The organism is Streptomyces sp. NPDC087310, assembly GCF_044744405.1.
Taxonomy (GTDB): Bacteria; Actinomycetota; Actinomycetes; order Streptomycetales; family Streptomycetaceae; genus Streptomyces.
Map to the genome: position 1 here is coordinate 341628 of NZ_JBIUYF010000007.1, position 230686 is coordinate 572313.

Consider the following 230686-nt stretch of genomic DNA (forward strand, 5'->3'; position numbering starts at 1 on the left):
TCGCAGCCACCGGACAGGGACTGGCCGCGACACGCGACGGAGGCACGGTCCTGCTGCTGCCGCTCGCCCCTGACGACACCGCCGCCGACCTCGCCCGCCGTACGGCCAAGCAGCTCGGCGAGGCCCTGCGCGAGCCCGTCACCGTAGGCGCCTCCGCGGCTGTGGAGTCACCCGCCGCGTGTCCGGGCGCGGTGGCCGAGGCGTACGCGGAGGCCCGGCGCTGCCTCGACGCGCTCCGTCTCCTCGGCCGCTCGGGCGACGGCGCCGCCGCCCAGGACCTCGGGTTCCTCGGGCTGCTGCTCGCCGACACCCGGGACATCGAGGGCTTCGTACACCGCACCATCGGTGAGGTCATCGCCTACGACCTGCGTCGCGGCACTGATCTGGTCCGCACCATGAGGGCCTACTTCGCGTCCGGGATGAGCCCGGCCCGTACGAAGGACGAACTGCACGTTCACGTCAACACGGTCGCCCAGCGCCTGGAACGCGTCGCGTGGCTGCTCGGCGCGGACTGGCAGTCGCCGGCGCGAGCCCTGGAGATTCAACTGGCCCTGCGGCTGCACGCCATGTCCGAAGCCGTCGTCCGCTGAACAACGAACAACGAACGGCGACGGTGGACGCTTCAGGGGCTGGGGGTACGGGAGCCGGCGTCGGTCTGTCGTGGCGCGGGCACCCCCGACCGCGCGGGATCCGCGTCGACATCCGCCAGATCGCGGTGCCGGGTCTCCCGCGCACACGCGAGGGCCACGACGGTGATCAGCGCGGCGCCGATGACGTACAGGGCGATCGGCGTCGAGCTGCCGTGGTCGGCGAGCAGCGCCGTCGCGATCAGCGGCGCCGGCGCGCCTGCCGCGACCGAGGAGAACTGCGCGCCGATCGACGCACCCGAGTAGCGCATCCGGGTCGCGAACATCTCCGAGAAGAAGGCCGCCTGCGGCGCGTACATCGCACCGTGCAGCACCAGTCCGACCGTGACGGCCAGGATCAGGTTGCCGAAGCTCGCGCTGTCGATCAGGGCGAAGAACGGGAACATCCAGCCCCCGACCCCGACCGCGCCGATCAGATACACGGGCCTGCGGCCGATACGGTCCGACAGCGCGCCCCACGCGGGGATGACCGCGAAGTGGACGGCGGAGGCGATGAGTACGGCGTTGAGCGCGGTCTGTTTGCTCAGCCCCGCCGAGTTCGTCGCGTACACCAGGATGAACGCGGTGATCACGTAGTAGCTGATGTTCTCCGCCATGCGCGCGCCCATCGCCACCAGTACGTCCCGCCAGTGGTGCCGCAGAACGGCGACCAGCGGCATCTTCTCGGCCTCGGCCCCTGCTGCACCGGCTGCGGCCTCACGCTCCGCGGCCTGGGCCAGCGCGGCCTTGAAGACCGGGGATTCATCGACGGAGAGCCGGATCCACAGGCCGACGATCACCAGAACGCCGGAGAGCAGGAACGGTATACGCCACCCCCACGACACGAACTGGTCGTCCGACAGCAGCGCGGTCAGCGCCGAGAGCACCCCGGTGGCGAGCAACTGCCCGGCGGGCGCCCCGGTCTGCGGCCACGAGGCCCAGAACCCACGCCGCTCGGCATCCCCGTGCTCCGACACCAGCAGCACGGCCCCGCCCCACTCACCGCCGAGTGCGAACCCCTGGACCAGCCGCAGCACGGTCAGCAGCACGGGAGCGGCCGTACCGACGGTGGCGTGCGTGGGCATCAGCCCGATGGCGAACGTCGCCCCGCCCATCATCAACAGGCTGAGAACCAGCAGCTTCTTACGCCCGATCCGGTCCCCGTAGTGGCCGAACACCAACGCCCCGAGCGGCCGCGCGGCGAAACCCACGGCATAGGTGAGAAAGGACAGCAGCGTTCCGACGAGTGGATCGGAGTCGGGGAAGAACAGCTTGTTGAACACCAGGGCCGCCGCGGATCCGTACAGGAAGAAGTCGTACCACTCGATGGTGGTGCCGATGAGGCTGGCGGCGACGATGCGCTTCAGGTTGGCGGGTGCCGGGGGAGCGGGTGCTGCGGAGGCCATGTGCGCCACTTCCTCGTGTGAGGTGGGGAGGGGGACGTGTCGGCACACGGTAGAAACAGGCAGGTCAGGCGCACATGTGGTGGGGCAACGTAGTTCGAGGGCTGGCTATGCGGGCAGCCACCATGTCGGCTCACGGCAGGGCGGTTCAGGGGCTCGAAGGCGGTCGAAACGAGTGCTGTCTGGAACGCGCAGTTCGGGATGATTTGGCGATGCGGTGCTGACTCCCGTGCTGACTTGGTGCTGACTGCGCTCCGTTGAAGTAGGACATCTTGAGGCTGATCGGCTCAGGGCCGTTGCGTGGTGGCGACGTGACCGCGAGGCCGACCCGGCTCTGCCACTCGGCTCTGCCGCACGGACGAGGCGTTGCGCCGGCGCGTGGTGCGCGTTCGTCCCAGCAAGTTCTTCGTCAGCTGATGGTGCAGAAGCGGTGAGTCGCTGACCTGCGCACATGGGGACCATGGGCTGCTCGTCCGTGACGTCGGCCCGGGCATGGCCCGGATCTTGTCGGGCCGAGAACCGTCCGGCACCGTGAGGGGCGGGGCTGCTCCGGCAGCCTGGCGCCTCACACGCTCAACACAGTCTTGTCTCTGCTGCAGAACGTCCTGGCTTCGGCGCCCTCCCGTTCCTCCGGACCGTCGTCGCGTGGCCCGCTTCCCGCACTTTCGCTTCCAGATCGCCGACCGGCTGTTCTCCGGCAGCGGGCGAGCGCCCTGGAGATCATCCGCGGCCACGCGCCGGAGCGGATCGCGACTCTCGTTGGTGAGTACGCCGTGAGCGTGACGCCCTTCCCCAGGCCCCCCGCTGCCGTCGTCGACGCATATCCGCAACCGTCCCGCCGGACCTCAGTCCGCAACGTGCTCGGTCCCCGTGTCGAACTCGTACCACCGGGCGTCGTCAGTCCGCTACGGGTACTCTTGTCGCTCGTCGAGTTCGTCCCGTACCTCCGCCAGGTCACCGACGGATGTACACCGATGGCCATAGCAGCTCTCCAAGTCCGGAGGGAAGCCCAGACGATAATCTCTGGGCGATCAACGACTCCGAAGTCTTGTACGAGCCAAGGGCCGCACCCATCTCACATGTCAAGAGTTGACTCATCCCATCGGCTGTCCTTCTCCTGGTAGGCGGCGGCCTGGGTGATGTAAAGCTCTGCGTAGCGGCCGCCTGCAGCCATCAGCTCGACGTGGGTGCCCTGTTCGGTAACGCGGCCGCTGTCCAGAACCACGATGTGGTCGGCTCCCCGCACCGTGGAGAAGCGGTGAGAGACCAGCAGTGTGATCCGGCCCGGGTCCGCACCCGCCTGCCGCATGAACACCTCGTAAAGCTCGTGCTCGGCCTGCGGGTCGAGGGCGGCGGTGGGTTCGTCCAAGACGAGTAGCGTGGGGTGCCGGCGCATCAGGGCGCGGGCCAGGGCGAGGCGCTGCCATTGCCCCTGGGAGAGTTCCGCTCCCCCGTAGACGGCGCCCAGTTGGGTGTCCAGACCCTCGGGCAGCCGGGCGATGATCGGGTCGGCCCCCGCTTCACGCACCGCGCGGGCCACCTCTTCCCGGTCGTCCATTGCGTCCGGCTCGCCGATCCCCACCGTGTGACGGACGGGCAGCTGAAAGCGGACGAAGTCCTGGAAAGCGCCGGTGAGACGGCGGCGCCAGGCCGTGGTGTCCAGCTCGCCCAGCGGGATGCCGCCGACCTCGATCTGCCCGGCGGTGGGTGCGTACATCCCGCTCAGCAACTTGACCAGGGTGGTTTTGCCTGCGCCGTTCACGCCGACCACGGCGACTGTGGATCCAGGCCACAGCGTAAGGTTCACTCCGGAAAGGACCGGCTCGTGCGAACCAGGGTAGGCGAAGGTAACGTCGCGCATCTGGATGCCGTGCTCCAGCCTGCGGGGGGCTTGGCCGGCGCCGGTGGGGCGCTGCCGACGGGCGTAGGCCGACAGCCACAGGTAGTGGTCGGTGGCGTGGCCGGCCTCGGCGATGCGGGAGAAGCCGGAGACGGTGGCGTGGATCTGGAAACGCAGCTGCGTTCCCAGGGTGATGACCAGCATGAGATCCCCAAGCGAAGCCGCCCCCCGGGCGGCTAGCGAGACGGTGAGGACGAGAGCGGCGATGAACCCGGCGGCGTAGCACACCCAGCCGGTGAGCTGCCAGCCGGTCGCTCCGAGTCGGGCTTTGAGGACGGCGTTGACTACGCGTGTGCGGGCGGCGTGGGCGGTCTCGTCCAGGACGGCGTCGGCCCCGGCCAGGTAGATTTCCTTGCCTGATTCTGGTGCCAGGAACATGCGGTGGACCCGCTCCTCCAAGCGCTGGTCCTCGGCGGTGGTGGTACGGGCGCCGGCGAGGCTGCGCTGGGCGCGCTTGGCCGCCCACAGCGGGGGGAGCGCGAGTAACGCCAGGGCGGCGAGGGCGGGGTGGACGCCGATCAGGAGCCACAGTGACAGCCCGGCGCCAATCACGGCGATCCCGGTGTCAGTCAGGGCCCAACAGGAGCCGGCCAGCGCGCTGGTGTGGCGGCGCAGCAGCTCCAAACGATTGAGATAGTCGGGGCGTTCGAGGTGCTCAAGGGTGGGGATGGAGGCGGTGGCGGTGAGGATCTCCCGGTTGACTTCGAGGTCGACGCGGTCGGTGAGGTCGTGCTGGTAGTTGTACCGGGTGCGGTTGCCAGCCGCGGCGGTCATGTGGGCAGCCACCCCGATCAGGACGGCCAGGGCCAAGGCACCGAGCGGCTGTCCGCCGGGACTCTGCGTCGCGTCGACGACCCAGCGCTGGCTCAGGCCCGTGGCGGCGACCGCCCCCGCCTGGGCGAGAGAGAGGCCGATGATCACGCTCACCACAGGGGGGTCGGCGCGCCAGGACAAGGCGAAGGTGTGGCGTGCGGTGAGCAGGGTGCCGGATCCGGCCCTCCCCACGCCCATCGAGCTCTTCGTGCTCATCGTGCTGCTTCCTTCCCGCCGCTGTGCAGTTGGGTATCGGTGAAGCGGGCGGCCTGGAGCCGGAACAGGCGGGCGTACTCGCCGCCGTTCTCCAGTAGTTCGCGGTGGCTGCCCTGCTCGGCGACCCGTCCGGCTTCCAGCATGACTATCCGGTCCGCCTGACGCACCGTGGACAGCCGGTGTGAGATGAGCAGCACGGTCGCCCCTGTGACCTCTGCGACGACCTGGCGGTAGAAACGGGCCTCCGCCTCGACGTCCAGGTGGGCCGTCGGCTCGTCCAGGACCATTAGGTCGCGCCCGTGTTCGACGGCGAAGACCGCGCGCGCGATCGCGACGCGCTGCCACTGGCCGCCGGAAAGATCCGTGCCGCCGGTGCGATCGGCGCTCAACACGGTGTCATAGCCGTCGGGGCACTCCTCCGCGAAGGCGTCGATACCGGCACGGCGTGCGGCGGCGCGGATCCCCTCCCTGTCGTGGCGGTGTTCGGGCGCGGAGAGGGCGATGTTGTCGGCGAGCGTGAGCGGATAGCGGTTGAAATCCTGGAAGACGACCGCGACGCGCCTGCGCCACGCCGCCACTCGCGCCGCGTCCAGGGGCTGTCCGTCGACCAGCAGGCGTCCGGCAGTCGGGAGATGGAGGCCCGCAAGCACTTTGATCAGCGTGGTCTTGCCGACGCCGTTGTGCCCGACCAGCGCCAGAACCTCACCAGAACGGACGGTCAGGTCCAGACCGTCTATGACCCGTTGCCGGCTGCCGGGGTAGGCGAAGACGAGCCCCTTGATGCGCAGGGCCGCCGGGGCAACTTCCCCCGCGGTGGCACACTGCTCACCGGACCGCTGGGCTCCGGTCCTGGCGGGAGTGGCGATCCCGCGGTAGGTGGTGTCCAGACGCTCCAGCGCCCGGACCGCGCCGAGCCCGTACTCGATGTCGAATGCTTCGCGCCCCATAGCAGCGATTTGGAAGACGCCCCATGCGGCAACGATCACGGTCATCAATTCGCCGGCGGGGAGGGTGCCCCGCGCGGCAGCCAGTCCTGGCAGGAGAAGCGCGGAGCCGGCGGCGATCGCTGCCAGCAGGGCGATCCAGCCCTGCTGGCGTAGGACCCCTCGGCGCGCCGACCAGATCGTCTCCGCCCAGGCCAGCAGTTCGCGGGTGTGCCGCTGCACCACCCACTCCTGCAGGCCGAAGAGACGGACCTCCTTGGCAGCCGGCCCCATCGAGGCGACCTCGCTCCAATACTCCGCGCGGCGCCGCATGCTCTCGCGCTCGTCTCGCACCTCGGCCAGATACACCCACCAGCGCCGTATCAGCGCCCGGTTGACCATGCATACCACCAGCAGGATGACAGCGAGCCACGGGGAGAAAGTCAGGGCGATCACGGCGGAGGATCCCAGCGCCCCCAGAAAACGGAAAAACAGACGGAGTTGACCGACCGCCGCAGTCCCCGGTGAGCGGACCCGGCCCTCACCGACATCCGATGCGCGGGCAGCATCATCGGCGAAGACCGGATCCTCCAGGTGCGCCATACTCGACGGCGCCATGGCCAGACGGCGCACCCGGCGCCGTATTCGCGCGTCGAGACGTCCGGCGGTGTACTGCTCGAGGGTGCCACTCAGTGAGGTGAGGATCTCGTCGGCCACCAGTAGCGAGGACACCGCGACCAGCGGCCACGCCACTGCCGAGGCGGTCTCCCGCCCCGTGGCGGTGCCGGTGAGTCCGGTTACCAGCCAGCCGGTGGCCACCGCGGTAAGGGCGGGTACCGCCGCTGACCACAGGTGGACCAAGGCCAGGAGACCACCGGCGCGACGGTCGGCGACGAACAGCTGCACAAGGTGGAGACGGTCGGTAAGTAAGGATCTGACGAGGGATATCCGTGAAGAGAGCACACGGAATTGCGCCATCTGCCCCCCTGATGTTCAAAATCGCGGAATTCTTGTCTCAGGTCGTGGGTATTTCATCGTCGCATCGTTTCTCAGATACGCCCTCAATGAACCTACTCGGCGTCGAAAATCGCTTTCAGCCGGATGTGGCCATCGGCAGCCTCACTCATGCGGCGTCATTCCGCCTAGGATTCGAGGCTTGCGATGGCGTGGTAGGCATCCGTCAATTTCCCCGAAACTCTTGAACAGTTACCGCATGGTTTCCCTGCGACCAGCGCCAGGGGTTCGAAAGCGGCGCATTCGTGATCGAAGTATGAGTTCTCAAGCAGCGGTCTTCGCCGACAGCAGGTCGACGATGGACGCAACACTCTCGAAATTCTCAAAGGCCAGCTCGTCATCCTCGAAGACCACACCGAAATGATCCTCCAAGCGAAGGGTGAGTTCCACGCTACCCAGCGAATCAAGACCCAGAGAATTCAACGATACGCTTTCTTTCATCTCGGATATATTGGGGGCAATTTCACGAACCACCTCTCGAACCGCATTTGCGATCTCCGATTGCTCCATGGAATCCTGCCTCTCGATTCTGTTTGGCGACTCGGAAAGCTGGCGGGCATTCCCAGGTAAAGAGAATATGGCGCCCCAGGGTTCGGTCGGAACGGTGAGTGGTCGCCTACACGCGAGATCGGTGGAGTGCACCGTTCCAGAGCCGGCCGATTAGCCGACATGCTACACCTGAGGGGCCTCCGTGCAACTTGCTCCAGCGTCAATTTTTGCGCATATCAGCAAATCGAGAGACAGCCGGCTCACCAGTCGACAATGTAAGTGTGGACGGGGAGATTCTCCTACCTGGTGCGACTGCACAAACAACCGTCAGAAGAGTGGAGAACATGGGCGTTATGGATTTCCGAAAGGTGACGCAATGACTGTCCCGCCACCCGCCGAGGCCGTAGCACTTCGCCCTGCTCCCCACGCCTACACCAACCTGGTCGGCCTACTGGAGTTCACGGCGCGAGCCCACGCCTCGCGGACTGCGGTCCGCACCACTGACCAGGACTCCCTCACCTGGTCCGAGCTTGAGCTGGCCGGCCGGCGGCTGGCCGGAAAACTGGCTGCGTCCGGGGTCGGACGGGGTGACCGAGTGATGGTGTCCCTAGCGCCCGGTCCCAGCTTCGCCACCGTACTCTCGGCAGTCCTGCAACTCGGAGCGATCCTGGTCCCGGCCCGGAACAATGCGACCTCCTACGAGCTGGAGTGGCTGATCCAGGACGCCGATCCGGTCGTTGTCGTTGCGGACGGGCCGTCAGCCATCGCAGTCGAGCAGGCTGGCGCTGCCGTCCTGAGACCCGCCGACCTGCACGGCGAGGATGCTCCCGCCCCCTTGGCAGCGCAGATCGACGGCGCGGACCCGGCTCTGCTGCTCTACACCTCAGGCAGCACCGGCCGCCCGAAGGGAATCGTGTGCCCGCATGCTGCGGTCCTGTTCGCCGTGCGAGCTATCGCTGAACGAGTGGGCTACCGCACTGGCGACGTCGTATGGAACCGGCTCCCGGTCTCATTCGACTATGGCCTCTACCAGCTCTTCCTGTGCGCCTTGGCAGGTGCCGAACTCGTCGTGCCGACCGGGGAGCTATCCGCCCGTGAGCTGGCAAATATGCGAGCCGCACGGGCAACGGTCGTCCCGGTCGTTCCCGCACTGGCCCAGACTCTCACTCGACTGGCCCGGCGCGACCCCAGACCGACCCACGTTCGACTGTTCACAAACACCGGCGCAGCGCTGACCCCGGCCCACACTGCGCAGCTGCGCACGGCGTTCCCCGAGGCCAGCATCGTCCTGATGTACGGCATGAGCGAGTGCAAGCGGATCACGGTGGCAGCCCCGGACGAGGACCTGGTCAGCCCTGAAAGCGTCGGACGCGCTCTGCCCGGCACACGGCTGTTCATCGTGGACTCCGCAGCACTACCTCTATCCCCAGGCAGAGCGGGCGAGATTGTTTCGGCCGGGCCACATGTGATGGGCGGTTATTGGCGCGCACCGGCCGAGACCGCACGAAGGTTCCGGCCTTCACCGGACGGCCACGGCAAGGCGGTGTTCACCGGGGACCGCGGCAAGCTCGACGACGCCGGCAGGTTGTACTTCATGGGACGCGACGACGACATATTCAAGCATCGCGGGTGGCGAATGAGCACCACAGAACTTGAGGTCGTCCTCACGGACATCCCCGGCGTCGAGGCTGCGGCAGTTCTACCTCCCGGCCCCGACGGTCGGCTGACAGTGTGGGCGGTAACCGCGCTCACGCCGAGTCAAGTCCTCAACGGGGTAAGGGAGAGACTCGGCCCCGAGCGAACCCCGGACTGCTGCATCGTGCTCGACAGCCTCCCCCTGACCGCGCACGGCAAGGTCGACGCATCGGAACTCCGCCGAACCACATGGATGCAGCCATGACTGAGCCCTCCACCGGATCGGGAATTCCTGCTTCGATCAGGCGCCATCTGGCGCAGATCGTCCAGAACGTCGGCACCCCCGCGTACGTCTATGATCTGGCCGTCGTGCGCTCGTCCTTCGCCGCCCTCCGGGATGACCTGCCGGTCGGCTCGGAGTTGTTCTACTCCCTGAAGGCCAATCCGCATCCACGGTTGGTAGCTCAACTGGTCGCTCTAGGCGCACGGGCGGAGGTCAGTTCGATCGGCGAGCTGGCTGTAGCACTGGCTGCCGGCTGCCCAGCGCACCACGTGCTGTACACCGGACCGGGCAAGACCCCGGAAGAAGTGGAGGAAGCACTCAACCGTGGGGTGCGGCTGTTTTCGGTCGAGTCCGTCACTGACCGGCAGCGCCTCGCCGAGGCATGCTCGCGAACTGGCACCACGGCCGGCTACCTGATACGGATCAACAGCCCGCGGGGGAGCACCGGTGGATCCCTCCGCATGACCGGTCGCCCCAGCGCCTTCGGCGTCGATCACACCGACATCCAGGCTCTCGATCGGTTGCTGCGACCGCTCGGAAGAGTCCGGCCAGTGGGTATGCACACCTTCTGTGCAACCAATATTGCAGCCCCTGCGGCACTGGCTGCCGAGTTCGAGCAGTCCGTTCGCACTATCGCCGCAATAGCCGGGCGTGCAGGATTTACGCCTGACGTGCTCGACCTCGGCGGAGGATTCCCCGCCCCGTTCGCCCGCCCTGGAGCCCTGCCTCGCCATCCCTATCTGAAGGGAGCCGTCGATGCGGTCTTGGACACAGCTTTCCCCGATCGGCGCCGCAATGGCACGCGCGTGGTCTTCGAATCCGGCCGGGCCCTGGCGGCATCCGCCGGAACCCTGCTTACCACCGTTCTGGATGTCAAGCGGAGTGGTGATCGCACCTTCGCCGTGCTGGATTCCGGCGTCAACGTCCTCGGTGGAATGTCGGGACTCGGCCGGCTCCGGTCGCCAAGCATCGTCCCCGTCCCTGTCGATGCGGGAACTGCTTCCCCTGAATCCCGCTTGACCACCCCGGTGACCCTGGTCGGCCCGTTGTGCACGCCACTCGACGTACTGGCTCCCGCCATTGACGCCCCGTACCTCCACCCCGGTCAGGTACTGGCGGTTCCTAACACGGGCGCCTACGGCCCTACCGCAAGCCTCTTGGGCTTTCTCAGCCGTACTCCCCCCGCTGAAGTCGTGCTCGATGGCGACCACATCGTCGCCACAGGCCGCTTCGAACTACGCACCCAGGAAGTGACCTTCCGTGACTGAAGCCGACAGCCCCGCACCACCACCGACCGTCGCCCCTGCCTCTCTGACAGAGCTCATCGGCCGCCATGCCCGCGACGTCGACCGCGAGGCGCGCTTCCCCATCGAGAGTTTGGCGGCACTACGGACGAACGGCTACATGGGCTACCTCGTCCCGACGGAATACGGCGGGATGGGCGGCAGCCTGCACGGGCTGGTCAGCATTGCCAAAGATCTTTCCGGTGCCTGTATGTCCACAGCACTGATCTGGGCGATGCATTGCCAGCAGGTCGACTGCCTGGTCCGGCACGCCAGCTCGGACCTGAAGGCAGAAGTCCTACCGCGGATCGCTTCTGGTGAAATCTACCTTGCCTCAGTCACCACCGGCACCGGCGGCAGCCATCTGATGTCGGTCGACGAGACCCTGACCGGCGCGCCCGACGAAGAAATCCTCGCCCTCGGTCGGACCGCCCCGGTGGTTACCGGCGGCGAGTACGCCGACGCGTTTCTGGTGACGATGCGCGGCGGTGCCGACCCATCCGACCAGGGGGTCTCCCTGGTTTATGCCACCCGCGCGGACTTGACGATACGCCGGATTGGTGACTGGAACCCCCTGGGCATGCGGGCCACTGCCAGCGGAGCTCTGCGTTTGGACGGAACTGTCCGCCGAGACCGGCTGGTCGGACAGCCGGGAGGCTTCCGCGAGATCTCGTACGACAGCATGATCCCGTTGGGCCACCTGGCCTGGAGCGCGTGCTGGCTGGGCGCCGCCCAGAAGGCCCTTTTCGGTTTGCTGCAGCAGATCGGCACTACCGTTCCGGTCGATCGCAGTTCACCACTGGTTCAGGAGCGCATTGCCCGCATTCGGGTTGATCTGGAACTGGTCCACGCCTACCTGGAGCGGAACTGTAACGAGATCGAGTCCCTGCGCGAGCGGGGTCGCAGCCTCAATAGGCCAGATCTCCACATCCACGTGAACACGCTTAAACTCGCAGCCTCCGAGCTTACTTTCCGCGCGGTCGACCGCATGGTGCAACTGGCCGGACTGTCCGTCGGTTACAGCGCCGACGCCCCCATTCCCCTCGAACGCGTTTTCCGCGATCTGCGCTCGGCCGCGCTCAACTACTCCAACGACCGTCTCTGGACCGCCACCGGCATCCTCAGCCTGGTCGACCGCTCCGTGCGACTGCTGTGAGACATGACCACAGCCCGCGAAGGCTCACCGGACCTCAGCGAAAGGAATCGCATTCACGATGAGCACAACCCTCGGTGCAGGGCCGACCCAGGTGAACATGTCCGACACGATCTGGGAGGTACTGATCGCCGTCGCAGCGGCCCGCGCGATGCCCGACGGACGGGAGCGTGTCATGCCGCTCCTGGCCACCCCGGGCTTCGACTTCGAAGGACTGATCGGGAACGCGGTACGTCACCGCCTGCTGGCAGCCTTGGCCGACTTCCTGAAAGTCCACGGCTTGCGCAGGGCCGTTCCATACCGGCTACTCGGCCAGTTGGACATCCACTGCAATGCAGGACGGCATCGCGCAGCGATCTTGACCGAAGAAGCACAGCGCCTCGGCGGGGTCCTCCGTGATGCCAACGTCACCAGTGCTTGGACCAAGGGTGTGGTGGCCCATCACACCCTTCACGACAGCTCCGGCGCCCGGCTGTTCGACGACATCGACCTCATGATTCACCCGCAGCACCGTGAGACGGTCGACGAGGTGCTCACCGCTTCTGGCTACAGCCGGCACTCCCGCTACGATGCCACCACTCATACCCTGGTGCCGCAGTCGAAGGCAGCGTTGCGCGTCTATCAGCTTTCTCCGGATCACCTTCCGCACTACTACCGACTCGGCCCTGACCCAGTGGTCCCCTACATCGCCGTCGACGTCGCGAACAGCCTTACCTGGCACACCAGTTCCTGGCAGGTGCCCATGGAGGAGGTTCTGACAGAACGGCGCAGCGTCGAAACCGGCCCTGGGAAGCATCTGTACGCTCTCATGCCGCACTACGCCTTCTTGTTCACCTGCCTCCACTTGTTCCGTGAGGGATGGCTCACTCGCATCGCTTCACGCAAGCCGTTGACGCTGTCCCAGTTCGGTGATGTGGTCACCGAATGGCATCGGCTTCGCCCTGCCGATCGCGCCGAAATCAACCACACGATTAAACGATTCGGCTTGACTCAGCCGATGGCTTGGGTAGTCGCCCACACTGACGCGCTGTTCGGCTCCGAGATTACCGCCGAGCTGGACTTGAAATTCGAGGCCACCCCGGAGTGGCTCGCCACCTCCATGATCCCGGATGGCACTTCCGGCGTATTTCCGGGCACCATGGCACAACGCCTGCGTCGCCCACTGAGCCTGTAGTGCAGCCCACTGACCAATCCGGCACCGGTCCTGCTTTGTGTGTGATCTGAAACCCACCGACCGAAACTCTCTCCGTCACCAGGAGCGCAAGTAATGCGGTTTCTAGTAGTTACCGGCACGCGGCCCTGGGCGGCCACGGGAGGGGCCCGACGCGTCAGGGCCGCTTCCGAAGCCCTTTCCAGGCTGGGAACTGTCGATCTGATCGTGTTTCGTTTCAACGGGGCGCCACCGGTCGAGACCGACCCACCGGTTGGCCCGTTCCGCAAGGTCCTCTCCCTGGAGGACACCTACGACACTCCCCGAAACAGAGCATTACTCACGGAAGCCTTGCCGCAGTGGGCAGGCGACGAGTCGTACGACGTGGTCTGGTACGACAGAGAACGCTTGTGGCACATCGCCGGCGGCCTGACCCATGGAAAAGCCGTGGTGGATGTTGATGACCTGGAAGATGTGATTCTGGAACGCTGGCTGCGCCTCGGGGAGAGTCCGAACCGAAGCAAATTGGACACTGCCGAGATCGAGGCGCAACAGTCCGAAATCAATCGCCTCAGGGCCGCACACGCCGAGGTAGCCGCAGCAGCCGACATGCTGGTGTTCACCAGCGAGCTGGACGCAGCCAAGTTCGCCTTCGATAACAGCACGGTGGTTCCTAACACCTATCTGCGCGATGAGGGAGCCGGCCAAGAGCGGAGGAACCGAACCTACGGTGAAGGCGACACAATTCTTTTCCAGGGGTGGCATGAATGGCCGCCTAATGAGGACGCGGCGATCTGGTTCGTCAGAGATATTCTGCCGCGCGTCCGTGACAGGTGCCCACGAGCCAGATTGCTGCTGGTCGGAAAGCCCTCGCAGGCTGTGAGAGATCTCGGATCGACACCTGGTGTAGAAGTCGTCGGTGAAGTGCCGCGCATGGGGCCTTATCTTGACCGGGCGCACGTAATGATCGCTCCGTTACGCGTGGGCGGCGGCACCCGGATCAAGATCCTTGAGGGGTTTGCCAGCGGTGTCCCTGTCATCTCGACAAGTGTCGGGTGTGAGGGGCTGAGGGCCGAGAACGGAGTGCATCTTCGGATTGAGGACGACGTCGAGGAATTCGCTCACGCGGTAGCTCAGCTGCTCGTGGACGGAAACCAAAGTCGCTCCCTCGCGGAGCACGCCAGAGGCCTGTATGAGGAGCGGTACACTCCATATGCAGCGGACGAGGCAGTGCGCCAACTCATCGAGCGGATTACCACGTAACGCCGAATGAAGATTACCGCGCGGAAACCAGACGGCGCGCAACCGGACGTAAGGCCGATTTCCCTCGTTCATCGCCGAGGGCGTAGGGCCGTTTTGAGGGAAAACTCCAGTCGGCTTGGCTCGTGGACCGTGACGCAACAGCTGCTCTTCAGGCACCGCCGAACTCTGCTGCGCCGCCCCGACGGATAGCTTTCCAGGAGTCGTTCCAACAAGGCGGCAAAGGTGCTCTGGTCGATCGTGAATTCAAGCGCATGACTGCGGCAACTCTGACGCTTATATTTGTTATCACTTGATCGCGGTGGCAATTCATACGCGGGCCCATCGGGTGGATTGGTGAGGAGTATGATGACTTCACGGCAAACCTTTGTGGAAACAAATAGAACTACACCGACTCCAGGCGGTGGCCTCCGGGGGCCACTGATGTGGTCACAGGAGATGTATTGGTATCAGTACCACCTGCCACTTCCCATCGTGGACAGCGCAAAGATTCCATTGATTCTGCGAATGCCGGATCCGGGGGTTCCGGAAGAACTGGTTATTGCTGCTATCCGGAATCTGATATATCGGCACGAGGCGTTACGTACGATCTACCCGACAGACCAGTCCGGTGCACCTTTTCAGTTGGTGCTCGATCAGTTCGAAACTCCCATTCCGTTCTGTCGGGACGGTGACGACCTCGAAGACATTGATGCCGTCTTCCATGCTCTTTTCGCCCCGCCCATGGATCAGGCGGTGGAAATTCCATTGAGGGTAGGTCTCAACTTTAAGGATCGGCGCGTGGCCACGGTCGTCCTGGTGCTGAATCATATCGCCGTGGACGGGGCCAGCATGGGGCAGATCAAGGCGGAACTGGCGAGATATCTGAGTGTTTCTGGCGAGAAAATTTCTCCCTCGACAGATGATCAAAAAGTGAACATTCAGCCACTCGCCGTCGCGCGACAGCAATCGACTGTACGCGCCCCCGCGCATGAGCGGGCCATGCGGTATTGTGAGAATATCCTGACATCTTCGCCCGCCGCTCAATTCCCTCGATTTCGTTCCGCCACGCTTATGGATCCGCACCGGGATGTCGTGAGTTACTATCATCGGGTAGTTCTCCGGTCGCCCGCCCTTTTTTCGGCGCTGCAAAAACTTTCCAAAAGGAATTCAGGATTCAGGGCCACGAATTACCTGTCCGCTATATTTGCTGTAGCGATTTCCGCTCTGTCCGGAAATTCAGGCGCTACCCTCATGATGAATTTCTCAAATCGCTTCCGGGAGGTGCGTCGGTCCGTTGGCTGCTTCTTCCAGGAGGCGTTGTTCTCGGTAAACCTCCTCTCGCAAGCAACGATGAGCGAAGTGATGGCCGAAACCAGACAACGCAGTCTCGTTGCAACTCGGCACGCGCAATACTCCTACCTTTCCTTTCGGGACCGTAAGGCAAGGATCGAGGCAGATCGTGGTCTGTCGATCCGGGTGGGCACGGTTCTTAACTTCAGTGACCGGCTTGAGCAGAATCTGCGTGGTCCAGCCTCTGAAGACCGGACGGCAGGAGAGCAACCGAGCAGCACGATGAAGCGTCTTGAGTGCCTGTGGCGCGACGAGCACACCGACCTTTGCCTCAGAAGCTCCGCGCTGAACGGAGAGGTGCGCCTGGACCTCATCGCTCACCGTTCCGTGATTGAGCAAGATCAGATCGAGAGTGTGCTGACAGCGATGGAGCAGTTCCTCATTGCCTGGGCGAATGAGCCGGATCTGGCGACGGTCACCGTCGCGGAGGTGGTCGAGCGATTCGGGCTACCGGCCTCGTCCTACGACGAGGGGTGGGCCCACGTCGATCACAGCTGGGTCAATACCGCCAAGCTGGCGCAAATCGTCAGTTCGGTGGAGGGAATCGAGGCTGCCCGGGTCAGCGTTGAAGAGCGCCCATCGGAGGGTCGGACCCTCGTGGCTCAGCTCGTCGGGGACCCGAGTAGGCAGGACCAGGTGCGCGCGCACGTCCTGGCCTCGCTGCGTGAGAACGTGGACCTGATGTGTCCGCACGAGTTCGTGTGGTGCGACGAGTTGCCGGAGTCCGGTTCTCCGGCTGCTGTTGGGTCCACGGCGTCCGACAGCGCTGCAGGTGCAGCGGATGTCCCTGTCAGCCCGGAGAGCCCGGCCGGTGGAGCGGGCTACGAAGCGCTTGCGGCAGCTCTGGAGATCGCTCTGGGTGATGCCCCAGTAGACATGGACTGCTCGTACATCCAGCAGGGTGGAAGGGCCGTCATGGCGCCGGCAGTGATGAAGCATCTGAACCAGTTGGGATTCGAGGGCCCTACCCCGGACGATCTGTTGGGGCCGTGGCCCCTGCGAGCCGTGGTGGAGCTCTGCGTGAAGCGGGTGAGCGACGAGTGATCACCACATAGGACACGGCCTCATACCGCAGCGGTACGTCGCTCCGCTGCAGCGCAAGGATGGCTGGACCCTGGGGGAGGAGGCCGGCTGTTCGGCCGACGTACAACGGCAGTACTCCGGTGCCGCAGGGGCCCGTACTTCAAATAACTGTCAGCTACCGTCTTCTTGGGGGCGCTGACCCCGGATCTTGGACACCGTGGACACTGGATCTTGAGGATCTGGGGGAATGGAGTCCCTCTGAGGATGAAGCCTTGTCCGCCGGAGTTCAAAGCGGTCGCGGTCGCGTTGTACCGCTCACGGCCTGGAGTGACGAGCAAGTCGTTCGCCGGTGATCTGGAGGGCAACACCTGGACGCTGCGCACCTGGATACGGGCCGCCGACGGGCGGCGTCCGGGCTCGCACTCGGCGGCCCGGACGGCCGCGCCGGAGTCGGACTCGGCGTAGGTGGCCGCCTTGCGCAGGCGGGTTCGTGAACTCGAAAAAGAGCCGGACATCCTGCGCAGAGCGGCGCGGTATTTCGCAACGGAGACGCGCTGGTGAACCGCTTCCAGTTCGTCGCCGACCACCAGCGCCGCCCCGGTGTGAAGCGGCTGTGCACCATCCTGGGCATCGCCCGCTCAAGCTTCTGCTACTGGCGCAGGACCGCCGCGGACCGCGCCGCCCGCCAGACCGCCGACGCCAAGCTCGCTGCCCGGATACGCACGGTTCACCGGGAATCGGACGGGACCTGTGGCGTCCCCAGGATCACCGCCGAGAAAGTGAACACCAAGTACGTCGGCGACATCACGTACTTGAGTGTCGGCGGCGGGAAATTCTGCTGTCTCGGACCGTGACCGACCTGTGCTCACGCCACTTGGCCGGCTGGGCACTCGCGGCCGGCCGGGCACTCGCCGACCACATGCGCACCGAGCTCGTCACCGACGCCCTCGCCGCAGCGGAACGAACGGCCGGGGCGGCGGCGCGCACCCCCCCCGGCACAGGGCCGCCGCCCGCGTGAACTCCCGTGGGGAGCGGGGCAGCACGCCGACCCGGCTCCGGCCAGGGGCGAGGGACTCGGAGCGGTAGGCGTGGCCCTCGCAACTCTCATACGTGGCGAGCCGCCAGGCGCCCGTGGTGAGCGTGTCCACCAGGGGCCAGACGCCGTCCTCGATGGCGGCGCGCCACTGGGGGGTGCCCGGAGTCGACGTCGTCCGCCTCGTGGATGCCCGGGAGCCCGACCGTGTTTTTGACGTTGCCGTCCGTGCTCCCGGGCATCCGGGTGGGGCGGCGGGGCGCGGCGGGCGCGTTCCAGCGGCCGAGGAACTCGTCGACGTCGGGCATGACGTTCGGGAACCGGGGGCGGTGCGCGAGCGCGCGGCAGCCCCCGCCCGTCGCCGTCCTCTCTTCGAGGTCTGTCACAATTCCCTCCCGGTTCGTGGTCCACGGATTCAGGATGCTGTCCGGCGATTCTCACGACGAAATGCCACGAAACGTTCCGTCACTTCTCCCGCGGGGCCCGGAAATGCGCATTCTCGCAGGGCCCGGAGACGGCTGACGCCTTCTTCCGTACGCATTTGCGCAATTCCTTGGCCGCAGGCCGGGCGTCTCAGTCATCCTGCTGGAACGTGCCGCCGTCCACGGCGGATCACAGAATCCTCTTCCGCCGTACTGGAAGGAGTCGGGGCCATGGCTGAAAGGTATGACCTGGCCGTCGTCGGACTCGGTTACGCGGGACTTCCGCTGGTCGTCGCGGCTGCCCGCAACGGCATGCGGGTCGCGGGCTACGACCTCGACGCCGGCCGCGTCGCCGCCCTGGTCGGCGGGACCAGTTATGTGGACGACATCTCCGACCAGGAGATCGCCAAGGCGCTGACCTCGGGCTTCACCCCGTCCTCCGATCCGGAGGTGATCGCCGCCGCGGCCGCCGTCACCATCTGCGTGCCGACGCCGCTGCGGGACTCCCTGCCCGACTTGAGCGCCGTCCTGGACGCCGTGCGCCTGGTGGCACCCCGGCTGCGCCCCGGAGGGCTGGTGGTGCTGGAGTCGACCACCTACCCGGGGACCACCGGCGACGTCGTGCTGCCCCTCCTCGCGCAGGGTTCGCGGACGGTCGGCGAGGACTTCCTGCTGGCCTTCTCCCCCGAACGGATCGACCCCGGCAACCCGGCGTTCGGGCTGCACAACACCCCGAAGGTGGTCGGAGGCGTCACGGCCCGCTGTGCCGAGGCCGCCACCGCGCTGTACGAGCGCATGGTGCAGAAGGTGGTGACGGTGAGCACGCCGGCGGCGGCCGAACTCACCAAGCTGCTGGAGAACACGTACCGGCAGGTCAACATCGCGCTCGTCAACGAACTCGCCGTGTACTGCGACGGGCTCGGCGTGGACGTGTGGGAGGTGGTCGCCGCCGCGGCCACCAAGCCGTTCGGCTTCCAGCCGTTCCGGCCGGGCCCGGGGGTGGGCGGCCACTGCATCCCGGTGGACCCCGGCTACCTGACGTTCAGCGGCCGGGCCTTGGGGGTCCCGCTGCAACTGCCGGAACTGGCGCAGAAGGTGAACGACCGGATGCCGGAGTACGTCGTCGACCGCATCGCCCGGCTCCTCGACGACCGGCGCGGCGTCCGCGGCACCCGTGTGCTGCTGCTCGGGGCGACCTACAAGGCGGACATCGCCGACGGCCGCGGTTCACCGGCGGTGCCCGTGGCCGAACTCCTGCTGGACCGGGGCGCCCTCGTGCGCTTCCACGACCCTCATCTGCGCACCCTGCGTGTGCACGGGCGGAGCGTCGCCGGGGTCGAGTCGCTGGACGCGGCGGTGGCCGAAGCCGACCTCGTCGTGCTGCTGCAAGCGCACCTGGACTACGACCTGGCCGCCCTCGCCGACACCGCGCCGCTGCTGTTCGACACCACCGGACGTACCGTCGGCACGCGCGTGGTGCATCTCTGACCCGGTCGCACGACCACTCGGTCGGCCTCCTTGCGAAAAGGACGCCGGCCGGGAATTCCGCATTCCCGGAGAACAGCGCTGCGGATTTCGGAAATAAAAGCCTCTGCAGTTCGTTGATCCGGCCGTCCGGGCGCTGCTAATTTCGTTCCAGGGAATCAACGGATTCCTCGAAGTAAAAGAAAGAGGAGCATCATGTCCGAAAAGAACGAGATCTCCTTCGCCGCGTTCGTCGACGCCGTGAAGTCGTACGACCTGGAGTCCGTCAGCGCCAAGGACACCGCCCACTCGTCGGCGGTCTCGGTGAAGCCCTGGGAGCACGTCACGGAGCAGACCTCGGACACCGTCTGATCCGCTGCGCCACACCGGCGGGCGGCTGTCCGCAGCCGTCCGCCGGGACCCCCGCGCCCGCCGTGCTCCAGCGGCCCGGCGCCCGTCCCGCCGGCCCTGCGAGGTGGCACACATGCTCGACCCGTCACCGTGGGCGGACCCCGCGGACCGTGAAGTGGAGACCGAGGTGCTGATCCTCGGCGGCGGACTGGCCGGACTGGCAGCCGGTTCCCTGCTCGGTGACCGCGCGGTGGTGGTGGAGGCAGCGGACCGGCCCGGTGGCCTGGTGCGCACCGAACGCATCGGAGACTACTGGTTCGACCACGTCATCCACCTGCTCTACTTCAGCCATCCCGACGTCGAGGCCCGCGTCCGCGCGCTGCTCGGTGACGTCCTGCGCCCGTGCCCCCCGGACGCCCGGGTCGAGACGGCCCGGGGCACCACCCGCTTCCCCGTCCAGCTGAACCTGCACGGCCTGCCCGGCGAGGTGCGCGCCGCCTGCCTGGCGGACCTGCGAGCTGCGCACGCGCGGGACACGGCTCCCGGCGACTACGAGGAACTGCTGCTGAGCGCCTTCGGCCGCACCCTGTGCGAGCTGTTCTTCTTCCCGTACAACCGCAAGCTGTGGCGGCGTCCGCTCGGCACGCTGTCGGCGTCAGGCTTCCACTGGAACCTGACCCGGCCCAGCGTCGCGGAGATCGAGCGCGGCGCCGACTCGGCCCGCCCTGCGGACGGTTACAACGCGCGGGGCTGGTACCCGCGGCCCGCTCCCGGCGGACTGCGCGGCATGGAGGTGCTCTCGCAGGCGCTGGCCGGCCGCGTCCGGGACCTGCGGCTGCGGCACACCGTCACGGCCGTCGACCCCGAGTCCCGTACCGTGCGCACCCGTTCACCCGAGGGCGTCACCGACTTCCGCTACACCCACGACTGCGTCTCCACGCTCCCGCTGCCCGCCACCGTCGAGCTGTGCCTCGGAACGCCCGAGGCGCTCGTCGAACGCTGCCGTGCGCTGCCCCGCAACCGCGTACGGTCGGTGGCGCTCGCCGTCCAAGGGCCGCGCCCGCGCGACACCGGGCACTGGCGGTACTACACGCGTGAGGACGTGCCGTTCACCCGCCTCGTCTTCATGACGGAGTTCGACCCGGACATGGCACCCGCCGACGGCTGGGGCGTACTCGCCGAGGTACTCGAACCGTCCGAGGGGCCGCGCGCGGCGGACGACGCACTGGTGGCCGATGTCCTGCGCGGGGTCGGGACGGTCGAGCTGCTCGGCCCCGGCAGCCGGGTCGTCGGGTCCCGGGTGTTCACGAGCGACCCCGGCTACGTCGTCTTCACCGACGAGGCCCGGAAGACCGCCGACGAGGCCACCAGCCACCTCGCCTCCCTCGGCATCACCCCGCTCGGCCGCTACGGCACCTGGACCTACTCCTCCATGTCCCAGGTCATGGAGGAGGCATTCGCCTGGGCCGCGCGGCGTGCGGCCCAGGCGACGACATGACCCGGACAACAGACAGGGAGATCCCCCTTGCCCAGCACCACGAACCACGGATTCCTCGCGCTGGAGGGCGTCGACGGATCCGGGAAGACGACGACCGCACGGCTCATCGCCGAACACGTCCGCGCGCAGGGACGGCCGCTGTCCCGCATCGGCCAGCACTCGTGGCTCGATCCGCAGGCGGCACGCGTCATCATCGACGTCCGCGAGGACCGGACGCACCGGCACAGCCACCGGCGGATCACCGAGGCATACTTCCGCGACAAGGAGTTGCAGGCCGACGCGATCGGCGACCTGCTGCGCGACCGCACCGTGCTGTCGGACCGCTACATCTTCAGCGACGCCGCCTACCTGGATGTGCTGTACGGCATCCCTGCCCGCGAGACGCTGGATCGCCACCACGCGCACGGCACCCTGCTGCCCGACCTGATCGTCTACCTCGACGTCCCCGTCGAACTGGCCGCCGACCGCGTCGTCTCCCGCGGCAAGAGCATGCGGCACTACGAGAACAGCTACACCCTCGACAAGGTCAGCACGGTGTACCGCGCGCTGCTCCTCGACGACCCGCCGCCCTACCTGCCGCCGGTGCACGTGTTCCGCAACACCGCTGGTGCGCACGAGGACGGCCGGATGAGCGCCCTGTACCGGGCCGTGGAAGACGCTGTGGCCGCGCCCGGACGCGAGCTGCTGGAGACCTCGTGAGCCGCCTGGACGTCGTGATCCCCTGCCACAACGGTGCGCACTGCGTGGGCCGGCAGCTCGCGGCGCTCGGTCGGCAGCGCACCGACGCCGACTGGGGTCTGGTGATCGTGGACGACGGCTCGACCGACGCCCTCGCGGCCGTCGTCGACGAGCACCGCCACCACCTGCCGGCGGACACCCGCATCGTGACCCGCCCCGTGCGCGGGGGCACCGGGGCCGCCCGCAACACGGGCGCGCGCGCGGCACGGGGCGACCGTCTGCTGTTCCTGGACGCCGACGACGAGATCGCCGACGACCACGTCGCGGCGATGGCGGCGGCGCTCGACCGGGCCGAACTGGTCACGGCCGGCATCGACTACCGGCGGCTCAACCCGCCCGAGGTACTGCGCGGCACACCGCCCGACCAACTCTGCGACATCCTGACCGCGAGCCTGTTCAAACCGCATGTGCTGGGCGGGCTGATGGGCATCTCCCGGGGTCTGTTCGAGGAACTGGGCGGCTGCGACGAGCGGTTACCCGCGCTCGCCGACGTCGACCTGTCCTGGCGTGCCCAGTTGGCGGGCCGCACCATCGGTGTGGCGGACACCGTCGTGTCGGTCGGCATCCGCGCCACACACCGCGACAGGTTCCGCCGTGGCAGGTTCCAGGGGCACGACATCGTGGCCCTGCGGCGCAAGTTCGCCGCGCACGGTACCGACCCCGTGACCTGGCGGGGCCATCTGGTGGACTGGCTGCGCCTGCCGGTCACGGCCGCCCGCGCGGGCGGCCCCGCCGCCCTGTCCGCCCTGGTGTGGGAACTCGGCTGGCAGACGGGGGTCCTGGACGCCCTCCGATCCCGAACCGCGCCTCCTGCCCCCCTCACCGCGCCGGAGTCTTCATGATCACCCTGTCCCGGGGGCTGAACCCGCACGAGACCGCCTGGGCGGAACCGGTCGTCCCGGACCGGCCCCCCTTCACCCTCCTGCACGGCAGCCCCTCGTACATCAACGTGCTCGACGCGCTCGGCGCCCGGGAAGCGGTCCGGGCCCTGCGCGAGCGGACCGGCGTGGCAGCCTGTGCCTCGTTCAAGCACACCTCCCCCGCGGGCGTCGCGATCGGCGCGCCCTTCGCGCCGGGGGAGGAGGATCTCCACGACCAGGGGCCGCTGCCGGACGGCGCCCTCGGCCGGGCCGTCGTACGGGCCCGGAACACCGCGCCCAAGTGCTCCTACGGGGACTTCGTCGCGGTGTCCGAGCCGGTCACGGCCGCTCACGTGCCGCTGTTCGCGAACGCCATCGGGGTCATCGCCCCGGACTTCACCCCGGAGGCGCTCGCCGGCCTCTCCCGCTCGAACCACGGTCGGTTCATCCTGCTGCGCGCCCACGAGGGGGAGGAGCGGAACGGGCACGGCGGGAGCGCGCGGGAGTCGGTCGAGACGGCGGGGCTCCGGCTGACGCGCTCGGCCGCACCGCTGCCGGGGTTCGCGGGCGGGACGCGTACGGAGTGCGGCACGCCCGGCAGCGCGGACGACCTGGCCGTCGCCGTCGAGGCCGTCCGGCACGCACAGTCGAACGCCATGGCCTTCGTCGTGGACGGCAACACGATCGGCATCGGCATGGGGCAGCAGAACCGCCTGGACTGCACCCGTCTGGCCGCGGCCCGCGCCCGGACCTGGCAGCGCCGTCGGCATCCGGACGTCCTGGGCCTCAGGTTCCGGGAGGGCGTGGGGTCCGCGGAACGCGCGGTGTGGCGGGCGCGGCTCGCCGAGGGCGACCTGACCCCCTCGGTCCGCGCCGAGTTCGCCGGGGTGCTGGCTGACCCCCGGGACGCCGACCGGGAACCGGACTGGAACGCGACGCCACCGCTGTCCGGGGTGACCCTGGCGGCCGACAACCACTTCCCGTTCGTCGAGGTCGTCGAGATCGCGGCCCGCCGGGGCGTCACCCAGCTGGTCACGCCCGCCGGATCGACTGATGCGGACGCGCTGCGGGACGCCTGTGCGGCCCACGGCATGAGCTGGATCGTGACCGGTGAGCGCTTCTTCCGGCACTGACCCCGGCCCCCTCGGCACCGGTGCTCCCGTACGCCCCTGGCGGCAGCCCGGCTGGCGTCCGCGTGCCGTGGCGGTCATCGACGCCCGGCTGTCCGCGGCGGGCCTGCGCCGCACGGGGCCCGTCGAGGACGTCAAACGCTGGGCGCTGTCGGCCGTGCTGCGTTGCCCGACCAGCGGGGGCGCGGTGTTCCACAAGCAGTCGCTGCCGTCCCTGGCGCACGAGGGCCGGGTGCTGGCCCTGCTGGCCGACCGTCACCCCGGTCTGGTGCCCGAGGTCCTGCCACCCGGGCCGCCGGACGAGGGCTGGTGCACCCGCGGGGTCGCCCTGCGGCCGGGCACGGAACTGCCCGACGCGGAACGGGGCCGGGCCCTGGCCGTCCTCGGCGCGGTGCAGCGCGACTGGCTGGGCCGGACCACCGACCTCACCGCCGTCGGCTGCTGGGTACGCACTGGGCACGCACTGGCCGGCCTGGCGCCGCTGTCGGAGCGGAGCGACCTGTTCGGCCCGGACTCGGGACTGCCGGACCCCCTGAGTGCATCCGAGTCCGTCCGGCTGGCCGAGGTCTGCGCCCGGCTGCCCGAACTGTGCGCGGCGCTGGCCACGGCGCCGCCCGGCGAAAGCCTCGTCCACGGCGACCTGCACCCGGGCAACTGGGGCGTGACCCACGCGACCGGCCGGACCGTGTTCCTCGACTGGGCGGAGGCATCCGTCGGCCACCCGTTCCTGGACGTCGCGGCGTCCCTCAGGAGCTGCCCGGACCCCGGGGTCCGGTCCCGCGCCCTCGACCGGTACTTCGCGAGCTGGTCGCCACTGATGCCGGCGGCCGAGTGCCGGGAGGTGTGGCGGCTCGCCGAACCGGTCGCCGCGTTCAACCAGCTCGTCACCTACACGCACTTCACCGACACGGCGGAACCGCACGAGCGGTCCGGCTGGGCGCCACGGCTGCTGGGGTGGGCGCGGGCGCTGCTGCGGACCACGGACGGCGCCAGGCGCTGCTGAGTCACCCCGCCGCCCACCCGCCCGCCCCTGCGCGAACCCCTCGATCCCCTCGGCCGCCCCGCCCCGCTTCCCACCCGAAGGAGACACCGACATGTGGTCCACCCCCTCGACACCCGTGCTCGTCACCGGCGGTGCCGGCTTCATCGGCAGCCGGCTCGTCCGTTCCCTGGCCGCGGCGGGCCATCCCGTCCGGGTCCTGGACGACCTCACGACGGGCCGACCCGAGTCCGTCGCGTTTGTCCCGGGCGCCACCCTGGTGCGCGGCAGCGTGCTCGACGCGGACGCGGTGGCCGAGGCCGCGCGCGGAACGGGTCTGGTGCTGCACCTCGCGGGCGTCGTCGGCATGCGGCTCGCGGCACAACAGGCCGAACTGGCCTACGAGGTGGGCCGCCAGGGAACGGCGAACGTCCTGGCGCATACCGGGGACACACCCGTCGTGCTGGTATCCAGCTCCGCCGTCTACGGTCTCAGCGACAGCAGCGCCGAGCTGCGCGAGGAGCGGGCCGTGGACCGGGCCGTCCCGCTGGCGTACGACGGCGGCAGCCCGGGCTACGCCACCGGCAAGTGGGAGATGGAACGGCTGGGGCGCGAGGCCGCCCGGCACCGGTCCGTGCTCACGGTGCGGCCCTTCAACGTCGTCGGCCCCGGCCAACGGGGGCGCTACGGCATGGTGGTGCCGACATTCTTCCGGCAGGCCTGGTCCGGGGAGCCGCTGACCATCCACGGCGACGGCAGCCAGCGTCGCTGCTTCACCGACATCGACCAGTTCACCCGACGACTGCTCGACCTCGCGGCCACCGAGGCCGCGTGGCGGCCAGGCGCCAACGTGTTCAACATCGGCTCCCGCACCGAGACGACCATCGCCGGCCTCGCCCGCCTGGTCCTCGACGCCACCCGCAGCACGGCGGGCTCCGTCCACGTACCGTACGAGTCCGTCTTCCCCGGCCGCACCGACGTGACCGGCCGGGTGCCCTGCCTGGACCGGCTGACCGCCGCCGTCGGCGAGACGGACTGGCTGTCCGCCGCGGCACTGGTGCGCGAGATGGCGCGGGCACGGTTCGCCGAGGCGATCACCGCCACCCGGTGACACATTCGCCGCGTGCGGGTTCACGCAAGAAGAACGGCATTTCGTTGACGCGCTTCCACCGCCACGAGAGCCTTTCCCCAGACATTCAGCACGGAGGAGCTGCACCATGAAACTTCAGCTGCCGGCCCCCGGGGAAACCATATTGGCAATGCTCAAACTCCCCGGAGAAATGTGCAATATCAACTGCCATTACTGCTACGAGCGGCGCAAGCCGTACCCCAACGCCCTCATGTTGAAGCCGGAGGTGCTGCGCGAGTTCCTCACCCTGTGCGGCGGACGGCCGCTGGCGGTCGAACTGCACGGCGGCGAACCGCTGTTGATCGGCCGCCGCAAGATGGGCGACCTGTTCGCCGAACTGCGCTCCTACGAGGGCCCGGTGACGGTCTCGATGCAGACCAACGGCATCCTCCTGAACGAGGCGTGGCTCGACTTCTTCGACCGTGAATGGCCGGACATCGAGATCGGCATCAGCCTCGACGGGGACGAGCAGGGCAACGCGCACCGCGTCGACTTCCGGGATCGCCCCACCTACCGCAAGGTCACCAAGGCGCTCGACATGATGGCGGCCCGGGGCCGCAACGTCGGTGTCATCGTCGTCGTCACCCGCCGCATCCTCGGCCGGGCCGCGGACGTGCTGGACTCGCTGAGCAAGTTCGAGGCCGTGAAGGTCGTCAAGCTCTCCGGGTGCCTCGACTTCAACGTGAAGAGCAAGGACTACCGGACGCCGAACCGCAAGTCGCTCCAGATCCTCAACCCAGAGGGCGTCGGCATGCCCGGCTGGGCGACGACGCCCGACGAGTACGCCGACTTCCTGATCGAGGCGTTCGAGCACTGGTCGGCGACCCGCTCCTACGGCGCGTATGTGCTGGAGCCATTCTTCAGCGTCATCCGGTCGCTGTCCGGGCTGCCCACGAGCTACACGAGCTTCAGCGACCGCAAGGAACCCTTCGTCGTGACGCTCTACCCCGACGGGCGCATCGGCAGCTCGGACGAACTGAGCATGCCCGGCGCGCTGCTGGGTTCCGTGGACACGGCGACCGGAATGGACGAACTGCTCACCCTGGACAGCAACCCCGGGCTGCGCCGGGACCTGTCCGCACTGCTCGACAAGTGCGCGGGCTGCTCGCACGAGGCATCGTGCCGCGGCGGCGCCCTTCCCGACCGGCTCCGCTTCGAGGGGACCGGGTTCGAGGAGGAGTACTGCGACTACCGACGCAAGGTCATCGACCATGTGGCCGCGGCACTCCCGGCAGCGGTCTGAAAGGGAAAACACGATGTTCCTCCTCCCCGTCATCGACGACGACGAGACACAGAACCGCTGCTGGAACGCCTCGCTGGACGGCCGGGCCATCCACTCGTTCCTGCTGTGGGTCGAGCCGCACAGCACCGCCTGGGCCCGCCGTGCAGCCGCGGCGGCCGGTGCCGGGGCGCCGGACACCACGGAACTGCCCGACCCGCTCACCCGCGCCCTCGCGGGTCTCGCCGGCGCCCCGGACATAGCCGTCGACCCCGCCGAGGTGGGCACCGCGCTGCTGCCCCTGCCGGACGGTCCGCGTCTGGCAGTCCTGCACGGCGTGCCCGAGGACGGCGGCCGGCTGCGGCTCGCCCCGGCCACCGCGCCGGACCGGGCGGCGGTGGGCGACGCCGTGCGGGTGCTGGAGGACGTCGGCCTGCGGTACGTCGTCGACCTCGCGGTGGGGGCGGTCGTCCTCGGCGACGCGGCGGGCGCCGCCGTACCGGCCGACCTGTGCGACGTGGCCAGGTTCTCCCCGGGCGGGTCCGACGCGCTGTCCCGCGCCGAGGCGCTGCTGCGCGAGGGCGCCGCGTCCTGGATGGGCCAGTGGCTGCGCACCGAGGAGGTCGTCGGCGCCCGCGGCGGTCCGCTGTCCGGGACCGACCGCGCCTGGCTGACCGGTGTCTTCGCCGACTCCCTCGCCTTCCAGCTCTACGACCGGCTCGCCGCCCGCCGGCCCGAGGACACCCCGGAGCCCGTCGCGCGCCGTTGGCAGGAACTCCTCGACGGGCTTCGCGCGCTGCGTGCCGTACTGCCGGGCCGGGTCGGCGAGACGGTCGGCATGGGCATCGTCGCCGAACTGATCGGCACCACCTATCCCTGCTGGAACCGGCGGCAGTTCGCCGTCAAGTCCCCCTTCGACTACATCCGCGAGATCCGGCCGCTGACGGACGACGAGAAGGCGGAACACCTCGACCGGTGGGCCGCCCCGAGTGCCGTACGGTGACCACTGCCCCGAAAGGACCGGAGACCATCATGACCGAAGCCGACACCATCGAGGCGGCCGCGTCCATCACCTCGCTCCAGGCCGAGCTGACCGCACGGTTGGTGGAACACCGTGCCGAGCGGGCGCGCACGCTGCTCGCCAGCCTGCGCAGTCTCGCGCCGGGCACGGAGCTCGACGGCCCGGACGGGGCTCCGGACGCCTTCGACAACGCCGTCCTGCACCACGCCTTCCAACAGGCGCGCCTCGCCGCGCGGAGCCGCGACGCGGACCGGGCCCGGCGGGCCGTGCGCCTGTGGCAGAACCGGGCGGCACTGCGGGCCGAGGCCGTACAGACCGCCGTCGGACCGGTCCTGGTACTGCGCGCGGTGGACTGCGACGCCGTGGACGACGACCGCCTCGGCAGCCGGATGTACCTGCTCGGCAGCTCGCCCGAGCAGGACGCGGCGGAGCGGGCGCGCATCGCGCGGACCCTGAACGAGGCAGTCGACGCCGCGCTCGCCGTAGGCGGCGAGGTGCTGCGCTCCTCCACCGCCGTCGTCGTCTGGACCGAGGCCGTACCGCTCGGGGCGACCTGCCGCAGCTACACGTTCGACTTCCTGCCCGGCACCGTCGTCCTGAACTGGACCGACGAACCGCTGCGCCTGGGCGAGACCCTCGTGCACGAGGCCACGCACTCCTGGCTGAACGAGTCCCTCGACGCCGAGGGCGTGTCCTTCGCCGACGACGGCCCCCGCTTCCACTCCCCGTGGAAGAACGAGGACCGTCCGGTGTTCGGGATCGTGCACGCGGCCCTCGCGTTCGCGAACGTCATCCACTACCTCTCCCGCATCCAGCCGGCGCCGGACGACGACTCTCAGCTCGCCGCCGTGCTGCGGCGCCGCCTTGAGGTGGAACTGGAGTCGCTGGAGGTCGGCCGCTCCTCGGCCCTCGCCTGCTTCGACCAGGTGCCCAGCGCACCACTGCGCGGGTACCTGCGGGCCGCCGTCGCCGACGCGCGGCGCGCGGCGTGACGGCGGCACCGGTGCCGGGTCCGCCGTACCGTCACCAGGGGCCGCTGCCCGACCTCACCACCGAGGACCTGCGCGAACCCGTACGGACGCTGCTGGGCGATCCCACGGCCGAGGTGAGCGGCTGGACGGGTGAGCCGATCTGCTACGAGAGCTGGAGCAGGGCGAGCGACGGGCTGTACGCGGTGCGGGGCACGGCCTCGGGCGACGGCGACGACCGCGCGTGGGAGATGGTGCTGAAACAGGTTCGGCACCGCACCTGGGTGCCCGGCCCGCATGATCTGGGCCGGCAGATCGACGACGGCGGCGACGGTCCTGCGGACTGGGCCTACTGGCGGCGCGAGGCGCTGGTACTGGGCTCGTCGCTCCCGTATGCCCTCGCCGACCGGTTCACGGCCGTCCGCTGTCTGGGGATCGTGCCGGGTCCCGGGGACCGGCTCCGGCTGTGGCTGGAGCGAGCCGACGGGACGCCCGGCGAGGCATGGACAGCACGTGAGCTGCTCGACTCCGCCGAGTTCCTCGGCGGGTTCCACGCCCGCTCGCTGCGGCGGCCGCCGCCGTCCCGGGAGTGGTGGTGCAGGCCGTTCCTGGAACAAGCCGCCCTGCACGCGCGGTTCGCCCTGATCGAACGGGTCGCCGACGCGGAGACAAGTGCGGATCCGGCGGTGCGCGGCCTGTTCCGGCCGGGGACCGCCACGGCGCTGCGGTCGCTGGCGCGCCGGCACGCCGAGGCCGTCCGGACGGTGCGGTCCCTGCCGACGGGGCTGGTGCACCGAGACCTGACACCGCGCAACCTGTTCCGGACTGCGCGGGGCACGGTCGCGATCGACTGGGGTCAGGCGGGGCTGGGACCGGCCGGTGAGGATCTGGCCACCCTCGTCCTGTCGTCGGCGGTGGCCGCGGATCTGGACGCCGACGCCACGCTCGCCCTCGGGGACGCCGCCGCCACGCGCCACGCCACAGGGATGGCGGAGGAAGGGGGCCCGTGTGACCCGGAGGACGTGGCCCTCGCCTACCGTCTCGTGGCCGCCTACCACTTCGGGCTGCCCGTGGTGCGGCTCGCCGACCGGCTGCTCGCGAGGGACGCCGCGTACCGCGCGGAGACGGCCGCCGATCCCGGCACGCGACGGCGGGCGGCGGTGATGACGGCGCTGGTGGAGGAGGCGCAGCGGGATCTTTGAGGGAGGGACCCGGGCACGGTGGGGGGCGCGGCGGCCCGGCGCCGACGAGGGCGGGCTCACCATCCCGCCCGGTCCCGGTGAGGGCCGGTGGACTGCCCCGGCGAGGACGGAGCCCCATAAGGCGGCCAGGCGAGGCCGGCTCTCCGGCCGGGGCTCTCCGGCCGCCGGACAGGCGACCTAGCACGGCGGACGCAGGTCCTCCGCACGCCGTGCCCAAGCCCTCGGGAGCCTCCGGAGTCCGGTCGTCAGGCGGGGCCCGACGAGTGCATACCGGTCATGGTGAGCCGGCCGCGTTCCACGCACAGCCGGTACCAGGCGCCCCGGCCCACGATCCGCGGCAGCGCGCAGTCGTGGGCTGCCGACAGGTAGGCCAGTGTGGCAGGGATGGCGTCGCCGTGCGAACAGGCCACCGCGTGGCCGCCGTCGTGCCGGGCGGCGATCTCCACCAGCGCACCCAGGACCCGGCCCGCCGCCCACGCGCCGCCGAGCGACGGGCCGACCAGGGCGTAGACCCCCTCGGTCCAGGCCGCCGGCTCGGCGAACCCGCGCGCCTCCCTCAGCCGGTCGTCGGCCACCACGGGGACCCCGGCGACGGCGGCCAGCGGGGCAACGGACTGCCGGCATCGCAGTGAAGGGCTGCTGTAGACGGCGTCGACCCCCTCCGTGAAGACTTGGCCGAGGACTTCCGCCTGCCGTGTTCCCTCGGCGCTCAGCGGACGCAGATCGTCGTCCCCGCTCCACGCCTCGCGCGGCGACGAGGAACAGTGCGGCACCAGATCCAACACAACGGTGCATGAATTCGCGAACATAGCGCGCATCATGCCCGGGCCGACGGACGGAGTCCAATAATTAGCGGGTATCCGCAAAAAGATTGACCACGCCGATCCGGCGCACGGAACCTGAACCCGAAATGGATTTCAGGGCGGGCATGTTCCGCAGGCTACGGAGTCGGTATGGAATTGGTCGACACAGCGGCGCACCACGGTGCGCGGGAAATAGCCCGGGAATTCCTTGAGCACGGCGCCCCGTTCCTCTGGCCGGAGCTGCCCGACCTCGCCGGCCTGCCGCCGGACCGTATCGCCGCGCTCCCTCCCCTGCCGTACGGCGATCCGCAGTTCAGCGCCCAGCTGCTGCGGGAGCAGACCGACACCACGACGACGGACTCGTCCCGCCCTCCGGCGGTGATTGAGCAGCAACTCGACTGGTTGCGGCACGAGTTGCCCGGGTGGCGAGCGGGCCGTGTGTACCATCCGCTGTGCGGGCCCGGCGCCTACGCGGCCGCGCTGGGCGGTCACGGTCTGACTGCGTACGTCGGCGTCGACGCGGGCCCCGCGGTGGTCGAACACGCCCGGCGCCGCTTCGCCGGGCAGGACCACGTCCGTTTCGTGCTCGGCGACGCGACGGACCCCGCCGCCCCGCAAGGGGAGGCGCTCTGCGACACGCTGCTGCTCACCTACGACGCCGCCAACTTCTTCGCGCCGCACGCCTTCCGAGAGCTGCTCGGTTCATTGGTGCGGAGGCTGCGCCCGGGCGGCATCGCCGTCCTGGACCTGCGGCTCGCCGAGGACGGCACCGCGGGGTTCGACGAAGGCCGGAGCGTGCACCGGCGCCGGACCGGCTCGGTGTTCCGGGACGGCCCGCACCTGCTGCTCAGCGAGGGGTTCACCGCCGCGCACGGTGCCCTGCTCGGTCACCGCCTCATCGCGGTGGACGACGGCCCCGGCGGCCGGCCGTCCGAAGTCTTCCACTCCGTGCTGCACGTCCCGACCGCCGCGCAACTCACCGCCATGCTCACGGCCGAGGGACTCGACATATGCGTACGGGGACGTCCTTTCAGCAGCTCGGACGACCCCAACCTGGCGCGGCACCTCGTCGCGGCGCGCAAGCAGAGCACCACCCACCGAACCCCTCCGTGGAGGCAGCCATGAAGATCACGTTCCTCGGGCACGCCGGTGCCCTCGTGGAGGCCGACGGCGTGAAACTGGTCTGCGATCCGTGGTTCTCCGAGGGCGGAGCCTTCCTGTCGGGTTGGCACCAGCTGCCCGACAACAGTTCCTGCGCTCCGCTCGTGCACGAGGCGACCCACGTGTACGTGTCGCACGACCACCAGGACCACTTCGACGCCGACGTGCTCGACGCGCTCGACCCGTCGGTCACGCTGCTGATGCCCGACTACCCGCTGCCCACCTGGAAGCGGCTCGTCCGCAGGCTGCGCGGCCCGGCGCCCGTCCTCCTCGGCGACCAGGAGGTGTTCCAGGCCGGCCCGCTCCGGCTGCGCCTGATCCACTCGCCCACGCCCCGGCACCAGGACTCGGCTCTCGTCATCGAGGACACCGTCACCGGCCAGGTCGTCGTCAACCTGAACGACTGCCAGGTGGACCGGGACCAGTTGCGGACCATCCGCCGGCTCCATCCCCGCATCGACGTCGTCCTGGCTCAGTTCTCCGGCGCCACCTGGTTCCCGTTCGCCTACTCCTTCCCCGCCGCGGAACAGGTGGAGGCGGCCCAGCGCAAGAGGGTCAACTCCATGCGCCGGTGGACTCGTTACATGCAGGCCCTGGCCCCGCGCAGCGCGGTCGCGTTCGCCGGGCCGCCGGCGCTGCTCGACCCGGAGCTGGCCCCGCACTTCTTCGCGGAGTCCTCGGTGTTCACCACGCCGCCCGAACTGCTCGCGTGGCTGAGCCACGACCACCCGGGCCTGGCGGAGCGCACCGTGGCACCGCTGCCGGGTGACGAACTCGACGTGGCCACGGGCCGGTTGACCGCCGACCCGGAGATCCGACGGAGATTCGACTGGGAGAACCTCGCGCCCTACATCGCGGACTACGCCCACAGACGCGCCCCGGCCATCGCCGAGGTGGTCTCCGGGTACCCGGAGCCGCAGCACAGCCTCTACGACGGCTTCGCCGCCCACTTCAAGGCGCTGTTCGCGGCCGGAGAGAGCCTGTGCCGTGCCGTCGACGCCGTCGCCGCCTTCGATGTGCGCGGCGCCGGGGGCGGCTTCTGGCTCGTTGACTTCCAGTCGCTGGAAGTGCGCGAGGGCACCGGGCCGGAGACCGACGCACACGACTACCGCTTCACCCTGTCCTCGCGGTACCTGCCGGAGATCCTGGAAGGGGGGATGAGCTGGGAGGAATTCTTCTTCTCGTTCCGTTTCAGCGCCTGGCGGCCCGGGATCGGCGCGTACAACGAGGAACTGATGTCGGTACTGCGGTGGAGCGATCCCGACGACCTCGCCGCGTACTTGCGGCAAACGGCACAGGGCGGCGAGCGCCCGGCCGGCACGTTCATGCTGGAGACGCCGAGGGGGACGTACCGGCTGTCCGACGTCTGCCCCCATCTGGGCGCGCGGCTCGGCCCGGGGGACTACGACCCGGAACTGGACGCGGTCGTCTGTCCCCAGCACGGCTGGCGCTTCGCCCTGCCGGACGGCGCCTGCGCCAACGGCCGGGCACGACTCGGCGTCTCGCCGGCCGGAGCGGCGGCAGATCCGGACTCGTCGACAGACCTTCCCACGGACCTCTCCACGGACACCCCGAAGGACGCCCCGCGGCGTCCCCGAGAAAGGCAGGCACACCAGTGATCGACTACGCGGCCATGGAACGGCAGCTGAACGCGGCCCACGAGCCCTGCTTCCGCGCCGACCCCTTCCCGCACTACGTGTGGAACGGCATCCTTCCCGCCGACGCCCTGCGCGCCGCCGCCGACGCCTACCCGGACACCGCCGTGATGACGGCGAAGCCGGGCATTCCGCGCTGGCACTCCCAGGACCGGGAGCTGGCCGGGCCGGCCCTGCGGGACCTGTGCGAGGCCCTGCTCGGCGACGACCTCGCCGCCATCCTCAGCAAGGTGACGGGGGTGGAAGGGCTGCGTACGGAACCGGACGGTGACTGGGGCAGCTACCGGCTCGCCGGTCACGGCGCCGTGCACCACGCACACGTCGGCTCCAACCGGCACCCGGAGACCGGGCGGCTGCGCCGGTACTCGTTGTTCACGTATCTCACCGAAGGCTGGTGCCCGGAGGACGGCGGCTGGCTGGAGCTGGGCGAACCGGTCGACGGCGCGTCCCCGGCCCGGATCATGCCCTCCTTCAACCGCAGCGTTCTCATTGAGACGACAGCCCGTTCGCTGCACGGCGTGTCCCTGCTGCGGGCCCCGGCACCGGTCCTGCGCAAGACCGTGACCGTGCACTTCTGGACCGATCCGGCGGCGGACGGCGCGGCGTGAGGGGGGACACGAGGTGAGGCACCGCCGGCTGGGCCGAAGCGGTCTGCACGTCAGCGAGTTGGTGTACGGGAACTGGATCACCCACGGCGGGCAGATCGACGAGGACCGCGCCCGCGCGTGCGTCAGGTCGGCGCTGGACTGCGGCGTGACCAGTTTCGACACGGCCGACGGTTACGCGTTCGGCGCGGGCGAGGAGATCCTGGGCCGCGCGCTGGCGGGCGAACGGCGGTCCGGGGTCGAGATCTTCACCAAGGTGTACTGGCCGGTCGGCCCCGGGCCGAACGAGCGCGGACTGTCCCGCAAGCACATCATGGAGACGATCGACGTCTCGTTGCGCCGGCTCGGCACCGACCACGTCGACCTTTACCAGGCCCACCGCTTCGATCACGGCACCCCGCTGGAGGAGACCATGACTGCCTTCGCCGACGTGGTCCGCGCGGGCAAGGCCCTCTATATCGGCGTATCGGAGTGGCGGGCGGAGGAGATCCGCGCCGCGCAGGGCCTCGCCCGCGAGTTACGGGTGCCGCTGGTGTCCAACCAGGCCCGCTATTCGGCCCTGCACCGCGTGATCGAGGCCGAGGTGATCCCGGCCTGCCGGGAGCTGGGCCTCGGCCAGCTCGCCTTCTCCCCGCTGGCGCAGGGTGTCCTCACCGGGAAGTACTTGCCCGGCCGACCGCCGCCGACCGGGTCGCGCGCGACCGATACCAAGGGGTTCGGGGGGCACTTCATGGAGAAAGCGCTGCGTGAGGACATCCTCGGCCGCGTGCAGCGGCTGCTGCCGCTGGCCGAGGAGGCGGGGCTGCCCCTGCCCGTCCTGGCCCTGGCCTGGGTGCTGCGGGAGCCGAACGTGGCGGCCGCGGTGATCGGGGCCAGCGGACCCGAGCAGATCGCCGGCAACGCCGCGGCGTGCGACATCGTCCTCGATGAGGATCTCAAGGCCGCGGTGGACGCCGTCCTGGCACCGGTAGCGCTCACCGACCCGGCCCTGACGACCAGCCCGGCCGCCGTGTCCTGAACGCCGCCCACGGTCCCAACTCCCCGTGTCCCGGCCACTACCCGTGCCTCCAGTCGCCTCCCGCCCACGTGGGCACTTCCCGCCGGACCGCTCAGTGAGCCTTGCCCAATCTCAGTTCGAGCAGGTCAGGTGGAGGGTGCGGACGGCTTGGACGTGGCTGGTGATTCGGGTGGTGCTGCAGCGGAGTTTCCTCAGCAGACGCCAGGTCTTCAAGGTCGCCATGGCCTGCTCGCCGAGGGCGCGGATGCGGGCGTGCGCGACGTTGACCGCGCGCTGCCCTGTCGAGAGCCGGTCCCACCGGCCGCGGAAGGGCACCCGCACGGTGCCGCCCGCGCCCAGGCGGCCCTTGTCTGCCCAGCAGACCAGGCCCGCCTCGGTGAGGGCGTCGATGATGCCGTGGGTTCGGTCGGCCTTGATGTCGTGCACGGCGCCGGGCCGGGCGGCCGAGGCCCACAACAGCTTCCCGTGTGGATCGGCGACGACCTGCACGTTCATGCCGTGCCTCTTGTATTTGCCGGAGCAGAAGGGCCGGTCGGCGGCGATCCGGTCGATCGGCAGCAGCGTCCCGTCCAGGATCACGAACGCCTTTCGCTTTGGTCGTCGACATCATCGCTGCGAGCTCTGTACAGGCTGGTGCGCGTGGATGTGACGGGGTGTCTTGGTTGTGACCTTCTGACCGGGCGCCGGGAACTGCCCGGGGGTGTCCTGCACGAGACCGCTGCGTGGGTGGTGAACCGCGTCGTCGGTCCGATGAATCTCGGCACCTTGGTCGTCGGCCCGCGAGACCACGTCGTGGCCATCGCGGAGCTCGACGACACGGCGGCGGCGGACTCGGCCCCTTGCTGCGCGATACCGCTCATGTCGTGGAGACGTTGTGCCGGCCAGAGTAGACCTACGTCTGTACGTGGTCGCACGGCCGCGACGTGCGCAAGCACCTGCATATCGCGGTCCAGCCGGTGACCGCCGAGGTGCGGGCCCGCTACGGCGGGCTGCGCTCCGAGCAGTTCCAGGCCCGGATGCCGGCAGATGGTGACGAGCCGGACATCGCGGAGGTCGAGCAGTTCTGCGAGCGGGCTCGCGAGCTGTTCCGAGCGATCACCGACAACAGCGCCGCACACCGTAGCTGATCACCGCGCGGCCTCGACGTGAGGTTGGCAAAGGCCCGTGTCAGATGAACAACGGGCCCGATGGGCCCGGTGGCAGGGCGTAGTAATAACGGCGGCACGTTTTGACCAGGGTCTGCTCGGACAGGGTGAACACGTCCGCGAAGTCCGCGCTGTGCACGCCCCGGCCGTCGTCGCCGGTCGCCGAACGCACCACCCGGCCGAGTGCGACGACCATGTCTTCGTCGGCCACCACCGCGGTCAGCTCATGCCGCCTGAGCAGCTGGGCCTGCGCGGCATGCAGACTGACCACCGCGTCGCGGCCCCGGTGGGGCGCGGCGCCGGGGTGGTCGAGGATCAGATCCCTCTCGGTGAGGGACGCGTACCCGTCGGTGTCCCCGATATCCAGGTAGTGGTACGTGAGCATCACGTGCCTCACCCCTGCTGCCGTCGCCGTCCCGCTGGTGGGCGATATGCGGATTCTGTCGGGTCTCATGACTGGAAGACCCACCTTTCGTCATCGGTGTCAATGGTGCGACGGCGCTGAAGGCCCCCACCCGGCAACCCTTCGGCACTCCGTTAACTCGGCGCTATCGTCCTGTTATCTCGGTGGCTGGAGGTGGTCAACCCATGCTCGGAAAGTGATCACAGTTGGTCAGTCCGGGGGTGCGGTCATGACCGGACTGCGGGCCGCCGGACGCCTTGCGCGACGCTGCGATCTGCTCCCGGTCACCGTGCCCGCCACAGCTATCCAACTACTGGTCAGAGCTGTTGTCCGCCGAGTCCGCGCTCTAAAGTTGCATGTTCAGCCGTGTGGTGAGCTGGTGAGCCAAAGGAGGCGATCATGACCGGTGGGCACCCCGTGCCGCGTAACCCGAGCGCGGGACCGGCCTTTCGGGTGCTGGGGACACTGAAAGTCTTAAGCGGCGGACGGACGGTGCCCGTCACCGCGGGACGGCAGCAGGTGGTGCTCGCCGCCCTGCTCCTGGAGAACGGCAGGCCGCAGAGTCGGGATCGCCTGATCCGGCTGCTGTGGGACGAGGAGCCGCCGGAAACCGCTCGCACCCAGGTGCAGATCTGCGTGTCCCGGGTGCGCAAGACGCTGGCGGCCGCAGGCGTCAAGGCCACCATCGTGACCCGGCCGCCGGGCTATATGCTCCAGATCGAGGACTCCGCGCTCGACCTCGACGTGTTCCGGCGGACCGTGGCCGAGGCCAATACGCTGGCCGGGCAGGGCAGGACGGCCGAGGCGGCCGATTCGATGCGCGCCGCGGTCGCCCTGTGGCAGGGGCCGTGTCTTGACGGGATCGCCAGCGAAGCGCTCGCCCGCGTCGCCCAGCACATCGACGAGGAGTGCCTGGCGGCTGCCGAATCGTTCGTGGAGCTGGAGCTGGCGCTGGGCCGCCATCGCCAGGTGATTGCCGAGATAGCCCGCCTGGTGAACGACAATCCACTGCGGGAACATTTCCGCGCGCAGTTGATGCTCGCCCTCTACCGATCCGGCCGCCAACCCGAAGCTCTGGAGGTGTACCGCGAGGCGCGCAAGCTGCTCCAGGACGAACTCGGCCTCCAGCCTGGCGAGGAACTGCGTCGCCTCGAACGGTCCATCCTCACCGAGGACCCGGAGCTGCGGCTGCCGGATGCCCCCGGCCCCGGAAGGACCGCGGGCCTGCCCGCCGCGGAGGCGGACTCCATACAGCCCCGCGAGGACCGGCCGACCGCCGCGCGCGGCCCCGTCCCCCGTCAGTTACCCGTCGACACCGCGGACTTCGTCGGCCACGAACACCTCGTCGCGGAGGCCGAGGCCGCGCTGACCGGTACCGTGCCGCACCGGGCCACGGGCATCGTCGTCGTCGCCGGCCGCTCCGGCGTCGGGAAGAGCACCTTCGCCGCCCGGGTAGCCCACCGGCTCGCCGACACTCACTTCCTCGACGGCCAGCTCTACTGCCGACTCCACGGCGGCCGGACGGATCCCATCGACCCGCGCGAGGTCCTGGGCCGCTTCCTGCGCGCGCTGGGCCTGCCGGGGCCCGCCATCCCGGACTCCCTGGAGGAACGCGGGGAGATCTACCGCAGCATGCTCGCTGACAGACGCATCCTGGTCGTCATGGATGACGCCGCGAACGAGGAGCAGGTCTTGCCTCTGCTGCCGGGCAGCCGCTCCTGTGGTGTCCTCATCACCAGCAGGGCACGGCTGACCGCCCTGCCCGGAGCCCACCGCGTGACCCTGGACATCCTCGACGAGAAGGACTCGCTGGAACTCCTTGGTAACGTTGTCGGAGCCGACCGCGTGCAGGGCGAACCGGCTGCAGCCAGGGAGCTCGTCGCTGCCGTGGGCAGACTTCCGCTCGCGCTGCGCATCGTGGCCGCGCGCCTGGCGGCACGCCCGTTGTGGCCGCTGGCGTCGATGGTGCGGCGTCTGGCAGACGAGAGCCGGCGCCTGGACGAGCTGGCCCACGGGGAGATGACCGTCCGAGCCAGCCTCTCGCTCACCTACGACGGGCTCACCGAGCCGGACCGCAGACTCCTGCGCCTGCTCAGCCTGACCAAGGGCTCCACCTTCCCCGGCTGGATGGCGGCTGCGCTGACGGGCGGCACGCCGGGCCCCTACCCGTCCGACATCCTGGAACCACTGATCGACGTGCAGATGCTGGACATCACGGGCGTCGACGCGGGCGGAGAGCTGCGCTATGCCTTCCACGACATCATCCGGCTGTTCTCCCGCGACCGGTTGGCCGCCGAGACCGACGACGGCGAGCGCGGTGCCGCTGTCCGCCGGGTGGGCGGCGCCTGGCTCTCCCTGATCACCGAGGCCCAGCGGCGCATCCTGGGCACCCGCTACCTCACCGGTTCGGCCGAGCACTGGCACCTGCCCGAGCGGCATGTCTCCACTGTCCTCGCCCGGCCACTGGAGTGGCTGGACACCGAGTTGGAGAACCTCAGCCTGACCGTGGAAGGGCTCGCGCAGGAAGACGAGGACGAGTATGCGTGGGAACTCGCTGTGAACCTGGCACCGTTGCACGAGGCCCGCGGCTATCTCGACCACTGGGCCCGCACCCACCGCAAGGCACTGACGGTGGTCCGCCGCCGCGGCAACCGTATGGGGCAGGCCGCACTGCTGGCCTCCCTCGGATCGCTGCACCTCAACCGCCGTAACCTGCCCGAGGCACGCAAGGCTCTGACCACGGCGTCGGAGATCTTCGAGGACCTGGGGCACGACAAGGGACTCGGCCTGAGCCACCGGGACCTCGGCATCGTGGCCCGGCTCACCGGCCGCGACATCTCGGCGATGCTTCTCTTCGACAAGGCGCAGCGGTACTTCGACCGCAGCGGCGACCCGTGGGCCCGCGCCACCGTGCTCACCCAGCGGGCGGTCATCCTGCTCAGGCAGGGTGACGTCCGGCGCGTGGAGGCCGAGCTGAACGAGGCGCTGAGGATCTGGCGGGATCTCGGCTACGTCGGCGGACAGGCCCGGGTGCTCCAGCGCGTGGGCCAGCTCCTCCTGCACCGGAAGCAATTCGAGGGGGCCCGCAAGGTGCTGTCCGAGGGGCTTTGCATGGTCCTGGAGGACGGCGACGTAATCGGCGAGGGATACATGCTGCACGACCTCGGCCGGGTCCACATGGGCCTGGGCGAACTCGATGACGCCGCCGCTTTCTTCGACCGGGCGCTCGCCCTGCGCGAGGGCATCCGGGACCATGCGGGCGCGGCCTCCTTGCGTGTGGACCTCGCCGCCCTGTCGCTGCGCGCGGACCGGGCACGGCAGGCCGGCACACTGCTGGCCGAAGCGATGGAGGTGTTCAGCAGACTCGGCATGGTCGAGGAGCACGCCCGCGCCGCGCGGCTGTATCCTCACCGCTCCGCCGACGGTATCGATGCCCCGGCCGCAAGATGACTCGCACTCCGCACCGGTGAGGGGACAGCGGCCCACCGGCACCGCGGCCCCCCTGCACGCGCGACAGCAGACGTTCCTGCGCCGCTTCGTGGGCCGCCAGGACGAGCTGGAAGCCTTCCGCACAGCGCTCGACGACCCGTCCGGCGCCATCACGGTCCTGGCCTTGCACGGCCCCGGCGGCATCGGTAAGACGACGCTGCTCAGACACTTCGCCCTGGAGGGCGCCCGGCGAGGACGCGACGTCGTCGAGGTGGACGGGGAACGGACCGAGCCCACCGAGGAGGCGTTCCGCGCCGCGGTACCTGTGACCGGAACGGCCCCGCCGGTCCTCCTCGTCGATTCCGTGGACCGCCTCGAACCGCTGGCCGACTGGATCAGGGACCAGTTTCTGCTGCGGCTGCCGCCCGGGTCGGTGGTGGTGTTCGCGGGTCGTCTGCCACCGAGCCTGCGCTGGCAGACCGACCCCTCCTGGGCCGACACCCTGCGGGTGCACCGCCTGGGCGGGCTCTCCCTTTCCCAATCGGCGCGTCTGCTCCGGGACAGCACGCCCGGCCGGGTCACCCAGGGCAGGGCCCGGCTCGCCTTCGCCGACGGCCACCCCCTCGCGCTCCGGCTCGTCGGCCAGGGCCAGGACACCCCGTTCGGGGGCGAGTGGCAGCCCTCCCCGGAGATCGTGCGGGACTTCCTGGAACGGGTGCTGGGCCCCGTGCCGTCCGCCGTCCACCGGCAGGCCCTGGAGATCTGCGCCCATGTGCCCGACACCACCGAGGACCTCCTGCGCGTCTTCCTGCCGGACGACACGCACGAACTGTTCGGCTGGATACGCCACCAGCCCTACGCCCTCAGCCGGCGGGCCGGACTGCGCCTGCTGCCCGTCGTGGCAGAGGCCCTGGACCGCGATCTGAGATGGCGGGCACCGGACACCTACCTCTCCATGCACAAGTCGGTGCGCACCTACCTCCAGCACGTGATTCGCAATCGCCCCGAACCCGCCTCGCTCCGAGCCGCTGGCGCCTTCAACTACCTCCAGACCAGGGGAAGAAGGTTCCCCGGCTTCGAATGGGACGAGCACGACGACGCGGTGGACGAGACACCCTGCGGCCCCGACGACGTCCGAGCGGTCCGCGACTTCGCGTACGAGCAACTGGGGACGGGACGCGTCGCCGCCGTCGACTTCTGGCTCGGGCGGCAGGCCGCGGGCTTCCACCTGTACCGGTCGGTGCGGACCGGCGACGTCGTCGGCGTCCTGGGCGTGCTGAGCTTCGACCGTTGGGACGCGGTCGAAACGGTGATCGACCCCGTAGTCGCGGCCGCACGTGATCACATCGCGGCGAGCCGCGAGCTGCGCCCCGGACAGCAGGTGGACCTGGTGCGCTTCGCTCTGGCCAGCAGGCGGGCACCCGAACTGACCGCCACCTCAGCCAGGATGGCCGCCCGCGTCACCTGGAAATTACTCAGACACCAACAGTTGGAGTGGACGATGCACGCCGTCAATGACGTGGACGAGCAGTCTGCGCGGCTCCTGGAGTTCGCCGACTTTCGCCAACTCCCGCGCGGCCCCAGGCTCGCGGAGCAGCGGGTGCGTCTCTTCGCCCACGACTGGGGCACTCACCGGGGCGACGAATGGAGTGACCTGCTGGACGACCGGATGTTCTTCGGGCTGCGGACGCCCGGAGTCGCCAGCCTGCCGAGCACCAGTGTGCTGTCCCGGGCGTCCTTCGACCGCGCCGTACACGACGCGCTGCGTGACTGGCACCAGCGGGAACGGCTGGCCACCAACCCGCTGCTGCACGCCTCCTTCGTCGCCAGCCGCCCCGGCGACCAGGAGAACCTGCGCCGACTCATCGTGGGGGCCATCAAGGCGATCGACAAGGACCCTAAGGCGAAGATGCAGCGAGCCGTCGTCTGGGCCACGTACGTGAGGGGCGGCAGTACTCAGCAGGCCGTGGCCCGCGAGTTCTCCCTGTCCTTCAGCACCTATCGCCGCTATCTGAAACGAGGAATCGAGAGGGCGTGCTGGCATCTGTGGGAACAGGAGGTGACCTACAGGGCACAAGCCGCAGTATCCCACTTCAACACCTCCGGACCTGCGACGACCTGGTAGCCGTTGGCAGGGGGCGGCGTGTCCGGGGCCTATCGGGCAGAGATAGCGCCGTCAAAGCGGCGGGATTACAGCGGCCTCTAACTTTCCCCTCAGAGATCGACACCGCCCGAGGGACCCCAGGAAGAGGCAGCAGGCCACTATGAGGAACACCGACGTACGCGCCAAGAAGCTCGCCGCCATCATCGCCATCGGCGCGGCCCTTGTAGTCCTGGCCCCCACCGAGGCCGCCACCCACCTCCGCACCGCCACGGCCGCCCAGACGGCCACGGACGGTGTCATGGACGAGACCAACCCCTGGACCCGCCACCGCCTGCAGACACTTCCCCGGACAGACGACCGTCGACAGGTCGCGGACCCTTCTACTGTGTCCGCATAGATCAGGGCGGATGTGACACCGCTGACGGCTTCGACGTCGGACAGTGAGGCGCAAAGCGGAGGAACTGCTTCCTCCGCCCTCTTGCCAGGGGCCTGACCTCGATGTCAGGGGACGCGGTCAGGACCGCCGACACGCTGCTGGTCGCCGTCGGCTTGGCACGAGCTTTCCTACCCCCGCCCACCTCGCCGCCTACGCCGGCCTCGCCCCGACCACGAAGTCGTCGGGGACCTCGATCCACGGCGAACACGCACCACGCGGCGGCAACCGGCAGCTCAACTGCGCAATGTTCCTGTGTGCGTCCGCAGCCCTGCACGACCCCGCCTCCCGCACATATCACGACAAAGGCCGGACCCGAGGGAAGAACCCCACGCAGGCGCTTCTCCGCCTGGCCCGACAACGGATCAACGTGCTGTTCGCGATGCCCCGCGACGGCAAAGGTGAACGTCCTCTCGCCCCCAGTACCCCTCTGCCGAGAGCCAACTATTGACAGCAGCCATCTTCCGGTCACCTTCTCGGTCAGCTTCCACCAACCGGACAACGGCGGCGCCAGGCCGCTGCACCCCATCCGACCACACCGACCAGAGGAGCCTCGTGCGTAGCCCAACGAACCCCACACCTGTGCGCCGCAGTAGCCTCCGGATACCCGGCGGCGAACAGCGGTCCGTTCCGGTACGGCCGACCCTGGAGGAGAGGCTCGCCGCCGTCATGCCCCTGGACGAGCGCCAGCGCAAGCTGGTGGCACTGCTGCTCGCCGGGCACACGGACGCGAGCGCGGCCGGCCGGCTCGGCGTCAGTCCCCGCACGGTGACGAACATCCTCCGCTCGCTCATGGACAGACTGGGGGTGGACAACCGCTTCCAGTTGGGGGTGGCCATCGGCAGCAGGATGCGCGTGCCCGACCGGCCGAACCACCCGTCCCGGCCCGTCCCGTTGTCGGGCGAGCCGATGCCCGAGTTCGGCGTCCCGATGCCGTCGGCCCGCCGCGAGGCCGGTGCGTAGGCCCCGCGGCGGTCGTGGCCCGGAGATCCGATCAGCCACCGACAACGATGTCAAACGGCCTCACCGTCTGCGTGACCCCCGGGGCTCGTCCGTACCGGCATCTTCGACCAGGCCCCTTGGTTCATCCGGACCCATGTCGCGCTGACCGCGCCGTTGCCCGGCCAACAGCCTTGAAAAGGCGGCACATGACGTCGTGCAGGGTCTCCTTGCCGGCGAAGGGTCTTCGGCCTTCATGGGAAACAGCCCGGCGCCTTCGGAGACGCGTACGCCATCCGCACGGACGCTGTGGTCATTGACGCTGGGCGGAAAGCTGCCCTACCGTCCCCGGCAGCATTGAAACCTTTCAACAACCGCCGGGACGCGTAGCGGCCGGCCGAGGGAGACTCGATGAACGACGGCCCGCACAGCCGCAGACACGTTCTCCAACTCGGCGCCGCGGCAGCGGCGGCCGCCGCGACCGGTGCGGCCACCTCCTGGGGACCCGCGCACGCCGCCGAGCCGGGCGGTCCGGCGGACCTCTCCACCGTCCCTGACGCCGCCGACCGGCCAGGCACCTCCGACCGCCCCGGCGCCTACTCGCCCGCCCGGTTCGCGCACCCCGGTACGGACAGCATGCCGCTGATCCTCTGGTTCTGGAACGGCACGGTGACCCCCGCCCTCGTGGACAGCGACCTCGCCGACATGCGGGACAAGGGAGTGACCGAAGTCCTGGTCTTCCCCTTCGACACCCCGGCCCTGCGCCCCACGTTTTTCACCGAGGCATGGTTCGACATCATCGAGCACACGCTCCGCGAGGCCGACCGCCACCACATGCGACTGTGGCTGTTCGACGACGACTTCTTCCCGAGCGGCCGGGCGGGCGGGTTCGTGGTGAACGGCGGCCGGGTCGGCGACCGCGTCCACCCGCCGCGCCCGGACCTGCGGGCCAAGAACCTGGCCCGGAGCAGTGTCGAGGTCGCCGGCGGTACGGTCGTCCCACTGGCCGCCCGCGCGCTGTCCGTCGCCGGCGGACGGCTGATCGCGGACGCCGCCGCGTACGACGGTGTCCGCGTCCTGAAGGAGGGTGCCGACTGGGCCGACTGCACGGTCACCGCCACCGTCCGTGTCGAGCGGGCCACCGCCGGTCTGCTGGTGCGCTGCTCCGACGACCTCAACGGCTACCTGGCCGATCTGCGCGCGGATGGCGGCCTCGACATCTGGCGGCAGCGGGACGGCGGATTCACCCTGCTGCACCGGGGTGACTCCACGCCGGGGTTCGACGCCACGGCCGACCACACACTCCGACTCTCCCTGCGCGGCCCGGTCATCACACCGTCGCTGGACGGTGCCGCCCGCCCGCCGGTGAGCGACACGACGTACGCCACCGGCACCGTCGGCGTACGCGCCGCCGCCACCCAGCGCTCCTCCTGGGACAGCCTCACCGTCACCGACCCGGCCGATGCCGCCCTCTACGCCCAGACCTTCGAAGACCAGTCCGCGGTAGGCGAGTTCGAGACGCCGGCCGCCCTCGGCGAAGTGGTCGCCGCGGCGGCCCGCCCCGCCGGAGCCACCGGGAGCGACACGGTCCCGAGGATGATCGACCTCACCGCCGCCGTACACGCCGGCGGCGTCTGGACCGCCCCCGCCGGCCGGTGGCAGGTCGACATCCACACCTCCCGGCCGCTCGCCGACGCCACCGGCAGCCGGCGGAACTACCTCGACCTCCTCGACGACGAGGCCGTGGACCTCTTCATGGACATCGTGCCCGGCGAGTACCTGCGCAGATTCCCGTGGGCCGTGGGCGGTGTCCTACGCGGATTCGCCGACGACGAGCCCTTCGTGGCGTCCGCGGACGCCGGCTGGGGACAGCCTCCCTGGTCCCCGGGCCTCCCCGCCGAAATCAGCGGGCTGGCCCCGAAGGCGGGCCTCGGGATCGTGCTGTCCGCCGTCCTCGACGACCTCGGCGACCAGGGGGACCGGCTGCGCGGCGTCTTCTGGCGCGCGGTCTCCAACCGGTTCTCCGCCGCCTACTACCGGCGTCTCGGCGCGTGGATGGGCGAGCGCGGACTCGATGTCATCTCCAACCCGCTGTGGGACGAGTACGGCCCGGCCGAGCAGATCAAGAGCACCGGCAACCTCAACACCGCACACCAGTGGGCGCAGGTGCCGGGCACCGACCTGATCTTCGACCACTACCGGCGCGGGTACCACCGGATCCTGCCGCGCTGGCCCGCGAGCGCGGCCCATCAGACGGGGCGCACCCGCGTCTACCTGGAGGCCATGGGTGGTACGGGGTGGAGCGTGACACCGGCCCTGACCCGCGAGGTCATCGGGGCGTTCGTCGTCCGCGGAGTCAACAAGGTCCTTCTGCACGCCCGGTTCTCCGACCGGAACGACATCGTCTTCCCTCCGCCGTTCCAGCCGGCCAACCCGTGGTGGGACCTCTCCCGGCCGCTCAACGAGTGGATCGGCCGGCTGGTCGAGACGGCCCGGGCCACGGCCGGGGCCCGCACCGCGCTCGTGCAGCCGCAGCGGGCGGCGGAGTCGCTCCAGGACCGCCCCGAACAGAGCCGCCTCGACGAGGAGTTCACAGCCGCCGTCCACGCCCTGGAGGACGTGCAGATCGACTTCGACTTCCTGGACGAGGGCGCGCTGGACCGGGACCCGGCACTGATCGAACACGCCCGGCCGCGCGGCTCCCGGCTGGTGGTCGGACGCCAGGAGTACGGCATCGTCGTCCTGCCGCACACGCCCGTGCTGTCGGTAGGAGCAGTGGAGTCACTCACCGCCTTCGTCAAGGGCGGCGGTGTGCTGGTGGCGATCGGCGAACTGCCGCGGCGCGAACCGGACGGCAGGGAAGAACAGTTGACACGGGCTCTGGCCCGGCTCTTCTCCGGCGTTGGGGCCTTCCGGGCACACCGCGCGAAGGACCCGGCGGAGGCGGCGGCGACCGTGGCGGCGTCGGGAGGGGCCGCCGCCACACTGGTGCCCGCCACCCCCGACATCCGGGTGCTGCGTCTGGAACGCGGGGGCCGGCAGGCGTTCCTCCTGCACAACGAGCGGCCGGAGGCGGTACGGCTCACCGCGACGTTCCCGGCCCTGGGCGTACCGGAGATCTGGGACCCGGACACCGGGGAGACCGCCACGGCGGGCGTCTGGCGCACGGCGCCGACGCGATCGGGGACCGGTACGGACGTACCCCTGACGCTCGAACCGAAGGCGACGCTCGCCGTGGTCTTCCGCCCGCCTACCCGCACCACACCACCCCCGCACGCGGTCGAGTCGAGCGCACCGGTGGAGAACGTGACGATCGACGGCCCCGCCCGCGGGACCGCCACCGTAAGCGTCTCGCACGCGACGACGGCGACGGTCCGGGTCGAGGCCCGGCACGGCGAGCGCCGGTACGCCGGAACCCTCACCGTCACCGACCCGCTGACCCCCATACCGCTGGACGGCGACTGGAGCCTCCGCTTCGACCGCGACGGCGAACAGCCCACCAGCCGCCCACTCGCCACCTGGACGGACCTGCGCCCCTCCTACTCGGGCTCCGCCGTGTACGAACGCCACATCACCCTCGAAGCCCGCACCCTGTCCGGCCGCCTCTGGCACCTGGACCTCGGGGACGTGCGCGACGTGGCCGAGATCACCGTCAACGGCGTGCGGCTCCCCGTCCGCCTGTGGGCGCCCTACCGCGCGGACGTCACCACCGCCCTGCGCGCGGGCACCAACTCCGTACGCGTACGGGTCACCAACACGGGCGCCAACGCCCACGGCGAAACGGCCGCCTCGGGCCTCCTGGGCCCGGTGACCCTGCACCCCGAACGCCGCGTCGAGGTCCCCCTCACCCGCACCCCCAACAGGCTCTGAGGCGGCCCGGTCAGCTCAGGCCAGGCGCACGGGGGCGTTCCCAGGTGCGATGAGCCGGCGGAAGTGCTCGACGAGCGACCTGACCAACGTTGGGATCGCGCAGGACCACCCCGAGTTCTATGTTGTCGGCCAGGGCCAGGTCCGTGAGATTTCCGCCCTCCCGCAGCCCCTTCTCGGCGACCCCGACCTGGCGTCGAAGTGTTGCTCGAACTCGTTCCACTCGGTGCTGGTCGGGGTCTCCACGCCGCCTACGCACTGGCCACCGCCATAGACCCCGATCGGACCGTCCGCTCCGCTTTCCGCACCCGTCGTTGGCGGACGGGGCTGAACTGTCCTCGTTCGCGGGCATCTCTGGTACCTGTCATCAGGCCCTACAGCCAGGCAGATCGAGCGCGGCCTCGTCTCTCACCCAGCACGAGTTTTCCCTGTGCTGGTTTGGAGCTGACCTCGGAGGGCCAACGACGGCAAAACCGCAGCTCGTAGCTCTGATCGGATGAGTTGTCGTACCACTCGATGGTGGTGCCGATGCGGCTGGCGGCGACGATGCGCATCAGGACGGCGGGTGCCGGGGGAGCGGGTACTGCGGAGGCCATGTGCGCCACTTCCTCGTGTGAGGTGGGGAGGGGTAGGTGTCGGCACACGGTGGAAACACGCAGGTCAGGCGCACATGTGGTGGGGCAACGTAGTTCGAGGGCTAGCTATGCGGGCAGCCACCATGTCGGCTCACGGAAGGGCGGTTCAGGAGCTCGAAGGCGGTCGAAACGATTGGTGTCTGGCACGCGTAGTTCAGGATGATTTGGCGATGCGGTGCTGACTCCCGTGCTGACTTTGTGCTGACTACGCTCCGTTGAAGTAGGACATCTTGGGGCTGATCGACTCAGGGCCGTTGCGTGGTGGCGACCTGACTGCGAGGCCGACCCGGCTCTGCCACTCGGCTCTGCGGCACGGACGAGGCGTTGCGCCGGCGCGTGGTGCGCGTTCGTCCCAGCAGATTCTTCGTCTGCGGGTGGTGCAGGGCTGGTGTGCAGGTTGACCTGCTTAATTGCTCAAATTGGATGTGGATGATGGCTGCTTGGTCCGTGCAGGGTCCTGATCTTGGTCCGCACTCTGGGCTTGGACGAGGATCCAGGGGCGCGGACAGCTCTGCTTGCAGAGCGGCTTCCGTGTAAGGGGCCCAAGACTGGCGAGTGGCTTTGGTGCGAAGTGGCTGGATTGTGGGCTCTATGTACCTCCGAGTTTTCGGTGTGCTGATGGCCCTGTGGCTTCAGCCGGTACTTCAGCAGGGAGGTCTGGCATCATGAGTGGTGATGCTGAGAGATGGCGGTCAAGGAATGGCAAAGCGCCTCTGAAGCAGCAGGTCAGGAAGAGTGCTTCCCGCGCGAGCGGGGGTGAACCGGCCACGCATAATTCCGGTTATGCGCGGCATATGTGCTTCCCGCGCGAGCGGGGGTGAACCGAGGTTCGGGGCCGCGGCGAGGACCGGCGCGGTGTGCTTCCCGCGCGAGCGGGGGTGAACCGTCGCTCGGCTGGCTCTTGGCGTTCGTCGCCTAAAGGGTGTTGCGGAAGGTTCGGCTTGGGCAGGCCGAAGTGGTTCCTGACCTGCTGTTTCACCGTGTCATGGCGAGGTTGTGCATGGAAGCGACGGCCTGGACGGCATGGTGAAGTCCGTCGCCTCGTTGTCGGCAGTCGCGCAGGATCTTCCAGTTCTTCATCCGGGCGAAGGTGTGCTCGACACGGGCTCGCACCCTTCGGTGTTCAGCGTTGTCCTCCTCCTGCCCGCGCAGGAGGGGGCGACCGGCTCTCCTGCGGTGCGGGACGATCAGGCCGGTGCCGGGGTAGGCGCCGTCCGCGATGACCGTCGTGCTCACCGCCAGGGCGGGCAGGTCCGACTCGCGCCAGACATGTGCGTCGGCCTTGCTGCCTGGCGCCGGCCGGGCCGCCGCGATGACCAGGCGAGTGTCCGCGTCGATGATGACCTGCACGTCTGCCGAGAACCGGTAGTTGCGTGACGAGGCGCCGACCTTGCGGTCGCGGACCGGAACCAGGGTGCCGTCCACGATCCACAACCGTTCGGTGTCCGCCACCGGTCGCGGAGCCCACTCCAGCGCGAGCAACGGACGGAGCCGCTGGATGACCCGGCAGACCGTGGCCGGAGAGATGCCGAACAGCGGCGCGAGCTGCCGCATGGTGAGGTTCGTGCGGTAGTACACGGCCACCAGCAGCACCCGGTCCGGCAGCGGCAGACACCACGGTCAGCCACCACCCGGCCCGTTCCCGCCCCGTTCACGCACCGCCTCCACCAGCTCGGCGAACCGATCCATCCGCAACCCCGTGAACGCCTCCACCCAGACCGGCTCAGCCCGCAACACCCCACCCATACAGACAAAATGCCCAGAACCGAGCCTTGTGCAACACCCTTTAGGGCGTGTGTCGGAAGTGCTTTAGGTTTGCTGACGTGAGTGCGCGGGGGCGGAGTTACAGATATGTCGGGCCGGTTGAGCTGAGGGCTGCGGTCCGGCCTGGCGGTGGCGGGTGCCGAATCGGCTCGGCGGCTGACTTCGACGGCTGGATCGCTGAGCGATCGGCAGCAGAACTGACCGAACCGTTCACCTTCGTGGTCGGCACGGATGGTGTGCTTCGGCTGGCGCCGCGGCGAAGTGAGCACGTGGCCTGCGCTGGCGGGGACATGGTTCTCAGTGCCGGCGAGATCAGCTTCATGCGTGAGGCAGGCCGGTGGGCCGTGGGCGAGGTCAGCAACCAGTCCACCGGATACTGTCCGGACGTCACCTCCTGGTCGGCAGTCGCTCATGCTCTGGACGACGTAGAGCTTGGGCGGCCCTCCGGCTTCACCCATGAGGTGGTGTTCCGGCGGTGCCCCGACTGCCAGGAGCACAACATCGTGCGCGAGGACGACTTCGTCTGCGTCTTCTGTGGCAGCGATCTGCCGGAGGCGTGGAACGTGGATCCCGCCGTGTGACGGCTGCGGGGCACAGCCACTCGTTGATGGCAGCGACGAGGACAGTCGCTTCGTAGCGGACCGCAAGCTTGTCGTATCGCGTGCCGACGGCGCGGTGCCTCTTGAGGCGGTTGATCCCGCACTCGACCGCGTGACGCTAGCGGTAGTCGACCGGGTCGAACTGCGGCGGCCGACCGCCGCAGGAGCTGAGTTTCCGGCGATTGCGGGCCTGGTCGGCCTAGTCGGGGATGGTGCAGCGGATCCTGCGGCGGTGCAGGTAGGCGCGGTTCCGGCCCGTCGGCCGGGGGAACAGCCGGAGGCTCGGGAAGGCCCAGGTCGTGGAGTCTCTGACCTGGGCTTTCCGTACTCAGCGGAGGCGGGCCTTCGTGAGGGCTATTGCACGTCGACGTAGTCCGCCGCAGAGGAGACTGCCGGGGTGGTGGACGTGCCTGCGAAGGAGTAGCGGAAGTAGCCGTCCGTCGTGGCCTTCGTCGTTGTCCTCAGGTTGCCCTTGCTGTCCGTCGTGACGGTCTTGAGGGTCTTGTAGGCGCTCGTGCCCTTCTTCTTGAACTGGAGCTTCACCGGCTGCTTGGTGTAGCCCTCGTACTTGTAGGTCTCCCAGTTGGCGCGGGTCAGGGCGCCCGTTACGGTGATCGTCTTGTTCTTCTTCACCGGTTCCGGCGAGGCGTTGACCGTCAGCTTGGAGTTGCGCAGGACCTTCGCCTTGGCGGCGGAGTCCTTGGTGATGTAGTCACCGTCGTTGGCCAGCGCGTGGGCTCTCACGGTCCAGGTTCCGGCGGTGGTGTTGTCCTGGGGGTGGATGCGCGGGTTCATTCTCAGCGTGTATGTGCAGGTGGTCGTGGTGGAGCTCTGACTCGCGCACTTGCCCGCGATGTTGTCGGGGGCCACGAGACCGTAGTAGTCGCCGTTCGGGAGGGGCGTGTGCCACATGAGCGGGAAGGTCCTTCCGGCCTCGATGCCCGAGTCGTCCGTGGCGGTCACTGCGATGGTGAACGTCTTCACGTCCGTGGTCCCCAGGACGATGTCCTTACCCCCGTTGACGACCACCTTCGCGATCTTGATGTTGCCCGAGGAGTCATCCGCCTGGGCAACCCCCGGAATCGCGAGCGCGGAGAGGGCGAGTGCCCCCGCGAAGCCTGCCACGGCGGTGTGGTGATGCATGAAGGCGTTTCTCCCACATTCAGCGTCTCAGGAAAATCCCGGGGCGGAGCTGGCAAAGCCCACCCGGCACGCGGATGGCATCGGAGATGACCATCGGGCCACGGGAATGGTTGCCCACCGAACACGATGAACAGGCCGCTTCGTACGGGAAGTTCAACGAGGAGCCGACTCTACTGGGCGGGCCTCTGGCGAGGTTCCGCGGCCCCGATACCCTCCACTGGTGTTGACCGGGACTGAAGGGAGCCGCCCCTTTGTGTCCGACGTCGAGGGCGACGGGCGGGTGCGTTTCGGCGAGCCTGGTCTCTCCGGAGCCGGATGTATCCCTGCTCGGCGCGGCGCTGCTCGCATACCTCGGCTCGACACCGTCCTGGACGCCGTACGCGACCGCCTCATTCGCACCCGTGCATCGCGGAGCCCGACGGGCTGTTCGGCGAGGGCGCGGTCGAGGAGACGGGCGTGACAGGATCCGCGCCGACAGTACGTGTGGCGAAGCACCGCCGCACCGGCGTGCTGGACGGTGCAGAGCTGTGCGTCGATGATCTGGACGGCGTGGGGACCTTCCTGGAACTGGAACGCATCGTGGACAAGGAGACCGACGAGGCATCAGTGCAGGCAGAGTTGGCCGCTGTGGTGTCCGGTCTGGATGTCGCGTGCGAGCGGACCACCGAGACGTACGCCGGGCTGGTCGGCCGGAGCTAGCATCCGGCATCCAGACGGGTGAGGATCGCGGACGTCACCGTGGCGGGTGCTTCCTCGCCCAGCTCGTAGTGGAGAACGCGATGGCCTTGACCCGCCATCTCTGCCGCGACCTGCCGGTACAGGTCGTGTTCCCGCTGCTGCTCGGCGGTGCGTACGGGGTCGCCGGTGACGATGACCGTCAGGTCCGGAACCGGGGCGGTGGAGGTGAGGTGACGCAGGTAGTCGGGGTCGACGCCACGAGCCGGATACGGGGGCTTCCGCAGGGTGAAGTGTGGTGTCGTCCCGCACGAGGTTCCTCGTATCCGCGGGTGGCGGAGTTGATCACCGCCCGGAAACGCCTACCGCGACCGCAGCGCCGAGCTCGGGCCAGCGCCACCATCATCGGCCGCTACGACCGCGTCATCCCCCGCGCGCCTCGCGACACTGCTGGCCACGTTCTGGCGCGACCGCCTCATCGGATCGTTCCACAGGGGACGGACGGCGGGCGCGAGCCGGGCCGCCGTCCGTCCCGTTGCTGCCCCTCCCGCAGAGCGGCCGCGAGTGGTGAGCATGCGTCGGCCCCTGAGTCCTGCGCACCGCCCGATTCCCCGGGCGACTCGTGCTGGACCATCCGTGCACTGCACGTACGCCGGTGTCACAGATCTGCCAGGGTGAGGAGCCGGTGCATGTGTGCGAGCGGCAGGCGGGGGTTGCCGGCGGCGGTGGCCGTGACGAACTCCGATGGATCCGCGAGCAGTTGTGTCAGATCCCGGGTCGGAAGCAGGGGGTGCGTCGCGATCGCGCGGCGCACTGTGTGATCGGGATCGGTGGCCAGGCGGCGGACGAGTTCCACCGGCAGGCCGGGGTCGGGGGGAGCCAGTTGCCGCATTCTCGGGTCGGGGTCGGTGGCCAGCCGCCGAAGGACCTCCACCGGGAGGGGGAAGTCGTCGGCCGGACGCCATCGGCTCCTTTTCTCCGGGCGGTAGCCGCGGTCGATGCGTTCGGCGGTGGCAGGGTCGATCCGGTGACGGGCGTGCAGGGCCATCGTCGTGCGGACGCTGCTCTCCGCGTCGTCGAGCAGCCGGGCCGACACCGCCTCCGGGAGACGGTCGGACATCGCGGCCGAGACGCGGAAGCAGGTGTAGGGCGAGTCTGCGTACGGCAGGGGGTCGGCGGTCACCCAGGGCAGACGCAGTGTTCGAAGCTCCATTCGCGCCAGCTCGTTCATGAACTGACGTTCCAGTGCGTCGTCGTCCAGGAGATGGGCGTCGGCCAGGATCCGGGCGTGGATTGCGGTACGGGTCGGCTCCGGGGTGTCCTGACGGGCGAAGACGCGGAGCCTGACCTGTGGGCTGGGGTCTTCTGCCAGCATCTCGCGAAGCCACGGCGGCAGGTCGGGGTGGGTCGCGAGTTCCTCCAGCACCTCCTCGTCCGGATCGTCGGCCAGACGGAGGGCCGTGCCGGCCTCCAGCGCGCAGTGGCGCACCGCTCCGGCGCGCGTGACCGGGGCGGCGAGCAGTACCGGGAGCAGGTCGGCGGGGAAGGCTGGGTGGGGGAGTCGTGGGTAGTAGGTCGCGCAGGCCGCCGCACGCACCGAGTCCTCCCGGTCCGTCAGCAGGCGCCGGCGCACCGCTTCCGGGGCTTGTGTCCACCATGCGGCGAGGGTCGCCCGGATCTTCGGGTCCGGATCGGCCGCCAGCCGGGTGCGCAGATCCGTGGGTACGTCATCGCTCTGCGCGAGCTCTCCGCGAACTCGTGGGTCGGCGTCGTTGGACAGCCGCTCGAACAGCTCGTACGGCGCGCGGTCGGCGCCGACGACCACGGCCGTGCGTATCGCCGGGTCCGGGTGCTCGGCGAGTGTCATCCGAAAGGTGTGCGGGAGGCGGCGGTTGAGGGCGAGTGAGTGTGTGAGCCAGTGGTCGTCGAGGGCGATGATCTCGGAGATCATGTCGCTGGTCAGGTCCGGGCGCTTGGCGACATGGCCAAGGCCCTTGCGGCGGGTGAAGAGGCGGCGGATGGCCTCCGGCGGCAGCGCGGGGTTCTCCGCAAGTCCCTCCAGCGCCTCGTCGAGGTGGACTGGCGGAGGCGCGTCGTCCGACATGTCGACTGACCCTTCTGGCTCCGGGGCTGACCGCCGAGTCTCGCATACGCGGTCCTCCCGGGAGCGGGTGCTGCGGGGGCGTGGGCGAGCTCGGCTGCCGCCCGAACTCGTCGGCGCGGCGCTGCTGGACGGTGTGATCCTCTGGCCCTTGGGCGTCCGGCTGGACGATCTCGCCTCCGCCGCCGACGCGTTCTCTCTGGTCCTGCTCGGTGAGCGGAGCTACGAGGGCGACCAGGTTACGGCCGGCCACGTCCTGATCGGTGACATCACGGCAGCCCGCGATGTCACCGCGTATCCGGCCGGGCTGGGCCGCACCCGGATCGCCGCCGTCGGGGGAGAAGACGCAGTCGATCGTTCCCGCACCGTCATCACCCGGAGCCGACCGCGCAAGAGCACGAACAGGGAGGACGCCACGGGCGCCTCTGGCAGCGGACCTGTTGTGCGTCAGAGTGCCGTGATCAGGCGGCGCCCTGCGGATCACGGGGTGGGTCGGGTGGCGGATCCTTGCGCAGGGTGGTGGTGATGGCGTCGCCGACCTCCCTGGTGAGGGCGGGCCGTTCGCCGGTCAGGCCGAGTTCCTGGGCCAGGGTGATGGCGTGCAGGTCGACGGTGGCCTCGACGAGATCGGCGAACAACGCCGTCGCCGTGCGGCCCCGGGTCCATGCCGTGGCGGCGACGACCGCGGCGGCGGGCAGCGCCGGCCACCACCAGGCGCCAAGCAGCAGGTACAGCGCGGCCCATCCGGCGAGCCCGAAGGCGGCGCCGTATGCCTCGCGAGCGGTGAGGAGTTCGGCCCGGACGGCATCGGGCACCGTCAGCCAGAGCCGGGGCCAGGCGGCGCCGAGGTCCAGGTCGTAGGCGTCATACACTCGCTGGTCGGCCGCGTGGAGGCGGTCGCCGATCCAGGTGGGCCGCCGGGGGCGGACGAGGGCGATGGCGTCGCGCCGTTCGATGGCCCTGGCCAGTTCGGCGCGGGTCCCGGCCGCCTCGCACGCCGCGTCGGCCCGCCGCCAGCGCTGGACGCGCCGCCGTATGAGAAGGCGCCCGGGCCACCGGTCGCCCCGACTGGTCCACAGATGCTCCACGATGACGGCCGACGCTCTGGTGCATAGTCCGGCCAGCGTGGCCGCCGCCAGTACACCGGCGGCTACGAGGAGGATCGCACCGGCGTTGGAGGCTCCTGGGTGGGCGGCCAACCGGTCCATGGCAGACTGGAGTTCAGCCAGGTCCAGGGCGTGAGCGTGTCCCAGTACGACGGCGGCGGCCACACCGGCGAGGTAGACCAGCCCGGGCAGGACGAGAAGGGCGAGCCACTTCTCGGCGGCCTTACTGGCGAGGGCGGACAGAAAGGTGGTCACAGCCGGGCCCGGCCATAGACGAAGGGACGGCCCGTCATCGCGCACACGGGGGCCTCCGGGTACAACTCCGCGCTCGACAACCGCTCGCAGGGGTGGGCGGCGGGGCAGGTCCACCGGTGCACCAGCGGACGGCCGGCGCTGTTACCCGGCAGAGTCGGCAAGCCCTTCGCTGCCCTGGTCACGATGCCGAAGCCGGCCGCGGCCATCCGGTCGTCCAGGGTGTCCAGCCGACGCTCCAGCACGGAGCGTGCCACAGGTTCCTCTCCGCGCAGCGCCGCAAGGACAGCCGCGACGAGTTCCGCCGCACCCGCCTCACGCGCCGCCTCCTCCAGCTCGCCCGCACTCATGAGTGTGCACACGCGACTGAGCCGTTCCGCGAGTTCGTCCACCGAGGGCTCCCTGCCTTCGCGATCGCCATGTCAGTCGCATGATCCCGGATGTGGTGACTCTACGGGCATGATTCGGCACAACCCGCTACGATGGTCCTGTTGGTGTGGTGCCAGCGTGGTGCCGGGACACCGCGGGGGACCAGAGGGAAGCAATGAGTAAGTTAAAGCGCCGCAGACTGCTCTTCATGGCCGCAGTGCACGAGATGCGGGGCACCGACCCGTCCAACGTGCTGGCCGGGCTGCACGAACTCGCTGCCGAAGATCCGTACGATCTCGATGTGCTGCTCAGTGCCGCGGAACTGCTCTCCGATCGCGCCGACCGCAGAACCGGCACGGCGCGGGAATCGGATCTCGCGGCCTCGATCGCCTTGTTGCATCGCTGCGTTCCGTTGGTGCCGCCGGGCCACTACGACCGCGGCCGGGTCTTCAACAGCCTGGGGCAGCGGCTGTTCATGGTCGCACAGGGCACGGACTCCCCCGAGCCCGTGGCCGAGTCGGTGCTCGCCTTCCGCGAAGCCGTGGCGGCGACGCCGCACGGCGACAGCATGCGCCAGGTGAACCAGTTCTATCTGGCGGTCCAGCTCTGTGAGCACTTCGAGCGGAGCGGGGACCGGGAAGCACCCGTCGAGGCAGCCCAGGTGGCACGCGAGGGCTACGCCACCGTCCCGCCCAGCGACGAGCTCCGCCCCATGTTCCGGACGGCCCTGATCACCTCGCTGCGGCATCTCGCGGGCGCCACCGCACATGTTGAACCGCTCCAGGAAGCCGTCGGCCTCGCGCGCGATGCGCTGTCCGAGGCCGGCAGCACCTCCGACCGTGCCGGGGCACAGTTCGATCTCGTACGCGCTCTGAGGGCACTGCACGACGCGACGACGGACACGCGACTGCTGGTCGAGGCGGTCGACCTGAGCGAACAGTGCCTTGCGGCCACGCCGCGGCGCGATCCCGAGTTCAACACGCGTCGGACACGTCTCGCATCCGCCGTCAGGATGCTCGCCCAGGACCGCAGGGACCCCGACCTGATGCGCCGGGCCATCGACCTGATGCGGGCGACGATCGAAACGCCGTCGGCGGCCGACGAGCATGCCGACACCCTCATCAACCTCATTCAGTCGCTGGCTTCCCTGCACACCATGACCAGAGACCCGCTCGCGCTCAGGGACGCGGAACTGACCGCCCGCACGGCCCTGACCGCCGCCCCCGCCCCCGCCCCCGGCCCCTGGCGTACAGAGGCACAATTCACCCTGGCAACGATCCTGTTGTACCGCTCCAGCGTGGATACGCGCGGCACGGACGCCGTAGCACTGCACGAGGCGCTGGGGCTGTTCCAGCATGTGGTGGCTGCCACACCGCCAGACCACCGGGAACGTGGCGACCGCCTGTGGCTTCTGGGCGTCACCCTGCACGACTTGGCCAGACACGGCGGCGTCGACACCGCCGCGTGGTGGCGCCAGGCGAGGCATGTGTTGGCCGAGGCCGCGTCCGCCGCCGGACCGCCCAACGTACGGATCAAGAGCTTCCAGCACCTGGGCATCGTGGAGGCCACCCTCGGTGACTCGCACGCCTCACTCGCCGCCTACGAAGCGGCAGTTGCCCTGCTGCCGCAGCTCACCCCGGACTGGCTGTCCTACAGGGGTAACGTCATCGGACTCAGACAGATCGAGGGACTGCCGGACGGTGCTGCTGCCGCCGCACTGGAGCTCGGCAGACCGGAACGGGCACTGGAACTTCTGGAGTTGTCGCGCGGAATCCTGCACGGCCGGACCCTGGAGGCCCGTGACCTCAGGTTGCTGCGGCACCGGTCACCCCAGCTCCACGCCGAGTTCCTGCGGCTGCGCGCCGCTCTCAACGCCCCTTCCCACGACGGGAACTGGGACGACCTGATGCGCCGGATCCGGAGCCTCGACGGCTTGTCAGGCTTCCTGCGGGCCCCCTCCGTCCAGGCGCTGCGCCACCACGCCGATCAAGGCCCCGTAGTGATCGTGAACGTCGCCGAGCGCCGCTGCGACGCACTTATCCTGCGGGCGGACGCCGAACAGACCGTCCTGCCGGTCCCGTTGACCGGCCTGACCCAGGCCGACGTCGTCGCTCACCTCCTGCGCCTGTCCCGTGCCGTCTTCGCCGCCCCGAACGACCCGTCGCTGCTCACTCGTCGGGACGCCCAGCGGGACCTGGACGAGATCCTGCGCTGGCTGTGGGACCGCGTCACCGCACCCGTGCTCGACGCGCTAGGCACCCCCGCCCGTTCCTCCGATACGCAGCCCCCGCCCCGCATCTGGTGGTGCCCCGTCGGCCTGATGGCGTACTTCCCGCTCCATGCCGCCGGCCATCACGACAGCGGCGGGAAGGCGACGGTGATGGACCGGGCTGTCTCCTCCTACACCACCACCGTTCGCGCCCTGGCAGACCGGGTCAGTCCCCCGGCTGCCGGAACGACCCTGCACACGCTGGTCGTGGCCGTGCCCGACGCCGAGAACGCCCCCTCGCTGCCGGGCGCGGCGGCAGAGGCTGCGGCGCTCACGGAACTGCTGCCGAACGCCGTGGTCCTGTCCGGCGCGCAGGCCACATACGAGAACGTCGTCCGCGCGCTGCCCGCCTGCCCCGTCGCCCATTTCTCCTGCCACGGCCTCACCTTCTGGGAGAAGCCCGCCGTCGGCATGCTGCTGCTCCACGACCACGTCACCCGGCCGCTGACCGTGGAACAGCTATCCGCCATGGAACTGCCCTACGCGGACTTCGCCCACCTGTCCGCCTGTAGTACCTCCAACACGCACCCGTCCCTCACTGACGAGGCACTGCACATCACCGGGGCCTTCCAACTCGCCGGATACCGACGCGTCATCGGCACCCTCTGGCCGGTCAACGACACCACCTCGGTGGAGATCACTCGCGCGACCTACGCCGACCTCACCCACGGCGGCAGCGCCCCACTCCGCACTGAACGGTCGGCCCAGGCCCTGCACCGGGCCGTATGCGCCCTGCGCGACCGGTATCCGGCCAGCCCCTCACTGTGGGCCGGGTATGTCCACGTCGGTCACTGAGGGGTATCCGTACCCGCAGCTTCACTGCTGGCCGCCCGCAGACCGTCAGAGCGAGGTTTTCGTGGGCTCCGGTACAGGCGTCACCAGCCACAAGAGCGTTCCCATGTTGAGGAGTTCCTCGGCGTGGGCGACGACGGTCTCGGCCGCCAGGACCACGGTCGCCACGGTGAGGTCGCCCCGAAGCAGAGCGACCTGCCTGCTGGCCGAGACCGCCTCGGCCAGCAGTGTCGCCGCGATCCTAGCCCGCTCATCGCCCCACCAGACACGGCTCGCGAACGTCGCGGCGTCCCAGTCGGTCCCGGAACTGACAGTCGCCGGTAAGCGGTCCACGCTTCTCCGCTCCAGCGCCCGGCTCTCGACGTAGGCGAGGGGCACGCTCTGCGCCTTGCCAGGGCAAGCCTTTGCGAAGGCCGGTAGTGCGTCGGAGCGGGTTCCATACAGGTGGTGTGGGTTCCGCGATTGAGTGTCGAATCGCGGAGCGTTGAGCTGGGGTTTTGTTCGAGTCCGCGTCAGTTGTCGTCGACGTCTGTCCGGAGAATCGTGTCCAATCCTCGTGGTCAGATGTTCGTGCCGAGGATGACCCAGTCGAGTCCGGATCCGAGGAGGACATGGAGTTCTTGCTCGGTTTGGAGGTCTCGGTGCTCAGGACGGTTGTCACCGCTACCGAGGTCCACGAAGTCGAGTTCGGCTTCACCGCTGTTCCAGACGGTGATCTGGATGGCTCGGTTCCCGGCCTCGGCAGTCAGCCATGCGCTGTTCTTGAGTCGGCCGTCTTCTGGGGAGTGCCGCAGTTCGGCGGTGATCCCACGTGTGCGGAGAACCGCTTCGTTCTTGGCGAACCATGTCGTGAGCGCGTCAGGGAGGTTCGGCGGTCGATGGCCGCTCGCGGCTGTCGGGTAGGACATCTGCAAAGGCGCGTCCTCGGATCATGTCAAATCCGACACTCGCTTGACACTTTGGCGCGGATTTTAACAGCGAAACGCGGATTCTACAGGTGCTCCGAACATGGCCAGCGCAGGTTGCGGAGGCGGTGATCGAGTCCTACTGGCTGAGCTCGATATGCCACGCCTTCCTCGAAATGAACTGGTGGTCGGCGGCGAGCTCGACCTGTCCGTCCGACTCGTCCACGAGGGCGAGGGCTTGGTGCGATGGACCCGAAGCCCCGCCACCACGGCGGGGCCTCTGTCGGCAGCACCGAGGCCCACCCTGAACGCGAGATGTCGAAGACCCTCACGCGAGGGACGCTGAGGACCGGCATCAGCCTGTGAACCGCCATGGGGGCTCAGTCGGTACAGACCTTCCACTCACCGGTGTAGGACGAACTATCGCCACTGCTGCCGCCGTTGCGGATGTTCCAGACGTTCTTGCCTTTCTTGTCGTAGAAGCGAGCCCACTTAGACATGTTGTTGTCGTAGGACAGGATCTTGTTGACCAGCCCGTACTTCGAGAGTTGCCAGCACGCGCCACTTCGCTTGGTCTGAAACTTCATGGAGGTGTAGCCGTGGCCGGCGTACAGGCACAGGTTTTTGGCAGGACACGGCTCAGCGGCGGCTGCCGTGGGGGCGAGCACGACGCCGGTCGCTGTTACCACCAGTGCGGCCAAGGTGGTCGCTGTCTTTCGCCACATGATGATCACTGCTTCCACTCAGGAGAAAGGACGATCAAGTCGCCTACATGGAAGGAGACTTGACCGATACGCTACGGTTCGGACCGTATCCACCTCAATCGCCCGGACGGGTGACTCGATCACGCCGTAGGCCATGGGTTTTCCCGTGATCATTCCGGGGCCGTCGCCACACCCTTGGAGCCGATCAAGGCCGTTGCCCCCTCGGAACGGAACCCGCCCATACCTGCCCGTACGCCCCAGTGTTGCGCCACTGCGGACCTCTGGGGCGCGAGCCGACAGAAGATCTCTTCACGGTTTACTTACGAAACACTCATCTCATCCCCCACAATGACCCATACGTCAGTTCTTGGGGGGGACTATGCACCGCATCACCGTGGCCGCCGTCGCGGCCGTACTGCTGCTCACCGCCACCGCCTGCGGGGGTGCCGACGAGGTCACGACCAAGCCCAACAAGCCCGCAGCGGCAGCCGAAACAGCGGACCCCGCCGTCGAGGAGGTCACCGAGGAGCCCGCCGAGCCCACGCCGAGCAAGGCGGAGGACGCCGCGATCGGCGACACGATCACACTGAAGGGCTTCGAGGACGGCGAGCAGCTCGACGTCACCGTCAAGAAGTGGGTCGACCCGGCCAAGGGCGGCGACGAGTTCTTCGCCCCCGAGGACGGGAACCGCTGGGTGGGAGCCCAGTTCGAGCTGGTGAACACCGGCACGAAGGTGTACTCCGACAGCCCCTCCAACGGCGCGCAGGTCGCCGACACCGAAGGGCAGCGGTTCGGCACCACCTTCGCGGACATCACCGCCGGCCCGTCCATGACCTCCGACGCCAAGGTCCCGCCAGGAGAGAAGGCACTCGGCTGGATCGTCTTCGAAGTCCCCAAGGGCTCGAAGGTCGCCACCATCCAGTTCGCGATGAACTCGGGCATGGCCGATCAGACAGGACAGTGGAAGGTGTCGTAGGCGCGCAGCCCTGTACGACATGCCGAAGGCCCGCCATGGAGCGGGCCTTCGGCATGCACGACATCGAGACGATCAGTCGGCGAGGCTCGCCCATCAGTAAGTTGCCGCTGTACGGCTTCCAGCAGTGCGTGAGATCCAGGTGCGTGAGGCTGTCCGGGGCGCAGCAGGCAGAGATTGCGTCCGCAGTAAAGGCTTCACCGAGCGCATGGCCCCCGAGAAGGCGTCTAGGCGGCCCTGTGGCGCGATGGGATGTCTCGGAGGATGAAACCCCACACACGAATCTCAAGTATTTGCAGCCCGACTGCTCTGCGGTATGAGACACAGGATGAGCGAATCAGGTGGTTCCCTAGCTTGGGCAGGAAACAGGGGTGGTCTCCGTACGGAGACGGCTCCACGTGGTCGGACGCCGGACTGGCTGGAGAGCCAGATCGTCAGATTGATCGTCATATCAATCAGGGCGAGGTGCAGGGCCCACCTGTCATGGTCAGGCTGTTCGCCGTCGAGCATCGCGCACCTCCTTCCGGCCCCGTGTGGCGATGAGCCAGGAGAGGGGCCGCCATCTCCTCTCGGCCGCGGCCCGGAAGGCGGAGGTGGATGACTACGGACAGTCCGCTGCTCATTACTTGGGAGTGGTCATCGGCTCGGCGGCTGAGGTTTCGCGGATTTTCGCGCCTCGCAACGCCTGTCGCCCTTGATGCTCCCAAGTCCCCGGCGCGGCGGGCATCTGGCGACGGGGCGAAGTCCTCCCTTGGGACACCATGTGATGATCCCGTGCGCGGGGGCTGACTTTCGGCCACAGTGGCGCGTACCGTCAAGTATCCGGCGACGAGGCAGGACCTGACCCGGCCCGTTGCCCCTGCGCCCCCGTGTCCAGGTCGCGGCGGCGCAGCGCTGTCGGCCTCGCTGGGCCTCCCCCTTTTCAGCGGGGCCGCCGCACACCCGCCCCCAGGCGCGCCCGCGAGAGACTGAGTCCATGAGTATCTGGTCCAGCGTCAGCGCAGAGGAGATACACGCCCTCAACGGCGACGACGACGCAGCGAACTACCGCGCCGAGGGCGAACCGACGATCACCGTCGATGTCGCCACCACCGGCCACCACGATCACATTCGGCTCGTGCTCTACGACGGCTGTCCGGACGTCGCCGCGCTCCTGGCGCCCGACGCCGCCCGCGCTCTCCGTGACCAGCTCACGCAGGCACTCGGCGAGAGTGAGAACCGATGACACTGACGACCGACCTGATCGCCTTCGCGCGCGCCCGCCTGGACGACGACGAGGAGGTCGCCCTGCGCTGCGACGGAGACGGCTGCGGAATCTGGACAGCGGCCGGCGACAGCCTCGACTTCTGCCAGGTGGAGATGGGCGACTTCCACCCCGCGATCGCCACCCACGTCGCCCGGCACGACCCGGCCCGCGTCCTGCGGGAGATCCAGGCGCACCGAACGACCGTCGACGAGTACGAGATCGCGCTCTGGGCGCAGGCGGATGCGGACCAGGCCGCCTACTGGCAGGCGCGGTGCGACACCCTGCTGGAGAGCTGCCTACGCATCGCCACCGTGTACGCCGACCACCCCGAGTGTCGGGTGGAGTGGAGCGGCGGAGTCGCGTCTGACCTGCCCTGATTCGGCGCTTGTTGATTTCTTCGTGGATCTGTCGCGCCACGGCTGCGCGGATCACCCGTGCCCGGAAACTGATGAGGCCCACCCCGATGGTGGGCCTTTCGCCATTTCCACCCCATCCCACCCGCCCCTCCCGGATGATGACGGTCCATCCGCATCCCAGGGGGGACCATGCGCAACCGCACCACCACGGCCGCCGTCATCGGCGCCGTACTGCTCGTCGGGCTCGTCGGCTGCAATCCACAGGACCCTGTCGATCCCGAGTCCGCTTCGAAGCCGCCCGCCGCGAAGAACAGCGAAGCGGCAGGCCCCACCGCGAAGTCCGCCGCCGATCATCTTGCCGAGGCCACCGGCGTCACGACCCTCGGCGATCCGCAGGACAACACAGACGCCTGCTCCAACAAGGCCGCGGGCAAAGAGCCGCACGAAAATGACTGCTCGCAGCTCATCACCACCGACACCGTCAGCATCTACGAGTTCAAGACGGCGAAGGTCTCCGCAGACTGGGTCGCGCGGATGAAGAAGAACGGTGACTGGCGGCAGGTCGACCGGTTCGCCCTCGCCTGGACCGCCCGCGACCAGGGCCTTACCTCCGACGGGCGACGCACCGAGCTGGAGACCGCGCTCGCCGACCTGGTGAAGAAGAACAAGTAGCCGTACGGCCCCGGCCCGGCCCGCTGACCACGCGCGGCCGGGTCGACGCCCGCCCACGACGCCCCCTTGTGGCCCGGCATCCTCTGCTGCTCGGCCGACCGTTGCCGTCCGGTGGCAACGAGACCTCTGGGATCGCCGCCGCGCTGACCGAGGCCGTCGCCGCGGCCAACGACGCCGCCCTCTTCGCCCTGATCGAGCGGGCCAGGACGTCCGGCCAGGATGCCGGCGTGGCCACGGTGCTCACCCTCGCGCTCGTCCGCGACCCGCCTCCCGGGCGCCGGCTGCCTGACGGGGCCCGGGACGTCGGAGCGCTGACCCACACACGCCCGCAGGATCTCGCCGCGGCGACCCCAGGTGGCCAGGCGACGGGTCCGAGTTCAGTCATGGTGCGTCCGAGACTGTGATCCGAGTGAGAATGCCAAACGGCCCGACCCCGGTCAGAGCCACTGCGCCCAGCCGAAAGTCGCAATGTACGCGCGCTCAACCAACTTCCAGCCCGATCCACCACGGTGACGGACCACCATCAGCGCCAGCGTAAACCAGACTGCGAACACGCCACCGATGATCAGCAGCCACCGAGAGCCCTCGAAGTACCCGACCGCCCCGAGGACCACGGCCGTCAGCACCAGACCGAAGTGCGCCCCGCCCCGGCTGGAAGCCAGCGCCTCGCAAATCACCCGCTGGTCCTCCGCGAGCACCCGCTCGTACGCGTTCGGCTCCGCCCCCACACTGCGCTCCCGCTCCACACAACCCCCCCCGTGGATCACCCTGGCCAGGGCGCTCACCCCTGCAGACGTACCTGCCCGGCTGCCCGTCGCCGTCCTGCGCTCCGATGGTCCCGGATCCGGGGCGGCGGGCACTGCCAGGATAGGTGCATGAAGTCGAAGGTCCAGATCGACATCGACTGCGTCGGACCGCGCATGCTGACTGTCGATCAGCCCAGCGCCAAGGAGGCCCTGGAGCACACCAGGAGCCGGATCAACGACACGTTCCTGCAACTGCCGGCCGGGGTCGATCGTCTTCGGATCGGTTGGTACGGGCTTGGTGGCGTGTGGAACGCGCCTATGGGATCTTGATGTTGCACCGCAGGCTGGTGCGCGACTACGAGTAACTGCCCCGCAGTTCGGAGTCGCAGGTGTAGTGGGCGATGACCGCGGTGACCGTGCGTGCCTGGCGCACGGCATGACCGGCGGGGAGCTGGCCCTCGGCGCGGTGCCGGCACGCCTAAGGAAGCGGGAACGCGAGATCATCGCGCGGGCCGAGACGACGCGGGAACAGATCACACGGCTGACCACACAGCTCGACGAACTCGGCCGGGCCGCCGGAGAAGTCCGGATCACCGCAAGACACTGCTGGGGCTGCCCGACCCGCGACCGCCCGCGCCGCCGGGACTGCCGGATCATCCGGCCTACCAACAGATCATGGCGGTGTTCACCACGGCCGATCATCCGCTGCGCGCGCGGCAGGTGTGCGAGGCGATGGACCTGGCGGTCGTGCCCAACAGCATCAACGACGTTCACGTCGAGCCCAAGCGGCCGGCCGGCCGCGGGATCCTGGCCGAGACCGTGCCAGGTCTGTTCACCCGCCTCGGCCGTGGTCGACCGATGGCGCCACGACCTGCCCGCTTGTCCGGCACAGGACGAGGAATCCCCCATCTGGGGTGATATCGGCGGCTGTCATGTGATCGTTTACGGTGCGGGGTCCGGGATCCTACGGTCGATCTCGAAGGCGAGGGTCAGCTCGGCCAGCTCGCGGGGGCGGGACAATGTCCGGCCCGTCTGGTCCTGGAGTCGGCGCAGGCGGTGCCGGACGGTGTTCGGGTGGCAGAACAGGGCGGTGGCGGCGCGGTCGGCGGAGCCGTCGGCGTCGAGCCAGGCGCCGAAGGTGTCGAGCAGCAGTGCGCGGTCAGGTTCGGGAGCCTGGTCGAGTGGGCCGAGGATGGTCCGGGCCACGGTGCGCATGATCTGCGGGGAACTGGCCGCGGCGATGGCCAGCGGGTCCTGTTCGAAGACAGTGACCCGCTGCCCGTCGTATGCGCCACGCAGCGCGATCCTGGCCAGTTTCAGGGCGTCGGTGGATGTGCGCAGGTCGTGGTAGAGCGGGCTGATTCCGACGCTGCCCTTGGCGGCGTTCTCCAAAGCGTCGGCGAGGTCCTTGATGCGGGGGCGGGCAGTGGGTAGTCGCGCGATGCCGACTTCGGCGTCGTGCAGCAGTCGCCAAGCGGAGGCCACGCCGAGGGGTCGGAGCGCGTCCTGGATGCGCGGGAGCGCGTGGCGTGCGACCTCGGGCACCTGGGCGGCGATGACGACGTAAGGCCCCTGTGCCGGCAGGCGCAGGATGTCAGCGGCTTCGTAGACGTCGGTATCGTCCAGGCGGCCTTCGAGCAGTGCCTCCATCACGGCCGAGCGTTCGGCTTCGCGGGTGAGGGTCTGGGAGGTGATCTCCTCGCGGTAACCGTCGGCCATTTCCTGGGTGAAAATGTCGAGCACGAGCCACATCTCCGAGGCGGCGCGCAGGGCGGCCTCGGGTGCGACCTCGCCGGTGGCGGTGGGTTCGGCCAGGCGTTCCCACAGGAGCCGGGCGCTGACGCGGTAAGCCTCCATCACTGAGGTCAGCGGTACCCCGGCCTTTGCGCGGCGTCGTCCGTTGTCCCGGGACTCCGGCGAGGTGCGTGCCGGGGCGTGTCCCATCGGCCTGAAGACGAATTCGATGTTCTCCAGGCAGGTGCGGCGCAGTTCCGCGGCCGTGATCACCGCGTCGCTCCGGTAGACCGGCACGGCCGCTCGGATCTGCTCGACCATCTCGTCGGCCAGTTCACCGGCCCGCTCCAGCATCCGAGCGCCGAGCAGTGCGACCTGCGCGCCAACAGGGTCAGGCACTGGATGTTCCATGAACCAATCCTAGGTGTCACCGGGTCGCGAACTACCAGGAGTTCGGCCGCCACGCGACGCCACCGTTGTCCCCCGGAACAATCTGGCCCGGAAACTCGTGTCGCTCCAGACAACGCTCCCGACCCGAGGGCGGGTCAGGATGAAGGACGGCAGGAACCCCGATCCTGTCCACTCGGCACTGCCATCGCGTCCGAGAGACACCTGGAATCGAAAGGCGCCATGCTGATGAGTCTGACCTCCCGTGAAAGGCACGAGATCGCCCGGGCGAACGCGTCGGGCCTCAAGCCGGTCGTGTTCGTGCACGGGCTGTGGATGCTGGCCTCCAGTTGGGAGCCGTGGCGCTCGTTCTTCGAGGAGAACGGTTACGCGACTCTTGCCCCGGGCTGGCCGGACGACCCGGAGACCGTTGCCCAAGCCCGGGCGAACCCGCAGGTGTTCGCCGGCAAGAGCGTCAAACAGGTCACCGACCACATGGCCGAGGCCATCGGCGCGCTCAGCCAACGCCCGGCCGTCCTCGGCCACTCCTTCGGCGGCCTCATCACCCAGCAGTTGGCCGGACGGGGCCTGGCCACGGTCTCGGTGCCGATGGACTCCGCCCCGTTTCGAGGGGTGCTCCCGCTCCCGCTGTCCGCGCTCAGGTCCGCGCGCCCGGTCATCGGCAACCCGGCCAACTACCGGCGGGCCGTGACGTTGACCTACGACCAGTTCCGCTACTCGTTCGCGAACGCGGTGAGCGAGAGCGAGGCCAAGCGCCTGTACGAGACGTATCCGGTGGCGGGCTCCGGGATCCCGCTGTTCCAGGCCGCCACCGCGAACCTCAACCCGTTCAGTGAGATCAAGGTCGACACGCGGACCCCGCAGCGTGGCCCGATGCTCCTGATCAGCGGAGAGCGGGACCACATCGCACCGTCCGAGATCGCCAACGCCTCCTACCAGAAGCAGAAGCGCAATCCCGCGGCCACTGTCGTCCATGAGATCCCGAACCGCGGCCACTCCCTCGTGTTCGACAGCGGCTGGCAGGAGGTCGCCGAAGCGGCCCTGGCCTTCGTCAAGGAACACCACGGAGAGGGGCGGTACGTGAGCTGACGCCCCGGCCAGGTCGGTGCGGATGGCGGTGCCGTCCAGGTGCAGGCGTGTCACCGCGGCCGCCTTCGCGCGCTCCGGCGCGGTGGCGAGGTCCGGTGCCTCTGCCGCCGGGACGGCCAGCTCCTCGTGGAGGTAGCGGTATGCGGTGGAGGGGCGAGCGAGCGTGCCGCCGGGCGGGAGTCAGTTGATCGCCAGCAGGGCCTTGCCCGTCAGCTTGCGCGCTTCGAGGTCGCGGTGGGCATCGGCTGCGTTTACCAGGGGGTACACCGCGCTGACGGTTGGCCGCAGTCGTCCCTCGGCGGCGAGGGCCAGGGCCCGTGCGGTGTCGGGCAGGTGCTCGTCGTTGAGTGTGCCCGAGGCAACGGGGGTGATGATTTCGATGCGGCGGCGGGCGGCGTCGTCTTGGTCGAGGGAGGCGAAGCCGTTCGTGGTGCCGTACGAGACCAGTCGACCACCGTCGACGATCGTGGAGAACGTGGCTGCGGCGAGCTCGCCACCGGCGCCGTCGTAGGCCAGGGAGACTCCGCCGCCGGTCGCGGTCCGCACCTGGTCATCCCAGTTCGGCTGGGTGTAGTCGACGGTGAGCTCGGCGCCGAGCTTCTTGACGAAGGCCCGTTTGTCCTCGGTGGACGCCGCGGCGATCACGCGTGCTCCGGCGCCTGCGGCCAACTGGACCAACTGCGACCCGGCTCCTCCTGCGGCGGCCGTGATCAGTACCCATTGGCCGCGTCTCGGCTCTCCGAGACGGTCCAGGCCGACCGCGGTCGCACCGTCGTGCAGCAGGGCTGCCGCGGTTGGGTCGTCGACCTCGTCGGGCACGGGGAGGATCTGTCCTACGGGGAGGGCGATCTGTTCGGCGTAGCCGGTCTCGGCGGCGGCCAGGACTCGGCGTCCCAGCCAGGCGGAGTCGACGCCGGACCCCACCGCGATCACGGTCCCGACGCCGCCGGTGCCAGGTACGAAGGGCGGTGTGCGGTCGAAGAACCGCGTTGCCCATCCGCCGTTGCGGATCAGGGTGTCGAGGAAGAGGACGTCGGCGAACGTCAGAGCGACAACCACCTGGTCCGGGCCGGGTTCGGGGTTCGGCACCTCGGCCGCAGCCAGCACCTCGGGTCCTCCGAACTCAGTCGCCTGCACGACTCGCATCACACTTTCCTTTCGTTGGTCATGCTGGGCTCCGCCAGGCGTCCGCGGAGGCGGGCCGGGTGCACGCACCGTTCGGCCCGCCTCGCAACGGAGGTGGCCGGTGCGCGCGCCGACTGAGGAGTGTCAACGACGCGCGGGGATGGCATGGTCGGAGCGGATCTCGGTCCACTCGTCCGCGAAGGTGCTCGATCGCCCGGGCGCCTCCCGGACGCGCCGTAGCCGACGAGCGCTGCGGCCTTGTTGGCCCACTCCTCGTACGCGAAGTCATCGCGTTCTTCAGCACGCCGGAGGGGGAGCGGTTGTGCTCCGGGGTGACGAAGACGAACCCGTCGTACTCGGCGATCTTCGCAGCCCAGACCTTCGCCGGGACGGGTGCAGCCGACCACGACAGCGACCTTGAGATCGGACATCGGACGGCCTTCCACGAAGGATCACATGAACATTCATGTAAAGCGTAACAGAGGATCACGTGAAGGTTCATGCGACTAGACTCGGCCGGGTGACGACCGAAGACCCCGTGTGGCTCAGCTCCGAAGAGTTGCGCGTCTGGCAGGCGCTGCACACCGTTCTGCTCCTGCTACCGATCGCCCTGGACCGGCAACTGCAGAAGGAGTCAGAGCTCAGCCTCTTGGAGTACTACGTCCTGGCCGGGCTGTCGGAGAAAGCGTCGGGTGCGGCCCGGCTCAGCGACATCTCGTTCCTCACCAATGCCGAGCTGTCCCGCGTCTCCCATCTGGTCACCCGGATGGAGAAGCGCGGACTACTGCGGCGCCGGCCCGACCCTGACGACGGCCGCTATACCAACGCCGTCCTGACCGGGGAGGGCCGCGACCACGTGCGCAAGGCAGCCCCCGGTCACGTCGCCGCGGTCCGCCAGTTGATCTTCGACGGCCTCGGCGATGACGGCCGCGAGGAACTCGGCCGCACGGTCGACCGCATCGTCGCCTCCCTGAGCCAGATGGACCTGCCCGTTACTCCGCCGACGCCGCCTGAGCCGGGCACCGGCAGCGCGGAGAGCTGAGCGCTGTCACGGCGTCGGCCCGGGCCTTCCATCATCCGACCGTCCCGGCTCAATCGCCTGCGAGCCGGCAAGTACCCGCGCGGTACCAACGGCCGTGACCTCTGGGTGCGCGAGACGGATTCGGCCGCTGAGGCCACACTCGACAGGGCTAGGCCGTTTCTTTCAGATCATCGGATCGTTGGTTGATGTGTGTCGTTGACTGACGCCCAGTGGGCCCGCACCGAGCCGCTGCTGCTGGATCGGACGCCTCGGCGTGGCGGGCGGTGGCGGGATCACCGGCAGCTGATCGACGCGATCGCCTTCGCTGTCTGGAACGCGCAGTTCGGGCCGATTTGGTGGTGCGGTGCACCGGGCTGGGGCCGTTGCGTGGTGGCGACCTGACCGCGAGGCCGTCGCGGCTCTGCCACTCGGCTCTGCGGCACGGACGAGGCGTTGCGGCGGCGCGTGGTGCGCGTAACGGGGTCACGTTGTCGACGCCGTCCGCGGCAGGCTTCCGCTGCCCCGGCCCGCCCGGACGACTACGTCCTTGGGGGCGAGAGGTCTTCACGCGTTGGCGGCGGCTCCCTCACCGACGCCGGGCGGGTCGCGGTGCAGCCAATCCAGGAATGGCTTCGGAGCGAGGTCGCCGACCCGCTTCCGGTATGCGTCGAGGTCGTCCTCGGTCAGAAAGCCCCGGCTGTCACCCGATCGTCCGCCGCGGAAGAATTTCGCCGGATCCCTGAGTATGTCGGTGTCGGGTGCCAGTCGCTCCGCGCGGCTCTTCATCTCGTCGAACGTCGCGGCCTTCACCAGATCGGGCCAGACCGATTCGTTCACCGTGATGCCCAGCCACTCGGCCAGTGCCGCCATCTGGCCGGTGAGGTCGGCGCACAAGTCGACGTAATGCAGGACCTTCACGTTCGGCTGCGTCTGCCGGTTCCACGCGTCGTAGAGGTGATGGATCGTCTGGTGCAGGCTCTCGGGAACCGCTATTCCCTGGTCGTCGGTCGGCTGGGGCAGGCACCAGTACTGCAGCCATTCGCGCATCGACGGGAGTGCCGGGGGAGCCTGTCGGGACTGTGCGTCCGGGGCGTCCTGGGCGGCGGACACTCGCTCGACGTCGATATTGGCGGTTTGATGGTAAACGGACAAGGCCCGGTCGAGAGGATGCCTGGCGACCACGATGTAGCTGACACGCGGGTCGAGCGGCAGGCCGTCGAGCGGGGTGTGCGTCTTGATGACACGGCGGTGCTCCTGCGCTGCGAGACGCGCGTACACCTCCTCCTGCGAACGCAGTCGGTCCAGCCATGTGGGCTGGTCCAGCCACGGTGACAGGACTTCCAGCGGCTGCGGGAGGTCGGGCGTCTGGAAGATGAGCAACGCGCACATCATCTGTACCCACGTCGTACCCGATTTCGGTGGGGTGCTGACGACGATGTCTCCGTCGCGCAGAGGAAAGTCGTCCCAGCGGACGCTGTTGTGCTCCGGCGACAGGTATCGGCGCTGTGCTTCTGCCATGGTCATCCCCCGGCCACGCTGAGGACGCCACTCAGCGCTGATTCGGTGCGAGGGGCCGGAACGTGAGCGGTATTCCGCTGTGCGAATGGGTCGACGAGCGGCCGGAGCATGGTGCGAAGAACGGATTTCGGGACCGGTTCGGGATGATGCTTCATCGGGACAGCGTCCTGGACGTGCATGGCAGCACTCCTTGTAGATGCGTACAGAAGTGACAGATACGGTTCCAACCTTTCGTTGCCGTGGTGGGGAAACATCCGCGATCGCCGCAGTTACGGCCGAGCCGAGCCGAGCCGGGCCGAGCATGAGGAGGTCACGCGAAGAGGCGGACGCACATCGCCCCGCGGCTCGGCGGTCGTGTGCCGGCGGCGGTCCGCGCCTCGGTCGTCCGCAGGACGGTCGGTCCGGAACCGGAGGCTTCACAGCGGCCAGTTGAGGCGTAGCCATCCCGACCAGGGGTGAGCGGCGAGGCCGCTGTCAGCGGGGGCATCGAGTGGGGATACGGTCGCGCTCTGCTCCAACGTTCAGGAAGGGGGCCTGAGGAGGGGCTGCTCCGCTACGGGCGGTCGTCGACCGTGACGCGCACGGCCTGTCCGCGCACTTCGTCCACGCATTCCATCAGGGCTATCGCGTCTCGCCGCTGTTCGGCCTCGGCGCTTCCGTCGCCCACCTCGCCCCCACGCACCGCGGCCGCGAAGTCCCCCAGACAGAGCCGTAGTTGATCCGACGCCGGTAGCGTGAACCGCTCCTCGTGGTCCTGTTCCTCCAGTACCAGAACCGGCTGGTGAGCCGCGGGCGGGGTGAACGCGCGCGACACCGACAGCCGGCCCCGGTCTCCCCACAGTGTGTACGACGACACGTACGCCTGCTCGAAGCCGAACGTCACCTGGGCCAGCACCCCGGAGGACGAGACCAGCAACGCCTGCCCCGACAGATCGAGGCCGTCCGAGGCACGGGTGCGCAGTGTCGCCCCCACCACCCGCGGCCCGGGCCCCAGGAGCAGCGCCGCGGCGCGCAACGGATAGACGCCCACGTCGAGCAGCGCCCCGCCCCCGAGGCCGGGCGCGTACCGGATGTCGTCCGCGGGCAGCGGCGGAATGCAGAAGGACGCCTGGAACGTGCTCGGCGTGCCGATCCGTCCGTGCCGCACCAGGCCGGCGGCGAACGCGTGCTGCGGATGGTGCGGGAACATGACGTTCTCCCGCAGCACGAGACCGCGCTCCCGCGAGAGGGAGCACAACCGGCGTGCCTCGTCGGCGTTCACCCCGAGCGGCTTCTCGACCAGGACGTGCTTGCCCGCGCGGAGCGCGCGGTCCGCCCACAGGTGGTGCAGCGCCGTCGGCGTGGAGATGTACACCGCCTCCACGTCGGGGCGATCGAGCAGCGCCGCGTAGTCCCGCTCCGCAGCACAGTTGAACTGCCTGGCGAAACGGTCTGCCTTGTCCGCGGACCTGCCGGCGACCGCGACGAGATCGAGCTCCGGCATGCTCACCGCGGTGGGCAGCACGCGCCTGAGGGCGATGGACGACGTGGCGAGCGCCCCCAGCCGCAACGGCCGGACCCCGGCCGCTTTCACCACGCCCGCAGCGCCGCCACCAGGGTCCTCGCCTGCACGTTCACATGATGGTTGTAGCGGAGCAGCTCGTCCAACTGGCATGGTGTCACCCAACGGAAATCGTCCGACAAGGCGGGGAAGTCGCTCTCCACCTCGATGATCAGGTAACGGCTCTGGGCGTGCCAGAACCGGCCGCCCTCCTCCGACAGGACCACGTCGTAGCCGGCGCCGCCGGCGCGGGCGAGTGCCTCGGCGAGATAGGGCGGCTGGTCGGCCGCGGGCAGATGGGCGTAGTTCTCGGGCACGCACTGCACCGTGGGGCCCAGCTCGACCACGTTGAGGAAGCCCGGCTCCGCCCGCGCCCGCAGCAGCGCGTGCGGTACGCCGTCGACACGGCGGACGAACAGGGCCACGACGCCGGTGCCGTGTGGTTCGAGCAACGGCTGTGACCAGGCGGACACTTCGCGCCGGTGCGAGGAGACGTCGACCGCCACCACCTTGAAGTACAGCGCCCGCTCGTGGACCACCTCGTCCGCGGTGCGGTGCCAGCCCACGGTCCGGGAGAGGCCGGTCGGTACCACCTCGACCTCGTGCTCGGCCCGTCGCCGCGTGATCCAGCTACGGATCTCCTGATCCGCGTGGAGCGCCCGCCGCGTGTCGTCCTGCCGCCAGTCCGGAAGGCAGGACAGGACGGTCCGCGCGTCCATGTTGACCAGGTTGTCCTGCCGCAGCAGCGTGTTGACCTGTCCCAGCGTCAGCCAGGCGAAGTCCTCACCTGCCTCGGCCTCGGGGCCGACCTCCACGATCATGTTGCGGTTGCGCTTGTGCAGGAACCACGAGCCCTGTTCCGACTGGAGGACGTCCGCGACGACGGCACCGGGTTCCGCGTGGCGGAAGAGCTTCAGATACGGGACGGCGGAACCACCGTGCACCCGGAGGTAGTTGCTCTTGGTCGCCTGTACCGTCGGCGAGAGTTGCACGCCGTTGACGTTCCCCGGCTCGGTCTTCGCCTGCATCAGCAGATGCGGCACACCGTCGAAGTCCCGCAGCGCGATACCGAGGATGCCGATCTCCGGCTGCCGGATGATCGGCTGCGACCAGGCGGACACCGGACCGAAGTCCGACCGCACTCCGAGCCCGTGCACCGAGAAGAACCGTCCGCTCACATGCCGCAGATCGCCCGTCCGTTCGTCGAAGCCCCAGCCGCGCAACGCGGCGAACGGTACCCGCTCCACTCGCTGTGCGTGTTCGCGACGCCGCCTGTCGAGCCACGCCAGTACTTCGAGGTTGCTCATCACCCCGCCGTCGACCGCGGCAGCGGAGGCGGCGAGTCTCGACACACTAACGGGCGCCGCGACGCGGCATGGCAACATCAGTCCTGTCGCGGTCATCAGCTCCGCCTCTGCTCGTTCCGGGAAACACGGCCGCCGAGAGCGCTGCGATCCGCGGGCCCGCGCGGTGCACGGGGTCGGCGATGCGCCGCCACCCGGCGTGGGGGTACAAGGGGTGGATTGCGGTGTCCGGTGCGCAGCAAGACTGGCACAGGAAGGTCCGCGTGGCACCGGTGGAGGGCGCGACCGGATCCGTAACTGTGGCTCTCGCGGATCACCGCTCCTGTCGCGACACGTGAGGATGGCGACGTTCAGATGGTCACCCACATAGGACGGCATGAGAGGTGGAGACTGGCGTGAATCCTTTCGACGACCCCGGCGCCGAGTTCTTGGTGCTGGTCAACGACGAGGGACAGCATTCGCTGTGGCCTGCCTTCGCGGATGTGCCCAGCGGCTGGCATGTCGCCCACAGCAAAGACACCCGTGAAGTGTGCCTGGCCTACATCGAGGAGAACTGGACGGACATGCGGCCCAAGAGCCTGATCGAGGCGATGGGCGACTGAGCCGTCCTCGGCCGCGCGTCACGGAATGAAGGGGACGGTCCTCGCGGTCGGGAGCGGTGCCCGCTCGTCTTTCGAGACGCGTGAGGAACCCTCCCGTCGACGAGGGGACGGGACACCAGAGAAAGGACCAACGGGAACTATGGCGTCGCCCGCCACCGGTGAGAGCAGGTGGTTCCGCAGGTTCCGTCCGAGCCCGGAGGCCGGGATCAGCCTGGTGTGTCTGCCGCACGCCGGGGGGACCGCGAGTTTCTACTTCCCGCTCACCGAGCTGCTGCCTCCGACCGTGGAGGCCCTGGTCGTCCAGTACCCGGGGCGACAGGACCGGCTGCGTGAGCCGTGCGTCGAGAGCATCCCCGACATGGCGCGAGCCGTGTTCGAGGTGCTGAAGCCGCTCGCCGTGAAGCGTCCCGTCGCACTGTTCGGTCACAGCATGGGCGCCAGTGTCGGATTCGAACTGGCCATGCTGCTGGAACGAGAGCTGGGAACGACCCCCCGGGCGCTCTTCGTGTCCGCCAGATCCGCGTCCCCGCACCACCGCGGCCGGGACGTCCACCGTCTCGACGACGCGGGGCTCGTCGCCGAGCTGCAACTGCTCAGTGGCACCGACGCGCAGATCCTCGACGAACGCGAACTGCTGCAACTGGTCCTGCCGTCGATCCGCAGCGACTACAAGGCGTTCGAGACCTACACGGCGGAGCCCGGCGCGGCACTGCGGTGCGACGTCGTCGCGCTCACCGGGGACGCCGACGACCACGTCCCGGTCGAGGAGGCGGCGGGCTGGCGGGAGCGCACCACGGGCGGCTTCGATCTACGGGTCTTCCCCGGGGGCCACTTCTATGTCGCCGACCACGGGGCGGCGGTGGCCGCGGTGATCACGGACACCCTGTGCGCGGCGCCGACCCGCGGCGGACGAACCAACGGCGGACGAACCCGCGGCGGACGAACCAACGGCTGAGGAGAACCCGACGATGCGTGTACTTTTCGTGACGCTCTCCGACAGGTCACATCTGCTGTCCATGGTGCCGCTCGCCTGGTCCTTGGCCGTCGCGGGCCACGACGTCCAGGTCGCCAGCAGCCCGGCGCTGGTGAACGCCATCAAGAGCATGGGGCTGACCGCGGTCTCCGTCGGCGAGGACCACAACTTCCACGAGATGCTGGCGCGGCACCGCGGCTCCCTGGAGAACCCCCTGTCCGACTGGTCCACCCCGACCCTCGAAGCGCACTCGTGGGAGCTGGCGCTGGCGAAGCTCAGGGCCGGCGTCATGTTCTCCCACCAGGTCTACAACGACCCCATGATCCCCGACCTGGTCTCCTACGCCCGCCACTGGCGACCCGACCTGGTCGTCTGGGAACCCCTCACCTACGCGGGGCCGGTGGCGGCGCGCGTCGTCGGCGCCGCCCACGCCCGGCTGCTGTGGTGCTTCGACAATCACTCCGCGATGCGCGACGTCTTCCTCCGGCGCCGGGCCGAACACCCGCGGGAGCGCCGGGAGGACCCGATGGCCGACTGGCTCGGCAGGCACCTCGGCCGCTACGGCAGCTCGTTCGACGAGGAGGTCGTGGTCGGCCAGTGGACCATCGACCAGGTACCCACCAGCCTCCAGTTTCCGCCGACGGTGGAGCGGATACCGCTCCGCTACCTCCCGTACAACGGCCCCTCCGAGATCCCGGACTGGCTGCGCGAGCCGCCCGAACGCCCGCGCGTCGTCCTGACCCCCGGCCTCGCCACGCACGCCGTGGTCGGCGACACCCTCCTCCCGATCCCCGACATGATCGACACGATGGGCGACATGGACATCGAGGTGGTGGCCACGCTGCCGCCCGCCGAGGCCGCGAAGCTCGCCAAGGTCCCCGGCAACACCCGTATCGTCGACTTCGTCCCCCTGCACGCCCTGCTTCCCACTGCCTCAGCCGTCATCCACTACGGCGGCTTCGGCTCCTGGAGCACGGCACTCGTCAACGCCGTACCCCAGTTCATCCCCACCATCCGCTACGCCGACTGGTGGAACAGGGCGACGAGCCTGGCCGGGGCCGGTGCGGGAATCGCCGTGCACGCCTCCGAGCTGACTGCCGACGTCCTGCGCGACGGTGTGCAACGGCTGCTCGAAGACCCGTCGTTCGCGGGCGGAGCCGAGCGCCTGCGCGAGGAGAACCTGACCTCACCCACCCCGCACGATCTGGTGCCCGTACTGGAAAACCTCACCGAGGAGCGTCGCCGATGAAGGTCCGGAAGCTGGCAGTGCCCGGCGCCTACGAGTTCGTACCCGATGTGCACCGCGATCACCGCGGCGCGTTCGTCGCCCAGTACACCGAATCCGCCTTCTCGGAAGCCGTGGGGTACCCGCTGCGGCTGGGCCAGGTCCACCACAGTTTCTCCCGGCGCGGGGTCGTCCGGGGCGTGCACTACGAGGACGTACCGCCCGGCCAGGCCAAATTGGTGACCTGCCCCGCCGGGGAACTGCTCGACGTGGTGGTCGACCTGCGGGTGGGTTCCCCCACGTTCGGCCGCTGGGACAGCACCCGGCTGAATCCCGATTCCTGCCGTGCGGTGTACCTGGAGGAGGGACTCGGGCACGCGTTCGTCGCCCTGCGGGACGACACGGTGGCCGCCTACGTGACGTCGGTGGAGTACGACCCGGCCACCGAGCACGAGATCGACGCCTTCGACCCCTCCCTAGGGCTGCCCTGGCCCGAAGACATGGAGTACCTGGTCTCCCCACGTGACCGGGGTGCGCCGACGCTGGAAGAGGCCCGTCGCGCCGGCAGGCTGCCGACGTACGAGGCGTGCCGGGCGCTGCATACGGACACGCACACGGAGAGCGGTGACCGGACATGACGAACGACGCGATCGACGCGCACACGGGCTCGGCCGTCGTCTTCGGCGGCACCGGATTCATGGGCCGGACCATCTGCACAGCGCTGACCGCCCGCGGATACGACGTCCTGGCCGTGGCCAGAAAACCCGCCGAGCCGACTCCCGGGGCCCGTTTCCTCGCGCTCGACGTGACGTCCGCGACGGTCGGGGACATCGCCGAGGCCGTGGGCCCGGCCGGTCTCGTCGTCAACGCGGCGGGCGACGTCGGGGCGGACGACGAGGACCGGATGACGGCCGAGCACGTCCTGCTCGTCGACCGACTGGTGCGCGCCGTCTCGACGCTCCGCCGACGGCCGAGGCTGCTCCAGCTCGGCACCGTGCACGAGTACGGTCCTGTCCCGGAGGGCACCGCCATCGCGGAGGACCACCCGACCGCCCCCGGCGGCGTCTACGCGCGCACCAAGCTGGCCGGCAGCCGCATCGTCCTGGACGCCACGGAGGCGGGACGCGTGGACGGTTGCGTGCTCCGCCTCACCAACGGCTGCGGACCCGGCGCTCCCTTGCACGGCTTCCTCGGCCGACTCGCCGCGCAACTGCGTGCCACCGGCGAGGACACGCCCCTCGATCTGACCGTCGTCGACGACCGGCGCGACTTCGTCGACGTACGTGACATCGCCGAGGCCGTGGTGCGGGCGGCGGACGTGCGGGCGACCGCGCGCCTGATCAACATCGGTTCGGGGACCGCCACCAGCATGCGGGAACTCGCCGGAATCCTCGTCTCCGTATCGGGCGTGCCCCCGCACCTGGTGCGCAGGGGGCAGGCCCCGGTGCACAGCAAGGGCGGTGCGTGGACCCAGGCCGACATCCGGCTCGCGCGCAGGGTGCTCGGCTGGTCCCCGCAGGTGCCGCTGAAGCAGTCCCTGCACGACCTGTGGGCCGCGTCGTGACCTCTACGGCCTGAGGCGGCGCAGCCGCCAGGCCCTGTCCGACAGGGCCTACGCGGACGGTGCGCCGTCGAGTCGGAGCAGGTCGGCCGTCATGGGAAGCTCCCGGTGCGGGGCGAGCGAGTCGAAGGAGTGCGAGTGGTGTCCTTCGGCCACCGGCTTGCGGGTCAGGAAGGCCAGCAGGTCCCGCGTGGCCCGCTTCGACCGGTCCGCGGCGTACAGGGTCGAGACGCTGTGCTTGCTCTCGTGGTCGACGATCAGGCACGTGTCGAGGAAGTCACGGTGCTGCGCCTCGGCGCGAACGAGGTCGGCGTTCGTGTCGTGCCATCGGGTGCCGTTCACCTCGCGCATGTCGTGCAGGAAGGTGACGGCGCTGTCATCCGTCATGTTCTCGCTGCCCAGATAGGTCGTCATGGTGTGGTCGACGCCGTCGCTGTGCACCCCTTCGAGGGCCGGCTCGCCGATCAGGTCACCCTCGGTGGTGGTCCTCACGTTGAGCAGGGTGCAGATCCACTGGTCGCTGTCGTAGTCCAGTTTCGGCCGGTGGGTGACCGGCACGCCGTCGAAAACCATGAACTTGAAGACGAAGAGCGCCTGGAGGGCGGTGTTGAGCTGGAGGTCGTTCCGAATCTCGTCGAAGACGCGTACCCGGCCGGAATCGTGCCGTACGAAGTCGTCCTCCATGGACAGCATGAACGGCTGGAATTCGAGCCGCCGTACCCGCATGGACCGTGGGTCGAAACCGAAGCGGCCGGTCCTGGTCTTTCGGAACGGAAGGGTCGGGTCGCTCTTCAGTCCGTCGCTGACGGTGGCGAGGTTGTCGAGGTCGTCGTCCGTGGCGCCCAATTCCTTGACGATCCCGGTGAGCTGGGCGCCGGGGACGAAAGCGAAACGGTCGCGAATATAGGTCGAACGTATCTCTGCGATCTCGGAAGCCACGGCGTCGTGTTTCGACATACCCCTTGTTCCCTCCATGGTGATACAGCGGATGTAATGGGCTGAGGCCGGCGGCCGATCAGGTGTGATGCGCGAAGTCCGTGTGGTGTACGAGGTCCGGAAATCCGCCCGGTAAAGGCACGGTTCACCGGAGGACGGGATCAGCCGGACGAAGCCGGAACGCTCAGCCTGCGCTGACATCACACTTATCATCCGACGGCCCGTCGGGCAATGGACCGCGAAAGCCGTCACCGCGGCGGACGATCCGCGGCGGCAGTCGGTGAAATGCGCGTTCGGCCGGCCGGACGCACACGTCACCGGCGTTTCGGGAGGGCCCGGAACTTCTTCCCGCCCGCCGTGGGGCACCGGTGCGATCGCCGCCGTAACGGCGGTGATCGCCGACGTGGCCGAAGGGTGTGGTGCCGGACAGTCAAGGTCGGCTGAAGCCCGGTATATCGAGAGCGTGAACTCCACGCCGGGCTCCTTCCGAATTCCTTATCCGTTCGGCCGTACGTCCGGTGCTGGAGGTTTCTCTCGATGACGACTGTCGGCCTGCCTGGAGAAGTTCTCACCGGAGGCGCCGTCGACCCGGACACGGCGATAGCCGTGATCGGCGTCTCGTGCCGGTTCCCGCGGGCGGAAAGCCCGCAGCGCCTGTGGGAGTTGTTGGCCGCGGGCGAGAGTGCCGTCACGGAGGTCCCACCGGACCGCTGGACGGTCCCGGCCTCGGACGGGGCGCCTCGGTGGGGCGCCTTCCTCGACCGGCCCGCGGACTTCGACGCGGGCTTCTTCGGTGTCTCCCCCCGCGAGGCGCCCTTCGTCGATCCGCAGCAGCGACTCGTACTGGAGCTGGGCTGGGAAGCACTTGAGGATGCCCGCGTGGTCCCCGGCGAGGTCAGCGGCAGCCGACTGGGCACCTTCGTCGGTGTGAACGCCGACGACTACGCGAAGCTGCTGACGCGTCATGCCCAGGCACTCGGCGCGCACCACACCATGCCGGGCATCCAGCGCGGCATCATCGCCAACCGGCTCTCCGCCTTCCTCGGCGCCGTCGGCCCGAGCCTCACGATCGACTCCGCGCAGTCCTCCTCCCTGGTGGCCCTGCACCTGGCCTGCGCGAGCCTGCGGTCCGGGGAGTCGGAACTCGCCATCGCGTGCGGCGTCAACCTGCATCTGATGCCGGAAGGCGTGCTGCTCGCCGCGAGCTTGGGCGGCCTCTCGCCGGACGGCCGCTGCTACACGTTCGACGCCAGGGCCAACGGATACGTGCCGGGCGAGGGCGGCGGCGCCGTCGTGCTCAAGCGTCTGAGCGCCGCGCTCGGCGACGGCGACCGCATCCTGTGCCTGGTACGTGGCAGCGCGACCAACAACGACGGCAGGGGGGAGACGCTCACCTCGCCGACGGTGGGCTCCCAGGCCGACGTCGTCACCCGGGCCTACGCGTGTGCGGGCCTGTCCCCGGCCGCCGCCCGCTACGTCGAACTGCACGGCCCCGGAACCCCGGTGGGCGACCCCGTCGAGGCCGCCGCGCTGGGAGAGGCCATCGGCCGTCGACGTCCCGCCGACCTGCCTCTGGCGGTCGGGTCGGTCAAGACCAACATCGGCCACCTGAGCGGCGCGGGCGGTATCGCCGGGTTCCTCAAGACCGTCCTGGCCCTCAAGCACCGACTGCTGCCCGCCAGCTTGAACTTCGAGACACCGAACCCCCGGATCCCCCTGGACGACCTCAACCTCCGGGTGCAGCGGGAACTCGGTCCGTGGCCCGGGGATCCGGCGCCGGACGAGCAACTCGTCGCCGGAGTCAGCTCGTTCGGGATGGGCGGCAGCAATTGCCACGTCGTACTGTCGGACTGGCGGCCGGAACCCGCGGACGAGCGTACCGGCGGGCGTACCGGACCGGACCTGCCGGTCGTGCCCTGGATCGTCTCCGGCCGCTCCCTGGAGGCACTGCGCGGACAGGCGCGCCGACTGGCCCGGTTCGCCGAGGGCGCCGACGACGTGGACGCGGCGGACGTGGGCTGGTCGCTGGCCTCGTCGCGGTCGCGCTTCGGGCACCGTGCGGTGGTGGTGGGCACGGGCCGGGGTGAGTTGACCGAAGGGCTGTCAGGGCTGGCCGAGCGGGGCGGCGGACCCGGAGTGGTGTCGGGTGCGGTGGTGGACGGTGGCCTGGGGATGGTGTTCTCGGGCCAGGGCGCGCAACGGGTCGGCATGGGTGAGGGCCTGTCGTGTTTCGGGGCGTTCGCCGAGGCCCTGGACGAGGTGATGGGCGTCTTCGACGACGTCGCCGGCGAGGTGGCCGCCGACGTAGGTCTCCCGGAGGAGTCGCGGGAGTTCTTCGGGGTCGGAGGTGACTACTCAGGTCGACTGCGTGCGGTGATGTCCGGAGGGGTCGACGGGCTGGACGGGACGGGGTGGGCGCAGCCGGCGCTGTTCGCCTTCGAGGTGGCTCTGTGGCGCCTGCTGTCCTCGTGGGACGTGCGTCCTTCGGTGGTGGCGGGTCATTCGCTGGGCGAACTGGTGGCGGCTCATGTGGCGGGTGTCTGGTCGCTGCGGGACGCGGCGCGGGTGGTGCTGGCGCGTGGCTGGCTGATGCACGGCCTGCCGATCGGCGAGGGCGTGATGGTGGCGGTGGGGGCCGGAGCGGAGGCCGTGCGGTTGGGGGACGGCGTGGAGCTCGCTGCGGTGAACGGTCCTGAGTCGGTGGTGCTCACCGGCACGGTGGAGCCGGTGCTGGCCGAGGTGGGGCGCCTGGCGGAGCTGGGCGTGAGGACACGGCGTCTGGCGGTGTCGCATGCGTCCCATTCGGTGCTGATGGAGCCGATGTTCGAAGCGTACGGGCGGGTTGTGGGGTCGGCGGAGTCCCGGGACCAGTCGGTGCCGGTGGTGTCGACCGTCACGGGACAGGTCGCGGCTCCCGGGGTGCTGCAGGATCCGGAGTACTGGGTGCGCCAGGTGCGCAGGACGGTGCTGTTCGCTGACGCGGTCGCCACGATGCGTGAGCGCGGGGTGGCGACCTTTCTGGAGATCGGCCCCGACGCCGTCCTCACCCCCATGGTCAAGGAGTCGGTCCGGGCCCGGACCGAGGACGTGCGGATGCCCGCCGATGTCGTCGCCGTCCCGTTCTGCCGCAGGGACCGGGACGAGACCCACACCGCGACCACCGCGCTGGCCCACCTGTGGGTGCGCGGAGCGGAGGTCGACTGGGGACCGTTCTTCCCGGGGGCGCTCCAAGTCGACCTGCCCACCTACGTGTTCCAGCGCCGGCGGTACTGGTTCGAGAGCCAGGAGAGCCGGGAGAGCCGGGAGAGCCGGGAGAGCCGGCCGGCACCGGAACGGACGGTCGCCGAGCCCCCTCGGAATGTCCTCGACGAGCCCGACGGGACCGGAGTGGCGACGGCGTCGGGCCCGGGGCGGGCCGACGGACACCTCGTCTCCGTCCTGGCCGGGCTGTCCGAGCCCGAACAACGTGACGCCCTCCTCGACGCGGTGTGCGACCAAGCGGCGGCGGTCATGGAACACACCGGCCGGGTGGATGCCACCCTGACCTTCAAGGACCTCGGCTTCGACTCGCTGATGGCACAGGAGCTGGCCGACGGTCTCGCCGCACGCACCGGCCTGCCCGTCGCCGGCCGCTTCGTCTTCGACTACCCGACCCCGCGCGGTCTCGCCCACCACCTCCACGAAGAGATCACCGGAAAGCGGCGGGCGGCCGTCGCGCGCGTCGCGAAGGCGACGGCCGAGCCGCTGGCCATCGTGGGTATGGCGTGCCGCTACCCCGGCGGGGTGAGCACGCCCGAAGAGCTGTGGCAGTTGGTCGTCGGCTGCGAGGACGCCATCTCCGGTTATCCCGCCGACCGGGGCTGGAACCTGGACGCCCTCTACCACCCGGACCCCGAGCACTGGGGCACCAGCTACACACGGAGCGGCGGCTTCCTCCATGACGCGGGGGACTTCGACGCGGAGTTCTTCGGGATCTCGCCGCGTGAGGCGCTGGCGATGGACCCGCAGCAGCGGTTGCTGCTGGAGACGTCCTGGGAGGCACTGGAGCGCGCCGGAATCGATCCGCGGTCGCGCCGCGGGTCGGCGACCGGTACGTACATAGGCGCCACCACCCACTCCTACGGTCCACGTGCTCATCAGGCCACCGAGGGCTTCGCCGGTTACCTGCTGACCGGTAACGCGCCGAGTGTGATGTCCGGCCGCATCGCGTACGCCCTCGGCCTGGAAGGTCCGGCGGTGACGGTGGACACGGCGTGTTCGTCGTCACTGGTGGCCCTGCACCTGGCCGGTCAGGCGCTGCGCTCCGGCGAGTGCGACCTCGCCCTCGCAGGCGGAGTCGCCGTCATGGCCTCCCCGGACATGTTCATCGAGTTCAGCCGGCAGCGCGGGCTGTCGGCGGACGGCCGGTGCAAGGCGTTCTCGGCGGGCGCGGACGGTACGGGGTGGGGTGAGGGCGTGGGCGTGCTGGTGGTGGAGCGGCTGTCGGACGCCAGGCGCAACGGACATCCCGTCCTTGCCGTGGTGCGGGGTTCCGCGGTGAACCAGGACGGGGCGTCGAACGGGCTGACGGCGCCGAACGGCCCGTCACAGCAGAGGGTGATCCGGGCGGCGCTGGCCAGTGCGGGAATCGGCGCCGGTGAGGTCGACGCCGTCGAGGCACACGGTACGGGGACGAGGCTCGGGGACCCGATCGAGGCGGAGGCGTTGCTGGCCACGTACGGGCAGGACCGGGGCGGGGACCGCCCGTTGTGGCTCGGGTCGCTGAAGTCGAACATCGGCCATACACAGGCGGCCGCGGGGGTGGCCGGTGTGATCAAGATGGTGCTGGCGATGCGGCACCGGGTGCTGCCGAAGACCTTGCACGCCCAGGAGCCGACGCCACAGGTGGACTGGTCGGCGGGCAGGGTGGAACTGCTGACCGAGGCGCGTGCGTGGGCCGGGGGCGGTCGTCCGCGCCGGGCGGGAGTGTCCTCGTTCGGGATCAGCGGCACCAACGCACACGTCATCCTGGAGGAGGCCGACGAAGCCGAGGAGGCCGAGGAATCCGAAGAGACCCCGCACGGGCCGGGAGCGCGGCCGCAGGAACCGGGCGACGCCCCCGCCGTCGTGCCCTGGGTCCTGTCGGGCACGTGCGAGGCGGCGCTGCGCGGGCAGGCCCGGCGGCTCGCGTCCTTCGTCGAGGCGCGCCCCGAGGTGTCGCCCGTCGACGTCGGAGTGTCACTGGTCACCTCGCGGTCGCTCCACGAGCGGCGCGCGGTCGTGACGGGCGGCTCGCGGCAGGAACTCCTCGAAGCGGTACGGGCCGTGGCGGAGGGCACCGCGCCGGGCGGTGCGGCGCGAGGCGGCGGAACCACGCCCCGGCCCGTGTTCGTGTTCCCGGGGCAGGGATCGCAGTGGGCGGGAATGGCCCGGGAGCTGCTGTCGTCCTCGACGGCGTTCGCCTCCCGGATGAACGAGTGCGCGGTGGCGCTGTCCGCGTTCGTGGAGTGGTCGCTGCTGGACGTGCTCGACGACGCCGACGCGTTGGAGCGCGTGGACGTGGTCCAGCCGGCGCTGTGGGCGGTCATGGTGTCGCTGGCCGAGGTGTGGCGCTCGTACGGTGTCGAACCCGCGGCCGTGGTGGGCCACTCGCAGGGGGAGATCGCGGCCGCGGTGGTCGCCGGGGGCCTGTCGTTGCGGGACGGCGCCCGGGTGGCGGCGCTGCGCAGCCGCGCCATCGGCACCGCGCTGGCCGGGCGCGGCGGAATGGTGTCGGTGGCGTCACCGGTCGACGACGTGCGCCGCCGTATCGAGGCGTCGGGTGGGGAGATGGCGGTGGCGGCGGTCAACGGTCCGTCGTCCACGGTGGTTTCGGGTACACCGGAGGCGCTGGACGCACTGCTGGCGCGGTGCGAGCGCGACGGGATACGGGCGAGTCGTGTCGCGGTGGACTACGCCTCGCACTCCTCGCAGGTCGACGAGGTGCGCGAGCGTATTCTCACCGACCTGGCACCGGTGGAACCCGGGGCGTTCACGGTGCCCTTCTTCTCCACGGTCACCGGGGAGTGGCTGGACGACGGGCGTGGTCCGGACGCCGAGTACTGGGTGCGCAACCTGCGGCGGACGGTGCGTTTCGAAGAGGCGATCCGGGCGCTGGCCGGTTCGGGCTTCGGGGCGTTCGTGGAGTGCAGCGCGCACCCCGTGCTGACCGCGAGCATGCGAGAGACGCTGGAGAGCGCGGGGAGCGACGCCGTGGTGGTCGGTTCGCTGCGGCGTGACGACGGCGGTGCGCGACGGCTGCTCACATCGCTGGGGGAGGCGTTCGTCCACGGTGTGCCGGTCGACTGGACGCAGGCGTACACCAGGTCGGGGGCGCACCGCGTCGACCTGCCCACCTACGCGTTCCAGCACGAGAGGTTCTGGTGGACTCCGGACGCCGCGCCCGCGCCGGAGGACAGCGCGGCGGACGCGGCGTTCTGGCAGGCCGTGGAGGGCGGCGACGCGGAGGCGCTGGCCGGGGCGCTGGAGGTCGACGACGCTTCGCTGGCGCACGTGCTGCCCGCGTTGACGTCCTGGCGGCAGCGGCAGCGCGTGACCTCGACGGTGGACGGCTGGCGTTACCGCACCCGGTGGGCGCCCCTGAGCACGGTGCGCCGGCCGACGCTGTCCGGCACCTGGCTGCTGGTCGCCCCGGAGGGCCGCGCAGCGGAGGTCGTCGGGCCGACCGCGGCCGCGGTGCGTGACCACGGTGGCGACGTGGTCACGGTCGAACTGCCCGCCGGAGCCGCCCGCGACCGGATCGCCGACGTGCTGCGCGGTGTGCGGGCGCAGGGCGGCGCGTACGGGGGTGTGCTGTCGCTGTTGTCCCTGACCGACGGGCCGTCCGCCGGAACCGGTGTCCCCCGGGCGGGCCTGACCGGGGCGCTCGCCCTGTTCCAGGCGCTCGGCGACGCGGAGGTGAACGGCCCCCTGTGGTGCCTGACCCGCGGCGCGGTGGCCGTGGACGACACGGACCGGGTCGGCGTCCCCGCCCAGCGGATGGTGTGGGGCCTCGGCCGGATCGTGGCCCTGGAGCACCCGGAGCGGTTCGGCGGCCTGGTGGACCTGCCCGAGCGCTGGGACGCGTACGCGGGGCGCCCGCTGGCGGCGGTCCTGGCCGGTGCCGAGGGCGAGGACCAGGTCGCGATCCGTCCCTCCGGAACGTTCGCCCGCCGCCTCGCCCGAGCCCCGCGTCCCGACCCGCGCGCGCGGTGGCAGCCGCGCGGCACCGTGCTGGTGACGGGCGGCACCGGCGCCCTGGGCGGGCGGGTGGCCCGCTGGCTGGCCCGGTCGGGCGCCGAGCACGTGGTGCTGGCCGGCCGCCGCGGACCGGACGCGCCCGGCGCCGGTGCGCTGCGCGAGGAACTGGAGGCCACCGGCACGCGGGTGACCCTCACCGCCTGCGACGTGGGCGACCGCGCGGCACTCGCCCGGCTCCTCGACGGCATGTCCGACGGCTGCCCGCTGTCGGCGGTGGTCCACACCGCCGCGGTCCTGGACGACGCGGTCGTGGAACGGCTGACCCCCGGACAGATCGACCGCGTGCTGCGGGTGAAGGCCGACGGCGCCTGGTACCTGCACGAGCTGACCGACGGCATGGACCTGGACGCCTTCGTGCTGTTCTCCTCCGTGGCGGGCACCCTGGGCGCCTCCGGACAGGGCAACTACGCGCCCGGCAACGCCTACCTCGACGCCCTCGCCGAGTACCGGCACGGCCTCGGCCTTCCCGCGTCCTCGCTGGCCTGGAGCGCCTGGGCCGACGAAGGCATGGCCGAGGGCGGGATCGGCGCGGTGGCGCGCCGGCACGGCCTGCCGGGGATGGCCCCCGAACTGGCGGTGTCTGCCCTGGCGGGCGCGGTGGCCGAAGGCGAGCCCGGCGTCATGATCGCGGACATCGAATGGGACAGGTTCCACGTGGCGTACACCGCCACGCGCCCCAGCCCCTTCCTCGCCGACCTGCCCGACGTACGCCGGCTCGCACGGACGGCCGATCCCGGCACGCACGCGGTGAACGCGCCCGGCGGCCTGGTCGGCAGGCTGGCCGGCCTGGCGACCCGGGCCGAACAGGAGACGGCGACGCTCGCCGTGGTACGCGGGCACGTGGCGTCGGTACTGGGCCACGCGGAAGCCGACGCGGTCGATCCGTCCCGCGCGTTCAAGGACCTCGGCCTCGACTCGGTGACCGCCGTCGAGCTGTGCAACCGCCTGAGCGCGGCGACCGGCCTGAGCCTGCCGTCCACCGTGGCCTTCGACTCCCCGAACGCCCGCGCGCTCGCGGCCCGCCTGTGCGCGGAACTGCTCCCCGGGCCGGAGACGGCGTCCTCCCCGCCCGTGGCCGCCGAGCCGACGACGGGCGAGGACCCCGTGGTCATCGTGGGGATGAGCTGCCGGTTCCCCGGTGACGTCCGGTCACCCGAGGACCTGTGGCGGATGCTCGACACGGCCGGGGAGGGCATCACCCCGTTCCCCGAGGACCGAGGCTGGGACGTGGAGGCCCTGTACGACCCGGACTCCGGCTCCGGCCGCGCCGGGACGTCCTGCGCCGCCGAGGGCGGCTTCCTCCACGACGCGGGGGACTTCGACGCCGACTTCTTCGGGATCTCGCCGCGTGAGGCGCTGGCGATGGACCCGCAGCAGCGGCTGCTGCTGGAGACGTCCTGGGAGGCGCTGGAGCGGGCGGGCATCGACCCCTCGGCGCTCAGGGGCACCGCCACCGCCGTCTTCGCCGGGACGAACGGTCAGGACTACCTCGCCATGAGCCCCGACGTGCCCGAGGACGCGGCGGGCTACGTCACCACCGGCAGCACGGCCAGTGTGCTCTCCGGCCGGGTGGCCTACGCGCTGGGCCTGGAGGGGCCCGCGGTGACGGTGGACACGGCGTGCTCGTCCTCGCTGGTGGCCCTGCACCTGGCCGTACAGTCCGTGCGCACCGGCGAGTCCACGCTCGCCCTCGTCAGCGGCGTGACCGTCATGGCCACGCCCGGCCTGTTCACCGAGTTCACCCGCCAGGGCGGGCTCGCTCCCGACGGGCGCTGCAAGGCGTTCGCGGCGACGGCCGACGGCGCCGGCTTCTCCGAGGGTGTGGGCGTCCTGGTGGTGGAGCGGCTGTCGGAGGCCCGGCGCCGTGGGCACCGGGTGCTGGCGGTGGTACGGGGCTCGGCCGTGAACCAGGACGGCGCCTCGAACGGTCTGACGGCGCCGAACGGTCCCGCGCAACAGCGGGTGATCCGGGCGGCGTTGGCGAGTGCGGGGGTGACCGCGGGTGAGGTCGACGCGGTGGAGGCGCATGGTACGGGTACGAGGCTGGGTGATCCGATCGAGGCGCAGGCGTTGCTGGCCACGTACGGTCGGGAGCGGGGTGGGGACCGTCCGTTGTGGTTGGGTTCGGTGAAGTCGAACATCGGGCACACCCAGGCTGCGGCGGGGGTGGCCGGTGTGATCAAGATGGTGCTGGCGATGCGGCACGGTGTGCTGCCGCGCACCCTGCACGTGGATGAGCCGTCGACACACATCGACTGGTCAGCGGGCCCGGTGAGGCTGTTGACCGACCCCGTCGTGTGGCCCGGAACGGGCCGACCGCGCCGGGCCGGCGTGTCCTCCTTCGGCGTGAGCGGAACGAACGCCCACGTCGTCCTGGAGCAGGCACCGGAACAGGCTGCCGCGGAGGACGGGGCGGACGGTGGGGCCGTACCGGGAACCCCGGTTCTCTCCGTCGGCGGTCTCACCCCCTGGGTGCTGTCGGCCAAGTCCGAGGCGGCGGTCCGGGACCAGGCCGCGCGGTTGCTGCCGCTCACCGACGGGGGCGCGGGGCCGGACGCGGTGGCACCGGGCGATATCGGTCTCTCGCTGGCGACCACCCGCGCGGTGTTCGACCGTCGCGCGGTCGTCCTGGGCGCGGATCGTGCCGACCTGGCGTGTGGTCTGACCGCTCTGGCCCAGGGGCGGGAGGCCCCCGGTGTGGTGCGCGGTGCCGTGGTCGGCTCCGACGGCAGGGTGGTGTTCGTCTTTCCCGGCCAGGGGTGGCAGTGGCTGGGGATGGCGGTCGAGTTGCTGGACTCGTCGCCGGTGTTCGCGGAGTGGATGGGCAGGTGCGCGGCGGCGCTGGCGCCCTCGGTCGATTGGTCGTTGGTGGACGTCGTGCGAGGCGTCGAGAGCCCGGAGTGGTTCGACCGGGTGGACGTGGTGCAGCCGGTGATGTGGGCGGTCATGGTGTCGCTGGCGGGGACGTGGCGTTCGTCGGGCGTGGTGCCTTCGGCGGTGGTGGGGCACTCGCAGGGGGAGATCGCCGCCGCGGTGGTGGCGGGTGGGTTGTCCCTGGAGGACGGTGCGCGCGTCGTGGCGGCGCGCGGTCGCGCGCTGCGGGCGCTGTCGGGCCGTGGGGCGATGGCATCGGTGAGTCTGCCCGCGGGAGTGGCCGAGGAGCGGTTGGCCGCCTGGGGCGAGCGGTTGTCGGTGGCGGCGGTGAACGCGCCGACGGCGGTGGTGGTGTCGGGTGATGTGGAAGCCGTAGAGGAGTTCCTGGAGGCGTGTGAGGCGGAGGGCGTTCGAGCACGTCGGGTGTCGGTGGACTACGCCTCGCACGGCGCGCATGTCGAGGCGATCGAGGCCGAGCTCGGGCGGAGTCTCGCCGGGATCGCTCCGCGGCCGTCGTCGGTCCCCTTCTATTCGACGGTGACGGGCGGCGTGCTGGACACGGTGGAACTGGACGCACGGTACTGGTACCGGAACCTGCGCGGGAGGGTGCGGTTCGACGAGACGGTGCGGGTGCTGCTGGGCGAGGGCTTCCGGGTGTTCGTGGAAGCCAGCGGGCATCCGGTGCTGGTGATGAGCGTCGCGGAGACGGCCGACGACCACGGGGTCGACATCGCGGCGGTCGGGTCGCTGCGCCGTGGAGAAGGCGGTCCCGATCGGTTGCTGACGTCCGTGGCCGAAGCGTTCGTGGCCGGCGCCAGGGTGGATTGGCCCGCGGCGTTCGCGGGATCGGCGGCGCGACACGTGGACCTGCCGACGTACCCGTTCCAGCGCCGCCGGTACTGGCTCGCCCCGCGCGTCGCCGCGGTGTCCGGTGACGCGGCCTCGGTGGGACTGGAACCGACGGAGCACCCGCTGCTGGCAGCGGCGGTGCCACTGCCCGGGTCGCGAGGATTCCTGCTGACGGGGCGTCTGTCGCCGCGCGCCCAGCCGTGGCTCGCCGACCACGTGCTGCTGGGGCGGGCGGTCGTGCCGGGGTCGGCATGGGTGGAGATGGCCTTGCGAGCGGGGGAGGAGGTGGGATGCCTGCGGCTGGAGGAACTGACACTGGAGGCGCCGCTGGTCCTGGCCGACGAGAGGGAGGCCCGGGTGCAGCTCGTCGTCGGCGGGCCGCAGGAGGAAGGCCGACGCGAGCTGAGCGTGTACGCCACTGACGGCGGCAGCGGTGCATGGACCTGCCGTGCGCGGGGTGTGCTGGGCATCGGTGGTGAGGCGGACGGCTCCGCGGACCGGAGCGCCTGGCCGCCACGGGGGGCGCAGACGGTGGACTTCGCCGGGACGTACGAGAGGCTCGCGGGCGCGGGACTTGCCCACGGGCCGGCGTTTCGCGGGCTGCGGTCGGTGTGGTGCCGGGGAGAGGAGGTCTTCGCCGAGGCGGAGTTGCCCGAGATACCGGGCACGGATCGCTTGGGGATCCATCCGGCGTTGCTGGACGCGGCGTTGTACGCGTGGCTGGCGTGCGCGGACGGCGCCGGGGACGCGATGCGGTTGCCGTTCGCGTGGAGCGGTGTGTCGCTGCACGCGGTCGGGGCTTCGGCGGTACGGATGCGACTGGCGCCGAAGGGCGACGGCGGGCTGTCGGTGGCGGTGACCGATACGGCGGGGATGCCGGTGGTGTCGGTGGATGCCCTGGTCACCCGACCGGTGCGGGAGGCGGACCTCGCGGCCTCGGTGGGGGCGGGGGAGCGCTCGGGCCGGGCGGAGTGGGTGCCGGCGGCGCCGCGTGCGGCGTCGGGGGGCGGAACGCCGAGATGCGCCGTGGTCGGGGAGGACCTCTCCGAGCTGGCCGAGGCGTGGGGGGCGGAGGCCGTCAAGGATCTCGCCGGGCTGAGCGAGCACGTGCCGGATGTGGCGGTGGTACGGGTCGGTTCCGTGGCCGGCGAAGGGGCGGCGCCGGCCGTGAACGGTGCCGTGGACGGAATGCCGGGTGTGGTGCGGGAGTGGTTGGCCCAGGAACGGTTCGCCCGGTCGCGGTTGGTGGTGGTGACCCGGGGAGCGGTGGCCGTCGAGGCCGGTGAGGAGGTCCGCGATCCGGCAGCGGCCTCGGTGTGGGAGGTGGTGCGCGCCGCGCAGGCGGAGAATCCGGGCCGGCTGGTTTTGCTGGACGCGGACGATCCGGCGGCCTCGCCCGAGGTACTGCGTCATGCCGTCCTGGCCGGAGAGGACCGGATGGCCGTACGTGGCGACGCGGTGTTCACCCCGCGCTCGACCCCGCCGAAGGGACACGCCCGCCGGCCGGTCCCCGTACGAAACGCCCCCACCCACACCGAAGCCTCCCGTTCGGAAGAGGCGCCGCTGATACGGCGCTTGTCGGGCCTCGGCCACGCGGAGCGGCAGCGGGTGCTGCTCCGGTCGGTCCGGGAACACGCCGCGGCCGTCCTCGGACACGGGGCAGCGGGGTCCGTGGCACCCGATCGTGGTTTCCTCGACCTCGGCTTCGTCTCGCTCACCGCCGTGGAACTGCGCAACCGGCTGAACGCGGCCACCGGGCTGCGGCTCCCCGCGACCCTGATCTTCGACCACCCGAGCCCGGCCGCGCTCGCCGAACACCTCGGAGAGGAACTGGCACCCACCGGGACGACGGGGGACGTGGACCCCGCCCTGACCGCCGAGCTCGACAGGCTGGAGGCCGCGCTTCTCGGCACGCGCGGGCAACCGGACGACGCGACGCGCGCCATGGTCACGAGCCGCCTGTCGAGCGTTCTGTCCCGGTGGAGCGGCGACCGGGACGGCGCGGCCACGGATGTTCCCGTTCCCGGCGCCCCGGCACCGGACGGGACGGAGCCCAGGGCCCCGGTCGACGTTCCCGGTCATCTGGAGTCCGCGGAGGCCGACGAGCTCTTCAGCTTCATCGACCGGGAATTCGGGCCTTCCTGAACGGCACCCTCTCGCACGCCGCACGCCGCACGCCGCACGCCGCTCGCACACCCCGCGTACGCCGTACACCCCTCGCACTCCGTACCCCCAAGCTCCCGAAGCCCAATCCCGTGAGGTATCGATGTCGGAACAAGAAAAGCTCGTCGGCTACCTCCGACGGGTGACCGTCGATCTGCATCGGACGCGCCGGCGCCTTCAGGAAGTGGAGGCGGCGGCGCGGGAGCCGATCGCGATCGTCGGGATGAGCTGCCGCTACCCCGGGGGCGTGCGGACTCCCGAGGAGTTCTGGGAGCTGCTGGCAGGGGCACGGGACGCGATCACGGCTTTTCCCGAGGACCGTGGCTGGGACGTGGAGACCCTGTACGACCCGGATCCCGACCGGCCGGGAACCTCCTCCACCCGCGAGGGCGGCTTCCTCGGCGACGCGGGGGAGTTCGACGCCGACTTCTTCGGGATCTCGCCGCGTGAGGCGCTGGCCATGGACCCGCAGCAGCGGCTGCTGCTGGAGACCTCGTGGGAGGCCGTCGAACGGGCGGGCATCGATCCCGCGTCGCTCAAGGGGAGCCAGGCCGGTGTCTTCGTCGGGGCCGTCGCCCCGGACTACGGCCCCCACCTGCACAGGGCGGCCGGCGATGTCGAGGGCCACCTGATGACCGGCACCGGCCTCAGCGTCGCGTCCGGCCGGGTGGCCTACGCGCTGGGCCTGGAGGGGCCCGCGGTGACGGTGGACACGGCGTGCTCGTCCTCGCTGGTGGCCCTGCACCTGGCCGTGCAGTCCCTGCGCCAGGGCGACTGCTCCAGCGCGCTGGTCGGCGGTGTGACCGTCATGGCCACGCCCGGTACCTTCATCGGCTTCAGCCGGCAGCGCGGGCTCGCCCCGGACGGCCGGTGCAAACCCTTCTCGGCCGCCGCGGACGGCTTCGGTCTCGCCGAAGGCGCCGGCATGCTGTTCCTGGAGCGGCTGTCCGACGCGCACCGCGACGGCCATCCGGTGCTGGCCGTCGTCCGCGGTACGGCGATCAACCAGGACGGCGCCAGCAGCGGACTGTCCGCACCGAACGGTCCCGCGCAACAGCGGATGATCCGGGCGGCGTTGGCGAGCGCGGGACTGACCGCGGGTGAGGTCGACGCCGTGGAGGCGCACGGTACGGGTACGAGGCTGGGTGATCCGATCGAGGCGCAGGCGTTGCTGGCCACGTACGGTCGGGACCGCGGGGACCGTCCGTTGTGGTTGGGTTCGGTGAAGTCCAACATCGGGCACACCCAGGCGGCCGCGGGGGTGGCCGGTGTGATCAAGATGGTGCTGGCGATGCGGCACGGTGTGCTGCCGCGCACCCTGCACGTCGACGAGCCGTCGACACACATCGACTGGTCAGCGGGCCCGGTGAGGCTCCTCACCGAGGCCACCCCGTGGCAGGCCGGTGGGCGACCGCGCCGGGCAGGTGTCTCCTCGTTCGGCATCAGCGGCACCAACGCGCACGCCATCATCGAACAGGCCGCCGATCCGGTGGAGGGCGGAGCGGACGGCGGACCGGAGGACGACGCCGTACCGTCCCCGGTGGCCCCGGTGGCCCCGGTGGCCCCGGTGGCCCCGGTGGCCCCGGTGGCCCCGGTGGCGCTGCCGCTCGTCCCGTGGGTGCTCTCGGCCAGGTCCGCGGCGGCCCTGCGCGGCCAGGCCGCCCGGCTGCTGGACCACGTGCGCGGGCATCCGGAGGTGGCCGCTGCGCACACCGGTCTGTCCCTCGGGACCACCCGAACCGCCTTCGACCACCGCGCGGTGGTCCTCGCGCCGGACCACGCGGGCGCGGTGGGCGAACTGGAGAAGCACGTCGCGGGCCACGCCGCCCCGGGGCTCGTCACCGGGCTCGCACGGGGTGGCGCCGGGGTGGCGCTCGTCTTTCCGGGGCAGGGGGCGCAGTGGGCCCTGATGGCGGCGGAACTGCTGGACTCCTCGCCGGTGTTCGCGGCGCGGATGGCCGAGTGCGCCGCCGCGCTGGCGCCTCACGTGGACTGGTCGCTGCCGGACGTCCTGCGGTGCACCGAGGGGGACGGCTGGCTGGGCCAGGTGGACGTGGTACAGCCGGCGTTGTGGGCGGTGATGGTGTCACTGGCCGAACTGTGGCGTGCGTACGGCGTGGTGCCGGCGGCGGTGATCGGCCACTCCCAGGGGGAGATCGCGGCCGCGTGTGTCGCGGGCGGGCTGTCGCTGGCGGACGGGGCACGGGTGGTGGCGTTGCGCAGTCGGGCGTTGCGGGCGCTGGCGGGCCGGGGCGGCATGGTGTCCGTCGGCCTGTCCGTCGCCGAGGTGCGGGAGCGGCTGTCCGCGTGGCGCGGACGGCTGTCGGTGGCGGCGGTGAACGGGCCCTCGGCGGTCGTGGTGTCGGGCGACACCGACGCCTTGGAGGAAGTGCTGGCGCGGTGCGAACGCGAGGGCGTACGGGCGCGCCGGGTTCCGGTGGACTACGCCTCGCACTCCGCACATGTGGAGGAGATCGAGGGCGAGTTGCTGCGCGATCTCGCGGGGATCGCTCCGCGGTCCTCGGCGGTGCCGTTCCATTCGACGGTGGTCGGCGGGGTGCTGGACACGGCGGAGCTGGACGCGGCCTACTGGTACCGGAACCTGCGGCAGACGGTCCGCTTCGACGAGACGGTACGGGGCCTGCTGGGCGAGGGCTTCCAGGTGTTCGTGGAGGCCGGCGCCCACCCGGTACTGACCATGGCGATCGAGCAGACGGCCGACGACCACGGAACGCGGGCGACGGTGGTCGGGACGCTGCGCCGTGGCGAGGGTGGGCCGGCCCGATTCCTGACCTCACTGGCCGAGGCGTACGTCGGTGGCGCCGACGTCGACTGGCGGGAGGTGTTCGCCGGTACCGGCGCGCGACGCGTGGACCTGCCGACGTACGCCTTCCAGCGCCGCCGTTACTGGCTGGGATCCGGGGCGGCCGAGGCCGGTGACGTGGCGTCGGCGGGGCTGGCCCCGGCCGGGCACCCCTTGCTGGGCGCCGTCGCTCCGTTGCCCGACTCCGGTGGTTTCCTGCTGACGGGCCGTCTGTCGCTCCGTACCCACACCTGGCTCGCCGACCACGCGGTGCTGGGCCGTGTCGTCCTGCCCGGCACCGCGTTCGTCGAAATGGCGTTGCGAGCGGGAGACGCCGCCGGATGTGATCGGCTGGAAGAGCTCACCCTGGAGACGCCGTTGGTGCTGCCCGAGGACGGCGCGGTCCAGGTGCACCTGATCGTGAACGGGCCGCGGGAGACGGGGCATCGCGAGTTCGGTGTGTACGCGCGCCGCGACGACGTGCCGGACGACTCGTGGACGCGCCGCGCGCGAGGCACGCTGACCGCGGGGAGCCCGGCGGTGACCTCCCCGGAGCTGAGCGTCTGGCCGCCGGTCGGCGCTCAGGAGGTCGGGACCGCCGGCCTCTACGAAGGGCTGGCGGCCACCGGGCTTGCGTACGGCCCGGCGTTTCGCGGACTGCGCGCCGCCTGGCGCCGGGGCGACGAGCTCTTCGCCGAAGTGGCGCTGGCGCAGGAGGCGCGAACCGAGGCGGGCCGGTTCGGGGTGCACCCCGCGTTGCTGGACGCGGCGCTCCACGTCTGGGCGGCCCACGACGACACGGACACCGCCCCGAGGGCCGGGCGGGTCCGGTTGCCGTTCGTGTGGAGCGGTGTCTCCCTGCACGCGGTCGGGGCTTCCGCGGCGCGGGTGCGGCTGGCGCCGACCGGCGACGGCGGGGTGTCGGTGACGGTGGCCGACCCGGCGGGCGCGCCGGTGGCCTCGGCGGATGCCCTGAGGACGCGCCCGGTGGGGGAGGAGGAGTTCACGGCCTCCGCCGGGGTGCAGGAGTGGCTGTACCGCGTGGAGTGGGTGGCCGCTCCGCCGGCCACGGGGCCGGACGCCGGGGTGCGGGGGTGCGCGGTGGTCGGAGCGGATGACCTCGGAGTGATCGAGGGGCCGACGGTGCGGAGGTACGCGGATCTCGACGAGATCGGCGAACAGGTGCCCGCCTGCGTAGTGGTGTGTGTTGATGGTGTGAGCGATCAGGGTGTGGTGCCGGGGGCGACCGCGACGGTCGACCGTGTGCTGTCCTTGGTGCAGCGATGGTTGGCACAGGAGCGGTTCGCCGGGTCGCGGTTGGTGGTGGTGACGCGGGGAGCGGTGGCGGTCGAGGACGGTGAGGACGTGCGCGATCTGGCCGCGGCCCCGGTGTGGGGACTGGTCCGCTCCGCGCAGGCCGAGCACCCGGAGCGGTTGGTCCTGCTGGACGTGGACGGCGACGGCCTCTCGCCGGACGCCCTGCACGCGGCGGTGTCGACCGGGGAACCCCAGATCGCCGTGCGCGGGGGTGCGGTACAGGTGCCGCGCCTGACCCGGGGCCCGGCGAGCGGAGTGCTGGCGCCCCCGGACGAGGGGCGGCCCTGGCGGCTGGAGCCTTCGGGCGAGCGGACACCGGAGGGGCTGACCCCGGCGTCGGCCGAGGACGCGGCGCGCGAACTGGGTGAGTTCGAGGTGCGCGTCGCCGTACGCGCGGCAGGACTGAACTTCCGCGATGTGCTCATCTCGCTGGGCACGTATCCGGACCACGGGGCGCTGATGGGAAGCGAAGGGGCCGGGGTGGTGGTGGCCACCGGCCCGGGGGTCGGGTCCTGCGCCGTCGGTGATCGCGTGATGGGTCTGTGGACCGGCGGTTTCGGGCCGCTGGCGGTGGCGGACCACCGTACCCTGACCCGGATCCCGGACGGCTGGTCCTTCACCGAGGCCGCGTCGGTTCCGGTCGCGTTCGTGACGGCGTTGTACGCGTTGCGCGAGCTGGCGGGTGTACGGCCCGGCGAGTCGCTGCTGGTGCACTCCGCCGCCGGTGGGGTGGGAATGGCGGCGGTGCAACTGGCCCGGGTGTACGGCCTCCAGGTCTTCGCCACCGCCGGCCCCGCCAAGTGGGACGTGCTGCGTGGTCTGGGAGTCGACGACACGCATCTGGCGCCGTCGCGGTCGGTGGAGTTCGAGCAGCGCTTCCGGTCGGCATCGGGCGACCGCGGTGTCGATGTCGTGCTGGACTCCCTGGCGGGTGAGTACGTCGACGCCTCGCTGCGGCTGCTCGGCGAGGGCGGGCGCTTCATCGAGATGGGGAAGGCGGACATACGGTCCGCCGACGAGGTGGCGGCGGCCCACCCCGGTGTGACATACCGGGCGTTCGACCTGGTGGAAGCGGGTCCGGAGCGCATCGGGGCGATGCTCACCGAGATCGTCGGCCTCTTCGGGCAGGGTGCGCTCAAGCGGTTGCCGACGCGGGTGTGGGATGTGCGCCGGGCGGGTGAGGCGCTCCGGTTCATGCGGCAGGCGCGGCACACGGGGAAACTGGTGCTGAGCGTTCCGGCCGCCCTGGACCCGGAGGGGATCGTCCTGGTGACGGGGGCGGCGGGCGTGCTGGGCGGCCTGGTGGCCCGGCACCTGGTGGCCGAGCACGGGGTGCGTCACCTGCTGCTGGTCAGTCGTCGTGGCCCGGCGGCCGAGGGCATGCCGGAGCTCAAGAAGGTGCTGACCGGCATGGGGGCGTCGGTGACCGTCGCCGCGTGCGACGTGGCCGACCGCGACGCCCTGGCGGAGACACTGGCGGGGTTGCCCGGAGGGCGTCGGGTGACGGGCGTGGTGCATGCCGCGGGGGTGCTGGACGACGGGACGGTGACGTCGCTGACGCCCGAGCGGGTCGACGGGGTGCTGCGGGCCAAGGTGGCGGGGGCGTGGAACCTGCACGAGCTGACCCGTCACCACGATGTCGCGCTGTTCGCGCTGTTCTCGTCGGCCGCCGGAGTGTGGGGGTCGGCGGGGCAGGCGAACTACGCTGCGGCGAACACGTTTCTGGACGGGCTCGCCGCGCATCGTCACGCGGCGGGTCTGCCCGGTGTGTCGTTGGCGTGGGGCATGTGGGCCGAGCGTTCCGGTATGACGGAGCACCTCGGCGAGGCGGATCTGTCGCGGATGGCGCGGGTCGGTGTGGTGCCGTTCTCGTCCGACGAGGGGCTGCGGCTCTTCGACACGGCGCACACCCTGGCCGAGAGCCTGGTGGTACCCGCCCGGCTGGACACCGGTGGCCCGGCCGCCTCAGGCACCGCGATCCCCGCCCTGCTCAAGGGACTCGTACGACGGCCGGTCCCCGCACGACGCACCCCCCTCCCTGACGAACCGCGCCGCCCGGCCGGCCAGGCCACCGAACTGCGGCAGAGGCTGCTCGGCATGAGCCACGCCGACCGCGGCCACACCGTGCTGGAGCTCGTCCACGCACAGGTGGTGGCGGTGCTGGGGCACGCCACGCCGGACGCGGTCGAGTCCGGCCGGGCGTTCAAGGAACTCGGCCTCGACTCGCTGACGGCGATCGAGCTGCGGAATCTGCTCAGTGCGACGACCGGGCTGCGCCTGCCTGCCACGCTCGCCTTCGACTACCCGAACGACAAGGCGCTGAGCGAGTACATCCTGGCCGAACTGGTGGGGCGGGCCGATGCCGACGGCGCGGTGGCGACATCCCCGGCCGGCCGGAGCGAGGGCGCGTCCGAGGACGACCGGATCGCGATCGTCGGCATGAGCTGCCGTTACCCGGGCGGCGTGACGTCCCCGGAAGAGCTGTGGCAGCTCGTCGTCTCCGGCGGGGACGCGATCGGCGGACTGCCCACCGACCGTGGCTGGGATCTCCAGGGCATCTACGACCCGGACCCGGACGCGCCCGGCAGGACGTACGCGCGCGAGGGCGGTTTCCTCTACGCCGCGGGCGAGTTCGACGCGGAGTTCTTCGGGATCTCACCGCGTGAGGCGCTCGCGATGGACCCGCAGCAGCGTCTGGTGCTGGAGACCTCGTGGGAGGCGCTCGAACGCGCCGGGCTGGTCGCCTCGTCGCTGCGCGGCAGCAGGACGGGTGTCTTCGTCGGCTCCCACTACCAGGAGTACGGCCCGCGGCTGCACGAGGCGGGGGAGGGTTTCGAAGGCCACCTGATGACGGGAACCGCGGCCAGCGTCCTGTCCGGGCGTGTGGCGTACGCCTTCGGTTTCGAGGGACCCGCGGTGACGGTGGACACGGCGTGTTCGTCGTCGCTGGTGGCCCTGCACCTGGCGGTACGGTCGCTGCGTCAGGGCGAGTGCGACCTCGCGCTGGCCGGCGGGGTCGCCGTCATGCCGGACCCCGGCCCGCTCATGGCGTTCAGCAGGCAGCGCGGTCTCGCCCCCGACGGGCGCTGCAAGACGTTCGCGGCGACAGCGGACGGGACGTCCCTCGCCGAAGGCGTCGGTGTGCTGGTGGTGGAGCGGTTGTCCGACGCCCGGCGCAACGGACATCCCGTCCTTGCCGTGGTGCGGGGTTCCGCGGTGAACCAGGACGGTGCGTCGAACGGTCTGACGGCGCCGAACGGCCCGTCACAGCAGAGGGTGATCCGGGCGGCGCTGGCGGATGCGGGGGTGTCGGCGGCGGAGGTCGACGCGGTGGAGGCGCACGGTACGGGGACGAGGCTGGGGGACCCGATCGAGGCACAGGCGTTGCTGGCCACGTACGGGCGCGAACGGGCGGGCGGGGGACGGCCCTTGTGGCTGGGATCGTTGAAGTCGAACGTGGGGCACACCCAGGCGGCCGCCGGTGTGGCAGGCGTGATCAAGATGGTGCTCGCGCTGCGGCACGGCCTGCTGCCGTCCTCGCTGCACATCGACGAACCGACACCGCATGTGGACTGGTCGGGCGGTGGGGTCGAGCTGCTGCGGGACGCGGTGGAGTGGCCCCGGGCGGGAGGGCCGAGGCGTGCGGGCGTGTCGTCGTTCGGGATCAGCGGGACGAACGCGCACGTGATCGTGGAGCAGGCTCCGCAGGAGGAGCGTGTGGAGACGCCGGCGGACGACGTGGGCGTGGTGGCGTGTGTGGTCTCCGGGCGTTCGGAGGCGGCGTTGCGTGCGCAGGCGGAGCGTCTGGCGGAGCTCGTGCGGGCCGACGACGGCCTGTCGCCGGCCCAGGTGTCGTCGTCGCTCGTGACGTCCCGGTCGGTGTTCGAACACCGGGGTGTGGTGCTCGTCGCGGGGCGTGACGGGCTGCTGGCCGGCCTTGCGGCCCTGGCGTCGGGGAAACCGGCGGCCGGTGTGGTGCGCGGCACCGTCCTCCCCGGGAAGTCGGCGGTGCTGTTCTCGGGACAGGGCACCCAGCACCTCGGCATGGGGCGGGGGCTGTACGAGAGGTTCCCGGTGTTCGCTGAGGCATTCGACGCGGCGTGCGCCCGGTTCGACGCCCTGCTGGAACGGCCGCTGCGGGAGGTCGTGTTCGGGGACGCGACCGCGTTGGCCCGGGCGGATTTCACCCAGTGCGGGCTGTTCGCGGTCGAGGTGGCCCTGTTCCGGTTGGTGGAGTCGTGGGGTGTGCGGCCGGACTTCGTGGGTGGTCATTCGTTGGGGGAGGTGGTGGCCGCACACGTGGCGGGGGTGCTGTCGCTGGAGGACGCCTGTGAGCTGGTGGCGGCTCGGGGCCGGCTGATGGGGCAGTTGCCCGGGGGCGGGGTGATGGTGTCGGTGCGGGCGCCGGAGGCGGAGGTGGTGCCGTTGCTGGCGGGGCGCGCGGACGAGGTGAGCGTCGCGGCGGTCAACGGTCCCGCGTCCGTCGTGCTCTCGGGAAGGGAGGCGGCGGTCGCCGAGGTCGTCGGGGCGCTGCGGGAACGGGGCGTGGAGACGAAGCGGCTGAAGGTGTCGCACGCCTTCCACTCGCCCTTGACGGAGCCGATGCTCGCCCCGTTCCGCGAGGTGGTGGACGGGCTCTCCTTCCGCGCGCCGCACCTTCCGGTGGTGTCGAACGTGACCGGCGAAGTGGCCTCCGCCGAGGAGTTGTGCGCGCCCGGTCACTGGGTGCGACACGTGCGGGAGACGGTGCGCTTCGCCGACGGGGTGGCGGCACTGGCCCGGCGGGGAGTCACGACGTTCGTCGAACTCGGCCCTGACGGTGTGCTCTCCGGGATGGGGCACGAGTGCCTGCCCGACGCGGTGTTCGCGCCGGTCCTGAACGGGGACGCGGACGAGACCGGCTCCGTCGTCGACGGGCTCGCCCAGGCGTACGTGCGGGGCATGGAGGTGGACTGGCCGGCCGTCCTCGCCGCCGACGGCCCCCTGCCGCGGCGTGTGGACCTGCCGACGTACGCCTTCCAGCGGGAGCACTTCTGGCTGCGCTCGACCACCAGGACGGCTGCGGCGCCCGGCGGCGACACGGCGGTCGGCGGCGACATGGCGGCCGACGGGCCGGCGGACGCCGGTTTCTGGGAGGCGGTGGAGCGCGGTGACGCGAGCGCGCTCGCGAGCGAGCTGTCGGTCGAGGACGGAGACGGTGCGGGTGAGTCGCTCGCGGCGGCGCTCCCGGCGCTGTCGGCGTGGCGGCGTCGTCGGCGGGAGCGGGGACCGGTGGACGCGTGGCGCTACCGGGTGGCGTGGTCGCCGGTGACCGGTGGGACGGGCACACTGACGGGAGCGTGGCTGGTGGTCGTCCCCGAGGGGCACACCGCGGACGCGTGGGTGTCGCACGTCGTGAAGTCGGTGGGGGGGCGCGGGGCGTCCCCCCTGGTCGTGGAACTGGCGCCGAGCGCCACGGACGGCGACGCGGTGGCCGGAGCGTTGCGCGCGGCGCTGACACGGGCCGGTGACACGGGGATCACCGGCGTGCTGTCGCTGCTGGCGCTGGCGGAGGGACGGCACGCGGTGTACGGGTCGGTGCCGCTGGGAGTGGCGTTGACACTGGCCATGGTGCGGGCCGCGGGCGAGTTGGGGGTGCGCGCCCCGGTCTGGTGCGTCACCCGCGGGGCCATGTCCGTGAACGGCGCGGAACGGGTGCGGAACCCGGAGCAGGCCGGGGTGTGGAGCCTGGGACGTGTGGCCGGTCTGGAGACACCGGAGAGGTGGGGCGGGACGGTGGACCTGCCGGACGTGCTGGACGGGTGGGTCATGGAGCGTCTGGCCCGGGTACTCGCCGGCGGTTCGGGCGAGAGCGAGGTGGCGGTCCGCGGCGCGGGTGTGTTCGGTCGCCGTGTGGTGCCGGCCGCCTCGGGCGGACGTCGTGGTGCCGGGTGGCGACCCTCGGGAACCGTACTGGTCACGGGCGGTACGGGAGCGTTGGGCAGGCACGTGGCGCGGTGGCTGGCACGCGCCGGTGCCGAGCACCTCGTCCTCGTGTCCCGCCGTGGCCCCGGGGCCGACGGCGCGGACGACCTGCGCGGGGAACTGGAGGAGCTGGGTACGCGGGCGGAGGTGGTGGCCTGCGACGTGGGCGACCGGAGGGCCGTCGCCGAGCTGGTGGCGCGCGTGACGGCGCGGGCCCCGTTGACGGGAGTCGTTCACACGGCCGGCGTCCTGGACGACGGTGTGCTGGAAGGGCTGACCGTGGAGCGGTTCGAGGAGGTCCTGCGGTCGAAGAGCGAGGCGGCGCGGCATCTGCACGAGGCCACGAGGGACCTGGGGCTTTCGGCGTTCGTGCTGTTCTCCTCGTTCGCGGGCGTCGTGGGTTCCGCCGGGCAGGCGAACTACGCGGTCGCGAACGCGCTCGTGGACGCCCTGGCCGAGCAGCGGCGGGCCGAGGGGCTGGCGGCCACCTCGGTGGCGTGGGGACCGTGGGCCGACGACGGCATGGCCGTCCGCAGCGGCGAGGCCGCCGGCAACGTCCGGCGCAGCGGTCTGACCCCGATGGACCCGCGGTCGGCACTCATGGCGCTGGAACGGTCACTGGCGGAGGACGGGACCTCCGTCGTCGTCGACGCCGACTGGCCTCGCTTCACCGCCGCGTCCGAGGCCCGCTCCGTGGAACGGCTGCTCAGCGGGATCCCGGAAGTACGGCGGTTCGTGACGGACGCGGCCGACGGCACCGAGGCGACACGGGCCGAGGACCCGGCCGCCCTCGCGGGGCGCCTGCGATCACTCCCCGAGACCGAACGGAGCCGGGAACTCCTGGAACTCGTACGCTCCCATGCCGCCGCCGTGCTGGGCCACACCGGCAGGGAGGCGATCGCCCCCGGCCGCCGCTTCACGGAGATGGGGTTCGACTCCCTGACCGCCATGCGCCTGAGCAACCGGCTCGGCGCCGCCACGGGCCTCCAGCTCACCGCGGCGACGGTCTTCGCCCACGTCACCCCGACCGCCCTGACCGACCACCTGCTCGCCACGTACGCGGCTCCCCCCGGGCGCCCGAGGCCCCGGCTGCGGCTACGGGAGCGGGCATGACGGCGTCGAACGCGACCGGGCCGGCCGGGCCGCCCCGCGCCAGGCGGTGGGCGGTTCTCCGCAGGGCGCTCCGGGCGCTCCCCCGCAGGGCCCGATGAGACCTTGCTCAGTGCGTAACCGTGGCTCTTGCCGATGCCGGGCCGACCGCCGCGCGTGATGCTGGCAGAAGTTCGGAGAACCCTTGCCCACACCGGCGAACGACAGGAAAGGCAGCGAAAGGCGTGAATTCTGCTGTTGAGTCAGATTACGACGTCGTGGTCGTCGGGGGTGGTCCCGGCGGATCCACGCTTTCGACGCTGGTGGCACTCCAGGGCTATCGGGTGCTGCTCCTGGAGAAGGAGGTTTTTCCGCGGCACCAGATCGGCGAGTCACTGCTCCCCTCCACCGTGCACGGGATCTGCCGCCTCCTCGGAGTCACGGAGGAACTGGAGAACTCCGGCTTCATGAAGAAGCACGGCGGTACCTTCCGCTGGGGGCTCAACGCTGAGCCCTGGACCTTCGATTTCTCCGTTTCGGCGAAATTCTCGGGCCCGACCTCCTACGCCTACCAGGTCGAGCGCATGAAGTTCGACAAGATCCTCCTCGACAACGCCCGCAGCAAGGGGGTGGACGTCCGTGAACGCTGCGAGGTCGTGGCGGTTCTCGAGGAGGAAAACCGGATCTCCGGTGTGCGGTACGACGACGCCGAAGGCGTCCGGCGGGAGGTCCGTGCCCGGTTCGTGGCGGATGCCTCGGGCAACAAGAGCCGCGTTCACCAGCGGATCGGCGGCGCACGCCAGTACTCGGAGCTGTTCCGGAACATCGCCGTATTCGGTTACTTCACCGGCGGGAAGCGCATGCCCGCCCCCGGGACGGGCAACATCGTCTGCGCGTCGTTCGATCTCGGCTGGTTCTGGTACATCCCCCTGTCCGACGAGCTCACCAGTGTCGGCGCGGTGCTCAGGCGAGAGGCGCTGGAACGCCTCCGCGACGGGCCCCGGGAAAAGGTGCTGGCAGGTCTGATCGCGGAATGCCCGCTCATCGCCGACTACCTGTCGGATGCGGAGCGGGTCACGGAGGGGCCCTACGGGGAGGTCCGCGTCCGCAAGGACTACTCCTACATCCAGGAGAAGTTCTGGCGGCCCGGCATGGTGCTGGTCGGCGACGCCGCCTGCTTCATCGACCCGCTGTTCTCCTCCGGTGTTCATCTGTCCACGTACAGTGCCCTGCTGGCGGCCCGGTCGATCAACACCACACTGCGCGGCGCCGTCGACGAGGCCGACTGCTTCCGCGAGTACGAGGCCCGTTACCGCAGGGAGTACGACGTGTTCCACGACTTCCTGGCCGCTTTCTACGACCTCCAGAAGGACGAGCACGCGTACTTCCGTGAGGCGAAGAGCGCGATCGGGAGTTCCGCCTCGGCCGAGGAGTCGTTCGCGGAACTGGTGGGCGGCGGCGCGTCCGACGAGAAAGCCCTGATCGCCACGGCGCCCTCCGTCAGCCGGGAACGCAGGGCGGACCTGCTGGAGCGGTCGCGGAAGATCCACTGGGAGGGATCCCGGGTTCAGGTCCAGGCGGTCTTCGGCGAGAGCGTGGGGGACGACCCCCTGTACGAGGGCGGTCTGGTCGAGTCACCCGACGGCATGCACTGGACCCGCCCCGAACAGCCCGCCACCTGAGGTCTCGACGGGGCCCTTCTCACGACGTCGGCGCGTCCGCCCGGGACGCGTCGACGTCGATCTCGATGCCGGCGACCGCGAGCAGACGACCCGTGGCGGAGTCACGCATGGCCATGTCGGCGATCTCGATCCGCGGCCGCGCCGTGCTGCGCCACCTGCGCACCGTGATGGTGAACACCGCGCCCGGGTCCGCGTTGCCGAAGTACCCCACCTTCTGGTCGACCACCTTGCGCCGCAGGAACCGCGCGTCGCCGCGGCCGAGCGACCGCCACACGCGCAGCAGAGCCGTATCGAAGATCGAGAAGTACGAGGCGAAGTACACGAGCCCGGCGCCGTTGAGGTCGCGCACGACGTCCAGCGCGTACTCGGACGTGTGGGCCGGCCCGGCCGCGACCAGGCCGGGCGGCGGCGCCGAGTAGAAGCTGCCCGCCTCGCGGGCGCGTCCGACGAGGGTGCGCGGGGAGTGGGCGTTGGGCAGCCGGGGGAGGCCGCCGTAGGAGAAGTCCGGAGGCGCGACCTGGGACAGCCGCTGGTTGCTGTCCGGGCGTTCACGGGCGATCCAGCGGTTGAAGTTCTCGGCGTAGAGACAGTCCGGATGGGGGCGCTCGTACAGCTCCTCAGGGGCCAACGGAGCGTCGCCCAGGCCCAGGCTCGCCGGCGCGATCCGGTGGAGCGTGATCACGCCCTGGCTGCCGAACTGGAACACCCGGGAGCTCACCTGGAGTTCGTCGCCGAAAGCGAGGCCGTGGGGATGGACGACATCGCCGCCGCGTACGTGGAAGTAGTAGAAGGACAGGTAGGCGGGCTGCCCTTCGGAGGTACGGGCCGCGTGCACGTTGGTGCGGCAGGCGGCCGCCACCGCCTCCCAGGTCCAGTCCCCGATCCGACCGAAGACGAGTGATCCGCCACTGCACATGCCCGGGGCGACGACCACATGGCGGGAGAGCGAACTGTCGTCGCCCATCCGGACGGGCTGTGTTGTAGTGCTCCGGTTCACTGTTCCCACCTCTCTGGTCGGGCTGATCGGGGCCGACCGGGCCGTTCGGGGGGCCGGCTCACCCCGGGCTGGCCGGCGGGCGTTCACCGTTGTGCCGCTCGTGACTCAACCGTCCCGGATACCGTCCCGGATACCGCCCTGGCTCCGGCCGGCGTCCTCGTGAGCCATGCGGCCGACGCGGCGAGGAAAACGTCGTTGTCCTCGGCGCAACCGATCGACACGCGCACGCCCTCGCCCGGAAACGTCCGCACGGCGATGCCCTTGCCCGTGCACCACCTGCCGAACTCGGCCGAGGCATCGCCCAGCCGGAGCCAGAGGAAGTTGGCGTGGCCGGCCGGAACGTCCCAGCCGTGGGCCGCCAGGGCGTCGCGGACCCGGCCGCGTTCCGCGACCGTGGCCTCGACGCGGCGCAGCAACTGGTCCTCGACCCCGAGGGCCGCCACGGCCCCTCGCTGCGCGACCCCGTTCACCGCGTAGGCGAGGCATGCCTTGCGCAGTTGCTCGGTCACGCGGGGATGACCCACGAGGTAGCCGACCCGGAGGCCGGCCAGTCCGTATGCCTTCGAGAACGTGCGCAGCACCACGAGGTTCGGGTGCGCCGCGCAGAGGTCCAGGCCGCTGGAGGCGGCCGGATCGCGCGCGTACTCGTAGTACGCCTCGTCGAGGGCGACCAGGCAGGTGGCCGGCGTGCGCGCCAGGAACGTCCGCAGAGCCTCCCCGGTGACCACCGTGCCCGTCGGATTGTTGGGATTGCAGAGGAGGACCAGCCGCGTGGCATCCGTGACCCGGTCGGCCATGGCCGGGAGATCGTGCGCGCCGTCGACCAGGGGCACCCGCACGGAGCGCAGGCCGGCGAGGTCGGCGAGAACGGGGTAGAGCTCGAACGACCGCCAGGCGTACACGACCTCGGTGCCGGGGTCGCCGACGGACTGCATCAGCGTCTGGAGGAGCGCGACGGACCCCGCGCCCACCACGACCCTGTCGTCCGTGATCCCGTGCCTCCGCGCGATCGCACGCGTCAGCTCGCCGCACCCCGGGTCGGGGTAGCGGTTCACCGTCGAGGCCGCGTCCGCGACCGCCTCCGCGATGCCCGGCAGCGGGTCGTGGGGAGATTCGTTCGCCGACAGCGGGCGCGTACGCGCCGCCGCCGTATGCACGCCCTCGGTCGCCTGGTAGGCGGTGAGACGGCCGAGGACCGCCCGGAGTCGGGGCAAGGACAAGGGGACTCCCAAGCTCGCAAGGCCGGCGCGTCGTGGTCCGGCGGGTTGTCCGGTGGTCGTGGCACAGGCTCAGGGGCGCCCCTCGGCGGCCTCGGCCCCGGCGCGCGGCAGCCGCTCCTCCAGCAGACGCCCGATGTCCGCGACCGTGGCGGCGTCCAACAGCTCGTAGTCGTGGATCTCGACGCCGAGCCGGGTGTGCAGCAGCGCCGCCAGTTCCACCGCTGCGAGGGAGTCGAGGCCCACCTCCTCGCGGCCGGCCGTCGGTACGACGTCCTCCTCCCTCATCTGGAGGCCGTCCACCAGGATTCCTTTGAGTACCTCGTACATGGCTGGGACCTCTCGTTCGGATTTCGCTGGGCTCGCGTGCCCTGGTGCCTGACCCAGCCAGATCCGAACGAAAGACCCTGGTTCCTCTTTCGCCGTCACAACTGACCGGAAGGCCGTGGTTCCCGGGCGGGCCGGCCGCCGCGGGCCTTCTCCCGCAGAGTGAGCGCGACGTCCACGATGAGGTCTTCCTGACCGGCCACCGCCTGCCGCTCGCCCAGCTCGAAGAAGACATCGCGCGGGTCGACCCCTTCGCGCCGGGAGACGTCGAGGACCCGGTTCTTGAAGCCGGAGAACACTCCGGACAGGCCGCTGACGACGCCGACGGAGTCGATGGTCGGCGGGGCGGGCATCAGCTCGCGTCCGGCGAGGTCCGCCGCGTCCAGGAGACCGTACAGATCGATGCCCGTGGCGAACCCCATCCGCTCCAGCACGGGTACCAGGACTTCGAGTTGGGTGTTGCCGGCCCCGGCTCCGAAGCCCCGGGCGCAGGCGTCCACGATGGACGCCCCCGCCTCGACCGCGGCGACCGAGTTGGCGACGGCCATACCGAGGTTGTTGTGCCCGTGGAACATCACCGGTACGTCGACGGCCCGGCGGATGGCGCCGACGCGTTCCGTCACGTCCGCCGGCAGGAAGTGACCGGAGGAGTCGAGAATCCCCACTCCGCTCGCCCCGTACTCCACGAGCCGGGCGCACTCCTGCGCCAACTGCGGGGGAGTGGCCATGTGGCTCATCAGGAGAACGCCGTGCGCTTCGACACCGGCGTCGCGGAGGAACCCCAGATGCCGCTCGGCGAGGTTCCCCTCGGTGCAGTGCGTGCCGATCCGTACCATGTCGACGTCGTGGGCGATGGCCCTCCTGAGGTCCTGGACGGTGCCCCATCCGGGGATCATGAAGGCGGCCATCCTGCTGTTCGGCAGCGCCTCCCGTACGACGGACAGCATCTCGTCGTCGCCGAGCCGCGCCCGGCCGGCCTGGAGGGAGGACGCGCCCAGGCCGTTGCCGTGCCCCACTTCGACCACCGGGACACCCGCGGCGTCCGCGGCCGCCGCGTACCTGCGGAGCTGGTCGGGGCCGAGGGCGTGGCGGACCGCGTGATGTCCGTCGCGCAGGGTCGGATCATGGACGAGAACGGGTTTCCGCCGGTCGCTCCTCGCGTCTGCCGTCCCGGTCACGACATCACCGCCCCGGCGGTCGGGACGCGGGCCGCCGCGTACACCTCGGCGACCTGGAGCGCGGCGGAGTTGATGATGTCGAGGTTGCCCGCGTACCGGGGAATGCGGTCACCGGACGAGGTGACCTCGATGGCGACGAGGGCCTTCCCGCCGTCCACGACGCACGCCGTGACCTCGAAGCCGCCGGCGAATGCCCGGACCGGTGCCGTCGCGGTCGCCACGGCCGCGCGCACCGATTCCGCGGTGAGTCCTTCCCCCAGCACGGACATGGCGACCCGGAAGGTAGCCGGCGGCCTGGCGGGGCTCACATTGAGCATCGCCTTGACGTCCTCGACCCCGGTGAAGCCACGGACCGCGTCCTCGGTGGTCCCGATGTACTCGTCGAGATTCAGCCGGGTGGACGGGCCCACGCTCCGGCTGGCCGCGGTGGCCACCACCTCGACGTAGTCGATCCGGTGCCGCCGCGCGATCGCGTGCAGGATCGGGATCGACGCCTGGCCGCCACAACTGATCATGTTGATGTCGCCGTGGTCCAGGATGTCCGCCCCGTTCACGGTCGGGACCACCATCCGCCCCACCTTGCTCGGCGTCAGGTCGACGAGCATCGTCCCGAGGGGCCTCAACCGCTCCGCGTGCTCGGCGTGCGACACGGCGTTGGTGGCGTCGAAGACCACGTCGAACGGGTCCGGGGCGTCGACCAGGGACTGGACGCCGCCCGTCGCGGTCGGCAGCCCGAGCCCGGCCGCGTGCCGCAGCCCCGGCGTGTTCTCGTCGCGTGCCACGACCAGTCGGCAGTCGAGGGAGCGCGAACGCATGATCTTGGCCGCGAGGTCGACTCCGATGAGGCCGGCGCCGAGCACCGCCGCGGACAGTCGCCCGGTTCTTCTCCTGGCTGTACTCCTGGCTGTACTCATGGCTGTGTCGCCCTTCCTTGTGCGCAGACCTGCCTTGACGAGCCCTGGCTCCCCGATCCGGCCGGACCGGACGAAAGCTCCTAGGGACCGTCCACGTGCAGGGTGAGGGAGCCCAGGCGGTCGAACTCGGCGACGAACGTGTCCCCGGGGCTCATCGGGACCGCGGCGTGGAGCGCCCCCGTCATGATCAACTGCCCTGCCTCCAGAGACACCCCCCGGGCGCCGAGCACGTTCGCCAGCCAGGCCACCACGGTGACCGGATCCCCCAGGGCCGCCGCGCCGGCGCCGGTCGCCACGATCTCGCCGTTGCGCGAGAACACCATGCCGATCAGACGGGGGTCGCACTCCGTGAGGGAGACGGCGGACCGGGCCAGGGCCACGGCACCGTTCGACGCGAGATCCGCGATGGTGTCGGCGAGCCCGATGCGCCAGTTCTCGATCCGGGAGTCGACTATCTCCAGCCCCGCCATGACCTCCGCGACGGCTCCGCGCGCCTGCTCCGGTGTGATGCCGGGACCCGTGAGGGGCGCGCCGAGACGGAAGACGACCTCGGCCTCCACCTTGGGCGCGATGAACGAGTCGCACGACACGGTCGCCCCGTCCGTGTACACGGTGGAGGCCAGCACGGGGCCGTAGTCCGGCGTGTCGACGCCGAACATGTCCCGCATCGCGGCGGAGGTGAGGCCCGCCTTGTACCCGACGACGTGATCGCCGTCCGCGACGAGCATCCGCACGAGCTCACGCTGGACGGCGTAGCCGTCGTCCATGCCCAGGGTGGGGTCCGCGTCGGTGAACGGCGCGACGGGTACCCGCGTCGCGCGCGCCTCGTAGAGGGCTCTCGCCCGTGCCGTGGTGTCTTCGGCCGACATCCTCACAGTGCTCCCGTCCTATCCGGCGGCCACGAACATCCGGCTGCCGGGCATCCGCAGCGGTGTGCTGGTCACGTCCGAGAACCCGGCCCGGCGGAACGCGGCGTGCCACTCCTCCGCGGGCGGCAGCCGTACGTCCATCGAGCCGGCGTGCAGGTACGTGAAGAGCGCGCTGAAGCCGCGCTCCCTCGGATCGTCGGCGTAGGGCACCGCGTCGGTCACCACGAGGCACCCCCCGTCAGCGATCGACGCCCGGCAGGTGCGCAGCACGCCGTCGAGCACGTCGGGCCTGCTCACCACGTCGTGCATCACGAATCCCGCGTGCACGACGTCCGCGTCCCGCACCGGAGAGGGGTCATCGGCAAGCGATTCGATCGAACGGTGCACCACTCGGAGACGATCGCCGACCTCTGCCCGCCGGGCGGCCTGTTCGGCTTCCTCGCAGGCCGCCGCGCTCAGGTCCAGTGCCAGCCCGGTGCTGTCCGGCAGGGCGGTCAGCAGGTGGATCAGCAGTCCGCCGGTTCCCGCGCCGAGATCCACGATCCGCCGCGGTTCGCGCCGGGTGATCTCCGAGATGACGCCGGGGTAGAAGCCGTACGACCCGATCCACCGGGACGAGACCGCCACCCGCCGCCCGTCCCGCCGGTACCGGGCGCCCGCCGCCGCGGGATCGCGGAGAAACAGCACCGCGTTGTCGACGTACGGGCGGTTCGCGTTGAGCGCCCAGGAGAGGTAGCCGGCCGCGTACCTGCGGTCGGCCATGTCGGAGCAGGGTACGAAGTGGTGCGCTTCCTCGCCCCGCTCCAGCAGTCCCGCGCGGAGCAGCGCGTCGAGAAACGCGGCGGCACCGGACTCGGGCACGTCGGCGGTGGCCGTCACCTCGTGGAGGGTGAAGGGCGCGGCTCGGTCCAGGAGGGCGGAGAGGCCGAGGCCCTCGGCGATCTCGAGGAGAGCGGTGTCGGCGGCGAGATCGGCGGCGGTCTCCCTGGAGTCGGTACTGTTCATGCGTCCCTTCCGAACGGAGGAGGAAACTTCTCGGAGCAAGGCGTCGTAGGGTGTCCCGCGCAGGCGGGCCGGGTGACGTCGAGCAGAGGCGGCCGGAGCCCGTCGGCCTCGGCACAGGGCGGGACACGGTGGGACAACCGATCCGGCGCCCGTCCCCGATCTTCCATGCGTCATGATTCGGTGACACGCGGGCCGGCGACATCGGTGACGACCGCCGTTACGGTCGCGGTACCGCACGGCCGGACCTCGGAAGGGCATCGGGCCTTCCCCGACGGGCCCCGGCTTTCCTGCCGCGAGCTCGTCCGCGCGCCCTCCGTGAGAGAGGGACACCAGCACCGCTCCGTGGCCGACCCGGCCGACGCAACGACGGGAGAACCGCGGGGCGAGGCGTAACTGTGGCTCCCACCGATGCCGTGAGCAGGCATGTCTTTGGGAGCATCGCACCCGTTGGAGTGGATGCACGGTTTGGCCGGCGCCCGGATCCCCGGCTGCCACAGGGATCGCCCGAAGCCCTGTCACAGTCGTTCTCCTTCCTCCGTCGGATGCGCCCGCCCGTAAGGAGTTCTTGTGATCCCCGCGTCGTACGCGCAGCGTCAGATGTGGTTCCTGGACCAACTGGAAGGCCCGACCGCGCTCTACAACATCCCGCTGGTGCTGCGGATGTCCGGGCGGCTGGACGTCGTGGCGCTGCGGGCCGCGCTGGACGACGTCCTGGCCCGGCACGAGAGCCTGCGCACCCGTTTCCTGCAACGGGACGGGGAGCCGTACCAGCAGATCCTTTCCCCGGACGAGGCGAGCGTCGCTCTGACCCTGGTTCCCACCCCCGCCGACGAGGTGGAGTCCGGCATCGTCCGCGCGTCCCTGGAGCTCTTCGACCTGGCGGCCGACATCCCCTTGCGGGCCACGCTGCTCACGCCGGTGTCCGGGCGGCCACCGGCGGACCGCGACCCGGTGGTGACCGGTGAGTGCGTGCTGGTGCTGGTCGTGCACCACATCGCGGCCGACGGATGGTCGGTGGCCCCGCTGGGGCGGGATCTCTCCGAGGCGTACACGGCGCGGTGTGCCGGGCGGGCGCCGGGCTGGGAGCCGTTGCCGGTGCAGTACGCCGATTACGGCCTGTGGCAGCGGGAGTTGCTGGGCGAGGCGGACGACCCGGACAGTGTGCTGGCCGGGCAGCTCGCCTACTGGCGCACGGCGCTGGCCGGGGTGCCGGAGGAACTGGCCCTGCCCGTGGACCGGCCGCGGCCGGCCACGGCCGATCGTGCCGGCGGAGTGGTGCGGCTCGACCTGCCGGCCGAACTGCATGCGGGGTTGGTGGAGTTGGCGGCCCGGCAGGGTGTGACGGTGTTCATGGTGTGGCAGGCGGCGGTGGCGGTGCTGTTGTCGAAGGTGGGTGCGGGGGAGGATGTTGCGATCGGCAGTCCGGTGGCCGGTCGTAACGACGAGGCTCTGGAGGGTCTGGTCGGGTTCTTCGTGAACACGCTGGTGGTGCGTACGGATCTGTCGGGTGGTCCGAGCTTCGCCGAGGTGTTGGGTCGGGTGCGGCAGAGGGTGCTGGGTGCGCTGGAGCATCAGGAGGTGCCGTTCGAGCGGTTGGTGGAGGAACTGGCCCCGGCGCGTTCCCTGGCCAGGCACCCCCTGTTCCAGGTCAACGTCACACTCCACAACACCCCCGAGGGGACGGTGGACCTGCCGGGCCTGGCGGTCCGGGCCCGGCTCGGAGAAGTGCCCCTGGCCAAGTTCGACCTGGACTTCCAGGTGGTGGAACGCTTCGACAGCCAGGGCCGGCCGGCCGGTACGGACGCCGTGCTCATCTACGCCGCCGCCCTGTTCGACCGGGCCACGGCCGAAGACCTCGTCGCCCGCCTCGTCCGGGTCCTGCGCGGGGTCGTCGCCGATCCCGGAGCCGGGCTGGACCGCCTTGAGGTGATGGACGCCGACGAACGCCGGCGGACGCTGGTCGAGTGGAACGACACCGCGCGCCCGGTGGCGGCCGCGACGGTGCCGGAGCTGTTCGGCGCGCAGGCCGCCCGCACCCCCGAGGCCGTGGCCGTGGTGTCGGGCGGGGAACGGCTCTCGTACGCGGAACTGGAGGCGGAGTCGAACCGGTTGGCCCGGTACCTGATCGCGCGAGGGGTGGGCCCGGAGTCGCTGGTGGCGGTGGTGATGGACCGCTCGCCCGCACTGGTCACCGCGCTGCTGGCGGTGATGAAGGCGGGAGGTGCGTATCTGCCCGTCGACCCGGAGTATCCGTCCGAGCGCATCACCTCGATGGTGGCGGACGCGGCCCCCGTCGCCCTGCTGGCCACCGCCGCGGTCTCCGCCCGCCTGGGCCGGTCAGGAGCGCATGCCGGCCCGTCCGGGCCGCAGTGGGTCGTGCTGGACGACCCGGCGGTGCGGGCCTCGGCGGCCGGGCAGGACGCACACGCCCTGGTCCAGGCCGACCGCGCCACCCCCCTCAGGCCCGAACATCCGGCCTACGTGATCTACACCTCCGGATCGACCGGCGCTCCCAAGGGTGTCTCCGTCGCCCACACGAGTGTGGTGGCCCTCTTGCAGGGCGCGGGGGAGCGGTTCGGCTTCGACGGCGAGGACGTGTGGACCTGGTTCCACTCCTTCGCGTTCGATTTCTCGGTGTGGGAGCTGTGGGGCGCTCTGCTGCACGGCGGGCGCCTGGTGGCGGTTCCGTTCGAGGTCTCGCGCTCCCCCGAGGAGTTCCTGCGCCTGCTGGCGCGGGAGCGGGTGACGGTGCTCAGCCAGACACCCTCCGCCTTCCACCAGCTCGTACGGGCCGACGAGCAGCACGCCGAGGTGGGTGCCGAACTGGCGCTGCGGCTGGTGGTGTTCGGCGGCGAGGCGCTCGACCTGCCCCGGCTGCGGGAGTGGTACGCCCGGCACCGGGGTGAGGCGCCGGTGCTGGTGAACATGTACGGCATCACCGAGACCACCGTGCACGTCAGCCACCTCCGGCTCGACGCGGCCATGGTGGACGGGGAACACAGGGGCAGCCTCATCGGGCACCCGCTGGATAACACCCGGGTGTACGTTCTCGACGACTTCCTCCGTCCGGTGCCGGTGGGCGTGGCCGGTGAGCTGTACGTGGCCGGCGCCGGGCTGGCCCGGGGGTACCTGCACCGTCCGGGCCTGACCGCCGAGCGGTTCGTGGCCTGCCCGTTCGAGGGTGCCGGCGGGCGGATGTACCGGACCGGGGACGTGGTGCGCTGGAACCGCGCAGGCCAGTTGGAGTTCCTGGGACGGGCGGACGACCAGGTCAAGGTCCGGGGGTTCCGGATCGAGCCGGGTGAGGTGGAGGCCGTGCTGCTCGCCCACGAACAGGTGGGGCAGGCCACGGTGGTGGTCCGGGAGGACCAGCCGGATGACAGGCGCCTGGTGGCGTACGTGGTTCCGGCGAGGAGGGAATCCGCGCGTGACCACGGCCAGGAGGAACCCGCGGCCTCGGACGGCACGAGCGCGCTCGCCGGAGAACTGCGTACCTACGCGGGCGCGTGCCTGCCCGAGTACATGGTGCCGTCCGCGGTGGTGGTGCTGGACGGCCTGCCGCTGACGGTGAACGGGAAGCTGGACCGGAACGCGCTGCCGGCGCCTGACGCGTCCGTGCCGGCCCACGGGCCGCGCACCCCGCGGGAGGAGATCCTCTGCGAGGAGTTCGCCGCGGTGCTCGGACTGCCGCAGGTGGGCGTCGACGACAACTTCTTCGAGTTGGGCGGGCACTCGCTGCTCGCGGTGTCCCTGGTCGAACGGCTGCGGCAGCGGGCCCTGACGGTCGACGTGCAGTCGTTGTTCACGGCACCGACGGTGGCCAGTCTGGCCGTGGTGGCCGGTCAGTCCGAGATCGAGGTTCCCCCGAACCTGATTCCGGCGGGCGCGGAGGCCATCACGCCGGACATGCTGCCGCTCGTCGATCTGACCGGCGAGGAGGTCGGACGGATCGTCGCGCAGGTACCGGGCGGAGCGGCGAACGTGGCGGACGTGTATCCGCTGGCGCCGTTGCAGGAAGGCATCTTCTTCCACCACCTCATGCGGGACACCGGCAACGACGCGTACGTCGTGTCCATGGTGTTGGAGTTCGATTCCCGGGCGCGCCTGGACCACTACCTGGCGGCTTTCCAGACGGTCGTGGACCGGCACGACACCTTCCGGACGGTGTTCCTGTGGGAGGGCCTGCGGCAGCCGGTCCAGGTGGTGCTCCGCGAAGCACGGCTCCCCGTACGGGAAATCACCCTGGACGGCGAAGCCCCTGACACCGTCCAGGAGCTGCTGGCCGCGAGCGGTTCGGCGATGGACATCGGCCGGCGTCCGTTGCTGCGGGTGTGCGTCGCGGCCGAACCGGACGGTGAACGCTGGCACGGGGTACTGCAGTTCCACCATCTCGTGCAGGACCACACCGCCCTGGACGTGGTGCTGGACGAGGTCCAGGAGATCCTGGAGGGCCGGGGGGACCAGCTCCCTGAACCCCTGCCGTTCCGCACGTTCGTGGCGCAGGCACGGCTGGGCATACCCTCGGCGGAACACGAGCGGTACTTCGCGGGACTGCTCGGAGACGTGGCGGAGCCGACGGTTCCGTTCGGGCTGGTGGACGTGCACGGGGACGGTACGGCTGTCAGGGAGGCCCGTCTGCCGGTGGACGGACGGCTGGCGGTGCGGCTGCGGCAGCAGGCCGGCCTGCTGGGGGTGAGCCCGGCGACCGTGTTCCACACCGCCTGGGCCCGCGTCCTGGCGTCGGTGTCCGCCCGCGACGACGTGGTGTTCGGCACCGTGCTCTTCGGACGGATGAACGCCGGAGCGGGCGCCGACCGCGTTCCGGGGCTCTTCATCAACACGCTGCCGGTGCGCGCACGGACAGGCGGCGGCGTCGGAGTGCGTGACGCGATGCGCGCGATGCAGACCCAGCTCGCCGACCTGATCGTGCACGAGCACGCCTCACTGGCCGTCGCCCAGCGGGCCAGCGGCGTCCGCGCCCCCGCTCCGCTGTTCACCGCCCTGCTGAACTACCGCCACTTCTTCAGCGGGGACTGGGTGGCGCCCAGGCCCCACGGGACCCGGATCCTCGGCGCCTGGGACCGGACCAACTACCCCCTCGTCGTGTCCGTGGACGACAGCGGCTACGAGTTCGCCTTCGTGGTACAGGTGACCGCGGCGATCGACCCGGACATGATCACCCGCCTGCTGCACACCACCACCGAGAACCTGATCAACGCTCTGGAACGGCATCCGGACACCCCGCTCGAACACATCGACGTCCTCCCCGCGGCCGAGCGACGGCGGATTCTCGCGGAGTGGAACGACACCGCCCGCCCGGTGCCCGTCACCACCCTGGCGGACATGTTCACCGCCCGGGCCGTCCGCACCCCCGATGCCGAGGCCCTGGCCTACCAGGACGTACGGCTGTCCTACGCCGAGCTGGAGGAGCGTTCCAACCGCCTCGCCCGGTATCTGATCACGCGCGGAGTGGGGCCGGAGTCCCTGGTCGCGGTGGTGATGGACCGCTCGCCCGACCTGATCACCGCGCTGCTGGCGGTGTTGAAGGCCGGCGGTGCCTACCTCCCGATCGACCCCGGCCAGCCCGCTGAACGCGTCGCCTTCATGTGCGCCGACGCCACCCCGGTCGCCCTGCTCACCTCCACGGCCATCGCCGGCCGACTGCGTGAGCCCCACGCGGACGGGCCCGGACCGGACACCGGACCGCAGTGGATCATGCTGGACGACCCGGCGGTCCGGACGACGGCGGCCGACCAGGACCCGCGCGCACTCACCCAGGCCGACCGGATCACCCCCCTGCGCCCGGACCACGCCGCCTACGTGATCTACACCTCCGGCTCCACCGGGACGCCCAAGGGCGTCGTGGTGGAGCACGCGAACGCCGTGAACCTCATGGCCGACCGCTGGCCGGGCCTGGACCGCGACAGCCGGCTGCTGCAGTTCGCGTCGATCGGCTTCGACGTCGCGACCTGGGAGATCATGATGGCGTTCTCCGCAGGGGCATGCCTGGTGGTGGCGCCGGCCGAGCAACTGCTGCCCGGAGCCGGGCTCGCCGGGGTGATCGCCCGGCACGCCGTCACCCACCTGCAGCTCCCGCCCACGGTCCTCGCCATGGTCGAGACCGAGGCAGAACTGGCGACCGTACGGACGCTGCTGGTCGCAGGCGAGGCACTGAGCTCCGAGATCGTCGACCGGTGGGGCGCGGGCCGCTGGTTCGGCAACGCGTACGGACCGACCGAGACCACCGTGATCGCCGCCGCCGCGGGCCCGCTGCGCCCCGGCGACCCGCCGTGCATCGGCCGGCCGCTCCCCAACACCGGCGTCTATGTCCTCGACGGACACCTCGCGCCCGTGCCGGTGGGGGTGGTGGGCGACCTCTATGTCTCCGGCGCCGGTGTCGCCAGGGGGTACCTGAACCGCCCGGGGCTCACCGCCGACCGGTTCGTGGCCGATCCCTTCCAGGGAGCGGCGGGTTCCTCCCCCGGTTCGGCCGCCGGGAGTCGCCCGGAGCCCGACGGCGGGCGCATGTACCGCACCGGCGACCGGGTGCGCTGGACCGCTGACGGCCGGCTCCTCTACGTCGGCCGCGCCGACGACCAGGTGAAGATCCGCGGCTTCCGGATCGAGCCGGGCGAGATCGAGGCGGTGCTGGCCGCGCACGAGCGGGTGGCGCAGGCCGTGGTCGTCGTCCGGGAGGACACCCCCCGTGACAAGCGTCTGACGGCCTACCTCCTGCCCACCGGTGACCCCGGTACGGTCGCCGGCGAGAGGCTGGAGTCGGCGGTACGCGGGTACCTGGCGGGCAGGCTGCCGGAGTACATGGTGCCGTCGGCGATCGTCGTACTGGAACGGCTGCCGCTGACGGTGAACGGCAAGCTGGACCGGGCCGCCCTCCCGGCGCCGTCCCACACCCCCGACGCGGGGCGGCGGCCCGTCACCCCGCGCGAGGAGCTTCTCAGCTCGCTCTTCGCGCAGGTGCTGAGCCTGCCCCGGGTCGGGGCCGAGGACGACTTCTTCTCCCTCGGCGGACATTCGCTGCTCGCGGTGCGGCTGGTCAGCCGGATCCGCGCGGTCTTCGGTGCGGAGGTGCCGGTGCGGGCGGTGTTCGAGGCGCCGACCGTGGCCGCTCTGGCGGTGCGGTTGGCGCAGGCCGGTGGTGTGGCTGCGCGGCCGGCGGTGGTGGCCGGGGCGCGTCCCGGGGTGTTGCCGTTGTCGTACGCCCAGCGCCGGTTGTGGTTCCTGGACCGGCTCGAAGGCGCGAGCCCGCTCTACAACGTCCCGCTGGTGCTGCGGTTGTCCGGGCGGCTCGACGTGACGGCGTTGCGCGCGGCGCTGGCCGACGTGGTGGCGCGGCACGAGAGCCTGCGGACGCGCTTTCCGGCGGTGGACGGGGAGGCGTACCAGGAGATCGTGGCCGTGGCCGAGGCGGGCGTCGCCCTGCCTCTGGTCCCGGTCGCCGCTGCCGACGAGCTGGCGGAGCGGATCGAACGGGCCACCTCCCACGCCTTCGACCCTGCGGCCGAACTGCCCGTGCGGGCCACGCTGTTCGCGCTCGACCCGGATCAGCCGCCGTCGGAGGACGCCCCGGTGGTGACGGGCGAGTGCGTGCTGGTGCTGGTCGTGCACCACATCGCGGCCGACGGATGGTCGGTGGGGCTGCTGTGGCGGGATCTGTCGGTGGCGTACACGGCGCGGTGTGCCGGGCGGGCGCCGGGCTGGGAGCCGTTGCCGGTGCAGTACGCCGACTACACGTTGTGGCAGCGGGAGCTGCTGGGCGAGGCGGACGATCCGGACAGTGTGCTGGCCGACGAGACGGCGTACTGGCGGAAGGCGCTGGCCGGGGCGCCGGAGGAACTGGCCCTGCCGGTGGACCGGCCGCGGCCGGCGGAGGCCGGCCACCGGGGAGGGCTGGCGAGCTTCCGGATGCCCGCGCAACTGCACGGGGAGCTGGTGGATCTGGCCGGTGCCGAGGGCGTGACGATGTTCATGGTGTGGCAGGCGGCGGTGGCGGTGCTGCTGTCGAAGCTGGGCGCGGGGGAGGACATTACGATCGGCAGCCCGGTGGCCGGTCGCAACGACCAGGCTCTGGAGGGTCTGGTCGGGTTCTTCGCCAACACACTGGTGGTGCGCACCGATCTGTCCGGCGGCCCGAGCTTCGCCGAGGTGCTGGGCCGGGTGCGGCAGAGGGTGCTGGGTGCGCTGGAGCATCAGGAGGTGCCGTTCGAGCGGTTGGTGGAGGAGCTGGCCCCGGCGCGTTCCCTGGCCAGGCACCCGCTGTTCCAGGTCGCCCTGACCCTGCACAACGTCCCGGACGTGGCGCCCGACCTGCCCGGGGTCGAGGCCGTCGCCGTGCCGCCCGGGGCGCAGGGCGCCAAGTTCGATCTGGACCTGGAGGTCGTCGAGCGTTTCGACGCGCTGGGTCTGCCCGCCGGACTTGACGGTGGCATCGTGTACGCGACCGATCTGTTCGACCAGGCCACGGTGGACCTGCTCGTCACCCGGCTGATCCGGGTCCTGCGGGCGGTCGTCGCCGACCCCCGCAGGCCCGTCCGCGGCATCGACCTGCTGGATGCCCCGGAGCGGCAACAGATCCTGACGGAGTGGAACGACGCCGCGCGCTCCCTGCCCGCAGACACGCTGCCGGAGCTGGTCGCCGCGCGGGTGTACGTCCTGGACGACTCCCTCGAACCGGTGCCGCCGGGGGTGCCCGGAGAGCTGTATGTGACGGGCGCCGCGCTCGCCCGTGGGGAACGGGACCGTCCAGGTCAGGTCGCCGAGCAGATCGTGGCCTGCCCGTTCGAGGAACCCGGCGCACGGATGTACCGCACCGGGAACGTGATGCGATGGGACCGCGCCGGTCGGCTGGAGCTCGTGTGCCGGGCGCAGGAGCAGACGGAACCCCCCTCCGCCGCCTCGCCCGCCGCCGAGACCCGGTCCGGCACGCCACGAAGCCGACCGGCCACCGTACGCGAGGAGCTGCTCTGCGCGGTCTTCGCCCAGGTGCTGGGCGTGCCGCGGGTCGGAGTGGACGACAGTTTCTTCGGGCTGGGCGGGCATTCGTTGCAGGCCGTACGGCTGGCCAGCCGGATCCGCACCGTACTGGGGGTCGAACTGCCCGTCCGTGTCCTTTTCGAGGCGCCGACCGTGGCCGCTCTGGCGGTGCGGTTGGCGGAGGCCGGTGGTGCGGCTGCGCGGCCGGCGGTGGTGGCGGGGGTGCGTCCGGGGGTGTTGCCGTTGTCGTATGCGCAGCGGCGGTTGTGGTTCGTGGACCGTCTCGAAGGTGCGAGTGCTCTGTACAACGTGCCGTTGGTGTTGCGGTTGTCGGGGCGGTTGGACGTGGTGGCGTTGCGGGCGGCGTTGGGTGATGTGGTGGCGCGGCATGAGAGTCTGCGGACGCGTTTTCTGACGCGGGACGGGGAGCCGTATCAGGAGGTTGTGCCTGTCGGTGAGGCGGGTGTGGATCTGCCGGTGGTGCCGGTCCTCTCCGAGGTGCTGGAGGCGGAGGTCGACCGGGCGTGTGCGCACGTTTTCGATCTCGGGCGTGAGGTGCTGCTGCGCGCCACGCTGTTCACCGCGGGCACCGGCGGGCCGTCTCCCGATGGCGGTTCGGTGGTCGCGGGTGACTCCGTGCTGGTGCTGGTCGTGCACCACATCGCGGGTGACGGCTGGTCCATGGGAGTGCTGTGGCGGGATCTGTCGGTGGCGTACACGGCGCGGTGTGCCGGGCGGGTGCCGGACTGGGAGCCGCTGACGGTGCAGTACGCGGACTATGCGCTGTGGCAGCGGGAGCTGCTGGGCGAGGCGGACGATCCGGACAGTGTGCTGGCCGGCCAGGTGGCCTACTGGAAAGCGGAACTCGGCGGTGCGCCGGAGGAGTTGGAACTCCCGGCGGACCGGCGACGGCCCACGACGGCCAGTCACCGAGGCGACTGGGCGCCGATCGACGTCCCACCGGAACTCCATGCCGACCTGGCGGAGCTGGCCGGTGCCGAGGGCGTGACGATGTTCATGGTGTGGCAGGCCGCCCTGGCGGTGCTGCTGTCCAAGCTGGGTGCGGGCAAGGACGTCCCGATCGGCAGCGCGATCGCCGGACGGACCGACCAGGCGGTGGAGGATCTGGTCGGGCTGTTCATGAACATGCTGGTGGTGCGCACCGACCTGTCCGGTGACCCGAGCTTCGCCGAGGTGCTGGGCCGGGTGCGGCAGAGGGTGCTGGGCGCGCTGGAGCATCAGGAGGTGCCGTTCGAGCGGCTGGTGGAGGAACTGGCCCCGGCCCGTTCCCTGGCCAGGCACCCGCTGTTCCAGGTCACCATGACGGTGCAGAACGTTCCCGAGGCGACGATCGACCTGCCCGGCCTCGATGTCGAGGCCCGCCCCGGCGGGGTCACCATGGCCAAGCTCGACCTCGACTTCCAGGTCGTCGAGCGGTTCGACGACTCGGGGCGCCCCGACGGCATGCTGGGCGGGCTCACCTACGCCACCGACCTGTTCGACCGGGCCACGGCTGAGACGCTGGTCACCCGGTTGATCCGTCTCCTGAAGACCGTCACCGCGGGCCCCGCCCGCCCGATCAGCCGCCTGGACCTGCTGGACCCCGCCGAGCGGCGGCGACTGCTGACGGAGTGGAACGGCGACCGCGGTCCGGCCGCCGCCACGGTGCCGGCGCTGTTCACCGAGCACGCCACCCGTACCCCCGGGGCCATTGCCCTGGCGTCCGCCGAGGAACGGGTCTCGTACGGTGAACTGGAGGCCCGGTCCAACCGTCTCGCCTGGTATCTGAACGACCGCGGGGTGGGCCCCGAGTCCCTCGTCGGGGTGGTCATGGACCGGTCGATCGACCTGGTGACCACTCTGCTGGCGGTGATGAAGGCAGGCGGCGCGTATGTGCCCGTCGACCCCGGTCAGCCGGCCCAGCGCATCGGGCAGGTGCTGCGGCAGGCCGGCGTGGACGTGTGCCTGGTCGACCCGGTGTACGCGCCGACCGTGCGGGAGTACGCCGGCACGGTGGTCGTGGCCGGCGAGGAGGGGCCGGGGGCTCCGTGGGCCGGTGCGCCGGACTCGGCCGTACCGGTGCGGGTCCTGCCCGACCAGTTGGCCTACGTGATGTTCACCTCCGGATCGACGGGTGAGCCCAAGGGCATCGCGACCACCCACCGGGACGTGAGGGAACTGGCCGGTGACCGCTGCTGGCACTTCCCCGGGCAGGCCCGGGGCCTGTTCGCGGCGCCGCACACCTTCGACGGCTCCACCCTCGAACTGTGGGTTCCGCTGCTGACCGGCGGACAGGTGGTCCTCGCCCCCCGGGGCCGGATCGACGCGGCGCTGCTCAGGTCGCTGATCGCCGATCACGAGCTGACCCACGTCCAGTTGACCGCCGGCCTGTTCCGAGTGATCGCCGAGGAGGACCCCACCGCCCTGGCCGGGGTGCACGAGGTGTTCACCGGCGCGGACGTGGTCCCCACCGCGGCGGTACGGCAGGTGCTGGAGGCCGCGCCCTCGATCACGGTCCGCAACACGTACGGCCCGACCGAGGTGACCGTCATCGGCACCCAGATCCCGATCCAGGATCCTGCGTCGCTCGGGGACGTCGTGCCGGTCGGGTACCCGATGGACGACACGCGGCTGTACGTGCTCGACGAGTACCTCAACCCCGTGCCGACGGGGGTGGCCGGCGAGCTGTACATCGCCGGGGCGGGGCTGGCCCGGGGGTATCTGCACCGTCCCGGACTGACCGGTGAGCGTTTCGTCGCCTGCCCCTTCGAGGGAGCCGGTGCGCGGATGTACCGGACCGGGGACGTGGTGCGCTGGAACCGCGCCGGGCAGTTGGAGTTCGTGAGCCGGGCGGACGACCAGGTGAAGATCCGGGGCTTCCGCGTCGAGCCGGGTGAGGTCGAGGCGGTGCTGGCCCGGCACGAGCTGGTCGCCCAGGCGGTCGTCCTCGCCCGTGAGGACACCCCCGGTGACAAGTACCTCGCCGCCTACGCCGTCCTCACCCACGACGCGGTCGACGCGGAATTCGCCACGGTGGCGCGGGACTTCCTGGCGAGTCGGCTGCCGCAGTACATGGTCCCGTCGGCGGTCGTGGTGCTGGAGGGGCTGCCGCTGACGGTGAACGGCAAGGTCGACCGGGCCGCGCTGCCCGCGCCGCACCACGCCTCCGGCACGGGACCGGGCAGGCGACCGGCCACCGTGTACGAGGAGCTGCTGTGCTCGGTGTTCTCCCAGGTGCTCGATGTGCCCCGGGTCACCGTGGAGGACGACTTCTTCGCGCTGGGCGGGCATTCGCTGCTGGCCGTGCGGCTGGTCAGCCGGATCCGGGCGGTCATGGGTCTGGAGGTCCCGGTCCCGGCGGTGTTCGAGGCGCCGACCGTGGCTGGTCTGGCGGTGCGGTTGGCGGAGGCCGGTGGTGTGGTGGCGCGGCCGGCGGTGGTGGCGGGGGTGCGTCCGGGGGTGTTGCCGTTGTCGTATGCGCAGCGGCGGTTGTGGTTTGTGGACCGTCTTGAAGGTGCGAGTGCTCTGTACAACGTGCCGTTGGTGTTGCGGTTGTCGGGGCGGTTGGATGTGACGGCGTTGCGGGCGGCGTTGGGTGATGTGGTGGCGCGGCATGAGAGTCTGCGGACGCGTTTTCTGATGCGGGACGGGGAGCCGTATCAGGAGGTTGTGCCTGTCGGTGAGGCGGGTGTGGATCTGCCGGTGGTCCCGGTGGCCTCCGGCGTGCTGGAGGCGGAGGTCGACCGGGCGTGTGCGCACGTTTTCGATCTCGGGCGTGAGGTGCTGCTGCGGGCCACGCTGTTCACCCCGGGCACTGGCGGGCCGTCGGCCGATGGCGGTTCGGTGGTCGCGGGCGACTCCGTGCTGGTGCTGGTCGTGCACCACATCGCGGGTGACGGCTGGTCCATGGGGCCACTCCTCCGCGATCTGTCGGCCGCCTACGCCGCCCGCCTCGCCGGGCGGGTGCCGGACTGGGAGCCCTTGCCGGTGCAGTACGCGGACTATGCGCTGTGGCAGCGGGAGCTGCTGGGCGAGGCGGACGATCCGGACAGTGTGCTGACCGGTCAGGTGGCCTACTGGAAGGCGGAACTCGGGGATGCGCCCGAGGAGTTGGAGCTCCCGGCGGACCGGCGACGGCCCGCGGTGGCGAGCCGCCGCGGTGGCTGGGTGCCGCTGACCCTGTCGGCCGAGTTGCATGCGGGGTTGGTGGAGTTGGCGGCTCGGCAGGGTGTGACGGTGTTCATGGTGTGGCAGGCGGCGGTGGCGGTGCTGTTGTCGAAGGTGGGTGCGGGGGAGGACATCGCGATCGGCAGTCCGGTGGCCGGTCGTAACGACGAGGCTCTGGAGGGTCTGGTCGGGTTCTTCGTGAATACGCTGGTGGTGCGTACGGATCTGTCGGGTGGTCCGAGTTTTGCCGAGGTGCTGGGCCGGGTGCGGCAGAGGGTGCTGGGTGCGCTGGAGCATCAGGAGGTGCCGTTCGAGCGGTTGGTGGAGGAGCTGGCCCCGGCGCGTTCCCTGGCCAGGCACCCGCTGTTCCAGGTCATGCTGGCGGTGCAGAACGTTCCCGAGGCGACGATCGACCTGCCCGGCCTGGACATCGAAGCCCGGCCCCCCGAGGTCCGCATGGCCAAGTTCGACCTCGACTTCCACGTCGAGGAGCGCTTCGACGGCCAGGGGCGGTCGGCCGGTCTGAACGGCGGGCTCACCTACGCCACCGACCTGTTCGACCGGGACACCGCCGAGACGCTGGTCACCCGGCTGGTCCACCTCCTGCGCACGGTCGCGGCCGACCCCCACCGGTCCCTGAACGGAATCGACCTCCTCGACGCCGACGAGCGGCAGCGCATCCTGACCGAGTGGAACGACACGGCACGCCCGGAACCCGCCGCCACCGTGCCCGAGCTGTTCGGGGCGCAGGCCGCCCGCACCCCCGACGCCGTCGCGCTGGTCAGCGGCGCGGCGCGGATGACGTACGCGCAGCTCGACGCGGAGTCCAACCGCCTCGCCCGGTACCTGATCGACCACGGGGTGCGCCCCGAGTCCGTGGTGGCGGTGGTGATGGACCGTTCGCCCCAGAGGGTCGTCCTGCTGCTGGCGGTGCTGAAGGCCGGGGGCGCCTATCTGCCGATCGACCCGTCGTACCCCTCCGTCCGCATCGGTCTCATGGCGGCCGACGCGGCTCCGGTCGCCCTGGTCACCACCGCGTCCCTCGCCGGCCGACTCGACCGGCCCGACTCGGACCTCCTCGACCCCGGATCAGGCCCGAAGCGGATCACGCTGGACGATCCGGCGGTAGGGGCGGCGGTGGCCGGCCAGGACGACGGCCCGCTCACCCGGCTGGACCGAGCGGCACCGCCGCGCCCTGACCAGGCCGCCTATGTCATCTACACCTCGGGCTCCACCGGCACGCCCAAGGGCGTCACGGTCACCCATCGGGGAATCGACCGGCTGGTGCGTCCGGCCACGTACGCCGGCGTACGTCCCGGTGACGTCGTCGCGCACCTCGCCTCGGTCTCGTTCGACTGCACCACCTTCGAGATGTGGATCCCCCTGGTCAACGGGGCGACACTCGCGGTCGGCCCCGCCGGGACGCTGTCCGTGCCCGCCCTCGGCCGCTTTCTGACCGAGCACCGGGTCACCGTCGCGGTGCTGCCCACGGGCCTGTTGCACCAGGTGGTGGACATCGACGTCGAGGCGCTGCGAGGCGTCCGCACTCTCCTCACGGGCGGGGACGTGCTCTCGACACCGCAGTGCCGGACCCTGCTCGAAGCCCTGCCGGGCACCCGGCTCGTCAACGGGTACGGCCCGACCGAGAGCACCACCTACACCCACACCCACCCGGTCACCTGGGCCGACGTCGGCGACGGGGACGACATCCCCCTCGGGCGTCCGCTGGCCGACACCCGGGCGTACGTGCTGGACGAGCGGCTGGCCCCGGTGCCGGTAGGGGTGCCGGGAGAGCTGTATCTGGCCGGCGCCGGGCTGGCCCGGGGGTATCTGAAGCGTCCGGGGCTGACCGGTGAGCGCTTCGTGGCCTGCCCCTTCGAGGGGGCCGGTGCACGGATGTACCGGACGGGCGATCTGGTGCGCTGGAACCGTGCCGGGCAGTTGGAGTTCGTGGGCCGTACGGACGACCAGGTGAAGATCAGCGGCTTCCGTGTCGAACCCGCCGAGGTCGAGGCGGCGCTGTCCGCGCACGAACTGGTCGCCCAGGCGGCCGTCGTCGCCCGCGAGGCCACCCCGGGTGGCAAGCGCCTGCACGGCTACGTGGTGCTCAGGGCCGACGCCGCCCTCGCCGGGACACCGGGCGGGACCGCGGTGGCCCCCGCGATACGGGAGTCCCTGGCGGCCCGGCTGCCGGCGCACCTGGTGCCGTCGGCGGTGATGGAGCTGGAGCGGCTGCCGCTGACGGCGAACGGCAAGGTCGACCGTGCCGCGCTCCCGGAGCCGGACCGCCACCCGGGTGCGGGGCGGTCGCCGGCCACCGCCCGCGAGGAGCTCGTGTGCGCGGCGTTCGCGCAGGTACTGGAGGTGCCGACGGTCGGGGTCGAGGACGACTTCTTCGCCCTGGGCGGGCATTCCCTGCTGGCGGTGCGACTCGTCAGCCGCATCCGGGCGGTCCTCGGGGTGGAGGTCTCCGTGCGGACCGTGTTCGAGGCGCCCACCCCGGCCGGTCTCGCCCGGGGGCTGGCGCGGACCGGCGGTCCGGCGCGGCCGGCGGTGGTGGCCGTGCCACGTCCGCGCGAGCTGCCGGTGTCTCCCGCGCAGAGCCGACTGTGGTTCCTGGACCGGCTGGAGGGCCCCAACCACACGTACAACATCTGCCTGCGGCTGCGGCTGTCCGGGGATCTGGACACCGCGGCGCTGCGGGCCGCCCTCGCCGATGTCGTGGCCCGGCACGAGAGTCTGCGGACCACCTTCCCCCTGGTGGGTGACCAGCCGTCGCAGCGCGTCCGGCCCGTCGGAGAGGCGGCCGTCGAGCTGCCGGTCACCGCCGTCGAGGACGGGGAGCTGGAGGAGCGCCTCGGCCGGCTCGCCGCCCACGCCTTCGACCTCGCCGCTGAACTCCCGCTCAGAGCCGACCTGTTCCGCCTGGCCCACGGCGAGTCACCCGGCGAGTCACCCGGCGGCGAGGAGTGGGTGCTCTCGGTGGTCCTCCACCACATCGCGGGGGACGGATGGTCGATGGGCCCGCTGTGGCGGGACCTGGCCCAGGCGTACGCGGCGCGGTGTGCGGGACGCGCACCGGGGTGGGAGCCGCTGCCGGTGCAGTACGCCGACTACACGCTGTGGCAGCGCGAGTTGCTGGGCGAGGCGGACGACCCGGGGAGCGTGCTCGCCGGGCAGGTGGCCTACTGGAAGGACCGGCTGCGGGGGGCGCCCCAGGAGCTCGCCCTCCCGGTGGACCGGGCGCGCCCCGAGGTGGCGAGCCGCCGTGCCGGATGGGTGCCGCTGCGGATCCCGGCGGAGACCTACGCGGGGCTGACCGAGCTGGCGCGCGGTCAGGGCGTGACGATGTTCATGCTGCTCCACGCGGCGGTCGCGGTGCTGTTGTCGAAGAGCGGAGCCGGCCGGGACATCGTGATCGGCAGTCCGGTGGCCGGCCGGCTGGACCAGGCCCTGGACAACCTCGTCGGGTTCTTCGCCAACACCCTCGTGCTGCGCACCGATCTGTCGGGCGACCCGGACTTCGTGGAGCTGCTCGACCGGGTACGCGCGGCCGGCCTGGAGGCGTTCGAGCACCAGGACGTTCCCTTCGAGCGGCTGGTGGAGGAGCTCGCCCCCGCACGTTCGATGGCCAGGCCCCCGCTGTTCCAGGTCCTGCTCGCCGTGCAGAACACCCCTCAGGCGGTGCTGCGGCTGCCGGGTGTACGGGTGACCGAGAAACCCGCCGGGCTGCTGTCGGCCAGGTTCGACCTGGACATCGAGGTCCATGAGCGTCGTGACGAAGCGGGGACACCGGTCGGCCTGGACGGCGGAATCGTGTTCGCGGCCGAGCTGTTCGACCAGCTCACCGTGGAGACTCTGGCGGCCCGGCTGGTGCGGGTCCTGGCGGCGGTCACAGCCGATCCCACCCTGCCGGTCCACCGCATCGACCTGCTCGACGCCGCGGAACAGCGGCGGATGCTCCAGGAGTGGAACGACACGGCCCGCCCGGTGCCGGACGCGACCCTCGGCGACCTGTTCCGCCGGCAGGCTGACCGTACCCCCGACGCCGTCGCCCTCGTCTTCGAGGGCGACCGGATCTCCTACGCGGAGCTGGAGGCGCGGACCAACCGGCTAGCCCGGTACCTGATCGCCTGTGGCGTGGGACCGGAAGCCGTGGTCGGCGTGGTCCTCGACCGCTCGGTGGAACAGGTCGTCGCACTCCTGGCCGTCGTCAGGGCCGGCGGCGCCTACCTGTCCGTCGACCCCGGCCAGCCGATCCTGCGCATCGACCAGGTGCTCGCCGACGCCTCTCCCGCGGTCGTGGTGAGCACCGGCGAGATCACCGCCCGTCTGCTCGAACTCCACTCCGGCCGGCCCCGGTTGGCGCGTACCGCGGCGGAGTGGATCAGGCTGGACGATCCGGCGGTCCGGGCGGCCGTGGCCGCGTCCGACGCCAGGGTGATCACCGACGCCGACCGGACGGCGCCCCTGCTGCCCGGCCACCCGGCCTATGTGATGTACACCTCCGGGTCCACCGGCACCCCGAAGGGTGTGACCGTCCCGCACCACGGGGTGGTCAACCAACTGGCATGGATGCAGGAGGAGTTCGGCCTGAGCGTGACGGACCGGATCGTACAGAAGGCGTCGTTCGCGTTCGACGCCTCGGTGTGGGAGCTGTTCTGGCCGTTGCTGAACGGCGCCGGGATGGTGATGGCCCGGCCGGGCGGCCATCGGGATCCCGGGTACCTGACCGAGTTGATCAAACGGGAACGGGCGACGGTCGTCCAGTTCGTTCCCTCCATGCTGCGGGCGTTCCTGGAGGACGCCGCCGCCGTGGAGAAGTGCACCGGTCTGCGGACGGTCATCTGCATCGGGGAGGCACTTCCCGCAGCGGTGCGCGACCGCTTCCATACGGTGCTGGCGGTGCCGTTGCACAACCTCTACGGCCCTACCGAGGCATCGGTTGCCGTCACCTCGTGGCGGTGCGATCCGCGGCGGGACGGCGCGACGGTGCCGATCGGACGGCCCCTCCGGAACATCCGGGCGTATGTGCTCGACGGAGGGCTCCGGCCCGTGCCGCCGGGTGTGGCGGGCGAGTTGTACGTGGCCGGCGACGGGCTGGCCCGGGGCTATCTGGGACGTCCGGCGCTGACGGCCGAGCGGTTCGTGGCCTGCCCGTTCGGGCCGGCGGGTGAGCGGATGTACCGGACCGGGGACGTGGTGCGGTGGGACGCCGAGGGGCGCCTGGAGTTCGTCGCCCGCATGGACGAGCAGGTGAAGATCCGGGGCGTCCGGATCGAACCGGGTGAGATCGAGGCGGTGCTGGCCGCGCACGAGCAGGTGGCACAGGCGGCGGTCGTCGCCCGTGAGGACACCCCCGGTGACCCGCGTCTGGTGGCCTATGTCGTTCCGGACGCCGGGGGCGGTGACGGGGCAACCGGTGAGGCCGGACCCGGTGACGGTGGGGTGCCGCTGGACACGGCGGTACGGGAGTTCGCGGCGAGCCGGCTGCCGCAGTCCATGGTGCCGTCGGCGGTGGCGGTGCTGGAGCGGCTGCCGTTGACGGCGAACGGCAAGCTGGACCGGGCCGCGCTGCCCGCACCGGACTACTCGGCCGGCCCCGGAAGGGGCGGACGGGGCCCGGCCACCCTGCGGGAGCAACTGCTCTGCTCGATCTTCGAGCAGGTGCTCGGAGTGTCGTCCGTCGGGGCCGAGGAGAGCTTCTTCGAGCTGGGCGGACACTCGCTGATGGCGGTGCGGCTGGTCAACCGGATCCGGTCGGTCCTCGGCATGGAGGTGCCGATGCGGGCGGTGTTCGAGGCGCCGACCGTGGCCGGCCTCCTCGCCCGGAGCGCCGAGGGCGGCGAGCGGAAGCCCACGGACGTGCTGGTGCCCATCCGGCCGACCGGCGACCACGCGCCGTTCTTCTGCGCCCACGCCATCATGGGGCTCGGCTGGGAGTACGGCTGGCTGGCCGACTGTGCGCCGGAGCGGTACCCGTTCTACTCCCTGCGACCGCGGGGCCTGGACGCGGGCTCGGCCGAACTGCCCGACTCCCTCGCGCGGATGGCCGCCGACTACATCGCGCAGATCCGTACCGTGCAGGCCAACGGCCCCTACCACCTGCTGGGCTGGTCCTTCGGCGGCCATGTCGTCCAGGAGATGGCCGCTCAACTGGAGGAGGCCGGCGAAGAGGTGGCGGCCCTGGTCGTGGTGGATTCGAGCCCGGTGGACGGCCGTCCCACCGCCGGGGTACGGGCGGACTTCGCCGAGCAGGAGAACACGGTGGCCGAGGCTCTCACCGGCGTGGAGCACGAGGCGTACGTCCGGATCGTCCGCAACAACACGAAGATCCTGCTGGCGCACCGGACGCGGAAGACGGCCGGCGACCTGCTGCTGATCTCCGGTGACGGGGACGCGAAGGCCGACCTGTGGCGCCCCTCGGTGTCCGGCGAGGTCCGGGAGCACACGCTCGACTGCCCGCACCGCGAGATGCTGCTGAACTCCGAGGCCGCGCGGCAGGTCTGGGACATCGTGGCGCACGAGCTGGGCTCGGCCGAGACCGATTAGCCCCTTTCGGGGCGCATTCCCTTTCACGGGTACCGATCTGCCGCAGGGTCATCGATGAGGAGGAACCCCATGCAGGACACAGCCTCTCGCGGGGCGGACGACGCGCGGGCCACACCTGCCCCGGAGCCGTCCGGCGAGCCGACCGGCGCGCTCACCGTTCTCGCCCGCGCCTGCGGCGTCGGCGCCGGTACGGTCGAGGCCGCCGCCCGGCTGAAGGTCGCCGCCGCCGCGACCGGGGCACCCGTCCTTCCCCCCGACGCCACATGGCGTGACCTGATCCGGCGCGTGGCCACACAGGAAGGGCGGAAGGAGGCCGACGACGCCTGGGACAGCGCGAACGGGCTGCCCCACCTCCCCGCCGAGCGCCTGGCCGGCCATGCGCGGGTCGCCCTGCGCGCGCTCACCGAGTTCCCCGACGAACCGCACAGCGGCCACGGCCTGCTCTCCGAGGCGGGGACCGAGGCGACGATCGCCTTCTGCTCCGGTCCGGTGAAGCCGCTGCCGGGGCGTCGCTTCCACGAGCTGTTCGAGGAGCGGGCACGCCGCCACCCCGACGCGGTGGCCGCCGTACAAGGCACCCGGAGCTGGACCTACCGCGAGGTGAACGAGAACGCCAACGCCATCGCCTGGGCCCTGCACCGGGAAGGGGTGTGCGCCGAGGACGTCGTGGCGGTGGTGACGGAACGCACCCTGGAATGGCTCGCGGCCGTCATCGCCGTCCTCAAGGCCGGCGGGTGCTATCTGCCGCTCGAACCGCACTTCCCCGCCGAGCGGATGGCGAACACACTCACCAGGGCGGAGTGCGGGTGGGTGCTCGCCGACCACGGCGTCACACCGCTGGAGGAGGCGCTGGCCGGCCAGGACACGCGGCGCCTGTACGTGGCGGACCTTCTCGCAGGAGACGGTCCGCGCCACGACCTGGACCTCGCCGTCGCGGGGGACCAGCTCGCGTACATCTACTTCACCTCCGGCTCCACCGGCGAACCCAAGGGCGCCATGTGCGAGCACGACGGCTTTCTCAACCACCTCTACGCCAAGATCGAGGACCTCGGCGTCCAGGAGGGGGACGTCGTGGCGCAGACCGCGCCGCAGTGCTTCGACATCTCGCTGTGGCAGCTCGTCTCCGGGCTCCTCATGGGGGGCCGGACGCTCATCGTCGAGCAGGACGTGATCATGGACGTGCACACGTTCATCGACGCCCTGGCCGAAAACGGCGTCCACGTGGCGCAGTTGGTGCCCACGTACCTCGAACTCGTCCTCGCCACGCTGGCCGAGGGACACCGGGAGCTGCCCTGCCTGCGCGTCATGGCGGTCACCGGCGAGGCGCTGAAGAAGGATCTGGTACGCCGCTGGTTCGACGCCTTCCCCACCGTGCCGCTGGTCAACTGCTACGGCCTCACCGAGATCAGCGACGACTGCAACCACGGTGTCATGAGCGCCCTGCCCGCCCACCGCTCCGTACCGCTCGGCGACCCCGTGCGCAACGCGCGCGTCTACGTCATGGACGAGCGGCTCCAGCTTCTCCCGGTGGGTTTCCCGGGGGAGATCGTGATCGCCGGCGTCTGCGTGGGCCGCGGATACGTGAACGACCCGGAGCGCACGGCGGCCGTCTTCGGCCGCGACCCCCACCGGCCGTCCGAGCGCCTCTACCGCTCGGGCGACTTCGGCCGCTGGCTGCCCTCCTGCGAGCTCGAGTACCTCGGCCGCCGCGACTCGCAGGTCAAGATCAGCGGGTTCAGGATCGAGATCGGCGAGGTCGAGGACCGGCTCCTCCAGGTCTCCGGCGTCCGGGACGGCGCCGTGGTCGTCGCCGGATCCGCCGGCGAGCCGCAACTCGTCGGCTACTACACCGGTGCGGACGCGCCGGACGCGGGACAGGTCGCCAGGACGCTCGCCAGGACCCTCCCCGAGTACATGGTCCCGCCGCGCCTCTACCACACCCCCGAACTGCCCCTGTCCGGAAACGGGAAGATCGACAGGATCTCCCTGACCGATCTCGCCCGGCGGCAGCCGCACACCACCGCGTACGCACCGGACACGGAGTTCACCACGGAGACCGAGCGGAGGATCGCGGACCTGTGGGCACAGGTGCTGAAGGTCCCGCAGGAGCGGATCGGGCGCGACTCCCGCTTCACCGAACTCGGCGGTACCTCACTCTCCGCGATCCGCCTGTCGATAGCCCTGGACCGGCAGGTGACCGTCGCCGACCTGTGGGACACCCCCACCGTCGCGGACGTCGCCGCCCTGGTCGACCGCAAGGGCGCCGCGGCGCCGGACACCGCGGCGCCGGACACCGCATCGCGGCCCGCACTGCGCGTGCTCGTCGCCCGGCCCGGCGAGGACCTCGTCGCCCGGGCAGCCGACCACCGCACCGCCGTCCGCGCGGCCGTCGCCGAGTCCGGCGCCGTGCTGCTGCGCGGCCTCGGAGTGCGCACCGCCGCCGACGTCGCCGCGGTCGCGGAAGGACTGGGGATCACCGCGATGACCGAACGTGAGGGCTTCGCTCCGAGGACCGCCCATTCCCCGGGGCTGTACTCCTCCAGCCACTGGCCGTCGGACGAGCCGATGTGCATGCACCATGAACTGAGCTACGCCGCCACCGTCCCCGCCACCCTGGTCTTCGGCTGCCTCACGGCCCCCGGCCGGGGCGGCAGGACCAACGTCGCGGACTCCCAGCAGGTCCTCAAGGCGCTGCCGCCCGCTCTCGTCGCCCCGTTCGAGCGCCACGGCTGGCTGCTGACCCGCATGTACCACGAGGTGGGCCTGGCGTGGCCGGAAGCGTTCGGGACCGACGACCGTGCCGAGGTGGACGCGTACTGCGCCGCCGCCGGCATCGGCCACGAGTGGCTGCCCGGCGACCGGCTGCGCACCCGTCAGCGGCGCGCCGCCGTCGTACGCCATCCCACGACGGGCGTGCCCGGATGGTTCAACCAGATCGCCTTCCTCAACGGGCGGACGATGGACCCGGCCGTCCGCGAGTACCTCACCGATGTCTACGGGCCGCACGGCCTGCCGTTCGACACCGCGGTGGGTGACGGCACGGCCGTCGACGGCGACACCGTGGAGGCCGTCAACGCCGTGTACGACCGATTCACGGTCGGCGAGCCGTGGCGACGCGGGGACGTCCTCGTCGTCGACAACCTGCGGATGGCCCACAGCCGGGAACCGTTCGAGGGAGAGCGCGAGATCGTGGTGGTCATGGGCGACGCGGTGCGGATCCCCGGCCACGTCCGGCCGGACAGCGGCGGTGAGCAGGCGTGACCGGAGCCCGCTCCGCCCCCCGGCCCTGCCCGCCCCACCCCGCGCCATGACGGCAGGACCAGGGCGCGCGGCGGGCGTCGGGCCGCAGCCGGTTCCCGGTGCGACGCCGCGCGCCGTTCCCGCGTCCTCGGCACAGGAACGCGTCTGGTTCGCCGACCGGATGGCGCCCGACGCTTCGGCGTACCGGATCGTGGACGAGCTGGTCGTGCACGCCGAGGTGACCGAGGCCGACCTGCGGGGCGCCTTCGACCTGCTGGTGCGGCGCCACGAAACCCTGCGCACCGCCCTGCGGATCGTCGACGGACGGCTCACGCAGTACGTACTCCCACGGATCGACCCGGCGCTCCGCCACACCGACCTGACCGGCGCGGACGACGCCCGGCAGGCGGACGTCCGGCGTTCTCGCAGGGCAGAGCTGGTGCGGCTGCCCTTCGACCTGGAGCGAGCCCCCCTGTGGCGCGCGGAGCTGCTCGCGCTCGGGGAGACGGAATGGGCGGTCGTGTTCGCCGCCCACCACGTCATCTACGACGCCGCCTCACGGTTCAACCTCCACGTCGAGCTCACCGAGATCTGCGCGGCCGTCGAACAAGGGCGGGAGCCGAGGCTGCCGGAGCTCCCGCTGAGCTACACCGGCTACGCCCAGCGGGAGCGCGACCGGCTGTCGCCCCGCCGGCGCGCCGAGCTGGCCGCGTACTGGCGTACACGGCTGGCGCGGCTCCCCTCCGTCCACCGCCTGCCGCTCGACCGCCCGCGGCCCGCGGCCCGCACCTTCGCGGGGGCCGAGGTGCGGGCCGGCCTCCCCCCGGTGGTCACCGCGTCGCTGCCGGGCTCGGCACGGCGGCTCGGCACGGAGCCCGTCATGCTCTGCCTCGCCGCCTACGTGGCCCTGCTGCACGGCCACTCGGGGCAGGAGGACATCGTCGTCGGTCTGCCGGTGACGGGCCGTCGCCGGGCCGACGTGCTGCCGATGATCGGCACGTTCGTCAACATGCTGGTGGTCCGGGTCGATATGAGCGGCACTCCGACCTTCGCCGAACTGGTCGGCCGGGTACGGGCGGCGGCCCAGGTCGAGGAACGGTACGACATCCCCTTCCAGACCCTCGTCGAACTGCTGCCCGTGCCACGGCTGCCCGGGGTGCCGCCCCTGTACCAACTGGCCTTCAACCACGTGCCCGCCGACGGCGGCCCAGGGGCGGTCTCCTCCGGTTCCGCCGGCTGCGAGGACGACCTGCTGCTGGAGATCACGGCGGACACCGTCCGCATCGTGTACAACGTGGCACTCGTCGGGAAGAGCACCGCCGACGCGCTGCTCGCCGACTACCTCGCGCTGCTCGCCGCGGGACTGTCCGCGCCGGACGACCCCCTGCCGTGTCTCCCGGTCACGCCCCGGCAGGAGGACACCCGGGCGACACGCCCCGCCCGGACGGCCTCGGGCGGCACGCCACGCACCGCGACGCTGAAGCTGGTCGCCGACGCGTGGCGCGCCGTCCTCGGCACCGCGACGACCGACGTCCACGACGACTTCTTCCACCTGGGCGGTCACTCGGTGCAGGCCCTGCGCATGCTGGCGCGCCTCGCGGCGGAGCACGACGCCGAGCTGAGCATCCGGGCGTTCTTCGCCGACCCGACGGTGGCCGGTCTCGCCACCGAACTCGAACGCAAGCGCCCGAGGAGGACGGCATGGCGGTGACGGGCAGGATCGACGGCGTACCGAGCGACATCTGGCACGAGGAGGTGCTCGCCCCGCAGTTCGCCTACGAAGCGGAGCACCTCCTCGGACACTACCTCGCCATCGAGAAGGTCCTGCTGCTGGAGTACGTACGGATGGGACTGGTGGACGACACCGGGGCGGCCGGAATCGGAGCCCGGCTCGACTCGCTGACCCCGGACGTGGTCCGCGCCGACCCGAAGGAGAACATGTCGGACATCTCCTTCGCTGTCGAGCGGCATGTCCTGTCCGGCCCTGTCCCGCCGTTCCCCGCGTGGCACGTGGACCGCAGCCGCAACGACCTCCAGGTCTGCGCCCAGTTGATGTCCGCCCGCGAGAACCTGACCGCTGTCGCCGCCGACCTGCTGTCGCTGGGCCGTACGGTCACCTCGCTCGCCGCCCGGTACGCCGACGTGCCCATGCCGGGATACACCCATGCCCAGGCCGCGCAGATCATCAGCCCCGGCTTCCACCTCGCGGCCCTCGCCGCCGAGACCACGGTCACTCTGCGCAGGATGCTGCACACCTACGACGAGGCCGACGCCTGCCCACTCGGCTCGGGAACGATGGCCGGCCAGGAGCTCGCCTGGGACCGTGCGCGCATGGCCGGACTGCTCGGCTTCTCCGGCGTCCAGCCGCACGCGCTGGTGGCCGTCGCCTCCCGCGGCTGGGCCCTGGCGATGGCCGGCGACCTGGCCGGCTACGCGGTGACACTGAGCCGCTTCGCCACCGACCTCATGGCCTGGGGCGGCAGCGGTTTCGGCTTCCTGGACCTTCCCGACGAACTGTCGGGCATCTCCGCGGCCATGCCGCAGAAGCGTAACTTCCCCGTACTGGAGCGCATCCGCGGCCGGTGTGCCCACGTCGCCGGGTGCGCGGCCGACCTCGCCGCCGGGCAGCGCAACACCGCGTACACCAACACCGTGGAGGTGTCGAAGGAGGCGGGCGGCCACCTGCGCACCCAGTTCGACACCATGCGCTCGGTACTGCGGCTGACACGGGCGGTCGTCGCCGGAGCGGCCTTCTCGGCGGACCGGATGCGTGAGGCGTGTGCACGGGAGTACCTGGGAGGATTCACCCTCGCGAACCGGTTGACGCTGGAGTGCGGCATCCCCTGGCGGACGGCCCAGGTGATCTCCGGGCGGTACATCAAGCGCGCCCTGGAGAAGGAGCTGGGGCCGGCCGAACCGGACGGCCCGCTGCTGGCCGCGCTCTGCGCCGACGAGGAGTACGAGGTCGCGCGCGCCGACGCCCTCCTCGTCGCCGCCTTCGACGTGGACGAAGGACTGCGGGCCAAGCGATCGGCCGGCTCGGCCCACCCCGACGAGGTGCGGGCGATGCTCGCCGACCAGGACGGCGAACTCGCGAGTCTCACCCACGCGTGGTCGCTGCGCGAACGGCGGTCCGCCGACGCCGCCCGCCGACGGGACCACCTGCTGGCAACGGCCGAGCGGCGGTCATGAGGGAGCCGGCGCTGGTCACCCGCCGGCCGGGCGTGGACCTGCGCGAGGGCGTCGGCACCGCCTGCGGAACCTTCGGCGAACTGCTCCAGGGGGCGCTGCCCGACGGGGCCGCCTTCCTCGTCACGTTCCCCATCACCCGCGGCACCCGGGCGTGGTTCCGGTACGACCGCGACGGCCCGCTGAACGTCTTCCCCTCCCACAAGACCAAGTCGCTGCGGGTGGCGCGAGCCATGCTCGACGCCCAAGGGGCGGGCGGCGGCTCCCTGGTCCTCGACAGCGGCCTGGCCGTGGGGAAGGGACTCTCCAGTTCCTCCGCCGACCTGGTCGCCACGGTCAGGGCCGTGGGGGCGGTGCTCGGCGTGGACACCGGGCCGGCGGCCGTCGAGGGCTGGCTGCGCCCGATCGAGCCCACGGACGGGGTGATGCACCCGGGCATCGTGGTGTTCGAACACCGGAGGGTCCGGTTGCGCGCGTCGCTCGGCACGCTGCCCCCGGCCACCGTGGTGGCCGTCGACGAGGGCGGTCACCTCGACACGGTGGCCTTCAACCAGCGGCCCCACCGCCGCACGGCTGCCCAGAAGCACGAGTACGAGCGCCTGGTACGGGACCTCGCCACGGCCGTCGACCACGGTGACCTCGCCCGGGTGGGCGCGATCGCCACCCGCAGCACGGTCCTCAACCAGCGGCTGGTTCCCAAACGGAACCTCGACGCCATGATCCGGATCCGCGACGAGATCGGCGCTCTGGGCGTGGTCTGCGCCCACAGCGGCACCATGCTCGGCCTCCTGCTCGACGCCGCCGACCCCGACCACCGGCACAAGCTGTCGGCCGCCGCGGCGGCCTGCTCGCGCCTGCCCGGCACCACCACCGTCTTCCGTTCGTTCACGTCCCCAGGGAGCGCGCATGCGTTGTGACAGCGTCGTCGACGCGATAGGCAACACCCCGGTCGTACGGCTGAGGGTGGACGCCGCCGAGGGGGTCGAGGTCTACGCCAAGCTGGAACTGCTGAACCCCTACGCCATGAAGGACCGCGTCGCCCGGCAGATGATCCTCGAAGCCCGCCGGTCCGGTGCGCTCGAAGAAGGCGCCCCCATCGTGGAGAGCTCGTCCGGCACGATGGCGCTCGGAATCGCTCTCGTCGGCACCTCCCTGGGGCACGCCGTGCACATCGTCACGGACCCCCGCATCGACCCGATCACCCTCACCAAACTGGAGGCCCTCGGGTGCGTGGTCCACGTGGTGGAGGCGATGACCGGGCAGGGGTGGCAGGGTGCCCGGCTGGAGCGGCTCGCGGAGCTGATGAGCGGCCTGCCCGGCGCCTACTGGCCCCAGCAGTACAGCAACCCGCAGAACCCGGCCGCGTACCGCACGCTGGCCGACGAACTGATCGGGGACCTGGGAACGGTGGACGTCCTGGTCGGCGCCGTCGGCAGCGGCGGCTCCCTGTGCGGCACGTCCGCGGCGCTGCTGGAGCGGCTGCCCGGCCTGAAGGTGGTCGGTGTCGACTGCGTCGGCAGCATGCTCTTCGGCCAGCCTGACGTACCGGCCCGCAAACAGAGCGGACTGGGCAACAGCCTGTACCCGGACAACATCGACTACCGCCTCCTCGACGAGGTGCACTGGCTCTCGGACGACGAGGCGTTCGACGCCACCCGGCGGCTCGCCCGGGAACAGAAGATATTCGCCGGGAACACATCCGGGTCGGTGTACCGGATCCTGACCCACCTCGCCGCCGAAGCGTCGCCCGGCACCCGTCTGGTGGGAATCCTGCCGGACCGCGGCGACCGCTACGTCGACAGCGTGTACCGTCACCGGCCCGCCGGCCCCGTCGCCGCCCGGCCTGCCGAGGTCCCCTACGGCACGACGGTCACCCGCTGGTCGTTCGCCTCCATCCCGCGCGGGAACCGTCCCGTCCTGGCCTTCCTGGAGTCGAACACGACAGGGACCGGCATGCTCGCGCTGCGCACCGCGGTGCGGCTCGGCTTCGAGCCGGTCCTGCTGGCCAAGGACCCCACTCGCTACGCCGGCCTCGACGGCACCGGCTGCCGGACGGTCACCTGCGACACCGAGAGCGACGCGGACGTCCTCCGGGCGGTCCGCGAGGCGACCGGGAAGCGGACCGTCGCGGGGCTCACCACGACCAGTGACTTCTATCTGGAACACACCGCGCGGCTGGCCGCCGCGCTCGGCCTGCCGGGCCACGCCCCGGAGACGATGACGGCCTGCCGCGACAAGTCGCTGACCCGCCTGGCGCTGAGGGACGCGGGGGTGCCGCAGCCGGCTTTCGAAGTGATCGGCGACTGCGCCGACATCGCCGGTGCCGTCGCCTCCGTAGGTCTGCCGTGCGTGGTCAAGCCCGTGGGCGGATCGGGGTCGCAGGACGTGCTGTGGTGCGACGACATCGCCACGGCCGCGCAGCACGCCACACGCGTCCTGGCCGTCACCGCGAACGTCCGCGGACAGGCCACAGCCCGTAAGGTCCTGGTGGAGGAGTACACCCGCGGGCCCGAATACAGCGTGGAGATGTTCTGCGACCACGGGGAGGCGACCTGCGTAGGGGTGACCCAGCGCACCGTCAGCGCGCTGCCGTACTTCGTCGAGACCGGCCATGTCTTTCCCGCCGAGTTGCCGGAGGCCGCCTCCGGCGAACTCGCGGAGACCGCCCGCCAAGCACTCAAGGCGGTGGGCTTCGACCGGGGGCCGGCCCACGTCGAGATCAGGATGACGGACACGGGTCCCGCGGTCATCGAGATCAACGGCAGGCTCGCCGGCGGCATGATCCCCGAACTCGTCCGCGCGGCGACCGGGATCGACCTTCTGGAGCAGCAGGTGCGGGCCGCGGCCGGCTACCCCGTCCGGCTGCTCCCGAACCGGACCCGGCACACGGGCATCAGGTTCCTGACCGCGCGTCGGGCCGGACGCCTCGTGGCCATCACGGGAACCGCGGACGCGGAGCGTGTGCCCGGCGTCGAACGTGTGGTGACCACCGGGTCCCCGGGCCGTACGGTGCGGCCGCCGCAGGACGCCTACGACCGACTCGGCCATGTGATCGCGGGCGGCGGCTCGGTCCGGGAGGTCGAGGAGACCCTGGACGCCGCCGTGCGGCTGGTGGACGTGGTGACCGTCCAAGACTGACCGCCACCGTACGCCGACGCGGGTGCGGGCCGTACCCGCTGCGGGCGTCTACACGAGCGGACCGCCGTCGGCCGGCACCCCCCGGTCCCGGGGGGACAGCACGGTGGGGTGTGCGGTCGCCGTTCGCTGCTCCACCGCCCATGCGGCGATGTGCGCACGCGAGCGCAGGCCCAGGGTGGTTCTGATGTGGCGGATGTGCGTCTCGACGGTGCGCACCGACACATGTATACGGGCGGCGATCTGCCGGTTGGTCAACCCTTCGACCACCAGAGTGGTCACGTCCCGTTCCCGCTTGCTCAGCAGGCTGTCGGCAGCTTCCTCGGTGGTGCCCTTCGCCTGGGAGCCGAGGGCGAAGGCGAGGACATGGTGGTGCTGCATCGCGCGTCCGGCTTCGAGCGAGGCGCTGGCCCGGTTGGCCGGCAGGGCCCTCAGCGCCGCGGACCGTGCCGCGTCCACCCGCTCCTGCCACCACGGGTCACCCCACGAAGCACGCGGGCCGATCCGCTCGGCCGCCCCGATGAGCTGGAGCACCTTTTCGAACCGGTAGGCGCGGGCGGCGACGATGGCCAGTCCTTGCAGCGAGTCGACCGGACCGCGCGTGTGCACCGCGGGAGTGCGTGACGACTCGGCGAAGTACGCCTCCGCCGTCGGCAGGTCGTCCTTCTCAAGGGCGAGCGCACCCGCCGTGACCAGAGTGGTGTGCAGCCGCCGCGGCGACAACTTCACACGGAGCAGGGGCAGGACCTCCTTGATCACCTGCTCGGCCCGGCCCACCTCACCGTGCAGGAGCTGGTACCGGGCGAGACCGGCCCGGCAGAGGGCCGTCAGGGTCTCGTTGCGCAGACGATGGCTGATCTTCAGGCACTCCCACAGGTCCGCCACCGCACTGCCCTGGTCGCCGCGTGTCTCGTGGAGCGCGCTGCGCAGCAGCAGGAGACGACCGAGGGACGGGTCGCGGTCCTGGCCGCGTTCCAGCTCCACGGCCTGCGCGGCGTAGCGCAGGGCCGCGCCGTAGTCTGCCTGCTGCCCGGCCAGGGCGGCCGCACACGCCAGGGCGACGCTCCGGTAGGACGACTCGATGCCGCGGTCCAGGACGTGGGAGACCAGCCTCAGCGTGTCGCCCGCGGATCCCCGTGACAACTCCACCGCGGCCAGTGCGCCGACCAGGAGCAGTTGGCGCTCGTCCGTGCCGGTGATCAGCCAGCGGAGGGCATGGGTGAGATTGTCGTGTTCCTCCTCCAGGCGCCGGAGCGCCGCGGGCTGGATGAAGATCTCCCTGTGGAGCGGTTCCGACAACCGTGTCAGCCAGGTCACCAGCCGCCCGTACGTCTCGGTGTCCTCGCTTTCGGCAACCAGCCGTTCGTGACCGAAACTTCGCATCGATTCCAGCAGCCGGAACCGGGCCAGGCCGTTCTGATCGGTGTACGGGGTGATGACGGACTTGGCCGAAAGAGCGATCAGCAGTTCGGACGTTCCCGGTTTCGCCGCGTCGTCGTCGGCGGCCACCGCGGCAGCAGCGTCGAGCCCGAACCCGCCCGGTATGACGGACAGTCTCCGCAGCAGCGACCGTTCGGCTGGATTCAGCAGGTCGTAACCCCACTGGAGGGAGGCCCGCAGGCTCTGATGCCGTTGGTCCGCCAGGCGCCATCCGTTGGTCAGCAGGGACAGGCGGTCGTCCAGGCGGGCCCTGACCTCGGCCGACGGAAACATCTTCATCAGCCGGGCGGCCATCTCGATGGGGAGCGGCAGGCCGTCGAGCCGGATACAGATCTCGCCGACGTGCCTGGCGTTCTCCTGGGTGAGCTGGAAATCATGCACCACCGCTCGCGCCCGGTCCAGGAAGAGAAGCACGGCGTCCGACCGCAGACACTCCGAGAAGAACGAATCGCCGTTCATGTCGGGCAGCGCCAGACCGGACAGCGAGAATATCGCCTCCCCCGGGAGACGCAGCGGTTCACGGCTGGTGGCGACGACCCACAGACACGGATGTCTCGGCAGCAGTTCACTGAGGATCAACCCGCACTCGTCCAGGACGTGTTCGCAGTCGTCGAGCACCAGAAGGCGGTCCCGCTCGTTCGTGTACGGGGCCGCCTGAGGTGCGTGCCGAGCACTGTCCTCGGCCGACTCGCCGACGGCGATCAGGATCTGCCGTCGTATCTCGTCGATGTGGGTCAGCGCCGCCAGCTTCACGACGGCGACTTCGCAGTGCCTGCTCCGCTGCTCCTGACCGGCCAGTTCCAGGGCCAGGCGCGTCTTGCCCACCCCGGCGGGTCCCGTCAGCGTCAGCAGCCGTACGCTACGGAGTAACCGGCTCAACTCCACCATCTCGTCGGTCCGGCCGACAAAGCTGCTCAACTGGGTCAAGGGGCCGCCGCCGAGCGCCGTGCCCATCCCGCCGGCTTTCTGCCGCTGCCGATAGGAACGCTGTCGGCAGGCGTTCGAGCAGTACCGGGAGCGAAGCGGAGTCGCGCTCTCGGGGTTTCTCTTGTGCATGTGATTGCCGCACATGTCGCAGGAAACAGTGGTGTGGGGGGATTCTGAGGTCAATTCCGGCACCTCTCGGTAAGTGCTGCCTTGCGTTGACGTCGCTCCGTGTCATGGGGGAGTCACATCTTCTGTGACTGAGGGGTTTCGCGACGATGGCGTACGGCTGTACAGCGTGAAAGAGGCCGGATCACCCGCCGGCGAACGCGGTGGTGCTGGTCGCCGGAAGTGAACTCCGAGGCGCGGCCCAGCGCGAGAAGGGCGCACCGGCACCACCCGGCCGGGGACGGCCACCCGGGGAGAAATGGAGGGAGGAAGAGATGTCGCCACGGATGAGAATCTGGCATGTGACGTTCCGCCGGGCGGCTTTGGGGCGCCGCCGCAGTCGCAGTCGTGCCATGGTGAGCGCCGCAGCGTGGTCGGTTATCGGCTCAGGGGAGTGGCGGATGGGGGAGAGGCCGGTGCTTTCTCGTGCCTCCTGCTGTGGGACGCCACGGCTTTTGACCGGTCGACATCCACGGCACGTACGCTTTCCCCGCGCCGGGAGATGAAAGGCCGCTGATGAGCTCATTCACGTGGGTAAGACGCAAACCGGAGCTCTCCTTTCGGGTTCCGGACCTCGATGTCACTTTCGTGACCGTGTGGTAGCTGCACCCCGTCAGCGGTTCGGTGTCCCATACCAATCACGCCGCGCTTGCATCTAATCATGATTGAACGCATGGCCCCAAGCCCGTTCTGTTGTGATCGCTGCCCGAATCCTGCCCGCATACAGCCGTGAATTGCTCCCCTTTATTCCAGAAATACCGTAAGTGCGCTGCCCCTTGGGTGGTTCCGTCCCGGGCGAGCGGCCCCTCCGCCTGGGCGCGCAGGGCGTCGGCCCGGGGCGCGCTCTGTCGGCCCCGGACGCGGGTCGCGGGTGGGGAGGTTGTGCTCCTCGGGGAGCTCCCGGACGGTGGGGACGACGACTCCGAGGCCCGGGGTTCGGGCCGGCCGGACGGCGGCCGGAGGGCCGGCCGGGCGTGAGTCCCGGGAAGGGCGCCGACCGCCGGCGGCTCTCCCCGGGATTCCCGGGTCGCACCGGAGTGCGGTGGCAAGGACGACCGTGGCTGTCACGGACGATCGGCCTCCCGTAACTGCGGCAAGCACTGGTGCCGCTCACGGAAATTTTCTGGAGCATCACGTTCATGTCGAGGCGAATGAAGAACGGGTGGTCCGTCGCGTGCTGCTGAGTGATTGTTTGGACGCGTGGTCACCGTGTGCGAAATAACCGCCGGGATCGGCGAAGACCCATGCCTCGTACGAAGGGGAACCGCCCTCCGTTCTCCTCCGTGCCGCTCTCGTCCTCGAGAACCCGGGGCACACGGAGTCCGGCGGCGCCCCGCCGGGACGCTCCGGGCGGAGCGGCGCTCCCCCGGCTGACCGCGTGCGGCGAGGGCGTGGACCGGCAGCGGCACTCCGCCGCCCCGGCACCACGCCGAAGAGACGTCCGAGGGCCTCGGAGGGCGACCCCGGCGCCGCCTCGCGCTTCCTCGGCGTCACGGGCCGCCGCCGCACCCGGACGGCACCGACGGCTGTTCGGCGGCGCACTCCACGGGTTCACCCTGGCCACCGTCCACGACGACGGCCCCGCGGACCACCGCGTCCGAGTCCGGCGGCCCGGCGGCCCGGCGGCTCACGCGGCCGCAACCCGCGACCGGTCGGCCGGACCGGTCCCGTGTCATACGGAGGAGAAACGTGCGCGCAACGCAGCAACCGGCGGCCCCGGCTCCGGAAAGCCCTCCGGAGCGGACGGGCTCCGGAGCCCCGGGTATCGCCGGTGTCGGCACCGCCGTGCCGACGACCTCCTACACGCAGGAGGACATCCTCGACACCTTCGGCATCACCGACCGGCGGATCCGCTCCGTCTTCCTCGGCGGTGCCATCGAACGCCGTAACCTCACCCTGCCCCCGACCGGCCCCGACGGGCTCCCCGTCGTCGAGTCCCAGGGCGACCTGCTGAGCAAACACGCCGCGAGCGGGCTGCGGATGGGACGCGAGGCCGTCGGACGCTGCCTGAAGGACGCGGGCGCCGTACCCGGCGACATCCGATACCTCTGCTGCGTCACCTCCACCGGACTGCTCACCCCCGGGTTCTCCGCGCTGCTCATCAAGGACCTGGGGATCGAGCAGTACTGCCAGCGCCTGGACGTCGTCGGCATGGGCTGCAACGCCGGGCTGAACGCCCTCAACGCCGTCGTCGGCTGGGCGGCCGGCCATCCGGGCGAGCTCGCCCTGATGGTGTGCGTCGAGGTCTGCTCCGCCGCCTACGTCTTCGACGGCACCATGCGCTCCTCGGTGGTCAACAGCCTGTTCGGCGACGGCGCGGCGGCCGTCGCGGTCCGCGCCGCTCCACAGGAACCCCCGCAGGACCCGGCCCTGCTGCGGTTCGCCAGCCACATCATCCCCGAGGCGGTCGACGCGATGCGCTACGACTGGGACGACGGACACGGCAAGTTCAGCTTCTACCTCGACCCCGAGGTCCCCTACGTCGTGGGGGCCAACGCGCGGACCGCCGTGGCACGGCTCCTGGAGGGCACCGGCCTGCGCGTCGGCGACATCGCCCACTGGGTGGTGCACTCCGGCGGCAAGAAGGTCATCGACTCGGTCCGCGTGAACCTCGGACTGTCCCGGTACGACGTACGGCACACCACCGGGGTCCTGCGCGACCACGGCAACCTTTCCAGCTCCTCGTTCCTGTTCTCCTACGAGCGACTGCGTGAGGAGGGGGTCGCGGAATCCGGTGACCTCGGGGTGCTGATGACGATGGGGCCCGGGTCGACCATCGAGACGGCCCTGGTGGGCTGGTGACGGAAGAAAGGTTCGCCGACATGAAGACCGAGCCCGACCGGACCCCGCTCCCCGACGACCTGGGCATCCAGGCCCGGCTGGACGGCGGCGGCCCGCTGCCCGAGTTGACCGCGGCGTTGAACACCGTGTGCGAGGAGGCCGAGGAACAGCGCGAACGGACGGTCGTCGCCCTCCGGTTCGCACCCCCACCGCCCGGGGCCCGCGAATGGCCCGGCGAGGTCTCCATCCACGAGGTCAACCGCTGGGAACGCGCCGTCCGTCGCCTGGAACGCCTCGACAACGTCACCGTCGCCGTGGCCCAGGGCACCTGTGGCGGCCCCGTCCTCGACCTGCTGCTGGCCGCCGACTTCCGGATCGGCACCCCCGACCTGAAGCTGCTGCTTCCGGTCAACCACGGGCAGTTCTGGCCCGGTATGGCCCTCTACCGGCTCGTCCGGCACATCGGTCCGGCCCGTGCCCGTCGCATGGTGCTGTGGGCCTCCGACATCCCTCTCCCCGACGCCGTCGAACTCGGCATCATCGACCAGGTCAGCGACGACGTGTCCGGGGCCGTCCGCAACGCGGCCCTGCTGCGCGGAGGGCTCTCCGGCGGTGAGGCCGGGATCCGCCGCCGGTTGCTGGAGGAAGCCGCTTCCGCCGAGTACCAGGACGCCTTCGGCGCGCATCTCGCCGCCTGCGACCGCGAACTGCGCCGCTTGCGGAACAGCGGGCCCGGCACCCCGGCCGGGACAGCGGCGGGCCGCGCGGGGGCGGCCGGATGAACGCCGGTGCGCCCAGCGGCGCCGCCCTCGATCCCATGCCCGAGCCGACCGGCGGCGTCGATACGGACGCCCGCCGCCTGGCCGAGTACATCGCCGGAACGGAGCGGCAGCTCGCGGCACTGCCCCCCGTTCCCGACCGCGCCCCCGACGACCGAGGCCGCGCCGCCGCCGTCCACGCGCACGCCCGCCGGGCCCGCCGGGCCTTCCTCGCCCGGCACACCGAGGCCGTTTACGGGGTGCTCACCGACGGTCTGACCCGCCCTGTACGCCTGGCGGACCTCGTCCACGAGGCCGCCGACCGGTTCCCTGGCCTGGTGCCGACCCGTGCCCAGATGGCGGCCGAGCGGCGCTTCGTCCAGGTGGAGAGGGAGGGCCGGGAGGTCGACCAGGGCATTTTCTGCGGTGCGGTGCTGCGCTCGCCCACCGCCGGCCGGCACCTCGTCGAAACGATGCTCAGGCCCACCCCACGCGCCCTCACGATGCTCGACGGCTTCCGCACCACGGGCCGGATCGAGCTGGACACCGTGTACCTCGAACGTCAGGGTGCCGCCGGTCACATCGAGTTCCGCAACGCCGACCGGCTGAACGCCGAGGACGACCGGCTGATCGCCGACCTGGAGACCGCTGTCGACCTCGTCCTGCTCGACGATGCGGTCAAGGTCGGTGTGCTGCGCGGCGGCACCGTCGATCACCCCAAGTACCGGGGACGGCGTGTCTTCAGCGCCGGGGTCGACCTGACCGACCTGCGCGACGGGCGTATCTCCTTCGTCGAGTTCCTCCTGGGCCGCGAGCTCGGCTACGTCAACAAGATGCTCCGCGGTCTGCTCACCGCCCCATCGCCCGGTGACCGGTACGAACGGAGCGTCGGCAAGCCGTGGATCGGCGCCGTCGACACCTTCGCGATCGGCGGTGGTATGCAGCTCCTGCTCGTCCTTGACCACGTCATCATCGAGGAGAACGCCTACATCAGCCTGCCCGCCGCGGAGGAGGGTATCGTGCCCGGCCTCGGCAACCTCCGGCTCACCCGGCTCACCGGGGCCCGGCTGGCCCGGCAGGTGGTGCTCGGCGGACGCCGGATCGCCGCGACGGAGCCGGAGGCCCGCTATGTGTGCGATGCCGTGGTGGCCGCGGAGGACATGGACGGCGCCGTCGACAGGGCCGTCGAAGGGCTTTGCGCGCCCGCGGTCCCGGCCAATCGCCACATGCTGACCGTCGCCGAGGAACCGCTCGACCTGTACCGCGCCTACCTGGCCGAATTCGCCGTCGTACAGGCCGAACGCGTCTACGCCCCGGACGTTCTGGCCAAGGTCGAACGGCGTTGGCAGGAACGCGAACGGCGGCGCGCGGCACGGGGGAGCGTCCGGTGAGCACCGTACCCGGCCGGCGGATCCTCACGGCAGATCCTCACGGCGGGACGGAGAGCGTGGTGACGGTGGTTCGGCCGGGGTGGGCTCGCGCGGGCATGAGGAGGTCAGGCGGATGAGACTGCATTCCTCCTCGTTGCACAGCTCCTTGCGGGATCCGGTCATCGGCTCGATCGGATTTCTGAACGAGGTGATGAACCGCTATCCGGAAGCGATATCCTTCGCACCCGGCGCGCCACATCCGGACACGCTCAAGGACATCGACACCGAACGGTACGTCAGCGGATTCCTCGACCATCTCGTCCAGAAGGGACGGAGTCCGGGGCAGGCACGTCGACTGCTTTTCGAGTACGGGCCGAGCAGCGGCATCATCAACGACATTGTCGCCGACGCCTTGCGCCGGGACCACGGGATCGATGCCCCCGCGCACTCGCTCGTCATGACGGTCGGTGCTCAGGAAGCGATGCTGCTCGTGTTGCGAGCGCTGTTCCGCTCGGCCGAAGGCGTGCTCGCGGTGGCCAATCCGTGCTTCGTGGGCATCATCGGTGCGGCCCGGCTCCTGGACATCGATGTGATTCCGGTCGACGAGACCGACGCCGGGATCGATCTCGACGGTCTGGAGCAGACGTGTCGTTCCTCCAGGAAAGCCGGCCGGCCGGTTCGTGCGCTGTACGTCGCACCCGATTTCTCCAATCCTGGTACGGCACGTATGTCGCTCGGCTCCCGTCGGCGACTTCTCGACCTTGCGGAGCGCGAGGACTTTCTCGTCATGGAGGACAACGCTTACGGATTCACAGCGGCGCCCGGAGCGGAACTTCCTCCGCTCAAGGCGCTTGACACCGCTCAGTGTGTGGTGCATATCGGCACGTTCGCCAAGGTCGCCTTTCCGGGAGCCAGAGTCGGCTATGTGATCGCCGACCAGCCGATCGGCTCGCCTCCCGGCGAAACACTGCTCGCGGACGAACTGGCCGCCGTGAAGGGCATGGTCACCGTGAACACGTCCCCCCTGTGCCAGGCCGTGATCGGCGGGATGCTTCTGGAACACGGAGGCTCTCTGATCGAGTTGAGCCGTCGCAAGTCCGAGATCTACCAACGGAATCTGACCTGCCTGGTCGACGCGTTGGACCGGCACCTGGGAGACGGATCGCATCCCGGAATCCGCTGGAACCGCCCTCGCGGCGGATTCTTCGTCCGGGTGCGGCTGCCCGTCCCCGCGGACGCCGCTCTGCTGGAGGTGTCCGCGGCCGAATACGGTGTGCTGTGGACTCCGATGCGGCAGTTCTACCTGGATCAGGCAGGTGATCACCAACTTCGGCTTTCGTGCAGCTACCTCGATCCCGAACAGATCGAGGAGGGGGTGCGACGCCTGGCCGCCTTCCTGTCGGAGGAAGTCGAACGCAGGTTGACAGCGGCAGGCACCCTGCTGCCGGAAGAGCGCCAGTGAAGGCCGCCGGAAGGGAACCATCCCAGGCCAGGTGCCCCTTTCCCGTCTTCCTGGAAGAGGCCCAGCTTCTTCGGCGAGTACGGTACGAGCAGATTCTTCGTCTGCGGGTGGTGCTGGTGGTGCAGGGCTGGTGTGCAGGTTGACCTGCTCAACTGCTCAAATTGGATGTGGATGATGGCTGCTTGGTCCGTGCATGGTTCGGATCTTGGTCCGCACTCTGGGCTTGGACGAGGATCCAGGGGCGCGGACAGCTCTGCTTGCAGAGCGGCTTCCGTGTAAAGGGGCCCAAGACTGGCGAGTGGCTCTGGTGCGAAATGGCCGGGTTGTGGGCTCTACGTACCCCCGAGTTTTCGGTGTGCTGATGGCCCCATGGTTTCAGTCGGTACATCAGCAGGGAGGTCTGGCATCATGAGTGGTGATGTTGAGAGATGGCGGTCAAGGAATGGCAAAGCGCCTCTGAAGCCGCAGGTCGGGAAGAGTGCTTCCCGCGCGAGCGGGGGTGAACCGCCCCCGTCGGAACGGACCCTGGTAGTGAGCGCGCCGGTCGGCTGCTCCTGCCACGAGCGTTCTGCGATCCGGAGGAGGTGGTCCCGGAGTGCAAGGCGTCCAGGCCCGGGCTGCCCGCTGAAGGAGTGCATCGGCCTGCGGGGCGGCTTAGGGCCTGTCTGACAAATGATTACCCCGTGGACTCGCGGAGCCAGAGGATCAAGGAAGCCAGGACAACTCCGGCACGGTAGCGGTCGCCGAGCAGTCGAACCGGGTCGCGATCGCGCGGAACTGCTTGAGGCGGGCGAAGCATCGTTCGACGACGTTGCGGTCGCGGTAGGTGACCTTGTCGAAGGTCGGCGGCCGGCCGCCGAGGGCTCCGCGTCGGTGGCGGTTCGCCGCCTGGTCGCGGCGCTCGGGGATCGTGGCAGCGATGCCCCGGCGCCTCAGCAGATGGCGGATGGCCCTGCTGGAATACGCCTTGTTACCCAGCACACGGTCCGGTGTCGTGCGCGGGCGGCCCGTGCCGAGGCGCGGGGTGCGGATGCCGTCGAGGACTTGGCCGAACGCCGTCGCGTCGTTGACGTTGCCGGGCGTGAGCACAATCGACAGGGGCAGGCCCCGGCCATCGACGGCGAGATGGACTTTGGTGGTCAGTCCGCCTCGGGAGCGGCCGAGGGCCTGACGCGCCTGCGAGCGGCCCGGATCTTCCAGTTCGTCCCCGTTCACATCCCCCTTTTGCGGGCGCCGACTGCGTGCTGGTGGGCTCGGTTGATGGTGGAGTCGACGGAGACGGTCCATTCCACCCGGCCCACCGCGTCATCGCGGACCTGAACGTGCTCCAGCAACCGTGCCCAGGTGCCGTCCGCCTCCCAGCGGGCGAACCGCTCGTAGACGGTCTGCCACGGCCCGAACCGGTCGGGAAGATCCCGCCACGGAGCCCCGGTCCGCAGCCGCCACAGCACCCCGTTGACCACCTGCCGGTGATCACGCCACGGACGGCCCCGTCCGTCCACCTGAGGCAAAAGGGGCTCTATCCGCCTCCATGCCGCATCCGTCAACTCACCTCGACCTGCCACAAGATCAATTATCAGACCGGCTATAGAGTCCTGCCCGTGGCGAATCATCAGGACGAGACCAGGACGGCCTACGACGGTGTCGTCGAGCTGTACGCATCGCTGTTCGCAAACCGGCTGGAAACACAGCCTTTCTCCCGGGCCATGATCGGCACCTTCGCCGAACTGGTGCGCGCGACGGGCAACCTGCGGACAGCGGACGTCGGGTGCGGGCCCGGACATCTGACAGCCATGCTGCACGAACTCGGCCTGGACGCCTTCGGACTAGACCTTGCCCCCGGCATGGTCGACCACGCCCGGCAGGCCCATCCGGCGCTGCGCTTCCAAGAGGCGCGGATGGAATCCCTGCCGATCGAGGACGCCGCGCTCGGCGGCGTGCTGGCCCACTACTCAATGATTCACACCCCTCCGGGGGAACTACCGGAGCTGCTCGCCGAACAGGTACGCGTCCTGGCACCGGACGGTCTGCTCCTGGTCTCCTTCTTCGGGACCGACGGACAAGTACCGGTCCGGTTCGACCACAAGGTGGCGCCCGCCTACAGCTGGCCGGTGGATCGCCTCGCCGAACTGCTGGGCGATGCTGGGCTCGATCCCTTCGCCCGGCTGCTCCACGATCCATCCTCTGATCGGGGCTTCCTCGACACCCATCTACTGGCCCGCCGTTCGTAGCCACTGCCCAGTCCCCCCAGCCGATCGGCGCACCTCCGGGTTGGCAGCTCAGCCGAATCTCGCTGATCAGACCGGAATTGTCAGACACCCCCTAGGGAGCCCACACGGCCGTGTGGGCTCCGACGGGTTCTTCCTGACCCTTCCGGGCTTCGAGCACTGCACCTCAACCGCGATTACCTGCGCGTGGAGAAGGGCCGGCTGACCCAGCCTGAGCACCGCCAGGTGAAGCAGGAAAAGGGCCGGCCCAGGCGGACCGGCCCTCTCCGCGTGTGTGGTCAGACCGGTCAGGGGCTGCCACCGCTCTTCCTGCTCGGCGTCGAGCCTGCTGCCCCACACCAGTGTGCCGCCGATCAGACCGGGCCTGTCCCGCGTGGCCAGGGCCGGGGCTTCGAGCATGTCGGCGGCCTCTTCCAAGTAGGTGACCAGCGTGTCGAGTTCGTCGCCGGGGGCTTCGTTGTAGCGGGACCAGCGGCCCAGGTAGCCGGTCGCGGCGTCCAGGTACAGGCCGGAGGTACGGTCGGCCGGACCGAAGGAGACAACCGGAATCCACGCCGCCTTCCACACGGTGAATCGGTCGTGCTCGGGGCGGCGGGCGTTGAGCGTGTCCTCATGAACCTGCGCGTCCATCTGCTGCCGGTGGAAGGCGGCTACCTCGTCCAGGCTCATCAGGGCCTGGTTGCCGGGCAGGCATCCCCGGCCGCCGACCCCGGCGTCGCCTGCGGTCAGGAGCCACAGGGCGCGCAGTTCAGGGGGTATCCGTACGCCGAGGTCGCGTTCCAGAGCGTCGATGACGGCTGGGCCGACACCGGCGCGGAGCGCGGCGTGGGAGTCGGGGGCGTTGTCCTGGAGTCGGCGAGTGATGCGCTGCCAGGCATCGGCGATCTCCCGTACGGTGACCGCGTCGGCCGCAGGGTCGGCAATCCGCTCCTGCTCCCGGTCCTGTTCCTGCTCCTGTTCCTGGGCATCCGTGGCGGGCTCGGTGGAGGGGGCCGGGTTCACGTACCGGATCTCGATCCGGTCGGGCTCCCGGATGTAGCCGACGGCCAGATCGGGACAGTCCTCGAACAGGTCACCGTCGACCATCACGGTGAGGATGCCGGGCAGATCCGAAGGCCGGCCCATGTCCGGCTCTTCGGCCAACCGACCGGCCAGAACCTTCAGGGCGTAGAGGACGCCGGCCCCGAGTCGGGGGGTGGTTTCGCGCAGGTGGGCGGACATCTCGACGTTCACGGCCCGGTACTCCTTGCTGGTGGGATGCAGGTCGATGCCCCTCGTACGGTGGGACGCCCGAGTCCCCGGCGGATGGTACGCGCGTCCTGTCGTGCAGGGGCCCAAGAACCCCTGACGGCATGAGCGTTCGAGTCAGGAGTCGATCTTCCAGTGGAGGGCGCCGGCTCGGGCGGGTTCTGCCAGCGCCTCCACAAGGTCTGCCGGGTCGGTGCCGGGTGGCAGGTCCACCGAGAGGTAGGTGCCCTGAAGTCACTCGTGGACCAGGGCAGCTTCGCTGACCTTGCTGTGCAGGAACTTGTGCGGCTGGTCCCGGCCCTGGTGTTCCGCAACGAGCGCGACGCGGAGGGTCCGGTGGCCGGACTTCTGCACGATCGAGGCCACCAGGTTGTTGCCGTCGATGGTCATCACGTCGCGGTAGCAGATCCCGTAGGTGAAGAAGGGCAGACAGGCCAATTCGAACCTGTCTTCGGTGAGTTGGTGAGTCCACAACTGCTCGCGCCAGCCGTCCTGCCGGTCCGAGAGGTCAGCATGGATCATGTAGTTGGTGGGCCCCGGCCGATGGGGTCCTTGTGCGTGATGACGGTGATGGGGTGCCTCCTGGAGCCGGATTCCGATCTCAGGATCTTGCAACGGCATTTCGCGCTGGAACGCGGCGGCTCATGTTCACAAGCGCCGCGTCGAAGGGGCCGCCCACTGGCCTCGGGGACGGCACAGCGCGTGGGGAGGCTCGCATGAGCGGAAGGATGTGACGGCCCCTCGGCCGGCCTCTGCGGAAGCCTGGTTCTCTTCCGCAACAAGCCCGCCGTACGCCACGACGGCCAACGAGACCTCTGCGGCACGAGCGAGCCGGCGCGGCGAAGGCCGATCAGACCGCGGTACGGCAGGCAGCGAAGTGCACTGCCCCCATGCCGGGCTGGAGGAGTTTCGACAGCCGGACCGATTCCTCGACCGTCACGGTCCTGCCGGGTGCGACGATGCCCAGCTCCTGGAGCTCGCTGATGATCGCAGGGCCCTGATTGCGGAGTCCGACGACGTACGTGCCACGAAAGTCATAGGGGCCCTTGCGGCGACGCAACTGGACCGGATTCCCGTGGATGTTCAGACCCTTCGGGTGATACAGGGTGTAGTCGGGCATGGTGTCGCCGGGGCCGTAGGTCCGCTTGGCGTTCTCGGGCGGAATCGTGGGGGATTGGCGGTCGGTCCCCTCCACCAGCGTGGCGTCCCGATCGTTGCCCTGGGCCTGGCCCCGGCCCGAGCCCAGGGCTGTGGAAGGGCCTACCTCGCCTCGCTCGACCTGCCCGCCCAGCTCGTCGCTGAGGGGATGGTGGTGGGGGGTGTAGAAGTGCACGGTCGTTCCGTCGGGAACGGTGATGGTGCCGGCGCCTTTGGATTCTTCGTGGTTACCATGGCCGCCGAGGACCGTACTTCCATCGGCTCGCCCAGGGGTCTGATGTGCATCCCAATTCCCTGCAGGGTCGTTGATCCTGGCCCGCTGTACCACCGGGTGGGATTGCTCGATCATGCTGCCGACTGCGGCATTCCCGATGGTGCTCTGCAGGAACCGCAGGCGCGGTTGCGCTGAATCGGCCTGACTCGGCCGACCTGGCCGGCTCCCTGAAGTAGTGGGTTCACCTTGCCGTTTGCCGTACTGGAACACGCCCACTCCGTAAGTCGCTCTCAGCCCGTCAGGCTTGAACCGCCAATAGTCGGGACCCGGCGGAAACATTGTTCCGGGCTGCCTGCACACCCCGGAGGCAACGACGCATACCCCTCTGACAACGTCTCCATGGTCGGCTCAGCCGCCCGGGGTCACGCTACCGTCTCCGGCCCGTCAAGACCGATGTTCACCTCCACGTCCGGGACGAGGGCGGCATCAACACCCGCGACGCGGCTCAGCGCCAAGCGGCTTCGTGCCACGTCTACAAGCTCGTTGACGTTTCGCACGTCATGTCAACGGCCCGGGCCGGCCTCGTCGACTTGAGGCGTTAGGCCGCCGCAAGCGGGACCGCATAGGGCCGCGGGGTTGGTGGTCGGGCTGGATGTGCGGTGACCGGCAGGGGCGTTCGAGGAGGGCAGCCCGGTGTCCGAGCGCGGCGTGGTCATCCGGTCGGAGCCGCGTCGGGGATGATCGGCGTATGACTGAGATCGTTCTGATGTCGGATCCGAGGGTTGCCGCCGTACCGGTGGAGGAGTGTGGTGAACGGCTGGTGGATGTCCGGGCCGACGGCACGCTGCTGGTCGACCCGCGTAAAGAGGACGAGGCGGGGACCTTCTGTTTCCTCCGCGAGGGAATTCTTGAGCGGCTTGTCAAGGCGCAGGGGTCGTTGCCGCGGGGGTTGCGGCTGCTCGTGGTCGAGGGTTACCGGCTTCCCGCTGTCCAGCAGCGGTACTTCACCGAGTACGCCGCCGAGCTGAGGGCCGCCCACCCGCACTGGTCCGCGGAGCGGATCCGCTCCGCGGCCAGCCGGTACGTGTCTCCGCCGGAGATCGCTCCGCACAGTGCCGGGGCGGCCGTGGATCTGACGCTCGCGGACGCGGACGGCCGGGAACTCGACCTGGGCACCCGGATGAACGCGAATCCGGAGGAGAGCGGCGGCGCCTGCTATACGGACGCCGGCAACATCAGCGAGCAGGCCCGTGTCCACCGCGGGATCCTGGGGGCGGCTCTCACCGGGGTGGACCTGGTGAACTATCCGACGGAGTGGTGGCATTGGTCCTTCCAGGACCGCTACTGGGCCCTGACCACGGGGGCGGCCGCCGCCCGATACGGTCCCCAGGAGCTCAGTCTGAAACGGGCGGCGGGTTAGCGGTCGCCGAGTTGGGCGCGGGGATGGTCCCTGGATCGACGGCACTCCGTCAGTCGTCAGTCGGCTTCATTGACCGGAGGGAGCGCGGAGTTGGCCATCGAAGGTGACCAGGCGGCTCAGAAGCGCACACTGCTGGAGCGCTTGCACGGGGCCAGGAGAGGCCGCGGCCGATTCCCACTCCCCGGCCGGAGCTGACCGAGCTCGCCGAACTGGACCGCCGGCACAAGGTCGGCATCAGCGCGCAGCGCGGCAGCCACGAAGCGAAGATCGGACGGGACACCGCCGTCCACGCGGCCCACGCGAGTGTTCCCACCGTGCTGTACACCGGCTACCCGCCCGCCACGGTCCCCGACGCTCTCGCCGTTGACGCGAAGCCCAACCCCACTCCCGCCGACGTGAACGCGAAGGCGAGGCGCCTGATCGGCGGTCGCAAGCCCGGCCTCATCGTCATCGAGCGGTACGAGCGGGCGGCTCGACCCCGTACCCCGTACCCCGGTCGTCGGCCGACCCGGACGATCCGGTCTGTGACCCGTGCGACGACCCCGCGAAGCCGCTCCGACGCGGCTGAGGACGAGGGAATCCGGGCGGAGGCTGCGGGCAATGGCATGGGCGCCACTGGGGTGTCCGTCCGGCGACAGTGGCCACGCAGGCCGACTTGCATCATATTTTGCCTGGTTGGAATCCCGTTGAAGCGATACTGCCGGGGGACGAGAGTGGACGAGTGCCGGCAGGCCGGTCGGGGGCTCGACGAGAGATGGTGGGGGACATGCTGGTCGAGACGGTGTTTCGGAGTGAGGACATGCCCGCGGCGGACCGGTTCGCGTGCTATCAGGAGTTCATGAGCCGGGCATACGCCCCGATGGAGCTGCGCAGCGACCATGCGGCCGACTTCCGGGTGCACCAGCGTTTGATCGGGCTCGGTGCGGTGTCGGTGTGGCCGGGGGAATTCCAGCCGCTGGTCTTTCGGAGGACGCCGAAGCTGATCAGGCAGTCGGACCCCGAGGTCTACCAGCTCACCCTCGTTCTGAAAGGCAGCGGGAGGCTCAGTCTGGGCCGGCATGAAGCGACCTGCGACGCGTACGAGTTCCATTCGAACGACTCATCGCTGCCGTCCGAGACATGGACAGGCCAGGAGCAGACCGGGATCGTGGGAGTCGAGTTTCCCAAGGTGCAGATGCCCCTGACGAGGAGCCGGGCCGACCAGGTGATCGGGCGGCGGATGTCGGCGAAGGAAGGCGTAGGCGCGCTGCTGGCCCAGTTCCTCACCCAGTTGACCAGCAACACCGACCAATACACCCCTGACGACGGGCCCCGTCTGGGGACGGTCCTGACCGATCTTGTCGCCGCGCTGTTCGCCCAGACCCTCGACACCGACACGTCCCTGACGCCGGAGGCCCACCGGCGAACGCTGACCCTGCGTATCCAGGCATTCGTTCAACAGCACCTGCACGACCCCGACCTGACCCCGTCCTCGATCGCCGCCGCACACCACATCTCCCTCAGCTACCTACACCGCCTCTTCCAGGACGAAGACACCACGGTCGCCTCCTGGATCCGGCGCCGACGTCTGGAACGCGCCCGCCACAGCCTCACCGACCCCGCGCTCCGTACCACCCCCATCCACGCCATCGCCGCCCACTGGGGATTCACCCACCCCACCGACTTCAGCCGCGCCTTCCGTACCGCCTACGGTCTGCCGCCCAGCGACTATCGCCACCAGACCACCCACCCCACCGCGTGACACAGCGACCGGGCCCACCGCGCCGTACCGATGCAACGGCGGCACGCCGCTCTCGGCGACATCACGGTGCTGAATCGCTATCCGGTCCTCGTCTCCTTTCTCCTTCGCGTGATCGACGACGGCGGGTGAGCAGGTGCTCCTGGTCCTCGTCGTCGGTACGTGTGGGACTGTCCGCTGGACCTGGCTGATCATCCCGGACCTTGCGCACGAGATGCATGTCAGCGAGACGGAAGCACGAAACCACTGGACGGCCTGCTGGCCACGCGCCCCACGTGCTGCGCCACTCCGGTCCGAGCACCGCGGGGCGGCAGAACCACCACTTCGCCCCTCCCGTGAAGGCTGCCGCTTGCAGAGCGGGATGGGTTACCAGGTGATGGGAAGTTCGGCGGGGCGGGTGAACAGGATGTCCCGGTCGAAGGGGATCTCTTCGGCGGGGACGGCGAGTTCGAGGTGCGCAGGGTGTCCAGAAGGCGATGGGCCTGTTGCCGGATCGCGGGGCGGCGGGGTTCGATCGCGGGGCGCGTGTAAAGGGCGGCCAGGACACGGCGGACCCTGGTGTGGTCGGGCGGGGCGAGGTCGAACAGGGCCCCGGGAGTGTGGGTGAAGTCGTCCCCGGAGATGCGGGGCGCGCCCTGATGGGTGAGGTCGCGGGAGAAGCGCGGGTCGGTGAGTGCGGCGCGGATGTCGTCGCGGCGGGTGAGCATGTGAACGCGGTGGCCGGAGGACATACGGACCGGGCACACCGGTCGGTCCTCGCGAAGGCGCGCGAACACCTCCGGTGCGGTGGCGTAACGGGGCCGGCGGGAACGGGTACGCGAACTCGTGCTCACCGCCCGCGCGGGTGGCGGGGCGCGCGAGATCACTCGTAGCTGACGATTGCTGCGGGGATCGTCCATCTGCACAGCAAGGGCGTAGTGGAAATCGATGCGGCAACCGACCGTTTCGGCGTTCCCTGGGCCATCACCACTCCCGGGACGTCGAGCCGAGACGCGGCGACCCGGACAGCGGACAGGTCAACTCTCTGTCCATAACTTGGGCTCGTAGACCCAGCGAGCCCAGAGGGTAGTGCCGGGCCGGCCCGGGCCGGCGCTACTTCGACCGGGAGCCGGATGGCCGCGCCGTCAACCGTGGCGCTGCTCGCCTTCCTTGCGCGCGCCGGACGACTGGGCCCGCGGCCCGAAGCCCGTTCGCGCCGACCGGCTCGACGGGTTCTTGTCCTCTGCTGCCTGGACCTGCGAAGCGTCGTTCGGGGGCATCGGGATGCGCCGGCCTCCGCCGTTCTTCGCTCCGCCGTTCTCGTTGCTCTTGCTCATCGCGGTCACCGCACCTTCCGTCCGCCGGCCGCCGGCCCTCGCGCGCATCGTGTGGGCACACGCTGTCCGCAGCCGGTGTTGCTATGCCCCGGCCGGTGGGCGGGGCTACCAGCCGATGACAACCTCCCCGTTGACGCTGGGTATCCCTTGCCGCCCTGTCCGCGGGCCCTCCCGTTCGGGGTCAATGTTCCGTCTCAAATGATCTGGTTCCGAGCTGAGCTACTGACGTGCGGCGACCAGCGCATTTGAGACGTGGGGAGCCAGAAATCTCGGCTGAGGTGGTCCGAGCCAGGAGGATGCGAGGTCCGACTTCCCGGACTGGAGCTTCGGTGTAGCCCACCGCCCATCCTCCGCCTCAACCCTTGATTTACCTATCGATACTCGATAGATTTCCATCGCAACTCAATGGAAGGATAAGGTATGGGACAGCTTGCAGTGCGTGCGCTTCGCGCCGTGCTCGTGGTGGTGCTCGCCGGCACCGTGTTCGTGCAGGCGTTGATGGTGTGGGTGTTGGTCAGCGGGAGCGATCCGGAGGACGGGTCACTCCCGCTGACCGCGCTGCGCGTGATCACGATCCTGGGCATGGGCTCGGCCCAGGTCGCCCTGGTCAGCGTATGGCGACTGGTGACGATGGTGCGACGTGGGACCGTGTTCTCCCATACCGCCTTCCGGTACGTGGACGCCGTGATCGGCGCGATCGTGGCGGCTGCCCTCCTGTGGTTCGCGGTCACGGCCTTCAATGCGCCGGGCCAGCGGGACGACCCGGGCGTCACCGTCATCATGGGCGGGGTTGGCGTGGCCATCCTGGGGGTCGCACTCATCGTGCTCCTGCTGCGGATGCTGCTCGCCCAGGCCGTCGCGCGCGACGTCGAAGCGGCCCAGATGCAGGCCGAGTTGGACGAGGTAATCTGATGCCGATCGTCGTCGACATCGACGTGATGCTGGCCAGGCGGAAGATGTCCGTGGGCGACCTCGCGGACCGCATAGGGATCACGCCCGCCAACCTGGCGGTACTCAAGAACGGCCGCGCCAAGGCGGTGCGCTTCACGACCCTCGCCGCGCTCTGTGAGGTACTCAAGTGCCAGCCAGGCGACCTGCTGCGCTGGGAGGCCGAGGACGCCGCGGGCGAATGACGTCCCCGGCGGGCGTGGTAACGCCTGGCACCACCGGCCCGCGACACGGCACGTGGACCGCATGGACGTGGATCGCCGATCACTCGCAGATACCGTCCCGATTTTCCACGGACCGGATCAGCTCAGACATGGACCAGATCCCTTGAGACGGGACAGTCAACGACGCCGCCCGACCTGGGGGTGCGGCAGGGGCAGACGTGGTCTTTCACAGCAGCCCCCACTGTGTTCCTATGAAGTATGAGCGGGCGGACGCGCGAGGGTCACCAAGGAACCGGGCCGGGAGCAATCACGCCGGATGGGTGTGCAGTCGAACTGTACGAGCGGCTCCCCGTGGGCGACGAGCCCGACATTGTCCAACGGGCGGTCCCCGCCAAGGTCCGTGTCCTCGAACTGGGATCCGGTGTGGGCCGTGTGACGCATCCGCTGGTTGAGCGAGGCTTCACCGTGACTGCCGTCGATGAATCTCCCCAGATGCTGGAGCGGGTCCACGGCGCCCGGACCGTCTGCAGTCCGATCGAGGAGTTGGAGCTCGATGAGCGCTTCGATGTGGTGTTGCTGGGGTCATTCCTTGTTCACGCAGGTGATCCACAAGTGCGGCAGGGGCTGCTGCGGACCTGTCGACGGCATGTCGCGAACGACGGCTGCGTACTGATCCAGCGAGAGAACGAGGGGCGGCACGAGAACCTGCCGCGGGAGCGGAAGATCGCTGGCGGTCTCGTTCGGGTGGTGTCCTCCGATCCCGTGGGCCCGGGTGTGCGGTCCGTCCATGTCGAATACGTCTTCCCGGACGCCCGGTGGGCCCAGACGTTCCTGTCACGCCCCCTGACCGCCAGGGCCTTTGAGCTTGCCTTGAGCGAGGCAGGGCTTGCCGTCGACGCCTATCTGACCGGCGACCGCACCTGGGTGCGGGCTCTGCCGGTCACCGGTCGGCCGTAGCCGGATCATGCCGGCCGGCGGCCCGCGCCGGCCGGCCCCCGGATCCGGTCCGACTCCTCCCGCTCCCTGGGCACCTGGACTCCGCCGCGCTGATCGACTGCATCCCAGTCCGCAAGGATGTCGACCCCGAAGACGTCATACCCGGCACCACCGTCATCGGCATCGGCATCCACTGCACCTCCACCGGCCTCACCGGTGATGTCCGCACCCCGGAACTCGACGGCCGTATCACCCCTGTACCGGGCGGAGTCGGCCCCATGGCCATCGCCATGTTCCTGGCCAACACCCTCCGGGCAGCCCAGCACCGCGCCCGCCCGCCAAGCCGCCCGCCACCCCCGTTCCCCGAACCTGGCAGTGTCACGGATGCCCCGGGACGTACCGGAGGCGGGCCGGGGGAGTCGGACCCGGGCCGACCGGGGCTTCACTGATTCTTCGGCCGCACATCCGCAAGTCGGCGTACTGCGCAAGGTGTTGGCAGGCCGCCGTCGCGCCGGGCCGTCCGCAGTTCCTGCGAACGGCCGGCCGGCCGGGGCTATTTCTCCGCGAGGGTTTCGGCGGGGTAGGTACGGTCGAACAGGACGTCGTTGGCGTGGATGGTGTCGTAGTACTCGCGCACGGACTGGATGAGCCCGTCGCGTACTTCCAGAGAGAAACAGACCCGGTTGTCGTAGGTCTTGCCGGCCGGAGACACCCCTTGGGACAGGTACTCAAGCACGACCCGGTCGTCCTCGGCGGTGGCCGTGGTGGCGGTCAGTCGTACTCCGCCCGGCATGACCTCGGCCACCAGGGAACCCAAGCCACCGATCTCCGACTTGGTGTACGTGCCGGCCAGCGGGATGACACCCGGCTGGCCGGACACCCGCCAGACAACGTTCTCGTCGGCCAACGCCAGAGCCGCGTCGAGCCCCCCGGTCATGAGGTGCTCGAAGAAGGCCAGTGCCAGCTTCTTGTTCTCCGTCGCGCTCATACGTGCACTCCTCGTCCGTTCCAAGACCAATGTCGAGCCCCCGCCTGCGGAGTGCCCATGGAGCCGACCGGTACGGATCATGGACCTCACTCCCTTGCCTGGAACTGAGTCTCAGCTTAGGGTATGAGTGAAGCTATTGAGGCGTGACCCCGGAAGGTGGTTAGAGTGGCAGGGTGAGTGGAAACGTGCGTATCAAGACGAGAGACATCGCCCGGGCCGCCGTCCGGACCGAATTGGCCCAGGTGGCCTTGGACCTGTTTCAGCGGGAGGGATTTGACCGGGTCACCATCAACGACGTGGTCGCCGCGGCCGGCGTGTCGCGCAACACGTTCCTGCGCTACTTCGTGACGAAGGAGGACGCCGTCCTCGCAGCCTTCGACGCCTGGGGTGAGCAGGTCGCCGACGCCCTGCGTGCCCGGCCCGCGGATGAAGGGGACTGGGCCGCACTGCGCCGTGCTCTGGACATCGTCACCGAGAAGTACCGCCAGGACCCTGAAGGCGCCCTCGCGACCGCCCGCCTCATCCGGCGAACGCCGTCGTTGCGAGCCAGGAACCTGGAGAAGCAGTGCAGTTGGCGCCCCCTCCTGGCCGGCGCCCTCGCCGAGCGAACCTGCACCGGGCCACCGCGGAGCGAGGAGCTGGAGCTCCTGGTGCTCGCCGCAGCCGCGCTGGACTGCCTCGACATCGCGGTGGACCACTGGGCCGCCGCGGAAGGGCGCGGCGATCTCGACAACCTGCTCGACGCGACGTTCGCCGCACTCACGGCAGGCTGAGCACGCCCCGGCCCGTGACGGACGCCCCCGCCCGGATCGCCCCGTGCCGGCCAGGGATTCCTCGGGTGCTTGCCCGGGCTGCTGAACCGGCCACCCGCCGCGCGGAACGAATGCCCAGCAGGACCGCTCTCTCCCTCCTCCCCGCCAAGGAATCCGCCCTTGTCGACCTGATCGGCGGCGTACAGCACCCGCACCGAGCTCTGCCGAAACCCACCCCGACAGCGCGACGCCGCTCCACGCGGCGTCGCGTCCGAAGAGGAGAACAACCATGCCCACCACCGGGCAGACCGAAGCCACCGAGCGCAATCGCGAGATCGTCCGCCGCCTCTACGACGGCGTGATCTCCGGCGACCTGTCCGCCCTCGCGGCCCTGCGCAGTCCCGACTACCGCGTCACCCAGGCTCCGGGGCACCCCGTGCCGGGCACCTGGACCGGCGACGACGCGGGCGTTGCCGGCGGCCGGGTGTTCGCTGCCCTCGGCATCGAGGGCCTCACCGTGCAGGAGATCGTCGCCGACGGCCCGCACCTGGTTATCGGCCTGGTCGAATTGCACGGCACCGATGCCGGTGGCGCCCCGTGGACCATGCCGGTCGCCGAGTACTTCCACCTGGAGGACGGCTTGATCACGGACATCCGCCCCTACTACTGGGACTTGGTCGAGGTGCGGCGCATCGCGGGACACCGCGCGGAAGCGGCCCACGAAAGCTGACGCCTGCGAATCCCGAGTTCTTCCATCAGCGCCGAGGAGCAGACCTATGGAAATTGGAATCGTTTTTGATCTGCGCAATCCAGTGGAGTGGGAGCGGCCCTGGAAGGATCACTACGCCCGGTCTCTGGAACTCTGCGAGGAGGCGGACCGGCTCGGGGCGGGCGGACTGTGGTTCACCGAGCACCACGCGTTCGACGACGGATATCTGCCGCAGCCACTCACTTTCGCCGCCGCGGTCGCGGCCCGCACCCGCCAGGCCCGTATCGGAACGTCCGTACTCCTGGCCGCCCTGCGCAGTCCGGCGCAGTTGGCGGAAGAGGCCGCCATGGTCGACCTGATCAGCGGCGGACGTCTGGAACTGGGCCTCGGTGCCGGATATCGCGTCCACGAATACACCATGTTCGACGCCGACTTCAGCAAGCGGTACACGTCGACCGAACACACCATCGCGGAAGTCCAGCGGTTGTGGGCGCGGAAAGAGGTCACACCTGTGCCGCTCCAGGATCCGCTGCCCATGTGGGGCGGGTTCTTCGGACCGCGTGGCGCGCGCATGGCGGGCCGCCTGGGAATGGGTCTGCTCCACACGTCCGCGGAGCTGCTGGATCCCTACCGCACCGGCCTGGCCGAGGGCGGCCACGATCCGGCCGACGCACGGATGTCGGGACTGATTCCGATCATGCTCGCGGACGACACGGAAGCCGCGTGGCCCCGCGTCGCCCCGCATCTCGCCCACCAGCGGAACTCCTACCAGGCCGCCGCGGTGGTGGGGACCGGCAATCCACCGCCGCGCCCGGTCACACCGGAGGAACTGCTGGAACGGCGGGGAAAGGACCCCGACCGGCACTCGGCAGCCCTTTCGGAGGAACAGATGAAACGGAGGCCGAAGGACCCCTACGCGGAGTTGGGGGCCTTGGAGATCCTCACCCCCGAAGCAGCCGCCGACCGGATTCGCGGGCTGACCACAGGGGTACCCGTCCAGCACCTCATCTTCTGGGGAAGCATCGGAGCGATGCCGGACGATCTGGTCGTCCGGCACATCGAACTGCTCACCGAGAGACTGGCGCCGCTGCTCCGCTGAAGGGGCGAGGAGACGACGGATCGGGTTCGGCCGGACCCGCCACCCGCTCATGGGTCGCCGGGGCTCGGCTGGTCGGACATCAGGCCGACTACGGCCGCCCGTCGGGCCCTTGCCCCGGTCGGCCGGTGGACGGAAGAACAGGGGTGGTGCCCGAGGCCGGCCCTGTGGCGAACAGCGTCGCCAGCCGCAGGGCCGTGTGCGTTTCCGGGGCGCGGTCGGTGGCGGACCGGCCGAGAAGCTCCTCCGCGCGCCGCAGCCGGTACGCCACTGTGTTGCGGTGTACGTACAGCGATTCGGCGGCCCGGTGATGCTGCCGCCGTGGTCCAGGTAGCTGAGAAGGATCCGCCGGGGGGCCGGGGGCCGGGGGCCGGTGGTCGTGCGGTCCTGGGCCGTCAGCGGACCGAGTTCCTCGTTGACGAACCAGCGGCCCCGTTCGGAGTCTCGGTGAGCAGAGCGACGAGCGCGATGTCCTCGTACACGGTGACCTGCGTACGCGGTGACCTGTTCGGGCCGCCCGGTGAATCGAAGATCCAGGGACGGCCTCCGTGGCCGTAGATGGCGGCGACCACGACGAGCAGCACCGCGAACACGACGGCGAGCCCGGCGTCGACCGCGGTCCGGTGCCATCCGGCCGATGACTCTTCAGCGTTCCCACGGATCACGCTACGGGAACGCCCGGCGCCTCGAACCGGCCGAAAGTACCAGTGGGTCCGCCGCACGGTGTGCTTTCAGCGGGCGCGGGCGCCTGTCCGTACTCCACATGCTGAGGCCATGACCGATCTCCTCGCTCACTCCATGACCTCCATGACCTCCATGGCCTTGCTGTCCGTGCTTGCCGAGCCGGCCCAACCGGCCACCGAGCGCAGCCCGGTGCTGTACGTCCTCTACGTGCTCAGCGCCCTCGGCGTCATCCTGCTCGTCCACCTGATCGTCCAGGCCGTGCGGAAGAACGACCGGCCGTGACGGAGCGGCCGACGCCGCCCACGCGCCGCCCGGGCGGCTCCACTTGTCCGCCGGCCCGGCCGGGAACACCGATCCCGGCCCCGCCCACCACCACTCCCACCCACCTCGACCGGGGAAAGACATGACTCCAGTGCTGGAAGCCGAGAAGCTCGGCAAGCGGTACGGCAAGCACCAGGCCCTGACCGGCTGCGACCTGAGCATTCCGCATTGGGCGGGTGATCGGTCTGGTCGGTCCCAACGGCGCCGGCAAGTCGACGTTGCTCAACCTGGCCTGCGGACTGGTCCAGCCGACCTCGGGCTCGGTCCGGGTTCTCGGCTCCCGCCCCGCCGCCAACGCCGGGCACCTCGCGAAGGTCGGCTTCGTCGCGCAGAACACCCCGGTGTACGCGGAGCTGTCCGTCGCGGACCATCTGCGCATGGGCGCGGCTCTCAACCCCCGCTGGGACGCCCCGCTCGCGCGACGCCGCGTGGAGCAGACCGGGCTCGCACCGAAGCAGAAGGCGGGCGGGCTCTCCGGCGGACAGCGCGCCCAACTCGCCCTCACCCTGGCGGTGGCCAAGCGGCCCGAACTGCTGATCTTCGACGAGCCGGCGGCCGCCCTCGCCCCCCTCGCCCGGCGCGAGTTCCTGGAGAACCTGATGGAGTTCGTCGGCGACCTCGGAGCCAGCGCCATGCTCTCCTCGCACGCGCTCTCCGATGTGGAGCGGGCCTGCGACTACCTGATCGTGCTGGCAGGTTCCAGGATCCAGGTCGTGGGTGATGTGGCGGACCTGCTGGCGGAGCACCTCCGGATCGTCGGGTCCTGGGACGACCGCGCGACGATGCCCGCGGGGATCGAGGTCATCCGGTCCGAGCCCGCGAGGCACGAGAGTTCAGCGCGACACGAGAGCTCCGCACGACGCGAGAGCTCCGCGGGGCGGGAGAGCTCCGCGGTCGTCCCCGCCACCGGCCCGCTGCCGGCCCATGCGCCCTGGGCCGTGGAGAGCCTCGACCTGGAGGAACTGGTCCTGGCGTACCTGACCCGGGCCACCCTCACCGACGCCGTATCCGCATCGACGGCTCAGGAGACACACCGATGACCTGGCTGACCTGGCGGCAGTTCCGTACACAGGCGCTCGTGGGGCTCGCCGCGCTACTGGCGGTCGCGATCTGCGCGGTCGTCATCGGCCTGCGGTCCCGGGACCGTTACGAGGAGCTCCGCGCCCAGTGCACCGGCGGCGGCTGCTCGAAGATCCTGAGCTCGCTCGCCGACGACTTCGGCCTTGCCTACGACTTCGTCGGCTATCTGCTGATCGCCGTCCCCGGCATCATCGGGCTCTTCTGGGACGCACCCCTGATCACCCGGGAACTGGAGGCGGGCACCCACCGGCTGGTGTGGAACCAGAGCATGACCCGCACCACATGGCTGGCGGCCAAGCTCGGCCTGGTCGCTCTGGCCGGTATGACCGTGACCGGCCTGTACAGCCTGCTGCTGACCTGGTCCGCCGGCAAGGTCGACCTCGTCGCCGACCACGCGCGACATCCGGCTCCGTAACCTCCGCTGAAGACCGGAACTCCGCACACCTCTAGGCTGTGCTGAACAAGATCGGCTTCCCGGCGTACCGTAACGGCCCGGGGGATGCAGGTGGGAGGACCGCAGACGCCCCTGGTGCAGCTTCCACGCCGTACGTCACGTCCCCAGCGGGTCGGCCGGCCAACCCCGGCTCCTTACTCCTTACTCCGTACTCCTCACTGCTTGCAGAAGGTCACTGTCATGAAGAACGAGCGAGAATTCTTTGCACCGGACGCCATGCCGTGGCGTACCGGGCCGCAGCCCGGGACCGCCGAGAGGGTTCTGAGCAGGGATGAGGCTGATCCGGAGGTGCTGACCCGGCTGGTGCGCTGGGAGCCCGGCCTCGACACCTCGCCCTCCGGCGTCATCCGGCACGAGTGGGTCGAGGAGGTCTATCTGCTCGAAGGCGACCTGCACGACCTGACCCTGGACCAGACCTTCCGCGCCGGAGACTTCGCCGCCCGGCCCCCGGGCATGGAGCACGGCCCGTACCGGACGACCGGAGGCTGCGTGATGCTGGAGATCCGCTACCGGCCGTAGGGCGTGGCCGTTCCGGGCCTCCCTCGTCGACGAGGACGAGTTGGACGACGGACCGGCGAGCCAGGACCCGCACCGGTGCGGACAGACCATGGCTCATCTCACCGCCGTGGTCGACGGTTCGCGTCCCGGCCGTGCCGACCCGGAGCTGCTCGTATCGCTCACGGCCGTCGATCCGGACGGACCCGCCGAGCGTGACGGGGATACGTACACCAAGCCGTGCGCCGAGCAGTTCCGTCCCCGGCCCCCAGGCCGCGTAGCGTTGTCACGTCTCGGCGGCGTCGTCCTTCGAAAGCAATGCGTTCACGCGTTGCAGGACGTCGATGTGGGCCTCGTTGTAGAACTCGACCACTGCCTGCACGACAACCGACTGGGTGATCGCCGCTCCCCGGCGAGAGGCGGCCTCCAGGTCGTGCAGCAACGGGTGGTCCTCCTGCTGTTTGCGGACTTCGGGCGCGAGGCGTTCCGCGATCCGCTGCCGCACGTCCTCGGGCGCGTCCGCGGGCAGGGCGTCGAACTCCGCGCCGACGTCGCTGCGAGGCGCCGCGAGCTGCTCCTGGAACGCGGACATCGCCGAGGGGGTGAGAAAGCTGGAGTACGCCAGCAGGAAAGATCGATCCGCCTCCGACAGGTCGTCGGGGAGTGTCCTGAAGTCCGTCGGCAGGTCGATCGAGGCCCGGTTGTCCAGGATCGCCGCCAGTTCCCGGCGTATCCGTTGCTGGCGTTCGATGCTCGCCGCGAGCTCCGCGTCCAGGGCGCGCAGGATGTGCTCCGCCCTCTCGTCGGCGGTTTCGACGGAGGGGATTGCCGACAGCGGCACGCCGAGGTCGACCAGTCTACGGATGCGCAGCAGGCGGACCAGGTGCTTCGCGCCGTACCGCTTGTAGCCGTTGGCCGTTCGTTCCGGCTCGTCCAGCAAACCGACCTTGTGGTAGTGCCGGACGGTCTTCAGCGTCGTGCCGGCGAGTTCGGCCAGTTGACTTGTGCTCCACGCCACCGCGAGGCCCTTTCTGGGGTGCTCCGTTCCCCGTCTCCCCGTTGCCGCCCCCCGTCCTGCCGGTCGGCGGGATCGTCTCCGAGAAGCGGTCCATTCAAGAGCATGCCCTTGGGGCATGGTCAACCCTCGACCGCGCCGGTACCCGCACGCCGCCGAGACGGAGTTGACCATGCCCCAAGGGCACGGAGTGCGATGGGCGGCGACCACAACCGCGAGACGGGAATGCGGAGACCGGACATGAAACGACAACGCAGTATCGGCCGGAGCCTGGCCCTCGTGGCCGTCCTCGGCCTCGGCGGCTCGCTGGCCACGGCACCCGCCGGCGCGGACGAGCGACAGGACCCGGAGGTGGAGTGGGGCACCTGCCCCGAGGACGTCGTGACCGAAGCCGCTCCGATCACGCTCCAATGCGCCACCGTGCCCGTGCCGGTGGACTACGCCGACCCCGGGGGAGCCCGGATCGACCTCATGATCTCCCGGCTGGCCAGCACCAACCCGGACAAGCGGCGCGGCACACTCATGCTCAACCCGGGCGGCCCCGGCGGGTCCGGACTCGCACTGTCCGCGCTGCTGGTGGCCAGGGGCCTGCCCACCGACGTCTCCGACAGCTACGACCTGATCGGCATGGACACCCGCGGCATCGGACACTCGGCACCGGTCACCTGCGAGTTCACGGACGACAGCCCTTACATCGGCAACATCCCCCGCTACGCGGTCGACGACGCGGCGGTCACCGCACAAGCGAAGGTCGCCGAACAGGTGGCCGAGCAGTGCGCACGCAATGACCGCGACGGACGGCTGCGCCACCTGACCACGGCGAACACCGCCCGCGACCTCGACCGCATCCGGGCCGCGCTCGGCGAGGAGAAGACCAGCTACCTGGGCTACTCCTACGGCACGGCACTGGGCGCCGCCTACGCGTCGATGTTCCCCGAACGCTCCGACCGCATCGTGCTCGACAGCAACATCGGCGACACCCACCTCGACCGCGACGGCATGCGCCGCTACGCCCTCGGGACGGAACAGACCTTCCCCGACTTCGCGAAGTGGGCGGCCGCACGGCACGACAGCTACGGCCTGGGCCACACCCCCGCGCAGGTCCGCACGACCTACCTCACCCTCGCCGAACGACTCGACAAGGCTCCGGTGGAGGGGATCGACGGCAACCTGTTCCGGCTCGGCACTTTCGGCCTCCTGTTCAAAAACACGCAGTACCCCAAGCTGGCCCAGCTCTGGCAGATGCTGCTCAACGGCGCCGACACGGCGGCCCGCCGCCTGCTGTCGGAGCACGCCACCGCGGGCAAGGCGCCGTCACCGGTCGACAACTCACTGTCGGTGTTCCTTGCCGTGACCTGCAACGACGTCGAGTGGCCCGAGAACATCGACACCTACCGGGCCGGCGTCGCCGAGGACCGCGAGCGCTACCCGCTGTTCGGCGCCGCCACCGCCAACATCACCCCCTGCGCCTTCTGGCCACACGCCCCGGCCGAGCCGCCGGTCGCGGTCAACGACGACGGACCCCGGAACGTACTGCTCGTACAGAACCTCCGCGACGTGCCGACACCGCACCAGGGCGGAAAGATGCTGCGCCAGAAGTTCGCGGACCGGTCCCGGCTGCTCAGCGTCGACGACAGCGGGCACGGCGCCTACGTCCTGGGCGACAACCCCTGCGCGCTGAACACCACCACGCGCTATCTGGTCAAGGGCGAAATGCCCGTGAAGGACACGCTCTGCCGCGCAGGTTGACCCCCGGATCAGGCTGATCGCCGGACCGGCCGGATCCCCACACCGGCCGGATCCCCGCCCGGTCTGATCCTCGCACCGACCTGATCCTCGCACCGGTCTGATCCTCGTACCGGTCGGCGGAGCGGACGGTCCACGGCTACGTCCGCTCCGCCGCGTCGTCACCAGCGTTTCCGGAATCACACCCCGCCCATCGAGCTGCCGAACCGGGGCAACCCAGCGCTCGGCTTCGCCATAGTGGCGGCCAGCACCGAGCGGGCATTGCGACTGTCGGGCATTGCGACTGAGCCACAGCCGACGCCGGAACCCGCGCCCCTCTTCAAGCCCTGCCCCTGGGCGGCGCCGTACCGCACCGGAGACCGTCCCCGAGCCTGTACGGCAACCTGTGCGCAGCCGCACGGACACGCCGCCTTCGTCCAGGGCCGGTTCAGACGACCACCGGCGAACACTTCCTGAAGCTCCGGCTCCAGAACGTTCCCATTCGAGCAATTGGGGGGCGGACTCGACGAGTTGGACGACCGGGCGCGTGGTGGAGCGGCTGCCATCGGGGATTGCGGCGGTCGGCTTGGCGGACCCTCGCCCAGGTCCTATCCGGCCAGTCCCCGGAGCAGGCCCTCCAGGTCGCGCTCGCCGTCGTGGGTCTGCGCACCATGGGCCAGTCCGCCGCGGATCAACCACTCGGCCGCGGGGCGAACGACCTGGCCGGCCCAGGCGTCGTGCTCCCGCAGGAGCCCCTCGGACAGGTCATCGGGGACGATGGCACGCTTGGCCGCCGCGATCACCCCCTCGGGCAGGGTCGCGATGTTGCGGGCGAGGCGGTCGACGACGTCGTCGAGCTCGTCAGCGGGGACGGCCCGGTTCACCCAGCCGTAGCGCTCCGCGGTTTCGGCGTCGTACAGGTCGGCACCCAGCACCGCCTCCAGCGCGCGGTTGCGGCCGATCCGGCCCGCGAGGTACTGCGTGCCCCCTCCGCCAGGGACAATGCCCATCAGAGCTTCGACCTGGCCGATCCCGGCGCGACCGATCGCCGCGAACGCCATGTCCGCGGCCGCGACGAACTCCGCCCCTCCGCCGCGCGCCATCCCGGCAAGCTTGACGATGGTCACCTGGGGCTGGTGCCGGAGCAGCTCTCCCAGAGCCTGGAAGACGTTGACGCCGTCCGGAAGGTCGGCCGCGAGCTTGTCGAAGGCGTCCGGAGTGTCGACGAGCGACATGTCGACGTGGGCTATGAAGAACTCCGGGTTGGCGCTGTCGAACACGATCACCCGAACCGAGTCGTCGTCCTTCAGCGCGGTCAGCAGGTACCGGAGGTCGGCCATCAGGGCGACGTTCAGGACGTTGACCGGTGGGTTGTCGAGGGTGACGCGGGCGATGCCGTCCTCAAGGCTCACCCGCAGGGTCGTGTAGGCGTCGTGGTTCATGGAGATCTCCGATCGGTACCTGGTACGCATCTAGGTTCCTGATGCATACTTACGGTGCGATGGCGGGCGACCGGCGTCAATAACGCACTTTCGGCATCGCAAGGATCGTGAAGGATACCGACATGGCCATTTCTGAAACCGGCGCCGACGCCGGCACCGACATCGTCTACCGGTCCGACTGCCCCAGCCGCCCGATCCTCGACCAGATCGCTGACAAGTGGTCGATGATGGTGATGGCAGTCCTTGACAAGCCCACTCGGTTCAACGAGATCAAACGCCGTCTTGAGGGCGTGACCCAGCGGGTCCTGACCCAGACCCTGCGCCGCCTGGAGCGCAACGGGATGGTCACGCGCCGCGTGCTGCCGACCTCGCCGGTCGGAGTCGAGTACTCCCTCACCCCGCTCGGCGAATCCCTGCGGGAGCCGTTCGGCCGGTTGTACGACTGGACGGTCAACAACGCGGACGAGATCCGGGCGCACCAAAGGGACTACGACCAACGCGTTCAAAGCTGAGAAGGGGCGCCCGAGAACCGCATCGTCCTGAGCTGACCCGCTCCGGGCACCGCTTCGGTATCCGAGCCGTCCAATCTGCGGTCCCGATGCCGGCATCTCACGCTACGGCCGGCGCTTTCCCCCTGGCCTCGAATTCCTCTGGCCTCGAACTCGACGTGCAGGTGCGGGTTCCGAGTTGAGTGATCATTAACCTCCGTCAGGACCGGTGCCTAAACGCTGCCACTCGACCTCGATGAGGCGTTCGGCGAGAAATCGTGGGACGTGCGCGCAACTTCGCGGCCAGCGCCTGGGCCGACCGGTTGTGGGTACGGGCGCCCACCACCGGCACGATGTCGTCCGCTTGAGCGGCTACCCAGGCGATGGCCATCTGGGCGACGGCGCACCCCTTGGCCTGAGCGGTCTGACGCACAGCCTCCACGAGGGTGAGGTTGTAGTCCACGCTTCCGCCGGCGAACCGCGGATCGAAAGAGCGCCAGTCTCCAGGACCGACGGAGCTGCCGACGCTCCGGCCGTCGACCCCGGCGAAGTCACCTCCGAGGGCGGCGAGCATGCCGAACTTCACGCTCAGCCGTAGCTGCCGCGCTCCCTGCTCCGCAGCGCCTCGGCCGGCAGCAACTCGTTCTGGCCAGGGGCGTAGAACTGTCGTCGGTGTCGTGTCATATCGAGACAGGCAATTCGTGCAGGCTCCTGTTGCGCAGCGACGTGGTCCACTGCAACGTGCTGACCGGGCCGACCAGCGACAGCTCTGGAAAGCGGCGCACCAGACTGGTCACGGCGATCTCGTTCTCCAGGCGTGCGAGGGAAGCGCCAGGGCAGTAGTGGGGGCCGTGGCCGAAGGCAAGGTGGCCACGAGTGTCGCGCGTGGGATCGAAGGTCTCGGGCGTGACGAACTGGCCTGGATCGCGATTGGCTGAGGCCCAGGCCAGCCAGACGCGTTCCCCTTTGCAGATGGCCGCTTCGCCGATCCGCATGTCCTGGGTGGCGAACCGTCGGACGGCCAGCATCGCCGGCGAGTTCCAGCGCAGTGCCTCTTCCGTGACCTGATTCATGGCCAGCTTTCCGCTGCGCACAGCAGTGAGGTGTGCTGGGTGGGAGAGGAGGGCCAGCATGGTGGTGGAGATCAGGCCGGCGGAATTGTGGTAGCCGCCGAAGAGGAGAAGGAAGGCCATGGCCACCAGCTCCGCCCTGCTCAGGCGGGGGCCGTCCTGGTGGGTGTGTTCGTTGATGAGCGCGGACAGCAGGTCGTCACCGGGAACATCGTGTTTGCGGTCGATGAGATTGGCGAGGAAACGGTGCATCTCCTTCATGGCCTTACGTGACTGCACAGCGGCGTCGGGCGCCGGACTGAGCAGCGTGTCTGTCCAGCTCCGGAAGTCCGGGCGGTTGTCCTCCGAGATGCCGAGCAGGTTGCTGATCACCGTGAGCGAAAGAGGCATGGCCAGGTCGGCCACGATGTCCGCGTGGCCGCCACGCGCCGCCAGTTGGTCCAGTAATTGATCAGTGACTGTCTGGATGGACTGTCTGAGCTGCTCGGTTCGCTGCTTTGTGAATGCGCTGTTGACCAGACGACGGAGTCGGGTGTGGGCCGGCGGGTCGGTATTGAGTAGATGCGCGTCCAGCTCGGGCGGCATCGAGTCACCATGGCGGCCGCCGGTCCGCGCGTGGGCCTTGTCGACCGAGAGCCTCGGGTCAGTTGCCGAAGCGCGTATCTCGCGGTAGCTGCTTACCAGCCAAACCGGTGCTCCGTCCGGGGTGAGAGCCCGTAGGCATGGAGTTGTGCGGCGTAGTGCCGCGTATGAGGCGTGAGGATCAGTCTGGAAGGATTCGTTGAGGAGCACAGGGGGCCGGGTATCGGGCATGGGTGTGATTGATTCCTCGTCAGCTTGAAGGTGAGGGCGTCGGTGAGGTCTTGTGTCCGACCGCGGCATTGCGGCCGCCGGTGGCCACGATGACAGAGTCGGTAAAAGGCAAGGCGCTTAACTGATGTCTCAGACTGAAGCCTAGGCGGGCGTACTCGCTGCGCAACGCCCGGCCAAGTCGACTCCGGGAACACTGTGTCGACTGCCCTCGTTCGTTCGGTAGTTGGGCCGTCTACGACAGGAGAGAGCGGTGACAGAATCGGGTTCCCCATGCGAGCGCGTGGCCGAGGAGCCAGTTGGTATCGCGCGGATTGCCACATCCACTCCGTGCACTCGGACGGCGAACTCATCCCTGAGCAGTTGGCGGCCGACGCTCGCGCAGCGGGACTCGACTTCATCGCCACCACGCAGCACAACTCTCCGAATGCGCACAGCGCCCGGGGCACCATGCCGCGGACGACTTCCTGATCCTCCTGGGTGAGGAAGTGACCACCAGGACCGGACACTGGCTCGCGCTCGGTATCGCTCCAGGGCAGGTGATCGACTGGGACTATCGTGTGGCGCCCCCGGAGCCGCGAGATCGTGCGAGGCGGTCGGCCGTGTCGAGCCCCATCCTGTGCAGGCTCCGGCATCGGCGGTGCCACCGACTGGAACAGCTCCCCAAGTGCCTCCGACCGTCCGCCTGTCAAGGGAAGAAGCCAGGGGCATCACACTGCACTTCGCCAGTATTCTGGCCGAGAGGGTTCACCGGGTCGCGGGCTCGCGGTCGGGACCGAGCAGACGTTTGGATGTGAGTGCACGTCCGATCCGGCGGTGTAGGAACGGTGGCAGGACAGGGTCCTGCGTCTGTTTGCGCTGGTGTGATGCCAACGCCCGCCCTTCCCCGATGTCCTGGCCGCGCAATGCAATGAGCGCGCCCGCATCCCCAGCGAAAGGGGCATCCGCTGGGGTGGAAGTCTCCGCCCGGCGCAGCCTGGACCTGTCATCGACCACGACGCCCGGACCGTTTATAGGCTCGGGCGTATGAACATCACCATCCGACCGGCCGTTGAGAACGATCTGCACGGACTGCTGGCACTCTACGCAGAGCTGAACCCGGACGACGCGCCGTTGCCGTCAGACTCCGCGAGAAGCATCTGGACGGCTGTCCGCCATCAGCAGGGCCGGACTGTGCTGGTCGCGGACCTGGACAGCACGCTGGTCGGGACCGCGGACTGCGTGGTCCTGCCGAACCTCACTCGCGGCGGGCGATCAATCCTTGTCGTGGAGAACGTCGTGGTTGCCAACACTCATCGTCGACATGGTGTCGGCAGGCAACTGATGGGTGCTGCCGTGCGGCTTGCTGAGTCCACCAGATGCTACAAGATCCAACTCTTGGCGGCCGACGGACATGAAGCGCACACGTTTTACCAAGCCTGCGGATTCCGGCCACTTGCCCAGGGATTTCGCCGCTACCTCGACCAAGGCCGGCCCGCCTCCCCATCCGGTGAACCATCCTGGTCAGAGCAGTAGAACAGCGCGATCCGCGGGGGCCGTACCGGGCTGCCTGGCGTGCGCTCGGGTGCCGCGTCGGGGCGCCCACGGCGGGCAGGTCTGTGCAAGGCGTGCGGCCACCAGCGCCGGACCGAGGCTCTGGTGATGGAGGCCGGACTGGCCGCGGTCACTTGGACGGCCGACGTGGACGAGCCGGGCGAGCCGTCCGTGGGCCCGCCCCCTGAGCGTGCGCCTTCGCCTTGGCCGCGTTCCAGGCGGTGGAGTAGGAGTTGCCAAGTACCTCAGCAGCACCCTCAGGCGCCTCAGCCGGACCGAAGAAGCCCGAGGCCGAGGCGCCTCAGGCTTACGGAACGGAGCACAACCGCCGCTGGGTACGCGCGAACCTTGGGCGGCGCGGACACGATCGCCGCCGCGCCGAAGGCAGCCGACGCCGCTCGGGAGCACACGGCCCCATACCTGCTAACGGTGCGGCCTCGACGGGCCGATCCCCGCGCCCTGGACCGACCGAGCTTGCCGGCTGTCCGCTGGACGGCGACAGGGCGAGGCGGCGGTCACATGACCGCCGGGCTGAACGGATCCGGTCTCGTGCGCCAGGCTCTGGTCGCTGCCCGGGAGCGGCGAATTCGGGCTCGGAATCGGCGATCGGCGTGATGACGACCGAGCGTGGCATGGTCGCTCCTGCCACCCCACGGCAGCGCTTCGCTCGGTCGGGGTCGGCTCTCGCCGGAGCCGCGCCCGCGCCCGAGCCTGCCGGTCAGCCGTGCCTGTGCCGGAAGGTGCTGATGTGGCCGCTGCGTCTGCTCCGCGTTGCCAACGTTGCACGGCAACACATTGGCAACGTACTTCAGGGTCAGCGGCCTGATCTGCCCGAACGAGAGGGCCGGGGCGCGGTAGGCCCGGCGCAACAGGGCATTTCGCTACCTGCTGCCTTGATGACGTACTGCAACGCGCCCATGACGCTCCATGCTGTGTGTCACCCCCCTGGCGGTCTGCCGGGCGGGAACGCCCTCCTGTGTCTTCGGACGCGGGACAGTCGAATGGGGATTCGCGTGGACCGACCGTTGCTGCCGCTGAGAACAGCCCTGGTCTTCCTGCTCGCCGCGCTGAGCGGCGTGGCAGCAGGGGGACTGACCTGGCTGGCAGGGGAAGGTGCCGCGCGCGGTGTGCTCGCCGGGTTCGCCGTCACCGGGCTGGCCACTCCGTTCTTCGACCGTCTGATCACTCCGGGAACCGGCGAGCCCTGCGGGAAGGGACATGACCATGGGTGAGCTGCGCCCACTGGGGCAGGACCTGACGAAGGAGTCACGGGCGCTCGCCGAGGTTCTGCGGGAGCTGTTCGAGGGGCTGGAAGTGTCGGTTCGCCGGTACGCGGCCAGACGCCAGCGTGACCCAGGGACGTTCTCCCGATACCTCAACGGGACCCGCTTACCGCCCTGGCCGGTGATCATGGACATGTTGACGGACCTCGCCGAGCACCGCGGTACCACCGTCACCCCCGAGACCATCGAGTTCGTGCGCGAGCTCTACGGGTCGGCGTTCGACGCCAACTCCTCCCCGAAGCACGCGGTCCAGATCATCGAGCAGCAGCTCGCCGACGCGGATCACGTCTCGCGCCGCTCCAGCGTCCGCGGCGACGTCCTGGGCGACGCCCTGCTGGACCGTAAGCACCGCATCGCCGACCTGGAAGTACGCCTCAACCACATGGAGGCGACGCTCACCGCCGAGCGGGAACGCGCCGGCCAACTGGCAGCCGCCCACCCCGACGTCTCGGAACTGCTGGGGGAGCGCGACGACCTGAGGCAGGAAGTGAAGCGGCTGGGCAACGAACTCCAAGAGGCGCAAGAGCGGCGGGCGGACGCAGAGGCGCGCTGCGATCTGCTGGAGCGTCAACTCGAAGCCGTCGAAAGACCGGTGCCGCTACCGTTACCGCTGCCTCTGCCGCAACCGCAGCCCATGCCCAAGGTCCTCGTCGTGGACGACCAGCCCGACAACCTGCTCGCCATAACAGCGGTTCTGGGGACACTGGACCAGGAACTCGTGACCGTCTCCTCCGGCCGGGAGGCTCTCAAGGCGCTGCTTCTCCACGACGACTTCGCCGTCATCATCATGGACGTGCAGATGCCAGGAATGGACGGCTACGAGACCGCCGCCCACATCAAGCGCCGCCCCCGGAACCGGGACGTGCCCATCATCTTCCTCACCGCGATGGGTATCGACCCCGAGCACACCGCCCGCGGATACGCGGCCGGTGCGGTCGACTACATCAGCAAGCCCTTCGACCCGTGGGCCCTGCGTGCCAAGGTCGCCGTCTTCACCGAAATCCACCTCGAACGCCGCATACTGCCGACGAACCTCCGACTCAGGTGACTAGCTGTTCACCGGGGCGGATTCCCCGGTGTTCTTCGTGAAGTGCAGCCACGCGCTCAAGGCTGCCTGCAGCTCGATCACCGCTTGCCGGTCAAGAAGCTCGCCCGTCGTGCCGACGTGCAGCCTCACGCCCTCGTTGGTCACCGTCCACCCGACGGGAAGCCGGTGCGCAGGGATGATCGGGGAACCATGAGCGAGGGTGCGCAGCATCGCTGCGACGCGCGGCGGAACCGCTCTGTCACGGGGTGCCCAGGGGACGTTTGGAGGCCGGGTGGGCAGACCGAGGGCGTCTCGGAATTCCTTGATGGCGAGGTCGAGCGGCTGGGGTGTGTTGGGGGCCGTGCCGATAAACGCCTGGATCAGCTCATGATGCGGCGCTACGGCCTGGGGTGGGTGCTCCTTCACGTCCAGGCGCACGACTGCCGGCGGGATGAGGGCGCGCGTGTATCCCTTCGTCGTGTACGAAGCGTGATGACGGCGCAGATCGGCGATGGGGCGGGCCAGAGGGTTCTCGCCTTCGAAGTTCGGGTTGCGGGTGGTCAGCGCGATCGACGGCTCCGGCGCTGACAACCTCGGCTGCTTTCCGTAAAGACCGTGAGCCCGGTGCAGGACACCTGTCTCGGTCACTAACACCGTCACCTGGCGACTGACGGTGTCGTTGCCCAGCCGGAACCCCACGGTCAGCGTTGTCATCCCTGTCCCCTTCCGCCGTGACCGCCACGTTAGCGAGTGGACTCCTCATCAGGGACCGAATCCACCACGTTCCTGCTGAGAGCAGACACACCGGACCGATCGGCTTGATGAGCAGGTAGCTCCCGTTCCGTACGACGTCTTCGCCGACCACCGCCGCCGAGTTAGACGGAGGAGATCGGCAAGCCTGCTTTCTGGCGCCTCCCCCGATGACTGTTGGGTACGTCAGTCACTGCGGCTGCGATGAGCGCCACGAGGTTGTCGGTCCAGCAGGCGGAATCCTTCGTCGCGACTTCGACGCCGCATCTGCCACGGACGAGGTTCAGGCCGTCCTGGCCGGCGAGCCCGCAGCAGCCGCTGAAGGGCTGTTTCCAGGGACGTCGTCCGGGTGAAGGATCAGAAGGTTGGCGCCGAAACAGCAGGCCGTTGCCGAAGACGTCACCGGACATGTCGCCGACGCCGACGACGGTGAAGTCCTCGCTCTGCGTGTCGTGGCCGAGCTCGCGGAAGTGCCGTTTCACGGACTCCCAGGCGCCGCGGGCCGTGATGCCCATGCCCTTGTGGTCGTAGCCCGCGCTGCCGCCGGAGGCGAAGGCGTCCCCGAGCCAGAAGTCGTAGGAGACGGCGACCTCGTTGGCGATGTCGGAGAAGCTGGCGGTCCCCTTGTCGGCGGCGACGACGAGGTCTGTCTGGGGGAGGGGACTGGGGCACTGAACAGCGGACGAAGGCGGCGAATGTCGTGCGGCGGAAGCCCCGAGGCCCAAGGCTGCGTCGCGTGTGCCGTCGTGCCCGGCATGGAGTCCGAGTCGAGCAGTCCACCGCGTCACATCGATTCAGGACGGTGGCCGCCGCAGTGCTCGGATCGCAATCTGGTGGTGTGCCCGCGATGCGGGAGGCGGACACCTGGGACCAGACCCGGGAGAGCCATCGGGGTAGCGGCAGGTCCATGAAGCTGGCCGATGTCAAGCCGGTGAAGCTCGGCGGGAACCAGGGCAGGCGGGGTCTGGTCACGGTGACGCTCACGGGTGTCCAGTTGGTGGAGTACCTGCGCAGGCTTGACGACTACGAAGCGCACGGCGATTTTAGCGCGGAGGACAACGGGCCGATGGCGCGGCGCATGTACGACGCGCTTGCCCCGGTTGTGGACCGCATCAAGCCCGGGCAGACACCGGTCGAGGCCCCGGGCCGTGGTCCACGACGCTGCGGTGTCCGTCGGCTCGACGCCGTCGCCAGCACCGTCCGTGAAGGGCTGACTGCGTCCCGTCCGGTCCGGCGTCGACAGGGAGACGGCGTGCGGGAGCTACCACCGGGCACTCGCCGCACGGGTGACGAGGGCCCGGTTCGGTGACGAGGGCCTGGTTCGGTCATGCCGAGCCGATTGGCAGGACCGACGACGGTACGACTGAGAGGCCGTCGAGAATTCAGTGGTACCGGAATCTTGGATCGTGCACACTCGCCGATGTGTCGATGCCGTCTCCAACCAGCCTGATGTGTACGCGTGATTCGCTTGCCACTGAGTTGCGTGCGATGGGTCTTCGCTCCGGTGAGGCCGTTCTTGTGCACTCTTCCCTCAGCTCCCTCGGGTGGGTCTGCGGCGGTCCGGTCGCTGGCGTCCAGGCGCTGCTGGATGTTCTGGGCAGCGACGGGACGCTGGTGGTTCCGACGCAGTCAGGCGACAACTCGGATCCGGCGGGCTGGGTGAATCCGCCCGTGCCCGAGACGTGGTGGGCGGACATCCGCGCAACGATGCCGCCCTACGACGCACGCACCACGCCCACCCGCGGTGTCGGTGTCATCCCGGAGACCGTCCGCAACTGGCCGGGCGCCGTACGCAGCGCCCACCCGCAGACATCCTTCGCTGCTGTGGGCCCGTGTGCCGCCGCGATCGTGGACGGTCACGCGCTGGACTGCCGGCTCGGCGAGCGCAGTCCGCTCGCCCGGCTGCAAGAAGCCGGGGCGCGGATCCTGATGCTGGGCGCGGGCTTTGAATCCTGTTCGGCGTTCCATCTGGCCGAGTACCGGATCGCCGCGCCGCAGGTCGACAACTCCTTCGCGGTCATGACCCCGCAGGGCCGCCGATGGATCACCGTGTCCGACACCGCGATCACCGAGGACGGCTTCGGCGAGCTGGGCGCGGCTTTTGAAAAGGAACGCCCGCTGGTACGGGGCAAGGTAGGCGCGGCCGAGGCCCGGCTCTTCTCTCTGGCCGACGCCGTCACCTACGCAGAGGCATGGCTGGCGCAGCAGCGACCGCACACAGCAGCCTCAACCTGATATTTCTCCCGAGTCTGCGGCTCAGGCACCCGAGACGCGACTGACTTGCGTAACACCTCACGAACGAGGCAGGGAAAGGAAAGACGAGTCGCGTCCGTACGGGGATGTCGAGGCGTACGCCCCAGGCCGGCCGGGATCGACGTCGCCGCCTACAACCCGGGGTTCGTCCCTGACCCCGGCCTCACCCGACCGCACCCGTGTGGCCCGGCCGTCCGAGAAGTCCTGAGGTTCTCAGTCGACGAGCACCAGGGCCGCGCCTCGGGGCTGAGCCCGGCGGTTCCACAGTTCAGGCAGCGTACGCCGCGGTGAACCGTTCGGCGGTGTCCCAGGGCTCGCCGTTGCGCTGAAGGCCGTTGGGGCCCGGTGGATCATCGGAGGGCGACAGTGCAGGCGTGCGACTGCGGCGCCGCGCGTTTGGCGTACGGCTCCGAGGGCGTCGCGAGCGCTCGGAAGGCCCGCATCACGTGCACGCGATGCCGAAAAAGCGTGCACGGAATACCAACGACCGTACAGGCGGTACACGCCAGACTCGTCGATGCACCGGATCGTTCCTCGTCACAACGAAGGAGACCAACGTGCGTTTCCAACCCCATAGAGCTGTACGGCGTACGGCCACCGCCGCCGCCTCGCTGGCCCTGTGCACGGCCGGCCTGGTGGTGAGCGGCGCGGGTACCGCGCACGCCGCCGCCATCTGCGCCGGCACGAAGATCGACACGCTTGAGTTCAACACGGGCTACACGTACCTGTACTACAGCAGCGCCACCGGTAAGAACTGCGCCTATACCATCCCCAAGTCGGGCACCGGCACACGTCAGTTCATGTACGTGGGCCTTTTCCGGGAGAGCGACGGTGCCGGAGTGTGGGACGACGGGGACTACACCCAGTACGCGGGTCCCGTGTACCTGGACGCCCGCGGCACCTGCGTTCTTGTCAACGGCCAGGTCGGCTCCTGGGCCGGTAACTCCGGCTGGGGACATTGCGGCGCCCAGGCGGCCGCCATGAGCGAACTTTCGACGGTGGCAGTGGGTGGGCGATGAGGCGCCTGCCGCGCTCCGCCCGGCGGATCATGACGGTCATCGGGACACTGGTCCTGACCGGGACGGGAATGGCGGCCACCGCCACAACCGCTTACGCCGCCTCGTACAACGGTGTATGCGGCGCGGGCTACAGTCTGGTCGACTCCGCGGCCATCGGCAGTGTCGGCACCGTGTTCTTGACCTGGAACGGTTCGACCGGCAAGAACTGCGCCGTCGCGGTACGCAACACACCGGGGGCGGCCGTCTGGATGGAGGCATGGGTGTCGCGTACGGCCGATGGCGGGGGAGACATTGACAACGGCTACTTCACGAGCTACGCGGGCCCGGTATACATCGACGGCCGCAATACCTGCATCGCCTTCAGTGGCACGATCGGCAGTCAGTCGGCGACGCGAGGCCCCGGCCACTGCGGCTGACGCCCACGGCCAGGGCTACGGGCCGCCCGTAAGCGGTTCGTAGCCGCGTCGCCGAATAACGGCGCCGGCGCGGGGCGATGGAGAACCTGGACGACTTCACGGCGACCAAGTGCCGTGTTCCGTACGCCTCTTCTCCCGTCTCGCCGCCCGCAACCCGACGCGGTCCGCCCGTGCAGTCCGTGAGTGCGGGCGCGCCGTGTGCGCCGGCCCCCTGCCCACCTGGGACTTCCTGCCGGCCGTCAGCTCCGCGAGCTACGACCGAACGAGCGAGCCTCGGTCGCGATGCGGCGGAGCATCAGAAGAGCACAGAATGAGGGGGACAAGACAGGTAGCAGGAGAACCGGGCCTGTGCCGCCGTCCGGACGTCTACGCACACCGCCCGTAGCGGAACCGGTCGGCAGACGGGGTGTGGGTGGGCGCGACGCCGACACGATCGCGCGGTGCGAGGTCGGCAGCGATGGGGGATGGTTTCCGGCCCCATCCCCCATCCGTGCCTCCGAGGCAGGATTGCGTGCCGCAGACCCGGGTGGCCACACTGGACGGTGCAACCACGTGCCGCCTGGGTGGGGGATCTGATGGCGTATACGGAGTTCGACACTGTGCTGTTGCCGAAAGAGCAGCGGTTCGACTGGTGGCGGGAGGTCGTCGGGCAAGGGGTCGCGCCTACCAGTCTCACCAGCGATTTCGCCTCCGACTTCGTGGGGAGCGTGGGCTCTCTCGATCTGGGGCGGTTTCAGCTGACGAAGATTTCGTTTCCCGCCCTGCGGTCGGAACGCACGGCGGAACTGATCCGGCGGGCAGACCCCGAAACGTACGAACTGACCCTGGTCCTGGGCGGATTGATGGGAGTCTCGCAGGGACGTCACACGACCCGGCTCGGCGCCGGTGACATCACCCTGTGGACCTCGTCCCGCCCCTACAGTGGTCAGGCGATGAGCGGGCCGCTGATCGGGGCCTCGCGGGCACTCATCCTGCATCTGCCGCGCGTACTGATGCCGTTGCCCGAGGCCAAGATCGATCGGCTGCTGGCATACGGTCTGCCGGCCCGATCCGGAGTCGGCAAGGTGCTCGCCGACTTTCTCGGCTCGCTGGTGAGGGAGGCAGCGGCGCTGGACGAACAGAGCCGCGCGCGGCTCGGCGAAACGGGTCTCGATCTGGCCGCCGCGTTTCTTGCCCACCACCTCGGCGCGCAGGAGGACGTGCCGCCGGAGACGCGGCACGAGCTGCTACTGGCCCGTATAGACATGTTCATACGGGAGAACCTGGCCGACCCTGCGCTCACCCCCGGTGCTGTCGCCGCTCGGCATCACATCTCCGTACGGCTGCTGCACCAGCTCTTCCGGCAACGGAGGGAGACCGTGGCCGCCTCGATACGGCGGCAGCGGCTGGAGGGCTGTTACACGGACCTTGCCGAACCACGGCTCCGTAAGCTGCCGATCCGGGACATCGGAGCGCGCTGGGGGCTGAGGAACGGGGCGGCGTTCAGCCGAATGTTCCGCGCGGCCTACGGGATCACACCGGGCGAGCGGCGGCGCGCGACGCACGCCGCGGACACGATGTCTGCGTTCCCTGTCCACAACCAAGTCCATGAGTAGGTGCGTTTGCCGTCGGAGGTGAGCTGGCCTTCGGCGTCGTAGGTGAAGGAGCGGCCTGCTCGGGATGATGGCCGACGTCGAGTCTGACCCCGCTCGGCGAGAGTTCCTGGAAGGGTTTCCGGAAGGCTTCGGTCTCCTTGATGACGTGGTCTGACCTGTGTATCAGGAGTAGAGCAGGACGCGCTTGCGGCTGAGCCGCGTGGACCTCGCGTGCCAGGCATTGGTCGCGGCCCGACACCAGCCTCGCCACGGCCGCGCTCGAACTCGCCGGCCGCGTCCGGGGCGCTGCGTTCGACGCGGACACCGCAGGCCGGGACGTCGTCCCCGACGTCCCGGCCTGCAGCACCACACTGCCCTGGAGCGCGCCGAACGCGATCGCTGCGGCCAGCGGGCGGGTGCGCGGAGCGAACGTGCGTGCCCTGCACGTCCTGGCGCCCGCTGCCTTCACGGCCCCCAGCGCGCCGATGCTGCCTGCGGAGCCGATGGCCATCCGGTCCCATGCACGCCGGGCCGGTGCGTACGCAGGAGTCGGCGTCGGCCGGCTCCCAACGGGCTCTGAAGCGCACCGGGTTGTCCGGATGAAGGCGAGGGTCGCTCCGACCGCCGCGGCGGCGGTCGGAGCAGCAGGACCGGGCTCTTCGAGAGCAGACGTGAGGCTGCTGTCATTGACGTACGGGCCGATCTGGAGGACGTGCGCGAGCGCGCCCGGCAGAAGGCTTAGTCGGTCGACGCCAGCCACACGCGGGCCCTTGAGCGCCTCGCCGACGAACGAGCTGGCCGCGTCTAACTGATCGTTTTAGAATGCCGTCCTGCGGATACGCTGGCGGCCCGTGGGGCAATCCCTTCAGCCACGGGCTCAGGGGGATGACGCCGTATGGAACGGGTTGAGGCTGCGCGAGACGTCGTGCTCGGTTACGTTCACGCTCTGAACTCGATTGACGAGGCCATGAGGGTGGCGATCCCCTCACTTGAGCGACTGGCAGATGTCATCAGCCTGGCCCGCTCGTGCCGGATCAGCCGGAGTGATCACATCGGCACCTACTCATACGCGGTTCATGGGGCAGGATGCCGCTTCGTGAGCGACAACGGCACAGAGGTCGATGTTGACTTCGCAGCCGACGGGCGCGAAGTCTTCGACCTCTGGCGGCTGCGCTGGTATGGGCTGAGCCTGTCGGAGCCGCTTGACGTCACTGATCAGGACCTGCGGTCCGCAGTGCAGCCGCTTCTGACCGAGGTGCGGCCAGGGTGGTTCAGCGTAGCCAACTGATAGCTTCAGGATGAGGTTCGTAGGCGGCGCAGACATATGAGGCTGCAGGCCGGTTCGAGCAGACCTTGGTGAGGATCGGCGCGTTGTTCGTAGCGGGTGCGGAGCTGTTTGAACTGGTGCAGCCAGGCGAAGGTGCGCTCGACCATCCAGCGTACCTTGCCCAGTCCGGAGCCGTGGTCGACGCCGCGTCGGGCAATCACGGGTTTGATGCCGTGCTTCCACAGCAGGCGGCGGTACTTGTCGAAGTCGTAGCCCCGGGCGGCGTACAGACGCCGGGGTTTGCGGCGGAGGCGCCCCCCCCGCAGTCCCCAACTCGACGGGACCGCGTCGAGCAGGGGCAGGAGTTGGGTGACGTCGTGCTGGTTCCTGCCGGTGAGTGTGATGGCGAGCGGGGTTCCGTGTCGGTCGACGATCAGGTGGTGCTTGGAGCCGGGGCGGGCGCGGTCGACGGGTGAGGGGCCGACATGATCCCCCTTTTGAGAGCCCGGACGTGCGACCCGTCCACGGAGCAGTCGTCCAGGTCCAGCAGGCCGGCACGGCGAACCTCGGTCAGCAGGGCAGCGTGCAGGCGCGGCCACACGTCGGCCTCGGTTCAGTCTCGCAGCCGGCGCCACGCCGTCACCCCGGAGCAGCCCACCGTCTCCGCGGGGACATCGCGTCACGCGACACCGGTCCGCAGTACGTTCAGGACGCCCGCGAGCGCCACTCGGTCGGGAACACGCAGCCGTCCGGGGGCGCGACGGCGCCGTTCGGGAGCGGGCGGCAGCAGCGGGACCACCCGCTCCCACAGATCGTCAGGAACAAGATCAGCACACACCCCGGTCACCCTGCCGACCAAGATCGTCGAGCACAAGACCCGCAGCTGAACTCATTCTGAAACGATCAGTAAGCCGGATTCCGTTCAAGCGGTCGTCTGAAGAACTTCGCCGGTTCTCGCTCGTCGATTTAGTGGAGCGAGGGTCCACTGTTCGCCTTGCTGTCCTGCCGCCAGTAAACGCAGCCCCAGCGGGACCACTCCGCAGCCGTCAGATCACCCCGCCCCCCATCCCGGGTACGACGAGGAGGCAATCCGACGGTCACATGATCCGCCGGACACTGCCCAGTCGAGAACGCCGTGCTCCGTGCAGTTCCCCGTGCCCCTGACGGAGCGCTGCCCCTTGCCGGCGTTTCTGGCTGTCAGTTGAAGATGTCCAGAAGATCCGGCCAGGAACCTGCGTCGTCGGAGCGGCGGGTCCGCATCGGGAGCGGATCCGGGTAGGTCTCCGCTGCGGCCCTCGTGCGGACGGTGTCGGGCCCGCCGCACGCCGCGACCGCGAAGGCGCCGAATACCTTGGCGAACGCGGCCGGGTCGCGGAACTCCACGCCGAACGCTCGGCCGTCCCGCAGCGGCACCCACACCACCCGGTCGAACCGTGGCCATTCCAGCACCGGCTGGTCGTCCGCGGTTGAACGCCCCTCCAGCCACAGCCGCGCCACGTGCAGCAGATTCACCTTCTCCATCGAGAGCCGCTTTCGCCGCACCCGCAATTCACGCGTCGTCAGCTCGACGCGCTGGTCCTTCTTCGGGTACCAGACGACGCCGATCCCGAACGGCACCCACAGCAGGATCCCGATCATCGGCCAGACCAGAGCGTCGCCCCACGACCGGAGCAGCCCGCCGTCCAGCAGGTACAGGGCCCCGAAGACCAGAACCCACTTCGCCGTCATCCGCCAGAATCCGCTGCCCTGCCGATACAGGACCTGCCGCTTCCCCGCCATCGCCATGCCTGCACGTTATCCGCCGCACCGCAGCTCACCGTAGGCGCCCTACGCCACCGCGAAGACGGGTGACGTCCATCGCTTTTGCCTTGTTCTCGTACCCTCTTCAAACGCCACCGACGTGGGCCACCCCCGGGTGGCGTGAGACACCCCTACCCCTCCAGTACGCCCGCCCGCCGACCGGGCCCGCCACGCGATGCCCTCCGCACTCCGGGCCGCCTTCCACACCAGGATGCAGCGCCTGGCCGCCGACCGTACGGTCTGAATTCCGCGCCGATCGGCAAGGGGCGACGACCGGCGCCAGGCCGTGGTCGCCGGCGCGGTCGTCCGCTACTACGTCAGCCAGGAAGTCCAGGCCGTGACCGTCGTCCGCGTCTGGCGCGCCGCCCGCATCGAACGTCGACTTCGCCTTCGGGGGTAGCTCTTTCCGCGTGAGATCGCTGGTCGGGGCCAGGAGTTTCGTAGTTGTGCTGGTCAGGGCGCGGGGAAAGGGAGAGCCGGTCGCGTTGCTTCTGGGGGTGTTCGTTTCTGCGCGCCGTTCCTCTACGCTCAAGGAGGTCATCAACGACCTTATGACATCTGCCCGATGACGGAGTCGGCGTGGGGTGCGCGTCCCCGCTCCATGCCACCACTGGACGGCTTCAGGCGCAGCCACGGGTCGGCACATCCGGACGCCGACGACCCCGTATGGCGCGTCCCGCCGGGCGGCGAAAGGGATGCGTCGTGCCTTCGGCTTCGGCGAACTACCGTACTCTGCTGCGCACTTCGGGTGCTGCGGCCTTCTTCCTTCCCGCTGCTGTCGGGCGTCTGGGCATCGCCATGACGGGGATCGGCATCGTCTGGCTGGTGCACGCACGCACCGGGTCGTATGCCGCCGCGGGTCTCGTCACCGGCGGATTCGCTGTCGCGGACGCCGTCGCAGGGCCTCAGATCGGGCGCCTTGTCGATCGTTTCGGGCAGGCGCGGGTGCTTCCGTGCGCGCTGGGCGCACATGCCGGGGCCGTGGCGCTGCTGTTCGCTGGCGCCGTTCCGGACCTTGTCGCCGGAGTGCTCGTCGGGGCAACGCTGCCCCAGCTCAGTGCCCTGTCCGCCGCTCGCTGGTCCGCCTTGCTGTCCGGCGAGCGGGCCGCCGCCCTACCCACCGCCTTCGCCCTGGAGGCCCTCGCCAACGGCGTGTCCTACATGGCAGGCCCGGCCCTGGTGAGCGTCCTCGGCGCGGCGGGCCGCCCGGGCGTCGGGGTACTGCTCGCCGCCTCGCTCGTCGTCGGTGGCGGGCTCGCCCTCGCCGCCCAGCGCCGCACCATGCCGCCCCTCACCGGCCCCGCCGAACGCCGGCACGCCGCACGCGCCCTGCTCCGCTCCGCATTCCTGCGGCAGGTCGCGCTTGGCCTCACGCTCGGGGTGTTCTTCGGCGCGATGCACGTATCCGTGGCCGCGTACGCCGTCGAACGCGGCACGCCGGACGCGGTAGCACTGCTCTACGTCGCCTCCAACTGCACCAATCTGGTGGGTGGTTGGGCCTACGGAGTCTGGCGCCACGGTGGCTCACCCCGGCGCCGCCAGGCCGCAGCAGCCGCCTTCCTCACCCTCGCGAGCCTTCCGCTGACCTTCCTCGACGCGCCCCTCGCGGTCGGCGCCACCCTCGCCCTGACCGGTCTCGCCGTGCCGGTCCTGCTGATCCTCGCCTCCGTGCTCACGGAGTCGTCGGTCCCGCGCGCCGTCCTCACCCAGGCGTTCACCTGGGGCAGCTCCGCAAGCGCGGCAGGATCAGCGGGCGCCGCGGCGCTCGCGGGGCGGGTTGTGGACGCGGGCGGTGCGCACGGCGGTTTCGGTGTGGCGGCGGGGGCCGGAGTGGTGATGACAGTCCTGGCCCTCGGCGGTCTGCGGGACTCATCACCGGACATGCCGAAGTCGTCCGCGCCCGCAGAAGCCACGGCGCCGAACTCGTCTGCCACACAGCGGGATTCGTCCAAGAACCGCAAGGCGCTCTGAACTCCATGAGCCGCCGCGAACAGCACCATCGTGACTGTGGCATCGAAAGTCACTCAGAGAGGTGTCGGCTTGATCAACATCAATGGTTTTCGGTGTCACTCGGTGGGCTCGCGTGTCGCAATGATTGGCATTTATGACGTTATGACCTCTCGAGGCGAGTGCGCTGCGTGGACGGGGTGTGTGGCATCGGGCTGCCCCCTCGGCGGTGCTGCGCAAGGTGGGGATTCCGGACGGATCATGGGGGGCTTGTGAGTCTGAAGAACGCCTACTTGGAAGCCGCAGCGCAGGCCGTGGCGTTGCTGGACGCACCGGAAGTGGCGGCCTCGTGGGAGAAGCCCAGCACGCCGGCGCAGTGGACGGTCGGCGGTCCGGCCGGCCACCTCGCGTATCGGATTTTCAGCGTGGGTCCGGCGTTGGAGGGGCCTGGATCTGAGCAGGACCCCATCTCTGTGCGCGAGCACTACGCGCGGGCCGTATGGATCGACGCGCCGCTCGACGGCGAGATCAGCTCCGGGATGCGAGCGAAGGGTGAAGGCATCTCGTCAGAAGGCGAAGGCGAAGGCGAAGGCGAAGGCGAAGGCGAAGGCGAAGGCGTGCGGCGGATGGTCGAGCGGGTCTGTGCCGCGCTCGACCAGCAGCGAACCGGCCTTGAGGAAGTGCCTGGCGACTGGGTGGTGGTGTTCATGCCGCAGACAGGGTGGGTGCTGAGCCTGGACGATTTCCTCGTGACGCGGATGGTCGAGCTCGCTGTGTATATGGATGACCTGGCGGTCAGTGTGGGCCTCGGTGCTCCGGAGCTTCCCGGCTCTGCCCTCGATCCCGTGATTGCGCTGTTGACCGGGCTTGCTGTCCAGCGTCATGGCCAGGCAGCGGTGCTGCGCGCCTTGACTCGCGCGGAGCGGGCACCGGCTGTGATCAACGTGTTCTGAGTGTTGCGTCAACGGCCGCGCGGAGCCGCGGGTCGCCGGACTGAAATCCAGGCGCCCTTGCCCGCACCGGGTGGTAACGGCTGTTACCATTCAGGTATGGCCAAGACACAGCTCGGTGCACGAGTCGATTCCGAGATCGTTGAACTCGCACGCAAGCGTGCTGGCGACCGGGGACTGCCCCTGGGCGACTACCTCGCGCAGCTCGTTCTCGAGGACGCGAGCGGCCTGCGCGCACGCGCCGTCAGCGCGGCCGGGCGGTTCCTCGACGAACACCAGCAGATCTTCGACGAGGCCGAGAAGGCCACGGACACCCCGGGAGCCCACGCCGCGTAATGGACCTGCACATCGACGTCTCCTGGATCTTGCAGGTCGCCGAACTCGCCGGCGCGGGCGACCCCGCACCCGACGACTACGGAGTCCCCGTCGCCGCCTGCGCCCGCCACCGCGCCGAACTCCTCGAACAACCCGTCTACGACGGCCCCTACACCCGCGCCGCAGCCCTCGTGCACACCCTCGGGCGCTGCCGCTGGCTCGAACACTCCAACCTCGCCGTCGCCGCCGCCACCGGCGTCATGTACCTGGAAGCCTCCGGCCTCACCGTCAAGCCCACCCGCGAGGACGCCACCGCGCTGCGCGACCTCCTCCTCAGCCCCACCTGCACCGCCCGCGACATCGCCGCCCTCCTGCGTACCTGGCCCACAAGCTGACCCATCCATGCGGATCTGAGGGGCGAACATGTGAACCGCGCTGCTGAGGAGGAATCCAGACACCTGGGACTACCGTCTCCTGGCCGACGCGACCCCTGTCCGTGAGCAGAAGCCGATCCACTACCGCGTCCATGACGCCGACGGCGGCCGGCTGCTGGGCTTGGGCACGGTCCGTAGCGGCGACCACCAGGCCGTCACCGACCACTGCCTGCGGACCCGGAACGCCAGCCCCGGCCGGTTCCTCGTTGCCGTGCGGCGGGGGCTGCCGTTGCTTCGTCTACCACGCGCTCACACTGCCCCAGGTGCTCACGTCGGAGGGCGAAGCCGTCACCGGGGCGTACTGGCGCGTACCGGCGCGACGACGTGCCGGCCTGTGCCCTGACCGGCCTCCCGGTCGCCGTCGGGACCATCGCGGGAAGGGCCCGCGTCATCCTTGCAGCGGGCCCGGTGGCGGAGGTGGGCGGCCCGATGACCCATGGCGCAGTGATCGCCCGGGAGTACGGCTTGCCCGCCGTCGTGGGCGTGGAACACGCCACCCGGCTGATCCGGGACGGGCAGCGGTTCCGTGTACACGGAACCGCCCCTCAGCCCGAGTTCGGGGTGGCTCATGGACCTGATCGCATACTTGGCCGGATCCGTGATCCGCGCGTGGTCGCCGGCGCCCATAGCCTTTGAAGACCTCGGCGACGGAGGGCCTCATGCCTGCCAAGCAGTACCGGCTCGCCTGTCAGTCGCGCCTCGCGGTCTCGGCCGGAGCTGCCGTCGGCAACATGCCTCCCGGAGCTGGTGCGCTCAACCGCCGCCGGATCTCCGGTTGTCGGCACCGCTTGCCGGCACCGCTTGTCTGCGGCGGCCCGGGCGAGGAGCACCTGATCACCTCGACCGTAGTGGCGCGTCCCGAGACGAATGCACTCACGAGCATGGGCATGTGCCTATTCCACTTTCGCGGAGGAACGTAGTGATGCGCCACTTTCACCCCCGCACAATCCGTAGAAGAGCGGCCGGAGTTGTCGCCGCAGGCCGTTGTGCGTGGTCGGCCCCATCCCGCCGGACCTTGCCGTCGCCGCGCCGCCGTCTCCCGCACAGAACTCCTCCCCGGGCGCACCCGCCGCACCCGCGCCGGCCGACGGTCTCGCCTTCACCCCGCCGATGGGTTTCAACAACTGGAATTCCACGCACTGCCGTGCCGAGTTCAACGAGGACATGGTCAAGGGGATCGCGGACATCTTCGTGGAGAAGGGGCTCAAGGACTCCGGGTATCAGTACGTCAATCTGGATGACTGTTGGGCGCTGCCGTCTCGTGACGCGAACGGCAAGTTGGTGCCCGACCCCACGCGATTCCCCGGCGGAATCAAGGCGGTTGCCGACTACGTGCACGCCAAGGGACTCAAACTGGGTATCTACACCAGCGCCGGCACGAAGACGTGTGGGGTTCCCGGGCGCCCTCGGCCACGAATACAGTGACGCCCAGCAGTTCGCGGACTGGGGTGTCGACTACCTCAAGTATGACAACTGCAACAACCAGGGCGTGGACGCGAAGGCGCGTTACACCACCATGCGTGACGCGCTCCGGGCCACCGGGCGCCCCATCGTCTACAGCATCTGCGAGTGGGGCCAGAACAAGCCGTGGGAATGGGCTTCGGAGGTCGGACACCTGTGGCGCACCACTGGTGACATCAGCGACAACTGGGGCTCGATGCTGTCGATCCTCAAGCAGAATCTGCCCCTCGCGTCGTACGCCGGTCCCGGACACTGGAACGACCCGGACATGCTGGAGGTCGGCAACGGCGGCATGACCGACACCGAGTACCGTTCGCACTTCTCGATGTGGTCGATCATGGCCGCGCCGCTGCTCATCGGCTCCGACCTGCGTACGGCCTCCGCCGCGACCTTCGACATCCTCGGCAACAAGGAAGTCATCGCGGTCGACCAGGACCCGCTGGGACGACAGGGCAGGGTGCTCTCCTCCGAGGGCGGCCGCTGGGTCGTCGCCAAGGAGATGCAGGACGGCAGCAGGGCGGTGGCCCTGTTCAACGAGACCAGCAGCCCGCAGCGGATCGCCACGAGTGCTCAGGCCGTCGGACTGCCCACCGCGGACGCCTACGCCCTGCGCGACCTGTGGCAGCACCAGAGCTACAACACCGCGGGCACGATCTCCGCGACCGTACCCGCGCACGGCACCGTGCTCGTCCGCGCCTCGGTGGACGCGAGGTGGGCTGAGAAGCCTCCGGCCGTCGAGCTCGGTGTCGACGACAGCCTGCTGGTCGAGGCGGGCAGGACGACCACGTTGACGTCGACGGTCACCGACCTCGGGCGGACACCGGCGACCCGTGTCTCGGTCGCGCTGAGCGGACCGGAGGGCTGGACGGTGCGAGCGGCATCGCCGACCACTGCGGGCACGCTGCCGACAGGCCGAGCTCTGCGTACGAAGTGGCGGCTGACCGTGCCCGTCGACGCGGCGGCGGGTTCGTACGACCTGACGCTGAGGGCGATCTACCGCTCACCCACCGGCGTACGCGCCGAGAGCGTGCTGCCGCTGAAGGCGTCCGTGGCCGTGGCACCGCCGGCGGGAGTCTCCTCGCTCGGCGACCTGCCCTGGCTGTCGACGACCAACGGCTGGGGGCCCGTTGAACGCAACACGAGCAACGGGGAGAGCGAAGCGGGAGACGGCGGACCGATCACCCTGGGCGGAGTCGTGTACGCCAAAGGACTGGGTGCGCACGCCGAGAGCAGCGTCGAGTACTACACGGGTATGGCCTGCGAGACAGTCACCGCGGAGGTCGGTGTCGACGACGAGAAGGATGCCAAAGGCACCGTCGCCTTCGAAATCTGGGCGGACGATGTCAAGGTCGCAGAGACCGGGGTCTTGACCACCGCGATGCCGGCGCAGCCGATAGCGGCCGATGTGAGCGGAGCCCGGACGGTTCGCCTCGTCGTCACGGACGGCGGCGACGGCATCGACTCGGACCACGCGGACTGGGCGGACGCGAAGCTCGGCTGCTGAGCCGAGGACCAGCACTGCTGCGAGACGCTGCCTCAACCAGGAGAGACGGCAGAGCATTTCGCGTCTTACCCACGCTGCCTACGGTGAAGGGGTGAAGACAATCATGCTCGGTAATGTCGAGGTCTCGCGGGTGGTCGAGTGGCACGGTGCCTTCGGCACCACCGATGTCCTGTTCCCGTCCGTGACCGGCGAACTGTGGCGCCGGCACGAGTCCTGGCTGGCGCCCGACTTCCTGAACGCCGAGACGGGGGAGTGGCAGGCGAACGTGCAGACCTGGGTGCTGCGTAGCGCGGGCCGCACCGTTCTGGTCGATACGGGTCTGGGCCATGCCAAGCCACCGGAGGCCGAAGGGGCCGACGAGCGTGACGGCGATTTCCTCGACCGGCTATCGGCAGCCGGGGTGCGGCCGGAGGACGTGGATCTCGTCGTCAACACCCACCTTCACAACGACCACGTGGGGTGGAACACCCGGCTGGTCGACGGCGAGTGGGTTCCGACGTTCCCCAACGCGCGATATCTGATCAGCCGTGCCGACTTCGACTTCTGGCGCCCCACAGGCGGCCACGCCCCGAGGTTCGCCGACACCGGGGACAGGTTCAACGACAGCGTCCTGCCCGTTCATCAGGCCGGGCAGGCGGTGCTGTGGGAGGGCGACAGCCACCGCATCGACGAGGACCTGGTGCTGGAACCGGCGCCCGGTCACACGCCTGGCTCGGCTGTGCTGCGGCTGGAGTCCGGTACGGACCGGGCGCTGTTCGTCGGCGACGTCATCCACACCCCGCTTCAGGTGATCGAACCCGATCACGACATCTGCCTGAGCGAGGACCGGGCCGAGGCCGCGCGGTCCCGGCGCCGTCTCCTGGAGCAGGCGGCCGCGACGAACAGCCTGCTGGTGCCGGCGCATCTGGGCGGAGCGGGCGCCGCCGAAGTCGTGCGGTCGAACGGGGCTTTCTCGATCAAGAGATGGGCGCCGCTCTCGGACGACTGATCCAGTGGGGGAGGATTCCGCTATGGATGTGCTCAGCGACGCGATCAGCGCCATGCGGGTGGGGCGCCCCTCCATGTCGCTGGCGGCGGCGGACCCGTCGTGGGAGATGAAGGTCCAGACCTTCGAGGGCGCCCGGTTCTACGTGGTCACCACGGGAAGCATCCGGGTGACACGGCCGGACGATCCGGCCGTCACCTTGGAGCCGGGCGACGCCGTTCTGCTCCCGCACGGGACTGCGCACCTGCTCGTGAACGCCACCGATGGCATGGCCCAGTTCCTGTCCGGTGCCTATCGGCTCGATCAAGTCCGCCCTCACCCGCTGTTCCAGAACCTCCCCGATCTGGTGCGTCTTCCCGCGCGCGTGGACCGCTACCCGAGTCTCCAGGCGTCGATCGACCTGTTGCGCGGCGAGCTCGGCGAACAGATGTACGGCAGGGACTTGGTGCTGCCGGCCCTGCTCGACGTGCTCCTCGTGCACCTGATCCGCGCCTGCCTCATCGAACGCGCGGAGCTGCAGGCCACCGGCTGGTGCGTCGCCCTCGACGACGAGATGATCGCACGATCACTACGCGCCATGCACGAACGCCCCGCCGATCCATGGACCGTGGAGTCGCTGGGCGCGCACGCGGGCCTGTCCCGTGCCGCCTTCGCCCGCAGGTTCACCGCCATGGTCGGGCAACCACCGCTCACCTATCTGACGTGGTGGCGGCTCACCACCGCGGCACGCCTGCTCCAGACGACCGACGCCCCACTGTCCGCCGTCGCACGGCGCAGCGGCTACGGCTCCGCGTACGCATTCGCCAACGCATTCAAACGCGAGTACGGGATCTCCGCCGGCCGGTACCGGCAGCGACACCGCACCGACGACCAGCGATGATCCGAGAGCTGGTGCCCCTCCCGGCAAGTTCTGCCCCCGTCGCGCCGCCCGGCACACACGCTCGCGGCATTGGGCTTCCCGGGACCCAGGACGGGACGAAGCCCTGTTGACCGGGGCAGGACCGGTAGTGAGCATCACCTGATCACCGACGCCACCGGCATCCCGCTCGCCGTCACGCTGACCGTTGGCAACCGTGCCGACGTTGCCCCGCTCTTCCCGCTCCTCGAAGCTGTCCCGCCGCTACGAGGCAGGCGTGGCCGATCCCGGCGCCGTCCGGACATCATGCTCGGTGAGCGCGGCTACGGCCACGACAAGTACCCCCGTCCCGTCCGGTCCCTCGGCGTGCAGCCGGTGATCGCCCGGCGGGGCACCGAGCACGGATCGGGGCTGGTCAGCCGGCCACTCAACGCTGGTTCGTGGAGCGCGTGTTCGCCCACCCGCGTTGGTTCCGCCGACCGCGGCTCCGCCGGGAGATCCGCGACGACATCCACGAAGCCTTTCCGTCCCTCGGCTGCGCGTTCCTCTGCCGGCGGCGGCTCGTCCTACCCTGACAGCATCGGAACCCAGTGATCCATCACCTGGCGCAGACGCCGGCGGTGGTCGGCGATCCAGTCGTCCGGCGGGACGAGCGGGATCCGCACGGTGACCATGGACCCGTTCTCGTCCTCCACCACCACCTCCGGGCAGTCACGCTCGCCGGTGAGCTGGATGGAGATGGACGGCCCGCTGCTCATCCTCATCCAGGCCACGTCTTCGCCGGCGTCGAGCCGGTCCAGCATGTCAGCCCAGCTCTCCAGCCTCGCGACGTACAACGCCAGGTCGATACGGCCGGACACGAAGGGCGTCCTGACGACGATCTCCGCGTCGAGCCCGGCGGCCCACCTGGGGCTACGTCCCAGGACGTTGACCGAGACGCTGTTGCCCTCTTCGTCGGCGAGCGAGACGAGCTCCCTCGGGGGACTGTCGCCCATAGCTGCCCTCTTCGTCGGCGAGTACGGAACGATCCTCGCTCGACCTGAGGGCATCCTTCATCTCATTTTGTGAGGAGTCTTGGCCTGATCCGGCCGGCCACCAGGGCGCGCCTGGAGCGCCGCCCCCGGGGGCACCTCATGCTTGGCGAACTCCTGGGTCGCCGCATCGAACTCTCATGGCTGAGGTTCCTCCGGCCCGGGCAAGCGGGGCAGCCGGATGGTGAACACCGCTCCGCTGCCGGGGGTGCTGCCGACGGTGACGGTTCCGCAGCGTCCGCCGATACCAGCAGGAATCAGGCTTCGGTCGCGACGCGTTCGACATCGACTTCGAACTCCACCGCGTCACGTGTCCCCGCCTGGCGCGAATGCCACGCGAAACGCGCCGACGTCGAGGGCGCCATCTGCGAGTTCGCCCAGGGCCGCGGGATGCGCAGGATCCGCTACCGACACCGTGCCAAGGCCCACGTTCAGCATGTCCTGACCGCCACCACCGCCACCGCTGCCACCATCAACATCGAGCGGCAGAGCGGCCAGCACCTCCGCGGGAGCCGCAACCTCAGCCCCCTCCAACCGCCTTCCAGGACTTCTTGGACCAGGAACGGAATCCCCCGTCGGCAGTCATGCCGCACAACCAGCGGCTGACACCGTCACCTCAAGATTCCCGACAGAGCCGAGCTCAGGCCCGGTACAGCTCCGTCCGCGCCGTAGTGAAGCGGCGCAGCGCTTCCGGCAGCGGTTCGACGCCGATGCCCGGGGTGCGCGGCACCGGCAGGTGGCCGTCCTCCAGGACGAAGGGTTCGGTGATGTCCTCGGCGAAGTACCGGCTGGAGGCGGATGTGTCGCCGGGGAGGGTGAAGCCGGGGAGCGCGGCGAGCGCGAGGTTGGGGGCGCGTCCGATGCCTGTCTCCAGCATGCCACCGCACCACACCGGTACGCCGTGCGCGTGCGCGACGTCGTGGACACGGCGCGCCTCTGAATAGCCGCCGACTCGGGCGGGCTTCACATTGACGACCCGGCACGCGCCCATCGCGATGGCGGACGCCGTGTCGCGGGCGCTGTGCAGCGACTCGTCGAGACACACGGGAGTCGTGATGCGCCGCTGGAGCACGGCATGGGCGTGGAGGTTGTTCTCCTCCAACGGTTCCTCGATGAGCAGGAGCCCGAACTCGTCGAGTTTCCGCAGGTGTTCGGCGTCCGCGAGCGAGTATGCCGTGTTGGCGTCGACCTGGAGCGGCAGTGCGTCGCCGCAGCGCTCGCGCACGGCCCGTACGGGTTCCAGGTCCCAACCCGGTTCTATCTTCAGCTTGATGCGTACGTACCCCTCGGCGAGGTAGCGCTCGACATCGTCCAGGAGTTCCCCGAGGGAATCCTTGATACCGATGGAGACGCCGGCGGGTACCCGGTCGCGCACCGCCCCCAGGTAGGTCGCCAGCGGCATGCCGTGCGCGCGTAGTTCGGCGTCGAGCACGGCCGTCTCCAGCGCCGCCTTGGCCAGTTCGTGCCCCTTGACCTTCGCCATCGCGGGGGCGAGCGCGGCGGTGGTGAGGCGGGGGAGGGCGGCCACGCGGGGCAGCAGGAAGTCGCGCAGCACGATCTCGGCACCGGCCACGAACTCCGAGCAGTACAGGGGCTCGGGGTCGGCGGCGAACTCCGCCCAGCCCTCGGCCGCGTCGGTGACGACGTGCAGCAGGAAGGTGTCCTTCGTCGTCATCGTGCCGAAGGACGTGCGGAAGGGGGTGACGAGGGGGAGGGCGATGTGGACGGCTTCCACGCGTTCGAGTCTCATGCGGGGGTGCCCTCTTCCTTCCATGCGGGGGTGTTGTCCTCGGTGGCGCGGGTGAGGGTGTACCAGCCGTCGCGGGACATCGCCGTGGTGACGTATCCGTCGGCGAATGCCCCGGTGAGGACCTCGCGGACGGCGTGCCGCCAGCGCAGCGCGAGCAGGGGCTCGACGGCGCGCAGCCTGACGATGTCGTCCGGGACCCGGCACCACATGCGGCGGTCGTCGAGGTCGCGGCGGGCGAGGGGGGCGCCGTCGGGGGCGAGGCAGGTGGCGGGCGCGGCATCCCGGTCGCCTTCCGCCGTACGGCACCGGGGCGCCGCCAGATCCCAGGTGACCGTCAGCCGGTCGCTCTCGTCGCCGTCGTTCACCCCGTCGGCCATGGGCCCGTAGAAGTCGACGAGGTACTCCGTACCGGTGGCGCCCAGCTTGACCAGGTTGAAGCGGGCGTTGCGCCCGACCAGCGGGTCGAAGGTCCAGCGCATGGTGCGGGCGCCGCGTTCCAGGGCCCAGGCGCGCTGGGCCTGCTTCATGGCATACCCGACGCCGCGGTCGGAGGCGGCGGCAGCGGCGACAAGGGAGTACGCGTCCGCCTGCTCCGGCGGCCCGAAGACGGCGACGCAGGCTCCGGCGAGACGGCTGCCGTCGTACGCCGCGTGCACCGCGCCGGCGGCGTGGACGACGCTGTGCAGCACCTCGGCCGGGTAGGGCGGGGCGCTCCGGGGCGTCTGCCACACGTCGCTGAGGAAGTCGGACACGGCGGCGATGCCGGTGACGTCGCGGACGGTACGGACGGTGACGCCGGCCGTGCGGGCGGCGACCGTCGCGAGATCGCGTACGCCTGACTCTTGTGTCGCTCCTGTCATGAGGTCGAGTCTCGAAGACCGTGGCGGTCCTCACGTTGTGCGTCAGGACAACACCTGGGTACGTTCCTGATGAGATCGGCCAATCCCATGGCCGAGGGAACACGAGGGCAGCCCCCATGGACACCCGCACGCTCGGTGAGCTGCTGGAGATCATCGGCAACTCCCCGGTACGCCTGCGCACCGCCCCCGCCGGGCTCGCCGTGCCCGTCACACAGACGCTGCTCCACGACGGCCGTGCCCCGCTCGCCGCGGCGCCCGGGGCGCTGCTCCTCGCGGTCGGTGTGTACGGGGCCGAGGCGGGGCCGCTGGTGCGGGCCGCCGCGGACGCCGGGATGAGCGGACTCGTCGTACGCGGGCAGGACGGACCGCTCGCGGAGGCGGAGTCCGCAGGGCTGGCGCTGCTGTCCGTGGACGAGGACACCCCCTGGCACCAGGCGCATCTGCTGTTCGCCTCGGCGATCGGCGCTCTCCCCCAAGGTCTTCCCCAAGGTCTCCCTCAAGGTCTTCCTCAAGGCCACTTCCACGGTCTCGGCCAACGTCCGTCCCACGGTCCCGGCCCCAGGTGGGCAGCGGGCGCCGCGCTGCCGGCGGCCGGAGGCGGCGCCGCTCTCGGCGACCTGTTCGCGCTGGCCGACACCGTCGCCGCGGCCGTCGGCGGAGCCACCTGTGTCGAGGACCCTCGTCAGCGGATCCTCGCGTACTCGACCGTGCCGGGACAGCCGGTCGACGAGGACCGCCGGCAGGGCATCCTCGGCCTCCGGGTGCCGGACAGCCCGGAGAACTCGGAGCAGTACCGGGCGCTCTTCTCGGCGCGAGGCCCGGTTCGGCTGGCGGCGCTGGGCGGAGGCGGCGACGAGGGACGGGACGACGAGGGACGGGGCGACGGGGGACAGGGCGACAACCTCCCCCGTCTCGCCGTCGCCGTCCGCGCCGGAGGTGAGACCCTCGGCTCGCTGTGGGTCGTGGACGACGGCGGGCTCGCGCCCGACGCCGAGGAGGCGCTCGCGCAGGGGGCGGCCACGGCGGCGTTGCTGCTGCTCCGGGCGCGGGCCGCGCAGGAGCTGGCCCGGCACCGGAACGGTGACCTGCTCAGGCGCCTGCTCGACGGCACCGCGGACCCGGCCGACGCGGCCCGCCGCCTGGGCCTGGGCCTCGGCCCGGACGGAGAGCCCGAGCCCGTGCGCGTGGCCGCCTTCGCGCTCGACTCCGTGATCGGCTCACCCGACGGCGAACAGACCACGCTACGCCTTCTGGACCTCGTACGACTGCGGTGCGAGGCGCGTTACGGGCGGCACGCCTGCGTCCTGACCGACGGTGTCGTGTACGCGCTGCTGCCCGCACCCGGCGATCATGGCGGGGCGCGGCACAGACAGCTCGCCGAGGACATCGTGCGGCAGGCCGGGCAGGCGTTGCGGGTGCCGGTCCGGGCCGGGCTGGGAGACCTGGTGCCAGGTCTGGCGCAGGTGCCGGCCTCCCGCGAGGACGCCGACCTCGTACGGCGGCTGCTCGGTCCCGAGCTCACGGTGGCGTCCGTGGACGAGGTACGGCCACGGGTCACGCTGCTCCGGCTCACGGAAATCCTGGGTGCGCGCCGGGAGTTGGGCACCGGGGCCTGGCTGAGGGTTCTTGAGTACGACGCGGAGCACGGCACCGACTACGCCCGCACCCTCCTCGCGTGGTTCGACGCGGGCTGCGACATGGCCGGCGCGGCACGGCTGCTCGCCGTGCACCCCAACACCTGCCGCTACCGCCTCCGGCAGGCCCGGCAGCAGATCGGGATCGACCTCGACGATCCCGACGAACGGCTGGTGCTGTGGCTTCAGTTGAGGACGCTGGGCGGGCTCAGGAGCTGAGCCACGCCCTGAGCCGGGTCTCGCACTCCCTGAGTTGTGCCACCGGTACGTACTCCTCCGCCGTGTGCGCCAGCACCGGGTCCCCGGGGCCGTAGTTGAGGGCCGGGACGCCGAGCGACGCGAACCGTGCGACATCGGTCCAGCCCAGCTTGGGCCGAGGGGTCGCGCCCAGCACGCGTACGAGCGAGGCGACCGCCTCCTGCCCGAGTCCGGGCAACGCACCCGGCACGACCTCCGTCACCTCGATGTCGTACCCGTCGCCGGGGAACAGCCCCCGTACGTACGCCTCCGCCTCCTCCGCGGAACGGCTCGGTGCGAAACGGCAGTTGAGGGTGATCACACACTCGTCGGGTACGACGTTGCCCGCCACCCCGGCCCGTACGGCGACGGCGTTCAGCCCCTCCCGGTACTCAAGGCCGTCGATCGCCACCCGCTCGGGCGTGTGGTCGGCGAGGCGCTGCAGGACCGCCCCCGCGCGGTGCGCGGCGTTCACTCCGCGCCATGCCCTCGCGGTGTGCGCCCGTCGCCCCCGTACCGTGAGGTCCGCCGTCAGCACGCCCTGGCAGCCGGCCTCGACACCCGCGTCCGAGGGCTCCATGAGGATCGCGAGGTCGGCTGCCAACAGCTCCGGCCGCTGCGCCGCGATCACACCGAGCCCGTTGCGGTCGCCATCGACCTCTTCGCATTCGTACAGGATGTACGTGATGTCACGCGCGGCCGGCTCGGGGACGGTGGCCGCGAGGCGCAGGGCCACGGCGACGCCGCCCTTCATGTCGCAGGCCCCCAGTCCGTGCAGGAGCCCCCCGTCGAGGCGGGACGGCAGGTTTCCGGCGGCCGGCACGGTGTCCAAGTGGCCCGCGACGATCACCCGCTCGGGGTGGCCGAGGTCCGTGCGCGCGGCCACCGAGTTGCCGACGCGGCTGACGCTGAGATGGGGGAGGGCGCCGAGCGCGGCCTCGACGGCGTCCGCGAGCCGGGCCTCCGCACCGCTCTCGGAGGGGATGTCGACGAGGGCGCGGGTGAGATCGACGACATCGGCGGTGAGATCGAGATCCACTCCGGCTCCGGGCCCGGCTCCGGCTCCGGGCCCGGTCATACCGGCCCCCGGCGTCCGCCCGAGCGGGGTCCCGGCGGCACCGGCAACCGGCGCCCCGGCCCCTGCCACCACCCGGGCCGGACCACCCGCCCGCCCCCTTGGCCGGTGTCCGGCCGACTGCGAACCGTATCCACGCCGCGTTCCTTCCGTCGTCGCGCTGTCCACCCCCGATGATGCGGAGGGGAGTGCGGGGAAGGGTGGGCCCATCAGCCAGAAAGGGCAGGGGTGGCTTGGCCGGTCGGCCAAAGCCGGGCCACGTGAACGGGTCCACCGATCGGCCGGGCCACCGATCGGCCGGGCCGGCATCGGCCGGGCCTGCATCGGCCGGTCCGCGTGACCGGTCGGCCACGGGGCACCTTGGAAGATCGGCCAACTGACTGGTCAGTTTTAGGTCGGATGGCTAAAGATTGAGGGGCGCGGTCGAACCAGGATGCTGCCACGGCCCAATGATTCACCTGCCCGCACCAGGGAGTTCGAACAGCCGCTCCTGCCCGCTCACATACCGAGGGCTCCATGCGAGAACATCAACGCCTCCGCGGTTTTCCCCTGACCCCCGCCATCGGGTTCCTTGCTGCCGCGCTGCTCGTCTCCGGGTGCGGTGGAAGTGCCACCGGTCCGGCAGTCGCGTCGGCAGATCTGTCCGGCATCAGTAAAGACTCCGCATTGCGCTCACTGCTCCCCGACGACATCCAGAAGTCAGGACGCGTCGTCGTCGGCACCAACGCACCCTATCCGCCGTTCGAGAATTTTCGTTCCGAGAGCGACCAGGAATTCGTGGGTCTGGACATCGATCTCGCCAGGGCGGTCGGAAAGGTGCTGGGAGTGAAGTTCGACTTTCGGCAGCAGCCGTTCGACGGGCTGGTCCCTGGCGTCAAGTCCGGGAAGTACGACCTGGTCATGGCAGGCATGGTGGACATCCCGGAGCGCGAGAAAGTCATCGACTTCGTCAACTACGGCGTCCTCGTGCCCACCCTGCTGACGAACAAGAAGAAACATCTGGACCTCCGCACCATGATGAGCCTGTGCGGGCAGCGGGTCGGCGCCCAGAGCGGCACCACCACCATCGAGGACATACGGAAGAACTCACGCGCGTGCACGGCGGCGGGAAAGCCCGCCACCGAACTCCAGGCATACCCGGTGTTCTCGCAGTCACTGCTCGCGCTGAGCAGTGGCAAAGTGGACGCGGTCGTCACCAACTCCGCACTGGCCGGATACACCGTGAAACAGCAGGGTGACGGCCCGCTGGAGATCGCCAAGAAATTCGACTTCGGCGCCAAACGGGACCTTCTCGGAATCGGAGTCTCCAAGGAACGCGCGGGGCTCACCAAGGCCATCCAAAAGGCGCTGGAAAGCCTGCGGGCGAGCGGTGACTACCGCCGGGTCCTGGACAGCTACGGCATGGCGGACTACGGCCTGACCGAATACCCCATCAACGGAGCGAGCAAGCGGAGGCACGCGTGAGTACCGTCCCCGGGACAAGAGTCGACCCCGCATCCGCCCGGACCACCGGCCCGACGCTGACCGTCAAGCCCCTGCGACACCCCGTCCGGACGGCCTGTGGCGTGCTGGCGTCGCTCTGCCTGGCCGGTGTCGTGTGGTCGGTCGCCAAGAACCCCAACCTGGAGTGGGCCACGGTCGGTCAGTACCTGTTCCACGAGCGCACCCTCTCCGGGCTCGGCGTCACCGTTTATCTGACCGTCGTCTGCATGGTGATCGCCGTCCTCGGCGGCACCCTGTTGGCGATCATGAAGTTGTCGGACAGCCTCCTCCTGCGGGTGATCTCGGACGGCTACGTCTGGCTGTTCCGGGGCGTGCCGCTGCTCGTGCAGATCATCTTCTGGGGGTTCCTCGGCGCCTTCTACCAGCGGCTGATCATCGGCATCCCCTTCACCGACGTGGTCTTCTACAGCGCCGAGACGAACAGTCTGGTCACCGCCACGGTCGCCGCCGTACTCGCACTCGGCCTCAACGCGGCCGCCTACGCGGCGGAGATCGTACGCGGGGGCATCTCCTCCGTGGACGCCGGGCAGCGGGAGGCCGCGTACGCGCTCGGCCTCACCCCGGGACAGACCATGCGCAGAATCGTGTTGCCCCAGGCGATGCGGGTGATCGTGCCGCCCCTGGGCAACGAGGTCATCACCATGATGAAGATGACCGCCCTGGTCTCGGTCATCGCGGGCAACGACCTGATGACCAACCTCCAGAGCATCTACTCGATGAACTTCAAGGTCATCCCGCTGCTCACGGTCGCGTGCCTCTGGTACCTGACACTGACCACCGCGCTCACTCTCGGCCAGCGCTACCTGGAGCGGCGCTTCGGCCGCGGTGTCACAGCCGCCCGTACCGGCTCCGGCCCGCGCACGACCACCGTCACCGGAGGCGACCAGGCATGACCACGCCCATGCTGTCAGCACAGGACGTACGCAAGACCTTCGGGCACCAGGAGGTTCTCCGGGGCATCGATCTGACCGTGGGCCGCGGGGAGGTCATGTGCCTTCTCGGACCGAGCGGTTCGGGCAAGAGCACGTTCCTGCGCTGTGTCAACCACCTCGAACGGCTGGACAGCGGCCTTCTGTACGTCGACGGTGAGCCCGTCGGCTATCGCCAGGCCGGCGACGTACTGCGGGAACTGTCACCGCGCGAGGTCGCCTCCCGGCGTGCCCACATCGGCATGGTCTTCCAGCGGTTCCACCTCTTCCCGCACCTGACCGTCCTGGAGAACATCATCGAGGCGCCGCGCAAGGTGCTGAAGCAGAGCAAGGAGGCCGCCTCCGCCCGCGCCCGGGAACTGCTCGACCGGGTCGGTCTGGCCGACAGGGCCGGCTCCTATCCGGCTCAGCTCTCCGGCGGCCAGCAGCAGCGCGTCGCCATCGCCCGGTCGCTGGCGATGGACCCCAAGCTGATGCTCTTCGACGAGCCGACCTCGGCGCTCGACCCCGAGCTGGTGGGCGAGGTACTGAGTGTGATGCGCGACCTGGCCGGGTCCGGCATGACCATGATCGTGGTGACCCACGAGATCGGCTTCGCCAAGGAGGTCGCCGACCAGGTGGTCTTCATGGACGGCGGGGTGGTCGTGGAGTCGGGCACCCCCGAAGAGGTGCTGACCCGGCCGCGGCACGAGCGGACCAGGTCGTTCCTCGGAAAGGTGGTCTGAGTGTCCGCCACCTCCGGCCGCCCCGTTCCGCCGCCCGTCCTGCCACCTGTTCCCCCGCCCGCTCGGCCCGCGGCCTCGGGCGCGACCGCGACCCCGCGGGGCGGGACCCTCCTGATCACCGGCGCCACGGTGCTGGACGGCACCGGGGCCCCGCCCCGCCCCGCCGACGTCACCGTCTCCGCGGGCCGGATCGCCGCCGTCGTAGCGCCGGGGACCCTCGCCCCGCGCGACGGATACGCCACACTGGACGCCACCGGAATGATGCTGGCGCCCGGCTTCATCGATCCGCACTCGCACGCCGACGCCTCGCCGCTGGAGCGCGAGGACGACACGAGCAAGATCCTCCAGGGCATCACCACCGAAGTCGTCGGCAACTGCGGGATGAGCCCGGACCCCCGTCCGTACGGCGGCTTCGGCGCCCTCTACGAGAAACTCGACACGGCCGGGTACGTCACGAACTACTGCCCGCTGGTCGGCCATGAAGCACTGCACGAGGCCGCCATGGCCGGTCGCCCCGGGCCGCCGGACCGCGACGACGCCCGCCGTATGGGCATGCTGCTGGACGAGGCCATGGAGGCCGGGGCCTTCGGGCTGTCCTCCGGGCTGATCTACCCGCCAGGCGTCCACACCGCGCCCGGCGAACTGGTCGGCCTGGCCGCCCGGTTGCCCGAGGGACGCATCTACGCCACACACATGCGCGACGAGGGACGTCACCTGCGACGCAGCGTCGAGGAGGCGATCGAACTGGGGGCCAGGACCGGCCGCCGCGTGCAGGTCTCCCACCTCAAGGCGGCCGGAGTACCGTTCTGGGGCGGGGTGGACGACGCGCTCGCCCGCCTGGACCGGGCCCGCGCCCAGGGCGTGGACATCGGCCAGGACGTCTACCCGTACGACGCCAGTTCCACCACCCTGCTCGCGGTGATGCCCCCCTGGTTCCTGGAGGGCGACGACGACCGGGTGCGGCGGAGGCTCAACGACCCGGTCCAGGTCGAACGCGCCCGCGCGGAGGTCGAGGACGACACCGACCGGGGCTGGGAGAACATCGTGGCGGGGGACGGCTACGACCGGATCATGGTGTCCTCGACCCGCAGCCACCGCCACGAGGGCGCCACGCTCGGCGAACTCGCCGAAGCGCTGGACCTGGCCCCGTTCGAGGTGATCGTGCACCTGCTGCGTACCGAGGAACTCCAGGTCCACATGGTCGACTTCTCCATGGACGAACGGGACGTGGAGACGGTGCTGCGTGCCCCGCGCACCAGCGTGTGCACCGACGGACTGGCCATCTCACTGGGCGGCAAACCGCACCCGCGGTTGTACGGGAGCTTCCCGCGCGTGCTGGGCCGGTATGTGCGCGAGCGCGGTGTGCTGGACCTGCCGACGGCCATCCACAAGATGACCGGGCTGACCGCCGAGGTCTTCGCGGTACCCGACCGCGGACGGCTGGCACCCGGTCTGATCGCCGACCTGGTGGCGTTCGACCGGGCAACCGTCGGCGACACCGCGACGTACGCCGACCCCCGGCGCACGCCGACCGGCATCCGCTGGGTGATGCAGGCGGGCCACGTCGTCGTCCGCGACGGCCGCTGGCTCGGCACCCGCCGCGGCGTACGGCTCGAACCGGCTCTCGTTCCTTGACCCTTCCACTCAACCGCCGCAGGGCGGTGAGTGTCTTCTCGCAGGGGACGAGCACCACAGGCGGCCAGTAGGCTCGTATCCATGGGTACGTTCCTACCGTTCCTGATCTTGGTCGGCGGCCTCGCCGCTGTCCTGGGCTTCTTTGCGTGGCTGGCCGCGCGTGTGCGCCGCCGGGGCCTTGCGGGCGGGGCCATGAGCGCCGCCCTGGCCTCCTACGAAGAGGCGTTCCGCATCACCGCTCACGAAGCCCACGTCGAGATCCGAGCGCAAGCAGAACGCAAGGCGCCGATCCTGTCCCCGGACGATCACTGGCGGCGCAGCCCCGGCGAAGCCGGCCAGGTCGGCACCGAGGACCGTCGACCACGTCAGCCGCGCCCCCGCCGCTCACGTCGGGGCCTTGGCCGATGGGTCGACCGCCTGAGGACCGGTCGCTGATCCATGGACACCGTGTTGCCGGCTGCGGGAGGAATCGTTGCGCTGGGCGTCGCCGTGTTCCTGGCAGATCGTGTTCTGCTGGTGATGGAGGCTCGGGGCTGGATCTACTGGCGCAGAACCAAGGGCCTGTCATCGATCGGTGCCGACCTCATCCAGGAGGGCGACCCCGGGGCCCAGGCCGTCAAACGGGCCATGGAACAAGAACGTGTACGCAAGAACGTCAAGCCGGCGGAGGACCCGCCCTTCCAGGTGAACCTGGACGTCGGCACGGTGCGCATCCGACGTACCGGAGGCGAACAGACCAAGGGCACTCCACCCAGCAACTGAGCGCCTCAGCCACAGAAACCGGCCCAGCGCTTCCGGCTGGTGCACACGGCCCTGACGGGCTCCGGCAATCATCAGAACCACTGAGGACTACCATCCCCATCCCGTCTCAGCGGAACTGGTCAGCCCAGCTCATCACCGTCCGAACGACCGTCGAGCACGTCAGAACGGGAAGCCGGAGACATCCCTGAGGACGGAGAACCACGGCGAAGTGGCCTGATCAGTCTGACGGCTACGAGGCGGGCAGCGATAATCTGCCCAATGACATCTTCACCGCGGAGTTGGGCGCGTGCTGAGCGGCTCGATGCCGCCGGGACGGTCGACGCACTTCACGCCCGGACGGGTGTCCGCCTAGCTCTGGATGGCCCCTGCCCAGGCGGGCAAGTCGGTGCAGCTTATGTGCGCTGGCCCGACGATCACCGCTCCGTCCTCAAGTGGCGACCACACAGCCAGGCGGCGGACATGGAGGCGGGGCCCATCGCCGTTACCGAAGCGCTGCGGCTGGCAGGCTATCCGGCGCCAGCCACCGAGTTGATCGCCCAGGTCGGCCACGCGGTGGTCCTGGTCCAAGAGCTCCTGCCGGGCACGACGATCGACCACCTCGACCACCACAGTTTGGGCCAGGCCCTCGAACTCAACCAGTTGCAGGCTGATCGGCTTGCCGACCGCCCCGATATTCCCACGGTGGAGTTCCACTTGAGTGAGGACGGGCCTGGCTACTGCCTGCACGACCCTTTGCGCCGGCACAACCGCCGCAGTGCCGCGCTCGAACACTGGATCGCCGCTGTCGGCGCGGACCACCCCGCTCGCATGGTTGGGCACGACGCCGTGCACATGGACTTCCACCCCGGCAACATCCTGACGACCGACGGTTCGATCACCGGGGTCATCGACTGGGACGGTGCCGTACGCGGTGATCGGCGATTCGACTTGGTCACCCTGCGCTTCGGCATCCACGCCAAAGAAGCCGACCCTGGGGTGACACAACATCTCGACGCTGTCCTCGACGCGCTGCCCGAGGACATCCTGCGGCCCATATGGGCTCACATGAGCCTTCGCATGGTCGACTGGGCCATCAGACACTTCACCCCGGCGGACGTGGAGCACTGGTTGAACCTCGCCGAACAACGCGTGAGCTGACGGCGCCTGAGGAATGGGCACTCACCATGAGATCGAACCTCAATTCCCGCGTCGGAATCTCACGGTCAATCGGATGGAAGCCGGATCCGATGTTTTCTGTTGATGTCGTGGACATGCCAGAGAATGCGTACGGCGAGGTCACCTCCGGATCCGGAAGAGCATCTGCTCGCTCCACCCGGCCCCGATGTCGTCGCCGCTCAGCTTGCCCGGGTCGGGACCGGGCCGTTTCTGACGGCTCTTGGATGGTGTCACAGTTGGTTGTCGGGCTGGGCGATGGTGGCTTTGATGCCGTGCCGTCGCAGGGGGCGCGGTTTGGCGCGGCTGGAGCACGCCTTGTCGCCGTGTACCCGGTCCGGCCGGATGCGCGGGCGGCCCGGCTCGCGGTGCCGGATACGTAAGCCGTCCAGCACCGGAGCGACCATCGGGCTGTCATCCCGCTGGCCGGGCGAGGTCAGCCAGCGCGGCGGGCGGGCCCGGCCGTCGGAGAACAGATGGATCTTGCTGGTCAGCCCACCCCGCGAGGGCCCCAACGCCTCGCGCCCATCGGCCTCCTCACGCGTCCCGCCTCCTTGTGCGGGTAGTCCGCCGGGGGTTTGCGGGCGCGCCGGCCACGTGCTGATGCGCCCGGCAGGACGTCGAGTCGATGTTCACCGCCCACCCCCGCCGGGACACCCGGCGGGCAAGCGCCCCGTCCGGGTCGCCGGCATCGGCGTCGATCTGTGACTCCTGGAGGACGGCCTGCCAGGTGCCGTCGGCCGACCAGAGGCAATGCCGTTCGTGGACGGTCCACCAAGGCCCGTACCGTTCCGGCAGATCAGGCCAGGGCGCCCCCGTCCGGGCCCTGAACAGCACTCCGAAAACGTGGGTGGGGCTTCCCGCCCGCAAGAACGGGAAGTCCCACCTGCCCGCCCGCGCCGGTCAACCGGCCATGGCCGCCACGACCAGCGCAACAGCCGCACCGCACAGCAGCACCACAAGCGGCCATGCCAGCCGGCCGCGCCCGGTACGCCTGCGCCACAGCACCAGCCACAGCGCACACGCCGTCACGAACACGACCGTCACACCGCTCATCTCGCCCTCCCGCCACGCCACCCGCACGGCGTCACGGTCAGCACCCCATACCCCATACAAGGAGCGCAACGAAGTCACATCGATGGCGAAGACACCGGTCTCTACTGACATCACGGTCGCGAAGAACAGCGTATGGGTCCGCTGGCTGCCCAACGCGCTGCCCGCCGCCGGCTATATCGGCCTGAAGAACTGTGCTGGCAAGGACATCAAGGTCACCAAGATCAAGAGTCCTGACTACCAGCGCATCACGATCTACCAGACCGTCTCCGACAGCGAGAGCTCCAAGATGGTCAAGGTCGACGGGGTTGCCGTCCCCGCCAAGGGCGAGTTCTCATTCGTTCCGGGCAGCTACCACATCATGCTTGAGAAGCCGACCCGCCTGATCACCCCGGGCGACAACGCCCGCGTCATCTTCTTCCTGGACAACGGCACCGTCTTCAAGGTCCGCATGCCTGTCCGTACCTCGCCCGAGCTGTACTGACCCTGACCCCGCCGACGCCACCAGGAGACCCGGACATGCCCATGTACCACCTCGACCTCGGCAACAACCAGGCCGAAACACTCGATTCCGTCACCAAGCTCACCATCGCCGGCACCGAACTCGACGTCGACTCCTTCCTCACCGCCAACGCCAAGGCTCCCGTGCCCCTGTGGGGCGATGCGGTCCTCACCCGCGGCGACAGCCGCCACCCGGCCACCACCAACTGGGTCGAGGACGTCGAGAACACCGACACCCACCAGGACGTCATCCTCATCGCCGGCGACCCCGCCGACCCCACATCCCGCCGTGTTCGCCTCACTGACGCCTGGGCCAGCGCCAGCTACCACCTGGACGAGGACGACGACCCCGACGCGTTCGTCATCAGCTTCGCCGACATCGCGATCGAGAGGTAACGCCCCGACCTCGCCGACTTGCGGGGCGCGATGAGGCCACCGCACGCAGGCGCGCCCCAAGACCTTCCGGCACTCCCAGGTCGGCACCCACACCCGCGCTCCAGGACTCGGCCCTCGCTTCTCCGTCTGCTTGGGTAGCTGCGCGGTGCGCTCCGGGTAGGGGGTGCCAAAGGAGTGCAGGGCGGTTCCATCGGCGACACCGAACGCGCCCCGAGGGTCGGACGCTTCCAGATCAGAGCCACTGGTACACCGCCGCGACCTGGACCGTCGCCTCGAAACGGCTGGCCAACTTCTCGTACCGCGTGGCGCTCGCGATTGCGGATCTGGCCGGCCGGCTCGGCGATCGTGCGGTGGATATCACACCTACGCAGGTATGCGCGATTGGCGCGCGACGAGTACGCCCTGCCGGCCCGCACCCGAAGCGGAGTACATCTGGGGCGACCAGCGCCGACCCGGGGCACCCGGATCGCTTCGAGCACTGGCACCAACTGTGGACTGTCGCCTCGCTGACCATCTGTCACCAGGGGTGACAACGGCTTCTGCCCCTGCTCACAGGACAGGTGGATCTTCAAGAGGGGCAGGACTCGGCCCCAGACCCCCTCCCGCTGCCAACGCCGGAACAACCCGTACACGGTCCGCCAAGGCCCGTACTCCAACGGAAGGTCACGCCATGGAACCCCAGTCCGCGCCCGCCACCGCATCCCATCGACCAGGCGCCGTCGGTTTTCTGACCTACGACTCACACCTGCCGCAGGCAACACCGACTCGCCAGGTCGAGAATGAATGATCGCAGCGAGATCGGCAGGCCAGTTCATGGGGACGTCGTGGTTCGAGCTGATGTCGAACAGCCGGCGGCCAGGGACGGCATCGACGACGGCACGCACCTCGTCGCGCCGCGAGGCGTAAAAACCATCCTCGGCCAGCACGATCGCCATCGGACAGGTGAGGCGGCCGTACACGTCGACGGCGGGGCTACTTGCAGGACAGCGACCGCCGTGCCGGGAGTCTGGAGGAGGTGCGATTCACCGACGTGGAGCACCTGGACTTCGACCGGTAGCAGCCGCGCCCCGAACAGCCCCTGCGAGCCCCGGGTGTGACTGAGCGCTTCAGTTGACCGGCCTGAGCGTTGTGGGCAGCGGTCGGGCCGTCACCCTCACTACGCCGTCCTCATCAGGGTCGACTGCCCGCAACGGGCATCCGGTGCCGACGCGCTCGGTGAGTTCGGCGCGCAGCGCGGCGAGTTCGGACATGCGTGCGTCGACGAGCCGGATCTTCTCCTCGAACAGCGCGGACAGCGCTTCCGCGGCGTCCGGCGCCGCAAACAGTTCCTCGCCGGTCCGCGCGATCTCCGCCAGAGAGAATCCGAGTGTCTGTGCGGTGCGGACATAGTGCAGCCAGGCCACCGCCTCGGGCGGGAAGTCGCGATAGCCGTTGGCCAGGCGTCGTCCTGCGATGAGACCGACCTTCTCGTAGAACCGAATCGTGTCCCTGGTGGTCCCCGTCTGCGCGGCCAGCTCTCCGATGCGCATCCCCAGCGCCCCCTTCGGATGATGAACTTGACCTTGGACCGTACTCCACTGTTTAGCGTGAGGCGTCACTGACCCACGACCAACCGGAGCCCCGACATGATCCGCCTCCATGCCCCCGCACGCCCCGCCTATCTTCGCGTCGTACGCGCGAGTGCCTGGTACGACCTCGTGATGACCGCGGGGTTCGCGACACCGTGGACGTACACGCTGGTGCACGACGCGCTGTCCTCGCTGGGCACCGCACTTGAGTGGGGTGCCCTGCCCGAACGTGATGTGTGGCAGACCCTGTTCGCGAATCTGATGGGTTCGGTGGTGATCGTCTGGGCCGCACTGCGCATCGTCCGGCCGCTGCCGGCGCACGGACTGTTCGACGGCATCGCGCGCACCCTGTTCTCGGCATGGATGGCGTACGCACTGGCCCACGGTGCCTCGCGCATTCTGTGGCTGTTCCTCACCGTCGAGATCGCGTGGGGGGTCGCCCAGTTCGTGCCCTGGCTGCGGAACCGGCGTACCACCGTCGGCCTTGAGCGCCAGTCCGGCCGACCGGAACGTTCAGTGGCCCACTGAAGTGCTCGGTCACACCGGACGAGGAGATCGATGGAGCAGCACTCCGTTCAGCCTCCGAGGCGGTGTGCGAGGTGGAGCAGATCTGCCAGGTGCAGCACCCGTCCGTCGAATCCTGGGAGGGGGACGTGGAGGGGCTGGGTCCAGTGGGCGGGGATTGCGTCCAGCCCGTAGTACGCCCCCGCGAGGCATCCGGTCACCGCGGCGACGGTGTCCGTATCGCCGCCGAGGTCGATCGCCGAGCGTAGGGCGTCTTCGAAGGTGGCGGTGGTGCGCAAGGCCCAGACGGCCGAGCCCAGGCAGGGCCAGACGGCACCGTTGAACTCGGTCGCCCGATCGGGGTGCCAGTCGGGTGCGAGGACGGTGGTGTAGCGGCCGCGGTGGTCGGGGTGGACGAGGGCCAGGATGTCCGGGAGCGCGGTGAGGGGGTCGGTGTCCTCGAACGTGACGCGGATGAGTTCGTGGAAGATCGCGGTGCCCTCCCAGGCCGCGCGGTCACCGTGGGTGAGGGCAGCGATGCGGCGTGCCGCGTCCACGGTGGCTTCCTGGCCGACGGTCGCGAAGTGGACCGCGGAGGTCGATGCCCGCATCAAAGAGCCGTTTCCCGCTGCTCGTTGGTTGCCCTGGAAATGGACCTGGGCGGCGAGGTCCCAGGGCATGCCGTTGGTCAGGACGTCTTCGGTCTGCAGGCCGATGTCCTTCGGTTCTGCTGCCGCCCACCGCTGGAAGCGGGCGAAGAGGTCCGGCAGATCCAGTCCGCTCCGCTCCAGCAGGGACTCCGCGACCAGGACGGCCATCTGCGTGTCGTCAGTGGCCTCGCCGGGGTCCCAGCCGCCGCCTCCGCACATCTCGCCACCGGCACCGGGCGCGGGAAACCGCGCGGAGAATGCTCCCGGGGGACCGAACTCGAAGGGGCCGCCCAGCGCGTCACCCACCGCTGAACCGACGACCGCGCCGGCGACCCGCTGAATCCGCTTCATTCGCGAAGGTTATCCGCGCCGCGCCGCGCCGACGGCCGCACGGCCCTATTTCCTTCCTCGGCTCCCCGAACCATCGGCGGGGAATGTGTCTCGTCTACGGAGGTGCACCGCCTGAGCTGATTTCACCGATCCGAACCTGGACCGATTACCCGGCCAAGGCCGTGTGACGAGCCACCAGCGCGTTGTCTTAGGCATCCCCCTACTGCTCATCGATGATGCAATTCCATCCAGCGCAGCAGTTTCCGCAATCGCATGCGAGTTGTATTGGCCCGGCATCGCTGTGATGAATCAGCCCGTCACCGACACGGCGTCGGGCGTCATCGCGCCGTCACAGCGCCATCTTCAAGGGTTCACGCGCGTGTCCACACTGAGTTTGTCTCACCCCCGTGTTTACTTTCCGGCAGATTGTTGCCCCACGTCATGGTCCGCTGACTAGTACGGCTGAAGGGGCTGGACTATCCGTTGTGTGCTTCGAGCTCGGTCGCCAGCGTCTGTTGGGTGGCCGCCCACGACGCCAGGAGCGCTAGATTGTCAGCGGTCGGTGTGCCCGCGGCTGCGGTGTAGATGTTGAGGTGCAGGCCGGGTTCGGCGGGCAGTTCCAGGGACTCGACGTCCAAGTCGAGCTGGCCCACGATCGGATGGTGCACACGCTTGCGGCCGGACCGGTGCAACCGCACGTCCTGAGATGCCCACCGCTGCCGAAACAGCTCACTGCACGTTGACAGTTCGCCGACCAGGGCGATCAGCTCCTCGTCGTGCGGATTGCGGCCGGCTTCCATGCGTAGCTTCGCGGCCGCGGCACCGGCGACTTGGTCGTAGTCGACAAAGAAGTCTCTGGCCGCCTCGGGGTTCAGATAGACGAACCGCGCTGTGTTCGCGGGCCGTCGTGGGTCGGCCAGCACCGGTGAGTACAGTGCGCGAGCGAGTTGATTCATGGCGAGCACGTCATAACGGCCGCTAGCGATCCAGGCCGGCGCATCGGAGATCGCGTCGAGCACCTGCTGCAGTGTCGAGCGCACCGTCACGGCAGGTCTACGCCGGCGTGGGCCGCTGGGCGTCCTTGATTGGCGGGCGAGGTGGAACAGGTGGTCGCGCTCGGCCTCGTCGAGTTGCAAGGCAGAGGCCAACGCGTCGAGCACGCCATCGGAGGCGCCGGCGAGGCTGCCGCGTTCCATGCGTACGTAGTAGTCGACCGATACCCCCGCCAGTAGCGCGACCTCCTCGCGGCGCAGACCTTTGACCCGACGGTTGCTGCCGTAAGCGGGCAGGCCGGCCTGCTCGGGTGCGATGCGGGCGCGCCGTGAGCTGAGAAATTCCCGGATCTCGGTGCGTAGATCCATCGCGGTTATCTCCTCACCGTAAGCCCGTCCCGCAGCCTAATGGATACCCGATGCGGTCGTTGCGGTACCGCCGTCCACCGGGATGATGGTGCCCGTGAGGTAGGACCCGGCCCGGCTGGCGAGAAACACGGCAGCACCCGCCATGTCGTCGTCGCGGCCGAGCCGGCGCAGGGGGGCCGACGCCGCGACCGTGTCGCCGATGGCATCGAGCGTGGACGCCGTCATCTGCGACGGGAACACTCCCGGTGCTACCGCGTTCACCGTGACGTGCTGTGGGCCCAACTCCCTGGCAAGTACCCTGGTGAGTTGATGGAGTGCCGCTTTGCTGCTGGCGTACGAGTAGTTGGGCGACGGGGCGACGTGGATGGCGGCGATGCTGCCGATGTTGATGATCCGTGCGGGATCATCGGCGGTGCCCGCCTTACGAAGTGCCGGGAGCAGTGCCTGCACCAGCCAGAACGGCGACTTGAGGTTGAGGTCGAGCACTTCGTCCCAGGCATTGTCCGGGAAGGTCGCCAGCGGCTCGCGCCACATCGCTCCCGCGTTGTTGACAAGGATGTCCAGGCGTTCCGAGTCGCCCTGGACAAGATCAGCGAGGCGCTGACACTCGTCGTGCCTGGACAGGTCGGCGGGGATTGCTCGCACGTCGCCGAATTCGGACAGTAGACGCTGTGCCTCCGCGCACGTGTCTGCGTTGCGTGAGCTGATGACGACGCGGGCGCCCGCCTGGAGAAGGCCGCGCGCGATCATCATCCCAATGCCTCTGGTGCCGCCAGTGACAAGGGCGTACTTTCCCCTCAGGTCGAAAAGTTCTGAGTGAGTGGTGAATTGGTTGTCCGCCATTGGTATCCGTCCGTTCTGTCGTGGAAGAATGCGCCTTACACGGTCGCGCATTCGGGGCATGAACTAATGGGGGTAAAGCTGCAGTGCGTGCCCACGGAGCGTTTTCGGCGCTTCCGACTCAACCAGGTTGACAGGCGTTTTGGATGTCTGGGAGACCCTGATGATCCAGGTACTGCGAGAGCCCCCTTGCCTGGTGCGCTGACTCACCCCGCTGACTCACCCCGGACCCACCGGCTTGATCCCCGGTCGATCGTTTCGGAGTCGTGCCGGCCGTGCCGGGGCTGAATTGCGGATTCGGGCATGGAGTGGCCGCTGGTCTGCCCAGCTCTTCCGCTTTGTCCACAGGTCTCGGGCCCTTTCGGGCAGGTGCGGGGGGAGGCGGCGGGCGGAGCGGGCCAGGCGGGCAGGCACCTTGATCAGGCGGTCACGGATGGTGGCGGTGGTCGCCCTGGCACGGAACGCGGAGGCCGGGGCGCCGGCGGCGCGGGCCAGGTTGTGTGCCAGGGCCGCCTGGGCGAGCCACGCGGCATTTGGCCTGGAAATGACCGGACGGCGCGTGGGCGAAGCCGCTGTTCTTGACATCAGCGATCACCTGCTCGACGACAGCGTGCCGGCGGTGATCACGCTCGCCATCCCTCAAGGCGATCGGAGAGTCGGTGAACGCGGCATGGTAGCGCCAGGTGTCGAAGAGCGTGCGGCGCCCGGCGGGGACGGCACCGGCGCTCCGGCGCTTGACGAGGCGCACGATCAGCCGGTCGATGACCTGCTGTTTCTTCGGCGTGGAAATGAAAGCGCTGTAGACGATCCCGGCTGTCTCGGCGTCGGAGATCCAGCACTGGCCCTCCTCGTCCCAGACCGCTTGGGGACATTTGATCGGTGTCCAGGTGTCCTCGTCGATGCGGGCGATGGTGGCCCTTGACGGAGGGGTTCATCCGCATGGTGATGGAGAAGCGGGCACCCAGGGCCCGGCAGGCGTTGATGACGTCGGCGCCGTGGAACGCGGAGTCCGCCCGCAGCACCAGCAGGCCGCCGGCGCCGCAGACGCGTGCGGTGCGAATGGTCTCAGCGACGAACGCTGCCGCCCGGGGCGCGGAGGGTTCGAGGGCCCCTTGCGCAGCCTGGTGGCGGCGATCACGAGGGCGGACAGGGGTGTGGAGACGACGCCGAGCAGTGCATTCAGGCCCTTGACCTTGCTGTATCCGTAGCCGACGCCCTGTTTGGCGTAGCCGTGGTTGCGGCGGATGGTGTCGTAGATGTCCACGTATGCGGCCTGGTCCGCGCCGGGCAGCAGCGGGGTGTGACGGGCCAGTTCGGGCAGGAACCGGCGGCTGCGGCGTGCAGTTGCTTCACATGCCCGTGGGTGAAGGAGTCGCGGGAACAACCCCAGCGTGGACGGGGGCCCGCACTCCGGAACACAGGGGCCCATTGCACCGTGCCGCAGCCCGTCCATGTCGTCGATACTGTCGGCGCCCGCGGCCACGCCGCCCACCAGCGACATCAGTGTCGCCGCAGGGAAGGCGCCGGTGCCGTCCTTCGAGGCGGGCAGCCGGACGTGCTCCCCGACCAGTGCGGGCAGACCGCACCGCTCGGCCGGCCGCACCACCGGCTCCAGCCCGCCGTACGCGATCAGGTTTGGATCATCGAACGCGGGTGAGACCGCCGCCGGAGCAGGGGAAGACTGCATCTCGGCAGTGCCTTGCCGATCGTCGTGCCTGATGTGGTCCTGGAGAAACCCCGTCATCGCAGGTCGCACGGCACTTCTTCGTTTCTGGAAGGACCATCCACCGGCATCAAGCCGGTGGATCCGGGCTGAGACACCCTGGGTCTGAGACACCCGTACAGGTCACACGACGCCGTCCAGCGCGATGGCACGCGATGTCGGGGAACGCGGGTGTCAGGTTGCCACCGGCGCGGGAGCCTACGACCACGCGACTGTCGGCACACCGGCCGATGAGTGACCGGTACTCGTCGTTCTCTAGACTTCCTGATGTCTTCGTGAGACATCAGGCGCCGGCGCATCGGTCACCCCGCCGCAGTGATGCCGCCAGGGATGAGGCCATCCCGAATACGCAGGTAGCGCACCGGGTGCCGACTGCGGTCTACCGCCGTGTCAGCGCGTACCTCGGCGACGGGGCCCGGCTGGACGGTGACGTACCGGAGCTTGTTCCCGGAGCCCCATCCAGAGCTGATCTGTATCCCCGTCCACGGACGCTCGGGCCCGCCGGGGGCCCGGCGCGGCCCCCGGCTAGTGTCGGCGCCGCGCTACGGGGCCCGGAGGGGTGCGGCGAGGGCGAGCGGCAAGGGGAACTCCACCCGCCAAGGGTGACTCGGCACTCTGACGGGGACGGCACGCTGCGACTGATCGTCTTCATGTGAGCGGCCACCTGCGCCACACTTACCCTCGGTGGTGGCGCCTGGCTCTCAGGTCTGCTGGAGCGGTGCTGAGGCGCGATCCAGATTTTTCGGAGTTCGGCGGTCCGAGGATGTCGAGAACGTGTCACCGGCTCCGTCCCAGGGACATCGGCGGCCACCACCGGCCGTACGAGGAAGAAGGAGAAATCAGCATGGCGATTCAGCGGATGGACAACGTCGGCATCGTCGTCGAGGACATGGACGCCGCCATCGCGTTCTTCGTGGAACTCGGTATGGAGCTGGAGGGCAGGGCGGAGGTCGAGGGCCTCGTCGCCGACCAGTGCACCGGCCTCGACGGCGTCCGCTGTGACATCGCGATGGTCCGGACCCCGGACGGTCACAGCCGACTCGAGCTGGCGAAGTACCGCAGCCCCGCGGTGATCAGCGCCGGTCCGCGCAACCGGCCGCACAACATTCTGGGCACGCACCGCGTCATGTTCGCCGTCGACGACATCGAGGACACTGTTGCCCGCCTGCGGCCTCACGGCGCCGAACTCGTCGGCGAGATCGCCCGGTTCGAGGACAGTTATCTGCTCTGCTACCTCCGCGGCCCGGAAGGCATCATCGTCGGACTGGCCGAGCAACTGAGCTGAGAAGGAGAAACCGAACCATGCGGCCGAATCGAGGTTGTGAACCGTCCGATCAGCCAGGAGCTGCTGGCCCGTGACGTGACCCACTTGGCCTACGTCGCCAAGGTCGGAACCCCGGACAAGGTACCGATCGCCTTCACCTGGAACGGGTCGCACATCGTCATCTGTACGACGAAGAACGCGCCCGGACTCCCGTGGCCACCCTTACGCACAGGCTGCTGAAACGACGGCACCAGTAGGTGGGACACATCTGAGTGTCTGGAGAACCGTTGTCAACGAACGGTGGACCGTCCGAGTGAGCGGACATCTCAGTTCTTTGCACGCGGGCAGTTGATCTCCCTGCCCGCGTACGACTGTTCGTCCCTCGAATGGGATGTGTGAGCGTTGGGGCCTGTTGCGCTGGCGGTGTGATGGGGGATGTAGCGTCGCAATGGTGAGACCGCTGACTGACACCACCACCGACCAGGCGCCGGCTGATCCGGCCGCCACCGACGACATGCTGGCCACTCAGCCCATCGGATACTGGAGTGGCCTCGCCCACGCGGCCGTGACCGGGCATCTGCGTGACGCCATGGCCAGGATCGACGTCACGCAGCCGCAGTACTGGGTGCTGAACCGGGTGAACGCCGGGCCCGCGGCGCCGAGTCGCGAGGAGGCCGTCATTCAGCTAACGCCCCTCGCGGACGGGCCGCACGAGATCGCTCGTGTGATCGACCAGTTGGTCCACCGCGGCTGGCTCCGGATCGACGCCGGGCAGCGCCTGCAGCTCACCGAATCTGGGGAGGCTGCCAGGGTGCGGTTGCGCGAGCTGGTGACCGAGCTGCGTGCCGTGGTCCACGAGGGCATCAGCGACGAGGAGTACGTGGCCACGCTCAGGGTGCTGCGCAGGATGGTCGCCAACGTCGAGGACAACGGGGGCTCCTAGGTTCTGCCTCTTCGGTCAGCCGATGAACTCGTCGAGGAGAAACGCTCTGGCCTGGCTGGTCCAGTGGGACGATCCTGACCTGCTCGGGCGGCTGGCTCCGGCAGACGACCGAGGTGCTCGATGACCCGCTTGCGCAGGAGAAGGTAATCGTCCCCAGCGACGCAGGGGGCCCGGCGGGCGCTCGACGACACGGGCCTCGGCGACGGACTCGCGCCGCTGGAACTGGCCCGCCAGTCACGGATAGCCGGGCGAGTCCGCATCCCCACGCGTGGGGCGCGTGTCCCGTTCAGCGGAGACCAGCGGTTTGCCCGGCGAACGGGGCCTCGTACAGTCGCGCGTACGCACTGTCGGCGGGGGCGGTCGGCCGTGGCGTGGCGGCAGTCCAAGGGGGTCCGAGAACAGCGGCAGCGAGGTTGTGGCCGATTGTCGGCCCAAGTCCTTCACCGACCCTGCCTCTGCGCGGCTGTCGTCGATCGCCTCACCTTCAACGGCACCATCATCGAGACGGGCACCGACTCCTACCGTCTCGCCGACAACCCGAGCCAGAGCCGAAACAGGGGCCGGCTGACCTCCACAAGTCCGGTTTCAGAGTCCGCCGCCCCGTCGACGGCGGGCTGCCGACGGGGCGGGTGAGGGATCCGCCTCATTGTTCATCGTGGTCGTCGTTCCCCTCGGCGGCATCCACGAACTGATCGCGCCCCGCAGCTCACACCCCTACCCGGACTCGTCAGGACGATGGTCTCCGCCTCGCCAAGGACTTGGGGACCCGCCCCGAGCAGCTCTCGATCAGAAGTCCCCTGGGGCAACTCGTGGACCGGCGTGTCCTTCAGCTCCGAGTGGCTGCTGGACCTCACCCCGGCGGAACTCGCCCGGACGAGCGATGAGCTTGAGCGATGGCCCGACGCTGGCGGGAGCAGGACAAGGCCGCCAAGCCGGCCGCCGGGCCCCGCCCCGGTGAAGCGGAGGGCGCCCGCCCTCACACCCGGCGCCGTGGCACCCCGCGCTAGGACCATGGGTGGCAGCCAGCCCTTGCGGCCCGAGGTCCTGGCAGCGGCCACCTGGTCGTCGGCGTAGTCGAAGAACTGCTGGAGCTCCGCCTTGGCCAGGGCAGGCCGTCCGGGACGGCCTTCGTACTCGGCCCGCTCCGGGCCGACCTGCTGGCGTCGCCTGGACCGGCGGCAGAAGTCAGGAGTCTTCGCCCGGCTGCACCGGGTCCTGCTCCCGGAGCTGAACGCGGCCGACTGGGACAGACACCGGTCCGTCGTCGGCCGACCGCCGGAAGACGGGCAGCAAACACCACCTGATCTGCCGCGGACGTGGCACCCCGCTCAAGGTCATCACCACCGCGGCCAACGTCAAAGACGTGACCCAGGCTCTCGCCCTGGTCGTCGGCATCCCCGTGCCGCGGGCCGCCTCGGCCAGCCCTACCGGCGACCGAAAGCCCTGCTCGGCGACCTAGGCTACGACTCCAACGCCCACCGCGACGAGCTGCGTCGTGGACGGCTCCTGCCCGTCATCCTCCGCAGGGGATCACCGAACATCAAGGCCCTCGGCAAGCTCCGCTACGTGGTGGAGCAGACCCTTCGCCCTGCTCCACACGTCAAACGCTTTGCCGTCCGCTGGGAGCGCCGTACGCAACTGCACGACGCCTTCGTCCTTCGCCTGCAGTCTCATCTGCTACCGACGTCTCAAGAAGGCCCGCTCCTGATCGGATCCCGAGCGATCACGCGCCGCGCAGTACCTCGAGAGACCCTGGGCTACTGGTGCGGCACCTGCCTGGTTGCGGTCGGCTCCGTAGCGTCTGTCTCGGCTGCGGTGAGGATGAGCCGTCCTTCAACTCGTGTTTCGACGACATGGACCAGCAGCGCGCTCGCGTCGTCAAAGCGTAGGGTGAAGTACGGATCGAGCTGTCTCAGGAGGTTGAAGTTCTCCCTGTGCTCCGCGGCCGGGGGAGGCTCGGGAGTCGCCTCGCACGTCCAGTTGTCTCCGGTGACCCGGACCGTGACCCGTACAGGAAGCCTGCCCAGGCACGTTGATCGATTGGCCCACCACTCAAGCGTCGCGGTGCCCTCGTAGCGGTCCATGGTCCAAGTGTCGCGGGGGAGGAGGCGGCCCTGTGCCGACGGTGCGGCGCCGGGAGTCGCAAGATCGTGTTACGAGCTCATAGGGGCTGGGCCGTGATCGTGTATGCGCTATTCGGATCGGCGGCGGATGGCTGAGAGGAGGCGCCGCATGCCAACCAGGTGCCCGCTGGTCCCGATGACCAGCCGTTGGTAGATGCCGTCGGCCAGGCCGGGAAACGCGGCTCGACTTTCGGCGCGCAGCCGTGATCGACACGGACCGACATCTTCGAGGCGAAAGATCAGGGCGTAGGACGAGAAACGATGGCGCCCCTCAAGGACCCGCTCCCGTCCCGGGACGACAGCGACCACCCGAAAGCCGGGCAACGTCGAGCCTTCGGCCATGGGCCGTGGCCCAGAGGCTGTGCAGTCGGCGGATCCCACCCATCTCGCGTAGCCGGCCATACCAGGACCCGAGAAGGATCGGTCCAGTGTCTCGCCCAGACTGTGCCGGACGTCGTCGATCCCCGCCGCAATGACCGTCGCGTGCTCATCGATGTACGGCAACGAAGCGATTGGCATCAAAGTCTCCGTGAGGACCGGTCCAGGTTGGTGCGATTCGTTCTCAGGGGAGTTCCTGATCACGCCATGAGGTCGTAGTCGTGCCGGTCAGGGGTGAGACGGAGCCGTTGGTGTACGCGGGCGAGGTGACAGGCGAAGTAGACGTCGCCCCGATCCGGCGTAAGGCGTACTTCATGGCCCTCACTCTGTTCGGGGCGGTCAGGGGATGTTGATGAACACGGCAGAGATATGAACGTACTGTTCTCCGCGGTGAGAGTCGCCGGTCCGGTACTGCGGCACTGGCCGCACTGCTACGGATGCAGAACGCCTCCTCATTTCGTAGCTCGTGCTCACCCCGACGAGCGAAAGGGAACTGATGTCCTCTCATCCGGTGCTCCCCGTCCTGGACCAACTGGCACGTGTGATCGGCGCGTCGACCCCTGAGCAGGACACGGCGCCGACACCGTGCGCCGATCTCGACGTGGTCTCGCTGCGCCGGCACCTGCTCGGCGGAATCGGGTACTTCACCATCATCCTGGCCGACCCGGACGGCGACCAGCGGCCGGATCCGCGGGCCTACTCCGGTCCCGACGAGACCGGAGTCCTGGTTGAGGCGATCGGGGAACTGTCGGCGGTCGTGTGTGGGGCACTGGCCGCCGGCGTTGAAACGGTTTCTGTGCGGGCGCCCGCGCTGGGTGGCACGTTCCCCGGTGACTACGTGCTGAGCATGCTGGTCGCCGAGACCGTGGTGCACGGCTGGGACGTCGCCCGCGCCACCGGTCAGGTCTGGCAGCCCGACTCCGCGGCGTCGGAGCAGGCGCACGCACTGCTCGCCGACCAGATCAAGCCGGAGTACCGGGGCAGCGCGGGCATGCCGTTCGCCCCCGAGGTGCCGGTGGGCCCGGACGCCCCGGCACTGGACCGGCTGCTGGGCTTCGCGGGCCGATCACCGGACTGGACGCCCACGCTTGTCACCAAGGGCGGTTGACCAAGGCCGGGGCGACCGCGACATCCTCGCCGAACGGATTGTTCTCATGGAGCGGCGCTTCCCGCCAGAGCTGCCCAACCCCGGTCACGTCACCGAGCAGTAGCCGCGGGCACCGATCCGGCGGATCCACGCGCCTTTCCCTCCTGGGTCCCGGTCTTGCCGATGTCTCACGGCGTTTCGGGGTGGCAGACGTCGCAGGCCTCACTGCCCGGTAGTCCAGCAGCGTCCGGGCCTGGCCGCTGGTGACGGGGGAGACGTTCCGGCTGGCGGGTACTCAGCAGTCGTGCCGGTGGATACGGACCGGCGGCGTACCGCCGGGCTCGACGCCGACCCGGATCCGCTCGACCGTCAGAGGTTCGGTGGCTGGTGGTGGTGAGGGCGGAGGAGGAGGCCGCCGGCTGGTACGGGCCCGGACGAGTGCCGCGCAGTTCCTGCGGCCCGGCACACCCTCGTACAACTGGCCGGGGACGGGCGCCACGTGCGTGGCGGGCGCGGTGGTGATGATGTCGTACGGCTCAGCCGCCACGTCCTGGTCCCGGAGTTGCACCGTGCACCACAAGGTGACCGCGCACTCGTACATCCACCGGCCGCCCGCCGTCTGCCACCTGCTCAGGAGCCCGCCCGTCAGCTCCTGCCCGCCCGCGAACCTGATCCGTACGGCGGCTCGCTGCCGGGCTGGAAGCGCCCCGCCCGCCGATGCCGCTCATGGGCTACGCCCACCGGGGCGAGGCGCGGGATGCGGCGGCTGTCCTGCGGCCGGGAAGGCCAGATGCGTTCACGACGCGCGGGCTTCGCGCTCAGCGAGTGCGGCGGCGGTACGCGCGGCCGGACGCAGTTCGGCGCGCAGGGCCGGCGACCGGCCGGGCTCGCCCGTGAGAGAGGGGTGGTGGGCGATGACGTCCGACAACTGCAGCAGACGCCGGCGCAGCACCGTGGTCCCAGGACGCGATGCAGCGAGGGCTTCGTAGGTGCGGTTCCACTCCCACTGCGCCCGGAGCAGATCCTTCGGGGAAGGTAGGTGATGCCATAAACGGCAGTAGATCAGATGCTCGATTTTCTCGTCATGTCTGCACGCGTACGGTCCGGCGGCGTTGTGTGACTGAGCGCTTGCTGCGCCCTGACTCCCAGGTGGCTTCGAGTCGTCCGGATCGCGCATGATCGAATCTCTGTGGCTTCGACGGTGGGGCGGTATGGATGTGAGGGACTGGCGGACTGATCCGGCGTTCGAGATGTGCCGGGCTCTGGTGGATGGGGTGGACCCGGCCTTGTTCGCGGGAGGTCTGTTCGACGTCCGGGCTGTGGCGGCGATTATCCGGCCCGAGACCATCGACGGAGCCATCCTCGACGACCTTCCGTGGGGGAACTTTCCTCATGGGGACGAGGCCCGGGAGGCCGTTCGCCTGCTGCTCAGCGGCGATGGACCCGCCTGCGACGCGATGGGTGTGCTGATCGGCACGTGCGCCGACGACAGCCGGGCCGCGGCCGCTCTCGCCGTACCGTTCCTGATCCAGATCGCGACCGACCCTCACCATCCACACCGCGCCGACGCCCTCGGCGGTCTCGCCGCCCCGGCCCGCGCCCGTCACTTCGGTACTGCCTCCCGCGACGAACTCCTCCTCCACCGCTCCGGTCCCCAGCACGACGTCCTCGACGACTACGACGACTACGGCGTCGAGGTGACCGGCTACCCGGCGGGCTGGTCGGTGGCCGCCGCCCGAACCGCGATCACCGCCGGAACCCCCGTGCTCCTGCCTCTCTTCAACGACTCCGACCCCGCCATGCGTATCGGCGCCTCCTATGCTCTCGCTACCGCGGCTGACCCTGGCCGTACGGTCCGAAGCGCCTTCGCCACCCGGTTCGCCAAGGAGCAGGATCCCCTGACCCTGGCAGCCTTGGTTCTCGCCACCGCAGAGACGACACGCGCCCACTCTCACCGGCCGGACACCGCGTGGATCCGTGAGCTGTGGCAGGACCGGACACAGGTCCCCGAAGTCCGCCTGGCCGGCGCGATCGGCTGGCTCTGCCTTACCGACCAACCTGCCCCGGACGCCCTGCGGACCGCCGTTGACGCTCTGGCCACCGCAGAGCGCGCCCGCGCCATGGACGTTCTGCCCTGGATGACCGCTGCCGGATGCGGCGAACCGGGACTTCTACGCTGCCTCCGCCGCATGCTCCGCCCCGAAGAGCCCGAACCGAACGACGACCCCTGGGCCCTACTGCCCTGAACGACGCGCGGCCGGCCTTCCGTTATTCCGTCCGCGCACCGGCCCGCGTCTGTGCATCGCAGTTGTCCGTCGGGGCCAACTACGTTGCTTAGAGGTCGCGCAGATAGGCGTGTGGTCATGGGGGGCGGTTCGGGCGTTCGTCCCAGCGGTGGCTGGTCCATGTCTGACGGATCAGGCTACGCACGGTGATGATTGTGTCGGCGAGGTCGAAGAAGGCGTCGATGACGGTGGTGCGGCGCTCGTAGCAGCGGGCGAGGCGGCAGAAGGCGTTCTGCCAGGCATGGGTGCGCTCCACGTGCCATCTCTGGCTTGCCTGGATCGGTGCCTTCTCGCCCTTGTGCGCGATCTGGCCGTGCAGGCCGCGTTCGTCGAGCAGGGCGCGGGTCTTGTCCGAGTCGTAGCCGGCGTCCAGGTGGACGGTGATGTGGTCGGGCAGGGGGCCGAGGTCGTTCAGACGGTCCAGGGTCGGTGCGAGCAGCGGGGAGTCGTGGCGGTTGGCTCCGGCCAGGACGCGGCCCAGTGGAATGCCGTAACCGTCTGTCATGCCGGAGCGTTTCATGCCCTGTTTGCCGCAGTCGACCGGGGAGCGGCCGGCGGCTTCTCCGCCGCCGGGGGCTTTGGTGATGGAGCCGTCGACGGCGATCCGGTCGAGGAAGAGGCCGACGATGCGATCGTAGGAGGCCAGCGCGATCTGCTTGAACTCGGCGAATATGCCGAGCCGGATCCACTCGTTACGGCGGTTGCGGATCGTGGTGGCCGAACAGGTTGTGCCGGCGATGGCCTGGTAGGAGCAGCCGAAGCGCAGGAGCTGGAGCAGCTTGTCGAAGACGATCCGGTCGCTGATGCGTGGGCGGTGGCAGTCCAGCGGGTGGTCCGGGTGGTACTCCCGCCGCTCGGGCAGCAGGGCCGCGAATTGGCCCCAGAGCGGTTCGGTCAGCCATGATGGCAGTACAGGCGCAGGTCTCCCCGTTGATCACAGAGCGTCGCAACTCCATGATCGCCAGGATCTGTGCCTGTCTTGCTGCCGGAGTACCGCTACCGGACCTATCTGCGCGACCTCTGAGTCGCACCGTGCAGTCGGCCGGCTTCCGTGACCGTCAACTTGGCCTGTTCACGCAGACGCCGGAGTTCCGCTCCCAGGCGTCGCTGCCGGATGGTGGGCGGGAGCTATCGCCGCAGGACCCTGCCCAGGAGTCGTTCGATTACGAACAGGAGTTGCACGACCTCGTACATGACATCGCGCCCCGGTTCTTCGCCGTGGTCGTGGAGTACCGCGACGGAGAAGGGGACATCGGCCGCGATGCCGCGGTTGTCGCCTGGGGGATGGCACAAGAGAACGGAGTCGCCGAGGTGACACGGATGGACGGCGGAGGCCAGTTGCGCCTCGCGGCGCCCGAGAACGTGAAGCGGTACTTCGGTCGGGCAGACGGGTGTTCACCACGGATCGTCTGGCTGGCGCCCGTAGGGGTGGCTCAGAACAAGAACGCTCGTGCCGCCTGAGCGCAGCCCGGACATACGGGAGGGCCGGACGGACTCCAGCCCTCGCGTATGACCACCACAACGTGTGAACAGAAGCCGTACGGACCATCGAGTGGCCCCGCATGCACGCGGCCACGACTGCCGAACGGGCCCCGTCCGACAGGCCACTTATGAAGAAGGCCGCGAAGGCGTCGGCCCACTTCGTCAAGCAGCACGCGGCGACGATCGCCTCGGTCGCGGTGGGCGTGGTGGTCTTCGCGGGCTGCACCGCCGCCACGGGCGGCGTGGGCGTGATCGGCTGCGCGGCCCTGGCGGGCGCGGCGGCCAACGGCGTCGGCTACATGATGAGCGACGGCCCCAAGTCGGTCGGCGGCTTCCTCGGCTCCGTAGCGGTAGGCGCGGCCACGGGCGCCCTCGGCGGCGCGGCGGGCGGCCTGGCGGCGGGGGCCGCCGGGCGTCTGCTGGCGGGCGTGGGCGGCCGGGTCGTCCAGGGCGCGGCCCAGGGCACGGCGGGCGGCGCGGCGGAAGGCGCGGTCGGCTACGGCATCTCGTGCGCCTCGTCCGAGGAGGGGTGCAGCGTCAGCGGCGCCGCCAAGGTCACCGCGATAGGCGCGGCGACGGGCGGCATCTTCGGCGCGGCGGCCGGCAAGTTCGCCACCCGCAACGCCTGGACCCAGGCCTACAAACTCAAGCCCGGCCAGAAACTCCAGAACGACGCGGGCGACCCCGATGAACTATTTCGCGAGATCGCGACCGTGCATATTAAGCTTGCCAATCCGAAGACGTTTCACTGGTGGCATCACGCGGTCCCCAGCAAGGGACGGTGGCAGGCGCGGGAAACCCCGGTGATGCGGGGGAGGTTCACGGGGCAGCGCGTGGTCCAGGCGGCAAGGGACTGTCCTCGGTGGTGCCGGCCTGTGGGCTGCACTCCGGCGTCAGGTTCCGGCCTTCTCCTCTCAACGCCAGCCGCGGACCGTGCGGCGGCGGCCTCCACCGTCTCCTGAATTCTGCCGCCCCGGGGATCGTGGTGGTAGTGGGCGTGGCCGTCACCAAAGAGTGGACATCGGTCCTCGACCTGACTTTCGCCTTCGGCGCCCCGCCGGCCGGCGCCCCGGTCGGCCCTGATCGCCGGCCTCTACCCGTCCTGCGTGCGGCCCGCATGGAACCGGTCGACGCCCTCCGCGCGCCGTCGTAACGCGTGGGAAGAGGTGGAGGCAGCTAATGATAGTTGACTACCGATACGAGGTGGGGTTGACTGGTCAATAATCGATAGTCAGGTATCGTTTAGCGGTGTCGATGTCGCGGCCGCACAAGGAAATGCGAGGAAAGTTACGATGAGTAACATCGATGCGAGGGCGCAGGCAGAACCAGTCCGGCCAGTGCCGTTCGACCCCGAGCTCGCGACCGCGCTCGCAGCCGTGCAGGAGTTCATGCCCACCGGGGGCCTGAAGCTGGGGAGCATCCCGGACCGGCGGCTGCTCGCCGGCCAGGCGCCCACGCCTTCGCACGAGGAACTCTCCCTGGACGGCACCTATCGCGTCGAGGAGCGCCAGGTGCCCGGCCCGCAGGGTGCGCCGGACATCAAGCTGCTGATCTGCCGGCCCGCGGAAGCCCGGACGCCGACGGCTGCCGTCTACCACGTCCACGGCGGCGGCATGATCATGGGCGACAGTCGGACCTTCCTGCCCGAACTCCTTTCAACGGTGCGGGGCATGGGGATCGCGGTCGTATCAGTGGAGTACCGTCTCGCCCCGGAAACCCCCCACCCCGGTCCGGTCGAGGACTGCTACGCGGGGCTCGTCTGGACCGTGGAGCACGCCGACGAGCTGGGGATCGACCCTGCGAGAGTCGTGATCGCCGGCGGCAGCGCGGGCGGCGGGCTGACCGCCGCGGTGGCATTGCTGGCACGGGACCGCGGCGGCCCGGAGCTGACGGCACAGATGCTGATG

169 protein-coding genes, 16 pseudogenes and 1 CRISPR repeat array (2 of these 186 only partly in view) are annotated in these 230686 nt (G+C 70.0%); of the genes and pseudogenes, 119 read left to right on the forward strand and 66 right to left on the reverse strand.

What is annotated here, in order from left to right; all coding sequences use genetic code 11:
• Positions 1-590, forward strand: the end of a protein-coding gene (locus ACIO3P_RS27350; RefSeq protein ID WP_401853593.1) for a helix-turn-helix domain-containing protein. Its footprint begins 1360 nt before the window's first position; the window shows 590 of its 1950 coding nt (coding positions 1361-1950); its start codon lies beyond the left edge, outside the window; its stop codon occupies positions 588-590.
• 32 nt (positions 591-622) lie between these two features.
• On the opposite strand, the gene ACIO3P_RS27355 is transcribed toward ACIO3P_RS27350, so the two are convergent.
• The 4 genes from ACIO3P_RS27355 to ACIO3P_RS27370 all read right to left on the reverse strand — a co-directional run bounded on the left by ACIO3P_RS27355 (position 623) and on the right by ACIO3P_RS27370 (position 7405).
• Complete coding sequence (locus tag ACIO3P_RS27355) at positions 623-2032, reverse strand: MFS transporter (protein WP_401853591.1); 1410 nt, start codon at positions 2030-2032, stop codon at positions 623-625.
• 1072 nt (positions 2033-3104) lie between these two features.
• Positions 3105-4958 carry an ABC transporter ATP-binding protein gene (locus ACIO3P_RS27360; RefSeq protein ID WP_329826720.1) on the reverse strand — a complete coding sequence of 618 codons (1854 nt, stop codon included), beginning with the start codon at positions 4956-4958 and terminating at the stop codon, positions 3105-3107.
• Positions 4955-6787, reverse strand: a complete 1833-nt coding sequence (locus ACIO3P_RS27365; protein WP_401853588.1) for an ABC transporter ATP-binding protein — start codon at positions 6785-6787, stop codon at positions 4955-4957. The genes ACIO3P_RS27360 and ACIO3P_RS27365 overlap by 4 nt, the downstream gene beginning before the upstream one ends.
• A gap of 372 nt (positions 6788-7159) precedes the next feature.
• Entirely contained in the window at positions 7160-7405 is a 246-nt protein-coding gene (locus ACIO3P_RS27370; RefSeq protein ID WP_329826722.1) for an acyl carrier protein, read from the reverse strand.
• 355 nt (positions 7406-7760) lie between these two features.
• Between ACIO3P_RS27370 and ACIO3P_RS27375 the strand changes: the two genes are divergently transcribed.
• The 20 genes from ACIO3P_RS27375 to ACIO3P_RS27470 all read left to right on the forward strand — a co-directional run bounded on the left by ACIO3P_RS27375 (position 7761) and on the right by ACIO3P_RS27470 (position 30517).
• Complete coding sequence (locus ACIO3P_RS27375) at positions 7761-9284, forward strand: class I adenylate-forming enzyme family protein (RefSeq protein ID WP_401853586.1); 1524 nt, start codon at positions 7761-7763, stop codon at positions 9282-9284.
• Positions 9281-10570, forward strand: a complete 1290-nt coding sequence (locus ACIO3P_RS27380) for a type III PLP-dependent enzyme (RefSeq protein WP_401790762.1) — start codon at positions 9281-9283, stop codon at positions 10568-10570. Before ACIO3P_RS27375 ends, ACIO3P_RS27380 begins: the two co-directional genes overlap by 4 nt.
• Entirely contained in the window at positions 10563-11741 is a 1179-nt protein-coding gene (locus ACIO3P_RS27385; protein ID WP_401853584.1) for an acyl-CoA dehydrogenase family protein, read from the forward strand. Before ACIO3P_RS27380 ends, ACIO3P_RS27385 begins: the two co-directional genes overlap by 8 nt.
• 58 nt (positions 11742-11799) lie before the next feature.
• A complete protein-coding gene (locus ACIO3P_RS27390; RefSeq protein WP_401853581.1) occupies positions 11800-12912 on the forward strand; it encodes a nucleotidyltransferase family protein in 1113 nt (370 codons plus the stop codon).
• Positions 12913-13116: 204 nt separating this feature from the next.
• Positions 13117-14151, forward strand: a complete 1035-nt coding sequence (locus tag ACIO3P_RS27395) for a glycosyltransferase family 4 protein (RefSeq protein ID WP_401853580.1) — start codon at positions 13117-13119, stop codon at positions 14149-14151.
• A gap of 471 nt (positions 14152-14622) precedes the next feature.
• Positions 14623-16524, forward strand: a complete 1902-nt coding sequence (locus ACIO3P_RS27400) for a condensation domain-containing protein (protein WP_401853577.1) — start codon at positions 14623-14625, stop codon at positions 16522-16524.
• Between the two features lie 243 nt (positions 16525-16767).
• Positions 16768-16968, forward strand: coding sequence for a transposase (locus ACIO3P_RS27405; protein ID WP_401853575.1), 201 nt, complete (start codon positions 16768-16770; stop codon positions 16966-16968).
• 92 nt (positions 16969-17060) lie between these two features.
• Complete coding sequence (locus ACIO3P_RS27410; protein ID WP_401853573.1) at positions 17061-17357, forward strand: hypothetical protein; 297 nt, start codon at positions 17061-17063, stop codon at positions 17355-17357.
• A gap of 832 nt (positions 17358-18189) precedes the next feature.
• Positions 18190-19446: a nucleotide sugar dehydrogenase gene (locus tag ACIO3P_RS27415; RefSeq protein ID WP_401853571.1), complete on the forward strand. Its 1257-nt coding sequence runs from the start codon at positions 18190-18192 to the stop codon at positions 19444-19446.
• A 192-nt stretch (positions 19447-19638) separates the two neighbouring features.
• Positions 19639-19794: a hypothetical protein gene (locus ACIO3P_RS27420; protein WP_329826731.1), complete on the forward strand. Its 156-nt coding sequence runs from the start codon at positions 19639-19641 to the stop codon at positions 19792-19794.
• 112 nt (positions 19795-19906) lie between these two features.
• Positions 19907-21271 carry an FAD-dependent oxidoreductase gene (locus ACIO3P_RS27425; RefSeq protein WP_329826732.1) on the forward strand — a complete coding sequence of 455 codons (1365 nt, stop codon included), beginning with the start codon at positions 19907-19909 and terminating at the stop codon, positions 21269-21271.
• A gap of 27 nt (positions 21272-21298) precedes the next feature.
• Positions 21299-21970 carry an AAA family ATPase gene (locus tag ACIO3P_RS27430; protein ID WP_329826733.1) on the forward strand — a complete coding sequence of 224 codons (672 nt, stop codon included), beginning with the start codon at positions 21299-21301 and terminating at the stop codon, positions 21968-21970.
• Complete coding sequence (locus ACIO3P_RS27435; protein WP_401790775.1) at positions 21967-22851, forward strand: glycosyltransferase family 2 protein; 885 nt, start codon at positions 21967-21969, stop codon at positions 22849-22851. Before ACIO3P_RS27430 ends, ACIO3P_RS27435 begins: the two co-directional genes overlap by 4 nt.
• Positions 22848-24002 (forward strand): hypothetical protein, encoded by a 1155-nt coding sequence (locus ACIO3P_RS27440; protein ID WP_401853568.1) that lies wholly within the window; start codon positions 22848-22850, stop codon positions 24000-24002. The genes ACIO3P_RS27435 and ACIO3P_RS27440 overlap by 4 nt, the downstream gene beginning before the upstream one ends.
• Positions 23980-25002 (forward strand): aminoglycoside phosphotransferase family protein, encoded by a 1023-nt coding sequence (locus ACIO3P_RS27445; protein WP_329826736.1) that lies wholly within the window; start codon positions 23980-23982, stop codon positions 25000-25002. The genes ACIO3P_RS27440 and ACIO3P_RS27445 overlap by 23 nt, the downstream gene beginning before the upstream one ends.
• 91 nt (positions 25003-25093) lie before the next feature.
• On the forward strand, positions 25094-26089 hold the full coding sequence (locus tag ACIO3P_RS27450) for an NAD-dependent epimerase/dehydratase family protein (protein ID WP_401790779.1): 996 nt from the start codon (positions 25094-25096) through the stop codon (positions 26087-26089).
• A 148-nt stretch (positions 26090-26237) separates the two neighbouring features.
• Complete coding sequence (locus tag ACIO3P_RS27455; RefSeq protein ID WP_329826738.1) at positions 26238-27350, forward strand: radical SAM protein; 1113 nt, start codon at positions 26238-26240, stop codon at positions 27348-27350.
• Positions 27351-27363: 13 nt separating this feature from the next.
• Complete coding sequence (locus ACIO3P_RS27460) at positions 27364-28329, forward strand: hypothetical protein (protein WP_329826739.1); 966 nt, start codon at positions 27364-27366, stop codon at positions 28327-28329.
• A 29-nt stretch (positions 28330-28358) separates the two neighbouring features.
• Entirely contained in the window at positions 28359-29339 is a 981-nt protein-coding gene (locus ACIO3P_RS27465) for an aKG-HExxH-type peptide beta-hydroxylase (protein ID WP_401790781.1), read from the forward strand.
• Complete coding sequence (locus ACIO3P_RS27470; protein ID WP_401853564.1) at positions 29336-30517, forward strand: phosphotransferase; 1182 nt, start codon at positions 29336-29338, stop codon at positions 30515-30517. Before ACIO3P_RS27465 ends, ACIO3P_RS27470 begins: the two co-directional genes overlap by 4 nt.
• A gap of 245 nt (positions 30518-30762) precedes the next feature.
• Here ACIO3P_RS27470 and ACIO3P_RS27475 read toward each other — a convergent pair whose 3' ends face one another.
• A complete protein-coding gene (locus ACIO3P_RS27475; RefSeq protein ID WP_329826742.1) occupies positions 30763-31326 on the reverse strand; it encodes a histidine phosphatase family protein in 564 nt (187 codons plus the stop codon).
• A gap of 144 nt (positions 31327-31470) precedes the next feature.
• Between ACIO3P_RS27475 and ACIO3P_RS27480 the strand changes: the two genes are divergently transcribed.
• The 4 genes from ACIO3P_RS27480 to ACIO3P_RS27495 are packed head-to-tail and all read left to right on the forward strand — an operon-like array spanning position 31471 to position 35759.
• A complete protein-coding gene (locus tag ACIO3P_RS27480; protein WP_401853561.1) occupies positions 31471-32445 on the forward strand; it encodes a class I SAM-dependent methyltransferase in 975 nt (324 codons plus the stop codon).
• Positions 32442-34100, forward strand: coding sequence for an MBL fold metallo-hydrolase (locus ACIO3P_RS27485; RefSeq protein WP_401853559.1), 1659 nt, complete (start codon positions 32442-32444; stop codon positions 34098-34100). Before ACIO3P_RS27480 ends, ACIO3P_RS27485 begins: the two co-directional genes overlap by 4 nt.
• A gap of 14 nt (positions 34101-34114) precedes the next feature.
• A complete protein-coding gene (locus tag ACIO3P_RS27490) occupies positions 34115-34744 on the forward strand; it encodes a 2OG-Fe(II) oxygenase (RefSeq protein ID WP_401790788.1) in 630 nt (209 codons plus the stop codon).
• A gap of 13 nt (positions 34745-34757) precedes the next feature.
• Positions 34758-35759 (forward strand): aldo/keto reductase family protein, encoded by a 1002-nt coding sequence (locus ACIO3P_RS27495; RefSeq protein WP_329826747.1) that lies wholly within the window; start codon positions 34758-34760, stop codon positions 35757-35759.
• 111 nt (positions 35760-35870) lie between these two features.
• On the opposite strand, the pseudogene ACIO3P_RS27500 reads toward ACIO3P_RS27495, so the two are convergent.
• Positions 35871-36347, reverse strand: a pseudogene (locus ACIO3P_RS27500) (transposase family protein); the annotation flags it as partial.
• Between the two features lie 335 nt (positions 36348-36682).
• Here ACIO3P_RS27500 and ACIO3P_RS27505 point away from each other — a divergent pair.
• Positions 36683-36886, forward strand: a complete 204-nt coding sequence (locus ACIO3P_RS27505) for a hypothetical protein (RefSeq protein ID WP_401853556.1) — start codon at positions 36683-36685, stop codon at positions 36884-36886.
• Positions 36887-36926: 40 nt separating this feature from the next.
• On the opposite strand, the gene ACIO3P_RS27510 is transcribed toward ACIO3P_RS27505, so the two are convergent.
• On the reverse strand, positions 36927-37358 hold the full coding sequence (locus tag ACIO3P_RS27510; RefSeq protein ID WP_401853554.1) for a nuclear transport factor 2 family protein: 432 nt from the start codon (positions 37356-37358) through the stop codon (positions 36927-36929).
• Between the two features lie 441 nt (positions 37359-37799).
• Here ACIO3P_RS27510 and ACIO3P_RS27515 point away from each other — a divergent pair, with 441 nt between their 5' ends.
• From ACIO3P_RS27515 to ACIO3P_RS27540, 6 genes and pseudogenes are all read left to right on the forward strand, one after another.
• Positions 37800-40757, forward strand: coding sequence for an AfsR/SARP family transcriptional regulator (locus ACIO3P_RS27515; protein ID WP_401853552.1), 2958 nt, complete (start codon positions 37800-37802; stop codon positions 40755-40757).
• Between the two features lie 16 nt (positions 40758-40773).
• Positions 40774-42861 carry an ATP-binding protein gene (locus tag ACIO3P_RS27520; protein WP_401853549.1) on the forward strand — a complete coding sequence of 696 codons (2088 nt, stop codon included), beginning with the start codon at positions 40774-40776 and terminating at the stop codon, positions 42859-42861.
• 139 nt (positions 42862-43000) lie between these two features.
• A complete protein-coding gene (locus tag ACIO3P_RS27525) occupies positions 43001-43237 on the forward strand; it encodes a hypothetical protein (RefSeq protein WP_401853546.1) in 237 nt (78 codons plus the stop codon).
• Positions 43238-43314: 77 nt separating this feature from the next.
• Positions 43315-43724 (forward strand): annotated as a pseudogene (locus tag ACIO3P_RS27530) (transposase); the annotation flags it as partial.
• 131 nt (positions 43725-43855) lie between these two features.
• Positions 43856-44236, forward strand: coding sequence for a helix-turn-helix transcriptional regulator (locus ACIO3P_RS27535; protein ID WP_329826751.1), 381 nt, complete (start codon positions 43856-43858; stop codon positions 44234-44236).
• 387 nt (positions 44237-44623) lie between these two features.
• The gene (locus ACIO3P_RS27540; protein WP_401853543.1) at positions 44624-48082 is read left to right on the forward strand and encodes a glycosylhydrolase-like jelly roll fold domain-containing protein; all 3459 of its coding nucleotides are present in this window, start codon (positions 44624-44626) and stop codon (positions 48080-48082) included.
• Between the two features lie 1367 nt (positions 48083-49449).
• Positions 49450-49600: direct repeats of the CRISPR family, unit length 29 nt; unit sequence GTGCTTCCCGCGCGAGCGGGGGTGAACCG.
• Between the two features lie 89 nt (positions 49601-49689).
• On the opposite strand, the pseudogene ACIO3P_RS27545 reads toward ACIO3P_RS27540, so the two are convergent.
• A pseudogene (locus ACIO3P_RS27545) lies at positions 49690-50460 on the reverse strand (transposase).
• Positions 50461-50537: 77 nt separating this feature from the next.
• On the opposite strand from ACIO3P_RS27545, the gene ACIO3P_RS27550 reads away from it, so the two are divergent.
• Positions 50538-51059: a hypothetical protein gene (locus tag ACIO3P_RS27550; RefSeq protein WP_401790801.1), complete on the forward strand. Its 522-nt coding sequence runs from the start codon at positions 50538-50540 to the stop codon at positions 51057-51059.
• A gap of 372 nt (positions 51060-51431) precedes the next feature.
• Here the strand turns inward: ACIO3P_RS27550 and ACIO3P_RS27555 are convergent, their stop codons facing one another.
• Positions 51432-52220, reverse strand: a complete 789-nt coding sequence (locus tag ACIO3P_RS27555; RefSeq protein ID WP_401853540.1) for a DUF5707 domain-containing protein — start codon at positions 52218-52220, stop codon at positions 51432-51434.
• Between the two features lie 315 nt (positions 52221-52535).
• Between ACIO3P_RS27555 and ACIO3P_RS27560 the strand changes: the two genes are divergently transcribed.
• A complete protein-coding gene (locus tag ACIO3P_RS27560) occupies positions 52536-52919 on the forward strand; it encodes a CYTH domain-containing protein (RefSeq protein WP_401853537.1) in 384 nt (127 codons plus the stop codon).
• Between the two features lie 634 nt (positions 52920-53553).
• Here the strand turns inward: ACIO3P_RS27560 and ACIO3P_RS27565 are convergent.
• The 3 genes from ACIO3P_RS27565 to ACIO3P_RS27575 all read right to left on the reverse strand — a co-directional run bounded on the left by ACIO3P_RS27565 (position 53554) and on the right by ACIO3P_RS27575 (position 56746).
• Complete coding sequence (locus tag ACIO3P_RS27565; protein ID WP_401853534.1) at positions 53554-54999, reverse strand: hypothetical protein; 1446 nt, start codon at positions 54997-54999, stop codon at positions 53554-53556.
• 458 nt (positions 55000-55457) lie between these two features.
• Complete coding sequence (locus tag ACIO3P_RS27570; RefSeq protein ID WP_401853531.1) at positions 55458-56357, reverse strand: hypothetical protein; 900 nt, start codon at positions 56355-56357, stop codon at positions 55458-55460.
• Complete coding sequence (locus tag ACIO3P_RS27575) at positions 56354-56746, reverse strand: hypothetical protein (protein WP_401853529.1); 393 nt, start codon at positions 56744-56746, stop codon at positions 56354-56356. Before ACIO3P_RS27575 ends, ACIO3P_RS27570 begins: the two co-directional genes overlap by 4 nt.
• Before the next feature lie 152 nt (positions 56747-56898).
• Between ACIO3P_RS27575 and ACIO3P_RS27580 the strand changes: the two genes are divergently transcribed.
• Positions 56899-59787, forward strand: coding sequence for a CHAT domain-containing protein (locus ACIO3P_RS27580; protein ID WP_401853527.1), 2889 nt, complete (start codon positions 56899-56901; stop codon positions 59785-59787).
• Positions 59788-59832: 45 nt separating this feature from the next.
• Here the strand turns inward: ACIO3P_RS27580 and ACIO3P_RS27585 are convergent, their stop codons facing one another.
• The 3 genes from ACIO3P_RS27585 to ACIO3P_RS27595 form a co-directional block, all read right to left on the reverse strand.
• Entirely contained in the window at positions 59833-60162 is a 330-nt protein-coding gene (locus ACIO3P_RS27585) for a hypothetical protein (RefSeq protein WP_401853525.1), read from the reverse strand.
• A gap of 182 nt (positions 60163-60344) precedes the next feature.
• Positions 60345-60698, reverse strand: a complete 354-nt coding sequence (locus tag ACIO3P_RS27590; protein ID WP_401853523.1) for a hypothetical protein — start codon at positions 60696-60698, stop codon at positions 60345-60347.
• A 371-nt stretch (positions 60699-61069) separates the two neighbouring features.
• Complete coding sequence (locus tag ACIO3P_RS27595) at positions 61070-61432, reverse strand: peptidase inhibitor family I36 protein (RefSeq protein WP_401790813.1); 363 nt, start codon at positions 61430-61432, stop codon at positions 61070-61072.
• 340 nt (positions 61433-61772) lie between these two features.
• Here ACIO3P_RS27595 and ACIO3P_RS27600 point away from each other — a divergent pair, with 340 nt between their 5' ends.
• From ACIO3P_RS27600 to ACIO3P_RS27620, 5 genes are all read left to right on the forward strand, one after another.
• Positions 61773-62369: a DUF4352 domain-containing protein gene (locus ACIO3P_RS27600; RefSeq protein WP_329826754.1), complete on the forward strand. Its 597-nt coding sequence runs from the start codon at positions 61773-61775 to the stop codon at positions 62367-62369.
• 973 nt (positions 62370-63342) lie between these two features.
• Positions 63343-63591 carry a hypothetical protein gene (locus ACIO3P_RS27605; RefSeq protein WP_401853522.1) on the forward strand — a complete coding sequence of 83 codons (249 nt, stop codon included), beginning with the start codon at positions 63343-63345 and terminating at the stop codon, positions 63589-63591.
• Entirely contained in the window at positions 63588-63989 is a 402-nt protein-coding gene (locus ACIO3P_RS27610; RefSeq protein ID WP_401853520.1) for a DUF6221 family protein, read from the forward strand. Before ACIO3P_RS27605 ends, ACIO3P_RS27610 begins: the two co-directional genes overlap by 4 nt.
• 168 nt (positions 63990-64157) lie before the next feature.
• Positions 64158-64640, forward strand: coding sequence for a hypothetical protein (locus ACIO3P_RS27615; RefSeq protein ID WP_401790818.1), 483 nt, complete (start codon positions 64158-64160; stop codon positions 64638-64640).
• A gap of 68 nt (positions 64641-64708) precedes the next feature.
• A complete protein-coding gene (locus ACIO3P_RS27620; RefSeq protein ID WP_401853517.1) occupies positions 64709-65044 on the forward strand; it encodes a hypothetical protein in 336 nt (111 codons plus the stop codon).
• 33 nt (positions 65045-65077) lie between these two features.
• Here ACIO3P_RS27620 and ACIO3P_RS27625 read toward each other — a convergent pair whose 3' ends face one another.
• On the reverse strand, positions 65078-65425 hold the full coding sequence (locus tag ACIO3P_RS27625) for a hypothetical protein (protein ID WP_401853515.1): 348 nt from the start codon (positions 65423-65425) through the stop codon (positions 65078-65080).
• 90 nt (positions 65426-65515) lie between these two features.
• On the opposite strand from ACIO3P_RS27625, the gene ACIO3P_RS27630 reads away from it, so the two are divergent.
• Together ACIO3P_RS27630 and ACIO3P_RS27635 are read left to right on the forward strand one after the other, a co-directional pair.
• On the forward strand, positions 65516-65716 hold the full coding sequence (locus tag ACIO3P_RS27630; protein WP_401790820.1) for a hypothetical protein: 201 nt from the start codon (positions 65516-65518) through the stop codon (positions 65714-65716).
• 345 nt (positions 65717-66061) lie between these two features.
• A complete protein-coding gene (locus tag ACIO3P_RS27635; RefSeq protein ID WP_401853514.1) occupies positions 66062-66304 on the forward strand; it encodes a hypothetical protein in 243 nt (80 codons plus the stop codon).
• 24 nt (positions 66305-66328) lie between these two features.
• Here the strand turns inward: ACIO3P_RS27635 and ACIO3P_RS27640 are convergent, their stop codons facing one another.
• Positions 66329-67519 carry a PucR family transcriptional regulator gene (locus ACIO3P_RS27640; protein WP_401853512.1) on the reverse strand — a complete coding sequence of 397 codons (1191 nt, stop codon included), beginning with the start codon at positions 67517-67519 and terminating at the stop codon, positions 66329-66331.
• Positions 67520-67756: 237 nt separating this feature from the next.
• Here ACIO3P_RS27640 and ACIO3P_RS27645 point away from each other — a divergent pair, with 237 nt between their 5' ends.
• Positions 67757-68617 (forward strand): alpha/beta hydrolase, encoded by an 861-nt coding sequence (locus ACIO3P_RS27645; protein ID WP_401853510.1) that lies wholly within the window; start codon positions 67757-67759, stop codon positions 68615-68617.
• Positions 68618-68797: 180 nt separating this feature from the next.
• Here the strand turns inward: ACIO3P_RS27645 and ACIO3P_RS27650 are convergent, their stop codons facing one another.
• Positions 68798-69763 (reverse strand): zinc-binding dehydrogenase, encoded by a 966-nt coding sequence (locus tag ACIO3P_RS27650; protein WP_401853508.1) that lies wholly within the window; start codon positions 69761-69763, stop codon positions 68798-68800.
• Positions 69764-69782: 19 nt separating this feature from the next.
• The gene (locus ACIO3P_RS27655; protein ID WP_401853506.1) at positions 69783-70244 is read right to left on the reverse strand and encodes an NAD(P)H-dependent oxidoreductase; all 462 of its coding nucleotides are present in this window, start codon (positions 70242-70244) and stop codon (positions 69783-69785) included.
• Positions 70245-70262: 18 nt separating this feature from the next.
• Between ACIO3P_RS27655 and ACIO3P_RS27660 the strand changes: the two genes are divergently transcribed.
• Positions 70263-70784 (forward strand): MarR family winged helix-turn-helix transcriptional regulator, encoded by a 522-nt coding sequence (locus ACIO3P_RS27660; RefSeq protein ID WP_401853504.1) that lies wholly within the window; start codon positions 70263-70265, stop codon positions 70782-70784.
• Between the two features lie 543 nt (positions 70785-71327).
• On the opposite strand, the gene ACIO3P_RS27665 is transcribed toward ACIO3P_RS27660, so the two are convergent.
• The 3 genes from ACIO3P_RS27665 to ACIO3P_RS27675 form a co-directional block, all read right to left on the reverse strand.
• Positions 71328-72281 carry a sulfotransferase domain-containing protein gene (locus ACIO3P_RS27665; protein ID WP_401853502.1) on the reverse strand — a complete coding sequence of 318 codons (954 nt, stop codon included), beginning with the start codon at positions 72279-72281 and terminating at the stop codon, positions 71328-71330.
• Between the two features lie 553 nt (positions 72282-72834).
• Positions 72835-73857: a Gfo/Idh/MocA family protein gene (locus tag ACIO3P_RS27670; protein WP_401853499.1), complete on the reverse strand. Its 1023-nt coding sequence runs from the start codon at positions 73855-73857 to the stop codon at positions 72835-72837.
• A complete protein-coding gene (locus ACIO3P_RS27675) occupies positions 73851-75173 on the reverse strand; it encodes an NDP-hexose 2,3-dehydratase family protein (RefSeq protein ID WP_401853496.1) in 1323 nt (440 codons plus the stop codon). Before ACIO3P_RS27675 ends, ACIO3P_RS27670 begins: the two co-directional genes overlap by 7 nt.
• A 347-nt stretch (positions 75174-75520) precedes the next feature.
• On the opposite strand from ACIO3P_RS27675, the gene ACIO3P_RS27680 reads away from it, so the two are divergent.
• From ACIO3P_RS27680 to ACIO3P_RS27700, 5 genes are all read left to right on the forward strand, one after another.
• Positions 75521-75727, forward strand: a complete 207-nt coding sequence (locus ACIO3P_RS27680) for an MbtH family protein (RefSeq protein ID WP_329826771.1) — start codon at positions 75521-75523, stop codon at positions 75725-75727.
• A 139-nt stretch (positions 75728-75866) separates the two neighbouring features.
• Positions 75867-76682, forward strand: a complete 816-nt coding sequence (locus tag ACIO3P_RS27685; RefSeq protein ID WP_401853494.1) for a thioesterase II family protein — start codon at positions 75867-75869, stop codon at positions 76680-76682.
• Positions 76683-76695: 13 nt separating this feature from the next.
• The gene (locus ACIO3P_RS27690) at positions 76696-77949 is read left to right on the forward strand and encodes an activator-dependent family glycosyltransferase (protein WP_401853492.1); all 1254 of its coding nucleotides are present in this window, start codon (positions 76696-76698) and stop codon (positions 77947-77949) included.
• Positions 77946-78563, forward strand: a complete 618-nt coding sequence (locus ACIO3P_RS27695) for a dTDP-4-dehydrorhamnose 3,5-epimerase (protein ID WP_329826774.1) — start codon at positions 77946-77948, stop codon at positions 78561-78563. Before ACIO3P_RS27690 ends, ACIO3P_RS27695 begins: the two co-directional genes overlap by 4 nt.
• The gene (locus ACIO3P_RS27700; RefSeq protein ID WP_401853488.1) at positions 78560-79489 is read left to right on the forward strand and encodes an NAD-dependent epimerase/dehydratase family protein; all 930 of its coding nucleotides are present in this window, start codon (positions 78560-78562) and stop codon (positions 79487-79489) included. Before ACIO3P_RS27695 ends, ACIO3P_RS27700 begins: the two co-directional genes overlap by 4 nt.
• Positions 79490-79537: 48 nt before the next feature.
• On the opposite strand, the gene ACIO3P_RS27705 is transcribed toward ACIO3P_RS27700, so the two are convergent.
• Positions 79538-80443, reverse strand: coding sequence for a 2OG-Fe dioxygenase family protein (locus ACIO3P_RS27705; RefSeq protein ID WP_401853485.1), 906 nt, complete (start codon positions 80441-80443; stop codon positions 79538-79540).
• A gap of 516 nt (positions 80444-80959) precedes the next feature.
• Between ACIO3P_RS27705 and ACIO3P_RS27710 the strand changes: the two are divergent.
• From ACIO3P_RS27710 to ACIO3P_RS27720, 3 genes and pseudogenes are all read left to right on the forward strand, one after another.
• Positions 80960-93244 (forward strand): annotated as a pseudogene (locus ACIO3P_RS27710) (type I polyketide synthase); the annotation flags it as partial.
• A 445-nt stretch (positions 93245-93689) separates the two neighbouring features.
• Positions 93690-104783, forward strand: coding sequence for a type I polyketide synthase (locus ACIO3P_RS27715; RefSeq protein ID WP_401853482.1), 11094 nt, complete (start codon positions 93690-93692; stop codon positions 104781-104783).
• Between the two features lie 221 nt (positions 104784-105004).
• The gene (locus ACIO3P_RS27720; RefSeq protein ID WP_401853479.1) at positions 105005-106441 is read left to right on the forward strand and encodes a tryptophan 7-halogenase; all 1437 of its coding nucleotides are present in this window, start codon (positions 105005-105007) and stop codon (positions 106439-106441) included.
• A gap of 19 nt (positions 106442-106460) precedes the next feature.
• Here the strand turns inward: ACIO3P_RS27720 and ACIO3P_RS27725 are convergent, their stop codons facing one another.
• The 7 genes from ACIO3P_RS27725 to ACIO3P_RS27755 form a co-directional block, all read right to left on the reverse strand.
• Positions 106461-107438: an LnmK family bifunctional acyltransferase/decarboxylase gene (locus ACIO3P_RS27725; protein ID WP_401978208.1), complete on the reverse strand. Its 978-nt coding sequence runs from the start codon at positions 107436-107438 to the stop codon at positions 106461-106463.
• 83 nt (positions 107439-107521) lie between these two features.
• A complete protein-coding gene (locus ACIO3P_RS27730) occupies positions 107522-108658 on the reverse strand; it encodes a histidinol-phosphate transaminase (protein ID WP_401853474.1) in 1137 nt (378 codons plus the stop codon).
• A gap of 69 nt (positions 108659-108727) precedes the next feature.
• Positions 108728-108985: a phosphopantetheine-binding protein gene (locus tag ACIO3P_RS27735; RefSeq protein WP_329826784.1), complete on the reverse strand. Its 258-nt coding sequence runs from the start codon at positions 108983-108985 to the stop codon at positions 108728-108730.
• A 95-nt stretch (positions 108986-109080) separates the two neighbouring features.
• The gene (gene dmpG / locus ACIO3P_RS27740; RefSeq protein ID WP_329826785.1) at positions 109081-110160 is read right to left on the reverse strand and encodes a 4-hydroxy-2-oxovalerate aldolase; all 1080 of its coding nucleotides are present in this window, start codon (positions 110158-110160) and stop codon (positions 109081-109083) included.
• Positions 110157-111074 carry an acetaldehyde dehydrogenase (acetylating) gene (locus tag ACIO3P_RS27745; protein WP_329826787.1) on the reverse strand — a complete coding sequence of 306 codons (918 nt, stop codon included), beginning with the start codon at positions 111072-111074 and terminating at the stop codon, positions 110157-110159. Before ACIO3P_RS27745 ends, dmpG begins: the two co-directional genes overlap by 4 nt.
• Before the next feature lie 80 nt (positions 111075-111154).
• Complete coding sequence (locus tag ACIO3P_RS27750; protein ID WP_401853469.1) at positions 111155-111943, reverse strand: 2-keto-4-pentenoate hydratase; 789 nt, start codon at positions 111941-111943, stop codon at positions 111155-111157.
• An 18-nt stretch (positions 111944-111961) separates the two neighbouring features.
• A complete protein-coding gene (locus ACIO3P_RS27755) occupies positions 111962-112948 on the reverse strand; it encodes a class I SAM-dependent methyltransferase (RefSeq protein ID WP_401853466.1) in 987 nt (328 codons plus the stop codon).
• Between the two features lie 567 nt (positions 112949-113515).
• On the opposite strand from ACIO3P_RS27755, the gene ACIO3P_RS27760 reads away from it, so the two are divergent.
• From ACIO3P_RS27760 to ACIO3P_RS27785, 6 genes are all read left to right on the forward strand, one after another.
• Positions 113516-132658, forward strand: a complete 19143-nt coding sequence (locus ACIO3P_RS27760; RefSeq protein ID WP_401853463.1) for a non-ribosomal peptide synthase/polyketide synthase — start codon at positions 113516-113518, stop codon at positions 132656-132658.
• Between the two features lie 69 nt (positions 132659-132727).
• Positions 132728-135919, forward strand: a complete 3192-nt coding sequence (locus tag ACIO3P_RS27765; protein ID WP_401853460.1) for an amino acid adenylation domain-containing protein — start codon at positions 132728-132730, stop codon at positions 135917-135919.
• Positions 135920-135965: 46 nt separating this feature from the next.
• Complete coding sequence (locus ACIO3P_RS27770; RefSeq protein WP_401853458.1) at positions 135966-137609, forward strand: condensation domain-containing protein; 1644 nt, start codon at positions 135966-135968, stop codon at positions 137607-137609.
• A complete protein-coding gene (locus ACIO3P_RS27775; RefSeq protein WP_401853455.1) occupies positions 137600-139090 on the forward strand; it encodes an argininosuccinate lyase in 1491 nt (496 codons plus the stop codon). The genes ACIO3P_RS27770 and ACIO3P_RS27775 overlap by 10 nt, the downstream gene beginning before the upstream one ends.
• Positions 139087-140004: a kinase gene (locus ACIO3P_RS27780; protein WP_401853453.1), complete on the forward strand. Its 918-nt coding sequence runs from the start codon at positions 139087-139089 to the stop codon at positions 140002-140004. Before ACIO3P_RS27775 ends, ACIO3P_RS27780 begins: the two co-directional genes overlap by 4 nt.
• Positions 139994-142225 carry a pyridoxal-phosphate dependent enzyme gene (locus tag ACIO3P_RS27785; RefSeq protein ID WP_401853451.1) on the forward strand — a complete coding sequence of 744 codons (2232 nt, stop codon included), beginning with the start codon at positions 139994-139996 and terminating at the stop codon, positions 142223-142225. Before ACIO3P_RS27780 ends, ACIO3P_RS27785 begins: the two co-directional genes overlap by 11 nt.
• A gap of 48 nt (positions 142226-142273) precedes the next feature.
• Here the strand turns inward: ACIO3P_RS27785 and ACIO3P_RS27790 are convergent, their stop codons facing one another.
• Together ACIO3P_RS27790 and ACIO3P_RS27795 are read right to left on the reverse strand one after the other, a co-directional pair.
• Positions 142274-144616 (reverse strand): ATP-binding protein, encoded by a 2343-nt coding sequence (locus tag ACIO3P_RS27790; protein ID WP_401853448.1) that lies wholly within the window; start codon positions 144614-144616, stop codon positions 142274-142276.
• Between the two features lie 1628 nt (positions 144617-146244).
• Positions 146245-146385: a hypothetical protein gene (locus tag ACIO3P_RS27795; protein ID WP_401853446.1), complete on the reverse strand. Its 141-nt coding sequence runs from the start codon at positions 146383-146385 to the stop codon at positions 146245-146247.
• A gap of 58 nt (positions 146386-146443) precedes the next feature.
• Between ACIO3P_RS27795 and dpgA the strand changes: the two genes are divergently transcribed.
• The 4 genes from dpgA to ACIO3P_RS27815 all read left to right on the forward strand — a co-directional run bounded on the left by dpgA (position 146444) and on the right by ACIO3P_RS27815 (position 151125).
• Entirely contained in the window at positions 146444-147556 is a 1113-nt protein-coding gene (dpgA, locus tag ACIO3P_RS27800; protein ID WP_401790865.1) for a 3,5-dihydroxyphenylacetyl-CoA synthase DpgA, read from the forward strand.
• Between the two features lie 20 nt (positions 147557-147576).
• Positions 147577-148317 (forward strand): enoyl-CoA-hydratase DpgB, encoded by a 741-nt coding sequence (gene dpgB, locus ACIO3P_RS27805; protein WP_401853444.1) that lies wholly within the window; start codon positions 147577-147579, stop codon positions 148315-148317.
• 35 nt (positions 148318-148352) lie between these two features.
• A complete protein-coding gene (gene dpgC / locus ACIO3P_RS27810; protein WP_401853442.1) occupies positions 148353-149684 on the forward strand; it encodes a (3,5-dihydroxyphenyl)acetyl-CoA 1,2-dioxygenase DpgC in 1332 nt (443 codons plus the stop codon).
• A 112-nt stretch (positions 149685-149796) separates the two neighbouring features.
• Positions 149797-151125: a PLP-dependent aminotransferase family protein gene (locus tag ACIO3P_RS27815; protein ID WP_401853441.1), complete on the forward strand. Its 1329-nt coding sequence runs from the start codon at positions 149797-149799 to the stop codon at positions 151123-151125.
• 654 nt (positions 151126-151779) lie between these two features.
• Here the strand turns inward: ACIO3P_RS27815 and ACIO3P_RS27820 are convergent.
• Positions 151780-152690 (reverse strand): annotated as a pseudogene (locus tag ACIO3P_RS27820) (IS5 family transposase).
• A 36-nt stretch (positions 152691-152726) separates the two neighbouring features.
• Here ACIO3P_RS27820 and ACIO3P_RS27825 point away from each other — a divergent pair.
• Complete coding sequence (locus ACIO3P_RS27825; RefSeq protein ID WP_329821950.1) at positions 152727-153356, forward strand: class I SAM-dependent methyltransferase; 630 nt, start codon at positions 152727-152729, stop codon at positions 153354-153356.
• A gap of 66 nt (positions 153357-153422) precedes the next feature.
• Here ACIO3P_RS27825 and ACIO3P_RS27830 read toward each other — a convergent pair whose 3' ends face one another.
• The 3 genes from ACIO3P_RS27830 to ACIO3P_RS27840 form a co-directional block, all read right to left on the reverse strand.
• Positions 153423-154586 (reverse strand): SMI1/KNR4 family protein, encoded by a 1164-nt coding sequence (locus ACIO3P_RS27830; RefSeq protein ID WP_401853438.1) that lies wholly within the window; start codon positions 154584-154586, stop codon positions 153423-153425.
• A 249-nt stretch (positions 154587-154835) separates the two neighbouring features.
• Complete coding sequence (locus tag ACIO3P_RS27835; protein WP_329821947.1) at positions 154836-155123, reverse strand: DUF4265 domain-containing protein; 288 nt, start codon at positions 155121-155123, stop codon at positions 154836-154838.
• Between the two features lie 328 nt (positions 155124-155451).
• Positions 155452-156108 (reverse strand): putative adhesin, encoded by a 657-nt coding sequence (locus tag ACIO3P_RS27840; RefSeq protein WP_329821946.1) that lies wholly within the window; start codon positions 156106-156108, stop codon positions 155452-155454.
• A 613-nt stretch (positions 156109-156721) separates the two neighbouring features.
• Between ACIO3P_RS27840 and ACIO3P_RS27845 the strand changes: the two genes are divergently transcribed.
• Positions 156722-157393, forward strand: coding sequence for a M15 family metallopeptidase (locus ACIO3P_RS27845; protein ID WP_401853434.1), 672 nt, complete (start codon positions 156722-156724; stop codon positions 157391-157393).
• A gap of 766 nt (positions 157394-158159) precedes the next feature.
• Complete coding sequence (locus ACIO3P_RS27850) at positions 158160-159134, forward strand: helix-turn-helix domain-containing protein (RefSeq protein WP_401853432.1); 975 nt, start codon at positions 158160-158162, stop codon at positions 159132-159134.
• 1121 nt (positions 159135-160255) lie between these two features.
• Here the strand turns inward: ACIO3P_RS27850 and ACIO3P_RS27855 are convergent.
• Positions 160256-160447: a hypothetical protein gene (locus ACIO3P_RS27855; RefSeq protein WP_401853429.1), complete on the reverse strand. Its 192-nt coding sequence runs from the start codon at positions 160445-160447 to the stop codon at positions 160256-160258.
• Positions 160448-160867: 420 nt separating this feature from the next.
• Here ACIO3P_RS27855 and ACIO3P_RS27860 point away from each other — a divergent pair, with 420 nt between their 5' ends.
• The 4 genes from ACIO3P_RS27860 to ACIO3P_RS27875 all read left to right on the forward strand — a co-directional run bounded on the left by ACIO3P_RS27860 (position 160868) and on the right by ACIO3P_RS27875 (position 162944).
• Positions 160868-161359 (forward strand): DUF2975 domain-containing protein, encoded by a 492-nt coding sequence (locus tag ACIO3P_RS27860; RefSeq protein ID WP_329821942.1) that lies wholly within the window; start codon positions 160868-160870, stop codon positions 161357-161359.
• Entirely contained in the window at positions 161359-161580 is a 222-nt protein-coding gene (locus tag ACIO3P_RS27865) for a helix-turn-helix transcriptional regulator (protein ID WP_329821940.1), read from the forward strand. Before ACIO3P_RS27860 ends, ACIO3P_RS27865 begins: the two co-directional genes overlap by 1 nt.
• 237 nt (positions 161581-161817) lie before the next feature.
• Positions 161818-162516, forward strand: coding sequence for a class I SAM-dependent methyltransferase (locus ACIO3P_RS27870; RefSeq protein WP_401853426.1), 699 nt, complete (start codon positions 161818-161820; stop codon positions 162514-162516).
• A gap of 101 nt (positions 162517-162617) precedes the next feature.
• Positions 162618-162944 (forward strand): hypothetical protein, encoded by a 327-nt coding sequence (locus tag ACIO3P_RS27875; protein ID WP_401978217.1) that lies wholly within the window; start codon positions 162618-162620, stop codon positions 162942-162944.
• A 104-nt stretch (positions 162945-163048) separates the two neighbouring features.
• Here ACIO3P_RS27875 and ACIO3P_RS27880 read toward each other — a convergent pair whose 3' ends face one another.
• Positions 163049-163483 carry a nuclear transport factor 2 family protein gene (locus ACIO3P_RS27880; protein ID WP_401853423.1) on the reverse strand — a complete coding sequence of 145 codons (435 nt, stop codon included), beginning with the start codon at positions 163481-163483 and terminating at the stop codon, positions 163049-163051.
• A gap of 173 nt (positions 163484-163656) precedes the next feature.
• Between ACIO3P_RS27880 and ACIO3P_RS27885 the strand changes: the two genes are divergently transcribed.
• From ACIO3P_RS27885 to ACIO3P_RS27895, 3 genes are all read left to right on the forward strand, one after another.
• Positions 163657-164256 carry a TetR family transcriptional regulator gene (locus tag ACIO3P_RS27885; RefSeq protein WP_329821934.1) on the forward strand — a complete coding sequence of 200 codons (600 nt, stop codon included), beginning with the start codon at positions 163657-163659 and terminating at the stop codon, positions 164254-164256.
• A gap of 268 nt (positions 164257-164524) precedes the next feature.
• Positions 164525-164965, forward strand: a complete 441-nt coding sequence (locus ACIO3P_RS27890) for a nuclear transport factor 2 family protein (RefSeq protein WP_329821933.1) — start codon at positions 164525-164527, stop codon at positions 164963-164965.
• A gap of 46 nt (positions 164966-165011) precedes the next feature.
• Positions 165012-166043, forward strand: coding sequence for an LLM class flavin-dependent oxidoreductase (locus tag ACIO3P_RS27895; RefSeq protein ID WP_401853421.1), 1032 nt, complete (start codon positions 165012-165014; stop codon positions 166041-166043).
• Between the two features lie 88 nt (positions 166044-166131).
• Here ACIO3P_RS27895 and ACIO3P_RS27900 read toward each other — a convergent pair whose 3' ends face one another.
• Both ACIO3P_RS27900 and ACIO3P_RS27905 read right to left on the reverse strand, forming a co-directional pair.
• A complete protein-coding gene (locus ACIO3P_RS27900) occupies positions 166132-166467 on the reverse strand; it encodes a helix-turn-helix domain-containing protein (protein WP_401854013.1) in 336 nt (111 codons plus the stop codon).
• The gene (locus ACIO3P_RS27905; protein ID WP_401854061.1) at positions 166436-166705 is read right to left on the reverse strand and encodes a hypothetical protein; all 270 of its coding nucleotides are present in this window, start codon (positions 166703-166705) and stop codon (positions 166436-166438) included. Before ACIO3P_RS27905 ends, ACIO3P_RS27900 begins: the two co-directional genes overlap by 32 nt.
• Before the next feature lie 109 nt (positions 166706-166814).
• Between ACIO3P_RS27905 and ACIO3P_RS27910 the strand changes: the two genes are divergently transcribed.
• From ACIO3P_RS27910 to ACIO3P_RS27925, 4 genes are all read left to right on the forward strand, one after another.
• Entirely contained in the window at positions 166815-167006 is a 192-nt protein-coding gene (locus ACIO3P_RS27910) for a hypothetical protein (protein ID WP_401853418.1), read from the forward strand.
• 215 nt (positions 167007-167221) lie between these two features.
• On the forward strand, positions 167222-168085 hold the full coding sequence (locus ACIO3P_RS27915; protein ID WP_401853417.1) for an ATP-binding cassette domain-containing protein: 864 nt from the start codon (positions 167222-167224) through the stop codon (positions 168083-168085).
• A complete protein-coding gene (locus tag ACIO3P_RS27920) occupies positions 168082-168540 on the forward strand; it encodes a hypothetical protein (RefSeq protein ID WP_401853415.1) in 459 nt (152 codons plus the stop codon). The genes ACIO3P_RS27915 and ACIO3P_RS27920 overlap by 4 nt, the downstream gene beginning before the upstream one ends.
• A gap of 219 nt (positions 168541-168759) precedes the next feature.
• The gene (locus ACIO3P_RS27925) at positions 168760-169098 is read left to right on the forward strand and encodes a cupin domain-containing protein (RefSeq protein WP_329821923.1); all 339 of its coding nucleotides are present in this window, start codon (positions 168760-168762) and stop codon (positions 169096-169098) included.
• A 262-nt stretch (positions 169099-169360) separates the two neighbouring features.
• Here ACIO3P_RS27925 and ACIO3P_RS27930 read toward each other — a convergent pair whose 3' ends face one another.
• Entirely contained in the window at positions 169361-170092 is a 732-nt protein-coding gene (locus ACIO3P_RS27930; RefSeq protein WP_401853413.1) for a MerR family transcriptional regulator, read from the reverse strand.
• A gap of 237 nt (positions 170093-170329) precedes the next feature.
• Here ACIO3P_RS27930 and ACIO3P_RS27935 point away from each other — a divergent pair, with 237 nt between their 5' ends.
• A complete protein-coding gene (locus ACIO3P_RS27935) occupies positions 170330-171838 on the forward strand; it encodes an alpha/beta hydrolase (protein ID WP_401853411.1) in 1509 nt (502 codons plus the stop codon).
• 584 nt (positions 171839-172422) lie between these two features.
• Here ACIO3P_RS27935 and ACIO3P_RS27940 read toward each other — a convergent pair.
• The gene (locus ACIO3P_RS27940) at positions 172423-173256 is read right to left on the reverse strand and encodes an enoyl-CoA hydratase/isomerase family protein (protein WP_401854011.1); all 834 of its coding nucleotides are present in this window, start codon (positions 173254-173256) and stop codon (positions 172423-172425) included.
• A gap of 122 nt (positions 173257-173378) precedes the next feature.
• On the opposite strand from ACIO3P_RS27940, the gene ACIO3P_RS27945 reads away from it, so the two are divergent.
• A complete protein-coding gene (locus tag ACIO3P_RS27945; protein WP_329821919.1) occupies positions 173379-173768 on the forward strand; it encodes a helix-turn-helix domain-containing protein in 390 nt (129 codons plus the stop codon).
• A gap of 274 nt (positions 173769-174042) precedes the next feature.
• Here the strand turns inward: ACIO3P_RS27945 and ACIO3P_RS27950 are convergent.
• Together ACIO3P_RS27950 and ACIO3P_RS27955 are read right to left on the reverse strand one after the other, a co-directional pair.
• A pseudogene (locus tag ACIO3P_RS27950) lies at positions 174043-174273 on the reverse strand (aldo/keto reductase); the annotation flags it as partial.
• Positions 174274-174424: 151 nt separating this feature from the next.
• A complete protein-coding gene (locus ACIO3P_RS27955) occupies positions 174425-175399 on the reverse strand; it encodes a cytochrome P450 (RefSeq protein ID WP_401853409.1) in 975 nt (324 codons plus the stop codon).
• Between the two features lie 1078 nt (positions 175400-176477).
• Between ACIO3P_RS27955 and ACIO3P_RS27960 the strand changes: the two are divergent.
• From ACIO3P_RS27960 to ACIO3P_RS27975, 4 genes and pseudogenes are all read left to right on the forward strand, one after another.
• Positions 176478-176587 (forward strand): annotated as a pseudogene (locus tag ACIO3P_RS27960) (IS630 family transposase); the annotation flags it as partial.
• A 63-nt stretch (positions 176588-176650) separates the two neighbouring features.
• A complete protein-coding gene (locus ACIO3P_RS27965; RefSeq protein ID WP_401854008.1) occupies positions 176651-177139 on the forward strand; it encodes a GNAT family N-acetyltransferase in 489 nt (162 codons plus the stop codon).
• Positions 177140-178170: 1031 nt separating this feature from the next.
• Positions 178171-178389: a hypothetical protein gene (locus tag ACIO3P_RS27970; RefSeq protein ID WP_329821915.1), complete on the forward strand. Its 219-nt coding sequence runs from the start codon at positions 178171-178173 to the stop codon at positions 178387-178389.
• On the forward strand, positions 178382-179488 hold the full coding sequence (locus tag ACIO3P_RS27975) for a response regulator (protein ID WP_401854005.1): 1107 nt from the start codon (positions 178382-178384) through the stop codon (positions 179486-179488). The genes ACIO3P_RS27970 and ACIO3P_RS27975 overlap by 8 nt, the downstream gene beginning before the upstream one ends.
• Here ACIO3P_RS27975 and ACIO3P_RS27980 read toward each other — a convergent pair whose 3' ends face one another.
• Complete coding sequence (locus tag ACIO3P_RS27980) at positions 179489-180181, reverse strand: hypothetical protein (RefSeq protein ID WP_401853406.1); 693 nt, start codon at positions 180179-180181, stop codon at positions 179489-179491.
• 413 nt (positions 180182-180594) lie between these two features.
• Positions 180595-180867: pseudogene (locus tag ACIO3P_RS27985) on the reverse strand (NAD-glutamate dehydrogenase domain-containing protein); the annotation flags it as partial.
• Positions 180868-181124: 257 nt separating this feature from the next.
• On the opposite strand from ACIO3P_RS27985, the gene ACIO3P_RS27990 reads away from it, so the two are divergent.
• From ACIO3P_RS27990 to ACIO3P_RS28015, 6 genes are all read left to right on the forward strand, one after another.
• A complete protein-coding gene (locus ACIO3P_RS27990; RefSeq protein WP_401853404.1) occupies positions 181125-181526 on the forward strand; it encodes a hypothetical protein in 402 nt (133 codons plus the stop codon).
• A gap of 119 nt (positions 181527-181645) precedes the next feature.
• Entirely contained in the window at positions 181646-182452 is an 807-nt protein-coding gene (locus ACIO3P_RS27995) for an AAC(3) family N-acetyltransferase (protein ID WP_329821970.1), read from the forward strand.
• Positions 182453-183027: 575 nt separating this feature from the next.
• A complete protein-coding gene (locus ACIO3P_RS28000; protein WP_401853403.1) occupies positions 183028-183489 on the forward strand; it encodes a hypothetical protein in 462 nt (153 codons plus the stop codon).
• 29 nt (positions 183490-183518) lie between these two features.
• Positions 183519-183905 (forward strand): spore-associated protein A, encoded by a 387-nt coding sequence (locus tag ACIO3P_RS28005; RefSeq protein WP_401853401.1) that lies wholly within the window; start codon positions 183519-183521, stop codon positions 183903-183905.
• 599 nt (positions 183906-184504) lie between these two features.
• Positions 184505-185500 carry a helix-turn-helix domain-containing protein gene (locus ACIO3P_RS28010; RefSeq protein WP_401978219.1) on the forward strand — a complete coding sequence of 332 codons (996 nt, stop codon included), beginning with the start codon at positions 184505-184507 and terminating at the stop codon, positions 185498-185500.
• 874 nt (positions 185501-186374) lie between these two features.
• Positions 186375-186767 (forward strand): DUF6896 domain-containing protein, encoded by a 393-nt coding sequence (locus ACIO3P_RS28015; protein WP_401853398.1) that lies wholly within the window; start codon positions 186375-186377, stop codon positions 186765-186767.
• A gap of 5 nt (positions 186768-186772) precedes the next feature.
• Here ACIO3P_RS28015 and ACIO3P_RS28020 read toward each other — a convergent pair.
• Positions 186773-187584, reverse strand: a pseudogene (locus ACIO3P_RS28020) (IS5 family transposase).
• 359 nt (positions 187585-187943) lie between these two features.
• Complete coding sequence (locus tag ACIO3P_RS28025; RefSeq protein ID WP_401853395.1) at positions 187944-188531, reverse strand: hypothetical protein; 588 nt, start codon at positions 188529-188531, stop codon at positions 187944-187946.
• Positions 188532-189248: 717 nt separating this feature from the next.
• Here ACIO3P_RS28025 and ACIO3P_RS28030 point away from each other — a divergent pair.
• From ACIO3P_RS28030 to ACIO3P_RS28070, 9 genes and pseudogenes are all read left to right on the forward strand, one after another.
• A complete protein-coding gene (locus ACIO3P_RS28030) occupies positions 189249-190517 on the forward strand; it encodes an MFS transporter (RefSeq protein WP_401853393.1) in 1269 nt (422 codons plus the stop codon).
• Positions 190518-190765: 248 nt separating this feature from the next.
• A complete protein-coding gene (locus tag ACIO3P_RS28035) occupies positions 190766-191446 on the forward strand; it encodes a hypothetical protein (protein WP_401853392.1) in 681 nt (226 codons plus the stop codon).
• 96 nt (positions 191447-191542) lie between these two features.
• On the forward strand, positions 191543-191779 hold the full coding sequence (locus ACIO3P_RS28040) for a hypothetical protein (RefSeq protein ID WP_401853389.1): 237 nt from the start codon (positions 191543-191545) through the stop codon (positions 191777-191779).
• Positions 191779-192153, forward strand: a complete 375-nt coding sequence (locus ACIO3P_RS28045) for a fic family toxin-antitoxin system, toxin component (RefSeq protein ID WP_329821892.1) — start codon at positions 191779-191781, stop codon at positions 192151-192153. Before ACIO3P_RS28040 ends, ACIO3P_RS28045 begins: the two co-directional genes overlap by 1 nt.
• Before the next feature lie 278 nt (positions 192154-192431).
• Positions 192432-192732 (forward strand): annotated as a pseudogene (locus tag ACIO3P_RS28050) (PEP-utilizing enzyme); the annotation flags it as partial.
• 570 nt (positions 192733-193302) lie between these two features.
• A pseudogene (locus ACIO3P_RS28055) lies at positions 193303-195157 on the forward strand (NPCBM/NEW2 domain-containing protein).
• A gap of 91 nt (positions 195158-195248) precedes the next feature.
• Positions 195249-196145, forward strand: a complete 897-nt coding sequence (locus ACIO3P_RS28060; protein ID WP_401853388.1) for an MBL fold metallo-hydrolase — start codon at positions 195249-195251, stop codon at positions 196143-196145.
• Between the two features lie 22 nt (positions 196146-196167).
• Positions 196168-197022 (forward strand): cupin domain-containing protein, encoded by an 855-nt coding sequence (locus ACIO3P_RS28065; RefSeq protein WP_401853385.1) that lies wholly within the window; start codon positions 196168-196170, stop codon positions 197020-197022.
• 81 nt (positions 197023-197103) lie between these two features.
• Positions 197104-197573 (forward strand): annotated as a pseudogene (locus ACIO3P_RS28070) (transposase); the annotation flags it as partial.
• Here the strand turns inward: ACIO3P_RS28070 and ACIO3P_RS28075 are convergent.
• The 3 genes from ACIO3P_RS28075 to ACIO3P_RS28085 all read right to left on the reverse strand — a co-directional run bounded on the left by ACIO3P_RS28075 (position 197565) and on the right by ACIO3P_RS28085 (position 200639).
• On the reverse strand, positions 197565-197993 hold the full coding sequence (locus tag ACIO3P_RS28075; protein WP_401853382.1) for a DUF5959 family protein: 429 nt from the start codon (positions 197991-197993) through the stop codon (positions 197565-197567). The pseudogene ACIO3P_RS28070 and the gene ACIO3P_RS28075 sit on opposite strands and share 9 nt — an antisense overlap.
• Positions 197994-198669: 676 nt before the next feature.
• On the reverse strand, positions 198670-199779 hold the full coding sequence (gene menC, locus ACIO3P_RS28080) for an o-succinylbenzoate synthase (protein WP_401853380.1): 1110 nt from the start codon (positions 199777-199779) through the stop codon (positions 198670-198672).
• Positions 199776-200639, reverse strand: a complete 864-nt coding sequence (locus ACIO3P_RS28085) for a chorismate synthase (protein WP_401853378.1) — start codon at positions 200637-200639, stop codon at positions 199776-199778. The genes menC and ACIO3P_RS28085 overlap by 4 nt, the downstream gene beginning before the upstream one ends.
• Positions 200640-200755: 116 nt before the next feature.
• On the opposite strand from ACIO3P_RS28085, the gene ACIO3P_RS28090 reads away from it, so the two are divergent.
• Entirely contained in the window at positions 200756-202492 is a 1737-nt protein-coding gene (locus tag ACIO3P_RS28090) for a PucR family transcriptional regulator (RefSeq protein ID WP_401853376.1), read from the forward strand.
• On the opposite strand, the gene dapE is transcribed toward ACIO3P_RS28090, so the two are convergent.
• Positions 202482-203588 (reverse strand): succinyl-diaminopimelate desuccinylase, encoded by a 1107-nt coding sequence (dapE, locus tag ACIO3P_RS28095; protein WP_401853374.1) that lies wholly within the window; start codon positions 203586-203588, stop codon positions 202482-202484. The genes ACIO3P_RS28090 and dapE overlap by 11 nt on opposite strands.
• A 663-nt stretch (positions 203589-204251) precedes the next feature.
• Here dapE and ACIO3P_RS28100 point away from each other — a divergent pair.
• The 7 genes from ACIO3P_RS28100 (at position 204252) to ACIO3P_RS28130 (ending at position 210276) form a co-directional block, all read left to right on the forward strand.
• Positions 204252-205049: an ABC transporter substrate-binding protein gene (locus ACIO3P_RS28100; protein ID WP_401853371.1), complete on the forward strand. Its 798-nt coding sequence runs from the start codon at positions 204252-204254 to the stop codon at positions 205047-205049.
• A complete protein-coding gene (locus tag ACIO3P_RS28105) occupies positions 205046-205981 on the forward strand; it encodes an amino acid ABC transporter permease (RefSeq protein ID WP_401790930.1) in 936 nt (311 codons plus the stop codon). The genes ACIO3P_RS28100 and ACIO3P_RS28105 overlap by 4 nt, the downstream gene beginning before the upstream one ends.
• A complete protein-coding gene (locus ACIO3P_RS28110; protein WP_401853369.1) occupies positions 205978-206742 on the forward strand; it encodes an amino acid ABC transporter ATP-binding protein in 765 nt (254 codons plus the stop codon). The genes ACIO3P_RS28105 and ACIO3P_RS28110 overlap by 4 nt, the downstream gene beginning before the upstream one ends.
• The gene (locus tag ACIO3P_RS28115) at positions 206743-208377 is read left to right on the forward strand and encodes an amidohydrolase family protein (RefSeq protein ID WP_401853366.1); all 1635 of its coding nucleotides are present in this window, start codon (positions 206743-206745) and stop codon (positions 208375-208377) included.
• A gap of 81 nt (positions 208378-208458) precedes the next feature.
• Positions 208459-208812 (forward strand): hypothetical protein, encoded by a 354-nt coding sequence (locus ACIO3P_RS28120; protein ID WP_329821877.1) that lies wholly within the window; start codon positions 208459-208461, stop codon positions 208810-208812.
• Positions 208813-208815: 3 nt separating this feature from the next.
• Complete coding sequence (locus tag ACIO3P_RS28125) at positions 208816-209139, forward strand: hypothetical protein (RefSeq protein WP_329821876.1); 324 nt, start codon at positions 208816-208818, stop codon at positions 209137-209139.
• A gap of 258 nt (positions 209140-209397) precedes the next feature.
• The gene (locus tag ACIO3P_RS28130) at positions 209398-210276 is read left to right on the forward strand and encodes a phosphotransferase (protein ID WP_401853363.1); all 879 of its coding nucleotides are present in this window, start codon (positions 209398-209400) and stop codon (positions 210274-210276) included.
• Positions 210277-210524: 248 nt separating this feature from the next.
• Here the strand turns inward: ACIO3P_RS28130 and ACIO3P_RS28135 are convergent, their stop codons facing one another.
• The 3 genes from ACIO3P_RS28135 to ACIO3P_RS28145 all read right to left on the reverse strand — a co-directional run bounded on the left by ACIO3P_RS28135 (position 210525) and on the right by ACIO3P_RS28145 (position 211374).
• Positions 210525-210806 carry a hypothetical protein gene (locus ACIO3P_RS28135; protein ID WP_401853361.1) on the reverse strand — a complete coding sequence of 94 codons (282 nt, stop codon included), beginning with the start codon at positions 210804-210806 and terminating at the stop codon, positions 210525-210527.
• 22 nt (positions 210807-210828) lie between these two features.
• Positions 210829-211128, reverse strand: coding sequence for a transposase (locus ACIO3P_RS28140; RefSeq protein ID WP_401853360.1), 300 nt, complete (start codon positions 211126-211128; stop codon positions 210829-210831).
• Between the two features lie 66 nt (positions 211129-211194).
• Positions 211195-211374 carry a hypothetical protein gene (locus tag ACIO3P_RS28145; RefSeq protein WP_401853358.1) on the reverse strand — a complete coding sequence of 60 codons (180 nt, stop codon included), beginning with the start codon at positions 211372-211374 and terminating at the stop codon, positions 211195-211197.
• Between the two features lie 55 nt (positions 211375-211429).
• Between ACIO3P_RS28145 and ACIO3P_RS28150 the strand changes: the two genes are divergently transcribed.
• Positions 211430-211828: a copper chaperone PCu(A)C gene (locus tag ACIO3P_RS28150; RefSeq protein ID WP_329821873.1), complete on the forward strand. Its 399-nt coding sequence runs from the start codon at positions 211430-211432 to the stop codon at positions 211826-211828.
• A 35-nt stretch (positions 211829-211863) separates the two neighbouring features.
• Positions 211864-212241, forward strand: a complete 378-nt coding sequence (locus ACIO3P_RS28155; RefSeq protein WP_401853355.1) for a hypothetical protein — start codon at positions 211864-211866, stop codon at positions 212239-212241.
• Here ACIO3P_RS28155 and ACIO3P_RS28160 read toward each other — a convergent pair.
• The gene (locus tag ACIO3P_RS28160) at positions 212169-212942 is read right to left on the reverse strand and encodes a transposase (RefSeq protein WP_401854002.1); all 774 of its coding nucleotides are present in this window, start codon (positions 212940-212942) and stop codon (positions 212169-212171) included. The genes ACIO3P_RS28155 and ACIO3P_RS28160 overlap by 73 nt on opposite strands.
• An 81-nt stretch (positions 212943-213023) precedes the next feature.
• Positions 213024-213212, reverse strand: a pseudogene (locus ACIO3P_RS28165) (alpha/beta hydrolase); the annotation flags it as partial.
• Here ACIO3P_RS28165 and ACIO3P_RS28170 point away from each other — a divergent pair.
• Positions 213206-213298: pseudogene (locus ACIO3P_RS28170) on the forward strand (XRE family transcriptional regulator); the annotation flags it as partial. The pseudogenes ACIO3P_RS28165 and ACIO3P_RS28170 sit on opposite strands and share 7 nt — an antisense overlap.
• Positions 213299-213347: 49 nt before the next feature.
• Here the strand turns inward: ACIO3P_RS28170 and ACIO3P_RS28175 are convergent.
• Positions 213348-213770: a MerR family transcriptional regulator gene (locus ACIO3P_RS28175; protein WP_401853353.1), complete on the reverse strand. Its 423-nt coding sequence runs from the start codon at positions 213768-213770 to the stop codon at positions 213348-213350.
• 96 nt (positions 213771-213866) lie between these two features.
• On the opposite strand from ACIO3P_RS28175, the gene ACIO3P_RS28180 reads away from it, so the two are divergent.
• Positions 213867-214337: a hypothetical protein gene (locus ACIO3P_RS28180; protein WP_401853352.1), complete on the forward strand. Its 471-nt coding sequence runs from the start codon at positions 213867-213869 to the stop codon at positions 214335-214337.
• Positions 214338-214384: 47 nt separating this feature from the next.
• Here ACIO3P_RS28180 and ACIO3P_RS28185 read toward each other — a convergent pair whose 3' ends face one another.
• From ACIO3P_RS28185 to ACIO3P_RS28195, 3 genes are all read right to left on the reverse strand, one after another.
• Positions 214385-215314, reverse strand: a complete 930-nt coding sequence (locus tag ACIO3P_RS28185; RefSeq protein WP_401853349.1) for an ADP-ribosylglycohydrolase family protein — start codon at positions 215312-215314, stop codon at positions 214385-214387.
• A gap of 455 nt (positions 215315-215769) precedes the next feature.
• On the reverse strand, positions 215770-216654 hold the full coding sequence (locus tag ACIO3P_RS28190) for a helix-turn-helix transcriptional regulator (protein WP_401853347.1): 885 nt from the start codon (positions 216652-216654) through the stop codon (positions 215770-215772).
• 36 nt (positions 216655-216690) lie between these two features.
• Positions 216691-217497 (reverse strand): SDR family oxidoreductase, encoded by an 807-nt coding sequence (locus ACIO3P_RS28195; protein ID WP_329821866.1) that lies wholly within the window; start codon positions 217495-217497, stop codon positions 216691-216693.
• A gap of 430 nt (positions 217498-217927) precedes the next feature.
• On the opposite strand from ACIO3P_RS28195, the gene ACIO3P_RS28200 reads away from it, so the two are divergent.
• On the forward strand, positions 217928-218416 hold the full coding sequence (locus ACIO3P_RS28200) for a hypothetical protein (RefSeq protein WP_401853344.1): 489 nt from the start codon (positions 217928-217930) through the stop codon (positions 218414-218416).
• A 9-nt stretch (positions 218417-218425) separates the two neighbouring features.
• Here ACIO3P_RS28200 and ACIO3P_RS28205 read toward each other — a convergent pair whose 3' ends face one another.
• Complete coding sequence (locus tag ACIO3P_RS28205) at positions 218426-219181, reverse strand: hypothetical protein (RefSeq protein WP_401853342.1); 756 nt, start codon at positions 219179-219181, stop codon at positions 218426-218428.
• Between the two features lie 880 nt (positions 219182-220061).
• On the opposite strand from ACIO3P_RS28205, the gene ACIO3P_RS28210 reads away from it, so the two are divergent.
• The 4 genes and pseudogenes from ACIO3P_RS28210 to ACIO3P_RS28225 form a co-directional block, all read left to right on the forward strand.
• Positions 220062-220502 carry a VOC family protein gene (locus ACIO3P_RS28210; protein ID WP_329821861.1) on the forward strand — a complete coding sequence of 147 codons (441 nt, stop codon included), beginning with the start codon at positions 220062-220064 and terminating at the stop codon, positions 220500-220502.
• Positions 220503-220929: 427 nt separating this feature from the next.
• Positions 220930-221424 (forward strand): MarR family winged helix-turn-helix transcriptional regulator, encoded by a 495-nt coding sequence (locus ACIO3P_RS28215; RefSeq protein ID WP_329821857.1) that lies wholly within the window; start codon positions 220930-220932, stop codon positions 221422-221424.
• A 433-nt stretch (positions 221425-221857) separates the two neighbouring features.
• Positions 221858-221992: pseudogene (locus tag ACIO3P_RS28220) on the forward strand (AAA family ATPase); the annotation flags it as partial.
• A 705-nt stretch (positions 221993-222697) separates the two neighbouring features.
• A pseudogene (locus ACIO3P_RS28225) lies at positions 222698-222883 on the forward strand (IS5/IS1182 family transposase); the annotation flags it as partial.
• A gap of 298 nt (positions 222884-223181) precedes the next feature.
• Here ACIO3P_RS28225 and ACIO3P_RS28230 read toward each other — a convergent pair.
• A complete protein-coding gene (locus ACIO3P_RS28230) occupies positions 223182-223508 on the reverse strand; it encodes a hypothetical protein (protein ID WP_401853338.1) in 327 nt (108 codons plus the stop codon).
• 913 nt (positions 223509-224421) lie between these two features.
• Between ACIO3P_RS28230 and ACIO3P_RS28235 the strand changes: the two genes are divergently transcribed.
• Positions 224422-225033 (forward strand): TIGR03086 family metal-binding protein, encoded by a 612-nt coding sequence (locus tag ACIO3P_RS28235; RefSeq protein ID WP_401853336.1) that lies wholly within the window; start codon positions 224422-224424, stop codon positions 225031-225033.
• Between the two features lie 274 nt (positions 225034-225307).
• Here ACIO3P_RS28235 and ACIO3P_RS28240 read toward each other — a convergent pair whose 3' ends face one another.
• The gene (locus ACIO3P_RS28240; protein ID WP_401853334.1) at positions 225308-225559 is read right to left on the reverse strand and encodes a hypothetical protein; all 252 of its coding nucleotides are present in this window, start codon (positions 225557-225559) and stop codon (positions 225308-225310) included.
• Positions 225560-225808: 249 nt separating this feature from the next.
• Positions 225809-226189, reverse strand: coding sequence for a hypothetical protein (locus ACIO3P_RS28245; RefSeq protein WP_401853332.1), 381 nt, complete (start codon positions 226187-226189; stop codon positions 225809-225811).
• 142 nt (positions 226190-226331) lie between these two features.
• Here ACIO3P_RS28245 and ACIO3P_RS28250 point away from each other — a divergent pair, with 142 nt between their 5' ends.
• The gene (locus ACIO3P_RS28250; RefSeq protein ID WP_401853330.1) at positions 226332-227258 is read left to right on the forward strand and encodes a hypothetical protein; all 927 of its coding nucleotides are present in this window, start codon (positions 226332-226334) and stop codon (positions 227256-227258) included.
• A 115-nt stretch (positions 227259-227373) separates the two neighbouring features.
• Here the strand turns inward: ACIO3P_RS28250 and ACIO3P_RS28255 are convergent, their stop codons facing one another.
• A complete protein-coding gene (locus tag ACIO3P_RS28255; protein WP_401853999.1) occupies positions 227374-228207 on the reverse strand; it encodes an IS5 family transposase in 834 nt (277 codons plus the stop codon).
• 122 nt (positions 228208-228329) lie between these two features.
• Between ACIO3P_RS28255 and ACIO3P_RS28260 the strand changes: the two genes are divergently transcribed.
• The 3 genes from ACIO3P_RS28260 to ACIO3P_RS28270 all read left to right on the forward strand — a co-directional run.
• On the forward strand, positions 228330-228758 hold the full coding sequence (locus ACIO3P_RS28260; RefSeq protein WP_401853329.1) for a hypothetical protein: 429 nt from the start codon (positions 228330-228332) through the stop codon (positions 228756-228758).
• A 149-nt stretch (positions 228759-228907) separates the two neighbouring features.
• Positions 228908-229741, forward strand: coding sequence for a hypothetical protein (locus ACIO3P_RS28265; RefSeq protein ID WP_401853327.1), 834 nt, complete (start codon positions 228908-228910; stop codon positions 229739-229741).
• 330 nt (positions 229742-230071) lie between these two features.
• Positions 230072-230686: the 5' portion of an alpha/beta hydrolase gene (locus tag ACIO3P_RS28270; RefSeq protein WP_401853326.1), read on the forward strand. The gene runs 390 nt beyond the window's last position; the window shows 615 of its 1005 coding nt (coding positions 1-615); it begins with the start codon at positions 230072-230074; its stop codon lies beyond the right edge, outside the window.

What these genes read in the sequence shown, in the direction of transcription:
- ACIO3P_RS27355 (WP_401853591.1), bottom strand. Translation starts at nt 2,032, where the DNA reads ATGGCCTCCGCAGCACCCGCTCCCCCGGCACCCGCCAACCTGAAGCGC.
- ACIO3P_RS27360 (WP_329826720.1), bottom strand. Translation starts at nt 4,958, where the DNA reads ATGAGCACGAAGAGCTCGATGGGCGTGGGGAGGGCCGGATCCGGCACC.
- ACIO3P_RS27370 (WP_329826722.1), bottom strand. Translation starts at nt 7,405, where the DNA reads ATGGAGCAATCGGAGATCGCAAATGCGGTTCGAGAGGTGGTTCGTGAA.
- ACIO3P_RS27375 (WP_401853586.1), top strand. Translation starts at nt 7,761, where the DNA reads ATGACTGTCCCGCCACCCGCCGAGGCCGTAGCACTTCGCCCTGCTCCC.
- ACIO3P_RS27380 (WP_401790762.1), top strand. Translation starts at nt 9,281, where the DNA reads ATGACTGAGCCCTCCACCGGATCGGGAATTCCTGCTTCGATCAGGCGC.
- ACIO3P_RS27390 (WP_401853581.1), top strand. Translation starts at nt 11,800, where the DNA reads ATGAGCACAACCCTCGGTGCAGGGCCGACCCAGGTGAACATGTCCGAC.
- ACIO3P_RS27405 (WP_401853575.1), top strand. Translation starts at nt 16,768, where the DNA reads ATGAAGCCTTGTCCGCCGGAGTTCAAAGCGGTCGCGGTCGCGTTGTAC.
- ACIO3P_RS27415 (WP_401853571.1), top strand. Translation starts at nt 18,190, where the DNA reads ATGGCTGAAAGGTATGACCTGGCCGTCGTCGGACTCGGTTACGCGGGA.
- ACIO3P_RS27420 (WP_329826731.1), top strand. Translation starts at nt 19,639, where the DNA reads ATGTCCGAAAAGAACGAGATCTCCTTCGCCGCGTTCGTCGACGCCGTG.
- ACIO3P_RS27425 (WP_329826732.1), top strand. Translation starts at nt 19,907, where the DNA reads ATGCTCGACCCGTCACCGTGGGCGGACCCCGCGGACCGTGAAGTGGAG.
- ACIO3P_RS27440 (WP_401853568.1), top strand. Translation starts at nt 22,848, where the DNA reads ATGATCACCCTGTCCCGGGGGCTGAACCCGCACGAGACCGCCTGGGCG.
- ACIO3P_RS27450 (WP_401790779.1), top strand. Translation starts at nt 25,094, where the DNA reads ATGTGGTCCACCCCCTCGACACCCGTGCTCGTCACCGGCGGTGCCGGC.
- ACIO3P_RS27455 (WP_329826738.1), top strand. Translation starts at nt 26,238, where the DNA reads ATGCTCAAACTCCCCGGAGAAATGTGCAATATCAACTGCCATTACTGC.
- ACIO3P_RS27460 (WP_329826739.1), top strand. Translation starts at nt 27,364, where the DNA reads ATGTTCCTCCTCCCCGTCATCGACGACGACGAGACACAGAACCGCTGC.
- ACIO3P_RS27465 (WP_401790781.1), top strand. Translation starts at nt 28,359, where the DNA reads ATGACCGAAGCCGACACCATCGAGGCGGCCGCGTCCATCACCTCGCTC.
- ACIO3P_RS27475 (WP_329826742.1), bottom strand. Translation starts at nt 31,326, where the DNA reads ATGTTCGCGAATTCATGCACCGTTGTGTTGGATCTGGTGCCGCACTGT.
- ACIO3P_RS27480 (WP_401853561.1), top strand. Translation starts at nt 31,471, where the DNA reads ATGGAATTGGTCGACACAGCGGCGCACCACGGTGCGCGGGAAATAGCC.
- ACIO3P_RS27485 (WP_401853559.1), top strand. Translation starts at nt 32,442, where the DNA reads ATGAAGATCACGTTCCTCGGGCACGCCGGTGCCCTCGTGGAGGCCGAC.
- ACIO3P_RS27490 (WP_401790788.1), top strand. Translation starts at nt 34,115, where the DNA reads ATGGAACGGCAGCTGAACGCGGCCCACGAGCCCTGCTTCCGCGCCGAC.
- ACIO3P_RS27510 (WP_401853554.1), bottom strand. Translation starts at nt 37,358, where the DNA reads ATGAGACCCGACAGAATCCGCATATCGCCCACCAGCGGGACGGCGACG.
- ACIO3P_RS27525 (WP_401853546.1), top strand. Translation starts at nt 43,001, where the DNA reads ATGAGGAACACCGACGTACGCGCCAAGAAGCTCGCCGCCATCATCGCC.
- ACIO3P_RS27540 (WP_401853543.1), top strand. Translation starts at nt 44,624, where the DNA reads ATGAACGACGGCCCGCACAGCCGCAGACACGTTCTCCAACTCGGCGCC.
- ACIO3P_RS27555 (WP_401853540.1), bottom strand. Translation starts at nt 52,220, where the DNA reads ATGCATCACCACACCGCCGTGGCAGGCTTCGCGGGGGCACTCGCCCTC.
- ACIO3P_RS27560 (WP_401853537.1), top strand. Translation starts at nt 52,536, where the DNA reads ATGTATCCCTGCTCGGCGCGGCGCTGCTCGCATACCTCGGCTCGACAC.
- ACIO3P_RS27565 (WP_401853534.1), bottom strand. Translation starts at nt 54,999, where the DNA reads ATGTCGGACGACGCGCCTCCGCCAGTCCACCTCGACGAGGCGCTGGAG.
- ACIO3P_RS27580 (WP_401853527.1), top strand. Translation starts at nt 56,899, where the DNA reads ATGAGTAAGTTAAAGCGCCGCAGACTGCTCTTCATGGCCGCAGTGCAC.
- ACIO3P_RS27600 (WP_329826754.1), top strand. Translation starts at nt 61,773, where the DNA reads ATGCACCGCATCACCGTGGCCGCCGTCGCGGCCGTACTGCTGCTCACC.
- ACIO3P_RS27605 (WP_401853522.1), top strand. Translation starts at nt 63,343, where the DNA reads ATGAGTATCTGGTCCAGCGTCAGCGCAGAGGAGATACACGCCCTCAAC.
- ACIO3P_RS27610 (WP_401853520.1), top strand. Translation starts at nt 63,588, where the DNA reads ATGACACTGACGACCGACCTGATCGCCTTCGCGCGCGCCCGCCTGGAC.
- ACIO3P_RS27615 (WP_401790818.1), top strand. Translation starts at nt 64,158, where the DNA reads ATGCGCAACCGCACCACCACGGCCGCCGTCATCGGCGCCGTACTGCTC.
- ACIO3P_RS27630 (WP_401790820.1), top strand. Translation starts at nt 65,516, where the DNA reads ATGAAGTCGAAGGTCCAGATCGACATCGACTGCGTCGGACCGCGCATG.
- ACIO3P_RS27635 (WP_401853514.1), top strand. Translation starts at nt 66,062, where the DNA reads ATGGCGGTGTTCACCACGGCCGATCATCCGCTGCGCGCGCGGCAGGTG.
- ACIO3P_RS27645 (WP_401853510.1), top strand. Translation starts at nt 67,757, where the DNA reads ATGAGTCTGACCTCCCGTGAAAGGCACGAGATCGCCCGGGCGAACGCG.
- ACIO3P_RS27650 (WP_401853508.1), bottom strand. Translation starts at nt 69,763, where the DNA reads ATGCGAGTCGTGCAGGCGACTGAGTTCGGAGGACCCGAGGTGCTGGCT.
- ACIO3P_RS27655 (WP_401853506.1), bottom strand. Translation starts at nt 70,244, where the DNA reads ATGAACCTTCACGTGATCCTCTGTTACGCTTTACATGAATGTTCATGT.
- ACIO3P_RS27665 (WP_401853502.1), bottom strand. Translation starts at nt 72,281, where the DNA reads ATGGCAGAAGCACAGCGCCGATACCTGTCGCCGGAGCACAACAGCGTC.
- ACIO3P_RS27685 (WP_401853494.1), top strand. Translation starts at nt 75,867, where the DNA reads ATGGCGTCGCCCGCCACCGGTGAGAGCAGGTGGTTCCGCAGGTTCCGT.
- ACIO3P_RS27690 (WP_401853492.1), top strand. Translation starts at nt 76,696, where the DNA reads ATGCGTGTACTTTTCGTGACGCTCTCCGACAGGTCACATCTGCTGTCC.
- ACIO3P_RS27695 (WP_329826774.1), top strand. Translation starts at nt 77,946, where the DNA reads ATGAAGGTCCGGAAGCTGGCAGTGCCCGGCGCCTACGAGTTCGTACCC.
- ACIO3P_RS27700 (WP_401853488.1), top strand. Translation starts at nt 78,560, where the DNA reads ATGACGAACGACGCGATCGACGCGCACACGGGCTCGGCCGTCGTCTTC.
- ACIO3P_RS27705 (WP_401853485.1), bottom strand. Translation starts at nt 80,443, where the DNA reads ATGTCGAAACACGACGCCGTGGCTTCCGAGATCGCAGAGATACGTTCG.
- ACIO3P_RS27715 (WP_401853482.1), top strand. Translation starts at nt 93,690, where the DNA reads ATGTCGGAACAAGAAAAGCTCGTCGGCTACCTCCGACGGGTGACCGTC.
- ACIO3P_RS27735 (WP_329826784.1), bottom strand. Translation starts at nt 108,985, where the DNA reads ATGTACGAGGTACTCAAAGGAATCCTGGTGGACGGCCTCCAGATGAGG.
- ACIO3P_RS27745 (WP_329826787.1), bottom strand. Translation starts at nt 111,074, where the DNA reads ATGAGTACAGCCAGGAGTACAGCCAGGAGAAGAACCGGGCGACTGTCC.
- ACIO3P_RS27750 (WP_401853469.1), bottom strand. Translation starts at nt 111,943, where the DNA reads ATGTCGGCCGAAGACACCACGGCACGGGCGAGAGCCCTCTACGAGGCG.
- ACIO3P_RS27755 (WP_401853466.1), bottom strand. Translation starts at nt 112,948, where the DNA reads ATGAACAGTACCGACTCCAGGGAGACCGCCGCCGATCTCGCCGCCGAC.
- ACIO3P_RS27765 (WP_401853460.1), top strand. Translation starts at nt 132,728, where the DNA reads ATGCAGGACACAGCCTCTCGCGGGGCGGACGACGCGCGGGCCACACCT.
- ACIO3P_RS27770 (WP_401853458.1), top strand. Translation starts at nt 135,966, where the DNA reads ATGACGGCAGGACCAGGGCGCGCGGCGGGCGTCGGGCCGCAGCCGGTT.
- ACIO3P_RS27775 (WP_401853455.1), top strand. Translation starts at nt 137,600, where the DNA reads ATGGCGGTGACGGGCAGGATCGACGGCGTACCGAGCGACATCTGGCAC.
- ACIO3P_RS27780 (WP_401853453.1), top strand. Translation starts at nt 139,087, where the DNA reads ATGAGGGAGCCGGCGCTGGTCACCCGCCGGCCGGGCGTGGACCTGCGC.
- ACIO3P_RS27785 (WP_401853451.1), top strand. Translation starts at nt 139,994, where the DNA reads ATGCGTTGTGACAGCGTCGTCGACGCGATAGGCAACACCCCGGTCGTA.
- ACIO3P_RS27790 (WP_401853448.1), bottom strand. Translation starts at nt 144,616, where the DNA reads ATGGGCACGGCGCTCGGCGGCGGCCCCTTGACCCAGTTGAGCAGCTTT.
- dpgB (WP_401853444.1), top strand. Translation starts at nt 147,577, where the DNA reads ATGAAGACCGAGCCCGACCGGACCCCGCTCCCCGACGACCTGGGCATC.
- dpgC (WP_401853442.1), top strand. Translation starts at nt 148,353, where the DNA reads ATGCCCGAGCCGACCGGCGGCGTCGATACGGACGCCCGCCGCCTGGCC.
- ACIO3P_RS27815 (WP_401853441.1), top strand. Translation starts at nt 149,797, where the DNA reads ATGAGACTGCATTCCTCCTCGTTGCACAGCTCCTTGCGGGATCCGGTC.
- ACIO3P_RS27835 (WP_329821947.1), bottom strand. Translation starts at nt 155,123, where the DNA reads ATGATCCATGCTGACCTCTCGGACCGGCAGGACGGCTGGCGCGAGCAG.
- ACIO3P_RS27840 (WP_329821946.1), bottom strand. Translation starts at nt 156,108, where the DNA reads ATGATCGAGCAATCCCACCCGGTGGTACAGCGGGCCAGGATCAACGAC.
- ACIO3P_RS27845 (WP_401853434.1), top strand. Translation starts at nt 156,722, where the DNA reads ATGACTGAGATCGTTCTGATGTCGGATCCGAGGGTTGCCGCCGTACCG.
- ACIO3P_RS27850 (WP_401853432.1), top strand. Translation starts at nt 158,160, where the DNA reads ATGCTGGTCGAGACGGTGTTTCGGAGTGAGGACATGCCCGCGGCGGAC.
- ACIO3P_RS27855 (WP_401853429.1), bottom strand. Translation starts at nt 160,447, where the DNA reads ATGAGCAAGAGCAACGAGAACGGCGGAGCGAAGAACGGCGGAGGCCGG.
- ACIO3P_RS27860 (WP_329821942.1), top strand. Translation starts at nt 160,868, where the DNA reads ATGGGACAGCTTGCAGTGCGTGCGCTTCGCGCCGTGCTCGTGGTGGTG.
- ACIO3P_RS27865 (WP_329821940.1), top strand. Translation starts at nt 161,359, where the DNA reads ATGCCGATCGTCGTCGACATCGACGTGATGCTGGCCAGGCGGAAGATG.
- ACIO3P_RS27870 (WP_401853426.1), top strand. Translation starts at nt 161,818, where the DNA reads ATGAGCGGGCGGACGCGCGAGGGTCACCAAGGAACCGGGCCGGGAGCA.
- ACIO3P_RS27880 (WP_401853423.1), bottom strand. Translation starts at nt 163,483, where the DNA reads ATGAGCGCGACGGAGAACAAGAAGCTGGCACTGGCCTTCTTCGAGCAC.
- ACIO3P_RS27890 (WP_329821933.1), top strand. Translation starts at nt 164,525, where the DNA reads ATGCCCACCACCGGGCAGACCGAAGCCACCGAGCGCAATCGCGAGATC.
- ACIO3P_RS27895 (WP_401853421.1), top strand. Translation starts at nt 165,012, where the DNA reads ATGGAAATTGGAATCGTTTTTGATCTGCGCAATCCAGTGGAGTGGGAG.
- ACIO3P_RS27910 (WP_401853418.1), top strand. Translation starts at nt 166,815, where the DNA reads ATGACCGATCTCCTCGCTCACTCCATGACCTCCATGACCTCCATGGCC.
- ACIO3P_RS27920 (WP_401853415.1), top strand. Translation starts at nt 168,082, where the DNA reads ATGACCTGGCTGACCTGGCGGCAGTTCCGTACACAGGCGCTCGTGGGG.
- ACIO3P_RS27925 (WP_329821923.1), top strand. Translation starts at nt 168,760, where the DNA reads ATGAAGAACGAGCGAGAATTCTTTGCACCGGACGCCATGCCGTGGCGT.
- ACIO3P_RS27935 (WP_401853411.1), top strand. Translation starts at nt 170,330, where the DNA reads ATGAAACGACAACGCAGTATCGGCCGGAGCCTGGCCCTCGTGGCCGTC.
- ACIO3P_RS27940 (WP_401854011.1), bottom strand. Translation starts at nt 173,256, where the DNA reads ATGAACCACGACGCCTACACGACCCTGCGGGTGAGCCTTGAGGACGGC.
- ACIO3P_RS27945 (WP_329821919.1), top strand. Translation starts at nt 173,379, where the DNA reads ATGGCCATTTCTGAAACCGGCGCCGACGCCGGCACCGACATCGTCTAC.
- ACIO3P_RS27955 (WP_401853409.1), bottom strand. Translation starts at nt 175,399, where the DNA reads ATGCCGCCCGAGCTGGACGCGCATCTACTCAATACCGACCCGCCGGCC.
- ACIO3P_RS27965 (WP_401854008.1), top strand. Translation starts at nt 176,651, where the DNA reads ATGAACATCACCATCCGACCGGCCGTTGAGAACGATCTGCACGGACTG.
- ACIO3P_RS27975 (WP_401854005.1), top strand. Translation starts at nt 178,382, where the DNA reads ATGGGTGAGCTGCGCCCACTGGGGCAGGACCTGACGAAGGAGTCACGG.
- ACIO3P_RS27980 (WP_401853406.1), bottom strand. Translation starts at nt 180,181, where the DNA reads ATGACAACGCTGACCGTGGGGTTCCGGCTGGGCAACGACACCGTCAGT.
- ACIO3P_RS27990 (WP_401853404.1), top strand. Translation starts at nt 181,125, where the DNA reads ATGAAGCTGGCCGATGTCAAGCCGGTGAAGCTCGGCGGGAACCAGGGC.
- ACIO3P_RS27995 (WP_329821970.1), top strand. Translation starts at nt 181,646, where the DNA reads ATGCCGTCTCCAACCAGCCTGATGTGTACGCGTGATTCGCTTGCCACT.
- ACIO3P_RS28005 (WP_401853401.1), top strand. Translation starts at nt 183,519, where the DNA reads ATGACGGTCATCGGGACACTGGTCCTGACCGGGACGGGAATGGCGGCC.
- ACIO3P_RS28015 (WP_401853398.1), top strand. Translation starts at nt 186,375, where the DNA reads ATGGAACGGGTTGAGGCTGCGCGAGACGTCGTGCTCGGTTACGTTCAC.
- ACIO3P_RS28025 (WP_401853395.1), bottom strand. Translation starts at nt 188,531, where the DNA reads ATGGCGATGGCGGGGAAGCGGCAGGTCCTGTATCGGCAGGGCAGCGGA.
- ACIO3P_RS28040 (WP_401853389.1), top strand. Translation starts at nt 191,543, where the DNA reads ATGGCCAAGACACAGCTCGGTGCACGAGTCGATTCCGAGATCGTTGAA.
- ACIO3P_RS28045 (WP_329821892.1), top strand. Translation starts at nt 191,779, where the DNA reads ATGGACCTGCACATCGACGTCTCCTGGATCTTGCAGGTCGCCGAACTC.
- ACIO3P_RS28065 (WP_401853385.1), top strand. Translation starts at nt 196,168, where the DNA reads ATGGATGTGCTCAGCGACGCGATCAGCGCCATGCGGGTGGGGCGCCCC.
- ACIO3P_RS28075 (WP_401853382.1), bottom strand. Translation starts at nt 197,993, where the DNA reads ATGGGCGACAGTCCCCCGAGGGAGCTCGTCTCGCTCGCCGACGAAGAG.
- menC (WP_401853380.1), bottom strand. Translation starts at nt 199,779, where the DNA reads ATGAGACTCGAACGCGTGGAAGCCGTCCACATCGCCCTCCCCCTCGTC.
- ACIO3P_RS28085 (WP_401853378.1), bottom strand. Translation starts at nt 200,639, where the DNA reads ATGACAGGAGCGACACAAGAGTCAGGCGTACGCGATCTCGCGACGGTC.
- ACIO3P_RS28090 (WP_401853376.1), top strand. Translation starts at nt 200,756, where the DNA reads ATGGACACCCGCACGCTCGGTGAGCTGCTGGAGATCATCGGCAACTCC.
- dapE (WP_401853374.1), bottom strand. Translation starts at nt 203,588, where the DNA reads ATGACCGGGCCCGGAGCCGGAGCCGGGCCCGGAGCCGGAGTGGATCTC.
- ACIO3P_RS28110 (WP_401853369.1), top strand. Translation starts at nt 205,978, where the DNA reads ATGACCACGCCCATGCTGTCAGCACAGGACGTACGCAAGACCTTCGGG.
- ACIO3P_RS28120 (WP_329821877.1), top strand. Translation starts at nt 208,459, where the DNA reads ATGGGTACGTTCCTACCGTTCCTGATCTTGGTCGGCGGCCTCGCCGCT.
- ACIO3P_RS28125 (WP_329821876.1), top strand. Translation starts at nt 208,816, where the DNA reads ATGGACACCGTGTTGCCGGCTGCGGGAGGAATCGTTGCGCTGGGCGTC.
- ACIO3P_RS28130 (WP_401853363.1), top strand. Translation starts at nt 209,398, where the DNA reads ATGACATCTTCACCGCGGAGTTGGGCGCGTGCTGAGCGGCTCGATGCC.
- ACIO3P_RS28150 (WP_329821873.1), top strand. Translation starts at nt 211,430, where the DNA reads ATGGCGAAGACACCGGTCTCTACTGACATCACGGTCGCGAAGAACAGC.
- ACIO3P_RS28155 (WP_401853355.1), top strand. Translation starts at nt 211,864, where the DNA reads ATGCCCATGTACCACCTCGACCTCGGCAACAACCAGGCCGAAACACTC.
- ACIO3P_RS28160 (WP_401854002.1), bottom strand. Translation starts at nt 212,942, where the DNA reads ATGCGGTGGCGGGCGCGGACTGGGGTTCCATGGCGTGACCTTCCGTTG.
- ACIO3P_RS28175 (WP_401853353.1), bottom strand. Translation starts at nt 213,770, where the DNA reads ATGCGCATCGGAGAGCTGGCCGCGCAGACGGGGACCACCAGGGACACG.
- ACIO3P_RS28180 (WP_401853352.1), top strand. Translation starts at nt 213,867, where the DNA reads ATGATCCGCCTCCATGCCCCCGCACGCCCCGCCTATCTTCGCGTCGTA.
- ACIO3P_RS28185 (WP_401853349.1), bottom strand. Translation starts at nt 215,314, where the DNA reads ATGAAGCGGATTCAGCGGGTCGCCGGCGCGGTCGTCGGTTCAGCGGTG.
- ACIO3P_RS28190 (WP_401853347.1), bottom strand. Translation starts at nt 216,654, where the DNA reads ATGGATCTACGCACCGAGATCCGGGAATTTCTCAGCTCACGGCGCGCC.
- ACIO3P_RS28195 (WP_329821866.1), bottom strand. Translation starts at nt 217,497, where the DNA reads ATGGCGGACAACCAATTCACCACTCACTCAGAACTTTTCGACCTGAGG.
- ACIO3P_RS28200 (WP_401853344.1), top strand. Translation starts at nt 217,928, where the DNA reads ATGGTGGCGGTGGTCGCCCTGGCACGGAACGCGGAGGCCGGGGCGCCG.
- ACIO3P_RS28205 (WP_401853342.1), bottom strand. Translation starts at nt 219,181, where the DNA reads ATGCAGTCTTCCCCTGCTCCGGCGGCGGTCTCACCCGCGTTCGATGAT.
- ACIO3P_RS28210 (WP_329821861.1), top strand. Translation starts at nt 220,062, where the DNA reads ATGGCGATTCAGCGGATGGACAACGTCGGCATCGTCGTCGAGGACATG.
- ACIO3P_RS28215 (WP_329821857.1), top strand. Translation starts at nt 220,930, where the DNA reads ATGGTGAGACCGCTGACTGACACCACCACCGACCAGGCGCCGGCTGAT.
- ACIO3P_RS28230 (WP_401853338.1), bottom strand. Translation starts at nt 223,508, where the DNA reads ATGGACCGCTACGAGGGCACCGCGACGCTTGAGTGGTGGGCCAATCGA.
- ACIO3P_RS28235 (WP_401853336.1), top strand. Translation starts at nt 224,422, where the DNA reads ATGTCCTCTCATCCGGTGCTCCCCGTCCTGGACCAACTGGCACGTGTG.
- ACIO3P_RS28245 (WP_401853332.1), bottom strand. Translation starts at nt 226,189, where the DNA reads ATGCGCGATCCGGACGACTCGAAGCCACCTGGGAGTCAGGGCGCAGCA.
- ACIO3P_RS28265 (WP_401853327.1), top strand. Translation starts at nt 228,908, where the DNA reads ATGAAGAAGGCCGCGAAGGCGTCGGCCCACTTCGTCAAGCAGCACGCG.